Raw genomic sequence first — 230,686 nt, forward strand, 5'->3', positions numbered from 1 at the left:
CACATCTTTATGCTGGGAGGAGAAAGCTATCGACTGAAGCAGAAAACCACAAACTAGACTATGAAAGGTGGGTCAATTTTATTGGCCAAAGGTGGGTCAAAATAAATGGCCATTGACAGTAAGTCGCTCGCGGTACCGTCCCTGTCGTAATAGGACATTGGGTGGCACAGCCCCGGCGTAGGCATTGAGCCCCGCGCTCCAGATGGCGCGGCTCGAGCAATAGAAAGGGTGGTTAAAACTGAGAAAATTTGGCCTGAAGCCACGTTTTCGTCCAGTTTCGTCCACCGAAGTTGGCGGCTAATACCGCGCGTAGCGCGGCCTAGCATTACATCGTTCTAACCTGTCTCTGTGTGAAATGATTTTTTTAAAAAAAACAGCAGAACGAGTGACGATACCCCAGTGGTGGCCTTATAAATCAGCCAGAACTATTCCACGTACGGCCAAGTCGAGTCTAAAAATCAACGTCGAGGTTGGTTTGCAACAGCATTGCGACAAAACGCATGCATGCGGCAAAAAAACTGAACGGAAACTCTCCGGAGGGATCATCAAATCCCTACTGAGAGATTGAAACCGGGAGGTCCGGTACAGCGGTCTGAAGTGACTCAATGGTGTGAGTCTTTGCGGTACTGCCGATTGGCAGGCGGCTTACCATCTAGTTCGATGGCATGGCCGCAGCTGTTCGAGGCCCAGCTAGCTCTATTCCGCTATGCGTCGCGGACAGACGTCTGACATGATTCTGAGATAACTGAAGCAGCTTCGCAAGTCCTGAAAATGGCGGGTTGCCACTGCTTTTTCGAGCTCAACCAAATAAGGCTAGGCTAGGTACGCCAATGAACCTGTGGGTTCACTGGCGGTATCCTGCTCATCAACTGCGCTCATCATGAGTAATGCTGTGAACCTACAGGTTCACTCACGGTACACTGATCAATTCATCCGAATGACCTACTTTTTGCACCAGTGAACCCACAGGTACACCAGCGGTTCACACGAAATAGGTCCTTTACTTAATATCGCTCAAGGCTTCGTCAGACAGGGGCTACAATCGGCACCAGAGGGAGGGTATTTCGGCATCATGCCAATGCTATTTTCCGCTACGCGGTTTGAAGCAGTTTCTGCAATCGCTCAATTTCCTCTTGTAGTTCCTGCTTGGTCAGAGACCGGGTGTCTTGCGCATAATCGCCTGCATCAAGATCAAACCAATCATCATTAGCAATCAGAGCCTTGGCAACTTTCCTCTGCCCAGGTCTTTTTTCCCTGTTTCGCTCCATGATCTTTGCTCTGAACGTCTCTTTGCTACCAGGCTCTCCGTGATTGATGAAAACAGTTGTCCCCCCCCCTGCCTGCCCTTATAGCCACCAAGTTCGAAAATATTGTCCAAATGTTTTTGCTGATCACCATGCCCCGAATAATGAGACAATAAATCGACAACTTCCGCACCTTGCTCAGAGCCTTCCAAGAGAGCCCGCCCAGATAATTGTATTTCTCGGATCATCCCGGAGCATTTGCAAGTACTCAGACGACGGGCCTTGATCACACATTCCGGAACTCGCCAAGATCACATCAGATTTCTCAAAATGTTGCCCGAACGATTCCTCTGCCTTCCCTTTTTTTGGACCGACCGAGGCGATCGTAATCGAGCCATACGATACTGTGCGACCATGGTTAAGTGAGGCCCCTAACGCTGTGTAATCGGCTAGCGCTACCCGCAACCTACAACAGCCTCCCATTTATGTCACAATTCTGGTGACGGAAATCGCACGTACACTTCTCTACGCTCTAGTTAGTTGTCCATACCGTATGGGTTTCCAGCAACATCAATCGCTTGGTCGACCATCGGCAAGCCATTTGCTGGGTTAATCTCCAGGCCGAAATTGTCATTATCCAATGAGCTATTTGAGTTGCTCATCGACGAATCGTCTAATAATGGACTGGAAGGATTGGTCAGCAACCACTCTTCATCTTCATCGAGTTCCATGTCGGAGTTGGTCGGCAACAACTCTACCGCTGTTTGAACACTGCACCAGTCCTTGGACAGTATACCTACAACAGCCCCGACAAAAGCGGCTAAAGGACTGATCATGAGACCGATCCCAGCTCCCAAAATCATATAAATTAACCGATCCATTTTCCCGCCTTTTGTTCATGATTTGCTATCAAAACTACACCCGCCGCTTTAGTCTGCAAGGTGCTCTACCGTTGATCACTTCAAATGCTCAAAGCTATTAGTCTCGCTACGCTTATGCGGCTCACCCGAAGCACGGGATCATGAACCTACCCTCAGCCAAACCGGTACAAAATTGATAGTCGTACCTACCTAATGGTGACGGAAAAACGTGGCCGCTGTGTCAGTCAGATGAGCATCGAGCCCCTATCTTGCCAATGAATCAGATACATCAAAATAACTTGTCTACCGGTGTAATTCCCCCGAAAAACAGCGGCGATCAAAAGTAGAATTTTTCGTAAGCTACCCCCAGGGAGATTCTGCATGAAGAAGTCACGTTTTCCAGACAACCAGATTATGGCAATTTTGAAACAAGCCGAGAGCGGTATACCGGTGCCGGAACTCTGTCGAGAGCACGGAATGAACATTGACAATTTTTATAAGTGGCAAGCCATATTTGAAGGCATGGATACCTCCATGATCAAACGCATGAAAGAGCTAGAAGATCAAAACCGGCGACTGAAGAAGGTGTGCGCCTAAAAACGGCTCAAGCCTGAGTTGCGCAAAAAAGCCCTTGAGGGAATGTGGTAAAGCCATCTCTTAGCTGTGAGATGGCGCAAAAAACCGTTGCTATAGCGTTAACTTGCCGGCGACTCGCCATATTCACCCTCTCACACTGGGCGAATTTAGCCTGACAAAATCTATTATGAATCGCTATTATTTTTCTTTTTCCCGTACATATCGGAATCTTTTTTTACAGACTCTTCAAATTCAGACCGTCGTAATTGCTTCGCTGCTTCGCTGGATGAGCAATCAACACTGAACTTAATCACAACTTTTTTAGGCTGCTGATCGTTCTTCTGACTCACGTGCTCTCTCCCTAAGAATTAGGAGGCTATGCTCCAATGTGATACGCACCGAGAAATGCTCAATAACCCACGCATAAAGCTCTGAATGTTTCTCCACAAGGCATAGAGACCTATTGCCGGCAATTGTAATCACGTACTCAATTTTATTAGTTGCAGGATGGATGACTGGGTAACATAGTTGAGCTCCTTCCTCCCCATTTTGGACATTACCTCTCATAAAGCGACGCTCACCCTTTGTCTTTTTCGCTAACTCTTTACCGATGTTCTCCACAACTACTATTGAGCGAGCTTTAATACAACGTGACACTGTGCTCGTCGGGGCCTTAAGGTCTGCTGCAGGTGTACGAGGAGGCGAGGATGCTGGATCGAAGGAGTACCAATCTACGGGTTTATCATTTTCAATTTTGATAAGCCCTACCCTAAATGCTGTATTTTTCGAGCCCATGAACTCGAATACGCTTCTGATCCCCGCGATAAGCAGCGGTATTTGCTGATCTGGCCGGGTAATCTGCAGAAATGTTTTCCTGCCGCACACATCAGCTGCCTTCATTCTCAATTTCGCTTCAGAATTAAACCTTTTGGTTTTATCACCGACCACAATATCAATAGCCTTCAGTAAAGCGAAAAGATCTCCGGTTTCTAGCTGCCGTGCAGGTTTGGCGTATGACCGGATAGCAGCATAAGCCGCTTTCATGAGTACTACATAGACATAGGTTCCGACAATGATTATTAAGGCTGAGCTGTTAAGAAAGTTGCCGACTGATTCACCAGCAAACTCGACCACGTCTGCGTGTAGCCCCTGTCTAACGGCCAGCGTCGTCACCAGTATGGGCGGAAAGAGAAACAGGATCGGTCGAGCGATATGCTTCACGAACCAAGATTCGCAAACCCTGACGGTACGTCTACATAAGCTTTTACCCCAGGACTCTTTAATGCGAGGTTCGTGCATGCTTTTCCCTTGTAGTTAATTGAAGTCACTGTCCGTGAAAGACGCACTGGCTATAACTTTCACCCAACTCGTCGTCCCAATCAAGTAACCGCCTTGACCAGCTTCTTAACATACTCAACATCTTCCTCACGAAATAGTATATTCCAGCTTTCCATGAGTTCCCGAGTGACTGCATGGCCCGTCGTATCCTTCCACTGACTCACCAACTGAGACGAATGCGTCTCCGAGATTAGGAACGCATGCAGCTCGATTCCGGCATTTTCCGGACGCTGCTTGCGAAGGTCTGCCTCAATGTCCTTGATTGTCTCATGGAAGCGAACTTTGGGATCGTCCGGTTTATGATGGCGCAGGCCTTTCGGGTCGACGAAAACTACTTTCTGGGATTGGCCCTTCACTAGCCAAAGGATGAAGTCCGGGTAGAAGCCACCATCAACGAAAACACCCACGGCTCCCTGACCGGTCTGGTTGCGCAGAAGGTAAACCTCGTAGCCTTCAAAAGCCCCAGTCTTAGTTGCCGCCTGGATGTCGCGAACGAAATCCGCCTCGCCTTTGTTGAGGGATACCGGAGTCACCTGAAAATCCAGCCCCTGGGTGGATGCCAGCAGCGGCTGATAGAAGTGCCGCTCGCACCAGATAAACTCCAGTCCTTCTTTAACCGCGCCATTCCAGGTATCCACATCACCCTTGTCGATACTCTCCCTCAAGTTCGAGAGTTGTTTAATCAGGGACTGATGGCGAACCCGGTCAAGAGTGACCATGTAGCTGCCTTCTGGTGTGGCTTCACTCACACCCGGGAGGTACTTCCGATTTTCGGTGATCGGTCTGTACTCCAGCTTGTCCGCTTCCCACTGTTTCCGGCGGAATCCGTAGAACAGCTCACAGTACTTTCTGAGCAAGGATATCGCCATATCATGCCATAGTGTCATCTTCTCCAACCGGCCCAGCTCCATCGCTTCATCCGGGGCATAGAGCCGGTACCAGTCGTACCGATTATCAGTCAGGAGTTTTTCAACGACATCCGGGGTGATGGTCAGGTTTGACCAACGCTTGTCCCTCTTGAACGCCAGCAACTCAAAATAAAGGCGCTGCATATCCAACAGGGCAATGTGAGTCGGCTTTAGGCGCTGAATCTTGGCCCCGGTGTTCTGAACGCCCTTCTTGTCGGTTGCGAACAGTCCAACCTGGGGATAGAAGTCCAAGTTGACCCTTGGTGGACTGCAAAAGTAGTCAATCTCAGTAAGCTGCAAATCCCGTGGCGCCTTCAGTACCACCTGTTCGGCAAGTTCCTGAAACGCCGTACCGGAGCCGCCGATAGCCTTATTGGCGATGCTTTCCTTAACCCGAACAACATGAAGGTCCTTGCGCAGATCTTTCATCGGCTTGAGCGGTAGCACGAATTCTTCAAGGCCCTCATTAACCGGGATCTCTTCGTCTTCCAGCTCCTTCCGGAACTGAGCAATGTAATCGGCCTTCACCCCAAAGATGTTCAGGGTCTCCAAAACACCAATGTGGTCTGGCCGCTCGATGCCGGCTTCTTTCAATCCAGTGGCAAGTTCCGCCGAACGCTTCAGTGTCGTTTTCCAGCCTTTCAACCGAACGCCACGGCCGAACAGCTGGATGATCTGGGCACCCTCATTTTTACCGACGTTCATCAACGTCATATTGGAAACGCGCCAACTACTCCAACCCTCAGTGAACTTCTTCGAGCCCAACAGCAGGTTGACGGGTGAATTGTCGGTGTTGATGCCTTGGAAAAGGCTTTCGCTAAAGCGAGAATCCTGAGTGAATAGGTCGTGCTTCTCACAGAGTTTGACCAGCTTTGCATCATCCCCCACGTTGATAACCCCGAAGGGGGTGTCTGACGTGCCTGCTCGAAGCGCGATTTCACCAGGAATACCGGTAATATTTTCAATGTGGAGGCGACCACCACTGCTATTGAATACCCTGTCCAGCAGGTCGTGGTAAAGCGCATCCCCACTCTCACCCAGCTCTTTTAGGTAATTGAACCGACCATGCAGCAGATCGGTTCCGCCCTTGGCAACCATGCCACGTTTCAGCAGGTAATCAATTGCAGCAATCGTCTCTTCCTGCTTGTGCAACACCAGGTCGATAAACGCTAGCACCTGAACGGTGTCTGAAGCCTCACCGCTGGACAGCGTTGCCGTTACCTTAGAGCTTACAAACACCCATAGCGGCTTCTCCAGGTTGAAGGGCTTGAAGCTGACCTTTTGCTCTTCAAACAACCGCAGTTGCTGGTAGTAACTCAGTAACGAAGCAACCAGATATCGAAATTCATCCTGGGCATTGGGATTTGCTTGCAGGTTCAGGATCTGAGATTGCTTACCGTAGCCATCCCCGTAGAAATGCCGGTACGAGTAGTCGAACAGAATGGCCTTGGTATAGGTCTGGCGCAGGTTCTCATGTTTGGAGCCTGACTGGGCAAACGTAGCGGAGTACTCGAAGGAGAATCCCAGCGAACACAATTTTTGCCGGTAGTCGTACCAGCTGCCACCACCACTGGCCGTCCCCCGGTGGCCTTCGTCCACCAACAGCAGGTTGCGAGAGCCGAAGGAGTCGACCGCAACCGTTTTCTTCTTCTCGCTATCACGAAGCTTGTTGATGTCGATGACAATCACATCTTGGGCGAACAGGTCGCCACCACGGGCAGAGAACTCACTGGCCCTGATTCCGGACTTGTCCAGGTCACGCAGGTGTTGCTGGGTAAGCCCCTCGTTGGGGGTCAGCAGAATAATCTTGTTGATATCCCCGGCTTTTCCATACTGCTGCAGGTAGAAGCGATACTGCAGGATGTTAGCGTGCATGATCAGGGTTTTACCGGAACCGGTCGCGCTCCAGTAGGCCACCATGTTGAGCTGCGGCCACAGATCATCTTCCGGGTTCAGCAAGTCCAGCGGTTTGTGATTAAACCCCTGCTCCACAACCCAGTGATCGTTCCAACGCTCAATCTGTTGGTTGAGCGACTCCAGCAACTCATCCGGTTTAGTGAACAAATAGTCCAGGTAAATCTCGGTGAAAAGCAGCATCAAGTACTGGAAGTACTTCCATTCAATCGGCTCCTCCACGGAGGCCAGGCGCGCGTTATTGATGGTATCTGTGAACTGCTTAATCCGGCGGTCGTACTCCAGTAGTTGCTCATCGCTCAGCTTCGCGTTTTCGTTGAGGTTTTCCCGCATTCTCTGAATGATCAGATGCTCCCCCTCGGCATTACGGCCGCTGGTTTCGCCAATCAGCTGAAAACGGTCGCGAAACGCCTCGAGTGTCGGCGCCTCCCGATTTCCCAGATCAAACTGGCCACTGAGAGAGTCGAACCCGAACAGGGAAAACAACCACTGATTGAGCACCAAGTGGTGGCGAAATGGCAGAGCCTGTTTGCTGCCCTTAGCGGATTTTCGTGCTGCCATGGTATTCCCCTTAATGAACCGCTTCAGTGTCGGCGAACATCAGCCGATGGAAAGCTTCCTCAATCAGCTGGATACGCGCCTGCTCCATAGGCTCACCTTTGCGGGACCGGGGAATACTGATGTTGTGGTCACCGTTCACGTACAACACATCGATTTCGTCGTCTTGGCTCTCGGTCAGGCGAATAGAGAGCTTCTCGATCAGTACTGCATCCAGCACGGCATTGTCCTTCTGGATACCATCGGCCTCGCCATCAATGACCGAGGGAAGGTTTCTCCATACCACCAGCACCTGCTGCCCTGCCCGGTTCGTGCCGTAGACGGTTCGGAACCACCACTTGCCGGTTTCACTGCGCTTAACCTTGGCCTGCCAGCGGCCGTAGTCGCCTTGGTTCAGCTCAGCCTCGAAGTGAATTGGCGCAGCAATATGCTCTACTTTCAAGCCCAGTAGATAGTTGAAGGTTTCCAACAAATCGACATTTATAGACCGAGTTTGATCACTATTAGAAGCGCAAACTTTAAGCTCGTAATGATTTGGCTCCCGGAATTTCCTAACATTAAGCAGAGAGTTAGATTCCCGTGATTCGACTTCAAGCATGTAATTCAAAAAATACGCTTCTCGGGCAGCTTGCGCCTGAGGCGGTGACAGCTCGCCAAAGATCTTTTGTTGATTTGGCGACTTGGTTTGAGACAAGTTGTTGAGAGAATCTTCGTAGCTTTCAAGTCGAAGATATTTGAAGAACTGTGACATGGATTCGAATGTGCCATCTTCCGAAAGTTGGGGCAATCCAGCTTTCCAGCGGGCAGAATACGAAACCTTTTTCAACCTAGGAATAATAACCGTATCGAAATGCTCTCCCATCTCGATCAAAAGATATTTACGATTTCCGCCATCGATCCTATTTTTATCAATGACTGCATGGCCAGTGGTTCCTGAGCCGGCAAAGAAGTCAAGGACTTTAGCATCCTTTTTGCTTCCACCAGAAATATGAACAGTGTCCTTAACCGCATGAATTGATTTTGGGTAGGAAAAGGCCATCTTTCCGAATAAATCCTTAATCAACGCTGAACCATGCTCAGTTGCCGAATACTTAGCGTCAAACCAAGAAGATACCGATACTACGCCGTCATCATTTGGACGCCTCTTGTAATATACATAGTCTTTTCCTGATCGATCCTTTCGAATACCAATTAGATCTGGTGATGAAGCGACTTTCGAATTCTCCCATCTCCACGTTTTTTCATCCCCCTGGTCGTTAATCGGCCAAACAACTGAATCAGTGGGCTTTGGATCTTCAGTAACAACCCATGACTTATCCTGATCTTCCCAGTACATTTCTGGTACATAAGCCTTTTCATTTCTTATATAGATTGGATAATAAAGTGCTCTCCTTGCGTTTCGATCAGAGTTCGAGCCTTCCCTTCTCAAATTTCTCCATTCGAAGATTCCGGATTCATCCTTCTCGCTGAATCTTGACAGCTGAGCATCGGTCGGGGGAAGCCTACTTATATTAGACTCATCAGTCCTTCCTACAAAAAGGTTGTACTCATGCGAAACAGAGTAGCCGGTCTTGGTCGGTCGGCCTGAGGGGTTAGACCGGATAGAGAACACCCCCAGGAGCTCCGATCTGAAGACTGACTCTAATAGAAACGCGAGCTCCTTTTGTTGTTCATCATCTATAGCTGACGCCAAAACACCATCACGACACATCAAATCCCTTGCCAATTGAAGCCGGTCATTCATCAACGACATCCAGCTTGAGGATTTATAGCCGTTTTTATACATTATGGCACTCGCATCAGTGTTATATGGCGGGTCTATATAAATACACTCAACTTCTGATTCATATCTCTCCTTCAAAAAACAAAGGCCTTGAAAGTTTTCTGCATTAACCACAACGCCATCACACTTCTCATCAATTCCATCAATAGAACAAATTAAACTCTGTTTAAATAAATGGTCAAATTTTGCAGTATCGATCATAAGGTGCCGGTATTTCGGGTTATCAAGAACACCCGAATGGCCTTCTTTTTCTAAACACTCCCGAAGGTCCGTCAAATCTATTTTATAGAGATCTTCCCACTCTTTTAATTGATCACAATTATTAAAGATCTCTGCTAGAAGTTCGTCATGATCAGCAAGTATATCTAGCGTCAAACAGTAATTAGTTTCGGTTACGAACTTCTTTTTCAACCACAGTTTCTTCTGGAAGTTCTCCAACTGCGCAAGGAAAGCGATGATCTTCTCTCCAAGCAAACGAATCACTTCAATTTTGCTGAGCAGTGGGGCGAGTCTTGCCGTGTCATTTTTTAAAGAGGCAATATCCTCCCAATCGAGGAGTTCATTCTTGATGTAAAAATCCAGCTCCCTGGTCAAAAAGCCGGCAAGATCTTTGTGAATAAAATAGTCAAACGTATTCTTCTTAGTGTAGTTATTCAGTTGCCCAGCCAGTATTGAATAATCAGCCAAGTTGCCATCGGCTTTACGGTAGGGCTTTGCCAGCGCACTCTTCCAGGGCTCGGGCAAATCAGAGGCTGCCCCCAGCAGCCTTTGTTCAGCAATTGCTCTAAGCGCATCTTGTGTCGGTGGCTTCTTCTGGGCCGCAGCCGTCACCTTCTTTTTCTCGGCTTCCGTCCAGTCACTTTCCGTCGCCGACCGGAACATGAATCGACATTGCAGGTCGGTGTAATGCTCGCCGTGCTCGGTTTCTTCGCCTTCTATCAACTCAAACGGGTCCTCCACGTCCAGCACGAAGACCCGGCGACTTTCAGCGGATTCCTTGTTGTTGTCTTTGGCACCAGCTTCAGCATCCACTAGCTTAAAATGAACGCGCATGGGATCTTCGCCGGGACCGGCATCCGGGTTAAGGCGGAAGCTGTAATCCCGCAGGGTTTCACTGCTTTTGATGTAGTACTGGTCTTTGTTGGCCCAGTGCAGTACTACCTCTTCACCCTGGTAGGGAATGGCGTAGGTTCCATCTTTGTATACCCGGCGTGACAGGAAGTCACCCTCGTTGTAGTAACGGTTAAAGAAGGTGACCAATGCGTCGTAGACTTCCCCCTCTTCCCGCGCGAGGTCGAATCCACACTGCAGTTTTTGCTTGAGCTCTTGCACTTTGGGAATCGCGTCTGGGTCCATACCCAAGCCTTTCGCGTTCTTGATGTGCTCTTCCAGTTCGGCTTCCAGCTGAGCCTGATCTTGGCTGGCGTATTGGCTGAATGCTTCCTGAGTGATTCTCGGCAGGTCCTGCTCAATAAAGCGGTTAATGTCATCTTTACGGGCGTGCATGATGCGATAGAGCCCAAAATCCAGTTCCGGCTGATTCAGCTGGAACATTTCGCGCAGAAGGTCGGCAAATTTCTGTCGACGTTGTTGGGCTTTTAACTGCTGTGTCGCGTTACTCATAGTGTACCCTGTTTAAAAAATCGAACTTGGCAGGTCTGAAATGCGGAGGATTCTCCCACAAATACCTGAGAGATTGTTAATCGAACTGGCAACGAAAAATCAGGCCAGGCGCCATCGAATTCGAAACAGGTGATGGGTGCTACTGCCCTGATGCATCTGGCGCTCCAGCGCATCAATTAAGGCATCTCGGCGGGCTTCTATCTCATCTTCCACATCGAATATTTCCTGTCGCTGCCGGCGCTGCAACTTGCTTAGACGCCTAATCTCTTCTTGAGCATGCTTTTGATCTTGAACACTCTCTGCCAGCCGTGACTGACGCTTGGCTTCCTTGATCTGCGTTTTCGTGTCCTCAAGCTTTTGCTCTGCACTCAACAACTGATCGTCTGCCCAGGCTTCCAGCTTGGTCCGCTCTCGCTGGAAGTATTCGTTGTTCTCGTCGAGCAATCGGCTGAGCCGGGCATCCAGTTGCCTGGTGACGGTTTCACTTATCTGTCGCCCAGATTGCTGATCGGGGCCGCCAGCGTCATTGCCCAGCACCTCGCCCTGCAGCCGAAAAATGAGCTCGCACTGCTCTTCATCCAGCAGCTGTCCGTCATCCGTGACTGCGGTAAAAACCAGGTGTTCCTCGCGCTGAAAGCTTTGCAGCTCAAGCAAATTCAGTTCAAGCCAGCCGGATTTTTCCGGCAGATTCTGGAGTGCGGAAAGTTTCACCTCGTGACCAGTCAGATTGAAAACCATTTCAGTTACCGGTGTTTCCAACCTACGGCCAGTGTCCAAAACGTACTCACCGAGGGGGTGGCTTAACCGGTACAGGTGGGCGTGCTCTGACGGTTTCTCGCCCTTTCGAATCAGCTCATATGCACCGGTGGGCACCTTGGTTAACGGACTTTCGTTCAACTCAAATGCCAGGCGCTTCTCATCGAAGGTGGCGAAGGGGGCGAGTTGATGCCTGGTGAGCTGCCAGAATAGGCGACTTACCCGGTCGAGCTGCTGCTCTGCTCTCTCGCGCTGGATCTTCAGCAAGTCGTGGATTTGGGCATCGAAATGCTCCAGAAGCTTTTCCTGAGTCTCTTGCATTCGCCGGTTGATGCTTTCTTCCAGCTCCTTTTGAAGATCATTGAAGGCCTGTTCGATTTCGGCCTGAGACCGGCAAGTGTCGTAAATGGCCGCTATGCGCTTCTCGAAGTCGACACCGGACTCGATTCGGCCCAGCACTTCGTCTGACGCGCCAAACAGGCCATCGAACAAGTGAAACTTCTCACTGAGCAGTTCAAGAACCCGCCGATCGGCCTCATTCTTCTGGTTGAGAAAGTTGATGACGACGACATCAAATTTCTGACCATAGCGGTGGCAGCGCCCGATCCTCTGCTCGACCCGCTGGGGATTCCAGGGCAGATCATAATTAACCACCAGGCTGCAGAACTGAAGGTTAACGCCCTCTGCTGCAGCCTCGGTGGCAATGAGTACTTCTGCATCGTCCCTGAAGTGATCGATAATCGCTGTGCGCCGGTCAACTGCAGGGCTACCGGTAATCTGATCAGAACCTTCATTACGCGTGAGCCATCGCTTGTAAATCGCCTGCGTAGTGCTGGAATTATTGGTACCACTAAATGTGGCGACCTTGCCGAGATAGCCGTGGCGTTCCAGGTACTTGAGCAGGTAATCCTGAGTTCGGCGGCTTTCGGTGAAGATAACAGCCTTACGCTCCGCCCCCATCTCCGTCATGTGGCTGAAACCCTGTTCCAGCGCATTTAGTAGCGCCTCAGATTTGGCGTCTTCGGTGATCCTGTGCGCAAGGTCCAGATACTGTTGTAATTCAGCAATTTCTCCACGGAGGCGGTCCAGCTGTATGGGCTCATCCAGTTGTTCAACTTGGTAATCACCCTCCCCGTCAGCTGCTTCGTCAAGGAAGTCATCTTCGACATCCTCGCTACCGATTAGTTTTTCCAGCCAGTTGTCTTCATCCTCTTGAGTTTGCTCCAGCCTTTTCAACCGATCGATCATCGTCTCAAGCGTATTGATAATGGCACTTGTAGAGGATGCCAGCAGTTTTCTAACCACCAGAGTGACCAGGTGCCGCTGTTGATGGGGGACACCGTAACTATTTTCACGCTGCAGGTAGGCTGACACTAAGTTATAAAGCCGCAGTTCATCTTCAGAAGGGGCGAAGGGAATAGTGATGGCGCGTCGCTGCGTGTAGCGGATGTACTCCAGAACCTGTTTACGCAAGGTTCGCTTCGTGAACTCCTGAAGTCGATCTTTCAGGCCTTCTAGGTCTTCTCCACCGCGAAGGTACTGGCGACGGAAGCTTAGTGCGTCACCAAACAATTGACTGTCGATGACTGTTGACAGGCCGTACAGTTCCATAAGGGAATTTTGTAGAGGCGTCGCCGTCAGTAACAGCTTGTTGCAAGAGCCGAAAGCTTCTTTAATAGCCTGGCCAGTACGGTGACTTTCCCGGTGGGCGTTACGAAGTTTGTGGGCTTCGTCGAACACAACCAAGTCCCAAGGTGTAAGCCGTAGCTTCTCCGACATCCTCGCAGCAAAATTGTAAGAAATGACGTTAACACCGGGCTGGTCGAACGGATCTGCCACACCCTGCTTACGCAACTCCTTATAGGTTCGGGAATCCAGAACCTGCGAGGGCAGATGAAATTTCTCTGCCAGCTCGTTTGCCCACTGCTTACGCAAAGCCGCAGGGCAAACAACAATCAATCTTCGTCTACGTTCTGCCCAGTACTGTGCCAGCACCAGAGCAGCCTCAATGGTCTTACCCAGGCCGACCTCGTCCGCCAGGATCACACCTTTTACCAAGGGGTTCTGCAAAGCAAAGAGCGCTGCATCAATCTGGTGGGGGTTCAGGTCTACTGAGGCATCGAACAGCGATTGGGTCAGACGACCAACGTCACCACCACGGCGCTGCCTGGTGAGTTCGTAGGCAAAATACTTGGCGTGGTAGTCCGTTATCGGCATTGGTTACTTCCTTATTTACGACAAGAATACTCAAACTGTAGCCTGCTAACGGCAGGAATCAATAGAACCGATTGCTTACCCAGCATCACTGTTGCTGTATGCTCGCCACCAAACCTTTGTAGTGTCCTTCATCCAGAGCGTGCATAAGCCCCAATAGGTCAGAGAACACCTGAGGAGCTTCGCTGAGCGTTGAGAGGTCGTGCTCCGGATCAGCAACACGATCATGATGGGAATGAACATGTAAAAAACGCAACAGGCGAGTTTTCTTTGCCGGATCAAACTCAACCTTAGACATCAACAAACCAAGAGTGGGCTTTCCACCTGGAAATTTGAAGCTCAAGAAAGTTTCCAATAGCCGCCGACCCACATTCGGAAGCACGTAATACTGGTCGAGAGGCGCAGCCTCTGTATCTTGAGCGACGGACCAGATCTGCTTAAAGAGATAATGGTACTCGGATTCGTAATTGGCGAGTAAAGGGTCAAGCGGAACCAGCGACGAGGACCGGTTTCCTTCGGCCCATTTTGGTTCGAGAAGATACATGTGAGCATTCAGCGCATTTTTCTTCCTTCCGCGGTTCATATGGTCGAACCAATTTCGAACTAACCGGAAGAGCTGAAAGTTATGTGTGAGAATGAACAGTTGCGCAGCTTCTGATGTTTTCGTTTTCATGAAACTGAAAGCGCTATACAGTGAGTTTGCATCCAAACTCGATATTGGATCATCTATCACGATGATCGCTTCTGTAAGATTCAAGCTCTCATCCTCGAGCGTTTTCAGAAAATACATGAAAGCTATAGCAGTTTTCTCGCCCTCGCTCAGATGATAAGCCGGTTCTCCATGGCGAAATAGACGATACCCAGAGTCAGACGCCTCGAATGTCAGTTCTCGCCGCCCAAGGTATGCCGCCACCTCTTCGTTTAATTCCTCTGCAGCTTTTACATGATGACGCATCTCCTCTTCGAGCTGCTTCATTCGGGCTTTTTTCCTATCGCGCTCGCTCCTTTTGTCCTCAAGGCTGACATCCAGCTGACGCAATTCGTCCTTGTATTGTTGGTACTCATCGAGCGCTGAAAGAACCATGTCGTCTGCCAGGCGATTCATCGCGTCTCGGACTTCTTGCTCAAATGATGAACTGTGCCGATTGTGCTCGTCGATTAAATTGTTGATCCGGTCGATGACCTCGAGCCCAAACTGTGCTGCGATATTCTGAGAGGCATCCAAAGCTATACTTGCGGTTTTGAGTAACCAGTTAGAATCTTTTGCCGCTGTCGAGAATGCGAATAGATAATCCCGAAGCTCCATTCGCTTAAAGGGATTTTCACGCTTTGTCTTGAGCGCCGATACCAGTGTGTTAAGGAAATTAACAACACTCAGTTTGCTGGATTTCCACCGTCCCGCGCTTTTTTCGAAGTCAGCTTGAAGGTGTTGATAAAGTAAACCAGCAGCCGGAAGCTCGAAGTCATTAATTGAACTAATCGAAGACTTGATACTCTGAATTTGGTTGTCCAGCTCATCCTGAAATCGATTCAGCTCATCGTTGAAATGAGCTTCCAGATCGTCCAAGCGACTTTCTGGAAGGCTCTGGTTGCAGAATAGGCAGTGGTCTGTTTGAAAATGGTGTTGATGTAGATTTAAGCCGGTTTGAACCCACTGTCCTAGCTTGGGGTTGTCGCGAAGCTCCTCGATAACTGATGCCGTTACAGACCTTTCCAGCAAAAGCTCGACCCTTTGAGCCAATTCCATGAACTTAATCGAAGGCAGTTTCACGTTAGCAACCGTTTTCATGAGTTGCGCATGTGCAACTCCCAGAAGCTGCCCCCTTTCGGTCTCCTTCAAGCGGGTACCGCTAGAGGCCAACAGCTCTTCTACTCGGCTTTCAAAAGCTGGCCGATTGTAATTATTGAATCTACCACCTGGTCGCGTGAGGGCATTTTTTATGTTCGATGCGCCCTCACTGCAGAATTTGTCGAATCCTTTCTGCTTGGCGAATTTTTGAGACTCGAGCGACTTAAGATCTTCAAAGACAGTTTCGACTTTCGACCTTAAATCTGAGATCTCCTTCTGCTTTTCGATGGAGTCCTCACCAAGGTAGAAAACTGGAGCCAACTCCTGTTGCGCCGGATCTTCGAAGATGGAGTGCTCGATAAAATTCCGGTTGAACACCCGAACAGGCGGGATTGACACGGTTTGAGGCAACTTTCCGTCTACCGTTTTATCGCCAAACTCAAAGTGCAGTGACGATGCGCTAGACGGGCGCCGGTGCTCCAGATCCGAGAAAATGTTTGTCAAAGTCGTTTTGCCGCTTCCGTTCAAGCCGTAGATCAGATTGAAACGAGCAAAGTCGTCGAGGTTATCTGGCCAACTGAAGTCTTTAAAAATTCGGAACCCTTTGATGTCCTGGATTTTTGTTAAATGCATCCTGACCTTCCAGAATTAATACCGAAGCCAATAAAAGTTTGCCTTGAATACTGAATGATTCGCACAAGGAAACCAAGGTCGCAGCCGATCGGCGATATCCAACTGCAAACAGTTGATCACAACTAAAACATGAGAAAGTTGCCTAAAATCTCTGAAGAGCCGCAAGGGAATTAGTGCAATGCAGGAAAAACTCAATGATGGCAGGCTCAAGCAAGATCGAGAGGTGCTTTTGCATCTGGTTTGGTCGATGCCCATTGAGCAGGCAGCTGACAAGCTCGGGATTTCAGGGGCCGCGCTGAAGAAACTGTGCACCAAGCTTTCTGTTCCCAAGCCCCCTTCGGGCTATTGGGCGCGATTCAAGGGTAATCAGGAGCGACCTATCCCGCCAATGACTGCATACCTGGACATGCTCAGTGCTCAGCTTAACCAAAAACCTATTCAACCAGGGGTTCATTTATCGGAGCGGAAAAAAGAACTTTTCGAAAGGGCTGCTGAGATCGCTCTTAACCAGAACTCCGAATTGGGGCGATTCGAGTTCAAAGGAACAGTGCTTGTACAAATCGATCCCCCACTGGCGTCCGCCGTTTTAACAACGGCGATTAAGCGCTTCGAAGATTTACTACCAAACACGCCATTTGCTTCTGCAAGACAGGTTGCTGCCGGGCTTCTAGATGCTCTGTTGCCATTGGTCGCCAAGCATGTGTTGGTATTCCCGAAACCTGAAAAATACAGCCATCGGAACGAGAACGAATTCGTTGTGGTCCGTGTTTCCGAGGAGCTCCTGTTGCACCTCACAAACGCCAAGCGATTAGCTGATGAGCTGTACTTAGCATTCTCAGCAATCCCACTTAATAGCTCAGAATATTGCCAGAGCGTTCGGTATATCTTTTCATCGAAATCATATTGCATTGCCAAAGCGGATCTTTGCGTGTCGGGGACACACGCTTGGCTCAGAATTGAACAGCAATCACCCAACGATATCTATGAGACGGATCCGGTTCCAATTGACCACCTGGGGCCGCTATCTTTTTTTCCAGAACGTCAGCGCAATACTCACACCGACCCAGAGGTGCGAATATACCGAGAAGACTGGAGTCTACTACAGACTCTACTGGAGGCTGAGGATATGCATACACTCGCATCCTCTGTCGTGTACGACCTTCTGGATTCCGACTTACACCAGAAGCTGGCGCGTGCTATGAAGATTTGGTGGCCCAGCGAACAATTCCAGGCGCTGCAGCTACTGCAAGACGGGTTGCTCTCTGCCGAAGAAATAATCGAGCAATGGGAATCAGAACTTGAAGTTGCCAAACAGCGAGTTTGTGAAAAGATCCTTGGTGTTCGCCGCGGGGATATTTTGCAGGTTATGCAGCAAGGAAAACCCGGGCGTATCCAAGTCGAAAGACTGGATGTGTTCAAGTACGAACACAACGTGACCTTTATGGCTCATGGCAAGCTGTTCAGAAAAGACGGGATGGTCGGAAAACGAAACGAAACGCTGTATTTGTCGACACCAACGTCTATCGGTCACCAATTGACAGGATTCAAGGAATCACCTCCCACAGTTTCACAACAAGCGTCTATGGCCGCACCATACTGGAAATGGAGTTGGCGACGTTAATGGTGCGTTAGCTCTATGGGTACACTAATGACCCCAGTCACCAACCCCCAATCAGCAACTTCTGTAGCGTACTGCATTAGAAGATTTGGCTGGTAATGTGAGTGGGTCATTCGTCCGTTTTTATCGTTTCTGATATTGCCGATCAGACGCTCATTGAACATCTCTATCGCAAGCGAAGGAATGTAGCGGCTTTGATCCCCATAAAACTTATGGATGATCTGTTTTGCGTTCATCAATTGAGTATCGCCGAGTCCCCAAGCATCAGTCGGGTCTAACTGAGCGAGAGCCAGAGAAAACAACTCGAGAATGCGCTCAAAATCATCAGCTGATAGATAATTATAGCCAGCAAACGGCATTACGTGTTTCGTTGTCATAGAACGATGGCCCGAGTGATCAGAAGATGTCTCAGCGAATAATTACATGACTTATCTTATCTACAAGCCAACAAACACAGCTTTCAGTACTAACCCAGCCTCACATCTAAATTAGTCGCAAGACACTCCACATTCTGCCAACCCTGCAAAACGACGGCATTTTTATGCGGTCGTTGTGCGCTTGCTTCTGCTCAAAAACACTTACAGTTAGCTACATGCCTGATCGAGTTTGACTCCAATAGAGCCCAACTTAAGGGTCAGATGCTTACTTCTTAATGAGTTCTGGAGATAGCTATGCGTCCGGTATCAATTGAAGATTTTATCCAGGTTGTCTTTGAATACGACAGCGCGCCGCCTGCCCCTTCAACTGTTCGTCGACTCTGCTCAGCGAAAGACGAGTTCGGACTGGCAGTTATCCCGGGTGCCTTTAAGCTCGGGAAAGCCTGGAAGATCGACTTGGATGAGTATTTCCGGGAGATGGAGCGTCGGATGTCCGGATCCGGTGCTGAAGATGACAGCTTCATCCACGAATTGGCGAGTAAATTAGCTTCCTGATATGGCACCTAGATATCGTTCGAAAAAGCATTCGAGTCTGCAAAGATACCCTGGCCTCTATCTCAGTGAGGATGGCGTTTATTTCGTCCTCCACCCTATAACAAAAAAACGGGGTAGCCTGAGGACGAAAGACAGAAGCGTTGCGATTCGTCGTTGGTCAGTTCTCAACCAGTCATGGGAGGCCGAAGTCCATGAGTGGCAGGCCAATTCGCTAGCTGAAAAATTAAATAGCCTTTCGACTCCAACAGACAAGGGAGACCATATCCTTCTAAAGGACTACCTCGCGAATTGGCGAACAGAGGTCCTTGGTCATCAAGTACAAGGCGACCGCATAGTTTGGTCTGAGTGCCGAGTCCTTTCCTTAAGAGGACCGAACAAAGGTGCCCCAATCGCTAAGCCAACCAGAGTCGATTACGCGAGCGACGCCCGGCAGCTGGAGAAAAGTGACGATGCGCAGTTCCCGCTTTCCGACCCACAAATCCTCCGGAAAATTCGCAAACTGTTATCCCCATGGTTGCAGATGCCGACACATTACAACGGTCTCAAGAACACATTAAATCGGGTATTCCTCCATGCGGTCCAGGAAGGACTCATTGATCGTAATCCAATGATTGATATCCGTAAGGCTGCAGAAGAAAAACGCCAGGTTCTCATCCCGGATGAAGCCTACCGGAAGATAACTGGACACCTGTGCGTGCATCGCCATAACAAACGAGATATGGACGGCACTTGGCGCGCGAAGATTTGCGATCTCATTTATATGATGAGTCAACAGCCGATTGACGTTTTCAATTTGAAAGAAGCCCAAGGTGAACTCTATAGAAAACCCGTCGATCGCGGGGACTATTTCGCCTACGGAGTGATCCGCTTTGCTCGCCACAAAACCAAAATCGGTATCGAACTCGAGATGAACGAGGATCTCGCAGATCTGTGGATGTGGTTCGTGGAGTTCAAGCGGAAGGAGGCCATCATCAGTGAGTATCTACTGGTGTATCCACGATATTTCGACATGCGCTCCAGAGCACAGCAGGTCAAGCATAGAACGATACAGGCTGCATGGAGAGACGCGTGCAAAAAAGCTGGGTATGGAGGTATGTACCATCTCAGAGACCTTCGCAAGAAAGGCCTGACAGAAGAGTTCCTAACCCAAGGAGAAAACGACAAAGGCGGCCATGACACGGAGGCCATGCGAAATCACTACCGATTAATAAAGCCACCTAAACGAGCCAGAACCACTATTAAATTCGATCGAGAACAGAATACGAAATAACTGCAGATGTTGAATAGAGACCATCAAGACCATTTGGAAACTTATAGGAGACTTACACATAGGAACATAGTACGCATATTGATTATGAAGCTTCTGAAAACCCGGCTGTTCGCATACGTAACTTGGCCTTTAGGCCAAGCCGGGCAGTAAGAAGATTATCCGTCAATGAAATATTTCTAAGGTAAACTTATGAATTTAAACAACGGCTTACAGATCTTTCGTGAACATAAAACATATATCTACGTTGCCCCGAAGGAACAGAGCATCGCAGTATCTATGCACCTTAATGATCATCATTCTGGGAAATTCTCTGAACCTTTTCTCATAAAAGACCAAGATTATTCTTCTGTCATCTATTACAGCAATGGCGAAGAGAAGGTAAATTTGAAAATTGGGAAGTATTTGCAAACACACGAATTAGAAATCATTAAAAAGAAAAGCCGAGATTTACTCGCCGACACAGCTCTCACAGGATCTGAACTGGCGAAAGAAATTGATAATCTTGTATTGAGTGTGGGATTCGAGTTCGATAAACCTAGCCAGCCCCATGAGCTGATTCCGGACAATCCTGTAGATGGAGATCCGGAGTTTTTGCTCTATGCAACGAATGATGATCTCGCTCGCTTCGCTTTTTTAGCGTCCAGTATGTGCATTCCGTATATGCACCCCAGGGATGCATACCTACACCTTCAACTACTGCGAAAAAACGCATTGAAGAATGCTAAAAAAATCAGTACTAGCGATTTAGCTTAGCTCATAATTCTCAATGTCAGAAATCCACCTCGAGGCCTCGAACAACAAAAGCGAGGCCTTTTGCTATCCGCTTTAAATGACTTTTGCCAGGCTATCCATGAAAGCGGATTATATTTTGGGTGTATTTTGGATGTTTTTTGGGTGAGAACCTGAACTAAAATCACAGGCGTTAACTAACTGATTTGAAACGATAAAAATGGAGGCGCGGGTCGGAATCGAACCGGCGTACGCGGAGTTGCAGTCCGCTGCATGACCACTCTGCCACCGCGCCTAAAAAGATCGAAGGAATCAAATCTTTGTGCTCTCAGGTTGGCATTGAGAGACTTGAGGAAATTGGAGCGGGAAACGAGATTCGAACTCGCGACCCCAACCTTGGCAAGGTTGTGCTCTACCAACTGAGCTATTCCCGCTCTTAGCTATTGAAGCAATGCCTCAACAACGGATGCGTATTCTACGGATTACGGCTCACTCGTCAAGACTTTTTTTAAGTTTTTGTTTTATTTGATGTTTGCGAGCATTTTTTAACCAGAAACACCCTGTATTTTCAGTGCTTCAAGGTCCCGTGGTTCTACGCCTAAATCCCGCCACTTTTCGGGGTGACAGGTAAACAACAATATCTGGTGCCGGGTGGCTGCGTCAAACAGGATACGTTTCATGCCATCCAGTCGCCCTGAGTCACTGTGTACCAGAGTGTCATCCAGTATGATCAGCGTGGGCCGCCCTGCTTCCTGCAACAAGTCCGCATAGGCCAGGCGGCTGATGAGGCCCATTTGCTCTCGGGCTCCAAAACTCAGCTCTGCCATCTGGCCCAGCTCGCTGCCCCGGCTGAATTTCCCGGGCATGAGGTTTTCGTCTACTTCCAGGCTGGCTTCCGGGAACAGCACTGTGAGGTAATGATCCAGGTGTTTCTGTAACGGGGCCTGTAACCGGCGTGTTAGCGCCTGGCGCTTTTCAATCAGCAGATTCAACAACAAATCCAGCGCCTTTGCCCGCCTGTCCAGCTCAAGGTAGCGGCGATTAACGTGCTCCAGCTCCACCGCTAACTCGTTATGTTTCTCTTCCAGTCCTTCGGCACCCCAAGCCTCCAACCTTGCGCGGATCTCTCCCAGTTCCAGGGTGCGGTTTTGCTGGGCTTTCTCCTGATGCTCGGCGGTTGCCCGGTAACGCTCTATGTCCTGCTTCAAAAGCTCAGGACGAGCCTCACGAATCAGGGATTCTCGCTCTTTGAGGGAAACTTCGAGCTCTGCCTTCTGCTTATCAGCAGCCGCAATATCGCGAGCCGAATCTTCAATCTGCTTTTTGCGTTCAGGGCTATTCAGCTCATCTGTCATTTGCTGCCATTCCCGTAACGCCGTTTCGCTAACGTAGCGGGCTTTGTGCAGTAAACCCTCGTGGTTTCTTTGCTTCGCCTCAGCCTCTGCAAGCTGGTTTTCTGCCTGTTTTTGCTCTGCTTCAACCTGGCTTAGGGGCTTGGCGTCTGTTTCTGTGGTTGTGGCCTCAGGCAGGGCATCAAGCTCAACGCGTCGGGCTCGCAGTTCGGTTTCCACTTCCACTCGGGCTGCTTCAAGCCGATCGACGCCTTGGGGCGCCAGAGATTTGAGAATGTCTTCATGGCGCTGTATTTGAGCCTCGGCCTCCTGTAATCGTGCCCACTTCAGCTCCGCCGCCTCAACGGATTCAACCGCCAGATCTGTTAGCTGCTGTGCTACAGAGCGCGACAACCGCTCCAGTTGCCTGCGAAGGCTGGCAAGATCCTCACCGCCGGGTTGAATGCCTAGCTCGCCGATACCGGCAACCGCTAGAACTCCCGGCTCGAGCAACAGCTTGTCGCCCTGCCCCTCAATCCTTTGCCCATCCAGTTCGAGATGTGTACCGGGGTTCAGGGTCCAGGTAAGGCGGGTGGCAACGGTCTGGACTCGGATATTCGTGTCATCCAGTTCACGTTGATTCTTCTTTAGTTGCCGTAAGTCCTCTACAGCAATAAGGTTTTGCTTTCTGGAAGCCTCGGCCGTCGCCAGAGAAGCCTGCACACCTCTGGCCTGCTCCTGGCTCTGCTGAAGCTGTGTCAGTTCCGCCCCCAGCCGTGTGCAGTCTTTCTTCAGGCGCTCCCGTTTATCTCTCAAGTGAGCCTGTTGCACCGCCTGAGCAGCAAGCTGGTACTGGCTTCTGGCAGCATCAACCTGCCTCGCCAATTCAGGGCTTGCCAGCTCTTCCTGCTCAAGCTGTCGTTTCGCGTTCAAGTAATTTTGATGGCGAACCTCAAGCTGCTCGGTCTGGTTGCGCCAATGCAGCTGGTTTTGTTTGAGCAAGGCGAGGGTTTGTTGAATCTGTTTAAGTGATTCCACTCCCCGAGATTGTTGCTCCTGCAAAGCCTCAACTTCGCGGTATTTTTTTTCCGCGAGTTGCATTCCCCGCCGGGCCTCTTCCCAGGGCCGTTCCCGGTTTGCCTGTTCATGCTCATCGGTCAGGGTACCCAGCCGATCGACTTGGGCTTGGTATTGCTCAACCCGGGCTTGCAAATCCGATACCTGTTGCTGCAATTCGTCACGGGTGTTTGCCAGCTCCAGATAGTCACCTCTGGGCCTGCCGGTTGATGTCAGCAGTTCCTTGCGCTGCTGCTCCACCGCTTGAATAACCTCGTCGCCGCCGCTGCTGGCCACTTCCCCCACCAGGTTGTTCAATGCGGATTTCAGGTGTCCGCCAGCGTGTAATACGGCGTTTTCAATGTTTTGCCCGGTACCCTGCTCAACCCACAACAATCCCGGAATGCCCCAATGCTCTTCTTTGCTGGCGCCTTTTTTGGGGAACTGGTAGCCCAGTAACTCGGCCAGTTTTTCTTCGGCCTCTTCGCCACTGAAGGTTTCGTCACCCACCTTCAGATCACAGCGATGGCGTTTCAGGAAGCGCTTATCCAGTTGCCAGCGCTGACCTTTATACTCAAATTCCAGCTCAATCGTCGGCGCAGCGGAAGAATCGCCCCAGGGGGCCAGATCTTCAGCGGATTTTGATCGGTAACGTTCAAAGAAGGCGGCTCGAATGGCGCGGACCAGGGTGCTCTTGCCGGATTCGTTGGGGCCGTGGATCAGGTTGATGCCCGGCTGCAAACTATCCAGCTCAAGGCCTTGCCTGAACTGGCGAAACTGCTCAACCCGTAAACGCTGGAGTTTCATTGCGCCACCTCCGCGTCTTTGGGCTTGAGCAGGCGTGCCAGGATGCCGAGGGCCTCCCTCGCAACAGGTGCATCCTCACCGGTTTCAGTTGCCTGCTGTATCTCCCTGAGCTCTTGCACCACTTCCCCCAGGTAACCATCCGCCTGCAGCTCGGCAATATCTTCCTCTGTGGGCTCCAGCTGAAGGCCGCTTCGATCGCAGGTCACGCTGCGATAACGAGCTTCTGCAATCGAGAGTGCTTCTGTGAGTTTTTGGTCGCCTGCCAGTGTAAGGGTGCCGTTAAGCTTCAAATCCAGTACCGAAGCCTCTGGCAATTGGCCTATGCGGGCCAGCAACTCATCCAGATCGGAAGGCACAGACAAGGTTTCCCGCCACTGGTGCCATTGATAACGGGCGGTTTCATGGCGGCTGACCTGCGGTGTTGCTCCCGGTTCTTCTATCTCAACAATCAACACGTAACCGGCATCGTTGTTGCGAAAGCGCTCGGGTTCCGGCGTACCGCTGTACCAGGTGCGTTCGTTTATCTGCTTGGCGCCGTGCCAGTCACCCAAGGCCAGGTAATCCAGATTCGCTGTGGCAGCCCTGTCGGGGGCAATAGGGTTGGTGGAATCAATGTCATCTGCCAGCAAGCCCTGCACGCTGCCGTGGGCCAGGCCGATTCGAAGCATGTCGGGGGCTGTATCCAGGCTGGAAAAAGGTTGAGTCAGGTCGCCATAGGTATGGCGCTGGGTAAGGGGCGCAGACAGCACGGCGATGCCCTGCTCTGGCAAAGGTATCACACCCGGCTCAAGCGCAAGGTGAACGTTCTGTGGAACGGCTCCCAGTCGCTGTGCGCGGGTCCACACACTTTCGGAAAGTGCCGCATCGTGGTTGCCGGGCAACATTACCCAGGGGCCCGCGAAGCCACTGGTGGCGTTAAATACGCGCCTGATGGTGCGATCAGATACCGCTTGGGCATCAAACACATCCCCTGCCACCAGCACGGCATCACACTGGTGCTCCGTAGCCAGCGCCGCCAGGCGCTCGATGGCTTTATACCGCGCTTCAACCAATGCCGCGCCATCTTCAGCGCTGAACCGGCTATAGGTTCTCCCCATTTGCCAGTCTGCTGTGTGTAAAAACTTTGGCACCTGCCTTCTCCTTGCCTCTTACCATTGCCAACCGCCAGCATGGTACACTGTATTCAACTCAACGGGGTGCCGGGCAAATGCCGGGCTGAGACCATACCCGCGGAACCTGATCCGGATTATGCCGGCGAAGGGATTGAGCACTCACCACAGCCGGTGGGGCCCGCGACATGGCAGCCAATTATGGCCACCCCTCACTTGTTGCGGAGGATACACCACCATGCTCACCCGAGCGTTTGCACTGCTCCTGCTTGCCTTGGCTTGTGCGCCTGCCTATGCCCAGAAGGCAGCCACTCTCACTGTGTATACCCACCCCTCGTTTGCCGCAGAATGGGGCCCAGGGCCAGCCATAAAGGAAGCCTTCGAGCAAACCTGCAATTGCCGGATCAACTATGTGGTTCTGGACAGCGGCGGCGATATTCTCCAGCGCCTGCGCCTTGAGGGCGAAAGCACTCAGGCCGATGTGGTTCTGGGGCTGGACACCGCCACCATGGAAACTACCCGGCAAACCGGTTTGCTGGCAAATCATGAAACCGATCTTTCGGCCCTGACTCTGCCCATCAAGTGGCAAGACCCGGTATTTGTACCTTACGACTGGGGCTACTTTGCGTTCGTTTACGATACCGAACAACTGCCTGAGCCGCCAAAAAGCCTGGAAGCACTGATCACTGCCCCTGATGACCTGAAGATCATCATCCAGGACCCCAGAACCAGCACCCCCGGCCTTGGCTTGCTGCTCTGGATGCGCCATGTATACGGGGATCAGGCAGCTGAAAAATGGCAGCAACTCAACGGCAAGATTCTCACCACAACCAAGAGCTGGAGCGACGGCTATTTCTCGCTGTTTATGAACGGTGAGGCGCCAATGATTCTCTCCTACAGCACCTCCCCGGCTTATCACATGGCCGTGGATAAGACTGACCGTTACCAGGCCGTTCAATTTGATGAAGGCCACTACCTGCAGGTTGAGGTAGCCGCTCTGGTGGAGTCATCCAGCCAGAAACAGCTTGGGCGTGACTTTCTCGACTTTATGCTGACTGCAGATTTCCAGCGGCACATTCCCCTTAAAAACGTGATGTACCCGGCCACTGACCTGGGCGATGAATTGCCGTCTGTTTTCGGCAGGCTGATCCAGCCAGAGGAAGCGTTGTATTTTGAGCCTAAAACGGTCAGCGATAGCCGCCGCCAATGGATGAACGAGTGGCTGGATGCCATGACACGCTAATCACGGCCCATGAACAGCCTCCCTGAACACCCACAACATTCGCCAGCTTCACACTTGGCACCTTGGCGGTCTGCCCCTTTCAGCCATTCCGGTTGGCGGCTCTGGCCGGGGCTCGCGATTGTCGGTGCGCTGGTGCTGCTCTCTCTAGCGGGTTTGGGCGCGCTTGTCTGGGAGGCTTCCCTGCCGGAGGTCAGCCAACTCTGGCAAAGCCGTTATTTGCGCACCGTGATCACCTTTACCATCTGGCAGGCGTTTCTTTCTGTTGTACTCAGCCTGGTTGTGGCTATTCCGATTGCCAGAATTCTTGCCAGGCAACCTGCATTTCCCGGGCGTGCTGTTCTGCTGCGGCTGATGGAACTGAGCCTGGTGCTGCCTTCAATTGTTGCGGTATCCGGCCTGGTTAGCGTGTATGGCCGTCAAGGCTGGTTCACTGGCTTTGCCAACGACTGGCTTGGCGCCTCCTGGAATCTCTATGGCATCAACGGCATTGTCCTGGCCCATGTGTTTTTCAATGCGCCGTTGGCAGCGCGGATTCTGCTGCAGGCCATTGAGGGCGCCCCGTCATCGCAACTCAGGGTAGCGGCCCAGCTCGGCCTTGGCCGCTGGTGGTACTGGCGTGCGGTGGAGTGGCCGGCCATAAAGCCGGTTCTGCCCGGTGTTGCAGCCCTGGTATTCACCCTTTGCTTTACCAGCTTTGCCATAGTGATGACTTTGGGCGGGGGGCCTGCGGCAACCACCATAGAGGTTGCCATCTACCAGTCTTTGCGCTTCGAATTCGATTCCGGCCAGGCTGCGCTTCTTGCCATGGTTCAGCTGTTGATCTGCGGCTTCCTCTGGTGGCTGGCAGCGCGCCGTGGGCTTACCGCTTCTCTACTTCCAGACAGGCGGGTAGCTTCCCACCGCACCAAGGCCGGCAGCACTCTCTGGGCCCGCATGTCAGATGGAACTGTTCTGGTAGTGTTTGTGCTGTTTCTGGTGATGCCGCTGTTGGCCATCTTGATCAGAGGGCTTCCCGGCATGGGGAGCGCCTTCTTCCCGCAAGGTAGCTTCTCGGTAAATCCCGCTCTGCTTGATGCCACAATGAGAAGTTTGGCTATCGCCCTGCCCGCCGGTTTGATGTCTGTATGCGCGGCCCTGCTTATTCTGGCTTCCGGAACCACCACAAAGACACCTGCTATCACCCGGCTTACCGATGTAGCAGCCTATTTACCTTTGATGATTCCGCCGCTGGTTCTCGGCACCGGCCTGTTCCTGCTGTTTCGCCCCAGCCTTGGCAGCTCAAATGAAGGGTTGATATTGGTTACCTTGATCAACGCCATGATGGCGCTGCCCTTTGTTTTGCAGATGCTAAAAGGGCCACTGGGTAGCCTGGATTCCGCCAGCCGCCAACAAGCAGATCAGCTTGGCGTACTGGGCTGGTATCGCTGGCGCTGGCTACACTGGCCGAGAATGCGCCGGCCACTGGCCCTGGCCATGGCCTACGGCACAGGCTTATCGCTGGGGGATTTCGGTGTTATCGCCCTGTTTGGCACACCGGGCCAGCCTACCTTGCCAGTGTTGCTTTATCAGCAACTCGGCAGCTACCGAATTGATGCAGCCGCTGCCACAGGGCTTTGGCTGGTGCTGCTTCTGCTGGCGCTGTTTAGTCTTTTTAGCAGATTGGGTTCGCCTTGGTATAAAACCGGCCTGGCGGCCAAACCATCCCGAAGTGTTCCGGAGCCTGAACATGCTTGAAGTAAGAAACCTGGTATTTGCATACCCGGACCAGGAGCGCCCATGGAATTTCGATTTCACTGTGGAGTCGGGGCAATGCATCGCCATTCATGGTGCCAGTGGATCCGGGAAGTCTACCCTGATGAACCTGCTAGCAGGTTTTCTTGAGCCACAATCCGGCGATATTCTTTGGCAAAACGAAAGCCTGCGCCAGCGGCCACCCTGGCAACGACCAATGACCAGCGTGTTCCAGGAGCACAACCTGTTCGAACACCTTGATGTAGAGACAAACATCGGGCTTGGCATCCACCCTGGTTTAAAACTCACACGGGAGGATCAGCAGGCTATCGATAAAGGCTTACACAGTGTTGGCCTTGGCGGACTGGGCAAGCGCATGCCCGGCGACCTCTCCGGCGGTCAGCGGCAGCGCGTTGCGCTTCTGCGGGCGATATTACGCCAGCAACCAGTGATGCTTCTGGATGAGCCACTTACGGGCCTGGATGCCGATACGCGGGATTTGCTCCGGCAGATCCTGCTTGAAGAGAAAGCCCGGGGTACACTCATTGTGCTGGCCAGTCATGATGAAGAAGACCGTCGGATACTGGCAGATAGCGTTCACAGCCTCTAAGCTAGAGAGCTAACAAACCAACCAACGGAATTCTGACACCCGTGCCCATCCGTGCCAGCTCCCCGAAAAATCAAAACACTTCACCGAATAAACGCCAGCCGGGATCTCTGGCGAGCGAAAATGGCAAGCTGATTATTTGTGGTGACTGGACGCTGGCCGACTATACGGCACTCAAACACCATGTTAAGTCGCGCTCTGACCAAAGCTGGACTGTCCCCAATATTAACCTCGAAAATCTTGGGCGTGTTGATACCGCAGGCGCATCACTTTTGGTCAGCCTTCTAGGGACAGAAACACTCATTGCACTGGCAAAAGGCAACGCCAATCTGCCCAAGGAGCTGAGCGCGCTATTGCTCGCCGTGGCAGAGGCAATGAAAGAGAAACCCGCACCTGAGCCGGAAAGCCTGGCACCGACCACTCTATTTTTGTCAGAAACCGGCAAAAGGGTCGAAGCGGTCTGGCACCTCACCTACCTGTTAGCGGGTTTTATTGGCCAGATTGTCGCAACGTTGCTTGCTATTTTGCCAAGGCCTGGTCGCTGGCGCGTAACACCGTTCGTAGCGGCCATCCAGAATACCGGGCTCAACGCTCTTCCTATTGTTGCTCTGCTCACATTCCTGGTAGGCGCCGTAGTGGCGTTCCTGGGGGCCACCGTTCTGAAAGACTTCGGCGCCACCATTTACACCGTCAACCTGGTCGCTTTCTCCTTTTTAAGGGAGTTTGGTGTTCTGCTAGCAGCCATTTTGCTGGCAGGCCGCACGGCGAGCGCCTTCACCGCCCAAATCGGTGCCATGAAAGTGAACGAAGAACTGGATGCCATCCGCACACTGGGGCTGGACCCGGTTGAGTTGCTTGTGGTTCCGCGTGTTCTGGCAATGATGGTCAGCCTGCCTATTCTTACTTTTGTAGGAATGCTTTCGGGCTTGGTGGGCGGCGGGCTGGTTTGCGCCATTGCTCTGGATATTACGCCAACACAGTTCATGGCCATTGCAGAACGGGACATTGCACTCAAGCACTTCCTTGTTGGCATGTCGAAAGCACCCATCTTTGCCTTTTTGATTGCTGCAATCGGGTGTCTTGAGGGCTTAAAGGTAGGCGGCAGTGCACAGTCCGTTGGTGTGCACACCACATCCAGCGTGGTGCAGTCTATTTTTATGGTGATTCTTCTCGACGCCGTAGCAGCGCTCTTCTTCATGGAAATGGGCTGGTAAACCATGACGAAGCCACAACCTCATAAAACCAACCCCCAGTCCTCGCCTGTCATCGCAGTGCGCGGGCTTGATAACCGGTTTGGCAGCCATATTGTTCATAAACATCTTGATCTCGACCTTTTCAGGGGAGAGATTCTGGGCGTTGTTGGTGGTTCCGGAACCGGTAAATCTGTGCTTCTGAGAAGCATCGTGGGCTTGCTCAAGCCTTCAGCAGGCCAGATACGGGTATTTGGGAAAGACCTCGATGAACTCAGCGCAGCGGAGCGTTCCGAAACCGAGCAGCGCTTTGGGGTTCTGTTTCAGCGGGGCGCGCTGTTCACATCGTTGAATCTGCTGCAGAATATTTCTTTGCCTTTGATAGAGCACTGCGGCCTTTCCCGTTCAGATGCCGAAGACATCGCCTGTATGAAGCTTAGCCTCACGGGGCTGCCACCAGACTCTGCGCTCAAGTACCCGTCGGAACTTTCCGGTGGTATGGTCAAGCGTGCGGCGCTGGCACGGGCTCTGGCCATGGATCCGGAAGTTCTGTTTCTGGATGAACCTACCGCAGGCCTGGACCCAATTGGCGCAGCCGCTTTTGACAAATTGATTGTGACTCTTCGGGACGCATTGGGGCTGACTGTGTTTCTGGTCACCCACGATTTGGATACGCTCTACACGTCCTGCGACAGGGTCGCCGTTCTGTCCCAACAAAAGGTTCTTGTGGCAGACAGGATCGAAACAGTCGCAACAACAGACGATGACTGGATCCAGGACTATTTTCAGGGCCCCCGCGGACGGGCCGCCAGCTACGCATTCCGGGCTCAAAAACGAGCCGGCTACGGGAGTAAGTGATTATGGAACCAAAAGCACACCACCTGGTCATCGGCCTGTTTACGTTGATCGCGGTGTTGGCTGCCTTGCTGTTCGCCTTGTGGCTGGCCAAGTCCTCTGCAGACCGCGAATGGTCCTATTACGAAATCATTTTTGACCAGACTGTAGGCGGCCTTTCCAAGGGCAATCCTGTTCTTTATAGTGGCGTGGTTGTGGGCGATGTACTGGATTTGAATCTCGACCCGGACAAGCCTGGTCACGTGCGGGTTCTGGTTCGTGTTGAACAGAGCGTCCCCGTGCGCAAAAACACTCGTGCCGGCCTGGTGTTGGCCAACATTGCAGGCAGTATGAGTGTTCAGTTCAGCGGCGGAAGTAAGGACAGTCCTGTACTGAATGGCACCCGATCTGCCCCCGCATTGATTACCGCCGAACCTTCAGCCTTTAAAAGCCTCCTGACCAATGGCGAAGCCCTTTTGACCAAAGCAGAACAACTGCTCACCAGCGCTAACACGCTTCTCTCCAAGGAAAATACTGAAAACCTGACCGCTATCCTGAGCAATACACGCCAAGCAAGTGAATCCCTGCTAGACAGCCGAGAGCAAGTAGTGGCTTTGCTGACACGCATGGACGATGCCAGTCAACGTGCTGCCGAAGCCGCGTCAAAAGTCTCCAGTGTGTCGGATAATGCAAACGCCCTGCTGCACAATGAGGCGAAATCGGTACTAAACAGCATGAACTTAGCCATGACCAGAGTTCAGGAAACTGTTGTTCGAATAGATGATTTAACCCGGCATAACGAAGGCGCGCTGGATACAGGGCTTCGGGGTATGGGCGAGCTGGCACCCGCATTAAGAGAACTTCGCAGCACCTTGAGAAATCTGAACCAATTTACCCGTCGTCTCGAAGAAGACCCCAGAGGCACTCTCTTGGGCGGCCCCGCAATCAAGGAGGTGTCCCAGTGAACAGATCGACTGCAACAGCCTTAAGGGCAGCGGGCATCGCTCTGAGCATTTCAGGAATACTGACTGCGTGTACGGTATTTCCTGTGCCAGAAGCACCCAGAGTTATGGATCTCCCTGTGCCTCAGGCACTCAAAACAAACACGACAAGCCGGCCGGAAAGCCTTCGGATTGATACACCCAGGGCTTCAAATCCTTACAACAGCTCGCGAATTCTGGCAAAACCTCAACCATGGGAGTTCAGGGTATACGGTGGCGTTCGGTGGCGGGATTCAGTGCCGGTTCTTTTGCAGGATATGCTTGCGGGTGCGTTCAGGGCTAGCGCAAGTTTTCAGCATGTGGCCATAGATTCTGGACCAGGCAATACTGACCTCAACCTCGCCACAGAGATTATAGCTTTTCACGCTGTCACCCATAGCGACAGCACTCGGGTGACTATCGAGGTATTCGGGCAACTGGTCGACAGCCGCTCACAGAAAACCCTCTGCTCTAACAGCTTCACCGTCTCCAAGCCTGCCGGAAACACCAATATTGACGAGGTAGTTCTAGCCTTCGGCACCGCCGGGGACCAACTTGCAGACGAAATTATCGCCTGGGCAAAGAATTGTAACGCGGCGCCCCCGGGTTAATTTTTTTCGGGAAACAGGTCTGGCCAGGCAGCTTTGATGTACAGCCCCATAGACCAAAGCGTTAATATTGCAGCGATATACAGCAGCCCTACCGCGATATCCGACAGAAGCTGTCCGGGGGGGAAGGCCAACAACCCCACAATCGAAGCCATCTGTGCTGTGGTTTTAATCTTGCCGATATAAGACACAGCTACGCTTGCGCGGCTACCGATTTCAGCCATCCATTCCCGCAGTGCGGAAATCACAATTTCACGGCAGATTATCACCGTTGCTGGAATGGTCAGCAAAATTGCAGAATATTCCTGAATCAGCATTGCCAGTGCGACGGCTACCATCAACTTATCTGCAACCGGGTCGAGAAAGGCACCGAAGGGTGTGCTTTGATCAAGCTTGCGGGCAAGGTAGCCATCCAGCCAGTCCGTTGCCGCCGCCAACCCGAAAATCGCTGCACTGGCCATATAGCTCCAATGCATGGGGAGATAAAACACCGCCACAAAGACCGGGATCATGATGATGCGGGAGAGTGTGAGCAGGTTCGGTAAATTCATACGATTATTACTCGTCATGCAATGCTGCGTATATGTTTTCAGCCAGCGCCTTGCTGATGCCCTGAACCTTGGCCATCTCATCAACACTGGCTTTGCGTAGTTCCTGTATACCACCAAAATACCGGATCAGTTCCCGGCGCCTTTTGGGGCCAACTCCTTCAATGCCTTCCAATGTGGACTGGCGGCGTTTCTTGTCGCGCCCGGCACGGTGCCCGGTGATAGCGAAACGGTGGGACTCATCCCTGATGTGCTGAATCAGATGCAGCGCCGGGGAATCAGCTGGAACCCGGTAAACGTCGCCGGTCATGGCGTCGATCAACTGCTCCATACCTGCGCGCCGGGTTACGCCCTTGGCCACACCAATAAGGGGAATATCCGAAATCCCGAGCTCATCAAACACTTCCCGTGCAATACCCAACTGGCCTTTGCCACCATCAATGAATATAAGATCCGGTCGCTTGCCTTCACCCGCAACCATGCGGCGGTATCGGCGGGTCAGCACCTGTCGCATGGCAGCATAATCGTCCCCGGCTTTCACACCGTCAATATTATACAGCCGGTAATCGCTTTTAAGGGGGCCATTCTCATCGAAAACAACACAGGATGCGACGGTATTTTCACCGTGACTGTGGCTGATATCGAAACACTCCATTCTCGAGGGCGTTTCTGCAAGCTCCAACATGTCACGCAGCGCCAGCAAACGGCGATATACGGTTTCCTTACTTGCGATATGGGTAAGCAGGGTTTGCCGCGCATTGGTCATGGCTAATTCCAGCCAACGCCGGCGCTCTCCGCGAACATTACCGCGGATGCGGGTTTCCCGATTGGCGGCATCGGAAAGTGCTTGAGCAAGCAAATCCTGACCGTCAACCTCAACAGGAACCAGAACATCTTTTGGAATCTCGCGCCGTGCGTTGCCACCAAAATAGTACTGCCCGAGAAACGCGCTTAGCAACTCGCCCTCTGATTGCTCAAGTGAATAGCGGGGGAAATAATCCTTGGTACCCAGAACCCGGCCACCGCGCACAATAATGACCACAATGCACACCACCCCGGCGTCTTGCGCTATGGCAACCACATCTGCGTCCCCGCCGCCGCTCTCCATAGACTGCTGCTCCTGAACATGGCGCAGATGGTTGATCTGGTCGCGGTAAGCAGCGGCTTTTTCGAACTCGAGACTTTGGGCGGCCTTTTCCATGGCATCCATGAGATCACGGAGAATCGCAGGTTTTTTCCCTTCCAGAAACATGGTGGCGTGCCGGATATCCTGCAGGTAATCCTCGGGTGAAATATAACCCACGCAAGGCGCGGTACAACGGTTGATCTGGTACTGTAAACAAGGCCGCGACCGATTTCTGAAATAGCTTTCACTACAGGATCTTATACGGAAAACCTTCTGCAAAACGTTAAGACTTTCCTTGACAGCGCCGGAGCTCGGAAACGGCCCATACCAGGTGCCGCCACCCTTTTTCGTGCGCCCACGCCGAAAGGTCAGCGAGGGGTAATCACTGTGGGAAGAAACATAAATATAGGGGTAGGATTTATCATCCCGAAGCAAAATGTTGTACGGCGGGCGCAGAGACTTGATCAGGTTCTGCTCTAAAAGCAGGGCTTCCGTCTCACTGCTGGTAATGGTTACTTCGATGGAGGCAATCTTTGCAACCAGGGCTTCCGTTTTGGGTGCCAGGCCTGTCGTCCGGAAATAGCTGCTGACCCGTTTTTTCAGATTCCCGGCTTTTCCCACATACAGCACCGAGCCTCCGTCGTCATACATTCGGTAGACGCCAGGGCGCTCGGTTAGCTGTTTCAGGAAGTGTTTACTATCAAACCCCTCACTGTTTTCTCTTGTGGGATCAGACCTTGTGGGCATCGAGTAACCCGAGCCGTACTGCCATCAGGGCCAACTCAACATCACTGGAGATCTCCAGCTTTTCAAAAATCCGGTAACGGTAGCTGTTAACGGTTTTCGGGCTAAGGCAGAGTTTGTCTGAAATGTCCTGAACTTTCTGGCAGTCCACTACCATCATGGCTATCTGCATCTCGCGCTCTGACAGGCGATCAAACAGCGATAATTCGCCCTCTTCTTCCTTGTCGCCACCCAATTGCTTGAGGGCCATCTTTTGGGCTATTTCCGGGCTGATATAGCGCTGCCCGGAGTGGGCCATGCGAATGGCGCGCACCATTTCCCGAATATCCGCACCCTTGGTGATGTAGGCGGAAGCACCGCTTTGCATTACGCGCGCGGGGTAAGGATCATCAGCACACGCGGTTACAACAATGACCCGGATTGTATCGTCGATTCGCAAGATGCGCCGGGTTGCTTCCAGACCACCAATGCCGGGCATACGGATATCCATCAGTACAATATCCGGGCGCTCTTTGCGCACAAATTCGATAGCATCCTCGCCAGACGGTGACTGGCCGATCACATCAATATCGGGATTGTCCGCAAGCATCCGGGTTATCCCGGAACGAACCAGCTCATGGTCATCTACAACCAAAACCCTGATCAAAATTCACCTCGCATACTGCTTTCGGAAACCAGCGCGATTGTACCGTTTACAAACGCTCCCGGGTAGGTGCAAACCGAAATACCCCGGGAGGTTAACCGATTACTCAGGCGCACCAAGCCCAGCAGTATTCTCCAGGGGATCAAACCAAACCACCAGGTCACCGGTGTTAATTGCGGCTAACACGCGGCTGCGCTCGGCCATGGGGTATTCCGTATCATTCAGTCCGTGGTAACGCGTGCAATACTCTTCAGCCAAGCCAATCAATTGATCTTCCGTTAGCAAGCTCTTATCAACAATGAACCTTTCCTCGCGAGGATCAGGTTGTGGCAAGTGCCCTCTTTCGTCACTCATAGTCTCTCCTGTGAAGACACGTATCTTAGGGTTTATGCTTATGAAGTAGAACCCCGGGCCGCTTTCAAAATCCCGGTTGTTTCTCTATTATTCTTGGTTTTCAGAAAGTTTGGATGCTAATGAACCCCCTGGTTTTTCGCCTTACGCTGCCAATTCTCTTTGGCTATCTCCCATTGGGGATGGCTTTTGGAGTGCTGTTCTCAACCCAGCTGGACTACGCGTGGTGGGCAGCTCCGCTCATGGGCGTCGTGATTTACGCCGGGGCTGGCCAAATTCTGGCCGTCAGTCTTCTGGCTGCTAGCGCGGGCATGCTGGAAGTGTTTATCGCGATGTTCGTGCTTAACGCACGCCACCTTTTTTACGGTCTCTCGCTGCTTGGGCAATTCCGGGGAGCGGGCTGGCGCAAGCTCTATCTAATTTTCGGCCTGACTGACGAGACCTACTCCCTGCTCACTAGCCGGGCGCGCTCACAAGACAGACTGCATGAGCTGGATGTTGATTTCCGGATAACCGCTTTCAATCAGGTGTACTGGGTGATTGGCTGCACTCTGGGCGCTTTGCTGGGCCGCAACGTGGCATTTGATAGCACCGGAATTGAGTTTGCGCTTGTGGCGCTGTTTATTGTGCTAACCATCGAGCAGCTCAAGGCATTGGGAGACGCTTTCCCGGTATGGACAGGCGCGGCTGCTGCGGGCCTTGCCATGATTGCACTACCTCCGGCCCACCAGCTGATCGGTGCTATTGCCATAGTGACTGCGGTACTTCTACTGCAGTATCGCAGTCTGCGGGCAAACCCCGCTAAAGAGAGTCGCAGTCATGTCTGATACGGCCTATCTCACAGCGTTCATTGCCGTTGCAGCAGTCGCTACCTTTGCAACACGCATCATTCCGTTTTTGTTTTTTGAACGCCATACTGAACACCCGCTCATCAAACACCTGGGCCGTTACTTGCCCGCGGCTGTTATGGCCTTGTTGGCCACAGTCTTTTTACAGCGCTCCGCTGACTGGAGTGCCGCCTTGCCCGGGTTTGATGCGATTCTGGCGGGGTTACTTGTGGTGATAATTCACCTGTGGCGCCGCAACGCCCTGCTTTCTATCGCTGCAGGCACAGCGGCATATATGCTGATACGCCAGACTGGCGTCCTGGAGTCCGGGCTTGTAGGCTGAATATGTTTAGCCTTAAGCTTCCAGATTAGCAACAAGCCTGGAATCGCTTAAAGCGGCCGTGCGATGTTTGACGACTCCTTTGTACTCAGGGCTTTCAATCATTGCCATGAAGGCATCAATTGACGGATAGCGCACAAGCAACACGTGGTCCCAGGACTCATCGGGTGGAGCAATGAGAGAACCAACACTGCGACCAGACCAGATAACTTCAGCGCCCACAGCGCTTACACAGGCAGCTGTCTCTCGCATATAAAGCTGATACGCTTCGCGACCGCTTCGCTCTCCGGACTCTTCCACATAGCTTGCCTTATCGCGGAACTGCAACAGGTTCAGCATTACAACGGGCTGGTCTCTGGGAGTGTCAGCCAGAACCTTCTTCAACTGTTCCGGCGCAGGGTTAACGACGTTCATGCTGGGCCTTTTTGATGTTTTAGGTTTGAACATACTATAGCCCACCCCTTACAGGCTTCGGCAAGTGATTTCATTACCGTTACGTCAGATCTATCATACAACCCCACCCCCCTAACTTGCGGGCCACCTTGGCCTGGAGCTGCGAAGAGTCGGTTGGATTGATGACACCTTCGTGCTCACCGCATCCGCACTGGTTTTCAAAGCCACGCTGCCAACATCATCGCAATCACCACGCTGATGGCAAGCATCACCATAACCTTGGGAGTGTTCTTTCCGAAAGGTATCTGCCTAATATAAGGTTTATTTTCAGTAGCTTACCGGTTTTATTCGACAACTCGCTCAAGCATCGAAAGCCCACGTTTGCACCCTTCCAGATAACCGTGACCGAACAGGTTGTAGTGGTTCAGGTAATGGTAGAGATTGTAGATGTCACGCTTTTGATCGTATACCAGGGAGCGTGGATATACCCGGTCATACGCTTCGTAGAACGGCAGACCAAAACCGCCGAACATTTCGGTCATGGCTATATCCGCCTCCCTATCGCCACAATACACCGCTGGGTCGATTAACCAGGGGGTCTGTGCGTCGAACAATGCATTGCCACTCCAGAGATCCCCATGCAGGAGGCTGGGATGGGTGCAATGCTCATTCAACCAGGCAGCTAGTGCACCTCCATGTTTGCTCAAAGCTTCCCGGAACAGCGCTTTCACGGAAGGCTCTGCGATCCTCGAGACTTGATAACCAAGACGATTTTCAACAAAAAATTCGCCCCAACTATCGGACCAGCGATTCGGTTGAGGTGAAAACCCTATAAAGTTGTCCCGCGCCCAACCGTAGTGCGACCTCGGGCTCATGTGCATCTGAGCAAGCCCCTCTCCCAACATCTCGAGCATGGTGGATGTCGCAGGCCGGGACTCTATCGCTTTAATCACCATTTCCGTTTCGCTGACGCTGTGGACCTCTGGAACCTGAATACGGGATACTCCGGCATCGCGAAGCGCTGCCCTCAGGCTTTCAAGGCCTTCCGCCTCACATATCAACGCATTCGCGTACCCGGTTTCATTATGTTTGGTGAATACGCCCGCCATTATTCTCCTTGGACACTGCCGGTCTCAAACGTTAGATTCATATGAAGCTTGGCATCTCCAGCACTCAGCGACAAATCAGGGCCACCAATGTCTGAAGGAAAACCTTACTCTCAAGCCTGTGAAAATAATAAACAGGTTATTCTCGAAAAGATTGCCACGGTATTCACTGCCCCGGGAACCCTGCTGGAAATTGGCACAGGCACCGGGCAACATGCGGTTCATTTCGCCCGTAATCTGCCACACCTGCAGTGGCAACCTAGCGATCACCCAAGCAACTTCCAGCTTTGCATGCCTTGGTTAAAAGAGGCAGGGCTGCCAAACATCAGCAACCCCTTACCTTTGGATGTCAGTGTATCTGATTGGCAACTCCCGCCAATCAACGGTGTTTTCTCGGCAAACACTGCCCACATCATGTCGTGGCCGGAGGTTAGAGCCATGTTCCGGGGTGTGGGTGCTATTCTTGAGGCGGGCGAAGCCTTCTGCCTGTACGGGCCTTTCAACTACGGGGGGCAATTCACCAGCGCCAGCAATCAGCAGTTTAATGCTCATCTGCAGCAGCGGGACCCGGAAATGGGGATAAGGGACATGGCCGACCTGAAACAGCTGGCTAGCAATAATGGAATGGCACTTGAGAACGATTTTGCGATGCCGGCGAACAACCGTTTAACGGTGTGGAGAAAAGACTGATTGGATCATGTTTTTGGAGCAATAAAAAACCCCGACAATCACTTATCGGGGTTTTCGTATTGGCGGAGAGGGAGGGATTCGAACCCTCGATACGCTATTAACGTATACACGCTTTCCAGGCGAGCGCCTTCAGCCACTCGGCCACCTCTCCAATAAACTGTTTCAAATCAGCTATATCGTCGCTCATTTGAGGGCGCAAACTTTAATGGTTTTAGTCGCGCTTGGCAACTCCCTTGTGATAATTCCCGGCAAATTGTTTTATTTCCGCCAATATATAGTCAGTAAGGTGCTCGCCATTCATGTTGCGGGTACCATGGCGCTCCCTATTTATTCAATGCGTTAACCAACGCCTGGAGACTATCTATGCTCATGAAATCGGAACAATCGACGCTACTGCTGATAGATGTTCAGGAAAAACTGATGCCTGCGATTGCTCACGGCCAGGAAGTGGTCAGTCGTTGCATAACCCTTGCGACAATCGCCGGGCTTATAGATGTACCGGTACTGGCCACAGAGCAGTTACCAGAAAAGCTAGGGCCGAACGTGGAGGCTGTAAAAGAGCTTTGCCACAGCACCCTTGCCAAATATCACTTTGACGCCTGCCCGGATGGGCTGGTAGAAAACCTGCCTGAAGGCCGACAGCACGTTATTGTAGCCGGCTGCGAAACCCATGTGTGCATGATGCAGACAGCCCTGAGCCTGATTGATGCGGGGTACAAGGTATGGGTGGTTGCCGATGCAACGGGCTCCAGGAACGAATTCGACCGGGATGTAGCCCTGGACCGGCTCAGTGATAGCGGTGCCCGCATTGTCACCGTGGAAATGGTGGCTTTTGAATGGATGCGGCACTGCAAGCATCCTGCATTCCGTGACATTCAAATGCTGATCAAGTAAGTGCAGGCGCTCATCCAGCTTGAGCTCTGCACCGTATGAACTGCCGTACTATCTAGTCAAGAGGCACTTAATGTTAAACATGGATTTTGGCCGCAGAGTGGTCGTCCACACCAGAGAAGAAGAGTGGCTACCAAGCCCGGCTAACGGAGTCTTCAGGAAACCGCTTGCCAGAGAAGAAGCTGAGCGGGGACACGCAACCAGCGTTGTTCGTTACGAGCCCGGCGCCTCTTTCAGCCGACATGAGCACCCCCTTGGCGAGGAAATACTCGTTCTGGAAGGAGTATTTTCAGATGAGGATGGGGATTACCCCGCTGGCACCTATCTGCGGAACCCACCGGGCAGCGGCCACGCACCATTCAGCAAGCCGGGCTGCACCTTGTTGGTAAAGCTGCACCAGTTTGATGAGCGCGACCTCAACACCGTACGGGTTGATACCAATAATACCGAATGGTTACCAGGTATTGGCGGCCTTGAGGTAATGCCCTTGCATGAATTCGAGCACGAACATGTAGCCCTGGTTAAGTGGCCAGCGAACGAGACGTTTCAGCCGCACAGGCACTTTGGTGGCGAGGAAATCTTTGTTCTCACAGGCGAGTTTTGCGATGAATACGGCCGTTATCCTGAGGGCACCTGGGTACGAAGCCCCCACATGAGCCAACACCGTCCGTATGTGGAGAAAGAGACCATTATTTGGGTAAAAACAGGCCACCTGCCCTTTTAACGAATAGGCCAGCAGCAGGCTCAAGCATCAATTCGCTTCATTCGACCGGGCATTCCCGCGAGTTAGCCAAAACAACATCAGTAGCCCGTGGACAACAAGAAAAGGCACTGCAACCATGACCAGCGCAGACCAGCCAAGCCAGGATAGAATCACACCGGCTGACAAAGCGGCTGTGGCCTGCGAACCGAACACGAACACATCGTTAAGGCCCTGAACCCGGAAACGTTCGGCCTCGGTGTATCCGCGCGGCAACAAGGTGGTACCGCCCACGAACAGGAAGTTCCACCCAATGCCGAGCAACAACAGTGCCGACAGATAGTGGTGAAAACTGATACCAGTTGCAGCCAAAACAATACACCCAAGATACGCCAGCAATCCGGCGCCCATCATCAAAGGTATGCCAACCACCCGTGTAAGCCAGCCACTGATGAGCGATGGCAGGTACATGGCCATAATATGAAGCTGAATGACCCGTTTCGCATCATCCAGGTCGTGGCCGGCCATTTCCGTCATACTCAGTGGCGTAGCGGTCATAATAAAACTCATTACCGCGTAGCCTATGGCGGCGCCGCTGATGGCCACCCATATCAGCGGGTTGGCGAGTATGTCCTTCATCGGCCGGCCACCACTGGTGTGGGTTGCCCTCACCAGCTCATTCTTGGCCCGATAACCGAGCCCCAGTATTACCAGCGCCGCAAACTGAACACCTGCCAGGGCAACCCAGCTTAAAAGAAACGGGTGTTCCGCCCCCTCCCCGTTGCCAATTGAGGCAACTTCGGGCCCCAGCCAGGCCGCAATCAGCCCGCCAAGCAACACCCTTGCAGCCGCAGAACCCGCCATATTGTCGGGCACCGATTCCATGGCGGCAAAGCGGTACTGGTGCACCACGGCCAGCCCGGTTCCACCAACCACGGCGGCCAGGCACAGTAATGGGAAAAGGGCGAGCCAGGAAGCCAGTGCCCCAAGAATACCCGCCAGCATCCCCATTGCTGTACCAAGCAACATTACCCGTTTGCGCCCTACGCGCTCCATCAGCCAGGTCGCGGGCTTAATGGCAAGCACAGTTCCCACCACCACAAGCCCAACGGGCAGAGTTGCATACTCCGGTGTTTCAGCCAGCAGGCGCCCCTGAATGCTTCCAATAAATACGATGAATGGCGCTGTACACATGGCCAGCGCCTGGGCTGCGACCAGCACCCATACGTTGAAAGGCATTTTATTTTTTCCTGTAAATGATTCCGGGGTGGCACTGAACCATTTCGTAAAGATCCGACAGGCCATTGAGCGATTCTGATGCACCCAAAATCAGATAGCCGCCAGGGTTCAAGGTGGCGTGAATACGGGTAAGGATGTCTTTTTTAAGGTGCGCGGAGAAGTAGATCAACACATTGCGGCACATCACGATATCGAACTTGCCCAATATGTAACGTTCAAGAAGGTTGAGCTCTTTGAACTCAACCATACTTTTGATTTCGGGTTTGATCTGCCAACCGCCATTGGCAGACGGAGTAAAATAGTGTCTCTGGCGTTCCGGTGACAACCCTCTACCGATAGCGATCATCTCATACTCACCGCGGCGGGCCACCTCCAGCACACTTTTGGATATATCCGTTGCGGTTACTTTGACATTAAGCAGTTTTCCGGGTTTCTGGCGGCGAAACTCATCAACGATCATACCAACGGAGTATGGTTCCTGGCCGGTAGAGCATGCGGCAGACCAGACACGCAGAGGGGTTGCGGGCGAACGGGCCGCAAATTCAGGAAGCAGCTTTTCCTGCAGGATACGGAACGGGTGATTATCACGAAACCAAAGGGTTTCGTTGGTGGTCATAGCATCGATCACCACCTCTCTGAGCCTCCCCCTGCCCGACTTATTAAGAAGCCCAAGAAGCTCCCCCAGAGTGCTCAGATCGTTCTCTTCGAGAATCCGCCGTAGCCGGCTCTTCACAAGGTATTGCTTGTTTTCGCCCAGCAAAATACCACACGCGTCCTGCAGGAACGATTTGAAGGCTTCATATTCCTGTGGGGTAATGTCTGCTTTCATTGGTTCTCAGTTCTGTATGAAGTGCCAGTCGAACACAGTGTCAGTTCTGGTCAATAATTTCCATGATCCGTTCAGCCAACTCATCCGGACTGAACTTTGCCATAAAGTCGTCCGCGCCAACCTTTTTTACCATCGCCTTGTTAAACACACCGCTCAGGGATGTGTGGAGCATTACAAAGAGATCACTGAGTGCGGGGTCACTTTTTATTTTGGTAACCAATGTGTACCCATCCATCTCAGGCATTTCCACATCCGAGATAATCATTGAAAAATGATCCGTAGCTTTTGAGCCGTCAGCGGTAATTTCCATAAGAAATTCGTGGGCCTGCTTCCCGTCATTTCGCATGACCACGTCCATCCCAATCGCCGTCAGGCAGCGCTCAAGCTGTCTACGAGCAACCGTAGAATCATCCACTACAAGAACCGGCAACTGCCCCGGCGCCCTTTCAGCACTCTTGCTGCGAATATCTTCAGCCACATCATCCTGAAGCGGAGAAACTTCTGAAAGAATCTTCTCTACATCAATGATTTCCGCCAACTTATCATCAATTTTGGTAACAGCCGTAAGGTAGATATCCTTACCTGCCACTTTCGGGGGTGGAAGAATGTCTTCCCAATTCATATTCAGGATCCGGTCGACACCGGTTACCAGAAAGCCTTGGGTTTTCCGGTTGTACTCTGTAATGATCACAAAGCTGTCGGGCAACTCTTCCTGCGGAATACCCGGCAAACCAATAGCCATGCTCAAGTCAATAACCGGAATGGTCTCCCCCCGGGTGTGTGCCACGCCGCGAACAACAGACCGGCTGTTAGGCATGGAGTACAGTTTGGGGCACTGAAGTACTTCCTTCACCTTGAACACATTAATGCCGTATATCTGCCGCCCTCGCAGGCGGAAAAGAAGAAGTTCAAGACGATTCTGCCCTACCAGCTGGGTGCGCTGGTTTACACTGTCCAATACCCCTGCCATCGCAGTCTCTCCTGGCCGGTCAGATGCGCCGGCATACATTTTGCTGTTCTATTACATTGAGTGGTCAGTGCGACGTAAAAACGTCGCCTACAAGCGGATCGGCCTGCTTAACGGCCAGAGCACCACAATCCTTAGGCATTTTCAGTGAAATTTGCCGGAATACAGACAGCATAGGACAAACCAGCCGATATGCGCACCCAGCTTTTTGTATGGTTCTTGTTGATGGCGAGCTTGATCAGTCCGGTTCAGGCAGAAACGACTGCGGATGAGATACGCGTTGCAGCCACTTCATTCCTCAAAGCCTTCGCAAAAGAGCAAGGCAAAAGGGCCTACGAAGTTGCATACGAAACCGGCCACATTGATAGCAGGCTGGCCCTTGCCCCCTGTACTGCCGCTCTTTCAGTAGAATTTACTGGCGACCCATGGAAAACCGAGCACCCCTCACTTCAGGTAGCCTGCAGCGGTGAACGCCCATGGCGAATGTTTGTAACCACCACTGTCTCCATCCGCGGCCCTGCACTGGTTGCGGCACGCCCTCTTGGCCGCGGTGAGCGGATTACAGGCAGTATGCTCAAAACCCGGCCAGTGATTGTAAACGCAAGTCGTCGGGGAATCATTTCTGATGCACAACTGATAAAAGGCATGATCGTGCGCCGTCCCGTAAATGCAGGCTCCGTGATCACGCCTGATCTGCTGGAGGCACCAAACGCTGTTAGCCGGGGGGATCATGTTATTATCACTGCCCGCCGCGGGTCCTTTTCTGTTCGCTCCCGCGGCAAGGCCTTGGCTAACGCGTCAATAGGAGAGCAGGTTCTGGTAGAAAACCTGGGCTCTTCCCGTACTTTGAGGGCGAACGTCATCGCTCCGGGGCACGTTGAAATACCAATGTAACTACGATGACGGCAGATTCATTCCGGTGGCAATAACATGCCGCCGGATTGCCCAAGCCGCAGGTGACCGCAAGTCGTATTAAAAAATGTGACAATTTGTTAACAAAAAATGCACGCCTGACCCTAAAGTATGGCGGTGCTATGCCGTTAAATAGTTATAAACCCAAGTCAGCCCGCGAAGGTGCGGCTTAACCGTAAAGCAGGTATCGATATGTCAGTTGACTTAAATGGAATTGGCCAAGGCCAGGTCAACACCCAGAGAACCACGGCCGATAAGTCCGCAAACACCCAGAGCGCCAAGCAAGCCACTCCTGAACAGGCTAGCGCGAAAGCTCAGAGTGCCCGCGGTGAAAACGTAAACCTGAGCAGTCAGGCCAGGAACCTCAAGCAGCTCGAACAAAAACTTGGGGACTACCCTGAGATGGACGATGAGCGAATCGAACAGATTCGTTCTGCGCTAGAAAATGGCACCTATAAAGTCGATGCAGAAAAGCTGGCCCAAAAAATGCTTGATATGGATAAAAGCATTTTTGGATGAGTAAATCATGGCTGCAACTGACGATCTGAAACATCTTATTTCTCTGGATATCCGCCAGCTCGAAACCTTGGCGGATATCCTGAAGAAAGAGAATTCCTGCCTGTCTGAATCCAATGCCAAAGAGCTCGAATCACTGACTCGACAAAAGAACGCCATTTTGGGAGAGATTCGGGAGCGCGCAAAGCAGAAGATTCACACGCTAGTGGCAATGGGTTTTCGACCGGACAACGGCGACCCCACACGCTTCATTCGCAGCGCCGGCCTTGATGACCTTTACACCCTCTGGCTTGAAGCCGACACAAAGCTCCGCGAGTGTCACACTCTAAATGAAAACAACGGGCGTATTGTCAGCCATCTGCAAAAACGCCTGAACCGGCTTACCGACATCTTCCGGGGAGCTTCTGGCCAACAAAAACTCTATGGCGCCAAAGGCCAGCAAACAACCGTGTCAAGCAGAACGGTGCTTGCCAGCGCCTGATTAACGGGTATAGATGGTCATTTTGGAATCGGGGCTGAAACGAATGTCCTGGATACTGACATTCCCCATGGATGGACTGCCCCCACCCCTGACCCGGATATTATCCATGCGAATTTCTTCAATGCGCTCAGGAAAGGCCATGGTGACCCTGCCATTCTCAGCCACCGTGTAGCGTGGCTCTCCTTCCCGATAATGGACTCCAGAGATAGAGAAATCTGAATCCAGAACATTAAGCACAGGGACAAACACGTTTGCGGTGAGCTTCATGCCCTCTATGACATCAGGCTCTACTTGGCTGTTACTCCCTTCAGCATCCGCGCTACCTGCCATGCTACCGACACTGGCAACATGATCAAACAAAGAACTATTGCGCTGTCCAGAGACCGCGGACAACTCGTCTTCTGTCAACGGCGCCATTCCAGCCACATTGAAAAGCTGACCCGCTTCTGCAGCCTGAGCTGCACTCGCATTATTACTCGCCGCAAATGTAACCAATGGCTGGAAAGGAAGCGTTGCCATGGTGACCATAGCTGCTGCGTTGCGATAACGGGATTGATGCTTCAGCACCCGCCCAAGTTCTTTCTCGGTTATCCAACCGGCGGCAATGAACACTTCGCCCAGGCGGACCCCACTCTCGCGCTGCAATCTGAGGCCTTCGGCAACCTGGTTCTCTGACAGGTAACCACGATTGATCAGCAGTCGCCCTAGTCGTGACTTTTCCTCAAATCCTTTATGGAATCTCACTAAGCCTCTCCCATTTCCTACAGTGATTACCGTACATCCCGACCCGGTGAGTTAGTTACTGCTCAAAGATCCATAAAATATTAGCTGATAGCTGCGGAAACTGCGCGGACGCGTGTCTCGAATAATCAATCAAATCTGATAAGATCGGAGCACAATTGAGCGTCCCTGATTATTACAGGAAACTCACCTGCTGCTAAACAATCTGAGAGCCTGGCAATGACAAATTTGGTAAAACCCCTGAGCAATGTGATCCATGCCGTACTTATATTTCTTGGCTTGTCGCTTATGACCCTTCAGGCTCATGCCGAAACCAATTCAAACGATGCAAACTCTGAACTACCAAAAGTACGCATACTAACGAGTGAAGGAGCAATTGAGCTGCAACTTCGCCCGGATGTGGCTCCAAAAACAGTAGAGAACTTTCTGCAATATGCCCGCGACGGATTTTTTGACGGCACTATCTACCACCGGGTCATTCCCGGCTTCATGATTCAGGGGGGCGGCTTTTCAGAGGATATGGCGCGTAAGCAAACCCGTCCTGCCATCCGAAACGAAGCCTCACCAACCTTACCCAACCTGCGCGGCACGGTTGCTATGGCAAGAACTAACGCGCCGGATTCTGCAACGTCCCAGTTTTTTATTAACGTTGCCAACAACGACTTCCTGAACGCTGGGGTTCGTGGTGCCGGCTACGCAGTTTTCGGGAAAGTTACGTCAGGCATGGGTGTCGTCGACAAGATTGCTGGCGTAAAAACCACCCGAATCCGTGGAATGGCCGATGTCCCCGTAACACCAGTAATCATCGAAAGCGTTAGCCTGGTGGAGTAGCACGGCAGGGCAACACGATGACAGCAACCACTGTACCGCCAGCCATAGAGCCGGCGGAACTGATTTGGCGCGATGGGGTGCCAGAATCCAGGCGTTTCGGTGATATCTATTTCAGCCGCGAAAATGGGCTGGAGGAATCCCGCTACGTGTTTATTGGGCACAATAATCTGCCCATGCGCTTTGCTGAGATCCCGGAAGCCGGGAATTTCGTGATAGCAGAGAGCGGTTTTGGCACAGGCCTGAACTTTCTATCGACATGGCAGGCCTGGCAAACACACAGTCCTTCGCATGCAGCTACCCTCCATTATATTGCTGCTGAACGATTTCCTTTGACTCGCCAGGATCTCGAAAAATCCCTGTCATTGTGGCCAGAACTCAGGGAGCTATCAAAAGAACTGATCGCCAACTACCCGCCCCTGATTAGCGGCACCCACCGGCTGGTACTGGATGGTGGGCGCGTGCGCCTGACCCTGTTTTTCGGTGACATTAAAGACGCTTTGGATGCATTGAGTTTCCAGGCCGACGCCTGGTATCTGGACGGTTTTGCGCCAGCACGGAACCCGGAAATGTGGCAGGAAACCATTCTTCACAGGCTCACTCAGCACAGCAGCGAAGGCACTACGATTGCGACCTTCACTGCTGCCGGGCAAATCCGCCGGGCACTGATTAGTGCAGGCTTCAATATGCAGAAGTCTCGTGGTTTTGGCCGTAAACGATCTATGCTAAGTGGGGTCTACGAGCCGGAAATTCCACCTTTAAACACACCCGGAACACCTGAAAGCCCGGCCACATCAGTCGCTGTTATTGGCGCAGGTATCGCGGGTTGTTTGCTGGCACATAACCTCGCCCAAAGAGGCTATAGCGTTACGCTCATAGATTCAGCAGACGAGTGCGGATCAGCCGCATCCGGTAACCTTCAGGGCGCCATGTACGTTAAACTTGGTGTCGAGTTTAATCACCAAACCGAACTTGCCCTCTCTGCACTCACTTTCAGCCAGAGGCTCTACAACACTCAAGCAGCCAACCTTTGGCACCCAACCGGCCTGCTGCAGCTAGCTTGGAACCCTGGCGAAGAAGATCGCCAACGACGGTTTATTGAGCGCAACCAATACCCGGCAGATATTTTGCGCCCGGTAAACCGACAAGAAGCCGAAGCCCTTACAGGTGGGAAGCTGGAATCTGGCGGTTTATGGTTTCCCGCCAGCGGTTGGCTTGAGCCCGGAAAACTTTGCAAAGCTCTGGCCATGCACCCGCGTATCAATAAACTACTGGGTTGTTCCATAACGCAGATGACAGCCTCAGCAGATGGCTGGCACCTTTTGGGACCCGATTCACTCACGCCAAACCTGTATGCAGACCGCGTTGTGATCTGCGCTGGCCATTTAAGCCCACAGATCATTCCAGGTACCGGTGGGTTTCGCTTCAAAGCAATTCGTGGACAGGTCACTTACCTGCCTGACGCGATTGCTAACAGCCCGAAGGCCGTTGTCTGCGGTGCTCGGTATCTCAATCCAGCCCACGGCGACCAAGACCAGAAAATGGCGGTCATTGGCGCGACGTTTGACCTTCACAATACAGACCCCTCGACTACAGTGGAGAGTCACAGGGAGAATATTCAGGCGCTTTCAGCCATGGTGCCGCAAATGCTCTCGGCGGACCTGGCAACCGGAACTTTGCCCGAACAACTCGAAGGCCGCGTTGGGTTCCGCTGCACCACGCATGATTACCAGCCTGTCGCCGGACAGTTTTATAATAGTGAGGGGCGAGAAGTGACCGGGCTCTACCTTTTGACAGGTCTTGGCAGCAAAGGCCTTACATATGCCCCCCTGCTCGCAGAGTTTGTTGCAGACCAGATAACAGGGCAACCAGCTGCTTTACCGGCGCTTCTGGCCAAAAGGCTTGCATCCGGGCGCATGCATCAACCGAAATAGGTGTCTTTGTAATCAGTTTTTCCTAATGCTCAGCGTTAAGCCGCCGATACAAGTAGGGACAGGTGGGTTTTTCAGAGGATAAGACAGGTGTCGATTTTTGTCAGCGAGCCAGGCCGCCCGGTTGGGACAAGGCTACCGGAAGTGTTTCGGGGGCGGCGTGTGGGTGATGTCAGCGAACTGACAGAAAGTCAGCCCATCAATACAGAGCGCAGTGAAGCAACGGATGCGGAATTTCAGCTCGCTGCAAGGTCCGGTCGGCATCGCGCTCTGGAAGAATACGGAGCTGCCGGCGCGGGCGAGCGTAAAGATCAGCGGTCTTATCTACCTGTGTCTTCTATCTGTTCCCCTGCCCTGCACTCTTTACCTGCCTCATCTACCGTAGCAGAGGCACTGGAAATGATGGCTGAGCAAAGCGCCAATCATTTGGTCGTTACTGCCGATACCAACGTTGCCGGGCTTGTATCCCAGCAGTGGCTTTTAGCCTGGCTCCATGAGCACCAGGCCGACGCTATAAGCCAGAGCCTGACCCAAATAGAATTACCTGCATTCCTGACGGCCTCTCCCGAAACCGATGCACATCAGCTCGCAAGACTCATGCTGGCACATCAGCTAAATGCGGCACTTGTGATTGATGCACAAGGCGAAGCCACTGGTATTGTTACCAGCACCGATTATCTTCGGCTGTACGCGAGCCTGGGGAGCCAGCAAGGCAGTGTTTAAGCGACAGCAAGGGTTCTTGTCTTGTTGCGGATCTATCAGGGGGGCGTTAGCAACTCACCCTCAGGGCTGAACAGCAACACCTTCCACTCTATGCCTTCACGAACCAGGGCTACAATTTCATCATCCCGGTAATTGGCCAAACCCGTAACTTCTGAATCCGCAGCATTCATCTGAAAACGCCAGTCATTCTGAAACACCGTGGTTTCCGCCTCTGGACCAGCATCTGGCACCAATGACACGCGAGCGACGATACCAGAGCGGGAGCCGCTGTTTCCCGCGTCACCGGTGAAATCCCCATCCGTAGAGCCAGCCACAACCAGGTCACGATCAAATCCGGCTATCGCCGTGAATTGCTCTTTAGAAGCGTCGCCTTCATCATTAAGGTTAAATGACTGAACAATGTCCCCGCCGGTGGTATAGCCCAGCAAAAAACCACTTACGCTGCTGCTCGTCTGACTCGTTAAGCTCAGGTTTTCCTGTTCGTCTTTATTAACGGTGTATTCATTCTTACCATTACCAAGTAACCACAAGATACTCCCTGCAAGAATTCCGTTGGCAACCCTCTCATCCGCATCCGTACCACGCTGATGCACGCTGAGATCGCCGTCTGCCGATGCCGCGGTGTAAAAATAGATATCTTCCCCGCCTATCACCGGCTCACCGTTTACAGCGCCCTCAGCAGACCCGAATAGCAAGGGAGTCAGACCTGCTGCACTAGCGCCAGCCACATGGTCATCCGAAGAGGACCCTGCTTGCCGTGTCCAAGCCAGTGACGGAGAAAAATCGCTACCATCAGGCAAGGAGTCTATGCGTTGCAGAAAGCTATCGACTCCGCCAGCGGACGTTTGTCCCGGCCATACACCTTTGGTTTCGCCTGCAATTACGACAAAACCGTTTCCGGAATTTATCCCTGCCCAGCGAACGGTATCATCAGCACTTGTGCCAGTGCGGGTTGTCCAGGTCTCCACATACTCGCCGCCATTGCTTGTTTCGTCGTACCAGTACAATGAGGTGACAATGTCCATTCCGCCAGATGCGGCCGGATCATTTGCCACTTCGTCGGCACTATACGCAACCACAAACTCATGACGCACCGTTCTGCTGCTGCCTTGTAACACCTTGCGCTCAGCCACTCCGATTACCGGCTCTGGCGCGGACAGCGGATCTCCGGCCGCAGACACAGGCAACGGGGGCTGTACTAGCACCCCTTTCTGATCGTATATATGCACAACCACTCGGTTGTTGTCGGTATTGTCATAACCTGCCACAAACAGTTTGCCTGTATGGCCAACAGCAACATCTGTTGCGACAAATCCGGTATCAGCACCAATGGTCAGCGGCGAAGCGAGCTCATTGATGCTGATCCGCAGCATTTCTTCGCTCTCTGCGCGAGCGTAGTTCTCCCGGCCCTGTTGATAAAGCCTGTCCAAACCCAGCAATATAAAACGATCATCAGGATCGTCGTTGGTATAAGGGCCTTCATCAACAGTCACAGCAAAGTTAACCTTATTTATGCCTGGAGCAAACACCAACTCATCGTTCGTCAGGTTTGTAGTGAACTCGGTTTCGAGGCGAGCAGTGGAACCGTCTGCATGCCCCAGCTTGGCCCGTATCTCTCCGTCACGCTCCCCTGTCAGGCGCGCGATATAAGTTCTGGTATCGCCAACATTCAGGGTGTCCCGAGTACCGCCTTTATCGGTTTCAAGGGTTACTTTCGGCTCGTTGTCTTCAATAGCTAAATTGGCTCTAATCCCTGCATTGGTTGCACCAAGCGCCGCAAGGCCAGCACGCACCTCCGTAAGGCGTAGTTGGGCAATCTCAGTGGATTCCGGGAAGCTGTCATCCACCACTTCGAGGCGAATATAGCACTCGGTTATTCCTGGCTCGAATGTGACAACCCCTCCCGTATAAACACCTTCGGTATCAGGTTCGTAAGTCAGGTAAGGAGGCGTTTCAAGCAGCGAATCACTTCCTGCTCCAAAGGCGACAATATCCTGTCCGATAACTGCATCGCCGATGTTGGTGCGGCTGTGGTCACAGCGTTGGTGTTCAGCTGTATAACCTTGATCACAATTGAGTGGGTTAAAACCCGATTCCAGCTCAAAAGCAACGGCCACTCGTGTTACCGAAGGCTGGTCCAGCAGGACTTTTACGAAAACCTGTCGTGTGGGCAAGGTAAGGTCGTCGGTACCGTTAACACTTCCATCGGCATCATAGGTGTTGATGGTAAAACTGTGCTCACCCTCGGGTTCCAGATCAGGCAATTCACAGTGTTTCCGGTTACTGTCGGGTGTAGCTAGTGGCTCACCTTCCGTAAAAGTAGCCGCCTCCAGCGAAAGAGCGTTGTGTTTGACGGCAATATCAAACGGAACAAACCCGGCCATCCGGCCATCTGTGCTCACCAGATTTATGTTTTTCTGCTTGCCGAGATCGGCCTCACCACGCTCGCCACCACTAAGGCCCGGTACACCGCGCATGATAATGCCTTGTCGGGCTTTGTTACTGGTTTCTTCAAGAGCGAGCCAGGAGGGAGCATTAGTCAGGGAGTAGTCGAGTATACCCTCGCCGCCATAAGCGCCAAAGTTGTAGGAATACTCCACGCCCAGGTAGGCGACCGCCGGTGGAATACCCAGAATGGTTGGCTGATCCGGATCTTTCTCGGTTTTACAGCCTGAAACGATAAAGGCAAGAAGGAGAACAGTGGCAAACTGCTTGATGACGGCAGTTCTGGGGAACAACTCGGCGCGCATGGAAAAATCCGTTTCAGAACGTTGTTGTTATAGCGGTGCGTAATGACTGGTGCGACCCAGCGACTTACACACAGTTACAGAGTAACGCCATGTTAGCCAGTTTCGTAAACGGGGTATCTGCGCGAGTTCTCAGATTCACCGGCCAACCGATACCATTGGGGTTGTTCCCTGAAAACTGTGACGCCGGTGCTTATAACAGATCACTCTCATTCAACATTTCCAGCAGTGCCTGTTCGTTCATTATTTGAACGCCAAGCTGCTCAGCTTTAGTTAATTTGGAGCCAGCCGCCTCACCAGCTACCACACAGGATGTTTTTTTCGAGACACTGCCGGCCACTTTGGCGCCGAGTGATTCCAGTTTTTCACGCGCCTCTGAACGGGTCAGCTCAGACAAGGTACCGGTTAGCACCCAGGTTTGGCCCTGTAAGGGTCTGGCGCCGGCTGTAACTTCCTCATCTTGCCACTTCACACCTGCTTCACGCAGTGCATCAAGTGTTTCCCGGTTGTGGGGCTGTTCAAAAAAACTGCGGATATGGCCGGCGACTATCGGCCCGACATCCGGTACCGCAATGAGGGCCTCTTCGTCAGCGCTTGCTACCGCCTCAAGAGTGCCGAAATGGGATGCCAGGGATTTAGCCGTAGTTTCACCCACCTCCCGAATACCAAGTGCGTATAAAAAGCGCCAAAGCACAGGCTTCCGGGATCGATCAATCGCCTCCACCAGGTTAGTGGCAGACTTTTCCCCCATGCGCTCCAGCCGGGTTAAGTCTTGCACGTTGAGGTGATAGAGGTCTGCTACGGTTTTCACCATGCCCTCGTCAACGAGAATATCGATCCACTTATCACCGAGCCCTTCAATATCCAGGGCCTTTCTCGATGCATAATGCCGAATGGCTTCTTTTCTTTGGGCGGGGCAAAACAGACCGCCTGAACAGCGAGCAATGACCTCGCCTTCAATCTGGATAACATCCGAATCGCAAGCCGGGCATTTTTTAGGCAGCTCTATCCATTGCGCGTTGGCTGGGCGTTGCTCCAAAACCACCTTCACAACTTTTGGAATAACGTCGCCGGCACGCCGAATAAACACTGTGTCGCCAATATGAATATCGAGCCGGCGTATCTCATCCATGTTGTGGAGAGTGGCGTTGCTAACCGTCACGCCACCTACAAAAACAGGCTTAAGGCGCGCAACTGGCGTAACAGCGCCGGTTCGCCCTACCTGAAACTCTACATCTTCAATAACCGTGAGCTCTTCCTGAGCAGGAAATTTTTGAGCGATTGCCCAGCGCGGCGCCCGGGAAACAAACCCCAGTACATTCTGGTAATCCAGTCGGTCTACTTTGAATACAATGCCATCAATCTCGTAAGGAAGTGCCTCGCGCTTCTGCATCAACTCTTCATATGCCGCCAGGCATTCAGCCGCACCAACGGCTTTGCGCATCTCCGGGTTAATCCGGAACCCCCAACGCTGCACTTGCTGCAAACTTTCCCATTGGGTGTCTGGCAACAGGCTTTCATCTGTAACCGCAACGCTGTAGGCACACATTTCCAGGGGACGGCGTGCAGTGACTGTGGACTTTTTCTGGCGCAAGCTTCCGGCGGCAGCATTTCGGGGGTTTACGAAAGTTTTCTCGCCCTGATCTGCCAACCGTTTGTTCAAGGCTTCAAAGCCCGCCCGAGGCATGTAAACCTCGCCTCGAACTTCGACCAGATCAGGAACATCACTGCCTCTCAGCCGAAGCGGTACCGAGCGGATTGTGCGAATGTTTGCGGTGATATCTTCCCCGGCATAACCATCGCCACGGGTTGCTGCCCGCGTTAGTGAGCCTTGCTCGTAATGCAGACTGACAGCCAGCCCGTCGAGCTTGGGCTCGCAAACATACTCAACGTCTTTATCTGTACCGAGCCTTTCTCTCACCCGGCGGTCAAAGTCACGGAGTTCGTCTTCGTTGAAGGCATTATCAAGAGACAGCATGGGTAAGCGGTGTACCACTTCTTCAAAGCTGGTTTCAGCACTGGCGCCTACGCGCCGTGTGGGCGAATCATCCGATTCCAGCTCAGGGTGCTCTGCCTCAAGCTTTTGTAGCTCCCGGAACAAACGATCGTACTCTGCATCCGGGACACCCGGATCATCCAGCACGTAATACTGGTAATTGTGTTCATCAAGGGCAGAACGCAATTCCTTTACTCGCTTGATGGTGTCCGGTGACGGCTTGCTCATAGGTGGGTGCTCTTGGCTGTCAAAAAATGCCCGGACTACGCCAGGCATTGTTGTTTCAGTTCTGACTAAGACATGCTCAGTGAAGTGGAGAGCGCTGCTTCCGCTCAAACTCCCGGATACGCTGCCGGCAGTGCTCAATTGTTTGAGCTGTCATCACGCTGCGACGCTCATCCTTGAGTTCTCCCCCGAGGTTTCGAACAACACACTGGGCGGTTTCGAGCATGAAATCAAAAGCCTGAAGTGCATTGGTTGGCCCCGGCATGCTCATGAAAAAGCTGATTCCCGGTGTAGTCATGGCGGCTACGTTGTTAGGCTTGAACGTACCAGGCTCTACGGCATTGGCGACACTGAATTGAACAGGGCTGGTGGTATCTTCTGCTTCATGGCGATGATAGATATCCATATCACCATGAGCCAGTCCACAGGCTTCGAACAATTTCTGCAGAGCTACTCCACTAAACTCTTCGCCCTGGCGAGCAAGCACGTTGATTACTATAACCTCACGGGCTTCCGGGCGGTTGGCGCCAGCAAGAGGCTGATCCGGGCCAGCATCATTGTGCGTCTCACGCTGGGCCGTATCCTCTTCAACATGAGTTGTTGCACCTGCCGCAAGCTCTGGCCCTGACAGGTCGTCGTCTGCTGCACCCCAGCCTGTATCAGCGGTCAGTTCATCCTGCTCAAAAGATGTTAAGCCAGCCTCTTCGACGTTTGTTTCAATGTTGTCTTGCGCCCATTCATCCCCGCTATTCTCGGCTGCCTGATCCTCGGCCACTGCGTCATCAGGCGTAAACGCGGCTTGCGCCGGCGTTTCGCGAACCGGCCGTGTCGGTTTCTGTGTGTGGGTGCGCGAGGGTTTCTCTCGCCGCACGTAGCCGCGCTCCTCAAGCGTATCTTTGGAAATCGCCCTCGCCCCACCGTTGGGGAGCTCCGGATTATGATACTCATCCAGCGGAGACTCTTTGAGGTCATCGACACCCATACCGGATGAAATCGCAATAGATTCTTTGCGGGCGCGACGCATGCGTCTCAATCCGTCGATAACAATGGCGATGATAACCAAGGTGCCAATGGCAATTAACCATTCCCTAAGTGACATAGTGCTGCTGTCCTGTTTGCAGATCAGATCCGGGAGCGAATAAGGGATTCAGCCTGCTACTCTAAAAAAAGCCCGCAATGAATACAACGCAAAGCCGCATCACATGGCCTTTTTGTCATGCTTGGCAGTTTGCCTACAATTCTGCTTCAGGCCTCCGCAAGCGCGGCGGCTTCTTCAACATCCACGGTAACCAGTCGTGAACATCCGGGCTCGTGCATGGTAACCCCCATAAGCTGGTCGGCCATTTCCATGGCAATCTTGTTATGGGTTATGTAGATAAATTGTACCTGTTTTGACATTTCCTTGACCAGATTGGCATAACGGCCAACGTTGGCGTCGTCCAAGGGTGCGTCAACCTCATCCAGCATGCAAAAAGGCGCCGGGTTGAGCTGAAATATTGAGAACACCAACGCTATCGCGGTCAGCGCTTTTTCACCACCGGAAAGCAAGTGTATGGTGCTGTTCTTCTTGCCAGGCGGGCGGGCCATGATAGCCACCCCGGTTTCAAGAAGATCCTCACCGGTCAGTTCAAGATAGGCATGCCCGCCGCCAAACACTTTAGGGAACAGCGCCTGCAGGCCATTATTAACCTGATCGAACGTCTCCTTGAAGCGCTGACGGGTTTCCCGGTCTATCTTGCGGATGGCCGTATCAAGAATATCCAAAGCCTCGGTCAGATCCTGGTGCTGGCTGTCGAGATAAGTTTTGCGCTCGCTCTGAATCTGAAATTCATCAATCGCCGCAAGGTTAATAGCCCCGAGACGCTGAATGCGATTACCGATTTTTTCCAGCTCTGCTGCCCACTCTTCCTGACAGGCACCCTCAGGCAGTTGCAAAAGTATGTCCTGCAATTTTACATTGAGCTCTTCCAGTTGCTCAACGTGATTGCCTGCACGAATTTCTAGTGCCTGGGATTCCATTTTCAGCTTTTCGAGCCTGGAACGAACATCCTGAACACGGTGATCGATTCCGCTTCTGCCCTGCTCCTTATCCCGCACCTGACGATCAATTTCTTCAAGCGCATCACGAGCCGCGCCGAGCTTTTCTTCCTCGGCAAGCCGTCGATCCAGCAGCCCTTCAAGTTGCATTTGCAGGTCTTCCATAGGCGCTTCAGCGCTTTCTCTGGACTCCCTGAGAATTTCCAGACGCTCTTCCAGTCGCTCTTTCTGCATCTGCATGCGTTCTATAGTCTGATTCAGACCATCCCGCTGGCTGTTCAGTGTTTGCAGCTGTAGTTGCAACTGATGGGCATGATCCCGGTCATGACGAGCTTCCTGGCGCAGGCTATCAAGCTTCTCTCTGAGCAGGTCACGCTGTTCCAGGAGCCGCTCTTTTTCATCATCACCGTCTTCTGCCTGTTCCAGCGCCTGCTGCCACTCTTCGCGGGCGATGCCGAGGTTTTCCTGTTGGCCTTCCAGGTTAACCGCTACGTCTGAGGCTTCCTCATGAATGCGTGTAAGCCGCGCATCAATCTGCTCAGCTCGTGCACGGAGACCACTGATTTTCGACACCACATGGCTGAGCGCCCGATCTGTTTCGCCAAGTTGTGCCTGCGCATCATCTCTTGCTGTTTCCGCTCTTTCGGTTCTTTCCTGCAAGGCTTCATAGCGCGTTGCCACCTCGTCCAGAGACTGTTCTGCTTGTGCAAACTGCTCGGCCAGTTGATCGACTTTCTTCTGCCGCTCGATAACGCCGATCTGGCTGACATCAGAATCCGGCATCAAAACCCACTCCCGCGCCACCCAGACACCTTCCCGGGTAATGATGCTGCACCCTTTGGCTAGTGTCTTTCTCTGGGATAATGCCTCTTCGAGGGTTTCGGCAACGTCGATACCCGCCAGCATGGCAGTTACTGCAGCCACGCCACTCACCTTGGCTGCAAGACCATCAGCAGGCGCCTCGCCTGGAGTGCCGGTTTGGACGACAGCAAGGCCTTTGGGCGCGCCCTGCAAAGCTTTTGAGACTTGATCGATCTCCGGCAGCAGATGCCCTTGGCTGAGACGCCCGATAACCTGCTCTGCCGCAAATTCCCAGCCATCATCTATTTGGAGCTTGGCTGCTACCCGGGGCAGATCACCCAGTCCATGCTCAGACAGCCATACCTGTAGCTTGTCATCCTGTCCGCCCATTTGCTCATCCAACAGTGACTGCTGGGATTCCAAGGCGGCTTGCAGGCTCTGGACCTGCTGCCGGGCATCCGCGAGACTCTGCTCGTTATCTCGTTGGTTGACCCGGGCATGCTGAAGCTCATCCTGAACCGCTTCAATGCGCTCAGCCGCTTCTTCACGTTGTAACTCCAGAGTTTCCTGCTGTTCCTGAAACTGCTGCAATTCCTCGCGATCGACCTGAGCGTCCAACTGCGCCTGCTCTTCGAGGAGTTTGGTCTGCCGAGACTGCAGCTGAACGATGGCCTCATCAAGAGAACGAATCCGGGACTGGGCAAGCTCTGCTTCCCGACGGGCGTCAGCAGAGCGAGCGCTGAATTCTTCCCAGCGCTGCTGCCACTCACTCATGGCATCTTCCGCCAGCTGTAGCTTCTCACCGGACTCTTCGGAGCGTATATCCAGGGCTTCCCGCTCAGGCTCAATCATTTCGAGCTCTTCCTGGATAGCAGAAAGCTTATCTTTGTCCTGGCTTAGTTCCCGTGCGATCTCTCTCTGGTTGGCCACAGCCTGGTCCAGCTCCACAGCGGTCTGCCGGCTGCGTTCCCGCTGATGCTCAAGGCTTTGTTCAATGCGGGCAATATCAGCACCGGCTTCGTAATAGCGGGCCTGGGCGCGGTTGAAATGCTCCGTGCGCTCGTGGTGACTGTCACGCAATGATTCAAGTGAGGTTTCGAGGCTGATGCGCTCGGTGAGCTGCTTTTCAAGCTCAAGTTCTGTATCGCGGATTTTGCCGCGCCAAGCCTGCAGGTCGTTATCCAGAGATTGCCAGCGCAACACCGTAAGCTCAGCTTTTTTCTGGCGCTCGTCGTGCTTGTAGGCTTTGTATTTTTCCGCAGCAGCGGCCTGACGCTCAAGGTGCTGCAACTGACGCCCCAATTCTTCACGAAGATCGGTCAGGCGCTCGAGGTTTTCCTGGGTACGACGCATGCGGTTTTCAGTTTCCCGGCGGCGCTCCTTGTATTTCGAAATGCCCGCAGCTTCCTCGATATAGACTCGCAGCTCTTCCGGTTTGGCCTCGATCAGCCGTGAAATCATGCCCTGTTCGATAATCGCGTAGCTTCGCGGTCCAAGGCCGGTACCAAGAAACAGGTCGGTAATATCGCGGCGCCGACATTTGGAGCCGTTCAGGAAATACTCGGACTGACCTTCTCGTGAAACCCGTCGACGAACGGAAATTTCATTAAACTGGACAAATTCGCCTGGCGCTGAGCCATCGCTGTTATCAAACACCAGCTCAATAGATGCCTGCCCGACCGGCTTACGGGCACTGGAGCCGTTAAAGATAACGTCGGTCATGGACTCGCCCCGCAGGTACTTGGCGGAGCTCTCCCCCATTACCCAGCGCACGGCATCTATAATGTTGGATTTGCCACAGCCATTGGGCCCGACTACCGCAGTAAGGTTGGTAGGAAAAGGGACGGTGGTGGGATCAACGAATGACTTGAACCCGGCAAGCTTGATGGATTTCAGGCGCATATCACGCGCTCTCCTCCTCCATGAGAATCCTTAAAACCTGTTGGCGCTGATGCTCACCAAACGCCTGTATAGCAGACTGTAAGCGATCTGCATCACCACTCAGCGCAGCTTCACCCAAGCGCCGAAAAAACACGGCGGTTTGCCCTATACTGCCCTGAAAGTTCTCAAGGGCGACAAAATAGGTACGACTGATTGCCGGCCGAAAATTTTCCAGTGTTTCTTCCAGAAACGGGTTTTCTACCAGCCTGAAGACATGGCGCATAACCATGTAGCCTGCATCAATTATTTTTTCTGCGGAATCAGGCCCGGGTGAATTGATCGCCTGGGTCACTGCTTCGACTTCCCGGATGCGCATCAAAATTCCATCCAGATCACTAGCTGCCCAGCGCTCAACCAACTTGCGCCCAAGCATGCACAGTAGATCGATATAGATATCATAAAGATTGTTGACGCTGTCCACCGTCAGACTTGAAACCACAGCTCCCCGGCGAGGGAAAATCTCAACCAGATGCCTTCGCTCAAGAATAAGCAGGGCTTCTCGCACAGACCCTCTGCTGACGCTGAGATCACTGGCAACCTTGAGCTCCTGAATGCGGCTTCCAGGCACCAGATCCCTTATAATAATCCGTTGGCCTATATGCTGGGCAATCTGTTCGGAAAGACTTTCTGGAGCCTGAAACGTCATAGGGGATGTTGCTCACTTCTGAATACGGGCCGGTACAAGGCCGTGAGTTTACCACAGGGATTCTTCATCCCCACCCCCCTTAAAAAAAGCCATTTGACCCATTACCCACCAACACCTGAAAAACTTGCCGTTTTTTTGACGCCAAGACCAGCGTCCACAAAAACGAGCGTCTTATATTGCCTCCAATAGAAATATAACACCCTATTTTAAAACGCCTTTTATGGATCAGGCACAAAGTATGCTTGGAATACTACAAGCACTGAAACACCCTGCGAGAGAGCCAACTGCCGTGAAAAACATATCGTCGATGCAAGGAACCACCACTCAGCCAAAGGATCTGGCTGCCTTGCGGCATGCGTTCCAGGCTTGGTCAAACAATCCGGACCCTCTCACAAGACTGACTCAACGGCTGTCCTCTACCCTCTCATTGGAAACCCAGCTAGGCATCCTGGCCGAGGAGCTGGCTAGCACCATCCCGTTCGACGCATTGAGCTATCGCCATCAAATTGCCCATCGTGACTTTGTATTTGCGACCGGCATGGGTGGACCGCACCGCTGTGAATACCGCCTGAACCTCGAGGGTATGTACTACGGCACCCTCACCCTGAACCGTCGAAGAAAGTTTTCAGATGATGAGCTTCAGGGCATTGAAATGATGATCAGTGCTGCGATTTTTCCACTGCGCAATGCATGTCAATATATTGCCATTGAGCAAACAGCCTTAACGGATTCACTAACCTCTATTCCGAACAAACGCGCAATGGACGAGGATCTTAAGAGGGCAAGCGTGCTTGCAGACCGGTACGGCGAAGATTATTCGCTGATCCTCTGCGATTTGGACCATTTCAAGGCGGTAAACGATAAACATGGCCACGTAGTAGGTGATCACCTGCTACAACTGACCGCAAAGGCTATTGAGAATGCAATCAGAAACTCAGACAGCGTTTACAGGTTTGGTGGTGAGGAGTTTGCTGTTTTGCTGCCACACACCGGCGACCCGGAGGCGCGGGAAGTTGCTGAACGTGTTCGGCATGCTGTTGGCAGCCTGAAAGTTGATTGTGGCGGCACCGAGCTCTCTATAACCATCAGCTGCGGCGTGGCAAGACGCCTGCCGGAAGAAAACGCCAATCAGTGGATAGCCCGAGCTGACGAGGCGCTATATCGAGCAAAGGATCAGGGCCGAAACTGCACCCGGGTGTTTGCCAGCATTGGTTAGATAGCCTGGGCCACAGGCAACCAGGCTATGCCTTTCTCAGCTATTATCTGTCGGAATGGGGTTTACGAGGCCTGCCAGACCCCCTTGCTGGCTTTCCAGCACTACCACGAGGCTTATCCGAGCCACCGCTACGCGCAGGCTTGGTATCGCTCACATCCCAACGCCGACTTCCGGTTTTCTTACCTCCGCCGCCGGGGCTTTTTCTTCTCTGCCGCTCGTGAGCGGCCTTTTCGTCCGGGGTTTTCTGAGGTATATCCACAGGCGTGAGCCCTACCGTGCGACTAAGGGTATCAACCGCTTTCTGATCTAATTCCTCCCATTTTCCGAGTGTCAGCCGGCTGGGCAAGAAAACAGGGCCATAGCGCACCCGCTTCAGCCGGCTTACCCGCACGCCTTGAGACTCCCACAAACGTCTTACCTCACGGTTACGCCCTTCCAAAAGGGTTACGTGGTACCAGCGATTTATCCCGCTTCCACCTGCCTGACTGATATCGCTGAACTTCGCCATGCCATCTTCCAGCAACACCCCGGCCTTCAAGCGCTCAATCATGGCGTCATCCACCTCGCCAAAAACCCGGACTGCGTACTCCCGATCAATCTGGCTGGATGGGTGCATGAGGCGGTTAGCCAGCTCACCATCTGTAGTAAAAAGCACCAGACCTGTCGTATTAATATCCAAGCGGCCAATTGATATCCAACGGGTGTCTTTCAATCTGGGCAAACGATCGAACACCGTTGGCCTGCCTTCGGGGTCCTTTCGGGTGGTTACCTCACCCTCAGGCTTGTTATAGATAAGCACCCGGCGAACGGTAACAGCCGCCGCCGCAACCTCCAGGCGCTTTTCGTCGAGCTCAAAACGATCATTTACCGTGGCCTTCTGGCCCGGCGTAACAGCTTCACCATTCACCGTAAGACGCCCGGCTTCCATCCAGCCTTCTATTTCCCGACGCGAACCGATTCCGGCACGAGCCAGGAGCTTCTGAATCCGCTCAGGGCCTTCATTAGTAACCGCATCAACAACCGGCTTTGCAGTCGGTTTTGCTTTTCTTCCGGGGCGTTCTGACGCCATGAAATAATCCTTAATCGCTGACTGATACCCGAATGATATCAGTGAAATGTCTGGTCTGGCGGGCTTTCGCCCGCAGGCTGCGTCGATGTTGCATCAAACTCGATCTCAGCCTGTATATCCTTTTCAATTTCCCGACCAATTTCTTCCAGATCCCGGATTTCCGACAAAGGCGGTAACTCACCCAGGCCTGAAAGATTGAAATAGTCGAGAAACTGCCGGGTTGTTGCATACATGGCCGGCCGGCCGGGGACATCCCGATGCCCAACAATACGAACCCACTCTCGCTCAAGTAAGGTGCGAATGATATTGCTGCTTACCGCAACACCGCGGATATCTTCAATCTCGCCACGAGTGATGGGTTGGCGATAGGCAATCAGGGCAAGAGTTTCCAGCAATGCGCGGGAGTAGCGTTGAGGTTTTTCTTCAAACAACCGGCTGACCCAGGGAGCGAACTCATCACGAACCTGCAGCCGATAACCGCTGGCCACTTTACGCAGTTCAAAGCCACGACCCTCACAGGCATTGCCCAGCAGCATCATAACGTGCTCCATCACCTGCTTGGCCGGCCGCTCATCCTCGCCAAACAACCCCCTTAACTGGTCGAGAGACAAAGGCTTACCCGCAGCCAGCAGCGCCGCCTCGGCTATAGCTTGAATTCTGGAGAGGTCTTTTTCGTTCATGATGGGTATCCGTTTATCGCTGCACCGTGTTCCAGTGCATGACCTTCTTTGCTAGCGTGCCGCCCGCGCACGCACGTGAATAGGGCCCAGTACCTCTGCTTGCACCATTTCTATCAATTGCTCTTTCACCAACTCCAAGGTTGCCAGAAACGTTACCACCACCCCAAGTCGCCCTTCTTCTATAGTAAACAGGCTCTGAAAGCTGACGAACTGGTCATCCCGCAATACGGACAAGATTGCCGACATTCGCTCTCGGGTGGACAGCCTTTCTCTCTCAACATGGTGGCTGGTAAAAAGATCGGCGCGATTCAGCACACCTTGAAGGGCAAGAAGCAGATCCCGCATATCAACATCCGGATGCGCTTGATGTGACGGCAGTTTTGGCAAGGATGCAGACGCAGGAAAGGTATCGCGCTCCATACGCGGCAGTGCATCAATATCTTCCGCCGCTTTTTTAAAGCGCTCATATTGCTGCAGCCTGCGAATCAGTTCAGCTCGCGGATCCACCTCGTCTTCTTCTTCGGTCTCGTGCCTCGGCAGCAGCATGCGAGACTTTATTTCTGCGAGCGTAGCAGCCATCACAAGGTATTCTGCCGCCAACTCAAAACGCATGGCTTCTACGGCACCGATATACTCCATGTACTGCCGGGTTATCTCACTGACGTCTATGTCCAGAATATCCATATTCTGGCGCCGTATGAGATAGAGCAGCAAATCAAGAGGGCCTTCAAAAGCCTCGAGAAATACTGCAAGTGCATCCGGCGGGATATAGAGATCACTGGGAAGGTCGACTACCTCCTTCCCCGATACCCGAGCTACCGGCGCCTGATCCGGGTTAGCGATAGCTCAGTCCCATGGCAGCCCTGACTTCTTCCAAGGTATCTCTGGCTGCATCCCGCGCATGCTCACGACCTTCCTGCAGGATAGAGTGAACAAGGTCAGGGTTGGCTTCGTAGTCAAGTGCCCGCTCCCGCAAAGGCCGCTGCTCTTCCAGAACCGCATCAATCAAGGGTGTCTTGCAATCGAGGCAACCTATGCCCGCACTGCGGCAACCGGTCTGAACCCATTCTTTGGTTGCTTCATCGGAATAAACTTTATGCAGACCCCACACCGGGCATTTTTCAGGCTCGCCTGGGTCTGTACGACGCACTCGCTGGGGATCGGTCTGCATGGTACGAACTTTCTGAGCCACGCTGTCAGGCTCTTCTCGCAGGCCTATGTAGTTGTTATAGGATTTGGACATTTTTTGTCCGTCCAGCCCCGGCATTTTTGATTCTGGCGTCAAAAGTGGCTGCGGCTCGGGCAATATGATCTTGCCACCACCCTCGATAAAGCCATAAAGGCGCTCGCGATCACCAAGGGAGATGTTTTGCTGTTCCATAAGCAGCGCTCGAGCAGTTTCCAACGCCTCCATATCACCCTCTTCCTGGTAACGCTTTTTGAGAGTGCGATACAGTTTGGCGTTTTTCTTGCCCATCTTCACGATGGCAGATTCCGCCTGCTCTTCAAACCCGGGCTCGCGCCCATAAATATGGTTAAACCGGCGCGCAATTTCGCGGGTGATTTCCACATGGGACACCTGGTCTGCACCTACAGGTACCTTACCCGCGCGATACATCAGTATGTCTGCAGTCTGCAGCAGGGGGTACCCAAGAAAGCCATAGGTGGCCAGATCCTTTTCCCGCAGTTTTTCCTGCTGATCCTTGTAGGTGGGAATCCGCTCCAACCAACCCAGCGGTGTGATCATGGACAGAAGCAGGTGCAGTTCCGCATGCTCAGGCACCTGAGACTGGATAAACATGGTGGAGGAGCCAGGGTTGACCCCTGAAGCCAGCCAATCGATAACCATGTCCCAGACGCTTTGTTCGATGCCGGACGGATCATCGTATTGTGTTGTCAGGGCATGCCAATCGGCAATAAAGAAGAAGCACTCAAACTCGTGCTGGAGTTTCACCCAGTTTTTCAGCACACCGTGGTAGTGGCCGAGGTGAAGCTTGCCGGTCGGACGCATGCCGGACAAAACTCTTTGCTGGGAATCGACAGAACTCAAAGCACGAACTCCTTCTTTCTGTTTTAAAGGTGCCTGATTTACCGCATATATGCAGCTTCAGAAATCAGGCTGACCGGGCATTATAGTCGCAACATCCGTCTGCGTTAAGCAAACAGTTATAAAACTGTTCGCCTATAACGCGAAACCCCCGGAATTCTTTCGAACCCGGGGGCTTGTTTTCGGTTGCGAACCGGCTTACCAGCCAGTCACTTCCTTCAAAGCCTTGCCAATATCGGCCAAGCTGCGCACGGTTTTAACACCGGCATCATTCAACGCCGCAAACTTTTCGTCTGCCGTGCCTTTACCACCAGAGATGATAGCTCCGGCGTGGCCCATACGCTTGCCTGGAGGTGCAGTAACACCGGCAATATAGGCAACCACTGGCTTGGTGACGTTTTCCTTGATGAAAGCAGCCGCTTCTTCTTCAGCGGTACCGCCGATTTCACCGATCATCACAATTGCTTCTGTTTGCGGATCGTTCTGCAGCAGCTCAAGGATATCGATGAAGTTGGAACCCGGAATCGGGTCACCACCGATGCCTACGCAAGAAGACTGACCGTAGCCGAAGTCTGTGGTCTGCTTGACCGCTTCGTAAGTCAGGGTACCGGAACGGGACACGATGCCCACCTTGCCTGGCTTGTGGATGTGGCCCGGCATGATGCCAATCTTGCACTCGCCCGGGGTGATAACACCTGGGCAGTTAGGACCAATCATGCGAACGCCTTTACGATCAACGTATTCTTTGGCGTACAGCATGTCGATAGTCGGGATACCTTCGGTGATGCACACAATCAACTCGATGCCGGCATCAGCCGCTTCAATGATTGCGTCTTTACAGAAGGGAGCCGGAACGTAGATCACGGTAGCCTCAGCTCCGGTTTTTTCTACTGCTTCGCGAACAGTATTGAATACTGGCAAGCCCAAATGCTCAGTACCGCCCTTACCCGGGCTGACACCACCAACCATTTTGGTGCCATACTCGATGGCCTGTTCTGAGTGGAAGGTACCCTGCGCGCCGGTAAAGCCCTGGCAGATAACCTTGGTGTCTTTATTAATCAGGATGCTCATTATTTACCCCCTGCGGCTTTAACAACTTGCTCTGCAGCATCCGCCAGACTGGTGGCGGCGATAATGTTCAGGCCACTTTCGGCAAGTACCTTGGTGCCCTTCTCAGCGTTGTTGCCTTCAAGGCGCACAACCACAGGAACCTTGACGCCGACTTCTTTGACCGCGCCAATAATGCCTTCGGCGATCATGTCGCAGCGCACAATACCACCGAAGATGTTAACCAGTACGGCTTGCACTGCGTCGTCAGACAAGATGATCTTGAACGCTTCGGAAACGCGCTCTTTCGTTGCACCGCCGCCCACATCAAGGAAGTTTGCCGGCTCACCGCCAGACAGCTTGATGATGTCCATGGTACCCATGGCCAGGCCAGCACCGTTAACCATGCAGCCAATGTTGCCATCGAGCGCTACGTAGTTGAGTTCCCATTTGGCAGCTTCCGCTTCACGAGAATCTTCCTGGGAAGGATCGTGCATTTCCTGGATTTTCTTCTGGCGGTACAGAGCGTTGCCGTCGACACCAATCTTGGCGTCCAGGCAGTGCAAGTCACCGGCCGGAGTAATGACCAGCGGGTTGATTTCCAGCAGAGCCAAGTCACGATCTTCAAACAGTTTTGCCAAGCCCATGAAAATCTTGGTGAACTGCCCGATCTGCTTGCCTTCAAGGCCGAGTTTGAATGCCAACTCGCGACCCTGGAATGGCTGTGCGCCCACCAGCGGATCAATTTCAGCTCTCAGGATCTTTTCCGGAGTTTCTTCAGCAACCGTCTCGATCTCGACCCCACCTTCAGTGGATGCCATGAATACAATGCGACGGGAAGCACGATCAACAACCGCGCCCAGATACAGTTCCTGATCAATATCGGTCAGGGACTCAACCAGGATCTTGCTGACTGGCTGGCCGTTTTCGTCTGTCTGATAAGTTACCAGGTTCTTACCCAGCCACTTTTCAGCAAACTCACGAATTTCCTCTTTGCTCTTGACCAGCTTTACGCCGCCAGCCTTACCACGGCCACCCGCGTGAACCTGGGCTTTGACCACCCACGCATCGCCGCCAATTTCATCAGCGGCTGCAACCGCATCTTTAGGAGTATCGCAGGCAATGCCTTGAGATACGGGCAGGCCATATTCAGCGAAAAGCTGTTTGCCCTGATATTCATGCAAATTCATAGTTTAGTGTCCCGCTTTTTGATGGAGGATAACCACGTACGGAAGTGAACCCGCTACTCCCCGCAAGAGGAGCCTTAAACGCGAATTCTGTTCGGTGAGCAAGGGGGTCACCTCAGCTCACCACGATCGCAAACGGAAATCTGTCTTTTTATAGTAAAGGGGCGCCATTGCGGACGCCCCTCCTTCCTGTTTTGCGTTACTTCTTTTTGCGACGGTTTGCGATGTGAATCGCGCCACCGTTGACTGCCAGAGCTGCCTCATGCACAGACTCGGAAAGAGTCGGGTGTGCAAAACAAGTCAGCGCCAGATCTTCTGCACTGGACCCGAATTCCATAGCAATAACGCCTTGAGCAACAATTTCTGATGCCTGAGGGCCAACAATGTGGAAGCCTAAAATCCGGTCAGTTTTCTCATCGGCGATAATCTTCACCATACCAGAGGCGGAGTTTGCAGCCATTGCACGGCCATTAGCCGCAAATGGGAAAGTACCAACCTTGTAGGCTTCGCCTTCAGTCTTGAGCTCTTCTTCCGTTTTACCTACCCAAGCCACTTCCGGCGAGGTGTAAATAACATTTGGAATGCAGTCGTAATTTACCTGGGGCTTTTGGCCAGCAATGCGCTCAGCCACCATAACACCCTCTTCCGATGCCTTGTGGGCCAGCATCGGGCCACGCACTACATCACCCACGGCCCAAACACCTGGCGCTTCGGTTTTGCACTGTTCATCAACAAAGATGAAACCGCGCTCGTCCATGCTGACGCCAGAATCTGCTGCCAGAAGATTATCTGTATACGGCCTGCGGCCGACGGCAACAATCAACTTGTCGACCTTCAGCTCCTGCTTGCCCTTGCTGTCTTCGTAGCTAACGTTAACCAGCTTGCGCTTGACCTCGGCACCCGTTACACGGCCACCCATAACAATGTTCAGGCCCTGTTTGCGGAACTGCTTCAATGCATCCTTGGCAACCTGCTGATCAACTGCCGGCAAGAAGGTATCCTGCGCTTCCAGCACGGTTACTTCTGAACCCAGACGAGCCCAGACGCTGCCAAGCTCAAGCCCGATCACGCCCGCGCCGATAATGCCAAGGCGCTTTGGCACCTCATCAAACTCCAGTGCGCCTTCGGAATCCACAATATAACCTTCGGTCATTGGCGCCGGTGGTATCTCAATAGGCTTGGAGCCCGTAGCGATAATAACGTTCTCGGCTTCGTAGATTTTGGTCTTGCCATCGCTATCCGTGACTTCAACCTGACGGTTAGCCAGAAGCTTGCCGTGACCATGAATAGACGTCACGCCGTTGGACTTGAACAGCCCGGCGATACCGCCAGTCAGCTGCTTAACAATGCCGCTTTTGCGCTCCATCATCTTGGTAACGTCAATTTTGACGTCCTTGGCGATAATGCCCTGCATTTCGTAGTCGTGGCTTGCTTCCTCAAATTTGTGAGAAATTTCAAGCAACGCTTTCGAAGGAATGCACCCTACGTTCAGGCAGGTGCCACCAAGTACCTGGCTTTTGCCATCACTGGAACTCCACGATTCAACACAAGCCGTTTTGAGACCAAGCTGAGCCGCTTTGATGGCAGCGACATAGCCACCGGGGCCTGCGCCAATAACAATTACGTCGTACTTATCAGACATAGTAAATCCTGTTTTCCGATTCGTTAGGTGTCAGCTCACACGTCCAGCAGAATACGCGCCGGGTCCTCAAGCATGTCCTTGATGGCCACAAGGAACTGCACCGCTTCCTTGCCATCCACCATGCGGTGGTCATAGGACAGCGCAAGGTACATCATCGGACGGATTTTTACCTTGCCATTGACCGCCATCGGGCGCTCCTGGATCTTATGCATGCCCAGAATAGCTGTTTGCGGTGGGTTCAGGATCGGCGTAGAAAGCAGCGAGCCAAAAATGCCACCGTTAGTGATGGTAAAGGTGCCACCGGTCATATCTTCAATCGCGAGCTTGCCATCTTTTGCTTTGGTGCCGTACTCAACAATTTTCTTCTCGATATCGGCCAGGCCCAATGCATCGACATCACGGACGACAGGCACAACCAAACCACGCTCGGTGGATACCGCAACACCGATATCCTGGTAGCCGTGGTAAACCATATCGTTACCGTCGATAGACGCGTTAACCGCAGGGAAGCGCTTCAATGCTTCGGTGGCAGCTTTAGCGAAGAAAGACATGAAGCCCAACTTGATATCATGACGCTTAACGAAGCTGTCCTGATATTGCTTGCGCAGTTCCATGATAGGGCCCATGTCGACCTCGTTGAAGGTCGTTAACATGGCTGCTGTTTGCTGCGCATTAACCAGGCGTTTTGCGATACTGGCGCGCAGGCGGGTCATGGGCACACGTTTTTGCGGGCGCTCACCGGCGGCGACATTCACTTCAGGCATAGCGGCTGGCGCGGCTGCCTTAGAGGCTTCGCCTGAAGACTTAGCAGCATCCACATGATTTTGAACGTCTTCTTTTGTAACGCGACCGTCTTTCCCAGTGCCTTTTACAGCACTCGGATCAACATTGTTCTCATCAGCGAGCTTACGCGCAGCCGGGCTAAGAATAGCGTCAGCTGACTCCTGGCTCTGCTCAGCTTTCGCCTCGTCTTTGTCGGCATCGGCCGTGCTGGCCTTACTTTCAGAAACGCCAGCGTCAGCCACGGCACCGGCTTTAAATTTACCGATCAGTTCACCGCTCTCTACGGTGTCGCCTTCGCCTTTAACAATTTCCTCGATGACGCCGTCAGCAGGTGCGACTACTTCGAGAACTACTTTGTCGGTTTCGATATCGACAATCAGGTCGTCGCGTGAACAGGCTTCGCCAGGCTGTTTATGCCAAGTCGCGACGGTACCCTCTGCGACCGACTCCGGGAATACGGGGGCTTTAATCTCAGTAGACATTACGGTTCCTTAGTTCGGTAGCTCGTCAGATTTCAAACGCGTCATTTACAAGTTTTTTCTGTTCTTCAATATGCACAGACATATGACCTGCTGCCGGAGCTGCAGAAGCCTTTCGGCCAGCATACTGAAGATGCAGCTTGGGATTCAGGCGTTGCAGCGCGTTACGCATATGGTGCTGACTGCAATACCAGGCACCCTGGTTCATTGGCTCTTCCTGGCACCAGACAACAGTCTTGATCTTGGGGTACTGCGCCAGAGTCTCATCCAGATCCTCTCCGGGGAACGGATAAAGCTGTTCAATACGCACAAGGGCAACGTCGTCTCGCTCTTCGGTTTTCTTCTTCTCCAGCAAGTCATAATAGACCTTGCCGCTACAAAGAATGACCCGGGTGACCTTTTTCGCTTCAGGCAGCTCTTTCTCGGGAAGTACTGTCTGGAAGGTACCTGAGGTCAGGTCTTCAAGATCCGACGTGGCTTCCTTGTGACGCAACAGGCTCTTGGGCGTGATTGCGACCAGAGGCTTACGCAGCGGGCGCTTAACCTGACGACGCAGCATGTGGAACACCTGCGAAGGTGTCGTGGGTACGCACACCTGAATGTTGTGCTCTGCAGAAAGCTGGAGGAAGCGTTCAAGGCGAGCAGAACTGTGCTCAGGCCCCTGCCCTTCATAGCCGTGCGGCAGCAACAGTGTGAGCCCGCACAGACGTCCCCACTTGTGCTCGCCGCTGGTCAGGAACTGGTCGATAACCACCTGGGCGCCGTTTGCAAAATCGCCAAACTGGGCTTCCCAGATAACCAGAGCGTTCGGAGCCGTTGTTGCATAGCCATACTCGAACGCCATCACCGCCATTTCAGACAGCAACGAGTCGTATATTTCAAACTTTGGCTGCTTGTCAGAGAGTTGTGAGAGCGCTATGTGCCTCGAACCATCTTTCTGGTTGTGCAAAACCGCATGGCGATGCGAGAAGGTTCCACGGCCTACGTCTTGCCCGGTCAAACGCACTGGATGCCCTTCGTTGAGCAAAGTGGCATACGCCATGATCTCTGCATAACCCCAGTTCATGGGTAAGGCACCAGCCGTCATTTTGTCACGGTCAGAAACGATTTTGGATACTTGACGCTGAACACTGAACCCTTCGGGCACCTGAGTCAGCTTTTTACCCAGCTTCTGAATAGTCTTCAAAGGCACACTGGATTTGCACTTGGCAGTCCAGGCGTGGCCCAGATACGGAGCCCAGTCAACGTAGAGGTCTTTGTTGGGCTCTTTCACCAGAGATTTGACCACGTGCTCGCCGTTATCCAGCGCATCACGATACTCATTCTCCATCTGTTTGACTTCGTCTTCTGTCACAACACCTGCAGCAACCAGCTTCTCGGCGTAGATGGTGCGTGTCGTTTTCAGTTTACGAATTTTCTCGTACATCATCGGCTGGGTTGCAGCAGGCTCATCCGCTTCGTTGTGTCCACGGCGACGATAGCAAACCAGATCAATAACCACGTCACCTTTGAACTCATTGCGATAATCCATCGCCATCTGAGTCACGAAAACCACAGCGTCAGGATCGTCTGCGTTCACATGTAGTATGGGTGCCTGAACCATCTTGGCGATGTCAGTGCAATACTCTGTGGAACGGGCATCTTCCTGTTTACTGGTGGTAAAGCCAACCTGGTTATTGATTACGATGTGGATAGTACCACCCACGCCGAAACCACGGGTCTGGGACATCTGGAAGGTTTCCATAACCACGCCCTGGCCCGCAAATGCGGCATCACCGTGCATGATGACGGGGACAACCTGATTGCCTACTGTGTCATTGCGGCGGGTCTGGCGTGCACGCACAGATCCCTCGGCAACCGGAGATACAATCTCAAGATGCGACGGGTTAAAGGCCATCGCCAGATGAACTTCGCCGCCTTCCGTCATCACGTTAGACGAGAAACCCTGGTGGTACTTCACATCACCAGAACCGGAATCGGCCAGTCTTTTTCCTTCAAACTCGTCAAACAGTTCCTTGGGGTTTTTGCCCAGGGTATTGACCAGAATATTAAGTCGGCCACGGTGCGCCATACCCAGAACAATTTCCTTGGCGCCATAATGACCGGCACGCTGGATAAGTTCGTCCATACACGGGATAAGGCTTTCACCACCTTCCAGGCCAAAACGCTTAACGCCGGGATAACGGGAGCCAAGGTATTTTTCCAGGCCTTCAGCCGCTGTCAGGCGTTCAAGAATGTGGGTACGGGTTTTGGGTTCAAAGTTAGGCTCAGACCGAACCGGTTCCATACGCTGCTGAAACCAACGCTTGATGCGGGTATCAACCACGTGCATGTATTCGGCACCGATGCTTCCGCAGTAGGTTTCGCGAAGGCCATCGTAAATATCGCCAAGCTTCATGGTGTCAGAACCGAAGCTCAGGGAACCTGTCTGGAACTCAAGATCACGATCTGACTCAAGCAGGTCGTGAAACGACAAATCCAGATCTTCTACCTTCGGACGATTCCAAACGCCGAGCGGATCAAGCTTTGCTTCCTGATGTCCGCGGAAACGGTAAGCGTTGATTAGCTGAAGAACACGAATCTGCTTTTTATCAGCATCGGAGGTAACGCCAGCAGGCACGCTGCTCGTCGATAAAAAACGCTGATTGCGGGAGATGTGTTCAAACTGTTCCCGTATAGAAGAGTGAATAACGTCACGACCATGTTTGCCGTCAACGCTTGGAAGCTTGTCAAAATAGCTGCGCCACTCTTCAGGAACGGCATTAGGGTCTGTCAGGTAGGTTTCAAAAAGCTGTTCAACATACGCCAGATTTCCACCTTGTAAGTGGGACGTCTGCCATAACTGTTCCATCATGCTTTCTTGCATTTTGAATAGCTCACCTTGGGCTGGTGCGGGGGAGCCAAGTATGGTCGGCCAGGGGTAACTATCAGTCAATACGGGTTTTTACGGGATCGACTGTGGCCACCACACCCAACATGGATGTTTTCCGTTCCCCAATGATTTTTGTATTCTGCAAAGCCGCAAGAAAACCTGCTGTTCCCGCCACGGCTTGCGTAGTGTGCACCCGGGTAAGACCTTTGACTATAAGCCTTTGGTTGAAGGCCCCGCAAAAATGCGAGGCCTTCCGGGATTCCAACCTGTTCAGACCAGTATAGCGCCTGTCTGAAATCTTGCCGCTTATGTAGCTCTATGCAGCAACAGATTTCTGATATGGCCTATCGCCCTTGTGGGGTTGAGGCCTTTAGGGCATACGCTGACACAGTTCATAATACCTCGGCAGCGGAATACACTGAAAGGATCATCCAGATTGGCAAGGCGTTCTGCCTGGGCAGTATCACGGCTATCTGCCAGGAAGCGATACGCCTGCAGCAGACCGGCAGGACCAATGAACTTGTCCGGATTCCACCAGAACGATGGGCAAGATGTAGAACAGCAGGCACAGAGAATGCACTCGTACAAACCATCCAGCTTCTCACGGTCTTCCGGAGTCTGGAGACGCTCGATAGCAGGAACAGGCGTATCGTTCACAAGGTACGGCATTACTTTTTCGTACTGCTTGTAAAACAGGCTCATGTCTACAACCAGGTCGCGGATAACCGGCAAGCCTGGCAGTGGGCGCAAAACCAGCTTGTCATTCTTGACCACTTGCGACATTGGCGTAATACAGGCAAGGCCGTTCTTGCCATTCATGTTCATGCCATCGGAACCACACACACCTTCGCGGCAAGAGCGACGATAGGCCATTGAGGGATCCTGCTCCTTGATGAGATTAAGCACATCAAGAACCATCAGATCCTTTCCTGCCGGAAGCTCAATTTCCACGTCCTGCATATAGGGGGCGTTGTCAGTTTCCGGGTTATAACGGTAAAGGCTTACCAACATAATCTACATTCCCCTTAGTATGTCCGGACTTTCGGCTGGAAAGACTCAACAGTTTTAGGCGCAAAGTTAACATCACGCTTACCTATACGCTTTTCCAGCGGGAAGTAGAGCGAGTGTTTCAGCCAGTTTTCGTCGTCACGCTCGGTGAAATCATTACGAGCATGGGCACCACGGCTTTCTTTACGCTCATTTGCTGCAATTGCGGTTGCCTGAGCCACCTCAAAGAGGTTATCCAGCTCAAGCGCCTCGATGCGCGCAGTGTTAAATGCATTACTGGTGTCGCTCAGCTTGGTGTTGCGAACACGCTCACCGATTGCCTCAAGCTTTTTCAAGCCCTCTTCCATGCTCTTACCGTCACGGAACACGCCGAAGTAAAGTTGCATGCAGTTCTGAAGATCCTTACGAACTTCTGCAACGCTCTCACCTTCTGATGCGCTGTTCAGACGATCGAGCCGTGCCATTGCACGCTTGATGTCTGCATCGGTTGCGCCGTCAGTCTCAAAACCATTGCGCAGTTGCTCTTCGATGTGAAGACCTGCCGCACGACCAAATACCACAAGATCAAGCAGCGAGTTGCCACCCAGTCGGTTTGCACCGTGAACAGATACGCAGGCCACCTCACCACAGGCAAAAAGACCCGGAATTGGCTTGTCGTTACCATTCTCGTCCTGGGTCAGAGCCTGTCCACCTACGTTGGTAGGCACACCACCCATCATGTAGTGACAGGTTGGAACAACAGGAACCGGCTCTTTTACCGGATCTACATGAGCGAATGTACGAGACAACTCACAAATACCAGGCAGACGCAGGTTCAGAGTTTCTTCACCCAAGTGATCAAGCTTCAGCAAGACGTGATCCTTGTCTGGGCCACAACCACGACCTTCCAGAATCTCGATGACCATGGAGCGCGCAACAACGTCACGGCCTGCCAGGTCTTTCGCGTTTGGAGCATAACGCTCCATAAAGCGCTCACCTTCGGCGTTGATCAGATAGCCACCCTCACCCCGGCAACCTTCCGTTACCAGCGTACCGGCTCCGTAGATTCCCGTTGGGTGGAACTGCCACATTTCCATATCTTGCATCGGGAAGCCTGCACGCAACGCCATACCAACACCATCACCGGTATTGATCAGTGCGTTGGTGGTAGAAGCATAGATACGACCAGCACCGCCCGTTGCCAGAACCGTCGCCTTGGACTTGATGTATGCCACTTCGCCAGTTTCAATTTCAATGGCAACCACGCCAACAACTTCTTCTTTACTGTTCTTTACCAGATCAACGGCATACCACTCATTCAGGAAGGTAGTGCCGCCTTTAAGGTTTGCCTGATAAAGCGTGTGCAAGAGCGCGTGCCCGGTGCGGTCGGCAGCAGCACACGTACGTGCGGCCTGAGTCGGGTCATCCGGGCCTTTCGACTGACCACCAAACGGGCGCTGGTAAATACGGCCCTGCTCGGTACGGGAGAATGGCAGCCCCATGTGCTCAAGTTCAAATACCGCCTGCGGCCCAACAGAACACATGTACTCAACTGCATCCTGGTCAGCAATGTAGTCAGACCCCTTTACGGTGTCGTACATGTGCCAGCGCCAATCGTCGTTGGGATCAGCACTTGCGATCGCACAGGTAATACCGCCCTGGGCAGATACGGTGTGCGAACGAGTAGGAAACACTTTTGTGATACACGCAGTTTTAACACCCGATTCGGTCAACTGCAGGGCCGCTCGCATACCGGCACCGCCGCCGCCGATTACAATTGCGTCGTACGACATGGTCTTGATATTAGACATCGATTAAAGCCCCCAAATAATCTGGATTCCCCAGACTACATACACAAAACTAATCAGAATGAATGCCGCTTGAAACAGAACACGCTGCATTGCCGACTTTATATAGTCGGTAGACACTGTCCAAAGCCCGACCCACGCGTGCGCCCCGATTGAAAGCAAGGCCAACAATGAAAAGATCTTGAACCACGTCTGATTAAACAGAGCCGACCAGGTTTGGTAGTCCAGATCAGTGTTCACTGCAAAAAAACCAATCAGAAACAGGGTATAAAAAGCCAGTACGTACGCAGACACCCGCTGGATGATCCAATCCTGGATACCGTTACGGCCAATATTGGTCACACTATTCATGCCCATACGAAAACTCCTGCCAGAACGATGAGGATGACGGAAACTGCAATTGTGATTTTCGCAGCCGCTCGCCCGCTTTCCAGCTCTTCACCAATACCCATATCCATAAGCAGGTGCTTGATACCAGCAACCAGATGATAAAGCAGAGCAGACAGAATGCCCCAGGTGATCAGCTTGGCAAGGAAGCTGTTCAGCAGTTCACTGACCCGACTGAAGCCTTCTTCCCCGGAAAGGGAAAGCTGAAGTCCGTAGAGCATGAACGCAACACCAACAAAAATGATGATGCCGCTGATGCGGTGCAATATGGACGTAATGGCTGGCAGCGGAAAATGAAACGTGCCGAGATCGAGATTTACTGGTCGTTTGCTATTCACAGCGCTCTCACACTCTCTTTTGGTGCCGCAGAACCGGCGAGCCGGCGGCGGTTAGTTGGTATGTAAGGATCGAATGTTCAATACGATATCGACAGACGATTGGTTCAGGAGGGTGAACGCCAACAAGGTAGCTTGCTATGCACAAGCAACCGTGAAGATGAACCCCCGATTCCGGGCTAGGGATTATAAGGAGACACCCGTATAATTACAAACGCGCAACTCGCGCATGAACCGAGCTTTGGGTGTAACAGGGCAAGCCATTAAGCCTATTGACAAATGCATTTCTCTGCTGGGAACCCCATTATTCGTGTTAACCCTGATTTACAATCAGGGCGTAACCACAACGTTTCCCCACTCTTTCATTGACAAAAAAAGCCAACACCCTATATTTTGCCGCCAGTTTTGCGATAATACGCGCCTTCTCGCGCAACTATAAAGACAGCCAGCGCTGTCACAGCTGATAAACAGGAGAGCACTATGACGGATAGGAAAGCCACGCTCTCGGTGGGGAACGAGTCCATTGAGCTACCGGTTTATTCCGGCACAGTTGGCCCAGATGTTATCGACGTCCGAAGCCTGGTCCAGAAAGGCGTCTTCACTTACGACCCGGGCTTTGTCTCTACGGCAGCCTGTGAGTCGGCTATCACCTACATTGATGGTGAAAACGGCGTCCTGTTGCACCGGGGTTATCCAATCGAGCAATTGGCAGATCACTCAGACTACCTCGAAGTCTGCTACCTGCTGCTGAATGGAGAACTGCCAACCGCTGAACAAAACAAGAAGTTTCACGAAACCATCAAAAACCACACGATGCTTCATGACCAGATGCGCAATTTCTTCAACGGCTTCCGCCGTGATGCGCACCCGATGGCGATCATGTGTGGCGTAGTTGGCGCCCTGTCTGCGTTCTACCACGACCAGATGGACGTTACCAACCCAAATCAGCGTGAAATCACCGCTCACCGCTTAATTGCGAAGATGCCAACAATTGCAGCCTGGTGTTACAAGTATGCCAAGGGCGAACCGTTCATGTATCCGCGTAACGATCTGTCCTATGCAGAAAACTTCCTGCAGATGATGTTCGGTACGCCGTGCGAAGACTACAAACCGAATCCGGTTCTGGCAAAGGCCATGGACAAGATCTTCATCCTGCACGCCGATCATGAACAGAACGCGTCAACTTCCACTGTCAGGCTGGCCGGCTCTTCCGGCGCCAACCCCTACGCCTGCATCGCATCCGGCATTGCAGCACTTTGGGGACCAGCCCACGGCGGCGCCAACGAGGCGGTACTGGAAATGCTCGCGGAAATCGGCGACGAGTCCAATATCGAAACCTTCATTGCCAAGGCCAAGGACAAGGACGATCCGTTCCGCCTGATGGGCTTTGGTCACCGGGTATACAAGAACTTTGACCCACGAGCCAAAGTCATGGCCGAAACCGCCCACGAAGTGCTGAGCGAACTGGGCCTTGAAGATGATCCTCTGCTGAAAATTGCCCAGCGGTTGGAGCAGATTGCCCTCGAGGATGAGTACTTCGTCAAGCGCAAGCTATACCCGAACGTGGACTTTTACTCCGGCATCATTTTGAAGGCTATCGGGATACCGACGTCCATGTTCACGGTAATTTTTGCCATGTCACGGACCATCGGCTGGTTCTCTCACTGGAACGAAATGGTCAGCGGCGACTACCGGATTGGTCGTCCGCGCCAGCTTTATACCGGCTCTCCGGCACGGGATTACCCCAAGAAGTAACCCCTGCCCGCACTGAAGACCAAAAGGCCGCTGATTCAGCGGCCTTTTTTTATCTGTTCAGTCTCGCCCTTTGAACCAGCAAACTGTTTGCTCTGTGCTAAGTTAACCTCCATAACTCTACAAGGAGAAACCAATGACTATCGCAACTTTTATCGGCCTTGGCGTTATGGGCTATCCCATGGCCGGCCACCTGGCCAACGCGGGCCTCGCTGTGCGCGTGTGGAACCGGTCGCCTGAAAAATCGGCGCAATGGGTCAAGGATTATTCCGGAAGCGCCTGCCAAACAATTAAAGAAGCCGTCAAAGACGCTGACTTTGTGATGACCTGTGTCGGTGCCGACAAGGACCTGATTACGGTTTATGAAGGAGACAATGGCATTCTGGCTAACGCAAAACCCGGTGCAATTCTGGTAGATCACACTACAGCATCTGCAGGGGTTGCCGAGAGGCTCGCTGAGGCGGCACGCAAAGCGGGCATGGGCTTCATTGACGCGCCTGTATCAGGGGGCCAGCAAGGCGCTCAAAACGGGCAGCTTACCGTCATGTGCGGTGGATCCGAGGGTGATTACACCAAAGCCCAATCTTTGCTGCAGCACTACGCCAGAGCTTTGAACCTGATGGGTCCCGCTGGTAGCGGACAGAAAACCAAAATGGTCAACCAGATTGCCATCGCCGGCTTGGTACAGGGGCTCTCGGAAGCCCTGCACTTTGCAGAACAGGCAAACCTTGACGTCAGAAAAGTGGTGGATGTTATCTCCAAAGGCGCAGCCCAATCCTGGCAAATGGAAAACCGCTCAGGAACCATGATTGATGGTGAGTTTGACCATGGATTTGCCGTGGACTGGATGCGTAAGGATCTGGGCATATGCCTGGATGAAGCGCGGAAAGTAAACGCTTCGTTGCCGGTTACAGCTCTGGTAGACCAGTTTTATGGTGACGTTCAGGAAATGGGGGGTAAACGCTGGGATACCTCCTCGTTAATTCAAAGACTGCGAAAGTTCAGATAAACCTGCAAACCTTCCAAACTAAAAGAGGTCAGAGCCGGAACTCTGACCTCTTTTTCACCCTTGAAGCGACTACCCCGCTATTTTTTGGTGCGAGGTACCCACTTCCCATCCACATACCACGCCGACCAACCCGTAGCCTTACCGTCTTTTTCAGACATTACATACTGCTCTTTGGTCTTTCGGCTATACCGGATGACCGTAGGATTCCCCTCCGGGTCACGCTCCGGGGCCTCCATCAGGTATGCATGCTTCGGATCGATTTCATCCCGATGTGGTTTGATTTCCATAACCAGAGGCGGGCGAGTTTCACGGTTTTTCGGGAATTTGCTGGCCGCCAAAAACATTCCTGACGCGCCATCACGCAACACATAGGTGTCGTCCACCTTCTGGCACTTCAACTCAGGCATGGGCACCGGATCCATTTTAGGTGGCGCCGGCTCCCCACTCTTCAAGAGCTTGCGGGTGTTTTTACAGGTGTCACTCATACAACCAAAATACTTGCCAAACCGGCCCGTTTTCAGCTGCATCTCAGAGCCACACTTGTCGCATTCCAGAGTCGGGCCATCGTAGCCTTTTATCCGGAAAGTACCTTCTTCCACTTCGTAACCGGAACAGTCGGGGTTATTACCGCATACGTGTAGTTTACGGGTCTCATCCACCAGATAACTGTCCATGGCTGTGGAGCATTTAGGGCAACGGCGCTTTTTGCGCAACAGCCTGGTTTCGCCCTCGCCTTCAACGTCATCGTCGGCACTGACCACTTCATCGCCTGACACCAGGTTGATCGTGGTTTTACAGCGCTCTTTAGGCGGCAGCGAATAGCCGGAGCAACCCAAGAACACACCTGTACTTGCAACACGAATCTGCATGTTACGACCGCACGTTGGACAAGGAATGTTAGTTTCTGTCGGATCGTTCGGGCGCATCCCGCCCTCACCATCAGCCGCCTCTGCAGATTCCAGTTGTTGACGGAAGTTGGCGTAAAAGTCGTTAAGAACCTTCTTCCATTCCACATCACCTAAAGCGATGCGATCCAGATCGCCTTCCATCTTGGCAGTGAAATCGAAGTCCATCAGGTTGGAAAAGGATTCACACAACCTTTCGGTGACAATCTCACCCATCTTTTCAGCATAGAAGCGCCGATTCTGCAGGCGCACATAACCCCGATCCTGAATAGTGGAGATAATCGATGCGTAGGTAGATGGCCGACCAATGCCCTGTTTTTCAAGCTCTTTTACCAGACTTGCTTCCGTGTAGCGCGGCGCCGGCTTGGTAAAGTGCTGGCTTGGCTCAAGTTTGTCGAGACTCAGAGCCTCCCCTACCTTGATGTCTGGCAAAGCAACATCTTCTTCTTTTTTGGCAGACTGAGGGGCGACCTTGAGAAAGCCCTCGAACTTGATGATGCGACCACGGGTACGTAACTCGTAGTCACCGTTAGCGACAACAATAGACGTGCTCAAGAACTCTGCTTCTGACATCTGGCAAGCAACGAACTGACGCCAAATCAGGTCGTAGAGCCTCTCAGCGTCTTTTTCAAGGCCACTAATCGCGGATGCCTGCCGAGTCACCTCCGTTGGGCGAATTGCCTCGTGAGCTTCCTGAGCGCCCTCTTTACTGCCATATACCTTTGGCTTCTCTGGCAGATAACGATCACCAAACTGATCCTTGATGTAATCGCGACAGCTGTTGATCGCATCCTGGCTCAGGTTAGTGGAATCAGTACGCATGTAGGTAATATAACCCGCCTCATAAAGGCGCTGGGCCAACATCATGGTTTTCTTGACGCTGAACCCCATACGGTTACTTGCAGCCTGCTGCAAGGTCGAAGTAATAAAAGGCGCACCTGGACGGGACTTAGTGGGTTTATCTTCCCGCTTGGCCACCTCAAAGCTGCCTGCTTTAAGGCGCTCTACGTGCTCATTGCTCTGCTGCTCGCTAACCGGACGATAAGGCTTATCGTTGTAGCGAGTCACCTCAAACCGCACTGGTTTAGGGTTGGCTTTGGCACCAAGACCGGCGAATAACTGCCAGTATTCTTCCGGCACAAACACCCGGATATCCCGCTCGCGCTCTGCAATCAGGCGCACAGCGACTGACTGAACACGGCCTGCCGACAAACCACGGGCAAGCTTGGCCCAAAGCAACGGCGACACCATGTAACCCACTACCCGATCAAGAAAGCGGCGGGCTTGTTGTGCGTTCACCTGATTAGTATCGAGACTTCCCGGATGCTCGAATGCTTCCTGGATAGCTCGCTTGGTGATTTCGTTAAACACTACACGGCGATACTTTTCAGGCTCGCCGCCGATAGCCTGTTTGAGATGCCACGCAATGGCCTCCCCTTCGCGGTCAAGATCCGTCGCCAGATAAATGTGGTCGGCATTCTTGGCAAGGCGCTTCAGCTCGCTGACGACCTTTTCCTTGCCAGGAAGAACTTCATACCGGGCACTCCAGTCATCATCGGGATCAACCCCCATCCGGGCAACCAACTGTTCCCGTGCTTTACGCTTTTTGTGCGCAACCTTATCTTCCGGGCTGAGCTTGCGAGTGATCGCCGCCTGCCTGGCGCGTTCTTTCGGATCGGACTGGGATCCGCTGCCACTAACAGGGAGATCACGAATGTGCCCAACACTGGACTTTACGATGAAGTCAGAGCCCAGGTACTTGTTGATGGTCTTCGCTTTCGCTGGTGACTCGACAATTACGAGACTTTTACCCATATCGGAGATCTGTATCCTTTGCGATAAATCGGCCGGTAAACAAGCAGACCGTAAACTCGCTGTAAAATCAATCGGCTGGAAAAACTATAGGAGCCGCCATTATGTATAGGCTCACTGTTTTACAGGGTCAGGAATAGCAAGACAACCCATTCTTTGTTTCAGTCATGCATTTTTCAAGTTTTCGGGAAGCAACGTATGGCCACCCTGAAACCAGAAAGGCCCGGCAGAAGCCGGGCCTTTCATAGAAGCGTTGCTGAATCCGCCTAGCGAATTACAGGCGCTCCCAGACCGTTGCGATGCCCTGACCCAAGCCGATACACATGGTGGATACACCAAGCTTACCGCCTTTGGCCTGCATCACGTTCAGTAGGGTGGTAGAGATACGAGCACCGGAGCAGCCCAGCGGATGCCCAAGAGCAATCGCGCCGCCGTTCAGGTTAACCTTCTCTTCCATAACACCCAGCAGTTTCAGGTCTTTCAGTACTGGCAAAGACTGACCGGCAAAGGCTTCGTTCAGTTCCCAGAAGTCGATATCTTCAACTTTCAGGCCTGCACGCTTAAGTGCCTTTTTGGTTGCCGGTACAGGCCCGTAGCCCATGATTGCGGGATCACAGCCAGCAACTGCCATGCTGCGAATCTTAGCAATCGGCTTCAGACCCAAGGCTTCTGCGCGCTCTGCAGACATCAGCACCATCGCGGAAGCACCGTCAGTCAGCTGAGAAGAAGTACCCGCCGTTACCGTACCGTTCTTTGGATCAAAAGCCGGCTTAAGCTGGCCAAGGGATTCCGCAGTGGTATCGGGGCGAATAGTCTCATCATGCTCAATCAGCACCTTGAAGCCATTCTCGTCGTGACCTTCAACAGGCACGATTTCGTTCTTGAAACGGCCTTCGAGGGTCGCTTCATGGGCCAGACGGTGCGAGCGAGCACCAAACTCATCCTGCTGCTGACGGGTAATGCCGTGCATTTTAGCCAACATTTCTGCAGTCAGACCCATCATGTTTGAGGCTTTAGCAGTGTATTTGGAAGCAGCCGGGTTGTGGTCGAAACCTTCCGTCATGGGTACATGGCCCATGTGCTCTACACCACCAACCACAAACACATCGCCGTTGCCGGTCATGATGGCTTGAGCTGCCGTATGGATTGCGCTCATGGCAGATCCACACAGACGGTTTACAGTCTGGGCTGCAGATTCATGAGGGATACGGGTCAGCAAGGAAATCTGCCGCGCCACGTTAAAGCCCTGCTCTTTGGTCTGGTTTACACAGCCCCAGATCACATCTTCAACTTCTTTCGGGTCGAGCTTCGGATTACGCTCGAAAAGCGCATCGATCAGCGTAGCCGACAGGGTTTCCGCACGCACATGGCGGAAACAACCATTTTTGGCACGACCCATCGGAGTCCGCACGCAATCGACGACGACAACGTCTCTCGGATTAAGGCTCATAGATCTTTCTCCGTTCGGAAATCTCGTTCAGGGTTAACCAAAGAACTTTTCACCAGTTTTGGCCATTTCACGCAGCTTCTCAGTCGGGTGATACAAAGGACCAAGATCTGCATACTTATCTGCCAGCTCAACAAACTTGTCGACACCCATATCGTCGATATAACGCAGGGCGCCTCCACGGAACGGCGGGAAGCCGATGCCGAAGATCAGACCCATATCGGCGTCAGCCGGGTCTTCAACAATGCCGTCTTCCAGGCAGCGAACGGTTTCAAGGCACAAAGGAAGCATCATGCGAGCAATGATGTCTTCGTCGCTGAACTCGTTCTTACCCTGAACAACCGGCTCAAGCAGCTTGTAGGTCTCTTCGTCGACAACCTTCTTCTGCTTACCCTTACGGTCCAGCTCGTACTTGTAGAAACCAAGGTCATTCTTCTGACCGTAACGGTTGTTTTCAAACATTACGTCGATAGCTGTGGTTTCTGCGTGCTTCATACGATCCGGGAAGCCGTCAGCCATTACTTCACCAGCGTGCTTGCCGGTATCCATGCCAACAACGTCCAGCAGGTATGCTGGGCCCATAGGCCAGCCGAATTTTTCCATAACCTTATCGACTTTCTGGAAGTCCGCACCGTCACGTACCAGGCCAACAAAACCGCCAAAGTAAGGGAACAGAACGCGGTTAACCAGGAAGCCCGGGCAATCGTTTACAACGATAGGGGTCTTACCCATTGCCTTGGCGTAAGCCACAGTGGTTGCGACCGCGCGATCACTGGTCTTCTTACCACGGATAACCTCAACCAGCGGCATCATGTGCACCGGGTTGAAGAAGTGCATACCGCAGAAGTTTTCCGGACGCTTCAGATTCTTGGCCAGAAGGTCGATGGAAATGGTCGAGGTGTTAGACGTCAGAATGGCGTCTTCACGAACCGCATCCTCTACTTCACGCAGAACCGCATCTTTAACTTTCGGATTTTCAACAACGGCTTCAACAACCAGATCTACGTTTTTGAAATCGCCGTAGTTAAGAGTTGGAGTAATGCTGTTGAGAACGTCAGCCATCTGACCTGCCTTCATGCGGCCTTTATCAACACGCTTGGTCAGCAGTTTCTTGGCTTCATTCAGACCCAGGGTAATACCATCCTGGTTAATGTCCTTCATGATGATCGGCGTGCCTTTCAGTGCAGACTGATAAGCCACACCACCACCCATGATACCAGCACCCAATACAGCAGCCAGTTTTACGTCAGACGCTTCTTTTTCCCACGCCTTGGCTTTCTTTTTCAGTTCCTGATCGTTCAGGAACAAGCCTACCAGGCAAGCTGCAACGTTAGTCTTCGCCATTTTGGCAAAGCCTTTCGCTTCAACTTCGATCGCCTTATCGCGAGTCATGCCAGCGTGCTTCTGCATCACCTTGATAGCTTCTACTGGTGCTGGGTAGTTCTTACCCGCTTTGCCACCAACAAACGCCTTGGAGATCTCAAATGCCATCATGCTTTCCATGGCATTCAGCTTGATCTTGCCTTTTTTCTCTTCGCGACGGGCTTCGTGGTCAAGCTTGCCTTCGTTGCACTGGTTAATAATGGCAACAGCAGCTTCAACGAGCTTTTCTGGCTCAACGATTGCGTCAACAGCGCCAGTTTTGAGGGCAGCGTCGGCACGGTTTTCTGCACCGCCACAAATCCACTCAACGGCGTTATCCACACCTACAAGGCGGGACAAACGAACAGTACCGCCAAAGCCCGGGAAAATACCCAGCTTGACTTCTGGCAGGCCTACTTTTGCCTTGGGAGCCATAACCCGGAAGTCTGTTGCCAGGCACATTTCAAACCCGCCACCCAGCGCAATGCCGTTGATAGCCGTTACGGTCGGGAACGGTAGGTCTTCTACCGCGCTGAAAATGGCATTTGCCTGCAGGTTGTTGGCAACCAGATCTTCTTCAGAACCGGCAAACAGGTCGGAAAACTCTGTAATGTCGGCACCAACAATGAAACTGTCTTTGGAACTGGTGACTACCAGACCCTTGAGTTTCTTCTGCGCTTTTAGCGCATCAGTCGCGGCGTGGAGCTCTTCAATGGTAAGACGGTTGAACTTGTTTACCGACTCGCCTTGCAAGTCGAAGTCCAACTGAGCGATCCCGCCTTCGATCTCTTTAACCGTGATGGCTTTACCTTCGTAAATCATCAACTGATCTCCAGTCTGTGTTTGGAACTGCCTCCAACTCTGGACAGCCCGCTTGAGGCGTTACCTGAGTTGTTTTGTGCAGCGAGATTTCGGTCACTGCCCGATCAAGCGACCCAATAATTCATACAGTCGTTTGAATCGTGAGGGCACACGATGTGTAAAAACGGCACGTTTGTCAATTTGTTTCTTAGTGGAACTTACATAATATGCGGATTTTTGCTTGGTATCTCAGTACAAGATAGTTTCATTACAATGCGTTACATACCAAAACTGCTTGATCGACCGGAAAACTTACTTTACCTTCGATCTACGACTTTGGTACACAATAATAAACGCTTTACGGAGAATCTGTCCGATGAAAACCACTTACCGGGGCACCCGCGCCTCACTGGTAGCCTCGCTGTTTTTATTTCTGCTTACCTCTATAAGCGTCAAGGCTCAGGAGTCTGACGACTTCCTTGCCCAACTGCACAATTTTCGTGTTAACAACTACGTTGCCCTGGATGCATATTACCGGTTCATCGGATCTGGCAGCACTGATACCTTGAATGAGATCGTGGCGGGTATCAACTCAGCCAACGATTCCATGAATTTTGTCACCGCAAGCACAACTGGTGGCTTGTCCAAAGCGCAAGTTGCAAGCCTCAATGGAGAGTTTGGCAAATTCAAAAGCCTGATGCGCGACAACATTAACGATGTGCGTAACACCGGCTACCCCGACCTTCGACTGGTTTCAGACATGGCTGACCAGGCCGTGGAGATGAATAACATGGCTACTGATTTGTATCAGATGGCTCAAGAGAACTCTCAAGCAGTGACCAGCCGGCGGGTTGAAGCTGCCAGGATGGGTGCCGTAAAAATTGCCCAGATGATGGCCAGGTACTCCGTACGAACCAACTCATCCGTAGCCCAGACATTTCAGGGAGCTGCCACAGGAACACCACTCGACGAGCAGGCCAGAGAGTTCGACACGCTGCTTGGAGAAATGAGCAAGGGTGAAACCGAAGGTGAGCTAGAGGCATTGTTGAGCGATGTCCACGCAAAATGGCAGTTCATCCGTGGCTCATACATCAACTATAATGAAAACAATGTAGGCTTTGTAATCGACAGGTACTCAAAACGCATCCTGGAGAGTCTGACAGCGGCAATCCCGCTTCTCCAACAAAGCGCCTAAATGCTGCGCGAGCCCTTCCCCTGGTCGGGCACGCGTACTATGCTGTAGCAAAGTAGATACATTAAGGAGTTAGGGATGTCTGCCTACAAAAAGATGCTTGTTGCCATCGATCTTACTGAAGAAGCACCGCAGGTTCTGGAGAAAGCAAAAATCATGAGCGAAGCTCATGGCGCAAACCTGGTTCTGGTGCACGTTGTCGAGCCCGTAGGATACGCCTATGGTGGCGATATTCCGATGGATCTGACAGAACTTCAGGAGCAACTTGGCAAAGCCGCGCGGGAACAGCTTGCTGCCTATGGTGAGCGCTTGGGCATCGATAAGGCCCACCAGATTGTTACCGTTGGTCGTCCGGAGTCAGAGATACACCGCTTGGTTAAAGAGCAGGCTGTTGATCTTGTGGTCGTGGGTAGCCACGGTCGAAAAGGCTTCCAGCTGTTACTGGGCTCAACGGCCAACGGCGTATTACACGGCACTGAATGCGATGTGCTGGCGATCAGAATCCGCTGAGGCACCTGGCAGTATCAGATGTCGAAAACACAGCCCGGGGCATGAACTGCCACCGGGCTTTTTATTGTATGCTAAAAGATCAGCCAGTCGCCTGCTCTTCCAACTCCATCCACCTTTCAATTACCTTCTCCAAGCTGGCCTCCTTCCGCTCCAGCTCCTCCAGAGTGGCCGCCACCTCTTCTGAGTCCCCAGCATAAAAGTCAGGAATAGCGATGCGTTCTTGAATGCTCGCAACCTCCTGTTCCAGTACTTCTATCTGACCTGGCAACTGCTCCAGCTCAAGCTTCAGCTTATAGCTTAGTTTGACAGGCTTGGCTTTGCTCCCAGCGCCATCCTGCATAGCACTTTTCCCCAGCCCGGTCTTTGCCGAAGAACTGTCCTGTTTCGTGGTGCTGTTCTGCTTTACAGATTTGAGTGCCTTGTCGTGCTGATCGGGGCGCACGCCCGCTGCCTCAGCCGGGAAGCGCCCGCCCTGGCGACGCCAATCACTGTATCCACCCACATACTCACGCACACGGCCCGAGCCATCCAGGAAGACTGTTTCCGTTACAACATTGTCCAGAAACTCACGGTCGTGACTGATAACAATGACAGTGCCCGCAAACTCGGAGAGCTGCTCTTCAAGCAGCTCAAGAGTTTCTACGTCCAGATCGTTGGTCGGCTCATCAAGCACCAGAATGTTTGCCGGTTTACTGAACAATTTTGCCAACAAAAGCCTTGCCCGCTCTCCCCCGGAAAATACCCGCACAGGCGATCTTGCGCGCTCGGGCGTAAATAGAAACTCCTGCAAATACCCAAGCACATGCTTGCTCTGACCGTTGATATCAATAAACTCCCGTCCTTCTGACAGGTTATCAAGGGCGTTACGGCTAAGATCGAGCTCTCCCCGGAGCTGGTCAAAGTAGGCAACCTGCAGGTTAGTGCCCAGGCGCACACTACCCTCTGTCGGTGCAAGATCGCCCAATAACAGGCGCACCAAGGTGGTTTTACCCGTTCCGTTCTCACCGACAAGGCCAATTTTATCTCCACGGAGCACGGTGAGATTCATATCACGAATAATCGGCCTTCCATCCGGATAGGCGAAGCCGGCATCAACCGCCTCAACAACCAGCTTGCCCGAGCGCGCGGCATCCTCTACCGCAAAGCTTGCTGTTCCGCCCCGCACCCTACGCTGCCGGTGTTCTTCCCGCATCGCCTTGAGCGCCCTGACCCGCCCCATATTACGAGTACGACGAGCTTTAATGCCTTGGCGAATCCAGGCTTCTTCCTGCTTAAGGCGCTTATCAAAAAGTGCGTTATCCCGCTCCTCCTCTTCGAGCGCTTTTTCCTTTAGCTCGAGATAACGATCATAAGAAGCGGCAAAGCTAATCAGCTTGCCGCGGTCCAATTCTACTACCCGGGTGGCCATGCTTCGTATGAACGCCCGATCGTGACTTACAAACAGCATGGCGCCACGGAAAGCCCCAAGTGCCTCCTCAAGCCAGGCAATTGCTGGAACATCAAGATGGTTGGTAGGCTCGTCAAGCAAAAGAATGTCCGGCTCTCCAACAAGGGCTCGGGCTAGCAAAACTCGCCGTTGCCAGCCCCCGGAAAGAGTATTGAGCCGCTGATCCGGGTCTATTCCGTATTGCGCAAGAATGCCACTAACTTTCTGATCAAGCATCCATCCATCAAGAGCTTCGATGCGCTCTTGCACCTTCATCATACGATCAAGGCTTGCTTCATCCACTTGCTGTGTAAGGGTATGGAACTCTGCCAATAACTGACCGGTTTCCGGGAAGGCACCGGCAACAACCTCGTACGCCGTTCTGGTGTCGTCAGAGGGCAGGTTTTGAGGCAGAACCGCCAGCACGGCGCCATCTTCCAGGCGCACTGTGCCGCCATCCGGAATGACCTCACCGCTGACAATTTTGAGCAGTGTGGACTTGCCCTCGCCATTTCTGCCCAACAGGCACACACGCTCTCCGGCATCGATAGCTAATGATGCCTGGTCAAGCAACGGGTGCATACCGTAAGCCAGGGAAATCGAGTCCAGCGTTAACAATGACACGTTGTGTTCTACTCCGATTCAATAACAGTGACGGAATCATCCAGATGGACAACCCCGGGGGATTCGTGAATGGCATTCTGGCCAAAAATCACACCATCTGGCGCTCTTCGGTAACCAGAAAGCTCTCTCAGAGGCTGCATGCCTGGATCTTTTACTCCGGTGTCCGGGTCAACAGTGGTAACAATGCAACGGGAGCTTGGTTTTACAATATCGAAACGGGTCTCCCCGATTTCAAGAGCATGCCAGTGATCTTCCTGCCACGGCGCCGGCCCGTGGATAACTATATTGGGTCGAAACCTGCGCATATCCACCGATGCATCAAGGCGACTGCTCAATTCATTCAGTGATGCCAGGTTGGTTATCAAAAACGGGAAACCATCAGCAAAACCTACTCGACGGTATTCAGTGACACGCCCGGCGTCCACCCGGCGAAACGAGGAGTCCGGCATATAAACGAAGCGCAACTCTTTGCCGCAAAAACGGCTTAGCGCAGCACTGGCAGATGCTTCACCTTCAACAGCCTTTACCCAGTCGCGCCAGACAAGCACTCGCAACTCTTGATCAGTCTGTTGCAATATGAAATCGCCCTCACCCGGAATATGAACACTTACCGCATCTCCGGTGAACGACGTGGTTATCCTGGCCATCCCGGGTATTTCTCTCTGGGTTACGAAACGGCGCTCACCATCCACAATCATCCAGCGCCGATCACCTTTCGGGCCAAAGTCGTCGATCTCAAAATACGGCACCTGAATACCAGCCAGGGATTTAACGGGATACACGTAGAGCGAATGGACTTTCAAGGCGCGCCTCCGGAGCCAGTGTTTAAGATGGGCGAGGCAGCCAGTATACCCAAAAACAAAAAACCCGACCTCTTTCGAGGCCGGGTTTCCGGAATTTGGAGCGGGAAACGAGATTCGAACTCGCGACCCCGACCTTGGCAAGGTCGTGCTCTACCAACTGAGCTATTCCCGCAGTGTTGGCCAGCTTGCGCTGACAACGGAGATGTATTCTACGCATCCCACCCCTTTCGTCAACTTTTTTTCCAATATTTTATTGGCCAAATCGCTGAGCGGTACGTAAATACTCATCTTCCGCCTCTGTCGAGGGTCGCCCGAGCGCCTGGTTTCTGTGGGGGAACCGGCCAAAACGTTCAATAATTTCCTGGTGATCCTGCGCCGAGTGAAGAAAGCTTTTCAAAAATTCCTGAAGCACCCCCTCTGTAGAAGCGACCAACTGACCGTAACACTCAACTGACAGACCCTGATCATCCAAACGCTCAGAATGTTGCAGCGGCATATAAATGAATGCCCTTTGAATTGGCGGGAGTGCAACATCGCACCCCTTGTGCATAGCTTCCTTGCAGAGCTTGTTGGCGAGCTTGTCCTGCTCAAACGCCAACCCAACTCCCCTATATATGTTTCTTGTAAACTGATCGAGCAAAATAATCTCCGCCAACCGACCTCCGGCGTGCTTGCGCCAATGGTCAAGCCCTTGTTCTGATGCGAACAGAACCATGGAAAAAAAACGGCGGCGAATTTCCTGATCAAACTTGCGGTTCGATTGAAACCACCGATTTCGGTGGTGGCTGTCAGGTAACCCATTTTCGTCTAATTCTCCGAACCAGAAATCCAGTATCTCTTTCCAATCGAACATTAGAGAACACCCTGTTATCTTGATTGACGGGACTGGCAGAGAATACCGGCCAGCAACCAAAATTACGACAAGCACTTTTAACTGACGATCGGAGAGCGTTCATGAGCAGTCGCCGCATTATCCTGTTGGCCCACGGCAGCAGCGACAAGCGCTGGTGCGAGACATTCGAAACCCTTGCTGAGCCTACACTGAAGGCTGTAACCAACTCGAGAATTGCATATATGGAGCTGGCAGCGCCATCTCTGGAGGCTGTTGTTCATGAAGGTGTAGCAACGGGAAACCGGGAATTTACGGTTGTACCTCTGTTTTTGGCGGCCGGACGCCACCTGCGCAAAGATGTGCCAGCCATGATCGCTGAGCTTGAGAAATCCACTGGCGCCAGCATCACGCTGAGCCCCCCTATTGGAGAGAATCCTCTTTTGGGGCTGGCGATCAAAGACGTAGTCGCACTGCAGCTTGACCCCAACGCCGGGCAATAAGGAGAAAAACCATGAACAAGCGCGTACTGATTACCGGTGGCACGGGCTTTATCGGCGGCGTGCTTTGCAGCGAACTGCTTTGCCGCGACTACAAGCTCACTGTTTTAAGTCGGCAACCGGCAGACAAAGTGCACTCCTTGTGTGGCCAGGTCGACGCAATCAATAACCTTGAAAACCTGAGATCCGATGCCGGTTACGATGCCGTAATCAACCTCGCAGGTGAAGGCATCGCCGACAAACGCTGGACTGCCGAGCGTAAACAGACATTACGGGATAGTCGTATTGGCTTGACTAATACCCTCACAGAAATCATCAATACCTGGGCTAAACCTCCAAAGGTCATGGTTTCCGGCTCCGCCGTTGGCTTTTATGGCGATCAGGGCAGCGCCCGGGTTACCGAAGATACCGCACCTCACAATGAGTTTACCCATCAACTATGCAGAGACTGGGAAAATGCCGCTCTCAAACTTGAATCTTCAGGTGTGCGGATATGCTTGTCCAGAACAGGTATCGTAGTTGGGCCCGGAGGTGGCTTTCTGCAGCGAATGATTTTGCCATTCAAACTCGGGCTAGGTGGCCGATTGGGAGCTGGCTACCAGTACATGCCCTGGATCCATCGCGACGATGTGGTTGCAGCTCTTATCTGGATGCTGGAAACACCAGATGCCTCAGGCGCCTACAATGTGGTTAGTCCCAGCCCAATCACCAACAGAGAGTTCACCCGCTGCCTTGCAAGCACTCTCAAACGGCCGGCGATACTTCCTGCGCCGGCGCCAGTCCTCAAAATTGTTCTGGGTTCCATGTCACATCTTTTATTAACTGGCCAACAAGCGGTGCCAGCAAGGCTGATTAATTCAGGATTCGAGTTTCGCTACCCCACACTCACAGAGGCACTTGAAGACGCCACAGGATAATCTTCGCTTTTTTTATCACAAAAGCGTTGACAGCTTGTGATGGCTTACTTAATATACGCGCCACCTCGACGAGGCAAGGTTTTGAAGCGTTGCGTCCCCTTCGTCTAGTGGCCTAGGACTCCGCCCTTTCACGGCGGCAACAGGGGTTCGAACCCCCTAGGGGACGCCATTTCTACTTCACAGAACACCTACGAAGCAGAATTCGCTCATCTCACCATTTTCCAATGGCGCCAAACTCAGGCGACCTTACCTCCAGCGCCAACATCCTTCTTGGCCTGAATGTCATCATGTGCTTTCTGATCTCGCATCACGAAAACTCCCACACCAATAAAAAATACAACCATCAAAAGTACAGTCGCAATTCCAGCAAAAACTACAGCGTCCATATACATAACGTTTCACCACTCCTTCCAAACTTGATTATCCTCAGGTTACGTCACTGCCGAATACCCATGTTGATCCAGATCAATAGAAGCATCACTCCTGAACGCGAAAACTACGGCTACAAAACCGAACATTAATCTCTCTGTTTTGCGTGGCTTTTCAGGGTATTTGGTAGGTAGGACTGCTATAGTCGACGCATAATAGGACACCCGTGAACATCAACAGGTCTGGATGGCTGAAGTACAAAAATGCCGAAACTGCCGACACGCTTTCAACGTTTTCGCTCGGGCTCTCCCCTGTCCTACAGGCTGCTTGCTTGGATACTTCTGTTCAGCTCAATATTCTCCCTGATTGCATCTGCCATACAAATATATTCTGATTACCGCAAAGAGCTCTCCCAGATCGACAGCCGTATGCATGTGGTTGAATCCGGGTACGCCTCCAGCCTTGCCAGAAGCCTTTGGGCACTCGACAAGAAACTGCTTCAGACACAGATGGAAGGCATACTCAGCTTGCCAGATATTGCTCATATCAGGCTTAACATTGAGCCGGACTCAGAACTGGTTATGGGGGAAATTACCCGAGGGACTGACACTAAATCCCACAAGTTCGATCTGGTGCATGAGAGTAATGGCGTATTCAAACTCGGCGAACTGACCGTAACGGCCAATCTGGATCGCGTTTATGATGATCTCAAGGTAAAAGTCGGCATTATTCTGACTACCGAGTTCCTGAAAACGTTTTTCGTGGCGATCCTGATTGTCTGGGTATTCCAGCATTTTGTAGCTCGCCATCTAACAGCCATGGCCAACTACGCGAAAGATATATCCCTGAAAAATCTCGGCACCCCCCTTACTCTGGACCGTCCCGACACCGCCTCACATCGCAATGATGAAATCGGGCGTGTAACTGAAGCAATTAATCAGATGCGCGTTCGCCTGAATGCCGACATGGAACGCCAAGAGAAAGATGCTGCCGAGATTCACAAGTTCTCCAAGGCGATCGAACAAAGCCCATCCTCGGTTGTTATATGTGATCGTCAGTGGCGGGTCGAGTTTGCCAACCGTAAGTTCACCCAGCTCACAGGTTACAGCTCCGAATCTATTGTTGGTCGCCACCCTGGCGCGCTCAGCAATAACAATGTTGAAAACCATGACAACCGGCAGCTCTGGCAAGCAATCCGTTTACAGGTTCAGCGTGTGGGCGTCTGGCAGGGTGAAGTCAACAGCACTCGGCGTAATGGTGAGCGGTTCTGGGAGCAGTTGATCGTTACACCCATAAAGGATAGCAGCGGCGATGCCACGGGCTACCTTATTCTCGGCGAGGACATCAGCATCCGAAAGCGCTATGAGCAGCAGTTATTGCGCCAGGCGAACTACGATGTCCTGACCGGTCTCCCCAACCGAATGCTGGCGTTGGATCGGCTCAAGCTCGCCTTGGCTCAGGCACGCCGGGAAAGCTCCATGGTGGGGGTCATGTTTCTCGACCTTGATAACTTCAAGCACATCAACGATACCCTGGGCCACGATGCTGGCGACAACCTGTTGATTGAGGCTGCCAGGCGAATCTCGAGCTGCCTGCGTGGCAGCAGCACTGTTGCAAGGCTTGGAGGAGATGAGTTCCTTGTTATCCTACCGGGGCTTAGCGGATCGGGTTCCGCTTCTCAGGTAGCCGAACGCATTCTTGAAAACTTTACCCCGGCCTATACCCTCAATGGTCAGGAAGTATTTGTTACCACTAGCATTGGCATTGCGGTGTTCCCCAAAGATTCTGATAATTCCGGCACGCTTCTGCAGCATGCAGATGCAGCAATGTACCAAGCCAAACGACAAGGAAAGAGTTCTTACGCGCACTTCACCCCGGAAATGTCCCAGATATCCCATGAGCGCCTACAAATGGAATCCCGCATGCGGAGGGCGCTGGAGCTAAACGAATTTGAGCTTTATTTTCAGCCTATTGTGGATATGATTACGGGTGAAGTTCGTGCTGCGGAGGCACTACTACGCTGGAACAATCCCGTTATGGGTATGATTATGCCAGATCGCTTTATTCCTCTGGCTGAAGAAACCGGGCTTATTATTGGTATCGGTGAATGGGTGCTTGAGCAAGCCTGCCTTGCTGCTGTCCGCTGGAAAACCATAACCGGCCGAGACATTGGCATATCGGTAAACGTGTCTCCACGACAGTTCCGTGACGTTGGCTTCATCAACGCCATTATGAGTGCGCTGTCTCACAATGGTCTGTCACCCGAGTTACTGGAACTGGAAATCACCGAGCGCCTGCTGCTCGATAATTCAATTGAAACGGCAGAAATCCTGAGAGAGCTGGACCGCGCAGGTGTTCGCCTGTCGGTGGACGATTTCGGCACTGGCTACTCCGCTCTCAGTTACCTTAAAACTTATCCGTTTGATTCTCTGAAAATTGACAAAACATTCATTCACGATGTAACCAATACACCAGAGGGTACTTCCCTCGTATGTGCAATAATCAATATGGCTCACAGCTTGGGACTGAAGACTATAGCCGAAGGCGTTGAGGAGGAATCACAAGCCAACTTTCTGACCCAGGAAGGCTGTGATATGTCCCAAGGCTACTTCTATAGTCGTCCACTCCCAACCGGGGAGTTTAGTGAATGGCTCGAAGCCAATCACCAGACACAAACGTGACACTCAGGGAACCAGAGAAACATGAAACAATCCATTCTTGTCGTTAACTGCGGCAGCTCGTCTCTGAAACTTGCGCTATTCGACGAAAATGAAAACAAGCTCGCATCTGCGATAGCGGAGCGACTAAGCGGGCCCGACGCATTTGCGCGAATCGATGGCGACGACCGTACTGTCCCACTGCCGCGCAGTGCTAACCACAAGCAGGCCCTGATAGCTTTGGTGTTGGCGTTTCGTGAGCGGCGGCTGGTGTCTGCAGCCCCTACCTCTATTGGGCACCGTGTAGTGCATGGAGGAGAAACTTTTCGCGAAGCGGTTCTTATTAACGATGGTGTCGTGGAAGCAATCAACGACTGTGCAGGGTTGGCACCCCTCCACAACCCGGTAAACCTTGCCGGCATTGAAGCCACCCGGGAACAGTTTCCTGAAATCCCGCAGGTTGCAGTATTTGATACAGCTTATCACCAGACTCTCCCACCACATGCCTACCTTTATGCGTTACCAGAATCCTACTATAGGGACTGGAGTGTGAGGCGTTACGGGTTTCATGGCACCAGCCATTTCTTCATGGTTAATGAAGCGGCCCGCTTGCTTGATAAAACCCTTGAAACCACTTCCATTATTTCAGCTCACCTGGGCAACGGGTGCAGCATAGCAGCAATAAAGAATGGCTTGAGCGTGGACACCAGCATGGGGCTGACGCCGCTCGAAGGACTGGTAATGGGCACACGCAGCGGTGACATCGATCCCGGACTTTTTGACTACCTGGCTTCGCGAGGCATGCAGTTGGACGAGGTGCACAAGGTACTCAACAAAAACAGTGGGCTACTTGGCATTTCGGGGAAAACCAACGACATGCGTACTCTCTGTGAGCTGGCCGATCAGGGGCACGAGCCCTCTGCACTTGCCATAGACATATTCTGCTTCCGCCTGGCAAAGTACGTGGGCGCCATGATGGCTTCACTGAGTGACCTGGATGCCTTGGTATTTACCGGCGGCATTGGTGAAAACAGTAATCGCGTACGGGAAAAAACACTGAGCCATCTGAAACTGCTCGGGTTCGAGCTGGATGCAGACAAGAATGAGCATCACGGGCGCGAAAGCAATGGCAGAATAGAGAACGCCAATTCACGATTCCCGGTTCTCGTTATTCCGACCAACGAAGAACTCGTCATTGCACGCGAAGCTTCGCGCTTGGCCGCCAGTTATTAAATCAAAGTTGCTGGACTGCCTGCTGATTTCACAACCACCCCCTACTCCCAGAACTCATCAGAAGAGAGACCGGACCCCTTTTTATGGCCAAAAGCTTGTTTATTGCACCTACAACAATGGATTCAGGGCTCACATCCGTTTGCCTTGGTTTATTACGCGCCATGGAGCGTGTAGGTATCAGTGTTGGATTCTACAAACCCTTTCGCCAGTCGGTTAATCAGGGTGAAATGCTGCATACTGATGGCAATGATGCATCAGTTACCTTTGTACGCTCACGCAGCCATCTTCAGCCACCCGACCCCATCCCCCTGAAGAAGGCTCAGCACTTGCTGAACCGTGGTAAGTCCGATCTGCTGATGGAGTCTGTGGTTGGCGAGTACCAAAAAGTTGCTAAAGATGTTGATGTAGTGGTCATTGAAGGCCTTGTTCCAGATCGCCATGAAGCCTATATAGCAAGGCTTAACGTGGAAGTTGCACGCAACCTCGGTTCGGAGGTTGTGCTGGTTAGCACTCCGGGCAAGAGCAGCCCCAGCGAACTGGATGAAGAACTGGATTTCTCGGCGCGCCTGTTTTCGGATATATCCGCGCAGGATGTGATCGCTGTTATTCTTAATAAAGTCGGTGAGCCCGAAAGGTCGGGACTGGAACCTTATAGTGCCACCGCCCTGCCCGAAGATGAAACCATCGACTACCAAAATAAATGTAAGGTTTTCCGGGACGGTCGCTTCCGCTTATTGGGACAAACTCCGTGGCAGGCTGATTTGTTGGCGCCGAGAGTCTCTGATATCGCCAGAGAATTGGATGTGCCGGTACTGTATGAAGGTCAGATGCAAACTCGCAGGGTTCAAAGAGTATCCGTCTGCGCGCGCTCTATCCGGAATATGACAGAAACTCTGGGGCCCGGCACACTGATGGTCACTCCCGGAGATCGTGAAGACATCATTGTGACAACAGCCGTTGCCGCATTGAATGGCGTGCCCCTGGCCGGCCTGATGCTCACTGGCGGGCTTATGCCGGATCAGCGCGTTATTGATCTGTGCTACCGGGCACTGCATACAGGTTTGCCGGTTCTGAGCTCGCCAGCCAATACCTATGAAACCGCCCAGATGCTCGCGAACCTGTCCACCGCGATCCCGACTGACGATCCAGACCGGATTGAGAAGGCGATGGAAGCTGTGGCAACAAGGATTGATACCGACTGGCTGCAAGAACACCTTCGAGTTGAAGTGCAGAGCCGGCTTTCTCCTCCGGCATTCCGCTACCAGCTCTCTGAGCGTGCTCGTGCTGCGAACAAACGGATCGTCCTGCCAGAAGGCAGCGAACCGCGCACGGTTCAGGCTGCAATCATCTGCCACCAACGCAAGATCGCACGCTGTGCTCTGATCGGCGACGAAACGGAAATTCGTGATGTTGCCACCTCGCAAGGCTTTGAGCTGCCCGATGATATTGAGATCATTGACCCGATCAAGGTGCGCAAAAACTATGTCGCTGCCATGGTGGATCTACGCAAGCACAAAGGGCTTGCCCCGGATATCGCCGAAGCGATGTTAGAGGATAACGTGGTACTGGGCACCATGATGGTCGCTCTGGATGAGGCGGACGGTCTCGTTTCCGGTGCCATTCACACCACCGCCAACACAGTACGCCCGGCCCTGCAGCTGATCAAGACCCATGATCACGCTCGCGTGGTGTCGTCAGTTTTCTTCATGTTACTGCCACAACAGGTGGTAGTTTACGGAGACTGTGCAATTAACCCTGATCCAAATGCAGAAGAACTTGCCGATATTGCCATCCAGAGCGCCGAGTCCGCTGAAGCATTTGGTGTGGAGCCAGTGGTCGCCATGATCAGCTACAGCACAGGCGAATCCGGAAGTGGGCACGATGTAGTGAAGGTGCGAGAGGCAACCAGAATTGCTCGTGAACGCCGGCCCGACTTGGCGATTGATGGCCCTCTGCAATACGACGCTGCGGCAATCGAAAGCGTTGCCAGGAGCAAAGCCCCCGATAGCAAGGTTGCCGGAAAAGCAACGGTGTTCATTTTCCCGGATCTCAACACAGGCAACACAACCTACAAGGCGGTTCAGCGAAGCGCGAACGTGGTCAGCATTGGGCCTATGCTTCAGGGTTTAAGAAAGCCGGTTAATGATCTTTCAAGGGGTGCTTTGGTAGAGGATATTGTATTTACCATCGCATTGACGGCAGTTCAGGCGAAACAAGTGGAGAATGCGGGGCTGGCGTGAGCTGCCCCGCTCAACATACAGACCTGTCAGCGTTTGGTGCTTTTCTGGCGGGTCTTTTTCACTTGGCGCCCTGCCTTCAGATCATTATCCTGCTTAACCCTCTGCCGTGGCGTTTTCCGATCAACCTTATTAGCAAAGGGGTTCTCACTGGAACGGAACTCAAACCGGATTGGAGAGCCTGTCACCTTCAGCACTTTACGAAACGTATTTTCCAGATAGCGCTTGTAAGAGCCAGGCAACGCGTCCGTCTGATTACCGTGCACAACAACGACCGGAGGATTAGACCCGCCCTGGTGTGCATAGCGCAACTTGATTCTGCGCCCGCGCACCATAGGTGGTTGATGCTGTGAGATGGCATCTTCCAGAATCGCTGTCAGGCGGTTAGTTTGCCATTTCGCCATGGCGGACTCGTAGCAGGCGTCCACTGATTCGTACAACACGCCTACGCCGGAGCCATGGAGTGCAGAAATATAGTGTTTGTCAGCATAATCCAGAAAATCAAGGCGTCGCTTTACCTGTTCTTTTACTTTGGCGCGGTCCTCGGGATCCATTCCATCCCACTTATTAACCGCGATTACCAGTGAACGCCCTGCATCAAGAACAAAACCAATCAGGTGCAAATCCTGATCCACCAATCCTTCACGGGCATCAATCACCAATATGACCACATGAGCATCTTCAATGGCCTTCAATGTCTTGATGATGGAAAACTTTTCTACAACCTCACTAACATTCTTGCGACGTCGAATGCCGGCGGTATCAATAAGTGTGTATTGCTTGTCATGACGCTCATACGGGATGTAAACACTGTCACGGGTGGTACCAGGCATGTCATAGACAACTACCCGCTCTTCACCCAACAACCTGTTAACCAGTGTCGATTTACCTACGTTAGGGCGCCCGACAATACCAATTCGAATTCCCGGATAACGGTCCGCGCTGTCGGCTGCAATCCGATCTTCCTCAGACGGAAGAAGCAGTTCCAGCATTGAGCGGATACCACGGTTATGAGAAGCAGCAACCATAAAGGTTGATGAAAAGCCGAGGCTATAGAATTCAGCGGCCGCGACATCCGGATCTTGACCATCTGTTTTATTTACGACCAGATGAGCCTGTTTTCCAGACTTGCGCAGGTGATTCGCTATCATCTCGTCACCTGCCGTAAGGCCTGCACGGCCATCCACCAGGAACAGAACAATGTCCGCCTCATCTACCGCCTGCATGGATTGCCGGGCCATCTCCAGATCCAGCCCTTCTTCGGCTCCCGTCAGGCCGCCGGTATCAATCACGATGAAGCGCTGATCCTCGTATGTGCCCTCACCGTACTTCCGGTCCCGGGTCAGACCCGGAAAGTCCGCCACCAGAGCATCGCGTGAACGCGTCATCTGGTTGAATAATGTCGACTTGCCAACATTTGGGCGGCCGACAAGGGCAATTACTGGAGTCATAATGGGTCGCTATGCAATTAATTTAGGCTCTGTCCCGGGGACAGAGCGTTGAGGGCAAACGGATCAGTTCCGCTCCCTCAGTGTGAATACAGACAGCTTACCGCCGTTACCGTAAACCATAAGGTTGCCGTTAGCCATGCGTTGCAACGGTACCCGGACACCATCTCGGTCATATCGTGTCTGACCTACAAGGCGTCCATCTTCCGTGGAAAGCACGTGCAAATAGCCCTCGTAATCGCCAACTACCAGGTAATTTTTGTACACGGCGGGCTGGGTCAACTGACGCCAGGATAAAGCATCCTGTAGCCACAACTCGCGGCGATCGGAGCCTCGATAGGCGACAACATCGCCGTTTGCAGAAGCCAGGTATATATTCGCTCCTCCAACCATCGGGGCCTGCAGGCTCGACGCCTTACGGCTCCATATTTCCTGGCCGGTACGAATATCAACCAGCGCCAGCTTACCCTGGTATCCTGATACCATTACTGCAGTGTCGAGTACCAATGGCTGGCCGGCAATATCTACAAGCCTTTCAAGTTCTGTGCGCCCTTGTGCCTGCCCTACTTCGTACTGCCACAGAGGCTGTCCGGATTCCGCTGACAAAGCCATGAGTTTGCCGTTGGAAAACGACGCAATCACGACATCTCCGCCAACCAATGGCGCAGCCGCTGCACGCAAAGACAGCGCAGGTACCACGCTATCGTATTGCCAGCGCTTTTCACCGCTGGCCACGTCAAATGCGAGCACGCGTCCATCGGTAGTTTGAGTAACCACTAAGGTGCCATTCGACTGTGGGGTAGCCAAGGCTTCCGTGGGTAAGGCAGCACGCCATATTTCCTGCCCATCTTCACGGGAAAGTGCCAGCAGGTCGGCTTCACGGGTAACCAGGTAAAGCTGGTCCAGATCCCCTCCGACACCGGCAAAGATTCGGTCGTCAAGCTTCCGCTTCCATTGCAGTTTACCTGTCTCCGCTTCAACAGACACCAGTTGTCCGTTGGCGGAAACCGCATACACCAAATCACCCGCGTTCAGAGGTGCCAGATACAGAAAGTCATCATCATGCCCCTTACCTACGGACATTCTCCAGACAGTATCGAAAGCTACGGTAGTGTCCACGTCAGGCACCGGCACCGGCTGTTCAAAGGTATCGGTTGTGCTACATCCACTTAAACCCAGTGTTGTCACGAGGGCCGAGAAAACACCGGCCCGGAACAGTCTGTTGCCAGTAAACCGCATCAGGCACCCTCTCCAACACCAAGATCCGACAGTTTGAGCTCCAGAATACCACTGCGACCTTGCTGGTTTTGCTCACGGGCTGCCAGATACGCATCTCGGGCGCCGATCTTATCGCCCTGGACTAGTAGAATATCACCGCGCAACTCAGAGAAAATCGCCGCAAAGGCGTCCGTGCTTTCAATGCTGCCAGCACCGTCAATGGTCGCCAGCGCATCATCGTAACGTTCTGCAGAGAACTGGGCACGGGCCAGACGGTTTCGAACCACTAATGCCAGGGCCTTGTGACCACTGGCCTTATCGAGCGCCCATTCAAGTGAGCTTATGGCGGCACCTGCATCCTTGCCTTCAACAAGCTGCTGGCGAGCCAGAATCAGATTGCCATACACAGCATAGGCGCTGGCACCGTGATCTTCCCGCAGTGTATTTGCCACAAAAGCGACGGTTTCTCCCGCTGTATCATCTGCCTGATTACCAAAGGCATTCAACAAAGTTGCAAACTGGCTCGCTGCCTCGGCCTGCTGCTGTTCCTGGTGATTCTGCCAGGCCTGCCAACCAAACACGATCGCAAGGGCGGCACCGATGCCAATTAGCAGCGAGCTGCCATTTTTTTTCCACCAATCCTTGATCGCCTGTACCTGTTCTTCTTCGGTGCGCAATTCCGCCATGATGACTCCTGTAAAATTTTTGCTTTTGTAATGGTACGAATTCAGTTTGCCAGGGCTTTCGCAAGCACCGCTGCAAGATCACTCTGTGCCACACTGCTTTGCTCTTCATCCGAGCGCAGGGGTTTGAGCCCCACCGTTGCACTTTCCAACTCATTGTCGCCCAGAATCACGGCGTACCGGGCGCCACTTCTGTGTGCCTTTTTCATCTGGCTTTTAAAGCTGCCACCACCACAATGGCTGATAACGACGCTGCCTTGGAGCTCGTCTCGCAATGTGTCAGCAAGGGCCATTGCGGGTGCAACCGCAGCGTCACCCATGGCTGTGACATAAACGTCTGCATTGCTGTTGGCCTCTTCCGGCACCAGCCCCAGCGTGTCGAGCAATAGAATGAGACGCTCGAGGCCCATAGCAAAACCCACAGCCGTCGTCGGCTTGCCGCCAAGCTGCTCAACCAAACCATCGTAACGACCACCTGCACAGATAGTACCTTGCGCACCCAGGCTGTCGGTTACCCATTCAAAAACTGTTTTTCCGTAATAATCGAGCCCACGAACAAGAGCTGGATTAACGGTGTAGGCAATTCCGGCCGCATCCAGCAGCTGTTTTAGCTGGTCAAAATGCGTACGCGATTCTGCATCAAGATAATCTTCAAGGCGTGGTGCATCTGTGAGCAACTTGCGAGTGCCCGGGTCTTTCGTATCCAGAATCCGAAGCGGATTGGTATCAAGTCGCCGTTGGCTGTCTTCATCAAGCTGTGCTTTGTATTGGCCCAGATAACCCACCAAAGCGCCACGAAATTCCTTGCGTGCTGCCGATGAGCCGATTGAGTTGATTTCAAGGCGCGCATGATCGGACAGGCCCAGCTCCTGCCAAAGCCTGGCGGTAAGAATCAGCAGTTCCGCATCAATATCCGGGCCCTGCATGCCAAAGCACTCAACACCGATCTGGTGAAACTGGCGATAACGCCCTTTTTGGGGACGCTCATGCCGGAACATAGGCCCGGTATACCATAGCCGGCGAGTCTGATTGAACAACAACCCGTGCTCTTCAGCAGCACGCACACACCCAGCCGTACCCTCAGGTCTGAGGGTCAGGCTGTCGCCATTGCGATCCTCAAAGGTGTACATCTCCTTTTCAACGATGTCGGTCACTTCGCCAATGGAGCGTTTGAAAAGATCGGTCTGCTCCACAATCGGCATCCGAATTTCCTGATAACCATATTGCCGCAGTACTTTGCGCGCGGTGGATTCAACAAACTGCCAGATGGGTGTCTGTTCTGGCAGGATATCGTTCATCCCGCGTATTGCCTGTATCTTTTTAGCCAAGGTAAGCCCTTAATTCTTTCTGGAAAATAGTGCCTGAGCGATTACTTGTCTGAACGCGCAATAATGGCATCTTCCTGTTCTTTTTTACGGGCGATTTCTTCACGAATCAGCCGCTCAAGGTCATCGGTAAGATTTGCATTATCAAGCTTCTGGTTCGGCTTGCCATCCCTGTAAAACAGGTTTTTGGGGCTGCCACCGGTCAGTCCGATATCAGCCACTTTGGCTTCTCCAGGACCATTAACAATACAGCCGATAATGGCAACATCCAGAGCGTCATTTACATCTTCCAGGCGCACTTCCAAATCGTTCATGGTCTGAATAACATCAAAGTTCTGGCGCGAGCAGCTTGGACAGGCAATAAAGTTGATACCGCGGCTACGCAAGCGAAGGCTCTTGAGAATGTCGAAACCGACTTTGATTTCCTGAACCGGGTCCGCTGCCAAAGACACTCGGATGGTATCGCCGATACCATCCATCAACAGCATGCCAAGACCGATCGACGACTTGACAGTGCCGGATCTGAGCCCACCCGCTTCAGTAATACCCAGATGCAGGGGTTGATCTATTTGCGTTGCAATTTTGCGATAGGCATCCACTGTCATAAATACTTCAGATGCCTTCAAGCTGACTTTGAAATTCTGAAAGTCATGCCGGTCAAGAATATCGATATGACGCATGGCCGATTCAACCAGTGCGTCCGCCGTGGGCTCACCGTATTTACGCTGAAGCTCCTTCTCGAGTGAGCCAGCATTTACGCCGATGCGCATGGGGATATTGCGCTCCCGACAAGCACTGATTACAGCGCTCACCCGATCGTCGCGGCCAATGTTACCCGGGTTGATGCGCAAGCAATCCACACCCAGTTCGGCAACGCGAAGCGCGATTTTATGGTCAAAGTGAATGTCTGCGACCAACGGTAGAGAAACTTGCTCGCGAATCTTTCCGAACGCATCGGCCGCCTCCATTGAGGGTACCGAAACCCTGACAATATCGGCGCCTGCATCCTGCAACGCAGTAATCTGACCAACCGTTGCCTCAACATCACAGGTATTAGTGTTTGTCATACTCTGGACGGCAATGGGCGCATCGCCGCCAACGGGTACATTCCCAACCATAATTTGGCGGGATTTGCGTCTTTTGATCGGGGATTCGTGATTCATGTGCTTACGACCGATATAGATAAGTGCAAAGTAATGTTCAGATTGTCAGCGTGAACTCGGAACGGTTGTTCACTACTGGAAACTCGTTTATATCCACTGTCTCACCCTGAAAATGAATCGTATCGACTGTGCTGACAGCGCCAATAACCACCTTTAAAGGGGCCTTGCCAGACACTTCAAGTGTGTCACCGGCCCGTTGCAGTGAGCTGGCCAGACGATTTCCGCTGGCATCACGTATCTGTACCCAACAGTCGCCGGTGAAAGCGATTTCCAAAACCCCGGTTGCCGGGTCTGGTGTGTCGCTGACCTGGGGCTGGCTTACAGCGGGTTCAATCATTTCAGCGACAGCTGGAGCCTGATCGGATGGCACAGGTGTTTCAACCTGTTCAGAATAAAGTTCTGCGCTCGACGATGGTACAACAGAGGCCTCATCAAATTGGCCGGGATCAGAATTTTCACCCCCACTTTCACTGTCGGGAACAGCGGGTATGCTGATATTTTCCGCGGGCTCTTCGCCATCAGGCTGAGGCTCTGTCTGGGTCGCAGCGGGCTGTTCCGAACCCACCTCTTGTGCAGCAAACTTGGGTATAACAAACACGACAACCAAAGCGCCAACAAGCATCACAGCTATAACCAGCAAAAGCAGCTTGGCAATCCTGCGTTTTCTGCGTCTTCTGCGTTCAATATTAACTAATGGGTTCGCCTCAAGCTCCCGCGCTTTTTCAAGTCGTGCCGGCTCCAGCTCACGATTCAAATCCGAGATAATAGCGTCACTATCCAGGCCAACCTGCTTGGCGTAGGCACGCACATACCCCTTGAGGAAGAGCTCACTATCGATTTGCCCATAATCGCCACCCTCAATTGCCTGAATAATGCCATTTCTCAAATGCTGGGCGTCAGCAATCTGGGTAATACTCAAACCGTGCTTTTCTCTAGCTCGCCTTAGCTGCTGACCAACGGCCTCATTTGCTGCACTTTGCTGGGTGTCATCACTTGTCATTTGAAATCAGCGCCTTGTATTGTTGGTACTCTACAGACTCCGGGTATTTGTTTTTCAGCTGCAAAACCAGGCTTGCCTCCTGGTTTCGATCGCCTGATTGACGGGCAATACGAATGCCCGTCAAAAGGCTCTCAGGAGAATGCTGCAGGTTCGGGTTACGCTGCATGATCGACAACAAGCGCCCATAATAGCGGGAAGCACCGGCCACATCGCCTGTTTCAACCATTACCCGGGAAAGCGAAAGAAGGGAGCGAGCATCGCCGCGAGTCAATTCAGAAGCACGACGATAAGAAACCAAGGCCTCAGCTTTTTGCCCAAGCCGCTCCTGTGTCATGCCCAAGTTGTAAAAAACAGCACCGCGATCTTTGTAATTTGTATCCCTGGAAGCAGCCCTGAACTGGTTGCGCGATTCTTCAAACCGCTCCTGGGCATAGAGAAATGCTCCATAATACACTCGTGCCCGGGTGTATCCTGAATCTCTGGAGATTGCCTTCTTGAAGCTCGCTTCCGCAAGCTCCGGCTCACCATCACTATTATAAATAAGCCCCTGAGCCGCAAGGGCTTGAGGGCTGTTCGGCTCAATCTCAAGAGCACGATCCAGGTGATGTCGTGCCCGCTCAATATTGCCTTGGCCAATATAAGCAGACGCAAGCTGTACATAATTATCAACCGCTTTCTGGCGGTCGGCCTCACGGGAAAAACGGTTATCCGTGGTGGTAACACACCCGGTGAGCAACAGAGCTGTCAGCAAAGCTGCTACGGTAACAAGCCGTCCACTTACCGATTTTATAGCCACTAAGTGTTTTCCTCACGGGTAGATCGTTGCAAATACTTTTTCAGGGATTCACCTGCTGGACATTAATATAACGCTGGCTTCTACGAGTGCGATCTTCAACCTGCCCAACGAGCTGACCACACGCAGCATCAATATCATCACCACGGGTCGTTCTGATCGTCGTGATATACCCAGCTTCATTAAGTATGGTCTGAAAACGCCGGGTAGCATTCATGCTAGGACGGCGAAAGTCACTTTCGGGGAATGGATTAAAGGGTATAAGATTGATTTTGCAGGGAACGTCCCGCAGCAACACCGCCAGTTCGCGAGCGTGTTCCGGCTTATCATTCATACCCTCAATAACCGTATACTCGATGGTCGCTTTACGCTTGTCGGGAAGACGGCTGAAATAGCGTTTCGTGGCCGCCAGAAGCTCCGAAATCGGATACTTCTTGTTAAGCGGAACAAGCTTGTTTCTCAGCTCATCATTGGGCGCATGCAGGGAAATGGCCAGTGAAACATCGGTAACTTCCGCAAGCTTGTCAATGCCCGGAACCACGCCTGAGGTACTTAGAGTAACCCTGCGCTTCGAGATGCCATATGCGAGATCCTCCATCATCAGATTCATCGCATCCACAACGTTGTCAAAGTTCATCAGGGGCTCTCCCATCCCCATCATCACAACGTTGGTAATTGGCCGGTCAGGGCCCGGTTCAAAGGGCATAAAAGCCTTGCGTGCAACCCACACCTGCCCAATGATTTCGGCAGCGGTCAAATTCCGGTTAAAGCCACGCTTTCCCGTTGAGCAAAAAGTGCAGTCAAGGGTGCAGCCGATTTGCGAGGATACGCACAAAGTACCCCTTTCGCCGTCAGGGATCAGCACAGTTTCGACACTGTTGCCGTTATCCATACGCATGACCCACTTGCGGGTGCCGTCTTTCGACGTTTCGTCGTAAATAACTTCCGGGCCACGAATCACGGCTTCGCGCTTGAGCTTTTCCCTGAGGGACTTACTCACATTAGTCATTTGATCGAAGTCATCAACACCCCGCTGGTGCATCCACTGCAGCATCTGAGTGGCGCGAAAACGCTTCTCCCCCAGGGATTCAAAGAAAGCCTCAAGCTTGGCCTTTGGCATTCCCAGCAGGTTGATTTTTTCAGCAACGGCTGTCATTTCATAACCTCGATCAAATAATCAATGCGGGAGCTGCCACCGGCAGCCCCCGACCAACAAAATCAACCGCGCGGGCAGATTTCATTGTCACTGAAGAAATAAGCGATTTCACGTTCTGCAGAAGCTGCAGAATCGGAACCGTGAACCGCATTCGCATCAATAGATGTAGCAAAGTCAGCACGGATTGTGCCGGCATCCGCCTCTTTCGGGTTAGTCGCGCCCATCAGATCGCGGTTTTTCAGAATGGCGCCCTCGCCTTCCAAAACCTGAACAACAACAGGACCGGAAGTCATGAATGCAACCAGATCATTGAAAAAAGGACGCTCTTTGTGTTCAGCGTAAAAACCTTCAGCTTGCTCCTGGGTAAGGTGCATCATGCGCGAGGCTACAATGCTCAGACCGGCTTTTTCAAAGCGGCTGTAGATCTCACCGATTACATTTTTTGCAACGGCATCGGGCTTGATGATAGAAAGCGTGCGCTCGTTAGCCATGGTACTTCTCCTATAGGGTTTGGGTTACTTGGATACGGGTGAATTTCAGGTCTGCGATTATACGCAGTCAGAGGCCCACTGCCTACCGCACTGCGCGAAGGCGAGTAACAACATCAACAATTTGGGCGCTGGCGAAGGCCATTTCTTCAGCCGTTGTAAAACGCCCGATAGAAAACCGTAGCGCACGATGAGCCAGCTCATCGCTCAACCCGATACCTCGAAGCACATAGGAAGGCTCTGTGGTGGCTGACGCACATGCCGAACCTGAAGATACAGCAAGATGCCGCAAGCCCAGCATCAGGGATTCGGCATCGACGCCCTCAAAAGACAGATTGATTATCCCTGGCACCCGGCTGGTTTCCGAGCCGTTAAGTGTCACACCGCTTAACCCTTTCAAACCATCAAGAAACCCGGCGCGGAGGCTCTCCAGCTGCTCAATCTCATCAGCTAACCCAGCCTGGGAAATCGCGAAGGCCTTGCCCATTCCAACTATCTGATGGGTTGGCAGGGTACCGGAACGCATTCCTCGCTCATGACCGCCGCCATGAATTTGCGCCTCTATGCGCACATCTGGCGAACGCCTCACATAAAGCGCGCCCACACCTTTTGGCCCATACACCTTATGACCGGAAAGAGACATAAGATCGACAGGCATTACTGTTACATCAACAGGTAGCTTGCCCGCAGCCTGCGCCGCATCTACGTGAAACAAAACACCGCGGTTGCGCAGCTCTGCACCAATGGTGGCAATGTCCGTAACACAGCCGAGTTCATTATTCACCAGCATCAGGCTTACCAGAACGGTTTCAGGCTTGAGTGCTTCAAACACCTGTTCTGGCAGGACCACACCGTCACTTGCCGGCTCCAACCAAGTAACTTCGATCCCGCGGGACTCAAGCCACTTACAAGTGTCAACAACCGCTTTATGCTCAATCGTGGATGTTATTACATGGGCATTCTCACGACCTGCAACAGCCCCCTTGATCGCAAGGTTATCCGATTCAGTGGCACCGGAAGTCCAGACGATTTCACGAGGGTCGGCATGAATCAGATTAGCTACCTGGCTTCTGGCGGCTTCTACCGCAGCTTCTGCCTGCCACCCGAACCCATGAGATCGGGAGGCCGGATTTCCATAAAAACCATCCGGCGTAAGGTATTTGATCATTTCTTCAGCAACAGCGGGGTCTACGGGTGTTGTTGCCGCGTAATCGAGGTAGACAGGCTTTTTCATAAATACAGAGGCTTGATTCAGGCGGGCGCCTGATCAGTCAGACGCTCGGTATTAATTGTGTCGGAATCACCTTCGGATTGACGGCGATTCTGTCGTTCCGCAACTTGGCGGATTTCATGTCGTTCCATCAGATCACCGAGACTAATCCCGCTGAGGAACTGGTGAATCTGGTCACTCAGATCTGACCAAAGGTGATGCGTCAGACATTTTTCCCCATTCTGGCAGTCGCCTTTGTTTCCACATCTTGTGGTATCCAGGGACTCACTGACCGCATCAACCACTTCGGAAATATAAATATTGGCCGCACCCCGACTAAGGTGATACCCACCACCAGGGCCACGAATGCTCACCACCAGCTCCCGACGGCGAAGGCGTGAAAACAGCTGCTCCAGATAGGAAAGCGATATTTCCTGTCGGGCTGAAATATCCGCTAGAGTTACCGGTCTCTGCCCCCCGTGGAGAGCAAGATCCAGCATCGCCGTAACGGCGTAGCGGCCTTTTGTAGTCAACTTCATGGCATCAGCCCCAGATGGGATTGAATCTCAGTGTGCGAGACCGAGTATGAATTGACCAAGTATTTCAGTCAAGTATTCAGCCGCGCTCCTCGCTTTCATCACGCACACAATCAAAGTCATCTTCGTCCAGCACCGGCAGTTCGCCATTCTGATATTCACTGTTCACTTTACGCAACGCCTTGCACATGATTTCGATACGATCATCCACAGCGTGCATGTGATCAAGCAAAGCACGCATGGAGCGGGCCATCGGGTCTGGCATTTCCTCGGTTACGCCATAAGCATCAAAGCCCATGCGCTCTTCCATAACCTTGCGCCGGGCGTCGTCTTCCGTTTTTTGCTTTACAATGATTCTGCCCGGTATACCAACAACGGTAGCACCGGCAGGTACAGCCTTGGTAACCACTGAGTTAGAGCCAACCTTGGCGCCCTCACCCACTTCGAACGGCCCCAGTATTTTTGCGCCAGCACCAACCACCACACCATCACCGATAGTGGGGTGGCGCTTGCCTTTGTTCCAACTGGTTCCACCGAGAGTGACTCCCTGATACAAGGTAACGTCATCACCGATAATGGTCGTCTCGCCAATGACAACACCCATGCCATGGTCGATAAAGAATCGCCGGCCAATGGTTGCTCCAGGGTGTATCTCTATACCCGTAAACCAGCGCGCCAAAGTAGAAATGGTGCGTGCCAGCCATTTCAACCCGGCATTCCACAGCCAATGGGAAAACCGATGAATCAGTAATGCGTGTAGCCCAGGGTAATTGGTGAGCACCTCAAAGGTGTTCCTCGCAGCAGGATCCCGATGGAAAACACTTTGTATATCTTCGCGTAAATGCTTAAACATGGCCCTTTTCCTGTCCGGTCGGCTCTGTAGCGGCCTTATTTGAATTGAGGTTCCCGGATGTTCCAGCGGCTTTTTGAACCGCACTTAAAATTCCCCGGAGAATATTGATCTCCATCTGGTCGAGTTCTGCCCGCTGAAACAATCTGCGCAAACGGGACATCAGCTGCCTGGGATTGTCGCGGCGATGAAAATCAACATCATGCAGTGTCTGCTCTAGGTGGCCAAAAAAACCTTCAACATCACCCACCTTTGCAGGGGGTACATCCCAGCCTGCATCGCCCGGCACCAGCATCGGCTTTAAATAGGGGTTATCTTTGCCCCCTTCAAGGTTACGCAAAAACAGCATGCGCAACTCATAACACATGATCTGAACCGCCATCGACAGATTCAACGAACTGTAATCCGGGTTCGTAGGGACATGGATATGGTAATGACACAGGTGAAGCTCATCGTTGCTTAACCCATGATTTTCGCGCCCAAAAACCAGCGCCACTGGCCCAGCCAGGCTTTTCTCTGCAGCAATTTCGGCAGCTTCGGGCGGCGGCAATACCGGCCATGGTATTTTTCGACCTCTGGCACTGGTGCCCATCACCATAATGCAGTCTTCAAGCGCCTTATCCAGGGTTGGAACCACCTGTGCTCTGTCGAGTATGTCGGAGGCGCCAGCAGCTCGGGCGTATGAGGCTTCATCAGGGAATGAGTTGGGATTAACCAGCCACAGATTGGCCAGACCCATATTTTTCATGGCTCGTGCGACGGCTCCGATGTTGCCCGAGTGAGAAGTCTCTACCAGGACAATCCGGATTTTATCCTGAAACGCGTCTGGCCCTTCCAGAGGCGGAGATGGCTTATGCATTGGCGACTAGCCCAAGGTTAAAATTTAAGGGCCGCAATGATATCAGAAAGTAAGGGCTTTCTGTGCTCCGGATATTCCCTCACGGACCGGTATCCGTGCTTTTCCTCAGTCAAAAAACGTACAAGGGCGGGGATCTTTTGCTATCATACCCGGCCTTCACACACCCGGATAACGAACACTCAGATGCAACCAGCTATTAAAATGGCCCTGCGCGTCGCGCGTCAAGGGTCGGATTACCTGAAAGCCCACTTCGAGCGCCAGGAGCCTACCGGAAAAGACGACGAGCGTCGCATCCAGTTGGATCGGGTCGAGCAATCCATTTATGACAACTTTGCAGAGCAACTCGAGAAGGCCTACAAAGATCACACCATCGCGCCACTGAATGAATCAGACGCAGGAACCAGCGAGCGTAGCTGGCATATTTTCCCGGTTTTGGGGAGTGAAAACTTTCTTCGGGGAATTCCCGAGTTTGCACTGGCTCTGGCCCAAAAGAAGAATAACCGCATAGAAAACCTTCTTCTGGTCAACCCCGTAACCGGCGAAGAATATTCCGCCAGTCGAGGCCGTGGAGCCGCCCTGAATAGCCGCAGGGTAAGAGTATCGGATATCAGGCACGCAGAAAAAGCTGCGTTTGCAACCAACCTGCTCGACCAGCCCCGAAAAAGCGACAACCCACTACTTTGGGGCGAACTGACCGCGGTGCTGGCCCAGAACTCCTCTATGTTCCGTACGTCGGGCTGCGTTGTTCTTGATATCGCGCGGGTTTCGGCAGGCCTTCTTGATGCCGCCGTTATCTTCCGCCCAAACACTGCAGATCTGGAGCTGGGCGTGGCTCTGGCCATGGAGTCCGGGGCTCTGACCGCCGACTTCGCGGGCAACCCCTCTACAGACAACGCGCGCCAACTGGTAGTTGCCAACCCAAAACTGTTCCGGGAAGTCCTCAAGGTTCTGCACCCTTTCCGTGGCCGCATACCCGGTTAATCTGAAGCCACCGAATTCTTAGTAAAGAACGGCCTCCAGGTACAAAAAAACCGCCACTTTCAGTTTGGCGGTTTTTTTGTACCTGGAGGCTGACTCTTGAAGAGCAACCTCACATACGGTTAAGCCATTCCGGCGGTTCCTCAGTCTCTTCAGAACCCTCAACACCCTCTTTGGCTGGCACCATAAGGTCTTCCCTCGACACACTCATTACCATCAACAGGTTCGCTGACACGTAGATAGATGAGTAGGTACCCACAACAACACCAATGATCAAAGCCAGTGCAAAGTTATTGATCGCCTCGCCACCCAGGAAATACAGGGCCAACAGAACCACCAGGGTTGTACCCGAGGTATTTATGGTACGGGCGATGGTTTGATGGATAGACTCGTTGATGATTTCCCAAGGCTCACCCACCCGCATTTTCCGGAAGTTTTCACGAATACGGTCTGCAACAACGATAGTGTCGTTCAGCGAGTAACCGATGACCGCCAGCAACGCAGCCAGGACCGTAAGGTCGAATGTCCACTGGAATAGCGCAAAGATCCCGAGAATGATAATAACGTCGTGGGCAAGAGGAATTACAGATGCAATACCGAACTTGAACTGAAACCGCATACCCACATAGATGAGCACAACCACAAGAGCGAGAAGCAGCCCAAGACCACTATCCTCTTTAAGCTCATCACCAACCTGCGACCCTACGAACTCTGAGCCTACCAACTCCAGGTCGTTTCCTGTCGCTGCAAGAGTTGCAGTTACTTCCTGGGCCAGTTGGTCATTTCCGGATTCCGAAAGACGGACCAAAACCAAAGTATCGGCGCCAAAGTTCTGCACCACAAACTGATCATAGCCGGCCTCGGTTAAAGTGGTACGAATCTCATCCAGCTCAGGCGCCTGGGTGTATTCCAGCTCTACCGACGTACCGCCAGTAAAGTCCATGCCAAAGTTGAGACCCCGTATCCCGATAATTGCGATTGACGCCACCACCAGAATGATGGAAATTGCGGAAGCAATCTTCCGGAACCCCATAAAATCAAACGCTTGCTTCTGATGATCAGACATTGGCGAGCTTTCCTCCGATCGACAGTTTCTCGACCCTGCGGCCGCCATAAACCATATTAACGATACTCCGGCTTACCATCAGCCCCGAGAACATAGACGTCATAATCCCGATGCACAGTGTCACCGCGAAGCCTTTCACCGGGCCAGATCCCATAGCAAAGAGAATGATGGCTACAAGCAAGGTAGTGATATTGGCATCAAAGATGGATACAAAGGCACGGGAGTAACCGGAATTTATGGCAAGCTGCGGTGACACACCTGATTTGAGCTCTTCTTTTATGCGCTCAAATATCAGCACGTTTGCATCTACCGCCATACCGACGGTCAGCACGATACCGGCAATGCCCGGCAATGTGAGTGTGGCCGAGAGTATGGACATGCACGCTATCAGCAGCATCAGGTTGATGGTGAGAGCCACATTCGCCACAAGCCCGAACCCGCGGTAGTAAACCAGCATATAAAGCAGAACAAGGCCAAAACCAAGCGCAACAGACATTACGCCGGCATCAATGTTTTTCTGCCCGAGGCTAGGCCCGATGGTGCGCTCCTGCACAAAGTACATGGGCGCCGCAAGAGCGCCAGCACGAAGCAGAAGCGCCAGCTCCGACGCTTCCGGAATGGAATCCAGCCCGGTGATCCGGAAGCTACTACCCAAGGCAGACTGCACCGTCGCAAGGCTGATAATACCTTTCTCAACGATTCGCTTATCTGTCTCAACGGGCTCCCCATTCACCATTTTCGTTTCGGTTTCTGTGCGGAATTCGATAAAGAGAACCGCCATGCGCCGGCCAATAGCGTTGCGCGTAGCACGGTTCATCAGATCGCCACCCACAGAATCCATGGTAATGCTAACCTGCGGCTGACCATTCTCATCAAACGCCTGTTGAGCGTTGGCTACGTTATTACCTGTGGCAATAACGTCACGCTCAAGGCGAGCCGTACGCTGACGCTCGTCGCGGAAGCTGAACTGCTCAGTTTCGCCGGTAGCTGCATCCTGTCGCGCTTCCATACGGAATTCCAGGTTTGCTGTGGCGCCAAGAACACGCTTAGCCTGGGCAGTATCCTGAACACCAGGAAGCTCAACAATAATCCGGTCGGCACCCTGCTGCTGAACCAGCGGCTCGGCCACGCCGAGTTCGTTCACCCGGTTGCGGATGGTAGTCAGGTTTTGCTCCAGGGCATACTTGCGAATGGCGGTTACTTCACCTTCGGAAAGAGTAAGAACAATCTGGAACTCATCCCCGCTGGTTTTTTCATTCAGCAGAAACTCATTGTACTGACGCTTGATCAGATTAAAGGCCTCGGCTCGCGAATCCTCATCGCGGAAGCTCAGTACAATGTTGCGAGCACCTTCAACATCCCCTCCACGGTAGCGTATACGTTCCTCGCGAAGCTCACGTTTGATCTGCCCTGAAACCGCTTCCAGCCTCTGGCCGACGGCGGTATCCATATCCACTTCCAGCAAAAAGTGGACACCGCCACGAAGATCGAGGCCAAGTTTCATTGGCCCCGCACCCAGGCTTTTGAGCCAGGATGGCGTAGAAGGCGCCATATTCAATGCAACAAGATAGTCTCTGCCAAGAGCGGCCTGAACGGCAGGGCGGGCACGTAATTGGTCATCGGAGCTGGTTAACCGTATAAGGGCATCCCGATCCTCAAGCGTGCTACTTTTAACCTCAATGCCATCCGACTCCAGTGCTTTGACGGCTCTCTCGAGAACAGCGGAGTTCACTTCAGTACTGCTACGGGCACCCGTGATCTGTACAGCATAATCATCGGGAAACAGGTTGGGTAAAGCGTAGATAAACCCGATCACGATCGCGACCAGGATAATCAGGTTTTTCCAAAGCGGGTACTTATTCAGCATGGGATCCCTTGTAGCCGGCCCCAAAGCCGGCCTTGGTGTTTCAGCCTGGAAGGTTCAGGCCGGCAGGTATCAGAGCCGGCCAGAGAGTCCTTGCTCAGATGTCTTTGAGCGTACCTTTAGGCAGAGCAGCGGCGACAGCCACTTTCTGTACCTTTACTTCAACATTGTCGGCAATCTCAACAACAATGAAATCGTCAGCCACCTTGGTGATTTTTCCGGCTATGCCGCCAGAGGTAATTACTTCATCACCTTTATTCAAGCCAGACATAAGTGACTTGTGCTCTTTCGCACGCTTGGACTGTGGGCGCCAGATCAGAAAATAGAAAATAAGAATAAAGCCGGCAAAAAAGATAACCTGGCCCATAACACCCATGCCACCAGCAGCAGGAGCCGCCTGCGCCATTGCCAGTGCGGGCATCATTGCCATAAGGCCGGCCAAAAACAACTTGACTGATTTCATCAAAACTCTCCGTTGATTAAGCAAAAGGAATTACTCATTACCCATGGCTGGCACTGTCTCGCCGCGCAGAGCATAGAAGTCTTTTATAAAGCTCGACAATGTACCTGCTTCAATGGCCCCGCGCAATCCAGCCATCAGGTTCTGGTAGTAGCGCAGATTGTGGATTGTGTTCAACTGGGAACCCAGCATTTCTCCACACTTATCCAGATGATGCAGATAACTTCTCGAGAAATTCTTGCAGGTATAACAGTCACACCGCTCATCCAAAGGCCCGGTATCATGGCGATGCCTGGCATTTCGGATCTTTACGATTCCGGTGGATGTGAACAAGTAGCCATTACGGGCATTTCTTGTTGGCATCACGCAATCAAACATGTCGACACCGCGGCGTACCGCTTCCACGAGATCTTCGGGCCGACCGACCCCCATAAGATACCGGGGCTTATCAGCCGGCATCTTGGTTGGCAGATGGTCGAGTATGCGGATCATATCTTCTTTGGGCTCACCAACGGAAAGGCCCCCAATGGCATAGCCATCAAATCCGATATCCGTAAGACCTTCCAGTGAACGGTCGCGCAGCGCTTCATACATCCCGCCCTGCACGATTCCAAACAATGCAGAGGGGCTGTCTCCGTGGGCATCTTTGCTGCGTTTTGCCCATCGTAGTGAAAGCTCCATGGATTCCTTTGCCTGCTTCTCGGTAGCAGGGTAAGGCGTACATTCGTCAAAAATCATGACGATATCAGAGCCCAGATCACGCTGAACCTGAATCGCAATTTCCGGTGACAATTCGACCGGTGCCCCATCTACCGGGGAACGGAATGTCACCTTTTCTTCGGTAATTTTTCTCATTTCACCCAGGCTGAACACCTGAAAACCGCCAGAATCCGTGAGGATTGGCCCTTTCCACTGAGTAAAGTCATGGAGATCGCCGTGGGCTTTTATTACTTCGGTTCCTGGGCGGAGCATCAGGTGAAAGGTGTTGCCCAAAATGATTTCTGCGCCGGTTTCGTGAATATCCCGGGGCAACATGCCCTTAACCGTGCCGTAAGTGCCTACCGGCATAAACGCGGGCGTTTCAACGGTTCCACGGGGAAAAGTAAGCCTGCCTCGCCGGGCCAGACCATCTTCTCCCAATTTTTCAAAAGACATAAAGCAGGACTGGCTCACAACTTGTCTCCGGTATTGGATGGTAACGGGCTGCTGGTTTGCACGGAATCGTCGTGCGCGCCAAATAGCATGCCCCTGCTCGGCTCTTGCCCGGTAATGAACATGGCGTCGCCATAACTGAAAAACCGATAGGTTTCGGAAATTGCCTCCTGATATGCCTGCATTACATGGGTATACCCTGCAAAAGCACTGACCAGCATAATCAGCGTGGATTCCGGTAAATGAAAATTGGTAACCAGTGCATCGACGGTCTGAAATCGGTAGCCGGGATAAATAAAAATATCTGTTTCACCCTGAAAAGGCTGCAAGCGACCGCTTCGGCTTGCTGATTCCAAGGACCGTACAGACGTTGTGCCAACCGCAACCACTCGCCCACCCCGTTTGCGAGCACGATTAACCGCATCGACCGCCTCTTGGGACACATGCACAATTTCGCTGTGCATCACATGCTCATCTATATTGTCCACGCGCACCGGCTGAAACGTGCCTGCTCCCACGTGCAAGGTGACAAATGTACTTTCGACACCTCGAGTTTTCAAAACGTCTAAAACGGCCTCATCAAAATGCAGGCCTGCTGTCGGTGCGGCCACGGCACCGACTTCCTTGGCGTAAACCGTCTGGTAACGCTCCCGATCCTCTGCTTCATCAGGGCGATCAACATAAGGCGGCAGAGGCATATGCCCTATGCGCTCGAGCGTATCCAGAACCGGCTCCGGCGACTCGCTTTCAAGAAAAAACAAGGCATCGCTTCTGCCGGTCATGCGCAGCGCACTGCCGTCTTCAAGAATCACTTTCTGCCCTTCTTTCAGTGCCTTGGAGGCACGAACATGGGCAACAAGGCTACGCTCACCGGTTACACGCTCAACCAATACTTCAACTTGGCCACCCGTTTCTTTTTTGCCGAACAAACGGGCTGGAATGACACGAGTGTTGTTGAAAACAAGCAGGTCGCCTGGCTGCAGCAAATCCGGAAGATCAGTAAAAGACCGATGGGTAGTATCGCCGGTAATACCATCAAGACATAGTAAACGGGAAGCGCTGCGCTCCCTGAGAGGGTACCGGGCGATGAGCTCATCCGGGAGATCAAAGTGAAAATCGGAGACGTTCATGGACCAGACTGTTCAAGGCGCCGCATTACTGCGACTTGATTGAGGTAGCTGCAGATGCCAGTTCTGGATCGCCGCTGGTTAATTTCCGTAAGTAACTGATTTACCTAACATCACCCACTTACGGAGGCGGCGTATTATCGCATGCCCACCAGCCTGGTTACAACCGCGCAGCACCAGTAAACAACGCTGCAACGCGCTATAACCACCGAGACCTGAATACCCTTACCTAGTCTTCTTTGCGTAGGGCAAGGTCTTTTCAAGGGCCTTGACAATAACCACCCCGAAGTCCTTGGCCGCAGCATCTATGGTCTTTGGATCAACAGTGCTTGAGTAGAGCTGCCAAACAGGTTTGGCGGAGTCGGTATCAAACAGCGTTGATTTCAACGCGTATGTTGTTGTTTCTTCAAATTCAGCCGGGACAACCGTTGTCTGCATGTAAGTGGATGCGGCAAGCGGCCCAACAGATGTCACAATTGGCTGATAGTTCACCTGCTCTGGCACATATCGTGACTCGCGCTGTTTTCTCACGAGTGAAACCACCAGAACACCATCGTACTCTCCGGCTCTCGCATCTTCTGCAACCAGACTCTGTAGCCTGGTGGGATCATCCCAGGGGATCTCAGAGTTGGACACTGCAAATCGACTGGCTTTGAAATCATGCCTGTTCAATTCCGCAACGAGCTCGGCTTCAATAACTGAGCGGTTATGCTCTTTTTGCGTGACCGCAAACACCATTACGTGCTTATAGTCTTTATCAACCTCTGAGACAGCATCAATTCGCTCAACCTTGATACCCGAGCTGGCGCACCCGGCCATAAGTGCAACAATAAAAAAGCAGACATATTTCGTTATCGCCGCAGATCCTTTCATACGCTCCCTCTTGAGTCTCTGGGCCCATGGGCAGGCCCTTTCTTGTTATTAATCGCGATACTTCGGTTCGATCCAAGAGTATTGTAGAGCAGACACAAAAAAACCAGCTTTGAAGCTGGTTTTGTGTCTTTCTTCGATTCTAAAAGCCTTCGCAAAACTTTTGGTAGCGGCGGGCGGACTCGAACCGCCACTCCCGTGAAGGAAACGGATTTTGAATCCGTCGTGTCTACCAATTTCACCACGCCGCCAACGAAGAGAGGGGGAATTATACTGAGCCTGATCGTGAAATCAATACGCAGGGCCAGGAGTTTTCCCGCTGGCCCGAATATTTATAGACGATCGAACAAAGATAACTGGGATACCCGGGCAAATGACTGCTGCGCAGCCTGTAATACAAAGCTCTGGAAACTCAGATTGCTGATTGCTTCTGCATAATCCACATCCTGCAGCTGTGAGCGGATTTCATTGGTATACAACGAAGAATCCGCCAAAAAGCTTTTGGTGGACTCCACTGCGTTCATGCGCCCACCCAGCTCTGTTTGCTTGAGGATCATGCTCTCTTGGGCATTATCAAGATTTATCAGGGACTGGGCGATCAAATCATCATACTGAGCCTGGCCTTCCGGAGTGCCTTTGTCGATTGAATCCAAACCGGTGATCAGGTTTTCGATGGTTCCAAAGACGGACTGTTTCTCTCCCACCTTCAACGTAAATGTATCAGTCGTACTTGCGCTCACGCCCGATATGCTTGCCTCAATCCCGGCAACAACAAACACACCCCCATCTTCGTAATCCGCTGGTGTTACAGTTAATGGCTGCGGTGGAGTGCTATTATTATCGAAGGCCAACACCTGGGGGGTAGGCAAACTGTTGTCTACCTCAAGTGTTATGTCATTGGGGAAGCCGTTCGGAAAAGCAGCAGCCAGGTCAGCCTCATTAACCAGCTTAACGCCTGAAATGGACTCAGCAGCAGGGGTTGTTCCATCAAACTGTCCTGTCACCGCCGCCGGCACATTCACAAAAATGCCCTTGCCATTATCACTGATCGGCACGGTTACGCCGTCATCAATCTCCAGAACGCGCTGGCCTTCATCGCCATTATATTCGTACTTGCCTTGCTCATTCACCTGGAAGGCCTGCACGGAGCCCTGGAACCCGCTGAAAATGTACTCACCTGAAGCATCCCGGGTATTCCCGATATTGGCAAGCTGACCCAACCGCTCTTTCATTTCCGAGGAGATCGACTGGCGATCATTGGGAGACAATGCGCCGTTACCCGCTTGCACCGTTAACTCGCGGATGCTCTGAATAATGTCCACCGCGCTGGTCAACGCATTTTCTTCCTGTTTAAGCCGGTTATCTGCAAGGCTTACGTTGCGCTCATAGGTTTTAACCCTGGACAGCTCCTGGTCCAGCTTCAGAATACGGGCCGCTGCCACGGGATCATCCGAGGGCTTATTCACCCTCTGCCCAGTAGAGATCTGTTGGCTGGTGTTGTTCAGGCTAGTGTTCAGCTCCTGCAACCGATTAATCCCACTGGAAAACACTTGTTGTGATGAAATTCTGATCATGTCACACCACCTCGTCTGTTACCGGAATGTCTGCAACAGCGTATTGAATAGATCCTGGGCTACCGATATCACCTGTGCCGAGGCATTGTAGGCAGCCTGGTACTGAATAAGCCTGCCGGCTTCCTCATCCAGGTTCACCCCTGAAACCGACTCCCGTTGGGCCGTGGATTGTTCCAGCAGGGTTTTGCCAGCAGAAAGATCAAACTGGCTCTGGCGTGTTTTTACACCAATATCTTCAACCAAACCGGCGTAGCCTTCAGTGAAGCTCTGGCTTTTGCCGTTCAGTGTATTAGCGGTGCCCAATGCAGCCAGTAGCTCAGCGTTGCGGTTGTCTGACACGCCGTTGCTGTTGTAGTTAATCTCGAAGGTATCACCTACCGCTGGCTGCCCTGTCAGCTTGAACTGAAAGCCCTGATAATCCGCTCCTGCAGCAGGGTCGTCACTGAATACCTTATTAATGTTTCCTGGCACGTATGGTTGGTCCGGCGTTCCAACGACTGTATTTCCGGGACCTGTTACTGTGTAAGCCAAGCCATTAGGGTCATTGGGATCCGGGCCAAAAGTAATGGTCAAAGGCCCATTGGCCAGCTCTCCCGCCGTTTGAAAACCCGGCAACAACGAACCCGTAAATGGGCTGCGCACGTCCAGCATGGTGCCCTGGTCAATCTTGCCGGTGCCTACGTTCTGCTCACCGGTAGTGGCCCTTATCGGGCTGGCAAATGCCAGATCTTCCTCCCGGTTTACCTGCAGGCCTATGTTCTGTGCAGCATTTCGACTGGGCTGAATCAGGTACTTGTCGCCCGCATTGAAAGTGCCGCCCTCAATACGAATATTAAATCCGGGCATGGAGATCTCAGACTGCACCGGGTTTGGCAGGCGCCCCTGGTTGACGACCTCCCCAGTGGCTTTGTCGATTAGCTCAAAGCTACTGCCATCGCCACTAAACTGCAGTGTCCAACTTCCTGCCGGAAGTTTGGTGCTATCGGTTATCTCTACCGCCAGCTGACCATCTTTTGGTAACTGGTTGTTGGCATTGGCCACTACCCGACTTCTCTGGACGGCCAGATCATTCACATCGTTGAAAAACAACCCACCAAGGTCACCTTCCAAATCCATTCCGATTTCGTGCTGGTGGTTCACACTGGCCGCAAGTCCTATAGCAATGCGCCCCAGTTCGTCAAAAGCGGGCTTCAAAGCCTCATCATCAAACCGCCTCAAACCACCGAGCTTTCCCCCGTTGATTTGCTCGTCGATACTGACTGTGCGACCACCACTGGTGAGTGTAAATTCCAGGCGGGTAAGGTCTTCCGCGTTGTTTCTGGTACCTAGCTGGGCGGCATTGTTGCCAACCACAAGCGAGAGCCCGTTGGATAGCGAAACGTTTACCTGGCTACCCTCCGTTTCTGATACCCGTATATTCACCAGTTCAGAAAGCTGACGGAGCTTTTCGTCGCGCTGATCCAATAGCTCGTTCGGCATTTTGCCTTGTGCCAGCCCTGGGGACTGTGAAATCGCAAGGTTAAGATCCGCGATACTACTCAGCAGGGTATTCGCATCCTTTGCGCCCTGTTGCATCTGCGTCTTCACCGATTCGCGCTGCTGAATAAACTCCTGGTTCAGCGCCTGAAACCGGTTGACTACCTGTTGCGCCTCGCTCAGCACCAGTTGGCGCTGAGGAAGGGAGGCCGGGTCTTCTGCAGCGTTCTGCAGGCTGGCAAAGAAGTTATTCAGGGCGTTGTTCAACCCTGTGGTCTCACCGCCCAACAGATTATCGAGCCGGCTCAGTTCTGAATTGAGTGCTTGCTGTTCGCCTGCCAGGGTGCTGTCTTCACGTACCTGTTGCACAAGAAACTCATTCGCCAGCCTGCGAATATCCACAACACTGACGCCCTGGCCGACAGTCCCTGCTCCCGTTCGGTTACCCTGTTGGGTCTCAAACACCACTTCCTGCCGGCTATAACCAGGCGTGTTCGCGTTGGTGATGTTGTTGCCCGTAGTATTCAGAGCACTTTGGTGACCAAGGATTCCGGTCAGGCCAATGCCAATCAGTCCCGCCATAAGTTACTCCCCGGCTCCATTGCCCATCGAAAGTGTCATCAGAGAATCACGGTTCATAATCCGGTTGATTTTGTCACCGTACTGCGGGTCAGTGGCATAGCCGGCTTCCTGCAGTTTTCTTGCAAATACATCGGGCTGGTCAGCGCTTGCGAGTACATCACGGTACCTGGGGTTGGATTCCAGGAACGCCACATAGTCACGGAAGCTGGATTCGTAATCCGGATAGGCGCGAAAGTCTGCCCGCTCTTTCATGGGCACACCTTCACGGAATTCCGTGGTGGTTATGGTAACTGCGTCGCCTTGCCAGCGGTTGTCCGCCTTGATCCCGAACAGATTAAAGCTGTGCTGGTTTCCATCACCACGAATCATGTGTTTGCCCCAGCCCGTTTCCAGCGCCGCTTGTGCAACCATCAATTCGGGGCTGATACCAGTATCTGCTGCAATGGTTTGAGCAACTGGGAGCAAAGTGCTTACAAAGTGCTCGGGCGATTCAAACTGCTCTGGCAAGCTGGCAGTATTGGCAGAAGGTTCTGCAATTGTTTGCTGTGCCACCTCAGCTACTTCGTCAACCCTCTCTGGCAAGCGGGGTGAAATAACTGGCAGGCTGCGCTCATAGTCCGCTAGTGTCGCCTTGTGAGAGGCCAAGGGGTTACCCTGCTTGTCTGTTCCAGGAATATTTTTGCCCAATTGGCGCACAAGGGCATCCGCCAGCCCGGTGCCCTGCCCGCCAGCCATGGTTAGACTCAGCTGGCTATCGAACATGTCCCGATACATTTCAGATTGACTGCTATTGAGATAGTTACCCTCAGCAAACACATCCCCTGCTTTGCGCATGGATTTCAGCATTTCAGACAAAAAGATACTTTCGAACTGGCGTGCCACCTCTTCCAGAGCAGCCTGCTTGTCATCACGGGCGCTGTGTTTCAGTGCGTTCAGCCCGCTGAAATCTGTGTATACCCTGGCCTGTTGAAGCTGGTAGTCCTGCATCACATCACCTAGATAACAATAAGCTCGGCGCGCAAGGCGCCCGCCTGTTTGAGAGCTTCCAGTACTGCCATAACATCGCCCGGGGCCGCACCCACCTGGTTTACAGCCTGCACAATGTCATTGAGCGTAACCGCCGGCCCAAACTTGAACATGCGGGCCGGGTCTTCGGTAATGGCAATCTGGGTATCCTGTTCAATCGCGGTGGTACCGCCCGCAAATGGATTGGGCTGCTGGACCTGCGGGTTCTCCTGAATGGTCACCGTCAGGTTGCCGTGGGTAACGGCTGCAGGGCTAACCTTTACATTCTGCCCAACAACAATGGTGCCCGTGCGGCTGTTTATGACGACCTTTGCAGCATCTTCAGCAGGCTCCACTTCGAGGTTTTCCAGAATCGACAGAAAACTCACCCGCTGTGATGGATCGCGTGGTGCTCTTACAGAAATTGCAGTCGCATCGTGGGCATAGGCCATATCGGGGCCAAGAAACTCATTCACCACTTCAACCACGCGGCGTGCTGTAGTGAAATCCGGGCGCATCAGGTTAAAGGTAATCGTGTCGCCACGTGTGAAAGGTGAGGCAATCTCACGTTCAATGGTGGCCCCATTTGGAATACGACCAACACTGGGCACGTTCACGGTGATGCGCGAGCCATCTTGCCCCTGGGCCCCAAAACCACCCACCACCAGACTACCCTGCGCCATGGCATACACATTGCCATCCGCTCCTTTCAGGGGTGCCATCAACAAGGTTCCACCGCGCAAGCTGTCGGCATTACCAATGGAGGAAACAGTTATGTCCATTTCCTGGCCCGCTTTGGCAAAGGGCGGCAAGGTGGCGCTTACCGTAACTGCAGCCACGTTGGCCAGATTCGGGTTTACCCCATCCGGCAGAGTGATGCCGAACTGGTTCATCATGTTGCGGAAGGTCTGGTTGGTGAAAGGTGCTTTATCACCCGTACCATCCAGACCTACCACCAGGCCATAACCCACAAGCTGGTTGTTACGAACACCTTTGATACGAGCCAGATCCTTCAAGCGGTCAGCCATTACAGGGCCTGCCATGACAGCGAGCATCAGTGCTAGAACTACGCCTCGGCGTATCTTCATAACGGCCACCACTCACTGCTGAAGAACCGGGCCAGCCAGCCCATCTGGTTTGCCTGATCAAAATCACCGGTGCCGCCGTAGGCAATACGGGCATCGGCAATACGGCTGGATGCCACCACGTTGCCTGGATCAATATCCTGAGGCCGCACCAACCCGGTCAGGCGTATGTACTCATCGCCATTGGTCAGAGACAGCCATTTCTCACCACGGACCCTGAGAACGCCGTTCGGCAACACTTCAATTACCGTTACCGTAATACTGCCTGCCAGGCTGTTGCTTTGGTCTGCTTCTGCCTTTCCTTCAAAATCCCTTTCGTTCTTGATGGATGTTGCAATACCAAAATTGTTTTTGCCGAGTATATTGGGCTCCGGCAGGGAGATGTCGCTGTCCTTATTGATGCTGGTTTCAGCATTCTTACTGGCCCGCGTGGATTCTTTGAGCGTAACGGTCAGCACATCTCCCACGTTCAAGGCGACAGTGTCACCATAAAAGTTGTAGTTGCGGGAGCTCTGATAGATAGCGCCAGATTCGGGATCACGCTGCATCATGGCCTGAGCGCGCACAGGCGCATACGCAGGATCATTTGGCTCGGCCCGAGGCCGGCTCATGGCCGTACATCCCTGCAACAGGATCAGCAGCCATACCAGCAAGAAGGTTCCTGCCGGCCGGATTATCCAGGTTGATGTAGTCGGTTGCATGAGCACACTCCTCACCTCTTGCTTCGCGCCCTCCAGTGTATGGACCGGGCTTCGAAAATGTATATCTTTCAGGTCATTAGCCAATGTTGTTGGTAATGAACTGGAGCATCTGGTCCGTAGTAGAAACCACTTTCGAGTTCATCTCGTATGCACGCTGGGTGGTGATCATGTTTACCAACTCTTCAACCACTTCCACATTCGATGATTCAATTACGCCCTGCTCCAGTGTCCCCAGTCCGGCCAGCCCTGGCTCACCTTCAGCGGGGTCGCCACTGGCGTTGGTTTCTTTGAAGAGGTTGTTGCCAATTGCCTGCAGCCCCTGGGGATTTACAAAATTCACCAGAGTGATCTGGCCCAGGTTCACTGGTGCGGCCTGATCGTCAGTGATCGCCGAAACCGTGCCATCTTTACCGATGGTTACTTTCGTGGCGTTCTCAGGCACGTTGATATTAGGTTCAAGCGCGTAGCCTTCCGGAGTGACCACATCCCCATCTGCGTTCAACTGGAATTGGCCATCTCGTGTGTAAGCCGTCTGGCCATCCGGCAATGCAATTTGCAAAAAGCCCCGGCCACTAATGGCCAGATCCAGCGGCTGCTCGGTAATCTGTAAATTGCCCTGGCTAAACTGCTTGGCTGTGCCTGCTACTCGCACACCCGTACCCAGTTGCAACCCGGAAGGCAGTTCCGAATTCTGCGTGTTCATGCCGCCCGGCTGCCGGTTGATCTGGTAGAGCAAGTCCTGAAACACCGCCCTGTCCCGCTTGAAGCCAGTGGTGTTCACGTTGGCCAGGTTATTGGAAATGGTGGACATGTTTGTGTCCTGGGCGCTTAGCCCTGTTTTACTAACCCATAGAGCCGGATGCATAGTTTTACTCCTTGCCGGTAACTGGTTTGCGGCTAACATTTGCCGCTTTGAACCAGGCTGGCGTTGTTTTCACGTTGTATTCAACAGTTATCAGAGGTTCTGCAACAGCCGTGCCGCCGCCTCGGAATTCTCGTTTGCCGTGCGCATTACCTTCACTTGCATCTCGTACTGCCGGGACAACTGAAGGTTGGAAATCATCTCTTCCACAGCATTAACGTTAGAGCTTTCAAGAAAGCCTGAGGCCACTCGCATCGCCCCATCAACCGGCTCGCCGCCATCAACTTCCTGCCCTTCTTTGCGCCGGATAAAGCCGTCCAAGCCCTTTTCCAGAGCATCCCGCGGAGGGTTGACCAGTTTTAGCCGGTCCACTTCCACCAGCTGGTCCGGTGGGCCACCCACTGGCACAATGGAAACAGTGCCATCGGCACCAATCTGCACATTATCGAAAGGAGGTAAGGCTACCGGCCCGCCGTTGCCCAACACCATTTCGCCGGAACTCAGGCGCACCAGCCCGTTCACATCAATCTGCAAACTGCCGGAGCGGGTAAAAACTTCCTCACCCAGGTTGTTCTGAATGGCAAGCCAGCCATCCCCCTCCATGGCAACGTCCATCTTGCGACCGGTTTGCATCAGAGCGCCTGCAGAGAGATCGGTACCGGGGCGTTCAGACATGGCGTAGGCACGGGTAGGATAATGCTCCCCGAACACGGGCATGCTCCGGGCCTGGGCAAAATCTTTCTTGAAGCCTGTGGTGCTTACGTTGGCCAGGTTATTGGCATGGGCACGCTGGGAGAGCATATTCTGCTTCGCGCCAGACATACCGAGATAAAGTGCTTTGTCCATGGGAAAACTCCTGCCGGAATTTTGACTGTTTTCGATGTTCTTACAGTCATTCTTGCAGGAGTCATGCCATGTTCACATCAAAGCCGATTTAGCGGAGATTGATGATGGTCTGGGTGACCGCATCGGAGGTTTCAATGGTTTTTGCGTTCGCCTGATAGTTACGCTGGGCAATGATCAGGTTCACCAGTTCGGCGGAAAGATCCACGTTAGATTCTTCTACGGAGCTGGCCTTAATGCCACCAAGAGTTCCGGTATCCGGCTGACCAATAATTGGCTGACCGGATTCAAAGGTTTCAACCCAGCTGGTGTCACCCACCGGCGATAGACCGTTGGTGTTATTGAAAGCCGCAAGGGCTACCTGCCCCAGCGCCTTGGATTGACCGTTTGTGTAACGGGCAAACAACACACCCTGCTTGGACACATCAAGCCCCGAGAGCCGGCCGGTGGTATAGCCATTCTGGCGCTGATCATCAACACCAAAGGCCGCACCATACTGAGTGGTTTCACCCAGGCTAAGCACAAACGCAGACGTGGTTGGTGGCTCCGGGATAGGAGTAACCACAGTGGTGCCCAGCGGCGGTGGGCCATCAGCTCCATTGGGCTGGCCATTTTGATCCTTCGGAACCCAATCCGATACCACAATTTCACCAGAAGGATCGCCGTCAATAGACTGCAAAACACCATCCTGATCGAATCTGGCAGTAAAAGGCGTGCTATCTGTTCCCGCAACCATCTCGCCATCAATTTGCAGATAAACAGACCACTCACTTACACCAATACCATTCCCAGGTGAAGGCTCTTTCACAAAGAACTGCGTGAGTTCGTGGGAATTACCCAAGCTATCAAAGATGGATGTAGACGTAGCGTGGTTATAAGTGCGCTGATCCTGTGGGTTGAACTCATTGGTTATGCGAATCGGTGATTGGGCATAGGCATCAACAAAATTGGTACTACCCCCTGTTGATGTCAGCCCTGCAATGGTTCGTTCGCCTGTCACGTTGATATCACCGGTGGCGGAAACACTGCCGCCGGTAAAGGTGACATCCAAATTTTCGCCTTGGTTGTGGCTGATGGTTAGCACATCGTTACCAGACCCATCGTCAGCAACGGAAGCCGAAATGGCAGTATCACTTGAGCGATTGATCGCTGCACTGAGATCGGCAAGCGAACTGACAGTGCTTGTATCCAGTTGCAGAGGCGCCCCATTCACACTGAGATCAAACGTGAAACCCGCTGCGGCAACATCGGCGTCTGTGAGAGGCAGAGGCGCCGTTGTAGCGGCTGAGGCACTCAACCCCGGAACGCTAGTGAGCCTGTCTGCTGCCATGCGCGCGGTGGTAACGCCCGTCAAATCAACAGAATAGGCTGGCGTTCCATCGGAATAGGTCACATCAAACTGTTCACCGGCAATGTTTCCAAGTGATAAGGGGCCAACATCTCGCACTCGGGACTCCAGCACCGGCTGACGCGAATCCAGGTTCAGGTCCGAACGAAGATTGGTGGTGCGACGCGGCGCCAGGTTGTCGGTTTCAATCTCTAAATTGCCCCGTATCCCGGAAAGATTGCCGTCATCATCGGCCGTATAACCCTGCACCCGCATAGACTGGTTATTTACCACGAAGCCGTCTTTATCAATCGTAAACTGCCCTGCCCGTGAGTAACGGGTTTCGCCGCCACTGCTCAGGATAAAAAAGCCATCACCACTGATGGCCATATCCAGGCCGCTGTCGGTAAAGCTGATATTACCTTGCCCGAAAGACTGCTTCACATCCTGAACGCTTACACCATCACCAATAGGATTGGAGCCGCCGCTCAGGAAGCCGCTGGCATAAAGATCGCCAAACTGAACCTTACTGCCCTTGAATCCTACGGTACTGGCGTTGGCAATATTGTTGCCGGTAACGTCCAGATCTACCGCTGCAGCCCGCAGGCCACTGAGCCCCGTATTAAAAGCCATAATTCACCCCTGGTCTGACACCGGTATTAATTGATTTGCTGAACATCTGACAACGCAATGGAACCCATGCCTGCCAGATTCAAAGTAACGGACCCATTTTGCCCAAGTGACACACTGTCTACATTGGCGCTAACAAGGGTCGGAAGCTGCACACTGCCCTGGGGATAGGATCCTTCAGCCACGATCTGGTACGGGCCTGGCGGCAAGCTATTGCCGTTCCCATCCTTGCCATCCCAGCTAAATTCCTTAACTCCGGCAGAGCTGCTGCCAAGATCAATCTGCCGAACAAGTTCGCCGTTCGGGCTATGGACAGACAAGCGCAAACCCCCCGTTGAAGCCGGCACCTGGATGTTTCCGGAGATTTCCCCCTCCGCACCCAGAATTCCCACTTCGGAAGGTGCAAGCACCGTTTTGCCCACCATCGCCGAGGCTTGTAGCGCCTGTGTAGAGCGGAACTGCCCCACCACGTCTTCCACAGTGCCCGACAACTTCTGCATTTCTTCCAGCGAGCTGAACTGCGCCAGCTGGGAAATAAACTCTCCGTTGTCCTGGGGCTCTAACGGGTTCTGGTTCTTCAGCTGCGCCAGCATCAGCTCCATAAACTCGTTTTTACCGAGTTCGCCTTTGCCCTGAGCGCCGCTTTGTGGCTGGCTTCTGTAATTCGCCAGTACGTCTGAGGCTTCTGTCGCATTAACTGCACTCATGATTCAATCCCCGCCCCGTTACTGCTGACCAAGTGTCAGGATGCGCTGCATCATGGATTTCGCCGTGTTCATAATGTCCACGTTCATCTGAAAACTTCTTGAGGAAGACATCATGTCTGCCATCTCTTCCACCACGTTCACGTTGGGGTAATACACATAGCCATCTTCATTGGCGGCCGGGTGATGTGGCTCGTACCGCATTTGCAGCTCAGCATCACTTTCCACGATGCCCTCCACACGAACGCCTGCTCCAGCCACCTCTCCTGCCTGAACCCCAAAATCCTGTTGGCCCGGATTCATCATGGATTGCTGGATAGCCGAGAACACCGGCTTGCGAGCACGATAGGTTGTGTCAGTACTGGAACTTGCCGTCTCTGCGTTAGCAATGTTTGAAGCGGTGGTATTCAGCCTTAACGACTGCGCCGTCATGCCGGAACCGGCGATATCGAATATGTTGCCCAGTGACATGGTGATTCTCCTTCACAAATCGTGGAACCGCGGATTACTCGCCTTTCAGGGCTTTGGTCAGGCCGGTAAATTTACTGTTCAAAAACTGGAAACTCGCCTGGTAATCCATCGCGTTGCGCATGAACCGTGTCTGCTCTGCCTGGGCATCCACCGTGTTGCCATCTACAGAGGGCTGGTTAGGCACCCGGTACAGCAAATCTGAATCACCGCCAGCTACAGAGGTATCCATATGGCCCGCGTGGGTTTTCTCCATGCTGATACCGCTCATGCTGTCCTGGGCTTTCTGCATCATGGCCTGAAAGTCCATATCACGGGCCTTGAAGCCCGGCGTGTCGGCGTTGGCAAGATTGTTCGCCAGAATCTCAGCACGCTGAACTCTGGCTTCCAGCGCATGCTGGTGAATGCCAAGAGCTTTATCAAAAGTGATCGCCATACAACCTCCGAAATGCTGTCACCAGCGAGTTGGTGCCTTGCCGGTTTCGTTCTATGGCAGAACTAAAGCAATGCTGATGCCAGATTTCGGAAGCCCAATGAATTCGGGCATTTCAGACAGATTAAGGGGGAATACAGGGCAGGTATACTGGGAAAGGAGCGGCAACCTCTGATGAAAGCGGCAAGCTGTTTCCCCCGTCAAAGCAAAGAGGGAAACAGCCTCGGTCGTCAGGCCGGCCAGCGGGTGACAAACTCGGACAATTCAGGCCTGGGAACGGCCGGCTTGTTGGTCGATACAGTACCGGTATAAAGGAAGCCGATGATTGACTCTCCCTCTTCCAAACCAAGCCCTTTGAGAACAACAGGGTTATAGACCAGCTCACCAGTACGCCACATAACACCAAAGCCTGCATCCTGCAGGGCAAGCCCAAGATAGCTCATGCCTGCTCCCGCTGAGAGTATCTGTTCAACTTCCGGAACTTTAGGGTGTGGTTTGGGAGACGCAATTCCAACAATAATCATGGGGGAGCGATGCGCCTTGTTACGTATTATGTCCAGCTTCTTTTCGTCGGTTTTGCCTCTCAAATCAGAGTACCCGGCAGCAAGCACTTCACCCAAGGCATCAAGGCCAGCACCTTCAATCACCAGATAACGCCAGGGGCGTAACAATGCATGATCCGGAGCCCGGGACGCACACGCAAAGGCCCGGTCAAGTGTTGCGGCATCGGGAGCTGGTGCTTCCAACCGTGGCTCAGACGCTCTGTTGAGCAAAAAGTCAGTGACTGAACTCATATCAATAATTTTCCGATAACTGAATCATGGCCAATCGGCCTTCAAACCGGGCCAGTGAATTGTGGGTTATACGTAATACTGCTAACCTTTAGTCGTACTACCAAGCACTATTCCCGAACATGTCTTACAAACTACAAATGAATTTACACGGTTCCTGCACCATGAGTGATCAGCGTACATGATGAGTGCTCCGGCAGATCTTCGCAATGCCAGCAATAGCCTGGTTAAATCCGCCACTTCTGAGGCTCAGAACAGGCCGATAGCTATCCCCCCAATGCCCGACTATAGCGGGCGCGTGCTTGCGTACACAGCAACCGCAATCGTTATTGTTATTGGTGTCTGGCAGGGCGTATTCCAAACATGGCATTTATGGCTGGTTGGTGGAGCTTTGCTTTGGCCTCACCTGGCACACCTCATATCCCGGCACACTTTTTTGAAAGACTCCCCACGCATTCGCCAAAGAATGCTTACAATCGATTGTGTAATTGGGGGCGGTTTTGTCGGCTGCATAGGGCTGGTTGCCATTCCATCGGCTATGGCTGTACTTATGATGATGTTCAGCGCTCTCATCATTGGTGGAATTCGTCAGTGGCTTATTGGCTGCGTGTTTATGACAGCCTCTGCCCTCGCATTTCTGGCTGTTCTCGGCCCTGCTGAATCGTTCCAGTCGCCCTTGATCACCAGCATGTTCGCAATAGTAACCACAGGTTTTTACATCTGCGTAACCGCATTCTATTCCCACCAGCAAGCCCGCGCCCTTATGCTGGCAAAAACCCAAATACAAAACCAGCGCGAACAGTCCATCGCCCTCTCCCACAAGCTATCCAAATACCTCTCTCCCCAGGTGTGGCAATCCATTTTTACCGGAGAAAGAGATGTTCGCCTGGAAACCCAGCGTAAAAAGCTCGCCGTATTTTTCTCCGACATAAAAGGCTTTACCGAACTTTCGGAAGAAATGGAGCCGGAAGCGCTTACTGAGCTGCTGAACCACTACTTCAACGGCATGTCTGAAGTTGCCCTGAAGTATGGCGGCACTATCGATAAATTCGTGGGCGACTCCATCATGATTTTCTTTGGCGACCCTACCAGTCGTGGCCCGCGAGAAGATGCCTTCGCCTGCGTATCTATGGCCCTCGACATGCGCAATCACATGAAAATCCTGCGCCAGAAGTGGCGCAGCCAAGGCATAAAGTCGCCACTCGAAATTCGCATGGGAATAAGCACCGGCTACACAACTGTAGGTAATTTCGGAGCTGAAAACCGCATGGATTACACCATCATCGGCAAGGAAGTGAATCTTGCCAGCCGGCTTGAATCTCTGGCGGAGCCGGGCGAAATTCTTGTCTCCTACGAGACTTTCTCACTGATCAAAGACCGCATAATGTGCCGTGACAAGGGCGAAATCACCGTGAAGGGTTTCGGCCGGCCCGTCCCCATTTATGAAGTGGTGGATTTCCGCAGGGATATGGGCCCAAACCGCAGCTTTATGGAGCATGAGCACAGCGGCTTTGCCATGTACCTTGATTCAGAAAAAATCACTAGCAAAGAACGGCAGAGCATCCTCATTGCACTGGAAACTGCCGCAGATCGCCTGCGGCACGAAGCAGACAGCACTCAGAACTGATTACTGGCGAATCAACCTTGGACCAACCTGCTCTTCCGGTTCAGTGCTGCGCCAGGGGTTGATATCAAGACCACCCCGGCGAGTATAGCGGGCACAGACAGTCAGGCTCTGAGGCTTGCACCGGCTTAGCAGATCTGTGAACAAGGTTTCTACACAGTGCTCATGGAAATCCTGCTTTTGCCTGAAACTCACGATGTAACGCAGCAACCCCGCGCGATCGATAGCCGGCCCGGTGTAGCTCACCAGCACCGACCCCCAATCAGGCTGACCAGTCACTGGGCAATTACTCTTCAGCAGGTGTGAGCACAGCTTCTCGGTAACCACAGGCCCGGATGCAAGGAGCGACTCTGGCGCATAGTCATACACCACATTCTCAACCGGCTCGTTATCAATCAGCTCATACCCCGATGGGCGCCCGGTGGCTGTATCTGATTCATCGACACTTAGAAATTTTACGCTGACTGCCGCGCCGCAGGCACTGGATAAATCCCCCGTCACCGTTTCCACAACCTGATCCACGGAGGAGAACACCGTTTGATTCAAGGAGTTCAAATACAGCTTGAGCGACTTGGACTCAACGAGTGATGGAGACGCAGCAGGAAACCGGATTTCCGCCCAGGCAACCTCAGGAATGCCGCCCGGGCGCAGCCAGGAGATTTCCCAGGCTTGCCAAAGGTCCTCTCCGAACCAGGGCCAACGCCCATCTTCAAGCCCAATGCGGCGGCGATTTTCCTCCCGCGCTACCGGGAAAAGCAAGGATGGGTCGTAGCGATCCGGATACTCACTGGTTTTGCCAAGTGGCGCATTATCAAGAGCCATAGAGCTTCCTAAAATAACGGTTTGCGGAATGCGATTCAGGTATCAGTGCCGTATGCCCTTACCACGCGCCAGTAACTTAAGCGCAATAAAGGAAAGCACAACAATAAAGGCCAGGATCATACCCAGAGATACAAAAGGATTCACATCAGAAACACCCAGTATGCCAAACCGGAAGCCGTTCACCATGTACAGAATCGGGTTTGCCATGGAAACGCCCTGCCAGAAATCCGGCAGCATATCGATACTGTAAAACACTCCGCCAAGGTAAGTCAGGGGCGTTAGAACAAAGGTGGGAACAATGGAAACGTCATCAAACTTGGTCGCCAGCAATGCGTTAATAAAGCCGCCCACCGCAAACAATGCAGATGTCAGAATTACCGTCACAACTACCATAGGCAAGTTGTGGATTTTTAACTGGGTAAAGGCCAACGACAACAGGGTGACAATCACGCCGATTCCCAGCCCACGCGCCATGCCTCCGGTCACATACCCCGCCAATATCACCCAATTAGGCACGGGCGATACCAACAGCTCTTCAACACTGCGCTGAAACTTCATGGAGAAAAACGACGACACTACGTTCGCATAGGAGTTGGTAATAACGGCCATCATGATGAGCCCGGGCACGATGAACGACATATAGTCGAAACCGCCCATCTCGCCAATTCTGGAGCCGATCAAATTGCCAAAAATAATAAAATAGAGTGTCATGGTGACCGCAGGCGGCAACAAAGTCTGGGGCCAGATGCGGGTAAAGCGGCGGATTTCCCGCAATACAATTGTGCTATAGGCGGTAAAAAGAGCCTGAGCATTCATGCCCTGCCCTCCGTCTTTTCTGCCCTGCTTGGCGCATTTTGTTCCACCATGCGGATAAACAACTCTTCCAATCGGTTTGCCTTGGTGCGCATACTGACTACTTGTATGTTTTGCTGTTCCAGCTGCATAAACACATCATTGAGTGCCTGCCCTTTATGCACATCCACCTCCAGTACATTCTCGTCGTCTAACCGGCAGGTGAAGCCTTCCAGCTCTGGCGCTTCTTCCAAGGCCACCCTGGTATCCAGTAAAAAGGTTTCCAGGCTCAGCTGCTGAAGCAATTCCCGCTTACTGGTGTTCCTCACAATGCGACCGTGATCAATAATGGCAATGTTCCGGCACAAAGCTTCTGCTTCTTCAAGGTAGTGCGTGGTCAATATGATGGTCGTGCCCTGGCGGTTCATTTCCTCAAGAAAGGACCACATGGAACGCCTCAATTCAATATCCACACCCGCCGTAGGCTCATCCAGAATCAGCAGCTTGGGCTCATGAACCAAGGCACGGGCAATCATCAGCCGGCGTTTCATACCCCCGGACAGCATGCGCGCCGGTGTATTTCGCTTGTCCCAGAGCCCGAGTTTTTTCAGGTACTTTTCAGCGGAAACCGCCGCTTTCTTTAAAGGTATGCCGTAATACCCAGCTTGAATGGTGACAATATCAAACACCTTTTCAAACTGGTTGAAGTTGAACTCCTGAGGCACTACCCCTAGGTGCAGCTTGGCGTCAGAAAGGTGGGTATCAATATCGTAGCCAAACACACTTACCTTGCCAGCGCTTTTAGTCACCAGTGAACACACAATGCCCAGCGTGGTGGATTTTCCGGCGCCATTTGGTCCCAGCAGCGCAAAGAAATCTCCCTGAGCCACCTGCAGATCGATTCCTTTGAGCGCTTCGAATCCGCTGTCGTAGGTTTTGGTAAGCCCCTCAATTTTCAGAGCATGAGTCATAGAAGGTTCCGATTAAAAATGAGCATTGTTCAGGGGACTAACATTGATTGAGGCATATCTCTTATTTTTCAAGGCCGGCATGGGCTCATTCCAACCATCGCGAAATCTGCAAACTGCGACAGGTATCCCGATATGCCCCGGTTTGCCTCCCTATAATGCGGTTACAACAACTTACAGTCGGCCGTTGATAACCGCTCAACTGGCACGGCCCCATAAATCAGGGAATGTACAACGTACCATGGCTGCTGTTCATCCTACTCGCCCATTTTTTGCCCTGCCCCGTGCATTTTTTGCCGCGCTGCTTATTGGGCCACTGCTATCCGGCTGCTTGAGCAGCGATAGCGACAATAACAACGATGGCCCAACTACCGGTAGAATAAATGCTCTCGGGATCAGCGGGCTGACCTACCAGACCGCAAGCCAGTCTGGCAAAACAGATAGCAAAGGCCAGTTCCAATACTATCCCGGCGAAACCCTGAGCCTGAAAGTTGGGGATCTGCTTCTGGCAGAGAATGTACCGGCCCAGAAATGGGTAACACTGCTGGAGTTCTTTCCAGACATCCGCGCGCAACTTACATCGCCCTCGATCGACGATGAAGGCCTTCGTACCCATAGAGGCACAGAACAGCAGCTAATTGATCGTACCCACCAAAGTAACCTCATCCGGTTCCTTATGGCACTAAACTGGGCAGGTAACCCGAAAGACGGTGAGGGTATTGAGATCCGAGATCGCGTGATACAACAACTGAACGCGGCTCTACCCAGTCTCACCAGCCCCATTGATTTCAGAGCCAGCCAATCTGAGTTTAATGCCAGCGGCAGTGCCCCCTCTCCGGCAAACCAGTTACTTGCCAGCATCTGCTTTTATCCAGAAGGCAGCGAACTGTGCGAAGACCCAAGCGAGGTAGAGGATAAGATAAAGAGTGCGATTGATCGCCCGGAAAACCCCGAGCCGGGAATTGAGTACAAACAAGATCTGCAGGCCAAACTAAGCCGTATTCTTAATGCCGCTCGCACGATGGGAGACGTGGAGCCAGAAGATGCAAAAAGGTACTTATCTCGGGAACTGGACAGCATCACGACAACACTTGGCAAGCGGTTCTACCTGGAACGCCACACAGCCAATGTCCCGGCAAGCGATACGCGCATCCAACAATTCAATATACACCGCATCGGTGGCAGCGCAGAACTCGCCGACATAGACGCTATTACAACTCGACCACAGGATATAGTGCTGCACTCGTACAATGCCGAAACAGCCAGTGTGGAGTACTTCGTTGGCGGCCCAGCCGGCGGCGAATCAGAGATAGTAACGAGCTTCTTGCCAGAGAACACTTACAGGTGGGTACGCAAGACATTGCGGGTAGTTATTGACTGAAAAACTTTATCGACCGATAAGGCGACTGACATTCCAGCGGGATTCTCCGCCGGTTACATCATAACCGGCGGGGTTCAGCCCCTCAGTGCCGTGAGCAAGGCACTCTTTAATCGCAAGTATTTCAGTTGCCGAGCGGCCCTCGTTGTATTTCGCCAGATCAACAACCTTGGCCGTCTTCAAAGGTGCATGATCGCGCCCCGTCATCACCATCACCCTTGGCCATAACCGGCGTTCAGGAGCGTGTGAAACCACAACCCCTCGCTGGCCATCAGTCAATTCCACCAGGCTGCCTGTCGGGTAAATGCCAATAGCACGAATAAACCCCTCCACAAGCTCATCCTGAAACTCGATGTTGCGCATGTCATAGAGTAGCGTTACAGCTCTTGCGGGGGTCATGGGCTCGGATTGATTTTCCCGCGGCTCTATCAGAGATTCAAAGAACTCAGCAAGCCCGGCAATTTTGGCCAGCAGCGGGATTCTGTCGCCGTGGATACCACATGGGTAGCCCGAGCCGTTATGGCGCTCGCGGTGGCCCTGCACAACACTCAGAACTGCGCGTGAAAGCCCGGTGCCCTCCAGTATTGCCATACCTTTTTCAACGTAGGTCTGGTATTGCGCGTATTCTTCAGCGCCAAGCTGGCCTTCCCTGTTTAAAAGGTCTTCAGATAACTGGGTTTTACCCACCTGGGACAACAAACACCCCAAGCCAAGGTGGTTAAGCAAGCCCTCATTCAATCCCAGCTGGCGCCCGCATATCAGCGCCCAAACCGAGGTATTAAGCGCATGCCGATAAACGTGGCTATCGTGCTGTTGCATGCGACTGAGCCACAACAAAGCATCTGGCTGTCGGATGACACTGTGCACCATTTTGTTGATAACTGCGGCAACCGGGCGCAGGTCTTGGGCTTCCCGGGTGTTTGCAGAAGCGTATAAGCGCTCAAGTGCAACACCGGCATCTGAAAGCAGTTTTTTCGAAGTTTTCATTTCGCGCTTTAACGTGGTAACCGCCCGGTACTTTACCGGCTCACGGATGCTGAGTGGCGGAAGCTGAACCTTTTCACGGCCCTCATTCTTGCGGCTAGTCCTGCTGCCAAAAGCCTGCGGGGCAATTTTTGAGAGTTCCACAGAGTCCCGTGTTTCCGCAACATCTACAGAAACCCACTTGCAGTATGAGACCAAAGCACGAATATCGTCTTCAGATCGGATATGAAAACCCTGAATGGGGAACGGCGTCTGATGCCACGGCCGATCCAGGTCGGACACAAACATGCCCACCTCCAGATCCTGAACCGCTATTTTTTTCTGACAGACACCACCCACCACAACACCCCTGAAATACGTATTTTTAGATGTTTAACATTCTCAAATGCGAGTAGCGAATAGTCCACTGCAGTTTCGTAGCGTTGCGTAACCGCACATCACAATCCGTAACAACATCCTTCAGCAGGCAACCAGCAGCTTTTAGCTCGGCTTCATCAGTCCGAGTCGCATACTGAACGCTCAAACCTGGGCGGGCGAGCGTTGAACGAACCTCTGGGGGCTTTGCGGCTGTATACGGTATAAGGGACAGTTGAGGCACGAATGTAATCGACATTCACGGCGTCCTTACCAACCCCTTGCACTGGAGAAACAGGCTCACAAGCGACCAACAACTCCAAGCGGCCAGATATATCTGCAATTTGCGCTCGCGAATCGGCAGGGTTCACCGACATGCACAGGTTGCCGGAATTTGCCGCCTGCCTGCTCTGCACCAGTCGGTCCAGCGTGCCTTGCCCACAGGCACGAATACCCTGGCCGCAGCTTTCTGCATCGGCATGGCTTTCATCGTATAGCCGCCAAACACGCTCACTACATTGGGTTTCAAGGGTTAAAGGTGTGGATCGATCGGAAGCAAACCACCAGCCGGGGTATTCCGCGGTATCCCAGGACAATCGAACTGTACGCGGCTCACCCTGAGAGTTTTCAGCAGGAAATATGGCGTAGTGGGAATAATAGGTTGCGCAGCCAGACTGCACCGCAAATAGCCCGGCTACAGCCAGCAGGCGTGCAACAGCTCTGTTAAAACGTTGAAATCGAAAAGCGGTCATGAGCTGCTCGTTATCCCTTAACAACACTCTCACCAAACCGTAAACCGAAACCATCAATGGTTTTGCGAACAACAACCATATCCAGCACGGGCGCCGGAACCGGAAGGCCTTGCACTTGAACCTTCACCTTGTCTCCCATTTCAGGAGAAAACGGCTCGCTACCCACCACAATGAACACGCCACCGTCCGATATGTCTCGAGTTGAAAAAACAAACTCCCCCAGTAACTCATGGGTTACTTTCACTTTGGCGCTCATCTCAGTGCGGCAGTGTACTCTGCGGTCATCTCCATCCATCGGCAAGGTTCCACTACTGGCCTACGGTAATTTGTAGATTGTTAGTTGTTATATGTTTGTGCGGATCATACCGTGTATCAATCAATACGTGAACAACACCGCCCCCCAAGAAATACGCCAAAAGGAATATTGACATCACCCGTAATACAAATGAGAATGGTTGGCGTTTATAGGCAGCTTCACATCACAAGCGCCGGTGTGAATCCAAAAAGACCCGACTAAGGACATCCTTATGCGCATGAAACTCGCTGCAACTGCGGCAATCGCCCTCACTGCTTTTCCACTTGCCGCCTCCGCAGACGGTGAAGTTAATATCTACTCGTACCGCCAGGCGTATCTTCTTGAGCCTCTCCTGAACGCCTTTGAAAAAGAAACCGGCATCAAAAGCAATGTTGTGTTTGCAAAGCAGGGTCTGGCTGAGCGCCTGGAGCGCGAAGGCCGCAACAGCCCAGCCGATGTGGTGATGACCGTAGACATCTCACGCCTTAACGAGCTGGTAGAGCGCGACCTGGTTCAAGGCCTTGATAACGACATACTGGAAAAGAACGTTCCTGAAAACCTTCGTCATCCCGAAGGCAAATGGTTTGGCCTCACTACCCGGGCCCGTTTGATCTTCACCTCGAAAGAGCGTGTTGAAGAAGGCGAGATCACAACCTACGAACAGCTGGCTGACGACAAGTGGGAAAATCGCATTTGTACCCGCAGCGGAAAACACCCGTACAACATCGCTCTGATTTCCTCCATGATTTCACACCATGGTGAAGCTGAAGCAGAAGCCTGGCTGAAAGACGTTAAAGATAACCTTGCCCGCAAACCCCAGGGTGGAGACCGCGACCAGATCAAAGCGATCGCCGAGGGTGTATGTGACATATCCATCGGGAACAGCTACTACTACGGCAATATGCTGCAGGATGAGAGCCAGCGCCCGATTGCCGAAGCAGTTCGGCTGGTTTTCCCCAATGCCGATGGCCGTGGAACTCACATCAACATCAGTGGTATTTCCCTGACCAAGAGTACCCCAAACCGGGATAACGCGATCAAGCTAATGGAATTCCTGTCATCGCCAGAAGCCCAGGGCATCTACGCCGAGGCGAATACCGAATATCCAGCAAACCCGAACGTAACACCGACTGGCCTGGTGGCAGAGTGGGGCAAAATCCAGCCAGACAGCCTGTCCCTTCAGGAGATTGCAGATAAGCGCAATGCGGCAGTCAAACTGGTTGACCGCGTAGATTACGACGGCAAGTAAATGTTTTGGCGAGGGTGGAAAACCCACCCTCGCTTTGTTTTGAATTTCACCCGACAAATGATCGCAGTCATTGCAGCGACCATTTGAGCTGACTACAATCGCTAACCTTCACCCTCAATATTTACTCCATTCTGTTAACAGGAACCCTATGAGCGAGGTCGCGACCAGCGTTAACCCCGGGCTAACCCAGCCCCTGCTGGCAAAGCGCACCTCACGTCGCTGGCTATTCAGCGCCGCGCTCACTACGGCCATCGTTGCACTGCCGGTTTTATCGGTTATTTTTCTGGCCTTCTTCCCTGAAGAGAACATCTGGCCACATCTGCTGGAAACCACACTACCCCGCTACCTTGTAACAACCATCAAGCTCATGGCCGGGGTTGGCGCTATTACCTTGGTCATCGGCCTTTCAACCGCTTGGGCCGTAACCATGTGTGAATTCCCGGGGCGCAAGTTCTTTGAATGGGCCATGCTACTGCCGTTTGCAGTGCCTGCGTATGTGATTGCTTATGTTTACACCAGCCTTCTTGATTATGCTGGCCCGGTGCAAGGTGCCCTGAGGGATGTGTTTGGCTGGACCAACGCAGCTGACTACTGGTTTCCTGAAATCCGTAGCCTTGAAGGCGCCACCCTGATGATCGGTCTGGTGCTCTACCCATACGTTTACCTTCTTGCCCGCGCCGCCTTCCTGGAACAGTCGCCTTCCTTGTTCGCCGTCAGCCGCAGCCTTGGCCATTCAGCATTGAGCACGTTTTTTAAAGTGGTGCTGCCCATTGCCCGCCCGGCCGTTGCTGTAGGCCTTTCACTGGTATTAATGGAAACGCTGAACGATTTTGGCACCGTCGATTTCTTTGCGGTACAAACGCTCACGGCAGGCCTGTTTGACACCTGGATGAACCTCGGCAACCTGGGCGGTGCCGCCCAGATAGCCACAACCATGCTCATTTTCGTTGTTATTCTGGTCACCCTTGAGCGTTATTCCCGGCGGCGCCAGCAACAGTTCGCAGCGCGGGACAACCGCGACCCTATCCGCCGCTTTACTATGTCATTTCCCCGGCAGTTGATCTGTGTTGCTGTTTGTGCCGTTCCGGTAGTTCTGGGTTTTGTGATCCCTGGCGTCACGCTTGGCGTTTATGCCTGGGAGTACTTTGGCGAGAGCTGGAATCCGGACTTTATACGTAACACCTTTAACAGCTTGTTCCTTTCTGGAACCGCTGCCCTGACCACTCTTTTGATCGGCGTTACCCTTGCCTACAGTCGCAGGCTCCACAATACCCGCGGCATGCAGGTACTCATGCGCCTTTCAAGCCTGGGATATGCCATGCCGGGCGCCGTGCTGGCAGTGGGCGTAATTGTACCTCTGGCGGGTTTTGATAACTGGCTGGACAGCCTGATGCGTGACTACTTTGGTGTAAGCACAGGCCTGCTGCTCAGCGGCTCTGCCTTCGCTATCGTGTTTGCTTACACGGTCCGCTTTCTGGCGGTGTCTGCTGGCAGCGTCGAAAGCGCTCTGCAGAAGATTACCCCGAGCATGGATATGGCATCGCGGTCACTGGGCAACAGTCCGAGCAAAACATTGGTGAAGGTTCACCTCCCCATGTTGCGCGGAACCCTGGTAACTGCGGCTTTGGTGGTTTTCGTGGACTGCATGAAAGAGTTACCGGCCACGCTGATACTCCGGCCGTTTAACTTCGAAACTCTGGCAACCTACGTGTACCAGTTTGCCTCTGATGAGCGCCTTTACCACAGCGCCCTACCGGCACTGATCATCGTACTGGCCGGTATTATTCCAATCATTCTTATGAGCCGGTCCATTTCCAACACCCGCTCTATGGCCTGATTAACCTCAAAGCTGGGATGTCACTCTTGATCGGGCATCCTGAACGACAAACCTGCCCTGAAACACCGCTACCGGATCGCCTTGTGGCGAATTGTTCGGCGCACCACAGAACACTTCAGCGGTCAAATCCAGGCGGCCCTTGCCGTGTCTTGCCAGGCTCTTCCTGAAACGCTCCGGGATTTCATTCCCCGGTAGCCGACAAATGGCGTAAAAATCCGAGGTTACCGGCTCAAGATAATCAATACTGCCGGTCTGTACGACCACACTTCCCTTCAAGCCAAGATCAGCCAGGGCAAGCTCCGTAACCCCCCAGGCTGCTGTTACGGCTACCGAATAAACGCTGCCACCAAAACCGGTGCCCTGATGATTGCTATTGGGCGCAAGCGGTGCACTGATAAGCAGTGAGCTGCCATCCCACGAATGCAACTCTATGCCAAGCGCACGGGAAAGCGGAATTTCCTCGTGAATACGCCTCTGGAATGCGGAAAGCTGAGCCATAAACTCCTCCTGATGTGGGTTAATTCTATGCCCACCACCTGTCTACCCCAATGCGACCAATGTCGGTTCCAAAACGCATCAGGCCCGGCTAAGCCGGGCCTGATCTGAACAAAAGCAGAGTGCGCGTTACTGCCAGATAACCTTCTTCTTCTGCGCATACCATTCGTTCACCTGGTTTTCATAGGTGTCTTCCACCACGTTCCTCTTCAGCTTCAGCGTTGGGGTAAGGAAGCTGTTCTCGATACTCCACTCATCTCTGACAATAATAACGAAAGCCAGTTTCTCGTGGGGATCTACCGTCTTATTCACACTCTCAACAAGCTTTGTGAAGCTTTCTTCAAGGTCCTTGCGAACACTGGCATCTCCGACCGTTGGCCGGATACCCTCCGCCAACTGAACCATTGCGAAAGGCTGGGTCTGGTTGGCTCCAGACACACACACCAGCTCAATCGACTGGTGAGCCATCAACCGGTTTTCGATCGGCGCCGGGGCAATGTACTTACCCTTGCTGGTTTTGAAAATTTCCTTCATCCGGCCGGTAATTTTCAGGCGACCCATCTCATCGATTTCGCCTTTATCACCGGTTTTCAGAAAACCATCTTCGGTGAACGCTTCTTTGGTTTTTTCCTCATCCTTGTAATAACCCACCATGGTGGCCGGGCTCTTGATCAGAATTTCACCCTCAGGGCTGATTTTGGTTTCCACACCCGGCATGGATTCCCCAACATAACCGGTACGGGAACGCCCGGGCTTGTTTATATGGGAATAGGCAAAGTTCTCCGACATGCCATAGCCCTCCAGCAACTCAAGGCCAAGGTTGCGATACCAATCCAGCACATCGCCAGCCAATGGCGCAGACCCACTGCCAGCCAGCTTGACCTTATCGAGGCCCAACCCCTTGAGGACTTTCTTTTTGATCAGCTTGCTCACCACAGGAATCTTAAGCAACGTATCAAGCTTCTTCTGCGGCAACTTCTGCAGGACACCCTGCTGGAACCGGACCCACAGCCGCGGCACTGACAGGAACAGTGTTGGCTGAGCACGCCTCATGTCTTCAACAAATGTATCAAGGGAGTCCGCAAAGAACAGATGAAAGCCTGCGTACAACGACGCCAACTCAACAAACGTGCGCTCGAATACGTGCGCCAGCGGCAAATAAGACAGCATGCGCTCGTCAGGACCAACCTGCAGAACTTCCATGCCACCCTCGGCCGCATAAGCCATATTCCGGAAACTCAGCATCACACCCTTGGGCTTTCCTGTGCTGCCAGAGGTATAAACAATGGTCGCCAACTCATCGGGATCGCGATGAACTTTTTCTTCCAGGGGAGGATACTTGGCAACAATGTCATCCCAGGTTTCGAAATCGTTGGGCGGGCTCAGCGGGAATGAAATGCAGCGCACGGTATCCGGTACACCCGGCTTCATCATATCCCAGTCATCCAGCTTGCCCACAAACAGCACATCGCACTCAGCGTGATTCAGTACGTAGTTAACCGTGTCGGCATTCAGGGTCGGATACAAGGGTACAGAAATGTGGCCCGCCATCCAGATCGCCCAATCGGTCATTATCCAGTGTGCGCAGTTTTTGGAAATCAGGCCAACACGACTCTTCTCTGGCAGATTAAGAGACTTCAAGTACGACGCCATGCGACGCGCTTCATCCACTGCCCTTCCCCACGTGTACTCAACTACTTTGCCATCGCCAATGGGCTGGGTCATATACAGGGAGTTCGTTTTCTCCGACTCCCAGCGATAGACCATATCCAGTGGAAGTTTGTTTTTAGTTTGCATGAACGTTCCTTGCTTTCGTTATTTGATTTATAAGGGCATTATTTAGACTTTAGTAGCATATTTCAACACATTATGGCGGGCCAAAGCGTGACACAAGCCAACTGGACAGAAACTCGCCCCAAGCATATCCAATCAGGCCACGATCACGTTAACACGCTCTAGCAACAAGTTGGTGATGCTGTGATAAACTCTCGGCTTCATTGTCGCAAACACCACAAGAAAACAAGCATCGGAGATGGGCATATGGCCAAGAAAACACTTCGCACCCTGCTGGGCGCGTCACTGATGGCATTAACAAGTCTTTCACTGGCGGCAGAGCCAAAAGTTGTCGCCATTACACAGATTGTAGAGCATCCAGCTCTGGATGCAGCCCATCAAGGCGTTAAAGATGAACTGGCCGCTCGGGGCTATACAGAAGGTGACAACCTCAAGCTCATGCATGAAAGCGCTCAGGGTAACTCCGCCATCGCCTCCCAAATTGCCCGTAAATTCGTCGGCGAAGGTGCCGACGTAATTGTGGCCATTGCCACACCTTCCGCGCAGACAGTTGCCGCGGCTGCCCGCAACATTCCAGTGGTCTTTGCTGCCGTAACAGATCCGGTAGGCGCCAAGCTGGTTCAAAGCGCTGAAGCTCCGGGCGCAAACATTACCGGTGTAAGCGACATGCTGCCCATCGACAAGCACCTGGACATGCTGCAGCGCATGGTTCCGGATGCCAAGCGCATTGGCACGGTATACAACCCCGGCGAAGCCAACGCAGTATCACTGATTGAGCTGCTGGAGGAGCGCCTTGAAGCCCGTGGGCTGACGTTAGTTAAAGGTGCAGCCACCAAAACCTCCGAAGTACTGGGTGCAGCCCGCTCTCTGGTGGGTAAGGCCGATGCTATTTATCTGACCACAGACAACACCGTTATCAGCGCCGCTGAAGCGGTTATCTCTGTAGGCGAACGCGCCAAGATCCCGGTGTTTGCCGCCGACACAGCAACGGTTGCCCGGGGTGCCGTCGCAGCACTGGGCTTCGACTACTACGACCACGGTCGGCAGGCTGGCGTAATGGTTGCGCGTATTCTTGATGGTGAAAAGCCGGCTGACATGCCCGTAGAAACCATGGAAAAGCTTAATCTGTTTGTAAACCCGGAAGCTGGCGAGCGCATGGGCACTACCTTGGCAGATGATGTGATCGCAGAAGCTGCTGAGATCGTAAAAAGCGACAAGTAACACCTGACTTACGCGGGCGGATTCTGTATAAAGAACCCGCCCGTTTTTCTTCCACAGTGAATCTTTCCCATGCTAAGTGAAATTGCATTTTACGGCGCAGTCGAGACTGGCCTTATATACGGCCTGGTTGCGTTCGGTATCTACCTCTCTTTCCGCGTACTCGATTTCCCTGACCTGACCGTTGATGGCAGCTTCCCACTTGGCGCTGCCGTTGCAGCGGTTCTTATTATGGAAGGCTGGAACCCATGGTTGGCAACTGGCTCAGCCGTGCTCGCCGGCATGGCTGCGGGAGCAGTAACCGCCATTCTCAACGTAAAGCTGAACATTCTGAACCTGCTGGCATCCATCCTCACGATGATTGCCCTGTATTCCATTAACCTGAGGGTTATGGGCCGGCCAAACATAGCGCTGCTCGGCGAAGAAACCGTTCTCACGCCCTGGTATTCGCTGAATCTCGACTACCACCAAGTACCAGTACTGTTGTTTGTGATCGTTATTTTTATTGCTCTTATTTTGCTCTGGCGATTCATGAAATCTGAAACCGGCCTGGCCATGCGCGCCACCGGCGCAAACCCGAGAATGGCACGTGCCCAAGGCATAGCCACCGGCGCCATGATTATCCTTGGTGTTGCCGTATCCAATGGCCTGGTTGGCCTGGCCGGCGCACTCTTTGCCCAAAGCCAGGGCGCAGCCGATGTCACCATGGGGGTTGGCGTTATTGTTATTGGCCTCGCCTCATTGATTGGTGGTGAGGCTGTGATTACCCCATCAACGGTTGTTCGTGCGTTGATAGCCTGCGTGGTTGGCGCGATTATTTATCGCCTGGCCATTGCCTTTGCCCTGAACGCAGACTTCCTCGGCTTGCAGGCGCAAGACCTGAACCTGATAACGGCAGTTCTGGTTACTCTGGCAATTGTGTTGCCCGGTGTACGCAGTTCTCTGGTTAGCAAATTCACCCGCAAAAATGCCTGAGGAGGCACTATGATCAGCGCAACCGATCTCCGGCTTACCTTCGGCAAAGGCACTCCGCTGGAAAACCCCGCTTTGAGGGGCATGAGCCTTACCGTGAACCAGGGTGAGTTTGTGACCGTGATTGGCAGCAACGGTGCAGGCAAGTCCACCTTCCTGAACGCCCTGGCGGGTGAAACCCTGGTTGATAGCGGCACCATTATTGTCGACAACCTCAACGTAACCAAACTGCCCACCCACAAACGTGCAGGCCGGGTAGCGCGAGTGTTTCAAGACCCGCTTGCAGGCACCTGCGAAGGTCTTAGCATTGAAGAAAACCTGGCGCTTGCCGTTAAACGCGGCCAGCGTCGCGGCTTGGGCGCAGCCGTTAAAAAGCAGTACATGGAACAGTTCCGGGAAAGCCTGTCCTCCCTGAACCTGGGCCTGGAAAACCGCCTTGGCGATAAAATGGGTCTGCTCTCCGGTGGCCAGCGCCAGGCGGTCAGCTTGCTTATGGCGAGCCTTACCCCATCGGCCATTCTACTGCTGGACGAGCACACCGCAGCGTTGGACCCCAAAACGGCAGCCTTTGTACTGGATCTCACCACCAAGATCATCCACGAGCAGAAACTGACTGCTCTGATGGTGACCCACAGCATGAAACAGGCACTGGAAGTAGGCACACGCACAGTCATGCTGCACCAGGGCCAGGTGGTATTTGATATTGAAGGCAAAGATCGCGAAGGCCTGGAAGTGAAGGATCTTCTGGAATTATTTGAAAAGCAGCGCGGGCTTTCCGTAGACGACGACAGCTTGCTACTCGGTTAATAGAAACATGGGGGCACCAGCGGCTCCCATGCTTACCGCCCTCCCCTGAATGCGCCAGCAATCAACGCTGGGAGGCCCTTAACCAGAAAAGGCCATCTTTCGCGCACTTTTTGATCACAACATGTAGTAATTGTGAGTTTTTGTACCCAAACACCGGATTTACTGAGCATTTATTTCTTGCAAGCTATTTCCCATTGATTTTCTTTGCCAGAACTCGCTTATCAATAGCCCCCCTTTAATTCACAAAACACTATATCCTGTTATACTCACCCCTTATCAAGCCCATATGTAGGGCTAACGACTTCATGGCAAACCTGCGCCAACGCATGCATGCTAGCGGCCAAGACCCCGAACCCGGCCGCTCCCGGGGAGTAATTACCAGTTACCGGAGCACCGCTGCGGGTTCGCGTGAGCACCATATGTAGTGTTTCACAGAAAGCAACGTAACGACCGCGCAAAAAGCAAGAGCACCAGCGCAGGTTTCGCAAATTTTTACAGGGATATGGCACCAACCTACAGGTGCCATCGACAACAGACATACTTGAAGATTGAGGGTGGCAATGAACGCTAAGGCAGAGGCAGTGGTTACAACAATTCCGATGCAGGAAACTTCGCTCGACATTTGGCAGAGCAAGTACCAGCTAAAAACCAAGACTGGTGAGCCAGTCGATAAGGATATCGACGCTACCTACCACCGTGTTGCGGTTGCCCTGTCGCAGGTGGAGAACAAAGATGTGCGCGCAGAGCACATGAAGAACTTCGCCTGGGCCCTCAAAAACGGTGCTATTCCTGCCGGCCGGATTACCTCCAACGCCGGTGCTGAAGCCCACAAGCCGGCGACCTCTACCATTAACTGTACGGTGTCTGGCTCCATCCAGGATTCCATGAACGACATCCTGGAGAAAAACCACGAAGCTGGCCTCACCCTCAAGGCTGGCTGTGGTATCGGTTACGAATTCTCTACCCTGCGCCCGAAAGGCGCCTACGTTGCCGGTGCCGGCGCAACCACATCTGGCCCACTGTCCTTCATGGATATCTTTGACCGCATGTGCTTTACCGTGTCTTCAGCCGGTGGCCGCCGCGGTGCCCAAATGGCCACCTTCGACGTTCACCACCCGGATGTTATTGACTTCATCCAGGCCAAGCGTGAAGACGGCCGCCTGCGCCAGTTCAACCTGTCCCTGCTGATTACCGAAGACTTCATTGAAGCTGTGCGTAACGACGACGACTGGCACCTCTCCTTCCCCGTTACCGAAAAGGAAGTAGAAGAAGAAGGCCTGGACCTCACCGATCCCAGCCAGTTCGTATACCGCGACTTCCCGGTACTGGACGACTACGTGGTTAACGAAGAAGGCAAAGCTGCGTGCCGTATCTACCGCACCCTGAAAGCCCAGTTCATCTGGGACACCATCATGACATCCACCTACGACTACGCAGAGCCAGGCTTCATCCTGATCGACAAGGTCAACCAGATGAACAACAACTGGTTTTGCGAAGACATCCGGGCCACCAACCCCTGCGGCGAACAGCCCCTGCCCCCTTACGGCAGCTGCCTGCTGGGCTCCGTGAACCTGACCAAGTTTGTGGACTACCCGTTCACCGACAAAGCCAGCTTCAACTATGAAAAGTACCGCAAGGTTGTGGGCATCTTCACCCGCATGCTGGATAACGTGGTAGAAATCAACGGCCTGCCCCTACCGGAACAGCGTCACGAAATCATCTACAAGCGCCGCCACGGTATGGGTATCCTGGGCCTGGGCTCAACTCTCGCCATGCTGCGCATGCCATACGGTTCCGATGAATCCGTACAGTTCACCGAAGACGTTGTGCGAGAAATGGCGGTAGAAGGCTGGCGCCAGTCGCTGTCTCTGGCAGAAGAGAAAGGCCCTGCGCCAATCATGGACGACGACTTTGAAATCACCCCGAAAATGATGGGTAAAAACCCACAGCTGGCCAAAGATGGCCACAAAATCGGTGACAAGCTCAAAGGCCGCGTGCTGCACGCAAAATACAGCCGCTACATGCAGGAAATTGCCAAGGTTGAGCCAGAGCTGGTCGAAAAGCTGGCCGAAAAAGGTGGCCGCTTTACCCACCACACCTCTATTGCGCCAACCGGCACCATCAGCCTGTCGCTGGCCAACAATGCCAGTAACGGCATAGAGCCAAGCTTCTCGCACCATTACGCCCGCAACGTAATCCGCGAAGGCCGCAAAACAAAAGAAAAAGTCGACGTGTTCTCCTTTGAGCTGCTGGCGTATCGCCACCTGGTTAACTCAGGTGCCATGCCCTTCTCAGACGACGCAGACAAAAAACTGCCCAGCTACTTCACCACCTCTGAAGATGTGAGCCCGGCGCAGCACGTAGACATTCAGGCTGCTGCACAGAAGTGGGTAGACTCTTCAATCTCCAAAACCGCGAACGTACCCACCGACTTCGCCTACCAGGATTTCAAGAGCATTTACCTCTATGCCTACGACAAGGGCCTGAAGGGTTGCACCACCTTCCGCTTTAACCCGGAAGCCTTCCAGGGCGTACTGGTAAAAGAAACAGACCTTGAAAACACCCTCTACGAGTTCACCCTCGACGATGGCACCAAGGTAGAGCTGAAAGGCAACGAACAGGTAGAGTATGATGGCGAAATACACACCGCTGCCAACCTGTTTGACGCACTCAAAGAAGGCACCTACGGAAAGTATTGATCCGGAACACCGACACAGGACATAGAGACATGACAGTTAAAATCAGCAACAAAATCGTCGGCTACCGGGTAAAGAAAGCCGACACAGATGCACCCAGCGAACAGCCGGCAGCACAGCCGGAAACCTCACTGGTAAAAATGAACGAATACATCGAGCGGCCAGAGTTTCTTGTAGGCACCACCTACAAGATCAAACCGCCGGTGGCCGAGCACGCTATGTACATCACCATTAACGACATAGTGCTAAACGAAGACACAGACCACGAAAGCCGTCAGCCGTACGAAGTGTTCATCAACTCCAAATCCATGGAGCACTTCCAGTGGGTAATCGCCCTCACCCGCGTAATCTCTGCGGTATTCCGCAAAGGTGGCGACCTGACCTTCCTGGTTGAAGAACTGCGTTCGGTATACGACCCCAACGGCGGCTACTTCAAAAAGGGCGGCGTATTCATGCCCTCCCTGGTGGCTGAAATTGGCGCGGTAATCGAGAAGCACCTGAAGGCCGTAGGCCTGATGGAAAGCGAGGAAATGAGCGAAACCACCAAGCGCATCCTCGCGGAAAAACGTGCGGAGTTTGAAGCAAACAACACCACCGCTACCAATGACGACAAGGCTGGCGACTTCCCGCCCAACGCCACCATGTGCGGCAAGTGCAGCACCAAGGCGGTGATTGTGATGGATGGCTGTGCGACTTGCTTGTCTTGTGGCGATAGTAAGTGCGGTTGAGGTGACTCGACTGACCGGTTGAAAGGAAGGCTCGGGGTTAATGCTTCGGGCCTTTTTTGTGCCCTCACCTACCGCAATCTTGTAATCGCCTGACCTCTTCGTTATTGCGCAGTGATATTACGAAGTTTCACTGCAGCGCAGTTGTAATTGGTTGGTTTTAGGCTAGTTTTGTGAGTAGCTTGCTTAGGAAGCACGTTATCGCGATGCGTGAAATGTGGAAGTCACGATATTGAATAACGAAGAATGCGGTCTAATACGCTGTTAAAATCACACACGCTCTTCTAAAACCTTAGAGTCGTCCAATGAAATTCAAGAAAATTAATTTCCAAGACTACCCTGATGCGTTCTCAGTTGATGGCCATAACTGTCTTGTTTTAATGTATGAATCTAAATATGCAAAGGGGTTTAGAGGCTATAGATCTATTCAAATGGATCTTGAGCTTTGCTTGCAGTTGATTGATTTTTTGAATGAAAATCAAATTAAAAACGCTAGTGCGTTAACTTGGGCATCCACTCTTTCCTTAATAGTAACTTACGGTAGATGTTTCGCTAGCACGAAGGGATTTAGATCGAGCCTAGATGTCAGCTCGATACCAAAAGATTACTTAAAATTCCATTATAAAATAATTCAGCTCCGCAATAGCTATGTAGCACATGCCGGAGGAAATGGTGAGGGTAGCGTTAATTTTTTGGCACTTTACCCAAATCCTTTGAAAAAGAGAATAGTTGCAGTCGCTCCACCTCTTTCAGCTAGGCTTTCTGGGCTAAACCAGCAGACTAGGAATGGATTGCGTATGATAATTTTTGAGCTAATAAAATTGTCGAAGAAAAAGCAAGAACTATGCATGAATAAGGTTGGTGAAGAAATAAAAAGGCAAAACATTGATGAGCTTTATTCATATTTTGACGATGACGATTTTGATGTAAGTTATATGCCAGAAATTGGCAGAAGCTTTGAAGGAAGAATTCAGCACACTATGGATCAGCATGGCAGATTTTATGTAAAGCTGGTGAGATGAGTTTTAACAATTGCAGGCACGGCGACGCCCATTACATTGCGCCTTCGGCTTCATTTCATGGGCGCGCATGCTGCAGGCGTTACGCACACTACTGAGTGAAGTCATGGGTAGAGTTAGCCAAAAAAGAAGAACGAGGGCCCTCAAACAGATGTTGGGAGTTTGGCCAAATAGGTTTGGCCGGAAAGTATTTGATAGGGTGCTACGAACAGACAGTTCACCCAAGAAAAACTTGGAGTCTAATTTTGTTTTTTATAACCGTTCTGCCAGGCCAGAAATGGGATCTGTCAGGGATCTCATTGAAGAGTGTGTTGCAAACTATCCAGAATCGGAAGTAGAAGAGCTTATTTCCCGTCTCAGGTCAGGTGATGACGTTCATTTTAGATCTGCTACTTTTGAACTATTTTTGCACGACGCCCTGAGAAGAAGGGGGTTTCTCCTTACTCCGCACCCCGAACTTCCAAATGGAAAACGCTATAAACCTGACTTCTATGTTTTAGATCCGAACGGTGAGAGCTTTTATCTCGAGGCGGTTCTTGCAACCGAGAATAACGGGTTAGACAAAGGCGGAGAAGCAAGAAAAGGGGCTGTATTAGATACATTGACAAAGTCGCCTCATCACAACTTTATGATTTCGCTCGATGATGAAGGTAGTCCTAAAAGTCCCCCAAGCGGAAAAAAGTTAAAAAATGCGGTACACAGGTGGTTAGATTCTCTTGATCCTGATGAGGTAAACCAAAAAATAATGGATTCAGGATTTGATTCGCTAGAACCCATTTTGTGGAGCCACGATGGTTGGAATCTTCAAATTCGCCCTATTCCAATCAAGCCGGAACGCCGAGGGAAAAGTTCAAACCTTATCGGGATCGGAGGGGGTGGCGGTGGTTGGGTCGATGCCTGGAGTCCTATTCGCGACGCAATCAAATTTAAGGGAGGAAAATATGGCGATCTCAATGCTCCCTTGGTGGTGGCTGTAAACCTAGATAGCTTTCACCTTGATCCTATTGATGAGATGCAGGCTCTTTTTGGGCAAGAGCAATTTGTATCTTCTCCTAATGTCGATGCCGAGCCAAAAATGCGGAGGGCGCCAAATGGTGCGTGGCAAGGAAACAATGGGCCACAATACTCGCGCGTCAGCGCAGCATGGTTATTTAATGATTTGCAAGCATCATCACTCGCTACAAGGAACGGCACCGTGTACTTCAACCCATGGGCAACTATGCCAGTGTAATCCCCCCATTTTAAACCGCTCTTTTGAGTAGAGGGTTAAGCTGCCTTTCGCAGCCTGGATGGAGGAATGCCTCCGATAGCTGTATTGGGTCGCTCGTTATTGTATTGCCACAGCCATTGCGTGGCTAATAGCTGGGCATGGGCAACGCTGTTGAACTGATGCAAGTCCAGCCATTCGTGCCGCGCAGTCCGATTGAAACGCTCGATATAGGCATTCTGAGTAGGCTTGCCCGGCTGAATGTAGATCAGCGTAATTCGGTTCGTGTTAGCCCAGTCAACCAGTGACTGCGAGATATACTCCGGCCCATTGTCACAACGAATGGCCGCTGGTTTGCCGCGCCATTCTATGATCTGATCCAGAGCGCGAATTACTCGTTGAGCAGGTAATGACAGGTCTACTTCGATACCAAGGCCTTCGCGGTTGTAGTCGTCAATCACATTGAACGTCCGGAACGTCTTGCCGCTAACCAGTTGGTCGCTCATGAAGTCCATCGACCAGACCTGATTTGGCGCTGTAGGAACGGCCAACTCGCCCGGATAATCCCGCTGGATTCTTCGCCGGGGCTTGATCCGCAAGTTCAGCTCAAGCGCCCGATAAATTCGGTACACCCGCTTATGGTTCCAGGCATAGCCTTTCACGTTGCGTAGATAGAGGAAGCACAGGCCAAAGCCCCAGCGCTTGTGGGTCTGAGTGAGCCGTAATAGCCAATCAGCAACCAGAGCGTTCTGACCGCCCAACTTCGATTGGTAGCGATAGCAGGTCTCGCTGATGCCGTACACCACACAGGCCAAGCGTATGCTAATTCCATGTTTGGCCACGCCCTTTATGGCCATCTCCCGGCGCTGAGATGGCCTTACAACTTTCCCTCTAGGGCTTCCTGACGAAGCTCAGCCTTTAGCCGTTCTTCGGCATACATTTTTTTAAGGCGAGCATTTTCAGCTTCCAGCTCCTTCAGGCGCTTCATCATCGAAGCATCCATGCCGCCAAACTTCGAACGCCACTGATAAATCAGTGCGGTGCTGACGTTGTGCTCCCGGGCCAGTTCAGCTACCGAGACTCCGGCCTCATGCTGCTTCAAAATCGCCATGATCTGGCTGTCGGTGAATCGAGACTTTTTCATCTGTCGCTCCCTTTGCGATCATTGTAGAAGTCTCTACTCAAAACCTCGATTATTTTCTGGGGGGATTACACTTGGGTCTACGGGAAATTCTATGAAGTTTGGTGTTACAGTCCTTGCATCCGCAGTAGTAGTCTCAGCCGTATTCGCACTGGCTATGACGAATGGTTGGCTGGAGGCCATATTTTCTTATAGAAATTTTGGATGGCTGGGAATTGGGATTCTCTATTTAGAGATTAGTGCAGTAATAGTTGTTCTTTTTTTTATATATGGCTTGTTCTTTGGCCCAGCCCCAAGGTTTCTCGCCGCTCTGTATGCAGGCTGTGTAGCTTTGTTGGCAATGATTGTATCGCTGGGATTTCAATCGTTACATGAACAGTCAGAACTGGATAAACGTTTGAATGCCCATGAGGAAGCCTGTGATGAGTATCCGCAACTATGCCCAGAGCGGAGAAAACCATAACAATCACAGGTACGGCGTCGTTTACTACATTGCGGCTGACAGTTCGGGAGTTGTGTAGATGCCTAAGCCATTGCTGATGCTGCTTGGAATTATCTCGATCGGGGTTGGAGTTTGGGGATTGGTCAGTGGAAAAGTGATTGCAGGCTCTCGAGGCCTGCAATCGAACTTTTACACGAAACAAGACAGCCCGCTCTTGTACTACAGCTTCATCTTTATCTACTTCGCTGTTGGCTTTCTCGTCCTGAGTCAAACCTTGTGACAAGTTTGGGATGGCCGTGCTGCCAACATCAAACGCTAGCTCTGTGGTCTGATTAAATACTTCTCCCCAGTAGCCTGCTTACCGTAAACCGCCATCGCATCCAGTTGTAAAGCACCAGCCAGGGATACTTCGTGAGTGTAGTGGCTGGCGAACGTGGTTTTGATCTCGGCGGCTATGCGTTTGCGCATGGCGATTGCGGTTTCCTTGCTCAGTTTTCCCAAGGCATTAAACAACAAAAAGCCGTTCACACCCCAGGCAAATCCAAAGCTGCGGTTTATCGTGATGGGGCCGCGATCAAGCCCGCCATAGATATAAACCTGTTTATAGATGTCAGATCCATACACGCTGTATTCGGTCATGTTGCGAGAGACCGCAGCTTCCATGCAGGCAAGAATATCGCTAGCCAGACGACCGCCTCCGATGGGGTCGAACGCGATGGTTGCACCGGTTTCGATCAGTGCTTGAGTCAGGTCTGCCATAAAGCTCTCGCTACTGGAGTTAACCACGTATTTGGCACCCAATTCGCGCAGCAAGGTTTCCTGTTCTGGCTTGCGGACGATATTGACCAGGTCGATGCCGTCGGCGATGCAGATGCGGTTGAGCATTTGTCCGAGGTTGGAGGCGGCTGCAGCGTGAACTATGGCCTTGTGACCTTCAGCGCGCATGGTTTCGACCATGGTTAATGCTGTCAGCGGGTTAACAAAGCTTGAAGCGCCTTCGGCTGCCGTCGTACCCGGCTCCAGTTCCAGGCAGCTTTGCACTTTGGCGCAGAGATATTTGCGGTAGCTACCACCGCCAATTACCGCAACGGTTTTGCCCATCAAGCTTTGCGCCGCGGCGGATGACCCCGCAGCCACAACTGTACCGGCCCCTTCGTTGCCTACGGGTATAGGCTTGCCAACCCGCTTTTCAACGGCACCCATGAACTTGGCCGGAACATCAGCACTGATAACCGGGCGATCGGCGCTACCGGATTGGCTGGCCGTCGTCATATCGGCCGCGCTGAACATCACTCCCAGGTCAGACGGGTTAATAGGGGCGGCTTCGATGCGGATGACCACTTCGTTTTCGCCGGGCTGGGGGATCTCGATCTCCCGCAAGGCAAGTTCCAGTTTGTTGTCTTCGCTAATGGTGGAAATAAGTTCGATGTTGGTATCTGACATTTTTCTTCTCCTGTAAACGTTAGATCGTCTGTCACTTCGCTGGACGGCTTGATCGTAGCCAAAAACTAATGTCAGATTAGCACTTCACCAAAAGGATTCCGGCCAATACGCGATATTCGAGTCTTGTTCTTCATTTTTTAACCATCAGATTCACCACGGGGTGCCCTAGTCGGGCTTACACACAAGGAAGTAATCGTTCATGGCAAAAAATCGCGCCCAAGCTACTTCGATTGAATCAAGATTGATCAGTCTCATCGCGTCACTGTTCTTCTCTATCCCAACCGCAGCGTTCGTTTGGCTCTGGGTGAATTTAGAGTTGGCCGTCTATTGGGGCGGCTTTTTCAGTAGTAGCTACCTCATCACCTCTATCATCGTATTTGCTATGTTGGCTTTGCTGCTCCCGCAACTCTTTCCATCTATTCTCGGGGGTATCTGGCGCGGTATAGTCAAAGTTTGGGGCTGGTGGGGGTGGTAAACACAACAGAGGATTCTCCGCGATATGTCCATCCAAGCTGTACTCTTCGATCACGACGGAACACTTGTGAACTCCGAGCCGGTTCACCTGGAGCTCTGGAACACAGTTCTTAAAACTTATGGAATTCAGCTGACAGAACAGCAGTACAAAGACTTGTATGCTGGCGTTCCAACCCCCGCAAACGCAGTTGATCTGGTCAACCGGTTTGGCATCCCGACCGACGCAGTCGCTCTTGCCAAAGCCAAAAACCTTCAAACTGCCAAGTTTCTTGAACAGCAATCTTTTCCTCTGATGCCAGGCGTTACCCAAACAGTTTCATCTTTGCACCAACTAGGTTTGAAGCTTGGCGTAGTAACTGGAGCCAGCGCAAATGGTGTGCGGGCTACGCTTGGCACCAACCAGTTGGAATCTCTATTTAGCCTCACTGTCTCAGGAGACGATGTGCTAAAAAGCAAACCCGAACCAGATTGCTACCTGCTGGCTCTTGAGCGCCTTTCTCTGGAGCCAGAAGATTGTGTAGCGATTGAGGATACGGAGCATGGGTTGCGAGCTGCAGCGTTGGCTGGAATTGAGTGTCTGGTCATTCCGACCGAGATGACCAGGAACCACGATTTCTCTTTAGCTTCAGCGGTTCTGCCAAATATGAACGCCGCATTAGAGTATATTCAAGGACTGCACTTCCGCGGATAGAATTGACAACCTCGAGGCTCCCCATGAAAACAATAGGTCTAATTGGCGGAATGAGCTGGGAGTCAACTCAGACATACTACCGCCTGATCAACCAGAGAGTCAGAGACGAGCTGGGTGGCCTCCATTCCGCAAAGCTTGTTCTCTATAGCGTTGATTTTGCGGAGATTGAGGCGTTGCAACACCGAGGGGATTGGCAGGCAACAGGGGAAATACTGGGATCAGTCGCCCAGTCGGTTGAATCGGCAGGCGCAGAATTTTTGGTTCTCTGTACGAATACGATGCATAAAGTCGCTTCCCAAATTGAACGCGCAGTTAACGTTCCCCTTCTCCACATCGCAGATGCCACGGCCAACGTGCTCAAAAAGGACGGGATAACCTGTGTAGGACTGCTGGGGACACAATTCACTATGGAGCAGACATTTTACCTCGGTCGTCTTCAGGATCACGGTATCCAGGTAGTTGTGCCAGATGAGTCTCAAAGAGAGAGTATTCATTCGGTGATTTACAATGAATTATGCCAAGGTGTGGTCAAACCTGATTCAAAAGCCATGTATCTTGATGTTGTCGCATCATTGGCTGAACGCGGTGCGCAGGGCGTAATTTTGGGATGCACGGAGATCGGCCTTTTGATCCAGGGCTCGGATACTGACGTCCAACTGTATGACACCACAGAAATACATGCCGCGCAGGCGGTTCAGCATGCTTTGGGCAGAATTTAGCCAGCGGCTGGCGCGGAACATCTGCAATAGCGCGCACCATATAGATAGAGAAAATGTATGAAATTATTTGACTGGTTACCTTTTGGCCGTGTTGCTGAAATCTCCCCCGAAACGCTTAATGAGCAATTAAAGGATGTTCAGATCGTCGACGTTAGAACACCGGGGGAGTTCCAGCAAAGCCGTATTCAAGGAGCATTAAACCTTCCGATTACCCAGTTCTCGAAAAAGGCAATCAGTGAACTGTCGCTGGATCAGGGCATTCCGGTTGTAACAGTCTGTTTATCCGCCCACCGCAGCATTCCTGCAACCCGCCGACTGAAACAACTCGGATATGACGTGAAACAACTACAAGGCGGTATGAAGGCCTGGTGGAACAGAAGTTATCCAGTGGTTAGCGGGCAAGCCGGCGTTTGACTGAGGGGCCAGCCCTCAAGGGTTGGGTGCAATCGCAGAGTTTTCACATTCAAGGTAAATCCCATGAGTAATCTGGACGGTCAGGTAATTATCGTAACGGGTGGCGCAGCCGGTATCGGCGGTGCGATAAGCGCAGTATTAGTTGAACGAGGCGCTTCCGTTGTTGCGGTGGACATCAATGAGGATGCTGGAAAAGCAATTGAACAGAGCAACCCTGAGCGGATTGCTTTTCTCAGTGGCGACGTCTCCAGAGAATCAGTAGCCAATGCCGCTGTGAGCCTGGCAGTTTCAAAATTCGGCAAGCTGACAGGCCTTGTGAATAACGCCCATGCCTCGCGGCAGAAGCCACTGATGGAGCTTACGTCAGATGATTGGGCACTGTCTTTCAACACTGGCCTGAATGCCACTTTGTACTTCATGAAGGCCGCGTACCCGGAGTTGTCTAATGCGGGCGGTGCGATTGTCAATTTCGGTTCTGGTGCGGGCTTGGAAGGCATGGAGTTGCAGGCCAGCTATGCGGCGGCCAAAGAAGCCATTCGGGGGCTGAGTCGGGTGGCTGCTAATGAATGGGCTAAAGACAAAATACGTGTCAACGTTGTATGCCCTAAGGCGCTAACCGAGGGAGTGGAGCAATGGAGGATCAGCCATCCGGTGCCATACCAGGAAGCGGCCAACAGGGTTCCGCTGGGCTATTTCGGTGATCCTGAAAAAGATATCGCGCCAATAGTGGCCTTTTTGCTCAGTGATGACAGCCGCTATATGACCGGGCAAACCCTGATGGCCGATGGCGGCTCTATAAAACTTCGCTGATACCTTGGCTGTAGTCTTTCAAGCCTGATTTTAAAGCCAGGGAGCTGCCTGAAAGGTGGCATGGGCTGGACCGGTTGGACGTTAAAAAGATCAAAGAAAAGCATAAAAACAAAGAGAAAAAAATGGCTAAAAAAGATCAGCTCTTAGGGTGGGATGTTTCCCCATACACGGCGAAAGTGGGGAGTTATTTTAACTACAAAAATATCCCCTATGACTACAAGCCACCTAACGCTCACACACTGTTCAGAAAGGTACAGCCAGCGGTTGGCAAAATGATCATGCCCACCGTGTTTCGGCCTGATGGAACTGTGCTTCAGGATTCGAGCCTCATTATTGATGTTTATGATATGGAGAACCCCAACAAGCCGGTTTTTCCAGATACGCCGAAACAAGCTTTTGCCAGTATGTTATTGGAGCTGTTTGCTGATGAATGGTTGCCCATGGCTTCCCTTCATTACCGCTGGAACTACAAGGGTAACTTGAAATTTATCATCGGCGAATTCGGCAAGAATGCACTGCCCTACTTCCCCGGTTTCGTGCAGCGCACTGTGGCTAAAAAATTTGCTGGAAAGATGTCAGGCTATTTACCAATTTTAGGCATCACCAAAAAGATGGAGCCCAAGCTGGAGGTTGCGGTTGAAAACATTCTCTCCCTGTTGGACAAACATTTTCAGGCCTGTAAATTTTTACTGGATGGCCAGCCAACCATTGGAGACTTTGCATTATACGGCCAGCTATACGCCCACCTGCACCGCGACCCCGAACCGGTCGATTTAATTAGAAAATACGACCACTTGTACACCTGGCTAATGGCAATGCATGGTTCATTCGACCAGCCTCTTGAAGCCCTTCCCTCAAATGATGAAATACCTGAAACACTGATGCCGATATTGCAGACGATGGCCTCATTGCAGGTCCCGCTGTTAGAACAATCTATTCAGGGCATGAAAGCCTGGGCAGAGCAAAACCCTGAAAAAAACCGGATTCCGCCACGCTTTGGAGACACCACACTAACCATTGAGGGTGAGTCGGAGACCCGCTACAACCTGAGCTATCCTTATTGGATGGTTCAGCGCATCAAGCAAAGAGTTGGCGAACCTTCTACTGAGCTTCAAGAGTTTATGCAGGAATTGGGGCTGGCTTCCGTCTTTTCTGAAGCCCTACCCGTGAAGGTGGGGTTGAAACGGGCTCGGCTTTATAAAAGCTAGAATACAAGGCTCAACACACATTTTAAAAGGATGACAGGTATGCTTTTCTTTAACTCTACACGTTGGCGGGGCACTACCATTGCGGTGGCATTGTGCGGGTCGCTGGCCGGCTGCGCGGCGCTCTCGCCTGCGCCGAATTTGACCTCCGATCAAAAGAAAGCCCTCAGTACCAGCCTGAACGAGAAATACAGGGCGTATCAGGATTGCATGACCAGTGAATCCGATCGCTTCAGCCATATCACATCAGCACCCCCTTCAGACATTGCCAAAGGTGCCCAAGCCGGCTGTGAAGCTGCTTTCAGGAGTTATCATAAGGCCGTGACCAAGCAGTTTACGTCCTTTGTATCGAGTGCCGGCCAAGCAGAAGCCCGCAGCCGGGCTGACCAGCATGCCAGCGATGCAAAAGATCGCACCTGGGGGCATGTTATCCAACGGGTTTTGATTCAAAGGCAATAAGCCGGATGCCAGAGGGATTAACCTTTCCGCCGCGATTGAGCATCAAATCCATATTGCCTAGAATGGCGCTCCTTTTATTCAATGCAGGTTACTACCATGAGCGATACTAAATCACTGCCAGCACTACCCGATCGACTTTCAAGAAATCCCCATAGCCCACACCATGTAGCCGAAGTGTTCGATCACGATATTGGCATTCGGCTGAATGGCAAAGAGCGCACCAATGTCGAGGAATACTGCATCAGCGAAGGTTGGATCAAAGTTGCCTCACCCAAAGCGCTGGACCGTCGCGGGCAGCCACTTATGATGACCATGAAAGGCAAGGTCGAAGCCTACTACGAATAAGCATCAAGGTTATAAACCGCTCCCTCCTGGTATGCTAAGATCGATAAAAACCAAGGAGATAACCAATGCCCCGCATTTTTGAAGACAACTCTCAATCCATTGGCAACACGCCGTTGGTGAGGCTTAACCGTGTGAATGATGGCGCCACTATCTGGGCCAAGATTGAGGGTCGTAACCCGGCCTATTCGGTGAAGTGCCGTATTGGTACGGCCATGGTGTTGGATGCTGAGAAACGGGGCGTACTGAAGCCAGGGATGACCATTATAGAGCCCACAAGCGGTAACACGGGCATCGCATTGGCTTTTGTAGCTGCAGCCAGAGGCTACAAAATCGTTCTTACCATGCCTTCTTCCATGAGTCTGGAGCGCCGCAAGGTGCTGAAGGCTCTGGGTGCTGAGCTTCTGCTAACCGAACCAGCCAAGGGCATGCCCGGCGCGATTGCCAAAGCGGAAGAGTTGGCTACGGCCGAGCCTGAAAAATACTTCCTGCCGCAGCAGTTCAACAACCCTGCTAACCCACAAATTCATGAAGACACCACCGGCCCTGAAATCTGGAACGACACTGATGGTGCCGTGGATATTTTTGTTGCCGGTGTTGGCACAGGTGGCACGCTTACCGGCGTATCCCGCTACATCAAGAACACTCAAGGCAAGGCCATTACTACGGTTGCTGTTGAGCCTGCCGACTCCCCTATCATTACTCAGGTGCGCAATGGCGAAGATCTCAAGCCCGCGCCCCACAAAATCCAGGGTCTTGGCGCAGGCTTTGTGCCCAAAAACCTCGATTTGAGCATGGTGGATCAGGTGGAAACCGTCACTAATGAGGATTCCATGGCCATGGCGCACAGGTTGATGCAGGAAGAAGGCATTCTGTGCGGTATTTCCTGTGGTGCTGCGGTTGTTGCTGCTATTCGGGTGGGTCAGCAGCCTGAACACAAGGGCAAGAACATTGTCGTGATCCTGCCGGATTCTGCTGAGCGTTATCTGTCTAGCGCGCTGTTTGCCGAGCAGTTTGGGGAAACAGAAAACGTACAGTAAAACCCGGTTAGACAAGGCCTCGCACAGCACTAACCTAACTGTGCAATCGAAGTTCATTCAAGAGGGTATACCAGATGGAACCTATGAATATTTTGATTGCACAGGTTATGGATATTGCTCGCGGTGCTGTCGAGATCTTGCCGCAGCTTTTGATATCACTGGTCATTCTCATTTTTACTTATGCCTTGGCAAAACTGGCAAGGCATATTGTAAAGAGCATTTTAAAACGAACCTCTCTGCGTAAAAGCCTGGTGGAGCTGTTGGTCCTTTTTGCCTCTTTAACCACTTGGTTAATCGGGCTAATGATCGCTGCGATTATTGCTTTTCCGGATCTCACCCCAACAAAAATGCTTGCTGGCCTGGGCATAGGCTCTGTCGCCATTGGCTTTGCTTTCAAGGATATCTTCGAGAACTTTCTGGCGGGCATCATCATTCTGGTTCGCCGGGAAATGCGCATTGGCGATTTTGTGGCGTGTGAAGGCTATGAAGGCAAGGTTGAAGCGATTCTGGTACGCGAAACGCACATTCGTGAAACAGATGGTGAACTGGTAATACTCCCGAACAGCATGCTGTTCAAAAACCCACTTATTATAAGGACAGCTCTTGAGGAGCGCAGAACCACGATCATTTGCGGCGTAGGTTATGGTGAGAACGTGGATGAGGCGAGGTCGGTGATTAAGCAAGCGGTTACTGGCTGCAAAACGGTCATCAGCGATTCCAGGCCCGTACAAATATTTGCGCAAGAGTTCGGGGATTCATCGATCAACTTTGAAGTCTCGTGGTGGACAGGCTCCCGGCCGCTGGACATCAGGGAGTCACGAGACGAAGTGATTGCGACAATCAAGTCTGCACTCGATAAAGCGGGTATCGAAATTCCCTTCCCCCACAGAACGCTTACTTTCAACGATCCGGTCAGGATTACCGCCAATCCTCCGTCGCCCGAATAATTAAGAAGATGCGTGGTGGGGAAGCTTCAAATCCTCCAACGCACCTTCTTTCACTAGCCCCCCTGCCTTTGAATTGCCGTTTTCATGCAGTCATGGTCTTGCCTGATGGCGGGTTGCTGCTACTATGAATGTTCAATTGAACATCTAGCAGTAAAAAACCAATGGAGCCGGCCCCCCAGATGTTCAATAAACCGCATGAACTCCATGCTTGGACCGCTCCCGACGGAGAATCAAAATGAATTTCCACAAAAAAAAGCTTCCCGGGGTATTGCCCTCTGCTGCTTTGGCGGCATCTGTTTTAATGATAGGCATGAGTGGTCAGGCCTTTGCTGACTGTGAAAGAGGTGCACTGGATACGCTATATTGCGATGAAAATGGCGACATGGTTGCAGACTTGCCTGAAGACAAGTCCAAGTGGAATGATCCCAACACTCTGATTTTTGCCTATACCCCGGTTGAAGACCCGGCCATTTACTCTGATATCTGGCAGCCGTTCATTGATCACCTGTCAGACGTGACCGGCCGTGATGTACGTTTCTTTGCCGTGCAGTCCAACTCCGCTCAAGTAGAAGCCATGCGCAGTGGTCGTCTGCATATTGCTGGTTTCTCCACTGGTCCAACACCCTTCGCCGTTAACCTGGCGGGTGCGGTTCCTTTTGCGCTGATGGGTTCAGACTCAGGCCAGTTTGGTTACTCCCTACAAGTGTTCACCCATGTTGATTCTGATATCCATGAGATAACAGATCTCAAGGGTAAGCGCGTAGCCCACACCTCCCCAACCTCAAACTCCGGCAACCAGGCCCCCAGAGCCTTGTTCCCTGAAATGGGAATCGTGCCAGGCGATGACTACGAGATTTCCTTCTCGGGCAGCCATGACCAATCCATGCTTGGCGTGGTCGCAAAAGACTACGATGCTGCTCCAGTAGCGTCTGAAGTGGTAGAGCGTATGGCAGCTCGTGGCCTGTACGACACAGACGACGTGCGTCTGGTTTGGGAATCCGACCGTTTCCCGACAACCTCATACAACCACGCGCATAACCTGCACCCGGATCTGGTTGAGAAGATTCGCGAAGCGTTTTACACCTTCAAGTTCGCCGGCACCGAGCTGGGTGATGAGTTTGAAGGCGTCGAGACCTTCGTTCCTATCAACTACAAAGATAACTGGAAGGTCATTCGTACCATTCAGGCCTCTAATGGCGTTCAGTACACCCGCGATAACCTTAAATAAGTAGCCCAGGAGCCTCTGGCAACCCGCCAGAGGCTCTACCCGGAGTTAAACACATGTTAGAGATCACCAACCTCGTAAAACGTTACGGGCAAAACGAACCTGTGCTAAAAGGCCTGAACCTGAAGGTGGAAGGTAGCAGTGTTGTGTCCATCGTCGGCGCATCCGGTGCAGGTAAAAGCACCCTGTTGCGCTGCATCAACCGGTTGGTTGAGCCAACGTCGGGTTCGATCAAGCTGAACGGCCACGAGTTGGTCAATCTTCGCGGAAGCGATTTGCGTCATTCTCGTCGGCGCATTGGTATGGTTTTTCAGGGCTTTAACCTGATTGACCGGCTAACTGTGATGGAAAACGTGCTCTCCGGGCGTTTGGGTTATGTGTCTTTCTTTCAGGCTTTGACGCGCCGCTTCCCACAATCGGATATCGACCGCGCGTTCAGTCTTATGGAGCGTGTGGGTATCGCCCATTATGCCGATAAGCGTGCCGACCAGCTTTCCGGTGGTGAACGCCAGCGTGTTGCGGTAGTGCGTGCGTTGATGCAAGAGCCTGAAATTCTTCTGGCAGATGAACCAACAGCCTCGCTGGACCCAAAAACATCGCAGCAGATCATGAGCCTGCTGCAAAGCCTAGCCAGTGAAATGTCCTTGCCAGTGCTGATCAACATTCACAACGTTACTCAGGCGCGTATGTACACCGACCGTATTGTTGGTATGCGTCACGGGCAGATGATTTTTGACGGTGAACCAAAAGACTTCAATCAGGATGCATTGGATGCCATCTACGGTGGTATTGAATCGCCAGAAGAAGATGCCGGTGAACCCGCATCCCCAACTGAGGAGGCTTCGGCATGACACCCGGCAACACTGCATCCGGCGCACAGCCGGGCAGGGTCTGGAAAAAGCCGCCTTTTATAGCCAATCCCTGGATTCGCTATGGACTGGTGGCGCTTACCCTGGCCTACCTGTACTGGGCATTCTCTACCCTGCCCTTTGACTGGCAGCGTATCGCTGAAGGCTTGCCCCGTGCCGGCAAGATTTTTGGCGGCGCTTTTCCTCCCAGCTTTGAGCGCGCCAGTTTGTTATGGACGGGCTTCAAAGAAAGCTTTCAGATCGCATTTTTGGCGACCATGCTGGGTGTTCTTCTGTCTGTACCCATTGCGGTTATGGCGGCCAGAAACGTAGCGCCTCTGCCTGTTTATCTGGTAGGACGCACGCTTATTATCGTCTCCCGCAGTTTTCACCCGGTTATCGTAGCCATTCTGTTTGTCGCCGCCGTGGGCTTTGGTCCAATGGCCGGCATTCTTACCCTGACCCTTTATTCCATCGGCTTCGTTGCCAAATTGTTGGCTGAAGAGATTGAGGAAATCGACTGGGGCCAGGTTGAAGCCATGCGATCAGTGGGCGCCGGTTATATGAAGATTCTGGTGTATGGGGTTTTCCCGCAGATCATGCCCCGCCAGATCGGCCTGTCTATGTATCAGCTCGACAGTAACCTCCGTGCTTCGGCCGTCGTCGGCATTGTGGGCGCCGGTGGTATCGGTGGCACGCTGATGAACGCCTTTGGCCGTTACGATTACGATTTCGCCTTTGCCATTTTGCTGATGATTATTGCGATCATTCTGGTCAGTGAAGGCTTGAGCGGATGGGTGAGGAAAAAAGTATGGTAGATCACGCTGCAAAACTGACCGATCGGGTCTGGTCGCGCTACGACCGTAAAGAACAAATTACGCGCTATGTGGTCTATCTGCTCACCTTGATGGCGGTTGTATGGGCGGTGCGTGACATCGACATCTTCTGGCCCTGGGTGTGGGATGCCCCTAACCAGATTCAAAGCCTGGGCGCTCGCATGTGGCCGCCGGAGTTCAGCAAGTGGGATGCAATATTTTCCGCCATGCTGGAAACCGTCCACATCGCCACGTTGTCTACCATGCTGACAATCTTCATCGCCTTGCCGGTGTCTTACATTGCCGCGCAAAACACCACACCGAACAAGGTTACGCTGTGGATTGGCCGGTTTATTCTGGTATCCAGCCGCTCCGTGAACACCATCATTTGGGCGTTGTTGTTCGTAGCCATTTTCGGGCCCGGTGTACTGGCTGGCATTCTGGCGGTGATGTTCCGCTCTGTGGGCTTCATCGGCAAGCTGATGGGCGAAGCCATTGAAGAAATCGATCGTCGCCCCGTTGAAGCCATGGAAGCCACAGGCGCCAGCAAGATGAAAGTGGTGCTCTATGCGATTGTACCTCAGGTAATGCCGGCATTTTTCGCCATCATTATTCTGCGCTGGGACATCAACATTCGCGAATCCACTGTATTGGGGTTGGTGGGTGCTGGTGGAATCGGGGTGCTGCTGCAGGGTTCAATCGACATGTTCGCTTGGCAAACCGTTGCAACTATCCTGCTCGCCATTGTTGTTTTGGTCATTCTGGGCGAGGCGCTGACCAGCGTCCTGCGCAAAAAAGTGATCTGACCTTGAGCAGTTTGTCGCCCGAGGATGCTTTCGGGCGACAAAAGCTGCCGCTGTAACTGGAAATGCCTTTCTATGAAAAACAGTATTGATTTTGGCAAGGCCGATATTCTTTTTACCGATGTGGACGATACACTCACCACTGGTGGCCGGCTTCTGCCAGAAACCTATCTCGCACTTTGTCGCCTGGCTGACGCAGGTATCAGTATCATCCCGGTAACCGGCGGCTGTGCTGGCTGGTGCGACCAGATTATTCGTACCTGGCCGGTAAAAGCCGTTATTGGTGAGGGGGGCGCTTTTTATGCTGAGCGCACTGCCCCACAAACCATTAGTTGGCACTTCTGGGAAAACGAAGCCAAACACCGCCGCGACCAGCAAGCAATATTAGACGCTGTGGCCGCGTTGGATCTGGACTTTGAGGCCAAGTTGGCCACGGATCAGCCCTTCCGTTTTGTGGATGTGGCGGTGGACTACAACCAACAGGAATCACTCACACCTGAACAGGTGGCGGCCATCCACGACCCGCTGGTTGCTCAGGGCTTCAGTGTTCGGCAAAGCTCTATCCACATCAACATTTGGGTCGGCGATTTCGACAAGTCCACTATGTCGCTTCGTGTGGGAAAAGAACTGCTGGGTCTTGATACTGAAGCCTTGCAGAAACGCTCTGTTTTTATCGGTGATGCACCGAATGACGAGAGCATGTTCCGCAGTTTTCCAATGAGTGTTGGCGTGGCCAATATTCGCAAGCATTTACCCGATATGGTCCACCAACCAGCAACGATTGTTGGCCAGCCCTCGGGTCTGGGCTTTGCTGAAATGGCAGAGGCCTGGCTGCAACATCGTAACTGATTGAGCACATAATCTGATGAGCGCCAAAGAACGCCAGCGTTGCATCCTGGAGTGGGTGCATGAACAGGAGCATGTCGAAGTTGAAGACATTGCTCAGCGCTTTGGTGTTACCACGCAAACCATACGGCGCGACATCAACAAGCTGTGCGAGCTGGGGTTGTTGCGCCGTCGTTACGGTGGCGTCAGCTTACCCGCAAAACCAGCGCCAGCCTTGACTTTCAGGCAAGATGACGGGGTGCCCAACCAGCTGGCCAAGCAGCGGATGGCCCAACGAGTTGCGGAAGACATTCCCGAAGGCGCCACAGTCAGTCTGGGCTTAGGCAGTACCGTTGAGCTTGTCGCCCAGGCGCTTACCCACCATCAATCACTTCGCATATTGACCAACAACTTCAAGGTTGCCGCGGCCCTTTCGGCTAATCCTGGTATTGAAGTTATTGTGTCGGGTGGCATATACCGACACAATCATCACGATGTAGTTGGCCCTGAGGTCACCAACTTTTTCAGTTCGTTCACCACCGACTTCGGGATTTTCAGCACCGGAAGCATGGATCTGGAATACGGCCTGATGGACCACGAGATTCGCGAAGCTGAAGCTAGCCGCTCAATCATAGCCAATACCCGAATTCGTATTCTGGTGGCCGACCAGAGCAAGTGGACCATGAACTCACATTGCAAGGTTGCGTCATTCAAGTACGTTGACCGCTTTTATACTGACTCACTCCCCCGCCAACAGAGGGCAAACCTGCCCGATTCCGTTGCCATCATCGAATGCGAAGAATCACAGCCTTTGATTAGTTGACCGCTACACAAGCGCCGACTAATGTGAAGCTCGAGCAACTCACCGGAATAAAAATACAGAAGGACTCTGTTATGAAGCGCACGTTTACCCTGTCCCTGCTTTTTGGTTCTCTTGTGGCTGTATCTGGCTGCAGTACGTTTAATCACGATGCGAATGCACCTGAAGCCACGCCTGAGGAGAGTGAGCAAACACTGATTCAACTTGGCCCCCGTCCTTATTTCCTGGTCAACAACATGGATGAGGGGAAACTGAAAAAGGCGCTACAAGCGTGTGAATCCAAGCCGGTAGCCTCATCTGCGTTTTCCATCGGCCACCGGGGCGCGCCTATGCAATTCCCCGAGCATACCCGCGAATCCTATATTGCGGCAGCTCGCATGGGCGCAGGGATTGTTGAGTGCGATGTAGCTTTTACCAAGGACAGGGAGCTGGTGTGTCGCCACGCCCAGAATGACCTGCACACAACTACCAACATCGTGGCGGTACCGGAACTGAACGCCAAGTGCACCAAGCCCTTCACTCCTGCAGACCCAGCCACCGGCAAGAAGGCTGTAGCCGAATGCCGCACCAGCGACATTACGCTGGCTGAGTTCAAATCCCTCAGGGGCAAGATGGATGCCTTTAACCCGGATGCCACCACGCCTGAAGAATATCTTGGCGGCACGGCTGACTGGAGAACGGATTTGTACTCCACAAACGGCACAGTCTTAAGCCATCGTGAAAGCATCGAACTGCTCAAGGATCTGGGCGTGCAATTCACCCCGGAGCTGAAAACACCTGTGGTCGACATGCCCTTTGAAGGCGACTACACACAACAGGATTATGCCCGGCAGATGATCAACGATTACGTTGAAGCAGGGGTTAAGCCGAACGATGTGTGGCCTCAATCGTTCTTGCTGGACGATGTGACTTTCTGGATCAATGAAACACCGGAATTTGGCAAGCAGGCGGTCTTCCTTGATGAAGCCGATCACACCCCCGAAAACCAATCTCTGGAATACATGGAAAGCCTGGTTCAACAAGGGGTTCCTGTACTGGCACCCGCAATCTGGAAAATGCTGACTCTGAGCAGCAACAACGAAATTGTTCCCTCTGAGTACGCAATGAACGCCAAAGCGGCCGGTCTTGACCTGATCGGCTGGTCCCTGGAGCGCAGCGGGCCACTAAACACTGGCGGCGGGTGGTACTATCAGAGCGTTACCGACGCCATCAACAATGATGGTGATATGTTTACAGTGATCGATGTGTTGGCGCAGGAAGTGGGTGTAATCGGCATCTTCTCGGACTGGCCCGCCACCACAACCTATTACGCCAACTGCATGGGCATATAAGCTGATTCCTGGAGTTAATTGATGAACCCGATCGTAGCGAATAACAGGCCGGTAAAAATCGACCTCACAGAGGGTGAAGAATATTACTTTTGCACCTGTGGTCGTTCCAATAACCAGCCGTTTTGTGATGGTTCTCACGTGGGCACCGAGTTTAAACCACAACCCTTTATGGCTGAAAAGTCTGGCGATGCATTTCTGTGCCAGTGCAAGCATTCGGCAAACCTGCCGTTTTGCGATGGTACTCATAAGCAATTTGATGCCGATGCTGTTGGCAAAGAGGGGCCTGGCATTCAAGCCGGTGCGGGTGAGATTCCCGTGGCTAGTGCTACCGTGGAAGAGCCTACGGTCGAGTTCATACATCAGTTGGCCAGGGATGGCTTATCCAAAATGGGGCACCATGGCCCTATGACCTCCATGGGGGTGCCCCGTCACATGCTTCCCCATTGGGATGACCTCCAGGTGATGACGGCACAAATGGCCACTCAGCCCTTGCTTGAAGACGTTGCCGTTCGTACCGAGCTGGTTATTGGCCCAAGAGCTAAAAAGCCCTTGAAGCTTAAAATTCCTCTGCTTGTTTCCGATATGAGTTTCGGAGCGCTGTCTGAAGAAGCCAAGCTGGCTTTGGCGAAAGGCGCGGAACTGGCCGGTACAGGAATCTGCTCTGGCGAAGGCGGAATGCTGCCAGAAGAACAAGCCGCTAACTCCCGTTATTTTTACGAATTGGCAAGCGCACAGTTCGGGTATGACGAAGAGAAACTGAAAGGTGTTCAGGCGTTTCACTTCAAGGGCGGCCAAGGCGCTAAAACCGGAACCGGTGGCCACCTGCCAGGTAATAAAAACGTTGGCAAAATTTCGGAAGTGCGGGGCATTCCAGAAGGCGAGCCTGCAGTATCTCCACCCACGTTTGTACATTTACACTCGGCAGCAGATTTCAGGAAATTTGCTGACCGGGTTCGTGAGATAACGGGTGGCATTCCCATAGGCTTTAAACTAAGTGCCAACCATATCGAGAAAGACATTCAGTTTGCCCTGGATGCCAGCGCCGACTACATCATATTGGATGGACGGGGCGGCGGCACGGGTGCGGCACCGGAGATGTTCCGGGATCACATCAGTGTCCCCACCATACCTGCGCTGGCCCGGGCACGGCGCTACCTGGATGAGCAAGGGGTTGGCGGCGATGTTACCCTGATCATTACCGGTGGGTTGCGTACGCCTATGGATTTTGTAAAGGCCCTGGCTCTGGGTGCTGATGGAGTAGCCATAGCAAACAGTGCTATGCAATCAATAGGCTGCGTGGCGGCTCGCATGTGTAACACAAACAACTGCCCTGCCGGCATAGCCACACAAAAGGCCGATCTTCGACAGCGTTTGAATGTTGAGAAATCAGCAACTCAGCTGAAGAATTTCTTTGAGGCGTCGGTAGAGCTTATGCAGGTTATGGCCAGAGCTTGTGGCCACGATGCGCTTAAATCGTTCAATAATGACGATTTGGCAACTTGGCATCGAGACATGGCTTTGTTATCAGGTGTGAAGTATTCCGGGTTTATCGAACCTTAAGTGTCTTGTCACCCTCACTAACAATTGGAGACCAGTATGAGAATTTATGCCCCAGTAACGCTAGCATCTGCCCTGCTCTTGGCTGCGTGCGGAAGCGCCCCGCAAAATAATACGAATACCCAAGCGGTGCATAATTATCAGTGCGACAGCGGCAATACGGTTGCTGCAACCTACCCTTCAAGCGACTCGGCGAAAATTGAGTACAAGGGCAGTACATATTCAATGCAAATCGCCGTGTCCGCCAGCGGTGCCCGTTACGTTGGGGACGACCTGGAGTGGTGGACAAAGGGTTCCGGTTCCGGATCTGAAGGCACCCTCCTCCACCACTTGGATGACAACACCTCAGGTGAAATCATCGAGAGTTGCACTAAATCCTGAAACATTCGTCCCTACGATAGGTAACCTTGATGAGCCAGAACGTCAGCAATACCAACAAGGTGGATAGACTGCTGGCTGAGCAGCGCGACTATATTGCAAAGCGCGAAAGTGGCTATCGTGAACGGGCTCTGAAAATGTACCCTTGGGTGTGCGGGCGTTGTGCCCGCGAGTTTACTCGCATAAATCTGCGGGAGTTGACTGTGCATCATGTTGATCATGACCACGACAACAACCCCGCAGACGGCAGTAACTGGGAATTGCTTTGCGTGTACTGCCACGATGAAGAACACAGCAAGTTTGAGGACTTCGTGCGCTACGGGGGCAGTTCCGAAAAACGGCGGGAAGTGGCTACGCACAACCCATTTGCAGGCCTGAAGGACGCACTTCAGAAGAAAAATGAGTAGCTTTTTCACTAGGCACTGAGATGCAAACCTCTTATTCTCTGGCAAACTATACCGTCACACTGACCTTGTTTCGGCCTTGTTGTTTAGCTATATAGAGCATTTCATCTGACCTTTTCAGGAGGTCATCAGGCCCAATTTCATCTGAGGGTATGGTGGTTGCTCCACCAACACTCACGGTAATTCTATCGCTTAGAGCGTTGCCAGCATGGCGTATCTCCAACGCTTCAACCGCATGGCGACAGTTTTCACTGATGGTAGCCAAACTCTCAGCCGTTGTATCCGGCAATATCAACGCAAATTCTTCACCGCCAAATCGTGCACAAATGTCAGGTGCACGTCGCACACAGCTACTCAGAGCGTGTGCAATAGCGCGTAAGGCCGAATCACCCGCCGCATGGCCATAGCTATCGTTATAGGCTTTAAAGTTATCCACATCGATCATGGCGAGCGACAGCGGAGACTGATCGCGCTTACAACGCCTCCACTCAGCGTCCAACGCTACATCGAAGCGTCGCCGGTTTGGAATACCAGTAAGTGGATCCTGAACTGCCAGGAGTTCCAGTTGCTTGCGCTGATTGATCAACTGTATATGGTTTTTTACACGGGCTTGCACAATCGGTGCGCGTAACGGTTTGGTTATGTAATCAACCGCTCCCATCGCGAGCCCCGCTTCTTCTTCACTTTCAAGAGTTAGTGCCGTCAGGAAAATAATGGGGATGTGCATGATCAGCGGGTGCTTTTTGATCGTTTTGAAAAGCTCAAATCCATCCACCCGGGGCATCACTATATCCAGTAGTATAAGATCGGGCTGGTGCTTTATCGCACGCTCCATCGCTTTATCGGCATCACTGGCCAGAATGATCCGGTAATCCGATTTGAGAATCTCAGTAATGAACTGGCGACTTATTCGATCATCATCAACAACGAGAATCTTGTTCGGTTCAGGACGCATGAGGTGACCTATTGTCGCGGGCGAGTGGTTTGGCGTGCTTCTGGCTGCATGATTGATTCTTTCAGGCTCTTGGCTTCACTGAGAGCTCGCTCATAATCCGTGTCTGATATCGCACTCTTTATCCGGCGGGCAGTTTTGCTTTCGGGGTGCAGCTCTAACAATAACATCAGCACCTCTGCCGACGACTCTGCCTGGTGGTCATCTTCTTTAAGTTGTCCTATTAGTTTCTTCAGTTGCGTCTGAATCCCGTTGTAATTAACGCTACCGTTAGACATTGCAGGTTCTTCGTTATTGTTTGACCGGGATGGCACCTTGAGAGATACGCGCTGATCCAGCTCCCTCCTGGCCACCAGCCAAGCGAGTTGGAGCTCAGAATCGAATGCGCTGACGAGCTCTTGCCCAGGAATCTGTGAACGTTTCAGAAGCGCTTCAACCTGAATGGCGTGTTGACTCAACCGGGTATTGCCGAGATATGCACCTCCGGACTTTATTCCGTGTGCCAGAAAGGTAGCGCTTTCCAGGTCGTTATTATCTAGCAGATGTTGCAGTGAGCTTTTATCCGGATGGTAAGTGTCGCAAAAACTTGCAAGCATTCCATGGGTCAGTTCTGCTGCGCCAGAGACTCGGACAATTTCACTCCGCACGCTTTGAGAGGGTTCTTGGTTTGTTGAGCTCAGGTAAGCAACCTTCTTGCTTACATTATCATCCTTGGAGGCCGGGCCTTTATGCTGTAGGCAATGATGAATCGACAGGGCTAGTTCGTCTTCATCAAAAGGCTTGGTAATGTGTTGGTTCATACCTGCCTGAAGGCTCTTTGTTTTGTCTGTCGGCAAAGCGTGTGCTGTCATGGCAATAATCGGGAGGTCTGAATCGGGCCAGCGCTTGCGGATTTCCCTGGCTGCCGTTAATCCATCCATGTTCGGCATTTGGATATCCATCAACACCAAATCATATTCGGCCTGCTCGAGTTTTTTCAAACAGGCTCTTCCATCGGTCGCTAAATCAACAATGATTCCCATTGATTCCAGTGTTTCAGTGGCTACTTGCTGATTAAAGGCATTATCTTCTACCAATAGAACGCGGGCGCCTACGATGTGTGCCAGCGCAACCATGGCATCGCCACCCCCTGACACAGTAGCAAAAGGCATATTCTGAGACGGCGTTTTCTCATTTTTCTGGCTATGTGCCCTTTCCATCCGAAGGTTGAAGTGGACCGCCGTGCCCAGATTTGGCGAACTTTCTACCCAGATCCTTCCATCCATCAACTCACACAGTTGTTTGCAGATGGCTAACCCAAGACCTGTGCCGCCAAATTTTCGGGTAATGCTGTTATCTGCCTGGTTGAAAAGGTCGAATATGCTGTCTATTTGGTCACTGGTCATCCCGATACCACTATCCCGCACCAAGCATTCCAGAACCACCGTATTACCAATGGATTCTTGTGCATCAATCGAGACGGTGACGACGCCCCGTTCGGTGAACTTGATAGCATTAGTTACCAGGTTGGTCAGTATCTGATTAAACCGTAAAGAGTCTCCATAAAGTCGTATTGGAACCCTCTTCTCGATTTGAACAGCTAGCTCCAGGTTTTTTTCCTTTGCCTTATGCTCGAAAAGATTGTGGATGTTCTGGCTTACTTCATCGATCGTAAACTCCCTTGGATCCAGCTGGAGTTTGCCCGCCTCAATTTTCGAGAAATCAAGAATATCGTTAATAATCGTAAGCAAGTTTTGAGAGGCTGTGTTGATTTTATTGAGGTAGTCCGCTTGCCTGGGCGTAACGTCTGTTCTCAGGGCGAGACGCGCCATACCAATAACAGCGTTCATAGGTGTTCGAATCTCATGGCTCATCTGGGCCAGAAAATTGGCCTTTGCCTGCGCTGCGGCTTCTGCATCCCGCGCTGCTGCCTGAAGGCGAACAAACATTCCGTTGATACTGGTAGAAATCATGGCCGTCAGAGACAGACCGACGGTTAACGCCGTAACAATGATCGTGAGAGCTTCGTGATCCAACTCATGGGGCATGGCCGGCGCATCTGGATTGCTCAGAAAAATAGCCGCTTGCATACCTATGTAGTGCATCCCACTAATCGCCAGCCCCATAATAGGTGCCGAGATAAAAAGCCGATTCAGCGTTTTTGAGTTACCGATAAGGAGCGACGTATTGCGTGAATACAAGGATACAATCGCGAGAGCTACCGCCGTTATGATCGATAGTGCGAATATCCAGGGATCGTAAACCAGTGTGAAAGCGCCAGTCATGGCGGCCATGCCGACATAGTGCATGGTGCCGATTCCAACACCCAGAAACAGGCCGCTTACCAATGTGCTTTTTCGACTTTGTTGCTTTTTGGACAACTGGAGCAAGGCAATAAAGCTGGCCAATATTGCAGGTACAATGGATAGCAGTGTTAAGCCCATGTGGTGCTGAGCCGGTACCGGAAGCGTGAAAGCAAGCATCCCAATGTAATGCATGGACCATACAGCACAACCCAGGGTCAGAGACCCCGCCAATAGCCAGACTGTTTTGGTGAGGCGTGATATAGACGACTGGATCGATATAACAATCGTTAAACCAGCATAGGCCCCCATCCAGGCGACCAGGAAAGAGCAGAGAACCAGCCAATAACTATAATCCAGGCTGAGGGCATTCAGTGCAGCATCGCCAGAAGTAGCGAAACGTAGTTTTACAAGATCCATTTGAGCACTGCCACTATCGTGTAATGCTACAACTATAGAGTTGATCAAAGTCAATCTCAATCGTACTTTTGTTGCTTGCCGTAAAGAAGCATATTGAGCTGAAAAAGGTGCCAAGTAGCTCAGGCATTACCGCTTGGTTTAGAAGCTGATGGGCTTTGTATTTCACCCCGCCATAATTTAAGCACGTGTCCTTTGAAAGGTTTTTCCAAGTAGTCCGTATGTTCAGGTTTCTCCTCAGAAAAGCTAAACCCATGGGTTTCCATCCGACGCCTGAATTTGCTCTTTCTGCCTCTTCCCGGGTCCACCAGAATCACTTCACAGGTCGGTTTGGAGTGCCGGTTGATAAAGTCGGCCAACAGGTTTACATGCTCATCTTCATACAGCACATCACTACCAATGATAATGTCGAATAAGCCGAGATCACTGGTTTTATCTGCCCAATCAAGGCGCTGATATCCTATCGGTTTGCCGTGATTGAGTTCCGTATTCCGTTCCAGAAAAACACCCACCTCAGGATGATAGTCGGTGGCGGTAATGTCATCGTTGCGCTGATTCAACAGCAGGCTCGACAGCGCCATTCCGCAGCCAACTTCCAACACTCTCTTGCCCTCCGTTGGATGGTTCACAATATGGTGGGCAAGCACCAGGCTTGAGGGCCAGATAACCCCAAACAGGGGCCAGGTCGCAGAGGAAATGCCCAGTTTGAGGGCAACGTCGTTTGGATCGTCAAACTGCTGATTATCACGCAGGGTGCAAACGTGAATATCCACGTTTCCGAACTCAATGGTTTGGTAGCGAAGACGCAGAGGTGATTTCATTATGGGTCACACTGAAGGAGTTAGGCCCGCCAGCCTGTTAGATGAAGCGGAAATTCCTGTTCTTGAGGAGTATAGCCCCTATCTCCTATGAACCACGATTTTATTGCTTCGCCAACTCCTCAAGAAAATCCTGAATCCGCTCGGCGTTAGTGCCGAGGTCGCTCTTCCCCAACCTGGATGCAGAACGCATATCTACTTGTACACCTTGATCTGTTTCTGTCATGCGGATGACTACATCATCTTTAAAGCCGAACCAGCGAGTGGTCGCGGTGGCTTCAATCGTACTGTCGGTAGTTCCTGCGATCTCCCAGCCACGAGCCTGGATGTTTGCTTTCGCTATGGCCATGGCAGAAGCCAAGGGCATGCCCAGAGTAATCGGTTTTAAATGGGGGTAAGCCAATTGCTGCTGGCGGGCGGTTTCCGCTCCCGGGTAATCCACAGCATTGGGCGCTTTCTCCCGGGCTGCAGCCAACCTGTTGAAGGCGGGAGGGTTTTGCATATCGGTGGTGATGTCGTGGATGGGCGGCACGCTTTGGGCCCGTTGCTTCATTTGCATGGGCATAGCAATCATGGCAACGACAGCCAGGCTTACCAGCGCCCCGACCAGTGCTGGTCGCCATCGGCGCAGTACGCCGGCAAGAACCAAAGTAATTATTCCTGACACAGCAGCAGCTATTGCCAGTTGCGCACCTTGTCGGAGCCAGGTGAACGAGGTACCCAGCTCTATCCACTCTGCCTTGTAAGCAGGCCCTGCAACGGCCATCAAGATACCGGCAACAATCAACAGGATTATGGCAAGCCATGCGGTCATGAGTGGCCATTTTCCACCGCGTTGAGGCGTGTTGGCTTTTGACATTATTTGAATTCCTTTTTAGACACTGCTGTTTCTTTACGCTGGATCACCTTAGCTCGATCACCAGAGCTTTGGTATGCTGGGTGCACACAATCGGTGAAGCCTTGCTCAGGAGGCATGTTATGGCTGGTGGCTGGACCCGCGACGGGGCTGTACAGGATCAGATTGATGCAAGTGTTGAAGACGCCGTGGCCGAAGCCCGTAGCCGGCTGACTACGGGAGAGAGCGCGGAATTCTGCGAGGAGTGTGACTGCCCGATTCCCGAGGCACGACGCGATGCCATTCCAGGTGTCCGTCTGTGTGTAGATTGCCAGGCAGCTCTGGAAAAAGACGAAATGAATTTTGGCGGCATTAATCGCCGTGCCAGTAAGGATAGCCAGCTTAGGTAACTTGGCCCCTGATTACAGGTCTACAGCTTCCCCGGCATCACTCTTTGCCGCCAATACACTCACCCGCTCGAAATCTTCGTCACTGAACACGCCATTGACGCCGGAGATGGCCGCCAGGCTCATACCGTGCTTCAGCCCCAACTTGTAAATATCCCGCACCTTTTCCCACTCAATGTTGCGGCCAAGTGTGAAGTTTTCGAACCGCCCCTCCAGGGCCAGCACTATGGTTTCTGCCAGGCAAGCGTAAGCAACCCCATCCGGCAAACCGATGTTTTTCATGTAGACATCGTTGCCCGGCAACTGCACTTCTCCGGATTCAATTACCAGTACATCGGGCCGTTTTGCTACATCTTCCGCCGATATATCCAGAGGGCGGGCCACATCCGTGATTACGCAGCCGGGCTTTACCCTGGTGATATCCAGGATTCTTTTGCCCGCTCCGGAGGTGGCCGTCACAATCATATCCATGTCTTCTATATCCCGGTCGGCGGAACCAGCCACGTGTACGATAGCGCCCGGGGTTTCCTGCTCAATACTTTCTTTCAAAGCCAGCAACTTGGCGGGCTCTGGCGCTGCCAGGTAAATCTCATCCACCGCTTTAGCCAGCAGGCGTGCACACACGGACCCAATCGCGCCAGTCGCGCCTACTACCATGGCCTTGCCGGCCATCTTTCCGCTTTCACCAATTTGGGCGCGGCCAATTAATTTTACCGCATCCTTGGCCGCCCAGAGCGCACCGGATGCGCTATAGCTATTGCCTGTGGTGATAGGCAGCGGTGCACGTTTGGCAACAGTAATGCCGGCGTCTCCGACTACTTTGGTAAAGGCACCCAAGCCCATAATTTGTGCGCCAAGCTTTTTTGCCAGGTTAGCTGCGGTCAGCAATCGACTGTAGGTAAATTCAGGGTCGTGGGCCATGATTTCTTTAGGTGTGCCACCTACGGTAATCAACCAGCCTTCCACTTCGTCTCCGGTGGGCGATTTGATGCCGGTGACTTTGGAATAGATAAATGGAGGCGCATAGGCTACGGCTTTTTCCACCAGGTTCATCACCATGGGGGGTGACACACTGGCAACCCAGTCCAGCGGTCGTGTTTTGGTCAAGTACTGTTGTGACAGCGGGTGAATCACGAACGCAAAGCGGTTTATCCGGCGATAGCCGTTGGGGTAAAGGATACGAGGCTCTATACCCAGACTCTGGATCACACCAAGATAATCGTCTGCACCCAGCTGCTCTGGCGAACGCGACAGTGCCGCACTGATCATGGCCTCCAGAACGTTCACACCCACAGGCCGACCTTCCAGCCAAGGGCTGTAGTCCACCACCATGGCGACCTTGCGGGAACGCATCCAGTCCAAAGCCTCTTCCGATACGCGGGAGGTGATAACGGTTTTGCCATCCAGCTCTTTGTGGGTGAACTCAGCCAGGTCTCCCATGTGGCCAACAATTACATGTGAATCTTTTACTGCCTGATGCAGTGATCCTTTGACCAGCCCTTCCCCAAGACGATAAAGAGGCGTACGGAGCACAGTATCAAGCGCTTTTACAGCGGTTGGATGGAACATTATCGGCGCTGTCAGCGAGCTGTAGGTTTCAAGCTGTTTGAGGGAGGTAAGCAACCGCGGCACGCCGAAGTCCATATAAGGATCGGCAAAAAACAGGTTATCGGTGTGTTCGGAAAGGGCTTTTGCCACTCGGTAGCCAGCCTGCCCATTCAGGAAGAGCACCCTGGCGTTATCAAAGAAGTGCCCGAGTTCTGCCTGAGTCTGGCGCACGGCCCACTCCTGGAGAATACCCCGCAGCCCAGCTCCACTGGTTATTGGCTTGTCTGGAATACAGGCTTCGAGCATGGCAGTATCAGGGTGTTCCAGCTTCACAGAGCCTACCTGATAATGATCGGAAACCATGCTGAGACCGAAGGCATCTGCGCGTTCGTGATAGGTTTTAAGAAGCGCAACAGCGCGGGAAAGATCCCCGTCGGTGCCGGCGCGAATAACTCTGAATGACTTCCCCAGAAACTCGGTTTCCAGATCATAATCGTATTCGGATGAACTCTGACTTACGCTGATAACCGTTTTCATACCCAATCCCTGTATATAGCTTGAATAGATATAGCCTAGGACAATGTATCGACGGCTGCTTTAGCACAGGTCAAATTTCATCCAGCATGGTGGCAACTATACTCCAATGAACAGGCTACACTAATGCGATAGCACTCCAAACCTTTTCGATGAGACACCGTTTTCAACAGGAGCCGGTATGAGTATACGAGCCGAACTGCACTCAACAATTCAGGCCCTCGTTCAGCCAGGTAAAGGCATTCTCGCCGCAGATGAAAGCCACCCCACCATCGCCAAGCGATTCAGCGCCGTTGGCGTTGAATCCACAGAAGAGAAACGCCGGGAATATCGCAGCCTGATTCTCTCTGCCCCCGGGCTTGGTGAATTCATTAGTGGCGTGATTCTTTTTGAGGAAACCCTGGGTCAGAACAGCCTCGACAACACGCCAATCTCGAAGTTGCTGGAAACCCAAGGCATTGTGCCGGGCATCAAGGTAGACAAGGGTAAGAAGCCGCTGGTTAATGCCTCCGGCGATGAAATAACCTACGGTTTGGACGGCCTGGATGACCGGCTGGAAATTTATAGGAATCAGGGCGCCCGCTTTGCCAAGTGGCGCGCTGTGTATAATATTTCTGCTACTTTACCATCGCGCCAGGCAGTGGAAGCCAACGCTGAACTGCTGGCGCGGTATGCAGCGCTCTGCCAAGCCGCAGGCATTGTGCCCATTGTGGAGCCAGAGGTTCTGATTGATGGCGACCATTCCATCGAACGGTCTGCAGAAGTGAATGAAATCGTTATTGCAGAAGTTTTCAGCGCGCTTCGCCGCCATCGGGTTCAACTGGAGTACATAATCCTGAAGCCGAGCATGGTAACGCCCGGTAAAGGATGCGCCAAGGCGCCTCCCGAGAACGTTGCGGAAGCTACGTTGCGGGTATTCCGGAGAGTTGTTCCAGCGGCAGTTCCGGGAATCAATTTTCTATCTGGAGGTCAAACACCCGAAGAAGCCACTCGCAACCTGAGTGCAATGAACAGCCTTGGCCAACAACCCTGGTACTTGAGCTTTTCCTATGGCCGTGCGCTACAGGAACCCGCGCAGAAAGCCTGGGCGGGTGATCTGGGCAACCGTTCCGCAACACAGTCTGCAGTGCTTAAACGTGCGAGGCTAAATGGTGCGGCAACCCAGGGCTTGTACACGACTGACATGGAGGCCTGAAGGTAAATCAGGCTGCCCGAACGGCAGCCTTGGAACAAGCAATAGAGGCCGGAACTGGCAAGTCCAGGCACGCCAGCATAGGCGCAACTTCGCGAATCTTGCGAGCCTGCGGCCATAGTGCCTCGGCCTCGGGAAAACCTTGCCGCAGAAAGTTCAGCCACTGTTTGATACGGCCAGTTACGTACTTGTCTTCAAGCCAGCCTTGAAGCACTGAGGCGTACTCTTTCACCAAGGCCACTGCTTCTGGCCAGGCCATGTCTACACTCTCTTCGTTTTGCTGACTGGCCTTAATCTTGAGGGCTAAATCCGGCCTTGCGATCAGGCCGCGGCCAATCATCACGTCTTCACAGCCAGACACTTCCCGGCAACGCCAGTAGTCCGCTACCGTCCAGATCTCACCGTTGGCGATCACTTTGCATTTAACAGCTTCGCGAGCCTTGGCGATTTCTTCCCAGTAGGCCGGCGGCTTGTAGCCATCCACCTTGCTACGGGCATGGATAACAATCTCTTCTGCCCCGGCGGCTTCCAGTGCCTGAGCACAGGCCACACCCATGGAGCGATCGTCATACCCCAGTCGCATTTTGGCGGTTACCGGCACGCCTGCAGGAACGGCCTTGCGCACGCCGGCAACAATGTTGTGCATCAACTCGGGCTCTCGCATTAGCACACAACCGCCCTTGTGCTTGTTCACCGTTTTGGCGGGGCAACCAAAGTTAATATCCACTTGGGTAGCGCCAAGCTCTGCGGCTCTTTTGCCGTGCCAACCCATTTGCTCGGGGTCTGAACCCAGCAACTGAACAGCAACAGGTGTGCCCACCTGTGTAAGCGAACTATTATGCAGTTCGGGCGCAAACTTGTAGAAAACCCGCGGGGGTAACATGCTGTGGGTCACTCGGATAAACTCAGTTACGCAACGGTCTATTCCGCCAACTTTTGTTAGCGTTTCCCGAATAGGTGCGTCAACCAGCCCTTCCATCGGGGCAAGAATTATCCGCATGGTGTCTCCACAGGTTGAAAAGTATTGCTCAGTTTTTGAGCGGAGGGGGATTGTAGGCAATTCAGAGGTAGGTTGGTAGCCCTTCAGAGTCGCTCAACGGTCTGAAATTTACCTTGGTCATCAAAGAGAATTCGGAAAGAACCGCGAACTCCGTCATTCAGATAAAAACGGGAGAGGATACGGGCCGGGAAGCGGACAGAGCGTCCGTCCCGGGCCGTAGCGTGAACATCGGTAGCAACGCCCTGGTAGAATTTTATCCACTCATCAGGGCTGATGCTGACATCCACAATAATCTGGTGCATGGGCTTAGTTAGCCAGTTCCAGCAACAGACGGTTCAAGCGGGTTACGTAGGCACCCGGATCCTGCAACTGCTCACCGCTGGCCAATGTGGCCTGATCCAGCAGAACAGCAGAAAGCTCGTTGAAGCGCTCATCGCCCTTCTCGCTTTCCAGGCGCTGAACCAGTGGGTGATCTACGTTGATTTCAAAGATTGGCTTGCTGTCGGGAACCTTCTGGCCCGCTGCTTCCATGATCTTCTTCATCTGGGCCCCCATATCAAAGTCACCCGTTACCAGACACGCCGGTGAATCTGTCAGGCGGTTAGTAACCCGCACTTCCTGAACCCGGTCGGTAAGAGCTGTTTTGATACGCTCCAGAAGCTCTTTGTGCTCTTCAGCCGCTTCTTCTTTGTGCTTCTTGTCTTCTTCGGTTTCCACATCGCCGAGGTCAAGATCGCCACGGGCAACGTCCTGGAACTGCTTTTCGCTGTACTCGTTGAGGTAGCCCATCATCCATTCGTCAATACGATCAGAGAGAATCAGAACCTCAATACCCTTCTTGCGGAAGACTTCCAGATGCGGGCTGCTCTTGGCGGCCATGAAATTATCAGCAGTGATGTAGTAGATCTTGTTCTGACCTTCTTTCATGCGCTCAATGTACTGGTCCAGAGATACGTTCTGGGTGCTCTCACCTGTGTGGGTGGAGGCAAAGCGCAGCAGGCCGGCAATTTTCTCGCGGTTGCTGAAGTCTTCAGCAGGGCCTTCTTTCAGAACGGTGCCAAATTCATCCCAGAACTTCTGGTATTCGTCAGCATCTTTCTTGGACAACTTGGAAAGCATATCAATCACGCGCTTGGTGAGCGCAGTACGGATGCTGTCTACGGTTGCGTCGTTCTGCAAAATTTCACGGGACACGTTCAGAGACAGGTCGTTGGAGTCCACAACACCCTTGGCAAAGCGCAGGTACAACGGCAGGAACTGTTCTGCGTCGTCCATGATGAATACGCGCTGAACGTACAGTTTCAGGCCGCGAGGCGCTTCACGGTTGTACATGTCGAACGGCGCACGGGCCGGAATGTACAGCAGGCTGGTGTAGTCCAGTTTGCCCTCTACTTTGTTGTGGGACCAGGTTAGCGGGTCTTCAAAGTCGTGAGCAATGTGCTTGTAGAACTCTTTGTATTCCTCGTCTTTGATTTCTGTACGAGGCAGTGTCCAGAGCGCGGTTGCGTCGTTAATGGTTTCGTCTTTCGGCTCTTCGCCTTCTTCGGTGGGCTCGGATTTCATGATCACCGGGAAGGAGATGTGATCGGAATACTTTTTCACCAGATTGCGCAGGCGGAAGCCGTCAGCAAACTCGGTGGCATCCGGCTTCAGGTGAATCACGATTTCAGTGCCGCGCTTTTCACGGGTAACCTGCTCGATGGTGAATTCGCCATCGCCAGCCGATTGCCAGTGCACGCCCTCTTCTGCTGGCGCGCCAGCACGGCGGGTGAATACGTCTACCTTGTCGGCAACAATGAAGGCGGAATAGAAGCCTACGCCAAACTGGCCGATCAGCTGGCTGTCTTTCTTTTCATCGCCTGAGAGCTGCTTGAGGAATTCTGCGGTGCCAGAGCGGGCTATGGTGCCCAGGTTCTGCACAACGTCTTCACGGCTCATGCCGATGCCGTTGTCAGTCAGGGTAATGGTGTTGGCTTCTTTGTCGAAATCGAGGCGGATTTGCAGGTTTGAGTCGCCTTCGTACAGGCCGTCGTCTTTTAAGGCGGCGAAGCGCATTTTATCTGCGGCATCGGAGGCGTTGGAGATCAGTTCCCGAAGGAAAATTTCCTTGTTTGAATACAGGGAATGGATCATCAGGTGAAGTAGTTGTTTTACTTCGGTCTGGAATCCTAACGTCTCTTTTTTTGATTCAACTGTCATTTATTTGTCTCTCCTGCAATCGACATGTGAGGTGAACACGGGAACAAGGGCCTTGCTCTCGTGTTATCCAGCTTGTGAGTTCGTCTAGCAGGAAAATGGGGTCTCTCGGAGGGTTTTCAAGCCCCTAAAGTGGATCGGATCAACCTTCTACCAAGAAGTGTGCCGGCTGCTGTTGAGATATGATCATCCATTCAGAGCAAACCCGGGGCTCATACGCAGGTTTTGAGTCGACAGTGTTTAAAGCAGGCAGTAGCCGTGTAATTATAGATGCCAGGAATTTAATCACAGGAGTCGATAGTGAAAACCACCGCCTTTCAACGCTGTGCACCATTTATTGCACTTTTGCTGTTTCTTGCAGGCTGTTCTGTAAACCCGGTGACTGGGGAGAAACAGCTTTCGCTGATTGGCGAGAGCGACGAGCTCGCCATGGGGGCGGAACAATATACGCCCACCCAACAGACTCAAGGTGGGCAATTCTACATCGATCCTGAGCTTACGCTTTACGTCAGAGAAGTTGGCCATAAGATCGCACGGGTGAGTGACCGCCCCGACCTGCCCTATGAATTTGTAGTGCTCAACAGCAGTGTGCCCAACGCATGGGCTTTGCCAGGTGGAAAGATTGCCATTAACCGTGGGTTGCTTACGCAGCTGGACGATGAAGCACAGCTTGCGTCTGTGCTTGGCCATGAGATTGTGCATGCCGCGGCGCGCCACAGTGTTCAGCGAATGCAAAAAGGAATGCTGATCAGCGCTGGTGTGGCCGGTTTGGGCTTTGCCCTTTCAGATAATGAATGGGCAGGCTTGCTGATGGGTGGCGCTGCGGTAGGTGCACAGCTTGCTCTGGCACAGTATGGCCAGGGCGACGAGCTGGAGTCGGATTACTACGGCATTGTTTACATGAAAAAAGCCGGATACGACCCTCTAGCAGCCGTAGAACTTCAGGAACTTTTCCTGAAACTGTCCCAAGGTCAGCAAGCAGGGTTTGTGGATGGTCTCTTTGCCACACACCCGCCATCAGCAAAGCGCGTTCGAGAGAATAACAAGTTGGCCAATGAATTAGGGGTCGGGGGGTACCGTGGGGCAGATGTTTACAAAAAGAAGACGGCCATTCTTCGCAAAACGCAACCTGCTTACAATGCCCACGATGAAGCCATGGAACTGGCCGCTGGTGGTGACATGAGCGGTGCTCTGAAAAAGGTCAATGAAGCAATCAACCTGCTACCCCGTGAAGCCATGTTCTATTCCTTGCGTGGCCGCATCTATCAACAGCAGAAACAGCCAGACAAAGCTCAGGCTGATTTTGATAAGGCGGTCTCCCTGTATCCGGAGATGTTCGTTTATCGTCTGCACAATGGCCTGACTGCACTGCAGCTCAATAATCTGAGCAAAGCCCGAGAGAATCTGAACAGAGCAAACCAGGTGGTGCCCACTTCCATAGCTTTTTTGCGGCTAGGTGATATTGCGGTAAAGGACAACAATCGCAGTGAAGCCATCGCTTACTACCGTAAAGCAGCGGAATCCAGTGGCGAGATTGCTGAGGAAGCTCGGCGAAAACTGGCGGCTCTCTCTCAATAGCCCCTCGATTCAACATGAAACAAAAGGTCGAACTCCATGGGATTTCGACCTTTTTTCGTTTAAAGGCCATGATTTACTGAGAAAGCAAAGCGTTGCAGTCATCATGGTCATTGACTTCTAGAGCAATAACTCTAAAAATTAACGATCAATAACCAGATTCAGGTGACGGACATGTTAGCGAAACGTATCCAGCCGTTGGCTTCCCAGGCAAAACGCCTGTATGTCGAGCTTATGTTCCAGGTTATGGGACGGGCGCTTCAGGCGGTCAGCGAGGTTGATAGCGAAGTTCAGAAAGAAGCACAGGCACTGCCCGAAGGTTTTCTGTTCGAAATGATGGTAATGCCTGACGGGTCCAAGCTGATCGTGGAATACATCGGTGACGGCCGGTTTCATTACCATGGCGATTCGGCCCCTCGTCCGGTGGACGTATCCATCAAGTTCAAGCACCTTACCCACGCCTTTCTGGTGTTGTCGTTTCAGGAAAAAACCTCGGTCGCCTTTGCCAATGACCGCATGCTGGTAGATGGCGATGTAAGCTACGCCGTGCGCATGACACGGGTGCTGAACCGGCTGGAGTCGTTCATTTTGCCCAGGATCGTTGCCGAGCGCGCTGTAAAGGAATACCCGGCAGATCTGCATCTGCCCGAAAAGCTGATCAGTGCCGCACAGATTTACCTGAAGATCGCCACCCATTTTGTCCAGACAGTGAGAGCCTAAATGTCCAACACTTACTATGAGTTCTTCTGCCCGGTAAAAGTCATTGCCGGCAAAGCCGCCCTGGAACACATCCCCTATGAACTGAGCGGTCTCGCCGCCAAGCGCCCGATGATCGTAACAGATAAGGGCGTTCGTGCCGCTGGACTGCTTGATCCCGTGATTGCGGCGTGCGAAGAAAGTGGTCTCGAAATTGTTACCATTTACGACGATGTGCCACCGGATTCGTCCACCACCGTGGTTCGCGACATTGCTGGCGTTTATCGCAAGGAAAAGTGCGATTCCATCATTGCCATTGGGGGCGGCTCTGCCATCGACACAGGCAAAGCTGTAAACATTCTGGTCTCCGAGGGTGGAAACGACATCGCCAAATACACGGGCGCCGGCGTACTGAAACGCCCACTCAAACCGTTTCTGGTGGTGCCTACCACGGCGGGAACCGGTTCCGAAGTGACCTCTATTGCTGTCATCACAGATGAAAAGAAAGGCGTCAAGCTGCCTTTCACCTCGTCGTATCTGCTACCCAACGCGGCAGTGATTGACCCACGCATGACTCTGACACTGCCACCTCACATTACGGCAGCCACGGCCATGGATGCTATGACCCATGCGGTCGAGTCCTTTACTTGCATGGCCAAAAACCCGCTGAGCGATGCCTATGCCGCAGCGGCTATCAAGAAAGTGAGCCGGTCATTGTTGCAGGTAATGGATAACTCGAAAGACAGCGACGCCAGGCTGGAGCTGGCACAGGCATCTACTATGGCTGGCATTGCATTTTCCAACTCCATGGTTGGTCTGGTGCACTCGCTGGGCCACGCCACGGGCGCCATCTGCCACTTGCCCCATGGCCTATGCATGAGCCTCTTCCTACCCTATGTGCTTGAGTACAACCTTGAAACCATTCGCGAGCCGCTGGGTGAGCTGCTACTGCACCTGGAAGGCCCGGAGATTTACGCAGCAACGCCAGCCAGCCGCCGAGCAGAGGCGAGCATTTCAGCGCTGCGCAAGCTGAGGGATGCGCTATACAAACGGTGCCAGCTGCCACGAACGCTGAAAGAAACCGGCAAGGTTACCGAAGATCAGCTCGACCAGATTGCAGAGATGGCGCTCGACGACGGCTCCATCATGTTCAATCCGAAAGAAGTGACTCTGAAGGACGCACGGGCCGTTCTGCAGCGCGCCTGGGCCTGATACACCAACGGCACACAGTAACGGGGCCTGTTTCAGGCCCCGTTACTGGTAAACACAAGATTACTCAACGATATTGAAATAACGACGCGGACGAGTAACAATTGTAACTATTCTGGCAGGGACTTGGCCGGGTCAGTTCTTTCAAGGACAGCACCACCCGCAGAGAGTCCCTTTAGATGAAGCACCTGAAACCTGGCTGGCATACAGCTTTCACAAGACGCTTTGTCTGCCTGCCCCTCGTAATAATGTTCGCGCTGGCCATAAATGCTGCATCTGCAAGCGATGCAAAGGTGTTTCGTTTCAACATTTCCCCTAACGGTTATCCGCCCTACATGATCGTTGATCAGGACGCGCCATCGGGGATTATGTGGGATGTGGCCTCGCTCATTACTGAGCGCCTGGGCTATCAAATCGCCGCTAAAAAGATCCCCCGCAAACGCGTCGACCAGATGTTGCTGGATGGCTATATTGACGGCACGTCCCGAGCGGTTGAATGGACACAAAACCCCCAGGACTTTCTGTTCACTGAGCCAATCGTAAAGGTTCAGGAAGTGTTCTTCACGCCCAAAAGTACCGAAGAAACCTATAACTCCCCGGAAGACCTGTTCTCAAAAACGGTCGTTACCCATTTGGGCTATATACCCTGCATTGCAACCACATTTTAAATCAGGTGCCATCAAGCGTTTTGACGTATCCAGGGACAAGGACATGTTCAACTTTTTACTTCACGGCGAGCGCTTTGATGCCGCGGTAGTGGATTTGCTTGTGGGCAAATGGATACTAAAAAACGAAGGCCTGCAGGATCAGTTTTCAGTATCGTCAGGAGACATCAGCTCCTACGGTTTCCGGCTTATGGTTCGCAAGGAATCGCGGCCTTTCGTTGATAAATTCAACGCTGAGCTGGCACGTATCCGCGAGAACGGCGAACTTGCTGCTATCCTCGCGAACTACCAGTAAGAATGTCCCGAAACAAGGTGTAGGCCGGAGTCATCACTTCACTCGAGACGCCTCAGCAGCAACATAGGCGAAACACTCAACACTGGCCGAAGTTGCCAACGCCCGAACATCGAAAGCACCACCGCACTTATTATCGGTATAGGCAGAACAACCTGCCAGTGCCAGCTGAAGGCACCCTCAAACATCCTGAACTGCAAAGCCCATACCGCAGCTTCAGCCGCTGCCACCCCGAGAATTCCGGCAAAGCCGCCAAGCAAAGCAAACTCCAGCATGGTGCTACGCACCAGCAGGCTTTGGCGACCGCCCAGAGTACGCAGGAGTGCGCCTTCCCTTTGGCGATCCTGAAGCGTAGCGCTGACGACCGCCGCCATCACCACCAGCGCCGCTGCCAGTATCAACACCAGAATTGCCTCTATGGCTTGGGTCACTTGCCGCACAATTTCCTGTATGCGCTCGATAATGTTGTCGATTTCCAGCAACGATACCGTCGGAAAACGTCGGGAAAACTCATTCAGCTCGCTTTTACGATCTTTGGGCAGGTGAAAGCTGGTTATCCAGGTAGCGGGCATATTAGTGAGCGCGCCCCCCGGAGGAAACGCCATGTAGAAGTTGGGCTTCATGCTGTCCCACTGAACCGTGCGAATACTGGTGACATTTGCAGTGACCTTATCGGACCCAATGGTGAACGTGAGCTCATCACCCAACACCAGGCCCAGCGCATTCGCCAGGTCGGCCTCTACGGAGACACCGTCAGTTTGTCCTTCCTCAAACCAGCTGCCTGCCACAATCACGTTGTCAGCCGGTAGCGAGGGCATCCAGGTGAGGTTGAGCTCCCGGTTAAGGGCGCCTACCCGCTGGTCTTTACTCACTACTTGTTTTACCGGTTGGCCGTTGAGCTCCGTAAACCGCCCGCGCACCATGGGGTATAGCTGGTCCAGTGGCTGGCCACGCTCTTCCCAATAATCGGCAACCTCATCCACTGCATCGGGCGCTATGTTAATCAAAAAATGATTCGGTGCATCGTCTGGAAGCTGACCTTGCCAGTCGTCCAGCAAAGAGGTACGCACCAGAATCAGGGTTGTTGCCAGCATGAGCGTCATGGCGAATACAGCAATTTGCGACAGACTGGCGCGGCGATGGCGATACAAACCAACCAACGCCAGGCGCCAGGCATGGCCACCACCGCGAACCTTGCGCAGGGTTGCTACTAGCAGCCAACCCAACACGCCCAGAGCGCCCAACAGCAAAGCAAGCCCCCCCAACAGGGAAATCACCAAGGACACCTCGCCGGCATACAACCACACAAGGCCAAACACCGCCACGATGGCAATTAGCATATCAGGCAGGGCTTCGCGCCCGGTTTCCCCAGGCTGACTGCGCAATACGCGCATGGCCGGCACGTTTCTGAGCCGCCTGATGGGCGGATACGCAAAGGCAAACAGGGAAACCACTGCTGTTAAGAGCGCAGGCGTGAGTGCCGCTGAATCCAGCTGAAACGGCACCGGCCTTTCCAACGCTTCGCTGAGCAAGCGGGTGAGTACCCAGAACAGTGGCAAAGCCACCAGAAGGCCGCCAACCATGCCGGTCACGCCCCAGAGAGCAAGCCGTTTGAGGTAAAGCCGGCCGATTCCGGAACTGCCAAGGCCCAGGGTTTTGAGCAGAGCCACAGTGTCGCGTTGGGATAGCGCGTACTGCCGGCTGGCAACCGCCACAGCAACAGCCGCCAGCAAGACCGCAAGGCTGCCACCTAACAGCAGGAAGCTCTCTGCGCGGTCCAGGGAGCGAGAAAAGGTTTCACCATCGCGCACACCTTCCCACTCATGGCTGGGCTCCAGCTGCGGCTGTAGCCATTGATAATAGCGTTCGAGAGATGCTTCTTCGCCAGCGAACAGGTAAACGTATTTTACTCGGCTACCTTCCTGCAGAACGCCAGTAGACGCCACGTCATCCACGTGCATCATCACCCGGGGCGCCAGTGCCGAGAGACTGAACCCGCCGTCTGGCTCGCGCAGTACCAAGCCAGCCACTGTCAGCATGCGACTGCCTACTTCCAGGGTATCGCCAAGCTGAATATCCAGCAGCCTCAGAAGCCTTGGGTTGATCCAGACTTCGCCCGGCGCCGGCCCATTTTCGACCTGAACCCGCGAACCTTCTGAAGACCCCTGAATTTCGAGTTCACCCCGTAACGGATATTCATTGCTGACCGCTTTTACCGACACCAACTGAAAGGCATCGCTACCAAACACCATGGTGGAGAACTCCACCATACGGCCAGTTTCCAGCCCGCGCTCGGTAGCTTCGTTTATCCAGGGCTCTGGTACCGGCCGGCCGTTTTCAGCCTCCAGCTGTCGGTCTGCCGCCAGAAACGAGCTGGCAGACGACACCAGAGTGCGTTGTAACTGGCTGGCAAACAAAGCAATAGTGGCAACGGTAGCCACGGCAATAATTAGCGCCGCCAGTACCACCCGTACATCTCTTTCGCGCCAGTCGCGGCGCACTGACATGAGTTTTTTTGTAGCAGCCATCAGTGAGCTAGCTCCACCTGAGCAACTGGCTCAGTCAACTCGCCCGCTTCAATATGGAATTGCCGGGAGCAGCGTGCTGCCAGTTGTTCATCATGGGTAACCATCACCAACGTGGTGCCCTGCTCCTGATTCAACGCCATCAGCAAATCAGAAATTTCCTGGCCGGTGCGATTATCCAGGTTGCCAGTCGGCTCATCGGCAAACAGGATGGCCGGGTCGGAGGCAAACGCACGGGCAATAGCCACCCGTTGCTGCTCACCCCCGGATAGCTGCCGTGGCGTATGGGTGAGGCGCTCTCCAAGCCCAACCCGCTCGAGTAATTCACGGGCACGCTTTTCCGGCGCGTTCATACCTGCCAACTCCAGTGGCAGCATGACGTTTTCCAGAGCAGTCAGCGCGGGCAATAATTGGAACGATTGAAATACAAACCCCACCCGATGAGCGCGCAATTGGGCCCGCTCGTCTTCACTTAGCCGGCTTATAATGGCGCCATCCAGCTCAACCGTACCTTCGGTGGGTGTATCCAGACCGGCAAGCAGTCCAAGCAAGGTGGTTTTGCCGGAACCGGAACGGCCGACAATGGCTACGGACTCTCCCCGATTGATTTCAAGACTGACCGCCTTCAATATCGTCAGCGTATCTGTTTCGAGGCTTACGCGATGAGTCAGATTTTCAACGCGCAACATCAGGCGCTGGCCATCAGGGTTTGTAGTCTGCATTTTGTTTTCAAGGCTCCCGGAAAAAGCACGTTCATTTATCAAGGTATACGGAAATTTTATGCATAGAGTACTGCTGTATTCGAGATCGATGACATTCATTCTGCTGGCTTTTATTGCCTTGCCTGTGATGCCCAACCAGCAAACGCTTCTGATTGTGGGTGACAGCTTAAGCGCAGCCTACGGCGTGCCAACAGAAACTGCCTGGGTACAACTCTTGCGCGATCGTTTGCAAAGCAATGGTCTTGGTAACTGGCAGGTAGTAAATGCCAGCATCAGCGGAGAAACCACCGATGGCGGTGTTCGCCGACTGCCTGAGTTGATTGAAAAGAACAGCCCCTCCGTGGTGATTATCGAGTTGGGTGGTAACGATGGCCTACGCGGCTTTCCACCCAATGTGATCAAATCCAACCTTGCAACCATGGTTGGGCATGTTCAGGAATCAGGCGCCCGCGCCATTCTGGTGGGAATACAAATACCCCCCAACTACGGCCAGCGCTACACACAAATGTTTGCTGACATCTTTCCAGCGCTGTCAGACAGCTACAACACCGCTCTGGTTCCCTTCTTTCTCGACAGAATCTACGATCAGGAGAACCTGATGCAGGGCGATGGCATTCACCCCACGGCCGAAGCCCAGCCCATACTCCTTGAAAACGTATGGCCAGTGCTCAAGCCCTTACTGCAATAAGGTAAATCACACCACGCCCTGCAAAAACGCCAGGGCCCGGCGCTCAGACCAGTAGTAGCCGCCATGGCCATGCTCCACAAATCCGACATGGCCGCCCCATTTGGGTGCGTCCAGACTCACGTGGGCACCTAGCACAGATGGCGATTCCGGGAAACAAGCGGGTGATAGAAATGGATCGTCCGCTGTATTAACCATCAGCGCCGGTACTCGAATGTCTTTCAGTTTGGCCAGAGCCGAACACTGCTCCCAATAATCTGCCGCACTCTTGAACCCATGCAGTGGCGCGGTATAGCGATCATCAAATTCATGAAAATTTTGAATTGAATCAAAATCCGCCACATCAATAAGATCGGGAAACTTTTGCGCTTTTTCGTCGATTTTAACGCGAAGATCCTTCAAAAACCTCTGCATATAGATCTTCCGACTGGACAACGCCAACTTGTCTGCGCTACCCGCCAGATCGCAGGGCACTGAATAGGCCACCGCTCCGCAGATTCTGCTGTCAACGCGCTCACTTTGCTCACCGAGATACAGCAGCGTAAGGTTGCCACCCATGCTGAAACCGGAAAGAAACACTGTTTGATAGCCTTTTGTCAGTCCATGATCCACAACCCGGCGCAGGTCTTCGGTGGCGCCACTGTGATAAAACCTTGGCTGGTGATTCATCACTCCGCCGCAGGAACGGAAATTCCAGGCCAGAACATCCCAGCCTTCGGCCATAAGTGCCCTCGCCAGCCCCTTCACATAGGGCCGCCGGCTATTTCCTTCGAGCCCATGGGAAATGACCGCCAAACGGCCGCTGCCCTGACGATACCAGTCCAGATGCAGCTCATCTTTGTCATCCGTGGGGAGCACTTCCGCGACCGGATCCTGCAGGTGCACCTTGCGAAACAGTGCGGGCCATACCGATTGAACATGGCCACTGCGAAGCCAGAGCGGAGGGCGATATTGGTGAGCCATACTGCGGTACAAATTTTGACCTTTTATATCAGGGGGTTGACCGGCTAATCCAAAGCGCTTAATATGCCGCCCATCTTGACGATGTTCCCCGATAGCTCAGTTGGTAGAGCAACGGACTGTTAATCCGTTTGTCGCTGGTTCGAGCCCAGCTCGGGGAGCCACTTATTCCGAAATGCCGCTACTTCAGACGAAGCAGCGGCATTTTTCGTTTTAGGTTTTCAAAAACAACTTAGAAAACCTGCTTGCGCTGCATGAACTCGGTCAGTACTTGAAATAGCGTGAAGCCATCTTCAGTACCGATCAGCTCACGAATTGAGTGCATGCCAAACTGCGGCACGCCGATATCCAGCGTGGTTACACCGAGGTTTGCAGCCGTAAGCGGCCCAATAGTGCTGCCACAGCCCATATCACTTCGTACCACAAAGCTCTGGTGCGGCAAATCAAGCTCATCACTGATATGTCGGTAAACCGCTGCGGATCGACTATTGGTTGCGTAGCGCTGGTTATGATTGATCTTGATGACCGGGCCCTGATTCAGAATGGGGCCGTGGTTTTCATCGTGCTTGTCGATGTAGTTAGGGTGAACACCATGGGCATTGTCTGCTGAAATCATCATGGAGTGTGCAATGGCTTTTGCCTTGCCGGCACCACACCAGCGGTCAAGAACAGCAGTCAAAAATGGCCCCTGGGCACCTTCGGAGGATACGCTGCCGACTTCTTCGTGATCATTGCACACCAGCAGCGCAGCCTCATCACCGGAAGTATTCAACAAAGCTTGCAAGCCGATGTAACAGCTCAGCAGGTTATCGAGCCGTGCTGAGGCGATAAACTCGTCGCGCATGCCGACAAACCCGGCTTGCTGTGCATCGTAGAAGCCCAACTCATAACCAAGAACCTTGCGCACTTTCACACCGGATTCACTGGCAATTTGCTGGCTTAAAAGCTCGTTAAAGTTGGTGGTGTCGTCTTTCTCAACCTGCATCAGCACAGGGGGAAGATCTGTCTGTGCGTTTACTGTGCGGTTGGTGTTGGCGTCTCTGTCCAGGTGGATTGCCAGGCTGGGAATAAAAGCAACAGGCTTGCGGAAATCCACGAGGGTATCGCTGACCTTTCCATGGTCATCCAGAAGGGTCACCCTACCTGCCAGCGAAAGGTCCCGGTCGAACCAGGGGTTCATAAGAACCCCTCCATAAACCTCGACACCGAGCTGGAAATAGCCCTTTCGGCGCAACTCGGGGTTGGGCTTTACCTTCAGGCACGGGCTATCGGTATGAGCCCCCACCATACGGATGCCCGATGTAGAGACATCCCCTGCCCCGGTGCGAAAAGCAACGATGGACGAGCCGTTGCGAATAACATAATAGTTGCGACTCTGTTTAAGCGCCCAGTCGTCTTTTTCGTCCAGTTCCTCAAAGCCGGCTGCATCAAGATGCGCCTTCATTGTTGCAACAGCATGCCAAGGTGTGGGTGATGCGTTCAGAAACTTCAGTAAATCTTTGTTGAATTCAGCGTGTTCCATGATGTCCCTGATAGAATGATATTTACGATAATAGTATGGCATGAAGCCTCACTACCTCCTACCTGACCAAAAGATATTTAAGCGGACCCTGACATGCCAAAACCTAGATTTCTCGATATTGAGTACTGCCAAACTGAAGATGCCCTGTTTCCGGTTGCAATGGCCTGGTCGCTGGAAGATGGCCAGATGAAGACCGTGGTTATTGCCCCTGTTGATGAATGGCTACCGGAAGATAGCGATTTAGGTGATGTCGATCTGGATTACCTTGAAGAGCAAGGTGTGCCGTTAATTGAACTCATTCATGAACTGCATCAAGACCTGCCCGACCAAACGGTGTATGTAGATGGCCTGGACCCTGACGAAGTTCTGGTGGACTTGATCTTTACTGCCATGGAACAGGAGGCTCCCTTTGAAATAGCTCCCGTTACAGAACTGATCATTGGCTTGGACAGCGACGCACTGGAAGATCGCCGCCGCCAGTTGCTGTTCGAGGAAAGCCTGGAACCCCAATTGCCAGAAAACGGCGTTTACGCTCTGTTGCTGATGGCTCAGGAGCATGGTCTCTTCGAGGAAGACTAAACTGTGACATGAGTCGACGTAACAATAGGTTACACAAGGCAAACTCAGCCCGTAACCGCTCACGTCAGGAAATCCGATAATAATGAAAAAGGTTGTTCGATCGCACCTTGCCCTCGCACTGGTGCCTGCTTGTCTGCTCTACACCCAAGCCCCGCTGGCTCAGGAAGCACCCCGTGCGGACAAACACTACGCCGGCCTGCTGGTAACGGCATTCAATCATCGTTCCATAGGCACAACGTCCAAAGAAACCGCTACAGGTACCGGTGGTACGCTGATACTTGGCAGCCACCTGAACGAACTGTTCCACGCAGAGTTTAGAGCGGGGGGCGGTTTTCGGGACGCTGAGGTTCCAGGGAGCGACCTGAGTCTTTCAATCGATTACTTTGCCAGCTGGTATATTGGCTTGCACTACCCCATTACCAGCTACGCCAACGTGTACGGCCAGGCTGGATTCTCGTATATTCAAGGCACCGCCGAGCTGGACAACCCGGACGAACAGAGCAACGCCCAACTCCGTGAGCTGGAGGGTGATTTCCCGGACAGCAGTTTTGGCGTTGGCTGGGTGGTTGGCTTGGATGTAGAAGTACTGAGCGACACCTATCTTGTTTTCGAAGGCGGTAAACTGTCGAAAGATACGGGCACAGACGCCAATATCTTTCAGTTTTCTGCCGGTCTCAAATACGAGTTTTAAAACGCACGGGCGTAAAGACTACGCCCTTTGGCGGATGTGCCAGCATCGGTGAATCCGCGCGTTCCTCTGGAAATCTTTATCCAGCGTTCTTGAACTTACCTCTTCAACTTCAAACTCTGTGGCCAGACCTTCATCGAGCTTGAAGCGCCGGAAGTTGTTGGAAAAAATCAGCAATCCATCTGAACTCAGTCTCTTCATGGCCTGCCGAATTAACTTGGCGTGATCCTTCTGAACATCCAGTACGCCCGCCATGCGGGCAGAGTTAGAAAACGTTGGGGGGTCCATAAAGATCAGGTCGTAAACCTGGTCGGGCGCTGGCTTGGCAGCAAGCCAGGCCAGGCAATCAGCCTGTTCAACCTTATGCTTTCCAGGGTCGGCCGCATTCAACCTGAGATTTTCCTGAGCCCACCCCACATAGGTGTTCGACAAGTCCAGGCTCAATGAACGGCTGGCCCCACCTGCAACCGCATGAACCGTCGCTGCGCCGGTGTAACAGAACAAATTCAGAAAACGCTTGCCCTGGGCGTTCTGTTGTATCCAGTGGCGCACAGGGCGGTGATCGAGGAACAACCCGGTATCGAGATAATCCTTTAGGTTCACCCTGAGGGTGACACCGTGCTCCTGTACATGAAAGAACTCGCCGCTGACATTCTGCTTTTCATATTGACTAACGCCAGCCTGGCGTTGCCGCTGCTTGCATACCATCTGATCCCGCTCAATACCGAGAGCTTCGGGAATAACAGCCAGAGCTTCCGCCAAGCGCTCACTGGCAGAGCGCTCATCAACAGACTTGGGTGCAACATATTCCTGCACATGCACCCTGCCCTCATACATATCAATCGCCAACGCATATTCTGGCATATCTGCATCGTACAGACGGTAGCAGCCAATATTTTGTTTGCGGGCCCACTGGCCGATGGTCTTCATGTTTTTCTTGAGTCGGTTTCGCAGCATGGCTGCGCGCTCTTCGTTGGCAATGCGAGGCAAAACCTCGCCCGGCGCGGCTGGCTCGCGAGGCGTGCGAACGCTGGCCTCATCAATAGTGAACAGAAGAAGCTGGGCTGGAAGCTTGCCATTAAACAGCTTGTACTGTTTGAAGCTGCGCAATCCGATGGACCTGCCAAACTCCGGGGCCCCCGTAAACACGCCCAGACGCCACCCTGATGCGACCTTCTTCACTGCATCACCCAGTGACTCATATAGCCCTGCCAGTGCCTGCCTGTCGCTCAGGCGCTCACCGTAGGGGGGGTTTACAAGTACAAGGCCGGTTTCGGCCCGCTCATCACCCAGCGAGAGCTCTTCAATCGGCTGCACCTGAAACTCCAGCAACCCATCAAGGCCAGCCCGTTGAGCGTTATTGCGCGCGGTTGTGATGACTCTGCCGTCCTGATCACAGCCCAAAAATTTCGGTATCCTGCCCTGCTTTCCTTCGTAGGCTCGCTTTTCAGCTTCCTGGCGCAAGGATAACCAGGTTTCAGGTTGGTGGCCTAACCACTTTTCAAACCCAAACCGCTCCTGGCGGCGACCGGGTGCAATATCCAGCGCCATCAAGGCGGCTTCAATGACCAGAGTGCCGGATCCACACATTGGATCAACAAAATCGCCACCTGAGGCTGCTATTTCTGGCCAGCCCGCACGCAATAACAAAGCAGCGGCAAGGTTTTCCTTCAGAGGCGCGAGACCTTGCTCTGTTCGGTAGCCGCGTTGGTGCAGGCTGTGTCCACTGATATCGATACCCACTGCCAATTTGCCTCGATGCAACCGGGCAGACACAGTGACATCCGGTGTTTTTGCCTCAACCGCTGGGCGCTTACCCCCACCCATGGTGAAGCGATCCACTATGCCGTCCTTAACACGCTGGGCACCAAACTGGGTGTTGCGAATCGCCTCATTCTCACCAATAAAATTGACACGAAAGCTGCCATCCACAGGAATGTGCTGTTGCCAGTCCAAGTGAACAACACCGTCGTAAAGCTCATCTGCGCTGGTAGCCGGCACTTCATCAATATGGAGAATGACTCGATTAGCCAAGCGCGACCAGAGGCATGCCCGGTATCCCGCTTCCAGCGAACCCTCTACCCATGCGCCTGCAGGTGCATTTCTCACCAGCCCAAGCCCCAGCGTGCTGAGCTCGTCCGCCAAAAGGTACTCAACACCCTTCGGGCAGCTTACAAAAAAGACAGATTTGGACAAGTTCAGCTCCAGGTTCTTTAGGCAACTCTCGCTAAGTCACGGGAATTGCAGCGTTCATAGGTTTTAGGTAATCGCTTATTCATTTAAGACAAAGAAAAGCGTTCCGTTAGATCAAAATGATAGTGTACTTCTGCTCGAACTTCGGCTTACCTTGTAGGTGACGCGTCGTTCGAAAAGGGATAACTCCCTTTTACTAACAGGATCCTGACTGCTCTGGCCGGAGCTGGCAATAGTGGGTTATCCCGGAATGGGTTCCACATGCCAAGGCCACTGCAGAAGTGTACACGCTTGTTCTGTAAATCCATTAGTGAGGAACGGCATGAAGAGACAGAAAAGAGATATGTACGCTCGTGCATTCAAGCGGGGCTACCTGGCTGGCGTGTCCGGCAAGTCCAAAGACAGTTGCCCACTCGAACAGGCTGAAGTTCGCCAGGAATGGTTGAACGGGTGGCGCGAAGGCCGCACAGATCAATGGGAAGGCATGACCGGCGTCTCCGGTATTCATAAACTCGCGAATGTCACCACAGCGTGATGTTTGCTAAAACCCCGACATCTTAATCTGATCTTTTGTTACACGATTTGATGCAGCATTCAGAGCATCCATTACGGGGCCTCCCGCCCCGTATCATGCGCTGATAGGCGCAACGGGGTCTAAGCCCCGCGAGGGCCCGCCAAGCGGGCCCTTTTTTATATCCGGTTTTCACTCCAACACCTGCGAAACTATTTCAGCTTTCGTATCGCCTCTACGGTCTCACTGATCAATTCCGGCCCTCGGTATATAAAGCCGGTATAGAGTTGAACCAGTTTTGCGCCCGCACGGATTTTTTCTGCAGCACTCTCACCATCGGTAATCCCACCCACACCAATAATCGGCAGATCATCACCCAGCTCTGCATAAAGTCCTTTAATAACCCTCAAGGATGCCTCTCGCACCGGAGCACCACTGAGCCCGCCCGCCTCTTCAGCATGAGCATGACCAACAACAGCTTCCCGGCTTATGGTGGTGTTGGTGGCTATCACGCCATCCAGTCCCGCTTCTTTCAAGGCTGCAGCAACAAAGCGAATACCTTCATCGTCCATATCCGGAGCAATTTTAACGGCAACTGGCACATAACGGCCAAGCTGGCTCTGGCATTTAAGCTGTTCATCCTTGATGGCATGGAGCAGCGCTTTCAGGGAGTCGCCAAACTGAAGATCCCGCAAGCCGGGGGTGTTCGGAGAGGATACGTTTACGGTGATGTAGTCTGCACGGCTATAGACTGCAGCTATACCCTTGCGATAATCCAACTCGGATTCCTCATTTGGCGTATCTTTGTTCTTTCCAACATTAACGCCTAGAATACCTTGGTAGCTGCGCTTATCTATACGCTCCAGCATGTGGGCCAGGCCTTCGTTATTGAACCCCATACGGTTTATGATGGCCCGGTGCTCCGGTAAGCGGAACATGCGGGGTTTAGGATTACCGGACTGCGCCAGAGGTGTTACCGTTCCAACCTCAATAAACCCAAAGCCGAGCGCGCCGAGAGCGTCCAGGTGATCTGCATTTTTATCCAACCCTGCTGCGAGCCCTACCGGGTTAGGAAAATCCAACCCCATAACATTGACCGGTAACAAATCTGTTTTCGATGAAAAAGCACCCAGCACGCGCAGGCGGTGTGCCAGATCCAATCCGTTTAATGCAACGGCATGGGCTTGTTCTGGAGGTAACCGGAAAAGCAGGTTGCGGATAACGCCGTACATCTAGAAACTCCTCAATAAAACGTGAGCGAAAGTATACCGGAAGTTTTCCACAGCAGCCCGACAACGTAAAACAACCGCGCTAAACATCTGTATAATTGAGCTCTTGGGGGCTTTTCCACGGAATCTGTGGATAACCCTGTTGAAAATTGCGGCGCATCCTTGCCAATCCCTTGCAATCTGCGCCTACCTGCAAATTGATCATTTTTTAACCAGTTTATTTTTTCTTTATTTTCAACGTGTTATTTAAATTTTTATTGGATCAGAAGAGAACCTGAACAAACTGTCATTCTAATGCGCTACTGCTATGATGTGCATAAATCAAGCAGGAATGCGGAAATTTCCGGAGTTTTTTCAATGCAACAACCCGATTCTCCCGCCCAGCTCCACCGCGAGAACCTTGCGGTAGAAATGAAAGCAGCCTCCCGGGTTACTATCATAGGAATGATCCTTGATGCCTTTCTGGGGTTCATCAAGGTTATCGGGGGCACACTGTTTCACTCCCAGGCCCTCCTGGTTGACGGGATTCACTCTTTTACTGATGTAGCATCAGACGTCGTTGTACTTGGGGTTATGAAAGTCTCCCGCCAGGAGCCGGACGACTGTCACCCCTATGGCCACCAGCGCATCGAAACCTTTGGCACCCTTGTGCTCGGCAGCATTCTGATTGCTGTGGGTGCCGCTCTTGCCTGGGAAAACACCCTCAGGTTAATACACGGTACCGCTGACACTCTTCCAGAATGGCCGGTTCTGGTGGCTGCTGCCGTGTCTGTTTTGGGTAAGGAGTGGATCTACCGCTACACCCGGCATGTAGGTGAGGCCATACGCTCAGACCTGATTATCGCCAATGCCTGGCACAGCCGCACTGATGCGTTTTCGTCCCTGGTAGTTCTGGTTTCAACCATTGGTGCCATGCTTGGCTTGGTCTGGCTGGATATAGTCGCTGCCGTAGCGATTGCAGTCATCATCATTCACATTGGCTGGAAGTTTACCTGGGACAGTGTTCAGGAGCTTATCGACACAGGGCTTTCCCCGGAAGATACTGAAATGTTGAAGAACATAGCCCGCAATACGGATGGCGTTCTCGACGTGCATGAGCTTCGCAGCCGCCGTATGGGTCAGGATATTCTTCTGGATATTCACCTGGTTGTGCGACCGGAAATCAGTGTGTCTGAAGGACACCAGATTGGTATGCAGGTAGTCGCCGGTATGCGCAACTCCCTGGACAACATCCTCGACATCAACTTCCATATTGATGCCGAAAATGACGAAGATACGTATCTGGAAACCGAGCACCTCCCCACCCGTGCAGAAGTAGGGGAAATTATTTCCAAGCACTTGGAGGATATCCCTCAGCGCAGCCGTTTAAGACTCCATTACCTGAGAAACAAGTTACACTTGGAGATCTTTCTGGATGAACCCGCGACAGATGGTGTGTTGACCCAAGAGAATGCCCGGCGGCAGCTTGAGGCATACCCCTGGTTTGGCAGCGTAAGAATCTGGGTAGCTGACCTCTAAGCCAGCTACCCGTGCAGTAAGCGGCAGTTAACGCCTGCGGTTCTCTTCCATCCGGGAAACGAACTCCTGCATGATCAGCGTGTAAAGTTCGCCACCGAGAAAGCGGTCCTCAACCCCGGCATCAATACTCGGGTTGTCGTTAACTTCGATAACGGCAACCCGGTTGCCGGACTGCTTGATATCCACGCCATAGAGCCCATTGCCAATAAGCCGCGTGGAATTTAATGCCGCTTGTATGACGTTTCTCGGCACTTCATAAGTGGGCATGGTCTCAAACCCGCCACTTTCGCTTGTTGATTCGCCGTGTTGGTAAATCTGCCAGTGGCCTTTAACCATCATGTATTTGCAGGCATAAATTGCCCGGCCGCCCAACACACCAATTCGCCAATCATAATCGGTATAGAGATATTCCTGGGCCAGAACCAGTGCCGACTGCCGGAACAGGTCTTTTAAACCTGCCTTTAACGACTTTTCGTCTTCTGCTTTGTTCACACCCCGGGAAAAAGCGCCATCGGGAATCTTGATCACAACTGGAAAGCCCAGTTCCTGAATTACCTGTTCTGCAGCATCTTTCTGGTCTTTTGAAAGAATCAGTGTTTTGGGCGTAGGAATCTTATTGTTTTTCAGCAAGTCGGCCAGAAAAACCTTGTTGGTGCACTTGAGAATCGACACCGGATCATCAATCACCACCATACCCTCTGCAGCCGCTTTCCGGGCAAATCGGTATGTATGATGATCGATGGCCGTGGTTTCACGAATGAACAGGCCATCGTACTCAGGCAAGCGCATGTAATCCCGGCGCGTAATCTGCTCCACGTTAATACCCAGCTTGCGCCCGGCCTTCTCAAAGCGCTTCAACGCCACCGCATCGCTGGGCGGCATTTCTTCGTCAGGGTTTACCAATACCGCCAGGTCGTACCGATAGCGACGGCGGGTTCTTGGCTTGCGCCATACCATGCTGCTGAAACGATCCAGAGCGGCAGCAAAAACATCCTGATCCGCCTCCTTAAGATCTGCAGGCGCTGCAGGCTTCATGGATTCAATCTGCCAACCTTTCCTGCGCCTGAACACTATCTCCAGTATCGGGCAGGGAAACCGTTCAAACAATGCTCTTGCCACCGGTTTAAGATCCGAGTGCTCAGTTTGTCCAAAATAGGTTCGAATACGCACTTCGTGGGTTGCGTTGCGTTCGTCACTGGCTGGGTCGATGGCCGAACCAGCCGCGTCCAGCCAGTTGACGACACTGGCATCGAGCTCTTCCAGCTCAAGAGAAAACAGCCCCTTTCGGCTCAGATCGTTCAGCGTCATGACAGACGGAACTACATGGTGCCCACGGGCTTCAGCCAGCAGCGAACAGTAGTAACCGCGGCTCAGGTATTTTGCGCTTTGACACAGGTTGATAACCCGCACGCGACTGGTCGCTGGCGCAGAAAACTGAAGGTACTGATCGAACGTCAGTACATCGTCACTGGGGTAGTACGGAGCCCAATCTTTGGTACGGTCTACAACGATAAGCAAACGAGACATGAAAGGCGCTCCTCCCCGGAGATAATTGCCTGGCAAACAGGTCGCAACAATACGCCGCTGTGGGGGCAGGAACAATCCACTGATAATGAGTGCTTTTACTCATAATAAGCGTATTTTCCAATGGGTGACTCTCTATCATAATAGCCCCATAAGGGAAGCCTACCAGCATGCCCTGCGCCTATATTCTCAAGGCTGCTTTATCCATGTCCGAATTGCACCTCCGGCAAGCTACAAGTGATGACCTAAACGCGCTTCTGCAGCTTGAGCATCGCTGTTTTACGGAAGACAGGTTATCCCGCCGAAGCTTTCGGCGTTTTCTGGACATGCCACGGGACAGGCTGATTGTTGCAGAGACTGAAAACGCGGGCATGAGGGAGCTTCTGGGCTACTGCCTGGTGTTGATGAGCGCAGCAACCCGAATGGCCCGCATATATTCTATTGCAGTGCTGCCGGCAGCGCGTGGCCGTGGTATCGGCGAAAAACTGGTGAAGGCAGCCGAGCGGGAAGCGGCCGAGGCCGACCGCATTTTGATGCGCCTGGAAGTGCGGGAAGATAACAGGGGTGCCATTGCCCTCTACAAGCGCCTGGGCTATCGACAATTTGGTACCTACCGGGACTATTACGAAGATCACGGAACGGCCCTGCGCTTTGAGCGCCGCATCCTGTTTTACGAACCAACACGGGCGTTCCTGCCCGTGCCCTACTATCCGCAAACCACCGATTTTTCCTGTGGCCCGGCCGCTTTGATTATGGCGATGGCGGCGCTTGATGAGGCGCAATCGCTTACCACTCTGGAAGAGCTCAGGATCTGGCGCGAAGCGACCACCATTTTTATGCTGGCCGGCCATGGCGGGTGCGGCCCACACGGCCTAGCGCTATCGGCATGGAAGCGTGGGTTTGAAGCCAGTATCTGGATCAGTACAGAAGGCCCGCTATTCAGGGACACGGTTCGCAACGACGATAAGAAGCGGGTTCTGGAACTGGTGCACGAAGGGTTTTTGCATGATATTGGCCAAACCAACATCCAGTTACACCATGATCCGCTCACCCTGGAAGCCATGGAACAGGCCCTACTGAACGGCCAGATACCGGTAATCCTGATCAGCACCTGGCAACTGAACCGGAGCCGTGTACCCCACTGGGTAACGGTATGCGCCATAGACGATCAGTTTGTGTACCTGCACGATCCGGAAATAGACACAGACGACGGCGAAACCGTGGCCGACAAGCAGTATTTGCCAGTGGATAAACGGGTATTCAGCCAAATTTCACGATACGGCAGCGTTCAGCCGCTCAGGGCCACAGTTATTGTTGGCCCCAAGCGCTGATGTGGCCGCTAAACCGGTCTAACCAGTTCGCAGCGCGGCTTCTTTAAGACCTGAGATTTCATCCCGAAGGCGGGCGGCGGCCTCAAAGTCCAGGTCTGCCGCTGCCTTGTACATCTCATCCTCAAGGCGTGTTACTTCTTTGAGCAAATCCTGTGGCGAACGGCTGCCAACCCGTGCGCGATATTGCTCTGCCTCTTCCGCAGCCTTTTCCCCCGGCCGTTCGGCTTTGCGCCGGCCGCGCCCACCACCGCCAGCACCTTCCATGATGTCTGCCACCTTCTTGTTAAGGCCCTGAGGTGTGATGCCATGAGCCTCATTATGCTCTTGCTGTTTGGCACGCCGGCGATCTGTTTCATCAATGGCCCGCTGCATGGAACCGGTAATCCGGTCGCCGTACAGAATGGCCTTGCCGTTGAGGTTTCGGGCGGCCCGACCGATGGTCTGGATCAATGCCCGCTCGGAGCGCAGGAAACCTTCTTTATCAGCATCCAGAATGGTGACCAGTGATACTTCCGGCATATCCAGACCTTCACGCAGCAGGTTGATGCCCACAAGCACATCAAACTCACCCCGGCGCAGATCGCGAATAATCTCAACACGTTCCACTGTATCTATATCCGAGTGCAGGTAGCGCACGCGAACATCATGCTCCATCAGAAAGTCGGTCAAGTCTTCTGCCATACGCTTGGTGAGCGTGGTGACCAGAACCCGCTCTTCCACCTTCACCCGGGCGCGGATTTCCGAGAGCAAATCGTCTACCTGTGTAGAAGCCGGGCGCACCTCTATCACCGGGTCCAGCAGGCCGGTTGGCCTGACCACCTGCTCCACCACCTGCCCCGCATATTCAGCTTCGTAATTGCCGGGCGTGGCAGACACAAAGATCATCTGGGGCGCAATACGCTCCCATTCATCAAACCGCATGGGGCGGTTGTCCAGCGCAGACGGTAAGCGGAAGCCATATTCCACAAGGGTTTCTTTCCGGGAGCGGTCACCTTTGTACATGGCACCGATTTGCGGAATGGTCACGTGGGATTCATCCACAATCAGCAATGCGTCCGGCGGCAGGTAGTCGAACAGCGTTGGTGGGGCCTCCCCGGGTTGCCGGCCGGAAAGATAACGGGAGTAGTTTTCGATGCCGTTGCAATAACCCAGCTCGTTCATCATTTCCATGTCATAGCGGGTACGCTCTTCCAGCCGCTGGGCTTCCACCAGGCGGTTGTTGTCACGCAACTGCTGCAGACGTTCGTCCAACTCAACCTTGATGCGCTCTGCTGCATCCAGAACCGTCTGGCGGGGCGTGACATAGTGGGACTTGGGGTAAATCGTAACCCTCGGAACCCGTCGCAGAACTTCGCCTGTAAGCGGGTCGAAATAGCTCAGATTTTCCACTTCCTCATCAAACAGTTCGATGCGGATGGCTTCTTTCTCGGACTCCGCAGGGAATACATCAATCACATCCCCCCGAACCCGGTAATTGGCCCGATGGAACTCGATGTCGTTTCGGGTGTATTGCAACTCTGCCAACCGGCGCAGAATATCCCGCTGATCAATCTTGTCGCCCCGGTCAAGGTGCAGCATCATTTTCAGGTAGGATTTGGGATCACCCAAACCATAGATTGCCGATACCGTGGCTACGATAATCGCGTCCGGGCGTTCGAGCAGCGCCTTGGTGGCAGACAGCCGCATCTGCTCAATGTGCTCGTTAATGGAGGCGTCTTTCTCGATAAATGTGTCCGATGAGGGAACGTAGGCCTCGGGTTGGTAGTAATCGTAGTAAGACACAAAGTACTCAACGGCGTTGTCCGGGAAGAACTCACGGAACTCCCCGTACAGCTGCGCTGCCAGGGTTTTGTTATGAGCCATGACAATGGTCGGCCGCTGCACCGATTCGATCACTTTGGCCACGGTAAACGTTTTACCCGAGCCGGTAACGCCCAACAAGGTCTGGTGCGCCAGGCCTGAGTGAATACCATCTACCAGACCCTCTATGGCCTTGGGTTGGTCGCCTGCGGGCTCAAATGGCGAGTCAACAATGAAGACGCCTTCTTTACCTGAACTGCCGGAATCACTACTGACCATAGTCGGCACACAACCTCCGCTCACACAACCTATGAATGCTCGCCCAATCTTGCTGTTGCAAGACCTGGCCCAAGAGAGAAATTTATTGTTACGCCAGCTTCATGGTACCATCAACCCGATCGACGGCTGGGCGAAAATCAGCCGCCATAAGGCAAGGATTCAGATACCCCGCCGGTCGCAGACCTATCAGACGCAGCTTTAAGGAGCGCAAGTTTGGACCTTCAACTATCCAGCCGTGTACAGGCAATCAAGCCATCCCCCACCCTCGCAGTCACCAACAAAGCTGCTGAATTGCGCGCAGCAGGCCACGACATTATTGGCCTTGGTGCGGGCGAGCCGGATTTCGACACCCCGGAACACATCAAGCAGGCAGCCATTGAGGCCATAAAAAGCGGCCAGACCAAGTACACCGCTGTTGATGGTACGCCAGCCGTTAAAAAAGCGATTATTGCGAAATTCAAACGGGACAATGGCCTGGAATACGAAGCCGACCAGATACTGGTATCCAGTGGTGGCAAACAAAGTTTTTTCAACCTTGCTTTGGCTACACTGAACCCTGGCGACGAGGCCATTATCCCTGCGCCTTACTGGGTATCCTATCCGGATATGGTTCTGGTTGCTGAAGGCAAGCCGGTTATTATTGAAACCGGTGCAGAAACCCGTTTCAAGATCACACCGGAACAACTGGAAAGCGCCATCACCGAGCGCACGCGACTGTTCGTGATCAACAGCCCTTCCAACCCCAGCGGCATGGCTTACACCCGGGAAGAGCTGAAGGCGATTGCTGAGGTACTGAGAAAGCACCCGAACATCATGATCGCTACAGATGACATGTACGAGCCCATCCTCTGGACTGGCAAGCCGTTCTGCAACATCCTCAACGCTTGCCCGGAACTATACGACCGCACCTTCGTGCTCAATGGCGTATCAAAAGCTTATGCCATGACGGGCTGGCGTATTGGCTACGCTGCGGGCCCTGCGAAAATTATTGGTTCCATGAAGAAAATTCAGTCTCAAAGCACATCTAATCCCTGCTCCATCTCCCAGGCAGCCACCACTGCTGCACTGAATGGTGATCAGCTTTGCGTGGGTGAAATGGTTAAGGCTTTCAAAGAGCGCCACGACTGGCTGGTCGATGCCTTAAACAAGCTTCCAGGGGTTGAATGCCTGAAAGGCGACGGCACCTTCTACGTGTTCCCAAGCTTCCAGGCTGCGATTGCAGCCGACTCCAGCGTGAGCAACGATGTGGAGTTCGCAGAAAAGCTATTGAGTGAAGCAGGCGTTGCACTGGTACCTGGCTCTGCATTCGGTTGCCCTGGCCACATGCGCCTGAGTTTTGCGACGAGCATGGAGAATCTGGAAAAGGCTATTGAGCGTTTACAGAAGGCTCTGAACTAAAAACTTCGGTAAGGGGTTGACGAGGCGCTGGGGTAACCTTAATATACGCGCCTCGTCACATGACGACGTTCCCCGATAGCTCAGTTGGTAGAGCAACGGACTGTTAATCCGTTTGTCGCTGGTTCGAGCCCAGCTCGGGGAGCCACTATTTTAAAAACCCGCTAATTATTTGAGTTAGCGGGTTTTTTCATTTCATACCCTAAAGACCCATCACCTCAGCATGAATAGCCTCAAGCGCAGCCAGTGGATCAATTGCCTGGGTAATCGGGCGACCTATAACAAGATAGTCGGAACCGGCTTTGAGGGCATCGCTGGGCGTCATGATGCGCTGCTGGTCGCCTTTGTCGGCGGTCAGGGGCCGAATACCCGGGGTAATCAGTTTAAAGTCGATGCCCTGCTCTGTTTTCAGCTTCCGGGCTTCCTGTGCGGAGCAGACTACGCCATCCAGGCCGCAGTTACGGGTTAGCGTTGCCAAGCGGGACACCTGAGCTTCGGGCAAGCCTGTAATACCGATTCCTGCAAGATCTTCAGCACTCATGCTGGTCAGCACCGTAACGGCGATCAACAGAGGCTTATCCTTACCAAAGGTATCCAGCTGCTCGCGGCAGGCCAGCATCATCTTCTCGCCACCCGAGGCGTGGACATTCACCATCCATACACCCAGATCCGCAGCAGCAGCCACGGCCGCGGAGGCAGTATTGGGAATGTCGTGAAATTTCAGATCCAGAAAAACATCAAAACCGCGTTTCTGTAAACTCTCGACCAACTGAGGGCCGGAGCGGGTGAAGAGTTCTTTGCCAACTTTCAAACGGCATTTTTTCGGGTCAAGCTTATCTGCCAACTCCAGCGCCGGGTTTGCAGCGGGAAAATCCAGAGCCACGATAATGTTGGGGTCATTAGAGGTTTGCACGTTGATAGGTCCTGCAGGGTGTTGGTAGAGGATGTAACAATATTATTCAGCTTCAACGCCCTGAATCGGGCGTACAGTTTCCCACTGTTTGCAACTGGGGCACAGCCAATGTAATTGCTGGCCTGAAAAGCCACAACTAACGCATCGGTAAACCGGCCTGTTGGCAAGAATCATAAGGCCAATACGGCTAACGAGGCGCCCTTCGTCAGTGGTTACGCCCTTTTCATAGCCCGCCATTTCAACAAGCCGTAAAAGCCCTCTCATACTGGGGCGAATTTCCAGCTCTCTGCGCAGCAAATCAATCGCGACTGGCCGACCGGAAACCCGCTCAACAGACTCTACCAGAGCCAGTAATAAGCTGGTGCTCGGGTAAGTTTCATAAAGCTTGCGAAGCTTTTTTACCAGCCGGCCAATATCACCGTGCTCATGCTCCAGCTTCATCAGGCGGTCAATGGCTTCTGGGCCAAAATCGGGATTCTGATCAAAAACCTTCAGACCCTGATTGCCCGCATCCCGAAAACTGCCTTGCCGAACCAGAATCTTCATCAATATCAGGGTGGCGCGAACGCAGGAGCGATCGTAGCCCAGCGCTTCCTTTGCCAGCTTTTGGGCGGCCCAGCGGTCATCCAGAGCAAGTGTTTTTTCAGCCAGCTCACAGGTAAGATAGGCAAGATCCTTGAACATCCCAGGGTCTGCATCATTTTTAGTGAGGGCGCGCGCGACGTCTGCAGCCTTACCCCACTCACTTTCCTGTTGATAGAGCTCAATGAGTTGCTGAGCCGCTTTACGACCGTATTCTTTATCTCCCATTAACTCCTGCAGTAAGGCCTCAGCCCGATCCAACAAACCGGCGTTGAGAAAATCCATGGCAAGCTCAAGCGTTACCTGGGGAGAAAAGCGTGGAGGGAGCTCCGGCCTTGCAAGGAGGTTCTGGTGCACCAGAATGGCTCGGTCGGTTTCGCCTTTGTTTCGGAAGTGCCGTCCAATAGAAAGATGAAGGCTTACGGTATCTGTATTAACAGCCAGCGATTGAACAAAGTTGTCCACGGCTTGGTCTGAGTAATTTGTGAATAGAAATTGCAATCGATCTTTGACGGAATCTTCATCGGCAATCTTCTTACCGCTTCGCCTGCGACCACCACCCAACCGCCCTACAAACCAGCCGACAGCCACGGCAACCGTCAACAACAGCCAGTGAAACACTATATCCATTAAATAGCCTGGTCGTTTTGGGCTCTGGATTTCTCCAATGCTTGCTCGGCACGATTCAATCGTTTCTGTAAAGTTCGGCGGGAAACCGATGCACGGACTGTAGCGAGAATGGTCATTAAAATACCAACGAGCGCACCCAGAATGAACGCAATAATAATCCAAACGGCGACACCATGGGGCTTGGTTTCAAACACCAGGAAGTTGAGTGCGACCGCCATCTGATTATTCAAGGAGAACACCAACGCCAACAATACCAAGATCAGCACCAGCAGAATCAAAAGGATCTTCTGTAATCCTGCCATAGTCTTAGTTCTCCAAAATGCTCATAAGTACCTGGATTATAGATCTTCTGCCCTGAGGAATTAAAGCTTAAAACCCCTGCTTCAAGCTGTCATTTACTTGTTCGCGAAGTTCCTTTCCGGGCTTGAAGTGAGGAACATACTTAGCGGGTAGTTGAACTGCTTCTCCGGTTTTCGGGTTCCGGCCGGTACGTGCCGCTCGATGGTGAAGGGAAAAACTGCCAAACCCCCGGATTTCAATCCGCTGTCCGTTCGCAAGCGACTGGGACATATGCTCAATAATTGTTTTTACTGCCAACTCGACATCTTTAACCGAGAGTTGTGTTTGTTTCGAGGCAATTAATTCGACCAATTCAGACTTCGTCATGAGGCACTTCCCTCTATTCTTATTTATTCGGCCATTGATTACCGAATTCCCACTCCCTCAGTTTAGCTAAATCAGAAAAAAACACAAAAAAAACGGGCTCTTAGAGCCCGTTTTTTTCGTACCAACCGGATATTAGTCCTTGTTGGCATTCTGCTGCTGCATTTGCTCCTTGATGAGATCACCAATAGTGGTCGCACCAGAGGTGGATTCTGCAGTTTTACTACGCACGCTTTCAATCGCCTGCTTGTCGTCTTCAACGTCCTTGGACTTGACGGACAGGTTGATGATGCGGTTCTTGCGATCGATGCTGATGATCTTGGCTTCTACCTCTTCGCCCTCTTTCAGTGCGTTACGCGCATCTTCAATGCGATCACGGCTGATTTCAGAGGCCTTCAGTACCGCTTCAACTTCATCGTTCAGAGCGATAGTAGCTTGCTTGGCGTCAATGGCGGAAACAATGCCTTTAACGATAGAGCCCTTGTCGTTCAGCTGAACAAACTCGGCGAACGGATCGCTTTCGAGCTGTTTGATACCCAGGGAAATACGCTCACGCTCGGGATCTACAGACAGGATTACGGTGTCAACATCGTCGCCCTTCTTGTATTCACGAACAGCCTCTTCGCCTGTCTCGTTCCAGCTGATGTCTGACAGGTGAACCAGACCATCAATGCCACCGTCCAGACCGATGAAGATACCAAAGTCAGTGATTGACTTGATCTTACCGGAGATGCGATCGCCCTTGTTGAAGTTGCCAGAGAAATCTTCCCATGGGTTGGATACGCACTGCTTGATGCCCAAGGAGATACGACGACGCTCTTCGTCTATATCCAGGATCATCACATCCACTTCGTCGCCAACGTTAACGACTTTAGAGGGGTGGATGTTCTTGTTGGTCCAATCCATTTCAGATACGTGAACCAGACCTTCAACACCTTCTTCCAACTCAGCAAAGCAGCCGTAGTCGGTCAGGTTGGTTACACGTGCTGTAACCTTGGTACCTTCAGGGTAACGACCCTTGATATCTACCCAGGGATCTTCGCCCAGCTGCTTCAGACCCAGAGATACACGGTTACGCTCACGATCGAACTTCAGAACCTTAACGTTGATCTCGTCACCAACGTTAACGATTTCGCTCGGGTGCTTGATGCGCTTCCAGGCCATATCGGTAATGTGCAGCAGGCCGTCAACGCCGCCCAGATCTACGAACGCGCCGTAGTCGGTGAGGTTCTTGACGATACCCTTGATTTCCAGACCTTCGGTCAGGGTCTCAAGCAGAGCTTCACGCTCGGCGCTGTTTTCAGCTTCCAGAACGGCGCGGCGGGAAACAACCACGTTATTACGCTTCTGGTCCAGCTTGATAACTTTGAATTCGAGCTCTTTGTTCTCCAGGTGCGCAGTGTCGCGAACCGGACGAACGTCTACCAGAGAGCCCGGCAGGAACGCACGAATGCCAGCCAGGTCAACAGTGAAACCACCCTTAACCTTGCCGTTAATAATTCCTTTGACCACTTCTTCAGCTTCGAAGGACTTCTCGAGTACCTTCCAGGATTCAGCGCGCTTGGCCTTTTCACGGGACAGACGGGTCTCACCGAAACCATCTTCTACTGCGTCCAATGCTACGTCGACCAAGTCGCCGATAGCTACTTCCAACTCGCCTTTTTCGTTCAGGAACTGGGAGGCGGGGATAACGCCCTCGGACTTCAGTCCGGCGTTAACTGTGACCCAGTCGCTATCAACATCAACTACGGTTCCCTGGACGATGGAACCTGGTTTCATGTCAATTTCTTTTAGGCTTTCTTCAAAAAGATCCGCAAAGCTCTCGCTCATTATGAGTCCTATAGGTTCAATGCAAGTACGCTCCGTGCCGCCAGCAACACGGTCTGTTAATAAATTCCGAAATCAGCCTGCGGCTGGCAATTTTCGCTGTTTCCGGCTTCTCAACGACAAAAAGGTGAAGTCAGGCCTGACCTGCTGCGGCCATACACCTGTCTAACACCTCTTGTATACTCAATCCCGTAGAATCAATGACTTGCGCATCATCTGCGGGCTTGAGAGGGGCTGCAGAACGGTTCATATCCCGATCATCACGAACCCGTATCTCCTCTAAAAGGGCGTCAATACTAACATCGACACCCGCCGCCTTCAACTGGCCGAAACGCCGGCGTGCACGCTCTTCCGCACTGGCCGTGAGGAATATTTTTACAGTTGCGTCGGGGAACACGACAGTTCCCATATCTCGGCCATCGGCCACCAAACCAGGACACTGCTGAAAATCCCGCTGACGCTGCAAAAGCGCATCCCGAACGGGCTGCATCACAGCGATTCGCGAGGCATTATTACCGCAGGTCTCTGTTCGTATTTCCGAGGTAACATCTTCCCCGGCAAGAATGACTTTTGCAGGCTCACCCTCAGGGGTGGGCTCAAAGGCTACGTCGAGTGAAGCCGCCACGCGTACCAGCTCAGCTTCATCATCCAGAGATACATTCTGGCGGATGGCTGCAAGCGCAGTCAGGCGGTAAAGCGCACCACTGTCGAGTAGGTGCCAGCCCAGCTTTTTGGCCAACATCTGAGTAACTGTGCCCTTGCCCGATCCGCCCGGGCCGTCAACTGCGATGACTGGTGCGTTGCCTTTCGCCATTAATGTGCTCCCTGTTCAGCGCCCGACTCAGAAACCTTTGCAGCAATATTAATACCTGTCTCTTTCGCAAGCTCTACAAAGCCCGGGAAGGATGTTGCCACAACCGCGCAGCCGTTAATTTCAATCTCTTCGGTGGCGCGCAACGAGGCCACTGCAAAAGACATAGCAATGCGATGGTCGTCATGACTATAAACAGAGCCACCCTTAATGGTTTGCCCGCCCTCGATAATAATGCCATCTTCCGTAACCGTGGTTTCCACCCCAAGTGTTGCAAGGCCATCAGCCATCACCTGAATGCGGTCACTTTCTTTTACCCGAAGCTCCTCGGCGCCGGTCAGAACCGTACGGCCAGTTGCGCAGACAGCCGCAATAAACAACACTGGGAATTCGTCGATGGCCAGCGGCACCTGGTCTACCGGTATATCAATACCTTTGAGCTCTGCTGAGCGAACGCGCAAATCAGCCACCGGTTCGCCGCCAATTTCACGCTCAGCCATAATTTCTATATTGGCGCCCATTTGCCGCAGGATATTGATCACGCCCACCCGTGTTGGGTTCATACCCACATGGCGCAGTACCAGATCAGAATCCGGAGCAATGGTCGCGGCAACCATAAAGAAAGCTGCTGATGAAATGTCTGCCGGCACGTCAATCACGCCAGCTTTCAACTTGCCACCACCTTTAACGCTAGCAGTAGGGCCATCACGCTCTACGCTGTAACCAAACCCCGTGAGCATGCGTTCTGTGTGATCTCGCGTCGGCGCAGGTTCGGTCACTGAAGTGGTGCCATCCGCATACAAACCAGCCAAAAGCAGGCAAGACTTAACCTGCGCACTGGCAACCGGCATATCGTAACGAATGCCGGTCAGCTTCTTATCCTGAGTACCGTGAATTTTCAGAGGTGGGCGACCGCCCTCAGCGGTATCAATTACTGCACCCATGGCGCGAAGCGGGTCGGCAACACGATTCATGGGTCGCCCGGAAAGGCTAGCATCACCCGTCAGCTCTGACGAAAATGGCTGTGCTGCCAGAAGGCCAGCGAACAATCGCATGCCTGTACCTGAGTTACCGAGATAAATTGGCCCGCGAGGAGCCTGCAGCCCGTGCATTCCGACGCCGTGAATGCGCACAAAGCCGTTATCTGGCCCCTCAATGGCAACACCCATATCACGAAAAGCCTGCAGGGTTGCGAGGCTGTCTTCCCCCTCAAGGAAGCCTTTTACTTCAGTTATCCCCTCTGCGAGGGCTCCAAGCATAATCGAGCGATGGGAAATGGATTTATCGCCGGGCACCCGAATGTCGCCATTAACTGAGCCGCCGGGTTGAAGACGAAACGTCACCTGATTTTCACTGTTATTTGTCACGTAAGCCTGTCCTGAAAGCATTTTTGAAAAGTGGTCGCGCGCTGCCTTGGCACGACTGAATACCCGCAACAGCGTGGCGCCGTCCTGGTCAGCAATCGCCGTGCGCAATTGATCGAGATCCTGGGTAAAATGATCAATTACTCGAAGAACGGCGTCACGGTTGGAAAGAAAAATATCGTGCCACATAACCGGATCACTTGCGGCAATCCGGGTAAAATCACGGAATCCACCGGCAGCATACCGGAAAATATCCATGTTCTCGTCTTCGCCGGCCAGCGTATCCACCAGCGAGAATGCAATCAAATGAGGCAGATGGCTGGTCGCAGCCAGCACCTCATCGTGATACACCACGGACATGGTGAGCACAGTAGCACCACAGGCTTCCCACATAGTCCGGAGTTTTTCCAGATGAGTGGCGCTGACGTTATCAGGGGGGGTCAGTATAACTTTGTGATTGCTGAATAACTCCGGATTGGCAGCACGAATGCCGCTTCTCTCAGACCCGGCAATCGGGTGCCCGGGAATAACGCGGGGCATGAACTCCCCGAACACCGCTTCAACGTCCTTTACAAAACCGGATTTTGTGCTGCCCACATCAGTAAGAAGGGCATCAGCTGCAAGATGCGGGCGTATTTCCTCCAGCACCTTGCGGGTGGCCTGCACCGGCACCGCCAGTACAACAAGGTCTGCGCCCTGCACGGCCTCTGCAGTCGTTTCCGCAACCGTATCAATCACTCCCAGAGACTGGCCCAACAGAAGATCTTCTGTACGCTGATCTGCACCAACGACTTCCAGTGCCAGGCTGTTTTTGCGAATGGCGCTGGCCAGCGAGCCACCTATCAGGCCTAATCCGATTATGGCAACTCGCTGAAAAAGCGATTCGCGTGATGGCACCTCAGGCGCCCTGCCCGGCCGCAGCCAACGCTTTCGCGAGGGCATCGATAAACTGTTCGTTTTCTGCAGGTAAACCTACAGATACCCGAAGATGGTTGGGCATACCGTAACCCGTAACAGGGCGCACAATCACTCCGTGCCCCAGTAAAGCCTGGTATACACCCAGAGCTTGTGGCCCCACTTCAACGGCCACAAAATTTCCCGACGACGGGATATACCGGAGCCCCATCTGATCGAAGGCATCTTGCAACTGTTTCAGGCCAGCGCTGTTGGCCGCGCGGGAGCGCTGCAGGTAATCTTCATCGTCCAGCACCGCCGTGGCGGCTGCAAGAGCAACGGAGCTTACGTTAAAAGGCTGGCGCACCCGGTTCAGGATATCGGCAATCGCCGGCGAACTGATACTGTAGCCAACCCGCAGAGCTGCAAGGCCCCAGGCTTTAGAGAAGGTACGGCATACGATCAGGTTCGGGAAACGGCCTAGCAGCGCAACGCCATCCGGGTCGTTCTCTCCGGTCATATACTCGCAATAAGCCTCATCAAGAACCACCAGGACATCGCCCGGGATTTTGCCCAAAAATGCTTCAATGGCATTTGAATCGTGCACGGTGCCCGTAGGATTGTTCGGGTTGGCTACAAATACCAACCGGGTGCGCTCTGTGACTGCTGCTGCCATGGCATCCAGATCGTGACCCCAGTCTTTGGCAGGTACGGCAACCGCCTTGGCACCAATAGCTTGGGTAACAATCGGATAAACGGCAAACGCATACTGGGAAAAGACGATCTCGGAGTTGGTATCCGCAAAGCAACGGGCAATCACCTCCAGCACGTCGTTTGAACCATTCCCAAGCGTGATCTGTGCAGCACCGATATTCAACCGTGCAGACAGCTTCTGTTTCAGCTCAAACCCGTTGCCATCGGGATACAGGCACAGTTCCACCAAGGCGTTCTCGGCGGCAGCGACGGCTTTTTTACTGGGCCCCAACGGGTTTTCGTTACTGGCAAGCTTGATAATGTCGGCCGGGTCAAGTCCCAGCTCCCGGGCCAGCTCGCTAATCGGCTTACCCGGCTCGTAGGGAGACAAAGCCTGAACCCCTTTTACCGCAAGGCTCTGATAATCGATGGCCATATACCTTCCTTAAAACTATCTACTAAAGAACACCGATAGGATAGGAACCCAGACGTTTGAGCTCAACAGCTTCCTGATCCACTTCGGCGAGTACTTTACGGGCCTGTTCGTCGTCCATGTGCCCTTCAAAATCGATATAGAACACATAAGCCCAGGTACCACTGGGCGATGGCCGGGTTTCAATCCGCGTGAGGCTGATGTCATGACTATGAAACGGCTCAAGCAGTTGATACAGCGCACCCGGCTTGTTTCTCATGGAAACAAGAATGGATGATTTGTCGTGCCCGCTTGCCGGCACATCTTCACGGCCAATGATCAGGAACCGAGTGGTATTGTCCGGCCTGTCTTCGATGCTACCTGCTAACTTTTCCAACCCGTAAAGCTCAGCCGCCATGTCGCCAGCAATGGCTGCAGTACCCGGCTCTTTGGCCGCACGACGTGCCGCCTCGGCATTGCTGGAAACGGTTACCCGCTCAATGCCGTATCGGTGAGTATCCAACCATTGGCGACACTGCGCAAATGACTGCTGATGCGAGTAAATACGGGTTATTTCCTGATCCCGGAACTCTGGCGAAACCATAAGGTGGTGATGGATTCTCAACTGCACTTCACCGCAAATTTTGAGCGGAGATGTCATGAACATATCAAGAGTGTGGTTGATCATGCCTTCTGTGGAGTTCTCAACCGGCACTACACCATAATGAGCAGAGCCGGATTCCACTTCCCGGAATACAGCATCAATAGCCGGCATTGGCACACTGACAACAGAGTGCCCGAAATGCTTTAGTGCAGCTGCCTGGGTAAAGGTTCCAATGGGGCCCAGAAAGGCAATGTGCATGGGCTTTTCCAGCGCCAGACAAGCCGACATGATTTCGCGAAACAGCCGGGCCATTTCCTCATCAGGCAGAGGGCCGGGGTTGGCGTCTTTGATGCGCCGAAGCACTTGGGCTTCACGCTCAGGGCGGTAGAAAAACACATCCTCACCGGGGTTGGCATCCATTTTTACATGGGCCACTTCCTGGGCGCATTTAGCACGGGCACTGATCAGCTCCATAATCTTCTGATCAAGGCTGTCTATTTCTTCCCGCAGTTCTCCGAGGCGGATCTGCTCTTCGCTCATGATCAACCTCGCTCCTTCGCAAACTCGGTCATGTACTGAATCAGCGCATCCACACCCGCTTCGGGCATGGCGTTATAAATACTTGCGCGCATACCTCCCACAGAGCGGTGTCCTGCCAGATTTAACAATCCCCGTGCATCAGCGCCCTCAAGGAAGGCGCTGTTCAGGGCGTCGTCACGCAAGGTGAAAGGTATATTCATCCAGGAGCGGAAACGGGGATCGATGGGGTTGGCGTAAAATTCATTGGCATCAATGAAACCATAAAGCTTTTCCGCTTTTCTTCGGTTGATCTCACCTATGGCTTTAACGCCGCCCTGAGCTTTCAACCATTTGAATACCAGCCCGGCAAGATACCAGGAGTAGGTAGCCGGCGTGTTATACATAGAGCCGTTATCCGCAATCACCTGATAGTTCATCATGGTCGGTGTTTCCTTGCGGGCCTTGCCCAGAAGATCTTTGCGGATGATGACCACAACCAGCCCGGAAGGACCGATATTTTTCTGCGCGCCAGCGTAGATCAGCCCGAACTTTGAGACATCCACCGGGCGCGACAGCATGGTGGACGACATGTCCGCCACCAGCGGCACACTGGCGCTGTCGGGGATAAAATCAAATTCCAGACCACCAATGGTTTCGTTCGGCGTGTAATGCAGGTAGGCCGCATCGCCGTTTGTTTGCCATGACGCCTGATCAGGAATACTGATGAAACCACCCTCTTCTGAACTGGCAACCACATTCACATCAGCATAGCGCTTGGCTTCGCCAATGGCCTTTTTCGACCAGATGCCGGTGTTTACGTAATCCGCAGACGTTTTGTCACCAAGCAGGTTGAGAGGAATCGTGGAGAACTGACTTGAGGCTCCACCCTGCATGAAGAGTACGGCATAATCATCTGATATACCGGCCAATTCACGCAGATCCCGCTCAGCAGTTTCGGCAATGGCCACAAACGCCTCACTGCGATGGCTCATTTCCATTACGGACATGCCAGTGCCACGCCAGTCCAGCATTTCATCCCGTGCTTGTGCGAGCACGCTTTCCGGCAAGGTTGCCGGACCTGCACAAAAATTATACGCCCTGCTCATGTTCCTGTGGTCTCTCACGTCTTGCGGGTTCGGTGTTCGGCAGTGCTGGATTATTCCTCACCAGCACCCTGTTCCGGACTGTTGTTTGCGCTTTCGTCTGTTGAAACGTCTTCGCCTTCAATATCTTTACTTTCGACTTCAGCACCCTCGATATCGACATCGTCGATGTCGTCTTCGTCGGTTTCGGCAATCCGCTCCACCCCTACCAGTCGCTCATCTTCCTGGCTCAGCCTGATCAAGCGCACGCCCTGGGTGTTCCGGCTGAGAATCGACACTTCATCCGTGTGGGTACGAACCAGCGTGCCCTTGTCGGAAATCAGCATCATTTCATCGCCTTCAAACAGTTGCAGCGCAGTGACGAGATTACCGTTACGCTCAGAGCACTGCATGGCTATAACACCCTGGCTGCCACGACCGTAGGTAGGGAACTCCTCAATCGCAGTCCGCTTACCGTAACCATTCTCACTGGCGGTCAGAATAACGCCGCCTTCCTGTGGAATGATCAGGGAGACCACCTGGTGGCCTTCAGGCATTCTGATTCCGCGCACACCACGAGCCGTTCTACTTAGCGGGCGAACGGCCTCTTCATTGAAGCGTACAGCCTTGCCAGCAGAGGAGAACAGCATGATTTCGGCATCTCCTTCCGTTATAGCTGCGCCAATCAGCGTGTCGCCTTCGTCCAGAGACAGTGCAATCAAACCGCTGCTACGTGGGCGGGAGAAGTTAGGTAGAGCCGTCTTCTTGACCACCCCACCGGATGTAGCCATCAATACAAACTGATTTTCCGGGTAGTCACGTACTGGCAAGAAGGTCGTAATACGCTCACCTTCTTCCAGCGGCAGAATATTCACCATCGGACGACCACGGGAGGCACGGCTGGCACGAGGAATCTCGAACACCCGCAACCAGTACACCTTGCCACGGTTAGAGAAGCACAGAATGGTGTCGTGGGAGTTGGCAACCAGAAGCTTTTCTATAAAATCTTCGTCTTTCATGGAGGTTGCGGCGCGACCACGTCCACCGCGGCGCTGGGCCTGGTAGTCTTCTACTGCTTGGGTCTTTGCATAACCACTGTGAGAAATGGTGACAACCAGCTCTTCTTCATCAATCAGGTCGGCAATCGTAAGATCGCGCTGGGAGCTGGTGATTTCCGTACGGCGCTCATCACCAAACTCTTCTACTACCGCCTCCAGTTCTTCACGGATTACCTGCATCAAACGCTCAGGATCGCCGAGGATATCCAGCAGATCGGCAATTTTTTCAAGAATTTCCTTGTACTCGTTCTGGAGTTTCTCAGTCTCCAACCCCGTCAAGCGGTGCAGGCGCATATCCAGGATAGCCTGCGTCTGCTCTGGTGACATGTAGTACAAACCATCGCGCAGGCCATAAATCTCAGGCAGATCGTCCGGACGGCAGGCATCTTCGCCAGCACGCTCAAGCATTGCCATTACATCACCTGGCGCCCAGCCGCGGGCCATCAGCTTTTCCCTGGCTTCCACAGAACTTGGGGAGGCCTTGATCAGCTCGATCATCTCATCGATGTTGGCCAGTGCAACGGTCAGGCCTTCAAGTATATGACCACGCTCACGGGCTTTGCGCAGCTCAAAGATGGTACGACGAGTCACCACTTCACGGCGGTGACGCACGAACGCATCCAGCATTTCCTTGAGATTCAGTATTTTTGGTTCGCCGTTGATCAGCGCCACCATGTTGATACCGAAAACTGTCTGCAACTGGGTATGCTTGAACAGGTTGTTAACCACAACCTCCGGGTTTTCACCACGGCGCAGCTCGATAAAGATCCGGATACCTTCCTTGCTGGATTCGTCCCGCAGTTCGGTAATGCCTTCCAGACGCTTTTCCTTCACCAGCTCAGCGATCTTCTCGATCAGGCGGGCCTTGTTCAGCTGATACGGCAGCTCGGTGATGATGATGGCATCACGGTTGGTCTTCTTGTCGGTTTCAATTTCGTGGCGGGCGCGGATGTAAATGCGGCCACGACCGGTGCGATAGGCTTCAACGATGCCGGCACGGCCATTGATGATACCTTCAGTCGGGAAATCCGGGCCCGGAATGAACTCCATCAGTTCATCGCAGGTGAGATCCGGATTATCGATCAGCGCCAAACAACCGTTAACAACTTCTGTCAGGTTGTGGGGCGGGATATTGGTCGCCATACCTACGGCGATACCGGAGGAGCCATTCACCAGAAGGTTGGGAATGCGGGTGGGCATTACCTCGGGGATGCGCTCTGTTCCGTCATAGTTATCGACAAAGTCTACGGTTTCTTTCTCGAGATCCGCCAGCAACGAGTGCGCGATTTTCTTCATGCGGATTTCGGTATAACGCATGGCTGCCGCGTTATCACCGTCGATAGAACCAAAGTTACCCTGACCATCTACCAGCGGGTATCGCAGAGAGAAAGGCTGGGCCATACGAACGATGGTGTCGTAAACAGCAGAATCACCGTGCGGGTGGTATTTACCAATAACATCACCCACCACACGGGCAGACTTCTTGTAGGCCTTGTTCCAGTCGTTGTTCAGTTCGGACATGGCGAACAGAACACGACGGTGAACCGGCTTGAGACCATCCCGCACATCTGGAAGTGCTCGCCCGACGATGACGCTCATGGCGTAGTCCAGGTAAGACTGCTTCAGTTCGTCTTCAATATTGACCGGCAGGATCTCTTTGGCTAATTCACCCATCGAGAAAGGTTCCTTTGCGTTATCTGGGAGTCGTTTCAGGGCCGTCACCCGGCCCCATAGTTATTCTTCATCAAACCACCAACTCTATCACAGTCGCCCCCTGCTAGGGGCAACTGTGCGGCGGCCTTAACTAAATACTACTGTCTTGTTTTCGAAGGTAATCACGCGATCTTCAATATGAGAGCGCAATCCCCGGGCGAGAACATTTTTCTCTACATCCTTACCTAGGCGTACCATGTCTTCAATGGCATCACTGTGATTGATACGGATTACGTCCTGCTCAATGATAGGCCCTTCATCAAGGTCCTGTGTCACGTAGTGGCAGGTAGCACCAATGAGCTTCACACCGCGGCTGTATGCCTGGTGGTATGGCCTCGCCCCGGCGAAGGATGGCAGGAAACTGTGGTGGATGTTGATCACCTTGCCAGCGTATTTAGCGCAAAGCTCTGCGGGCAAGATCTGCATATAGCGGGCAAGCACGACCACATCGGCTTCGTAACTTTCGAAAAGTTCATCAACCTGAGCGAACGCCTCTTCGCGGTTCGCCTTGCTCACCGGAATGTGGTGGTATGGAATCCCGTGCCACTCGACCATACTGCGCAGGTCGTCATGATTAGAGATTACAGCGACTATTTCAGCGTTAATTTCATTGCTGTGCCAGCGGTACAAGAGGTCAGCCAGACAATGAGACTCCTTGCTGCACATGAGTATGACTTTTTTGGGCTGAGCCGAGTCTGCAATATGCCACTGCATATCAAACTCCCGGGCGATCGGCGCAAATGCAGCACGAAACTGCTCAAGGCCAAACGGAATAGAATCGGCCTTGATTTCGTGACGCATGAAAAACCAACCACTATGAGTGTCGGAGTGGTGGCTAGCTTCGGTTATCCAGCCATTATAAGTAGACAGAAAATTACTCACCTTGGCGACAATTCCAACCCCATCCGGGCAGGAAATCACAAGACGGTAGGTATGCTCCATGAAAGCCTTTCCTTAACTGGCAAACGGGAAAGCAGATGCGACGAAAACGCTAGCCGGAAACGGCAGCCCGAACAGGAACCCGAGCAAAAACCAAGGTTAGACGGTACGCACCCTGTAAAATGACGGGCTATTATAGCCTATCTGAACATCAGAAACGAGGAATGGAGACATGGACAGACACCCGCACCCGCAATCATGGAAAACCCGGTTAAACGGACGCTCAGGGAGCCTGCGAGCGCGAACCCTGACAGCAGCTCTGACACTATGCCTTGCAACTCTTGCTATGCCGGCTTTCAGCCAGGCCATTCTGGAGGGGGAGCGATTCCATCCCGCCAGCGCCAGTAACGGCATGGTGGCAACCAGCCATACCCTCGCAACAGAAGTGGCACTCGAAGTACTGAAAAACGGAGGTAATGCTGTGGATGCTGCAGTAACGGCCGGATTCGCCCTTGCCGTTACCCAGCCAAGATCCGGAAACATCGGCGGTGGCGGCTTTATGCTGATATCCAAAGGTGACGGCACAGAGCCGGAAGCCATAGATTACCGTGAAAAAGCTCCCTCGGGCGCCACCGAAACCATGTATCAGGATGAATCTGGAGAAGTAGTAAAGAACCGCAGCCGATTTACCCACCTCGCTGCAGGCGTCCCCGGTACCGTGGCAGGACTTGCTCTGGCTCTTGAACGCCATGGCACCCTTTCCCTGAAACAGGCTCTGGCTCCAGCCATCAAACTTGCCCGTGATGGTTTTATTGTTCCGAAACGCTTTAGCGAAGGCCTGGAACAAGCGCGAGAACGCCTCCAGCGCTGGCCTGCAACCCAAGCAACCTTTTACAAAGAAGACGGCTCCGCCTGGCAAGCTGGCGAGCGTTTTCGTCAACCGGAACTGGCAGATACACTGCAACGTATTGCGGATGATGGCGTAAAAGGTTTTTACGAAGGCGAAACGGCAACGCTGATCGTTGAAGAAATGGAAAGGCACGGTGGCCTCATCACCCGGCAGGATCTTGAAAATTATCAGCCGGCTGTGCGCACCCCTGTGCATGGAAATTATCGGGGCTACGATATCTATTCCATGTCACCGCCCTCCTCTGGCGGCGCTCACATTGTGCAAATACTGAATGTACTTGAAGGCTACCCGATTTCAGAACTGGGCCACAACTCAGCAGATACGATTCACTATATGGCCGAAGCCATGAAATTGGCCTATGCCGACCGTTCTGAGTATCTGGGCGATACGGATTATATAGACGTGCCCCTGAAAGGCCTGACCAGCAAATCTTACGCGGAAGAATTACGGGAAGGCATCAAACCGGGTAAGGCCCGACCAGCAAGCGAGGTTCGCCACGGCCAGCCAGCAAGCTACGAAAGCCCTGAAACCACCCACTTTTCAGTGGTGGACAAATGGGGCAATGCCGTCTCAAACACTTACACTATCAACTTTAGCTACGGTTCGGGCATTACTGTGCAGGGCGCTGGCTTCCTGCTCAATAACGAAATGGACGATTTCAGCGCCAAACCAGGGGTACCCAACGCCTACGGCCTGATTGGTGGCGCGGCAAACAAGATAGAGCCAGGCAAGCGCATGCTCAGCTCCATGTCCCCCACCATCGTTCGCAAAGGCGACCGCAACTTCCTGGTCACCGGCAGCCCCGGTGGTTCTCGCATTATCACCACCACCTTGCAGGTGATCATGAACGTAATTGACCACGACATGAATATACAAACCGCCGTTAATGCACCCCGCATCCATCACCAATGGCTTCCGGATGAAATCCGGGTTGAGCAAGGGATCAGCAAAGACACAGTGCGCCTGTTGGAAAGCCGTGGCCACAAGGTGGTGACCAACTCGGCTATGGGGGCTATTCAGAGTATCATGATAAGCGAAGATGGCATTTTGTACGGTGGTGCCGACCCGAGGCGCAGTACTTCCTCGGCTATGGGCTACTGATAGAGTCACCATTGGGCAATGCATTTCTGAACACGAAAGCTGGAGGCATTTATGTTCCTGTCTGTACAACTGAGCTGTTATCCACTCAAGGATGAATACAAGCAACCCATCTGGGATCTGATCGCCCGGCTGGAAGAGACTGGTTTGCAAGTTGTTGCCGGTCGCATGAGTACCGAAATTTTCGGTGAGTACGACGAGGTTATGAAAGTACTCTCCGACACTATGAAATGGTCATTCGAGACCTATGGCAAGTCCGTTTTCGTGGCCAAGATCATGGAGGGTGACCGGAGACCAAAATGACCAATCCCAACCGTTCCGGAAACCAGACGCCACCCGCTGAACAAAAGCCGGAGATACCCAGGCAGTATTCATTTCTCTGGTTCAGCGCTGCTATTTTCCTGGTGTTTATGTGGCTACAGGACAGTGGCACACCAAAACTCCGGGAAATGGCCTATTCCGAATTCAAAACCGCAGTCACCAACAACCAGATTTCTGAGGTAACACTCAAGGAAGAGACAATAACCGGCCTGTTCAGCGATCAGGGCAGAACGTCTCTGAGTTCTGGTGACAGCATGCAGGGCTCAAGCCCCGGATTCAACACCATCCGGCCGCCCATGGATGACCCGGAACTGCTCACCCTGTTGGAGGCCCACGAGGTCACCATCCGAGCCCAGTCTTCAGGCCTACTGTGGTGGCAGGAAATGATTCGTGGCTTCCTGCCCTGGATCTTGCTTCTCGCGCTGATGTACTGGTTCTGGGGGTCGGCACAGAAACGCATGATGCAGGGCGGCGGGATGTTTAATCACGGCCAGTCGAAAGCCCGCAGGGCTGAGAAAGAAACCTCCACTACAACGTTGAATGACGTGGCCGGCATTGAATCCGCCAAGCGGGAAATCGCAGAGATTATCGACTTTCTGAAGTCCCCGGGAAAGTACCGGGCTTTGGGTGCATCCATGCCCAAAGGCGTTCTTTTGGTAGGCCCGCCAGGGACAGGTAAAACTCTGCTTGCCCGCGCCATCGCCGGGGAAGCAGAGGTGCCCTTTTTCAGCGTGAGCGCCTCGGAATTTATTGAGATGTTTGTGGGCGTGGGAGCTTCAAGGGTTCGGGACATGTTTGCGAATGCTCGCAAGGAAGCGCCAGCGCTGATTTTCATTGATGAACTGGATGCCATTGGTCGCTCTCGAGGCGCTGGACTGGGAGGCGGGAACGATGAGCGGGAGCAAACGCTGAATCAGATTCTTACAGAAATGGACGGTTTCGAATCTCATGAAAACATTCTGGTATTGGCGGCCACCAACCGCCCGGATGTACTGGACAGCGCCCTGCTAAGGCCTGGCCGTTTCGACCGCAAGATTACCCTGGATCTGCCACATAAGGATGCACGTGACGCCATTCTTGCGGTACACGTACGCAAAGTCCCCCTGGCCGCTGATGTAGACCTGGAACAACTGGCCGCCCGCACCATTGGCTTTTCCGGTGCCGATCTGAAAAACCTGGTAAATGAAGCCGCCTTGACAGCCGCCCGGGAAGATCTGAAAGAAGTCACGGCTCGCTGCTTTGAGGTTGCCCGGGATCGTATTGTTCTGGGAGAGAAACGCGATGCAAGGCTGTCGCCGGAAGAACGCGAAGTCGTGGCCTACCACGAGAGCGGTCACGCCATCATGGCTTATTACATGCCAAAGGCCGACCCCCTCACCCGGGTAACAATCATTCCCCACGGCATGGCTTTGGGCGTTACGGAGCAAACGCCCACAGAAGACCGCTACAACTACTCTGAAAGCTATCTCAGAGACCGCATCAAAGTGATGCTCGGCGGGCGTGCTGCGGAAAAGATAATCTACGGCGAAGTAACCACCGGGGCCCAGAGTGATCTCAAGGAGGCTACCAAGCTGATCCGCCGGATGATTGGCCAATGGGGCATGAACGAAAAGATCGGCCCAGTGGGCCTCAGCATTGGCGAGGAACACGTATTCCTGGGCCGTGAAATGGGCTCAAGCCGGGAGTACAGCGAGAAGATGGCAGAGTTGATAGACGCTGAAATCCAGGCAGAGCTTCTGGCCATGGAGGCAGCCACCATAGAATTCCTGACGGAGCACAGGGATCAACTCGAAGCCCTGGCCAAGGCCGTGCTCAAGAAGGAAAATCTATCGGCAGAAGAGATTGAAAAAGTCCTTAGCGAGGAGGCTACCCGTAAAATCGCCTGACCTCCCTGAAGGACTCACTTTCGATCCTCAGACCTGCGTAACCAGCATGTCACTGAACAACGCCAGGCAAAAGCCGATCACCGCACCAAGCGGTGGCCCCCAGTGCTTGTCCAATCGGGACTGGGGCGCAATATCCTGGAAAATCAGGTACAGAATCCCGCCTGATGCCACCAGCATGATGGTTCCAAGAACCACAGGTTGTCCAGATAGGAAAAAATACCCTGAAAGGCCTGCAATGGGCCCCGCCGCCGCAAGGCCTGTCATCACAGTGAGGGTCTTTTTTGGGGTATAGCCAGGTTTGTCACGGAATTCACGGTAGGCATTAAAGCCTTCAGGCAGGTTTTGCATCGCGATCAGCACGGCCATCAAAGGCGCAAGACTCGGGTTAACGATGATCAGCCCACCCAGGGCGGCGGCTTCTGGTACAAAATCCAGCATCACACCCATTAACTGTGGCGATTCCCGGTGATGAACGCCAAGCATTCGCTCAATCCAGAAAAACAACACGCCGCCAGCAAGGATTGCGGGGATAGCCCAGAACGAATTACCGATGCTTGTCTGCCCTTCCGGTATCAGAACAATGGTCACTGCACCGAGTAAAATGCCACCACCCAAGGCGATCAGAAAGTGCCGAAACTCCTGCTCCAGCCAGTTGGGGCCAATGCGCTCAACCCTTGCCAGTAACCCCCCAAGTGGGATGCAGATACCGGCAAGCGCTGTTAGAGCAACAATGTAAACAATGTCAGAGATCATCAATAAAACCTGGATTGATTAATCAGGAATCCTCGTTGTCCCCACCAAGCTTATCCTGGGTCTTGTGCTCAAAGTCACTCGCATCGTGGCGTTCATGCAGTTGGGTTTCAGGCTCACCCCAAGCGCGGTTCACCATTCGCCCACGCTGAACAGCCGGCCGCTTTTTAAGCTCCAGTGCCCAACGCATCACATTGGTATAGGTATGCGCCTCAAGAAATTCTGCAGCATCGTATACCGCGTTAGTTACCAGTGCGCCATACCAGGGCCAGATAGCCATATCGGCAATGGTGTATTCGTCACCAGCAACAAACCGATTGTTGGCTAGCTGCCTATCCAGAACATCCAACTGTCGCTTCACTTCCATGGTGTAGCGGTTAATCGGATACTCGTACTTCTCAGGGGCATAGGCAAAAAAGTGCCCGAAGCCGCCGCCTACAAATGCCGCACTGCCCATCTGCCAGAACAGCCAGTTAAGGGTTTCGGTGCGCCCTTGGATATCCGATGGCAGAAACCGATCAAATTTTTCCGCCAGATAAAGCAGTATGGAACCTGATTCAAATACGCGAACAGCAGGATCCTGAGACCTGTCCATCAGCGCAGGTATCTTCGAGTTGGGGTTCACATCCACAAAGCCGCTACTGAACTGCTCACCCTCATTAATGCGGACGATCCAGGCATCGTACTCTGCCTCTCTGACACCCAGCTCCAGCAGCTCTTCCAGCATTATCGTAACTTTCACACCGTTTGGTGTAGCCAGCGAATAGAGCTGGAAAGGGTGTTTTCCAACCGGCAGATCTTTCTCGTGTGTAGGGCCTGCCATGGGGCGGTTAATATTCGCAAAAGCACCACCACTGGCTGAATCCCACTTCCAGACCTTGGGCGGGATATAACTGGCATCGCTCATACTATTGGGCTCCTTGGCTACTGTTTATTTTCTAACGAAACTGTCTATGCTGAAACCCGCTCTTTAATGAGGGCCGCCATTAATTTCTGACAACGTCTCGTTTACATCAAAAATCTTGGCATTCACTTTTTCAACACCAAGCCCTTTGAGTCTGGCGGTGTGTTTCTCGAGATAGGCTTGAGCTGTCTCTTCGGTTTTAAAAAGATAGATGCCACCTGCATCTTTCTCTGAGGCATTCTCTGTCCAGATTTTCCAGATAAACCCGGGCTCCTCATTGATGGAAGCGGCGAGGCCTTTCAAAGCTTCGGCCATTTCTTCACCGAATGGACCAGAGAATGGAAAGTCGACCTGTAATAATTTTGCCATCTGATAGAACTCCTGTTTTCGGCAGACACTGCCATAATATTTGGTACGCGGATAAATTGTTCCGTCGATAAGACGACAATGCCTAACCCACTAATAAAGCCACTTCAGTACTACGGAGGTATCTCATGCCAATGATAGGGTGGATTTTTATACTCGTCGCCTTGGGCCTGGTCTTGGGTAGCTTATTCATGCTTCGGGATTCAGCCAGCAAAATGCATATCCCGAAAGACAAGCTGGAGAAAATCCGCAAGCGCAAAGCGGAACTTGAAGCCCAAGAGAAAAAAGACGATCAGTGGTAAGCCGAGTCTGTTCTCGCGGCCATGATAAAATCGTTTTTGTGCAGCCCACCGATTGCGTGGGTCCACCAGCTTACGGTTGCCTTACCGTATTCCAGCAAGATGGCCGGGTGATGATTTTCAGCCTCAGCCAGCTCTCCCACTTTGTTGGTAAAAGCCAAGGCTTGAGAAAAGTTTTTGAACTTAAATATGCGGCTTAGCTGTTCTTCACCATCGACGCTGAGAATTTCCCAGTCCTGAACGCTTTTATGCAGCGACCGCTTCTCGTCATCAGTTACCTTGGGGGCGTTTGCATTACACGCCTCACAAGGCTGTTCAGCCAGTCCACTCATGCAATACCTCCGATCTGATATCCGAGTTTTTTCCGCTACATACTTTATAACATGGGCCCGGTCAGTCATTTTATCAACTGGTGTCTTGAAATCAGCGCGTCTTCGGAATACTGTATATTTAAACAGTATTCCGAGATTGCACCATGAGCGAGCTTCTTAACACGC

The 230,686-nt window shown here is 52.6% G+C and carries 204 protein-coding genes, 8 tRNA genes, 2 pseudogenes and 1 riboswitch (1 of these 215 cut by a window edge); of the genes and pseudogenes, 90 read left to right on the plus strand and 124 right to left on the minus strand.

Features of this window, described 5'->3' with window-relative positions:
• Positions 1-1,091 precede the first annotated feature (1,091 nt).
• The 3 genes from CDH47_RS17530 to CDH47_RS12285 all read right to left on the minus strand — a co-directional run bounded on the left by CDH47_RS17530 (position 1,092) and on the right by CDH47_RS12285 (position 2,125).
• Positions 1,092-1,268: a hypothetical protein gene (locus CDH47_RS17530; RefSeq protein ID WP_161494490.1), complete on the minus strand. Its 177-nt coding sequence runs from the start codon at positions 1,266-1,268 to the stop codon at positions 1,092-1,094.
• 174 nt (positions 1,269-1,442) lie between these two features.
• Positions 1,443-1,727 (minus strand): hypothetical protein, encoded by a 285-nt coding sequence (locus tag CDH47_RS17850; protein WP_100640203.1) that lies wholly within the window; start codon positions 1,725-1,727, stop codon positions 1,443-1,445.
• 53 nt (positions 1,728-1,780) lie between these two features.
• A complete protein-coding gene (locus tag CDH47_RS12285; protein ID WP_100640204.1) occupies positions 1,781-2,125 on the minus strand; it encodes a hypothetical protein in 345 nt (114 codons plus the stop codon).
• Positions 2,126-2,485: 360 nt separating this feature from the next.
• Here CDH47_RS12285 and CDH47_RS12290 point away from each other — a divergent pair.
• Positions 2,486-2,835: pseudogene (locus CDH47_RS12290) on the plus strand (transposase); the annotation flags it as partial.
• Positions 2,836-3,001: 166 nt separating this feature from the next.
• Here the strand turns inward: CDH47_RS12290 and CDH47_RS12295 are convergent.
• From CDH47_RS12295 to CDH47_RS12315, 5 genes are all read right to left on the minus strand, one after another.
• Entirely contained in the window at positions 3,002-3,979 is a 978-nt protein-coding gene (locus CDH47_RS12295; RefSeq protein ID WP_100640206.1) for a hypothetical protein, read from the minus strand.
• A gap of 80 nt (positions 3,980-4,059) precedes the next feature.
• Entirely contained in the window at positions 4,060-7,401 is a 3,342-nt protein-coding gene (locus CDH47_RS12300; protein WP_100640207.1) for a DEAD/DEAH box helicase family protein, read from the minus strand.
• Between the two features lie 10 nt (positions 7,402-7,411).
• Entirely contained in the window at positions 7,412-10,804 is a 3,393-nt protein-coding gene (locus CDH47_RS12305; protein WP_100640208.1) for a site-specific DNA-methyltransferase, read from the minus strand.
• Positions 10,805-10,903: 99 nt separating this feature from the next.
• Positions 10,904-13,777 carry an SNF2-related protein gene (locus tag CDH47_RS12310; protein WP_100640209.1) on the minus strand — a complete coding sequence of 958 codons (2,874 nt, stop codon included), beginning with the start codon at positions 13,775-13,777 and terminating at the stop codon, positions 10,904-10,906.
• A gap of 85 nt (positions 13,778-13,862) precedes the next feature.
• Entirely contained in the window at positions 13,863-16,196 is a 2,334-nt protein-coding gene (locus CDH47_RS12315; RefSeq protein ID WP_100640210.1) for an AAA family ATPase, read from the minus strand.
• Between the two features lie 178 nt (positions 16,197-16,374).
• Here CDH47_RS12315 and CDH47_RS12320 point away from each other — a divergent pair, with 178 nt between their 5' ends.
• Positions 16,375-17,817 (plus strand): RWP-RK domain-containing protein, encoded by a 1,443-nt coding sequence (locus tag CDH47_RS12320; RefSeq protein WP_100640211.1) that lies wholly within the window; start codon positions 16,375-16,377, stop codon positions 17,815-17,817.
• Here CDH47_RS12320 and CDH47_RS12325 read toward each other — a convergent pair.
• On the minus strand, positions 17,814-18,191 hold the full coding sequence (locus CDH47_RS12325) for a hypothetical protein (RefSeq protein WP_100640212.1): 378 nt from the start codon (positions 18,189-18,191) through the stop codon (positions 17,814-17,816). The genes CDH47_RS12320 and CDH47_RS12325 overlap by 4 nt on opposite strands.
• Before the next feature lie 294 nt (positions 18,192-18,485).
• Between CDH47_RS12325 and CDH47_RS12330 the strand changes: the two genes are divergently transcribed.
• The 3 genes from CDH47_RS12330 (at position 18,486) to CDH47_RS12340 (ending at position 20,769) form a co-directional block, all read left to right on the plus strand.
• Positions 18,486-18,746, plus strand: coding sequence for a hypothetical protein (locus CDH47_RS12330; protein WP_100640213.1), 261 nt, complete (start codon positions 18,486-18,488; stop codon positions 18,744-18,746).
• Between the two features lie 607 nt (positions 18,747-19,353).
• Positions 19,354-20,016 carry a site-specific integrase gene (locus CDH47_RS12335; RefSeq protein ID WP_239985761.1) on the plus strand — a complete coding sequence of 221 codons (663 nt, stop codon included), beginning with the start codon at positions 19,354-19,356 and terminating at the stop codon, positions 20,014-20,016.
• A 189-nt stretch (positions 20,017-20,205) separates the two neighbouring features.
• Positions 20,206-20,769, plus strand: coding sequence for a hypothetical protein (locus CDH47_RS12340; protein WP_100640214.1), 564 nt, complete (start codon positions 20,206-20,208; stop codon positions 20,767-20,769).
• 197 nt (positions 20,770-20,966) lie between these two features.
• Here the strand turns inward: CDH47_RS12340 and CDH47_RS12345 are convergent.
• From CDH47_RS12345 to CDH47_RS12360, 4 genes are all read right to left on the minus strand, one after another.
• Positions 20,967-21,040 (minus strand) — tRNA-Cys (locus tag CDH47_RS12345).
• A gap of 63 nt (positions 21,041-21,103) precedes the next feature.
• Positions 21,104-21,179: transfer RNA gene (locus CDH47_RS12350), tRNA-Gly, on the minus strand.
• Between the two features lie 111 nt (positions 21,180-21,290).
• On the minus strand, positions 21,291-23,939 hold the full coding sequence (locus CDH47_RS12355; RefSeq protein ID WP_100640215.1) for an AAA family ATPase: 2,649 nt from the start codon (positions 23,937-23,939) through the stop codon (positions 21,291-21,293).
• Positions 23,936-25,069 (minus strand): metallophosphoesterase family protein, encoded by a 1,134-nt coding sequence (locus CDH47_RS12360; RefSeq protein ID WP_100640216.1) that lies wholly within the window; start codon positions 25,067-25,069, stop codon positions 23,936-23,938. The genes CDH47_RS12355 and CDH47_RS12360 overlap by 4 nt, the downstream gene beginning before the upstream one ends.
• A gap of 52 nt (positions 25,070-25,121) precedes the next feature.
• Positions 25,122-25,219, plus strand: a riboswitch (TPP riboswitch).
• 67 nt (positions 25,220-25,286) lie between these two features.
• On the opposite strand from CDH47_RS12360, the gene thiB reads away from it, so the two are divergent.
• From thiB to CDH47_RS12395, 7 genes are read left to right on the plus strand one after another with little or no spacing between them, the layout of a single operon-like run.
• Complete coding sequence (gene thiB, locus CDH47_RS12365) at positions 25,287-26,291, plus strand: thiamine ABC transporter substrate binding subunit (RefSeq protein WP_100640217.1); 1,005 nt, start codon at positions 25,287-25,289, stop codon at positions 26,289-26,291.
• A 9-nt stretch (positions 26,292-26,300) separates the two neighbouring features.
• On the plus strand, positions 26,301-28,025 hold the full coding sequence (gene thiP, locus CDH47_RS12370) for a thiamine/thiamine pyrophosphate ABC transporter permease (protein WP_100640218.1): 1,725 nt from the start codon (positions 26,301-26,303) through the stop codon (positions 28,023-28,025).
• Positions 28,018-28,632, plus strand: coding sequence for a thiamine ABC transporter ATP-binding protein (locus CDH47_RS12375; protein ID WP_100640219.1), 615 nt, complete (start codon positions 28,018-28,020; stop codon positions 28,630-28,632). Before thiP ends, CDH47_RS12375 begins: the two co-directional genes overlap by 8 nt.
• Positions 28,633-28,679: 47 nt before the next feature.
• Positions 28,680-29,843 carry an MlaE family ABC transporter permease gene (locus CDH47_RS12380; protein WP_205077579.1) on the plus strand — a complete coding sequence of 388 codons (1,164 nt, stop codon included), beginning with the start codon at positions 28,680-28,682 and terminating at the stop codon, positions 29,841-29,843.
• Positions 29,844-29,846: 3 nt separating this feature from the next.
• Positions 29,847-30,677 carry an ABC transporter ATP-binding protein gene (locus CDH47_RS12385; protein WP_100640220.1) on the plus strand — a complete coding sequence of 277 codons (831 nt, stop codon included), beginning with the start codon at positions 29,847-29,849 and terminating at the stop codon, positions 30,675-30,677.
• Positions 30,678-30,679: 2 nt separating this feature from the next.
• Positions 30,680-31,618: an MlaD family protein gene (locus tag CDH47_RS12390; protein ID WP_100640221.1), complete on the plus strand. Its 939-nt coding sequence runs from the start codon at positions 30,680-30,682 to the stop codon at positions 31,616-31,618.
• A complete protein-coding gene (locus CDH47_RS12395; protein ID WP_100640222.1) occupies positions 31,615-32,244 on the plus strand; it encodes an ABC-type transport auxiliary lipoprotein family protein in 630 nt (209 codons plus the stop codon). The genes CDH47_RS12390 and CDH47_RS12395 overlap by 4 nt, the downstream gene beginning before the upstream one ends.
• Here the strand turns inward: CDH47_RS12395 and pgsA are convergent.
• The 4 genes from pgsA to CDH47_RS12415 form a co-directional block, all read right to left on the minus strand.
• Positions 32,241-32,792 (minus strand): CDP-diacylglycerol--glycerol-3-phosphate 3-phosphatidyltransferase, encoded by a 552-nt coding sequence (gene pgsA / locus CDH47_RS12400; protein WP_100640474.1) that lies wholly within the window; start codon positions 32,790-32,792, stop codon positions 32,241-32,243. The genes CDH47_RS12395 and pgsA overlap by 4 nt on opposite strands.
• Positions 32,793-32,799: 7 nt before the next feature.
• Entirely contained in the window at positions 32,800-34,662 is a 1,863-nt protein-coding gene (uvrC, locus tag CDH47_RS12405; protein WP_100640223.1) for an excinuclease ABC subunit UvrC, read from the minus strand.
• On the minus strand, positions 34,646-35,305 hold the full coding sequence (gene uvrY / locus CDH47_RS12410) for a UvrY/SirA/GacA family response regulator transcription factor (RefSeq protein ID WP_100640224.1): 660 nt from the start codon (positions 35,303-35,305) through the stop codon (positions 34,646-34,648). Before uvrY ends, uvrC begins: the two co-directional genes overlap by 17 nt.
• Positions 35,306-35,404: 99 nt before the next feature.
• Positions 35,405-35,656: a hypothetical protein gene (locus CDH47_RS12415; RefSeq protein ID WP_100640225.1), complete on the minus strand. Its 252-nt coding sequence runs from the start codon at positions 35,654-35,656 to the stop codon at positions 35,405-35,407.
• 119 nt (positions 35,657-35,775) lie between these two features.
• On the opposite strand from CDH47_RS12415, the gene CDH47_RS12420 reads away from it, so the two are divergent.
• Together CDH47_RS12420 and CDH47_RS12425 are read left to right on the plus strand one after the other, a co-directional pair.
• The gene (locus tag CDH47_RS12420) at positions 35,776-36,480 is read left to right on the plus strand and encodes an AzlC family ABC transporter permease (protein WP_100640226.1); all 705 of its coding nucleotides are present in this window, start codon (positions 35,776-35,778) and stop codon (positions 36,478-36,480) included.
• Positions 36,473-36,823 (plus strand): branched-chain amino acid transporter permease, encoded by a 351-nt coding sequence (locus tag CDH47_RS12425; RefSeq protein WP_100640227.1) that lies wholly within the window; start codon positions 36,473-36,475, stop codon positions 36,821-36,823. Before CDH47_RS12420 ends, CDH47_RS12425 begins: the two co-directional genes overlap by 8 nt.
• Before the next feature lie 12 nt (positions 36,824-36,835).
• On the opposite strand, the gene CDH47_RS12430 is transcribed toward CDH47_RS12425, so the two are convergent.
• Positions 36,836-37,234: a DUF1330 domain-containing protein gene (locus CDH47_RS12430; protein WP_100640475.1), complete on the minus strand. Its 399-nt coding sequence runs from the start codon at positions 37,232-37,234 to the stop codon at positions 36,836-36,838.
• A 127-nt stretch (positions 37,235-37,361) separates the two neighbouring features.
• Between CDH47_RS12430 and CDH47_RS17710 the strand changes: the two are divergent.
• Positions 37,362-37,451: pseudogene (locus CDH47_RS17710) on the plus strand (AEC family transporter); the annotation flags it as partial.
• A 106-nt stretch (positions 37,452-37,557) separates the two neighbouring features.
• Here CDH47_RS17710 and CDH47_RS12440 read toward each other — a convergent pair.
• Complete coding sequence (locus CDH47_RS12440; RefSeq protein ID WP_100640228.1) at positions 37,558-38,322, minus strand: fructosamine kinase family protein; 765 nt, start codon at positions 38,320-38,322, stop codon at positions 37,558-37,560.
• A gap of 87 nt (positions 38,323-38,409) precedes the next feature.
• Here CDH47_RS12440 and CDH47_RS12445 point away from each other — a divergent pair, with 87 nt between their 5' ends.
• Positions 38,410-39,009, plus strand: coding sequence for a DUF938 domain-containing protein (locus CDH47_RS12445; RefSeq protein ID WP_100640229.1), 600 nt, complete (start codon positions 38,410-38,412; stop codon positions 39,007-39,009).
• 60 nt (positions 39,010-39,069) lie between these two features.
• Here CDH47_RS12445 and CDH47_RS12450 read toward each other — a convergent pair.
• Positions 39,070-39,160, minus strand: a tRNA-Ser gene (locus CDH47_RS12450).
• A 212-nt stretch (positions 39,161-39,372) separates the two neighbouring features.
• Here CDH47_RS12450 and CDH47_RS12455 point away from each other — a divergent pair.
• Together CDH47_RS12455 and CDH47_RS12460 are read left to right on the plus strand one after the other, a co-directional pair.
• Complete coding sequence (locus CDH47_RS12455; protein WP_100640230.1) at positions 39,373-39,903, plus strand: isochorismatase family protein; 531 nt, start codon at positions 39,373-39,375, stop codon at positions 39,901-39,903.
• 70 nt (positions 39,904-39,973) lie between these two features.
• Positions 39,974-40,624, plus strand: coding sequence for a cupin domain-containing protein (locus CDH47_RS12460; protein WP_100640231.1), 651 nt, complete (start codon positions 39,974-39,976; stop codon positions 40,622-40,624).
• Positions 40,625-40,651: 27 nt separating this feature from the next.
• Here the strand turns inward: CDH47_RS12460 and CDH47_RS12465 are convergent, their stop codons facing one another.
• From CDH47_RS12465 to CDH47_RS12475, 3 genes are read right to left on the minus strand one after another with little or no spacing between them, the layout of a single operon-like run.
• Positions 40,652-41,839, minus strand: a complete 1,188-nt coding sequence (locus CDH47_RS12465) for an MFS transporter (RefSeq protein WP_100640232.1) — start codon at positions 41,837-41,839, stop codon at positions 40,652-40,654.
• Between the two features lies 1 nt (position 41,840).
• Positions 41,841-42,668, minus strand: coding sequence for a CheR family methyltransferase (locus CDH47_RS12470; RefSeq protein WP_100640233.1), 828 nt, complete (start codon positions 42,666-42,668; stop codon positions 41,841-41,843).
• A 40-nt stretch (positions 42,669-42,708) separates the two neighbouring features.
• Positions 42,709-43,638 carry a chemotaxis protein CheV gene (locus CDH47_RS12475; RefSeq protein ID WP_100640234.1) on the minus strand — a complete coding sequence of 310 codons (930 nt, stop codon included), beginning with the start codon at positions 43,636-43,638 and terminating at the stop codon, positions 42,709-42,711.
• A 189-nt stretch (positions 43,639-43,827) separates the two neighbouring features.
• Here CDH47_RS12475 and flgA point away from each other — a divergent pair, with 189 nt between their 5' ends.
• The 3 genes from flgA to CDH47_RS12490 all read left to right on the plus strand — a co-directional run bounded on the left by flgA (position 43,828) and on the right by CDH47_RS12490 (position 45,544).
• The gene (gene flgA, locus CDH47_RS12480) at positions 43,828-44,529 is read left to right on the plus strand and encodes a flagellar basal body P-ring formation chaperone FlgA (RefSeq protein ID WP_239985769.1); all 702 of its coding nucleotides are present in this window, start codon (positions 43,828-43,830) and stop codon (positions 44,527-44,529) included.
• Positions 44,530-44,739: 210 nt separating this feature from the next.
• A complete protein-coding gene (gene flgM, locus CDH47_RS12485) occupies positions 44,740-45,066 on the plus strand; it encodes a flagellar biosynthesis anti-sigma factor FlgM (RefSeq protein ID WP_100640235.1) in 327 nt (108 codons plus the stop codon).
• A gap of 7 nt (positions 45,067-45,073) precedes the next feature.
• Positions 45,074-45,544, plus strand: coding sequence for a flagella synthesis protein FlgN (locus CDH47_RS12490; RefSeq protein WP_100640236.1), 471 nt, complete (start codon positions 45,074-45,076; stop codon positions 45,542-45,544).
• Here CDH47_RS12490 and CDH47_RS12495 read toward each other — a convergent pair whose 3' ends face one another.
• Positions 45,545-46,288, minus strand: a complete 744-nt coding sequence (locus CDH47_RS12495; RefSeq protein WP_100640237.1) for a cyclic di-GMP-binding domain-containing protein, MshE-related — start codon at positions 46,286-46,288, stop codon at positions 45,545-45,547. It lies immediately after the preceding gene.
• Positions 46,289-46,573: 285 nt separating this feature from the next.
• Here CDH47_RS12495 and CDH47_RS12500 point away from each other — a divergent pair, with 285 nt between their 5' ends.
• From CDH47_RS12500 to CDH47_RS12510, 3 genes are all read left to right on the plus strand, one after another.
• Positions 46,574-47,116 (plus strand): peptidylprolyl isomerase, encoded by a 543-nt coding sequence (locus CDH47_RS12500; protein WP_239985786.1) that lies wholly within the window; start codon positions 46,574-46,576, stop codon positions 47,114-47,116.
• Positions 47,117-47,133: 17 nt separating this feature from the next.
• Positions 47,134-49,047, plus strand: coding sequence for a bifunctional tRNA (5-methylaminomethyl-2-thiouridine)(34)-methyltransferase MnmC2/FAD-dependent 5-carboxymethylaminomethyl-2-thiouridine(34) oxidoreductase MnmC1 (gene mnmC / locus CDH47_RS12505; protein WP_100640239.1), 1,914 nt, complete (start codon positions 47,134-47,136; stop codon positions 49,045-49,047).
• Between the two features lie 87 nt (positions 49,048-49,134).
• On the plus strand, positions 49,135-49,767 hold the full coding sequence (locus CDH47_RS12510) for a CBS domain-containing protein (RefSeq protein ID WP_100640240.1): 633 nt from the start codon (positions 49,135-49,137) through the stop codon (positions 49,765-49,767).
• Between the two features lie 35 nt (positions 49,768-49,802).
• On the opposite strand, the gene CDH47_RS12515 is transcribed toward CDH47_RS12510, so the two are convergent.
• The 5 genes from CDH47_RS12515 to CDH47_RS12535 all read right to left on the minus strand — a co-directional run bounded on the left by CDH47_RS12515 (position 49,803) and on the right by CDH47_RS12535 (position 60,160).
• Positions 49,803-52,517: a hypothetical protein gene (locus tag CDH47_RS12515; protein ID WP_100640241.1), complete on the minus strand. Its 2,715-nt coding sequence runs from the start codon at positions 52,515-52,517 to the stop codon at positions 49,803-49,805.
• Between the two features lie 190 nt (positions 52,518-52,707).
• A complete protein-coding gene (ligA, locus tag CDH47_RS12520; RefSeq protein ID WP_100640242.1) occupies positions 52,708-54,738 on the minus strand; it encodes an NAD-dependent DNA ligase LigA in 2,031 nt (676 codons plus the stop codon).
• A 76-nt stretch (positions 54,739-54,814) separates the two neighbouring features.
• Complete coding sequence (gene zipA / locus CDH47_RS12525) at positions 54,815-55,834, minus strand: cell division protein ZipA (protein ID WP_100640243.1); 1,020 nt, start codon at positions 55,832-55,834, stop codon at positions 54,815-54,817.
• Between the two features lie 146 nt (positions 55,835-55,980).
• Positions 55,981-59,475 (minus strand): chromosome segregation protein SMC, encoded by a 3,495-nt coding sequence (gene smc, locus CDH47_RS12530; RefSeq protein ID WP_100640244.1) that lies wholly within the window; start codon positions 59,473-59,475, stop codon positions 55,981-55,983.
• 1 nt (position 59,476) lies between these two features.
• A complete protein-coding gene (locus CDH47_RS12535; protein ID WP_100640245.1) occupies positions 59,477-60,160 on the minus strand; it encodes a GntR family transcriptional regulator in 684 nt (227 codons plus the stop codon).
• Between the two features lie 289 nt (positions 60,161-60,449).
• Here CDH47_RS12535 and CDH47_RS12540 point away from each other — a divergent pair, with 289 nt between their 5' ends.
• Entirely contained in the window at positions 60,450-61,376 is a 927-nt protein-coding gene (locus CDH47_RS12540) for a GGDEF domain-containing protein (RefSeq protein ID WP_100640477.1), read from the plus strand.
• A gap of 43 nt (positions 61,377-61,419) precedes the next feature.
• Here the strand turns inward: CDH47_RS12540 and rluB are convergent, their stop codons facing one another.
• The 13 genes from rluB to sdhC form a co-directional block, all read right to left on the minus strand.
• Positions 61,420-62,445: a 23S rRNA pseudouridine(2605) synthase RluB gene (gene rluB / locus CDH47_RS12545; RefSeq protein WP_100640246.1), complete on the minus strand. Its 1,026-nt coding sequence runs from the start codon at positions 62,443-62,445 to the stop codon at positions 61,420-61,422.
• 38 nt (positions 62,446-62,483) lie between these two features.
• On the minus strand, positions 62,484-63,125 hold the full coding sequence (gene scpB, locus CDH47_RS12550; protein ID WP_100640247.1) for an SMC-Scp complex subunit ScpB: 642 nt from the start codon (positions 63,123-63,125) through the stop codon (positions 62,484-62,486).
• Positions 63,126-63,176: 51 nt separating this feature from the next.
• Positions 63,177-63,968 carry a segregation and condensation protein A gene (locus CDH47_RS12555; RefSeq protein ID WP_100640248.1) on the minus strand — a complete coding sequence of 264 codons (792 nt, stop codon included), beginning with the start codon at positions 63,966-63,968 and terminating at the stop codon, positions 63,177-63,179.
• Positions 63,961-65,175 carry a tryptophan--tRNA ligase gene (locus tag CDH47_RS12560; RefSeq protein WP_100640249.1) on the minus strand — a complete coding sequence of 405 codons (1,215 nt, stop codon included), beginning with the start codon at positions 65,173-65,175 and terminating at the stop codon, positions 63,961-63,963. The genes CDH47_RS12555 and CDH47_RS12560 overlap by 8 nt, the downstream gene beginning before the upstream one ends.
• A gap of 195 nt (positions 65,176-65,370) precedes the next feature.
• Positions 65,371-66,243, minus strand: coding sequence for a succinate--CoA ligase subunit alpha (sucD, locus tag CDH47_RS12565; protein ID WP_100640250.1), 873 nt, complete (start codon positions 66,241-66,243; stop codon positions 65,371-65,373).
• Complete coding sequence (gene sucC / locus CDH47_RS12570; RefSeq protein WP_100640251.1) at positions 66,243-67,409, minus strand: ADP-forming succinate--CoA ligase subunit beta; 1,167 nt, start codon at positions 67,407-67,409, stop codon at positions 66,243-66,245. The genes sucD and sucC overlap by 1 nt, the downstream gene beginning before the upstream one ends.
• A gap of 196 nt (positions 67,410-67,605) precedes the next feature.
• Positions 67,606-69,048: a dihydrolipoyl dehydrogenase gene (gene lpdA, locus CDH47_RS12575; protein ID WP_100640252.1), complete on the minus strand. Its 1,443-nt coding sequence runs from the start codon at positions 69,046-69,048 to the stop codon at positions 67,606-67,608.
• Positions 69,049-69,083: 35 nt separating this feature from the next.
• Positions 69,084-70,313, minus strand: a complete 1,230-nt coding sequence (gene odhB / locus CDH47_RS12580) for a 2-oxoglutarate dehydrogenase complex dihydrolipoyllysine-residue succinyltransferase (RefSeq protein WP_100640253.1) — start codon at positions 70,311-70,313, stop codon at positions 69,084-69,086.
• 25 nt (positions 70,314-70,338) lie between these two features.
• A complete protein-coding gene (locus CDH47_RS12585; protein ID WP_100640254.1) occupies positions 70,339-73,176 on the minus strand; it encodes a 2-oxoglutarate dehydrogenase E1 component in 2,838 nt (945 codons plus the stop codon).
• A gap of 312 nt (positions 73,177-73,488) precedes the next feature.
• Positions 73,489-74,193: a succinate dehydrogenase iron-sulfur subunit gene (locus CDH47_RS12590; protein ID WP_100640255.1), complete on the minus strand. Its 705-nt coding sequence runs from the start codon at positions 74,191-74,193 to the stop codon at positions 73,489-73,491.
• A gap of 14 nt (positions 74,194-74,207) precedes the next feature.
• The gene (gene sdhA, locus CDH47_RS12595) at positions 74,208-75,980 is read right to left on the minus strand and encodes a succinate dehydrogenase flavoprotein subunit (protein WP_100640256.1); all 1,773 of its coding nucleotides are present in this window, start codon (positions 75,978-75,980) and stop codon (positions 74,208-74,210) included.
• A gap of 3 nt (positions 75,981-75,983) precedes the next feature.
• Entirely contained in the window at positions 75,984-76,328 is a 345-nt protein-coding gene (gene sdhD, locus CDH47_RS12600; protein ID WP_100640478.1) for a succinate dehydrogenase, hydrophobic membrane anchor protein, read from the minus strand.
• Complete coding sequence (gene sdhC, locus CDH47_RS12605; protein WP_100640257.1) at positions 76,325-76,702, minus strand: succinate dehydrogenase, cytochrome b556 subunit; 378 nt, start codon at positions 76,700-76,702, stop codon at positions 76,325-76,327. Before sdhC ends, sdhD begins: the two co-directional genes overlap by 4 nt.
• Before the next feature lie 477 nt (positions 76,703-77,179).
• Between sdhC and gltA the strand changes: the two genes are divergently transcribed.
• Positions 77,180-78,454 carry a citrate synthase gene (gene gltA / locus CDH47_RS12615; RefSeq protein WP_100640259.1) on the plus strand — a complete coding sequence of 425 codons (1,275 nt, stop codon included), beginning with the start codon at positions 77,180-77,182 and terminating at the stop codon, positions 78,452-78,454.
• 133 nt (positions 78,455-78,587) lie between these two features.
• A complete protein-coding gene (locus tag CDH47_RS12620; RefSeq protein ID WP_100640260.1) occupies positions 78,588-79,460 on the plus strand; it encodes an NAD(P)-dependent oxidoreductase in 873 nt (290 codons plus the stop codon).
• Between the two features lie 77 nt (positions 79,461-79,537).
• Here the strand turns inward: CDH47_RS12620 and topA are convergent, their stop codons facing one another.
• The 3 genes from topA to fadB all read right to left on the minus strand — a co-directional run bounded on the left by topA (position 79,538) and on the right by fadB (position 85,808).
• Positions 79,538-82,180 carry a type I DNA topoisomerase gene (gene topA / locus CDH47_RS12625; protein ID WP_100640261.1) on the minus strand — a complete coding sequence of 881 codons (2,643 nt, stop codon included), beginning with the start codon at positions 82,178-82,180 and terminating at the stop codon, positions 79,538-79,540.
• Positions 82,181-82,451: 271 nt separating this feature from the next.
• Complete coding sequence (fadA, locus tag CDH47_RS12630; RefSeq protein WP_100640262.1) at positions 82,452-83,627, minus strand: acetyl-CoA C-acyltransferase FadA; 1,176 nt, start codon at positions 83,625-83,627, stop codon at positions 82,452-82,454.
• Positions 83,628-83,660: 33 nt separating this feature from the next.
• On the minus strand, positions 83,661-85,808 hold the full coding sequence (gene fadB / locus CDH47_RS12635; RefSeq protein ID WP_100640263.1) for a fatty acid oxidation complex subunit alpha FadB: 2,148 nt from the start codon (positions 85,806-85,808) through the stop codon (positions 83,661-83,663).
• Between the two features lie 355 nt (positions 85,809-86,163).
• On the opposite strand from fadB, the gene CDH47_RS12640 reads away from it, so the two are divergent.
• Positions 86,164-86,982: a hypothetical protein gene (locus tag CDH47_RS12640; RefSeq protein WP_100640264.1), complete on the plus strand. Its 819-nt coding sequence runs from the start codon at positions 86,164-86,166 to the stop codon at positions 86,980-86,982.
• Between the two features lie 75 nt (positions 86,983-87,057).
• Positions 87,058-87,489, plus strand: a complete 432-nt coding sequence (locus CDH47_RS12645; protein WP_100640265.1) for a universal stress protein — start codon at positions 87,058-87,060, stop codon at positions 87,487-87,489.
• A 79-nt stretch (positions 87,490-87,568) separates the two neighbouring features.
• Here the strand turns inward: CDH47_RS12645 and CDH47_RS12650 are convergent, their stop codons facing one another.
• From CDH47_RS12650 to CDH47_RS12665, 4 genes are all read right to left on the minus strand, one after another.
• A complete protein-coding gene (locus CDH47_RS12650; RefSeq protein WP_100640266.1) occupies positions 87,569-89,539 on the minus strand; it encodes an ATP-binding cassette domain-containing protein in 1,971 nt (656 codons plus the stop codon).
• Between the two features lie 8 nt (positions 89,540-89,547).
• Complete coding sequence (locus CDH47_RS12655) at positions 89,548-90,342, minus strand: MOSC domain-containing protein (protein WP_100640267.1); 795 nt, start codon at positions 90,340-90,342, stop codon at positions 89,548-89,550.
• A 96-nt stretch (positions 90,343-90,438) separates the two neighbouring features.
• A tRNA-Gly gene (locus CDH47_RS12660) sits at positions 90,439-90,514 on the minus strand.
• Positions 90,515-90,592: 78 nt separating this feature from the next.
• Entirely contained in the window at positions 90,593-91,195 is a 603-nt protein-coding gene (locus CDH47_RS12665; RefSeq protein ID WP_100640268.1) for a DUF924 family protein, read from the minus strand.
• Positions 91,196-91,296: 101 nt separating this feature from the next.
• Between CDH47_RS12665 and CDH47_RS12670 the strand changes: the two genes are divergently transcribed.
• From CDH47_RS12670 to CDH47_RS12680, 3 genes are all read left to right on the plus strand, one after another.
• Positions 91,297-91,674: a sirohydrochlorin chelatase gene (locus CDH47_RS12670; RefSeq protein ID WP_100640269.1), complete on the plus strand. Its 378-nt coding sequence runs from the start codon at positions 91,297-91,299 to the stop codon at positions 91,672-91,674.
• Positions 91,675-91,685: 11 nt separating this feature from the next.
• On the plus strand, positions 91,686-92,588 hold the full coding sequence (locus CDH47_RS12675) for a TIGR01777 family oxidoreductase (RefSeq protein ID WP_100640270.1): 903 nt from the start codon (positions 91,686-91,688) through the stop codon (positions 92,586-92,588).
• A gap of 93 nt (positions 92,589-92,681) precedes the next feature.
• Positions 92,682-92,757: transfer RNA gene (locus CDH47_RS12680), tRNA-Glu, on the plus strand.
• Between the two features lie 67 nt (positions 92,758-92,824).
• Here the strand turns inward: CDH47_RS12680 and ccoM are convergent.
• Entirely contained in the window at positions 92,825-92,980 is a 156-nt protein-coding gene (gene ccoM, locus CDH47_RS17585; RefSeq protein WP_193601657.1) for a cytochrome c oxidase subunit CcoM, read from the minus strand.
• Positions 92,981-93,220: 240 nt separating this feature from the next.
• Between ccoM and CDH47_RS12685 the strand changes: the two genes are divergently transcribed.
• The 3 genes from CDH47_RS12685 to pta all read left to right on the plus strand — a co-directional run bounded on the left by CDH47_RS12685 (position 93,221) and on the right by pta (position 99,087).
• Entirely contained in the window at positions 93,221-95,638 is a 2,418-nt protein-coding gene (locus CDH47_RS12685) for a bifunctional diguanylate cyclase/phosphodiesterase (RefSeq protein WP_100640271.1), read from the plus strand.
• 21 nt (positions 95,639-95,659) lie between these two features.
• Positions 95,660-96,847, plus strand: coding sequence for an acetate/propionate family kinase (locus CDH47_RS12690; RefSeq protein WP_100640272.1), 1,188 nt, complete (start codon positions 95,660-95,662; stop codon positions 96,845-96,847).
• A gap of 83 nt (positions 96,848-96,930) precedes the next feature.
• Positions 96,931-99,087: a phosphate acetyltransferase gene (gene pta, locus CDH47_RS12695; RefSeq protein WP_100640273.1), complete on the plus strand. Its 2,157-nt coding sequence runs from the start codon at positions 96,931-96,933 to the stop codon at positions 99,085-99,087.
• A 26-nt stretch (positions 99,088-99,113) separates the two neighbouring features.
• Here pta and der read toward each other — a convergent pair whose 3' ends face one another.
• The 13 genes from der to trmJ form a co-directional block, all read right to left on the minus strand.
• Positions 99,114-100,535 carry a ribosome biogenesis GTPase Der gene (gene der / locus CDH47_RS12700; protein ID WP_100640274.1) on the minus strand — a complete coding sequence of 474 codons (1,422 nt, stop codon included), beginning with the start codon at positions 100,533-100,535 and terminating at the stop codon, positions 99,114-99,116.
• Positions 100,536-100,598: 63 nt separating this feature from the next.
• Entirely contained in the window at positions 100,599-101,771 is a 1,173-nt protein-coding gene (bamB, locus tag CDH47_RS12705) for an outer membrane protein assembly factor BamB (RefSeq protein WP_100640275.1), read from the minus strand.
• Positions 101,771-102,436, minus strand: coding sequence for a YfgM family protein (locus tag CDH47_RS12710; protein ID WP_100640276.1), 666 nt, complete (start codon positions 102,434-102,436; stop codon positions 101,771-101,773). The genes bamB and CDH47_RS12710 overlap by 1 nt, the downstream gene beginning before the upstream one ends.
• A gap of 41 nt (positions 102,437-102,477) precedes the next feature.
• The gene (gene hisS / locus CDH47_RS12715) at positions 102,478-103,761 is read right to left on the minus strand and encodes a histidine--tRNA ligase (protein WP_153045481.1); all 1,284 of its coding nucleotides are present in this window, start codon (positions 103,759-103,761) and stop codon (positions 102,478-102,480) included.
• 41 nt (positions 103,762-103,802) lie between these two features.
• The gene (ispG, locus tag CDH47_RS12720; protein WP_100640278.1) at positions 103,803-104,921 is read right to left on the minus strand and encodes a flavodoxin-dependent (E)-4-hydroxy-3-methylbut-2-enyl-diphosphate synthase; all 1,119 of its coding nucleotides are present in this window, start codon (positions 104,919-104,921) and stop codon (positions 103,803-103,805) included.
• Positions 104,922-104,958: 37 nt separating this feature from the next.
• The gene (locus CDH47_RS12725) at positions 104,959-105,921 is read right to left on the minus strand and encodes a RodZ domain-containing protein (protein ID WP_100640279.1); all 963 of its coding nucleotides are present in this window, start codon (positions 105,919-105,921) and stop codon (positions 104,959-104,961) included.
• On the minus strand, positions 105,911-106,711 hold the full coding sequence (gene pilW, locus CDH47_RS12730) for a type IV pilus biogenesis/stability protein PilW (RefSeq protein ID WP_193601661.1): 801 nt from the start codon (positions 106,709-106,711) through the stop codon (positions 105,911-105,913). Before pilW ends, CDH47_RS12725 begins: the two co-directional genes overlap by 11 nt.
• A 46-nt stretch (positions 106,712-106,757) precedes the next feature.
• Positions 106,758-107,870, minus strand: a complete 1,113-nt coding sequence (gene rlmN / locus CDH47_RS12735; RefSeq protein WP_100640280.1) for a dual-specificity RNA methyltransferase RlmN — start codon at positions 107,868-107,870, stop codon at positions 106,758-106,760.
• A 62-nt stretch (positions 107,871-107,932) separates the two neighbouring features.
• A complete protein-coding gene (ndk, locus tag CDH47_RS12740; protein ID WP_100640281.1) occupies positions 107,933-108,361 on the minus strand; it encodes a nucleoside-diphosphate kinase in 429 nt (142 codons plus the stop codon).
• Positions 108,362-108,443: 82 nt separating this feature from the next.
• Positions 108,444-109,592 (minus strand): IscS subfamily cysteine desulfurase, encoded by a 1,149-nt coding sequence (locus CDH47_RS12745; protein ID WP_100640282.1) that lies wholly within the window; start codon positions 109,590-109,592, stop codon positions 108,444-108,446.
• Between the two features lie 17 nt (positions 109,593-109,609).
• Positions 109,610-110,107 (minus strand): Rrf2 family transcriptional regulator, encoded by a 498-nt coding sequence (locus tag CDH47_RS12750; protein ID WP_100640283.1) that lies wholly within the window; start codon positions 110,105-110,107, stop codon positions 109,610-109,612.
• Between the two features lie 76 nt (positions 110,108-110,183).
• Positions 110,184-110,957: a serine O-acetyltransferase gene (gene cysE / locus CDH47_RS12755; protein ID WP_100640284.1), complete on the minus strand. Its 774-nt coding sequence runs from the start codon at positions 110,955-110,957 to the stop codon at positions 110,184-110,186.
• Complete coding sequence (gene trmJ, locus CDH47_RS12760; protein WP_100640285.1) at positions 110,950-111,813, minus strand: tRNA (cytosine(32)/uridine(32)-2'-O)-methyltransferase TrmJ; 864 nt, start codon at positions 111,811-111,813, stop codon at positions 110,950-110,952. Before trmJ ends, cysE begins: the two co-directional genes overlap by 8 nt.
• A gap of 183 nt (positions 111,814-111,996) precedes the next feature.
• Here trmJ and CDH47_RS12765 point away from each other — a divergent pair, with 183 nt between their 5' ends.
• A complete protein-coding gene (locus tag CDH47_RS12765; protein WP_100640286.1) occupies positions 111,997-112,794 on the plus strand; it encodes an inositol monophosphatase family protein in 798 nt (265 codons plus the stop codon).
• Positions 112,795-112,903: 109 nt separating this feature from the next.
• Here CDH47_RS12765 and secF read toward each other — a convergent pair whose 3' ends face one another.
• From secF to CDH47_RS12860, 19 genes are all read right to left on the minus strand, one after another.
• Positions 112,904-113,857 carry a protein translocase subunit SecF gene (gene secF / locus CDH47_RS12770; RefSeq protein ID WP_100640287.1) on the minus strand — a complete coding sequence of 318 codons (954 nt, stop codon included), beginning with the start codon at positions 113,855-113,857 and terminating at the stop codon, positions 112,904-112,906.
• Positions 113,850-115,724: a protein translocase subunit SecD gene (secD, locus tag CDH47_RS12775; protein WP_100640288.1), complete on the minus strand. Its 1,875-nt coding sequence runs from the start codon at positions 115,722-115,724 to the stop codon at positions 113,850-113,852. Before secD ends, secF begins: the two co-directional genes overlap by 8 nt.
• A gap of 94 nt (positions 115,725-115,818) precedes the next feature.
• Positions 115,819-116,184: a preprotein translocase subunit YajC gene (gene yajC, locus CDH47_RS12780; protein WP_100640289.1), complete on the minus strand. Its 366-nt coding sequence runs from the start codon at positions 116,182-116,184 to the stop codon at positions 115,819-115,821.
• A 30-nt stretch (positions 116,185-116,214) separates the two neighbouring features.
• A complete protein-coding gene (tgt, locus tag CDH47_RS12785; RefSeq protein WP_100640480.1) occupies positions 116,215-117,336 on the minus strand; it encodes a tRNA guanosine(34) transglycosylase Tgt in 1,122 nt (373 codons plus the stop codon).
• 14 nt (positions 117,337-117,350) lie between these two features.
• Entirely contained in the window at positions 117,351-118,463 is a 1,113-nt protein-coding gene (gene queA, locus CDH47_RS12790; RefSeq protein WP_100640290.1) for a tRNA preQ1(34) S-adenosylmethionine ribosyltransferase-isomerase QueA, read from the minus strand.
• A gap of 222 nt (positions 118,464-118,685) precedes the next feature.
• Positions 118,686-119,333 (minus strand): hypothetical protein, encoded by a 648-nt coding sequence (locus tag CDH47_RS12795; protein ID WP_100640291.1) that lies wholly within the window; start codon positions 119,331-119,333, stop codon positions 118,686-118,688.
• Between the two features lie 161 nt (positions 119,334-119,494).
• Positions 119,495-119,581 (minus strand) — tRNA-Leu (locus CDH47_RS12800).
• Positions 119,582-119,662: 81 nt separating this feature from the next.
• On the minus strand, positions 119,663-120,904 hold the full coding sequence (flgL, locus tag CDH47_RS12805) for a flagellar hook-associated protein FlgL (protein ID WP_100640292.1): 1,242 nt from the start codon (positions 120,902-120,904) through the stop codon (positions 119,663-119,665).
• Positions 120,905-120,922: 18 nt separating this feature from the next.
• Complete coding sequence (gene flgK / locus CDH47_RS12810) at positions 120,923-122,962, minus strand: flagellar hook-associated protein FlgK (protein ID WP_100640293.1); 2,040 nt, start codon at positions 122,960-122,962, stop codon at positions 120,923-120,925.
• Positions 122,963-122,965: 3 nt separating this feature from the next.
• Positions 122,966-123,949: a flagellar assembly peptidoglycan hydrolase FlgJ gene (gene flgJ, locus CDH47_RS12815; RefSeq protein WP_100640294.1), complete on the minus strand. Its 984-nt coding sequence runs from the start codon at positions 123,947-123,949 to the stop codon at positions 122,966-122,968.
• Positions 123,950-123,957: 8 nt separating this feature from the next.
• Positions 123,958-125,055 (minus strand): flagellar basal body P-ring protein FlgI, encoded by a 1,098-nt coding sequence (locus tag CDH47_RS12820; RefSeq protein WP_100640295.1) that lies wholly within the window; start codon positions 125,053-125,055, stop codon positions 123,958-123,960.
• The gene (flgH, locus tag CDH47_RS12825; RefSeq protein WP_100640296.1) at positions 125,052-125,753 is read right to left on the minus strand and encodes a flagellar basal body L-ring protein FlgH; all 702 of its coding nucleotides are present in this window, start codon (positions 125,751-125,753) and stop codon (positions 125,052-125,054) included. The genes CDH47_RS12820 and flgH overlap by 4 nt, the downstream gene beginning before the upstream one ends.
• A 76-nt stretch (positions 125,754-125,829) precedes the next feature.
• Positions 125,830-126,618 (minus strand): flagellar basal-body rod protein FlgG, encoded by a 789-nt coding sequence (flgG, locus tag CDH47_RS12830; protein ID WP_100640297.1) that lies wholly within the window; start codon positions 126,616-126,618, stop codon positions 125,830-125,832.
• Between the two features lie 90 nt (positions 126,619-126,708).
• The gene (locus tag CDH47_RS12835; RefSeq protein ID WP_100640298.1) at positions 126,709-127,461 is read right to left on the minus strand and encodes a flagellar basal body rod protein FlgF; all 753 of its coding nucleotides are present in this window, start codon (positions 127,459-127,461) and stop codon (positions 126,709-126,711) included.
• A gap of 88 nt (positions 127,462-127,549) precedes the next feature.
• Positions 127,550-129,418, minus strand: coding sequence for a flagellar hook-basal body complex protein (locus CDH47_RS12840; protein ID WP_100640299.1), 1,869 nt, complete (start codon positions 129,416-129,418; stop codon positions 127,550-127,552).
• 26 nt (positions 129,419-129,444) lie between these two features.
• Positions 129,445-130,122, minus strand: coding sequence for a flagellar hook assembly protein FlgD (locus tag CDH47_RS12845; RefSeq protein ID WP_100640300.1), 678 nt, complete (start codon positions 130,120-130,122; stop codon positions 129,445-129,447).
• An 18-nt stretch (positions 130,123-130,140) separates the two neighbouring features.
• Positions 130,141-130,590, minus strand: a complete 450-nt coding sequence (gene flgC / locus CDH47_RS12850; protein WP_100640301.1) for a flagellar basal body rod protein FlgC — start codon at positions 130,588-130,590, stop codon at positions 130,141-130,143.
• A gap of 34 nt (positions 130,591-130,624) precedes the next feature.
• Complete coding sequence (gene flgB, locus CDH47_RS12855) at positions 130,625-131,023, minus strand: flagellar basal body rod protein FlgB (RefSeq protein WP_100640302.1); 399 nt, start codon at positions 131,021-131,023, stop codon at positions 130,625-130,627.
• Positions 131,024-131,250: 227 nt separating this feature from the next.
• The gene (locus tag CDH47_RS12860) at positions 131,251-131,814 is read right to left on the minus strand and encodes a nitroreductase family protein (RefSeq protein WP_100640303.1); all 564 of its coding nucleotides are present in this window, start codon (positions 131,812-131,814) and stop codon (positions 131,251-131,253) included.
• A gap of 178 nt (positions 131,815-131,992) precedes the next feature.
• On the opposite strand from CDH47_RS12860, the gene CDH47_RS12865 reads away from it, so the two are divergent.
• Entirely contained in the window at positions 131,993-133,438 is a 1,446-nt protein-coding gene (locus CDH47_RS12865; RefSeq protein ID WP_100640304.1) for an adenylate/guanylate cyclase domain-containing protein, read from the plus strand.
• On the opposite strand, the gene queF is transcribed toward CDH47_RS12865, so the two are convergent.
• Genes queF through CDH47_RS12880 form a run of 3 tightly spaced genes read right to left on the minus strand, consistent with a single transcriptional unit; the run spans position 133,439 to position 136,020 of the window.
• Positions 133,439-134,257 carry an NADPH-dependent 7-cyano-7-deazaguanine reductase QueF gene (gene queF, locus CDH47_RS12870; protein ID WP_100640305.1) on the minus strand — a complete coding sequence of 273 codons (819 nt, stop codon included), beginning with the start codon at positions 134,255-134,257 and terminating at the stop codon, positions 133,439-133,441.
• A 42-nt stretch (positions 134,258-134,299) separates the two neighbouring features.
• The gene (locus tag CDH47_RS12875) at positions 134,300-135,073 is read right to left on the minus strand and encodes an ABC transporter permease (RefSeq protein ID WP_100640306.1); all 774 of its coding nucleotides are present in this window, start codon (positions 135,071-135,073) and stop codon (positions 134,300-134,302) included.
• Complete coding sequence (locus tag CDH47_RS12880; protein WP_100640307.1) at positions 135,070-136,020, minus strand: ABC transporter ATP-binding protein; 951 nt, start codon at positions 136,018-136,020, stop codon at positions 135,070-135,072. Before CDH47_RS12880 ends, CDH47_RS12875 begins: the two co-directional genes overlap by 4 nt.
• 238 nt (positions 136,021-136,258) lie before the next feature.
• On the opposite strand from CDH47_RS12880, the gene CDH47_RS12885 reads away from it, so the two are divergent.
• The gene (locus CDH47_RS12885) at positions 136,259-137,398 is read left to right on the plus strand and encodes an organic solvent ABC transporter permease (RefSeq protein ID WP_100640308.1); all 1,140 of its coding nucleotides are present in this window, start codon (positions 136,259-136,261) and stop codon (positions 137,396-137,398) included.
• A gap of 6 nt (positions 137,399-137,404) precedes the next feature.
• Here the strand turns inward: CDH47_RS12885 and CDH47_RS12890 are convergent, their stop codons facing one another.
• From CDH47_RS12890 to CDH47_RS12900, 3 genes are all read right to left on the minus strand, one after another.
• Entirely contained in the window at positions 137,405-138,721 is a 1,317-nt protein-coding gene (locus tag CDH47_RS12890) for a cyclic di-GMP phosphodiesterase (RefSeq protein ID WP_275667853.1), read from the minus strand.
• 152 nt (positions 138,722-138,873) lie between these two features.
• The gene (locus CDH47_RS12895) at positions 138,874-139,485 is read right to left on the minus strand and encodes a hypothetical protein (protein WP_100640309.1); all 612 of its coding nucleotides are present in this window, start codon (positions 139,483-139,485) and stop codon (positions 138,874-138,876) included.
• A gap of 10 nt (positions 139,486-139,495) precedes the next feature.
• On the minus strand, positions 139,496-139,780 hold the full coding sequence (locus CDH47_RS12900; protein WP_100640310.1) for a PilZ domain-containing protein: 285 nt from the start codon (positions 139,778-139,780) through the stop codon (positions 139,496-139,498).
• 232 nt (positions 139,781-140,012) lie between these two features.
• Between CDH47_RS12900 and CDH47_RS12905 the strand changes: the two genes are divergently transcribed.
• Both CDH47_RS12905 and CDH47_RS12910 read left to right on the plus strand, forming a co-directional pair.
• On the plus strand, positions 140,013-141,029 hold the full coding sequence (locus CDH47_RS12905) for a Fe(3+) ABC transporter substrate-binding protein (protein WP_100640311.1): 1,017 nt from the start codon (positions 140,013-140,015) through the stop codon (positions 141,027-141,029).
• Positions 141,030-141,177: 148 nt separating this feature from the next.
• The gene (locus CDH47_RS12910; protein WP_100640312.1) at positions 141,178-142,866 is read left to right on the plus strand and encodes an ABC transporter permease; all 1,689 of its coding nucleotides are present in this window, start codon (positions 141,178-141,180) and stop codon (positions 142,864-142,866) included.
• A gap of 6 nt (positions 142,867-142,872) precedes the next feature.
• Here the strand turns inward: CDH47_RS12910 and CDH47_RS12915 are convergent, their stop codons facing one another.
• Both CDH47_RS12915 and CDH47_RS12920 read right to left on the minus strand, forming a co-directional pair.
• Positions 142,873-143,364, minus strand: a complete 492-nt coding sequence (locus tag CDH47_RS12915) for a thioesterase domain-containing protein (RefSeq protein ID WP_100640313.1) — start codon at positions 143,362-143,364, stop codon at positions 142,873-142,875.
• A 126-nt stretch (positions 143,365-143,490) separates the two neighbouring features.
• On the minus strand, positions 143,491-145,158 hold the full coding sequence (locus CDH47_RS12920) for an AMP-binding protein (RefSeq protein ID WP_100640314.1): 1,668 nt from the start codon (positions 145,156-145,158) through the stop codon (positions 143,491-143,493).
• A 243-nt stretch (positions 145,159-145,401) separates the two neighbouring features.
• Between CDH47_RS12920 and CDH47_RS12925 the strand changes: the two genes are divergently transcribed.
• From CDH47_RS12925 to CDH47_RS12955, 7 genes are all read left to right on the plus strand, one after another.
• Complete coding sequence (locus tag CDH47_RS12925) at positions 145,402-146,376, plus strand: ABC transporter substrate-binding protein (RefSeq protein ID WP_100640315.1); 975 nt, start codon at positions 145,402-145,404, stop codon at positions 146,374-146,376.
• A 69-nt stretch (positions 146,377-146,445) separates the two neighbouring features.
• Positions 146,446-147,348 (plus strand): ABC transporter permease, encoded by a 903-nt coding sequence (locus CDH47_RS12930; protein ID WP_100640316.1) that lies wholly within the window; start codon positions 146,446-146,448, stop codon positions 147,346-147,348.
• A gap of 9 nt (positions 147,349-147,357) precedes the next feature.
• Positions 147,358-148,152, plus strand: coding sequence for an ABC transporter ATP-binding protein (locus CDH47_RS12935; protein ID WP_100640317.1), 795 nt, complete (start codon positions 147,358-147,360; stop codon positions 148,150-148,152).
• A gap of 560 nt (positions 148,153-148,712) precedes the next feature.
• On the plus strand, positions 148,713-150,851 hold the full coding sequence (locus tag CDH47_RS12940; protein WP_100640318.1) for an adenosylcobalamin-dependent ribonucleoside-diphosphate reductase: 2,139 nt from the start codon (positions 148,713-148,715) through the stop codon (positions 150,849-150,851).
• Between the two features lie 29 nt (positions 150,852-150,880).
• Entirely contained in the window at positions 150,881-151,576 is a 696-nt protein-coding gene (locus CDH47_RS12945) for a TSCPD domain-containing protein (protein WP_100640319.1), read from the plus strand.
• 302 nt (positions 151,577-151,878) lie between these two features.
• On the plus strand, positions 151,879-152,595 hold the full coding sequence (locus CDH47_RS12950) for a hypothetical protein (RefSeq protein WP_100640320.1): 717 nt from the start codon (positions 151,879-151,881) through the stop codon (positions 152,593-152,595).
• 67 nt (positions 152,596-152,662) lie between these two features.
• Positions 152,663-153,823, plus strand: a complete 1,161-nt coding sequence (locus tag CDH47_RS12955; RefSeq protein WP_153045482.1) for a hypothetical protein — start codon at positions 152,663-152,665, stop codon at positions 153,821-153,823.
• A 35-nt stretch (positions 153,824-153,858) separates the two neighbouring features.
• Here CDH47_RS12955 and CDH47_RS12960 read toward each other — a convergent pair.
• A protein-coding gene (locus tag CDH47_RS12960) for an IS3 family transposase (protein ID WP_100640322.1) occupies positions 153,859-154,943 on the minus strand; the annotation gives its coding sequence in 2 pieces (ribosomal slippage) (positions 153,859-154,682 and positions 154,682-154,943; 1,086 coding nt in all).
• 91 nt (positions 154,944-155,034) lie between these two features.
• Here CDH47_RS12960 and CDH47_RS12965 point away from each other — a divergent pair.
• The gene (locus CDH47_RS12965) at positions 155,035-155,403 is read left to right on the plus strand and encodes a hypothetical protein (RefSeq protein ID WP_100640323.1); all 369 of its coding nucleotides are present in this window, start codon (positions 155,035-155,037) and stop codon (positions 155,401-155,403) included.
• Positions 155,404-155,461: 58 nt separating this feature from the next.
• The gene (locus tag CDH47_RS12970; RefSeq protein ID WP_100640324.1) at positions 155,462-155,662 is read left to right on the plus strand and encodes a hypothetical protein; all 201 of its coding nucleotides are present in this window, start codon (positions 155,462-155,464) and stop codon (positions 155,660-155,662) included.
• A 35-nt stretch (positions 155,663-155,697) separates the two neighbouring features.
• Here the strand turns inward: CDH47_RS12970 and CDH47_RS12975 are convergent, their stop codons facing one another.
• Positions 155,698-156,825, minus strand: a complete 1,128-nt coding sequence (locus CDH47_RS12975) for a zinc-binding dehydrogenase (protein ID WP_100640325.1) — start codon at positions 156,823-156,825, stop codon at positions 155,698-155,700.
• Positions 156,826-157,024: 199 nt separating this feature from the next.
• On the opposite strand from CDH47_RS12975, the gene CDH47_RS12980 reads away from it, so the two are divergent.
• From CDH47_RS12980 to CDH47_RS13075, 20 genes are all read left to right on the plus strand, one after another.
• Positions 157,025-157,300 carry a hypothetical protein gene (locus tag CDH47_RS12980; RefSeq protein ID WP_100640326.1) on the plus strand — a complete coding sequence of 92 codons (276 nt, stop codon included), beginning with the start codon at positions 157,025-157,027 and terminating at the stop codon, positions 157,298-157,300.
• A gap of 24 nt (positions 157,301-157,324) precedes the next feature.
• A complete protein-coding gene (locus tag CDH47_RS12985) occupies positions 157,325-157,990 on the plus strand; it encodes an HAD family hydrolase (RefSeq protein WP_100640327.1) in 666 nt (221 codons plus the stop codon).
• A gap of 23 nt (positions 157,991-158,013) precedes the next feature.
• Positions 158,014-158,709 (plus strand): aspartate/glutamate racemase family protein, encoded by a 696-nt coding sequence (locus tag CDH47_RS12990; RefSeq protein ID WP_100640328.1) that lies wholly within the window; start codon positions 158,014-158,016, stop codon positions 158,707-158,709.
• A 57-nt stretch (positions 158,710-158,766) separates the two neighbouring features.
• Positions 158,767-159,123, plus strand: a complete 357-nt coding sequence (locus tag CDH47_RS12995) for a rhodanese-like domain-containing protein (RefSeq protein ID WP_100640329.1) — start codon at positions 158,767-158,769, stop codon at positions 159,121-159,123.
• A 63-nt stretch (positions 159,124-159,186) separates the two neighbouring features.
• Positions 159,187-159,933, plus strand: coding sequence for an SDR family NAD(P)-dependent oxidoreductase (locus tag CDH47_RS13000; protein ID WP_100640330.1), 747 nt, complete (start codon positions 159,187-159,189; stop codon positions 159,931-159,933).
• Between the two features lie 74 nt (positions 159,934-160,007).
• Positions 160,008-161,141 (plus strand): glutathione S-transferase family protein, encoded by a 1,134-nt coding sequence (locus tag CDH47_RS13005; RefSeq protein WP_100640331.1) that lies wholly within the window; start codon positions 160,008-160,010, stop codon positions 161,139-161,141.
• Positions 161,142-161,180: 39 nt separating this feature from the next.
• Positions 161,181-161,597, plus strand: coding sequence for a hypothetical protein (locus CDH47_RS13010; protein ID WP_100640332.1), 417 nt, complete (start codon positions 161,181-161,183; stop codon positions 161,595-161,597).
• Between the two features lie 96 nt (positions 161,598-161,693).
• Positions 161,694-161,942, plus strand: a complete 249-nt coding sequence (locus tag CDH47_RS13015) for a DUF3297 family protein (RefSeq protein WP_100640333.1) — start codon at positions 161,694-161,696, stop codon at positions 161,940-161,942.
• A 65-nt stretch (positions 161,943-162,007) separates the two neighbouring features.
• Positions 162,008-162,979: a cysteine synthase A gene (cysK, locus tag CDH47_RS13020; RefSeq protein WP_100640334.1), complete on the plus strand. Its 972-nt coding sequence runs from the start codon at positions 162,008-162,010 to the stop codon at positions 162,977-162,979.
• Positions 162,980-163,053: 74 nt separating this feature from the next.
• Positions 163,054-163,926 carry a mechanosensitive ion channel family protein gene (locus CDH47_RS13025; RefSeq protein WP_100640335.1) on the plus strand — a complete coding sequence of 291 codons (873 nt, stop codon included), beginning with the start codon at positions 163,054-163,056 and terminating at the stop codon, positions 163,924-163,926.
• A 235-nt stretch (positions 163,927-164,161) separates the two neighbouring features.
• Entirely contained in the window at positions 164,162-165,154 is a 993-nt protein-coding gene (gene phnD / locus CDH47_RS13030) for a phosphate/phosphite/phosphonate ABC transporter substrate-binding protein (RefSeq protein WP_100640336.1), read from the plus strand.
• Between the two features lie 53 nt (positions 165,155-165,207).
• A complete protein-coding gene (gene phnC / locus CDH47_RS13035) occupies positions 165,208-166,002 on the plus strand; it encodes a phosphonate ABC transporter ATP-binding protein (protein WP_100640337.1) in 795 nt (264 codons plus the stop codon).
• Positions 165,999-166,817, plus strand: coding sequence for a phosphonate ABC transporter, permease protein PhnE (gene phnE, locus CDH47_RS13040; protein ID WP_100640338.1), 819 nt, complete (start codon positions 165,999-166,001; stop codon positions 166,815-166,817). Before phnC ends, phnE (CDH47_RS13040) begins: the two co-directional genes overlap by 4 nt.
• Positions 166,811-167,620 (plus strand): phosphonate ABC transporter, permease protein PhnE, encoded by an 810-nt coding sequence (gene phnE, locus CDH47_RS13045; RefSeq protein ID WP_100640482.1) that lies wholly within the window; start codon positions 166,811-166,813, stop codon positions 167,618-167,620. The genes phnE (CDH47_RS13040) and phnE (CDH47_RS13045) overlap by 7 nt, the downstream gene beginning before the upstream one ends.
• 72 nt (positions 167,621-167,692) lie before the next feature.
• Entirely contained in the window at positions 167,693-168,466 is a 774-nt protein-coding gene (locus tag CDH47_RS13050; RefSeq protein ID WP_100640339.1) for an HAD-IIB family hydrolase, read from the plus strand.
• Between the two features lie 16 nt (positions 168,467-168,482).
• A complete protein-coding gene (locus CDH47_RS13055) occupies positions 168,483-169,265 on the plus strand; it encodes a DeoR/GlpR family DNA-binding transcription regulator (RefSeq protein WP_100640340.1) in 783 nt (260 codons plus the stop codon).
• Positions 169,266-169,336: 71 nt separating this feature from the next.
• Positions 169,337-170,593, plus strand: coding sequence for a glycerophosphodiester phosphodiesterase family protein (locus CDH47_RS13060; RefSeq protein ID WP_100640341.1), 1,257 nt, complete (start codon positions 169,337-169,339; stop codon positions 170,591-170,593).
• Positions 170,594-170,614: 21 nt separating this feature from the next.
• Positions 170,615-172,153, plus strand: a complete 1,539-nt coding sequence (locus tag CDH47_RS13065; protein WP_239985775.1) for a glutamate synthase-related protein — start codon at positions 170,615-170,617, stop codon at positions 172,151-172,153.
• A gap of 36 nt (positions 172,154-172,189) precedes the next feature.
• Positions 172,190-172,531 carry an MliC family protein gene (locus CDH47_RS13070; protein WP_100640343.1) on the plus strand — a complete coding sequence of 114 codons (342 nt, stop codon included), beginning with the start codon at positions 172,190-172,192 and terminating at the stop codon, positions 172,529-172,531.
• 29 nt (positions 172,532-172,560) lie between these two features.
• Complete coding sequence (locus CDH47_RS13075) at positions 172,561-172,935, plus strand: YajD family HNH nuclease (RefSeq protein ID WP_100640344.1); 375 nt, start codon at positions 172,561-172,563, stop codon at positions 172,933-172,935.
• Positions 172,936-172,981: 46 nt separating this feature from the next.
• Here the strand turns inward: CDH47_RS13075 and CDH47_RS13080 are convergent, their stop codons facing one another.
• The 4 genes from CDH47_RS13080 to CDH47_RS13095 all read right to left on the minus strand — a co-directional run bounded on the left by CDH47_RS13080 (position 172,982) and on the right by CDH47_RS13095 (position 178,260).
• A complete protein-coding gene (locus CDH47_RS13080; protein WP_100640345.1) occupies positions 172,982-173,887 on the minus strand; it encodes a GGDEF domain-containing response regulator in 906 nt (301 codons plus the stop codon).
• 8 nt (positions 173,888-173,895) lie between these two features.
• A complete protein-coding gene (locus tag CDH47_RS13085) occupies positions 173,896-176,586 on the minus strand; it encodes an MHYT domain-containing protein (protein WP_100640346.1) in 2,691 nt (896 codons plus the stop codon).
• 119 nt (positions 176,587-176,705) lie between these two features.
• Positions 176,706-177,404, minus strand: a complete 699-nt coding sequence (locus CDH47_RS13090) for a class I SAM-dependent methyltransferase (RefSeq protein WP_100640347.1) — start codon at positions 177,402-177,404, stop codon at positions 176,706-176,708.
• Positions 177,405-177,504: 100 nt separating this feature from the next.
• Positions 177,505-178,260: a DUF1499 domain-containing protein gene (locus tag CDH47_RS13095; protein ID WP_100640348.1), complete on the minus strand. Its 756-nt coding sequence runs from the start codon at positions 178,258-178,260 to the stop codon at positions 177,505-177,507.
• A 119-nt stretch (positions 178,261-178,379) separates the two neighbouring features.
• Here CDH47_RS13095 and CDH47_RS13100 point away from each other — a divergent pair, with 119 nt between their 5' ends.
• Positions 178,380-178,646 carry a DksA/TraR family C4-type zinc finger protein gene (locus CDH47_RS13100; RefSeq protein ID WP_100640349.1) on the plus strand — a complete coding sequence of 89 codons (267 nt, stop codon included), beginning with the start codon at positions 178,380-178,382 and terminating at the stop codon, positions 178,644-178,646.
• Positions 178,647-178,658: 12 nt separating this feature from the next.
• Here the strand turns inward: CDH47_RS13100 and CDH47_RS13105 are convergent, their stop codons facing one another.
• Complete coding sequence (locus CDH47_RS13105) at positions 178,659-180,728, minus strand: dehydrogenase (protein ID WP_100640350.1); 2,070 nt, start codon at positions 180,726-180,728, stop codon at positions 178,659-178,661.
• 178 nt (positions 180,729-180,906) lie between these two features.
• Here CDH47_RS13105 and CDH47_RS13110 point away from each other — a divergent pair, with 178 nt between their 5' ends.
• Complete coding sequence (locus tag CDH47_RS13110; protein WP_100640351.1) at positions 180,907-181,920, plus strand: class I fructose-bisphosphate aldolase; 1,014 nt, start codon at positions 180,907-180,909, stop codon at positions 181,918-181,920.
• A gap of 7 nt (positions 181,921-181,927) precedes the next feature.
• Here the strand turns inward: CDH47_RS13110 and CDH47_RS13115 are convergent, their stop codons facing one another.
• From CDH47_RS13115 to htpG, 3 genes are all read right to left on the minus strand, one after another.
• Positions 181,928-182,917, minus strand: coding sequence for a tRNA dihydrouridine synthase (locus CDH47_RS13115; protein ID WP_100640352.1), 990 nt, complete (start codon positions 182,915-182,917; stop codon positions 181,928-181,930).
• An 83-nt stretch (positions 182,918-183,000) separates the two neighbouring features.
• Positions 183,001-183,219, minus strand: coding sequence for a DUF2835 domain-containing protein (locus CDH47_RS13120; protein WP_100640353.1), 219 nt, complete (start codon positions 183,217-183,219; stop codon positions 183,001-183,003).
• A 4-nt stretch (positions 183,220-183,223) separates the two neighbouring features.
• Positions 183,224-185,116, minus strand: a complete 1,893-nt coding sequence (gene htpG / locus CDH47_RS13125) for a molecular chaperone HtpG (protein ID WP_100640354.1) — start codon at positions 185,114-185,116, stop codon at positions 183,224-183,226.
• 297 nt (positions 185,117-185,413) lie between these two features.
• On the opposite strand from htpG, the gene CDH47_RS13130 reads away from it, so the two are divergent.
• The 5 genes from CDH47_RS13130 to CDH47_RS17785 all read left to right on the plus strand — a co-directional run bounded on the left by CDH47_RS13130 (position 185,414) and on the right by CDH47_RS17785 (position 189,553).
• The gene (locus tag CDH47_RS13130; RefSeq protein ID WP_100640355.1) at positions 185,414-186,691 is read left to right on the plus strand and encodes a M48 family metalloprotease; all 1,278 of its coding nucleotides are present in this window, start codon (positions 185,414-185,416) and stop codon (positions 186,689-186,691) included.
• A 171-nt stretch (positions 186,692-186,862) separates the two neighbouring features.
• Positions 186,863-187,408: a hypothetical protein gene (locus tag CDH47_RS13135; RefSeq protein WP_100640356.1), complete on the plus strand. Its 546-nt coding sequence runs from the start codon at positions 186,863-186,865 to the stop codon at positions 187,406-187,408.
• Positions 187,409-188,596, plus strand: a complete 1,188-nt coding sequence (locus CDH47_RS13140; protein WP_100640357.1) for an iron-containing alcohol dehydrogenase — start codon at positions 187,409-187,411, stop codon at positions 188,594-188,596. It abuts the gene before it with no gap.
• Positions 188,597-188,772: 176 nt separating this feature from the next.
• Positions 188,773-189,261, plus strand: a complete 489-nt coding sequence (locus CDH47_RS17780; protein ID WP_275667854.1) for a substrate-binding periplasmic protein — start codon at positions 188,773-188,775, stop codon at positions 189,259-189,261.
• Between the two features lie 43 nt (positions 189,262-189,304).
• Entirely contained in the window at positions 189,305-189,553 is a 249-nt protein-coding gene (locus tag CDH47_RS17785) for a substrate-binding periplasmic protein (RefSeq protein ID WP_275667855.1), read from the plus strand.
• A gap of 38 nt (positions 189,554-189,591) precedes the next feature.
• On the opposite strand, the gene CDH47_RS13150 is transcribed toward CDH47_RS17785, so the two are convergent.
• Entirely contained in the window at positions 189,592-192,078 is a 2,487-nt protein-coding gene (locus tag CDH47_RS13150) for an ABC transporter permease (protein ID WP_100640358.1), read from the minus strand.
• The gene (locus CDH47_RS13155; protein ID WP_239985776.1) at positions 192,078-192,797 is read right to left on the minus strand and encodes an ABC transporter ATP-binding protein; all 720 of its coding nucleotides are present in this window, start codon (positions 192,795-192,797) and stop codon (positions 192,078-192,080) included. The genes CDH47_RS13150 and CDH47_RS13155 overlap by 1 nt, the downstream gene beginning before the upstream one ends.
• 58 nt (positions 192,798-192,855) lie before the next feature.
• Between CDH47_RS13155 and CDH47_RS13160 the strand changes: the two genes are divergently transcribed.
• Positions 192,856-193,485, plus strand: coding sequence for an arylesterase (locus tag CDH47_RS13160; protein WP_100640359.1), 630 nt, complete (start codon positions 192,856-192,858; stop codon positions 193,483-193,485).
• A gap of 6 nt (positions 193,486-193,491) precedes the next feature.
• Here the strand turns inward: CDH47_RS13160 and CDH47_RS13165 are convergent, their stop codons facing one another.
• Positions 193,492-194,445 (minus strand): YheT family hydrolase, encoded by a 954-nt coding sequence (locus CDH47_RS13165; RefSeq protein WP_100640360.1) that lies wholly within the window; start codon positions 194,443-194,445, stop codon positions 193,492-193,494.
• Positions 194,446-194,530: 85 nt separating this feature from the next.
• Here CDH47_RS13165 and CDH47_RS13170 point away from each other — a divergent pair.
• A tRNA-Asn gene (locus CDH47_RS13170) sits at positions 194,531-194,606 on the plus strand.
• Between the two features lie 68 nt (positions 194,607-194,674).
• Here CDH47_RS13170 and CDH47_RS13175 read toward each other — a convergent pair.
• A complete protein-coding gene (locus CDH47_RS13175; protein ID WP_100640361.1) occupies positions 194,675-195,964 on the minus strand; it encodes a M18 family aminopeptidase in 1,290 nt (429 codons plus the stop codon).
• A 93-nt stretch (positions 195,965-196,057) separates the two neighbouring features.
• Between CDH47_RS13175 and CDH47_RS13180 the strand changes: the two genes are divergently transcribed.
• Together CDH47_RS13180 and CDH47_RS13185 are read left to right on the plus strand one after the other, a co-directional pair.
• A complete protein-coding gene (locus tag CDH47_RS13180; protein WP_100640362.1) occupies positions 196,058-196,543 on the plus strand; it encodes a hypothetical protein in 486 nt (161 codons plus the stop codon).
• 82 nt (positions 196,544-196,625) lie between these two features.
• On the plus strand, positions 196,626-197,234 hold the full coding sequence (locus CDH47_RS13185; protein WP_100640363.1) for an outer membrane beta-barrel protein: 609 nt from the start codon (positions 196,626-196,628) through the stop codon (positions 197,232-197,234).
• Positions 197,235-197,252: 18 nt separating this feature from the next.
• Here CDH47_RS13185 and rlmKL read toward each other — a convergent pair whose 3' ends face one another.
• The gene (rlmKL, locus tag CDH47_RS13190) at positions 197,253-199,427 is read right to left on the minus strand and encodes a bifunctional 23S rRNA (guanine(2069)-N(7))-methyltransferase RlmK/23S rRNA (guanine(2445)-N(2))-methyltransferase RlmL (protein WP_100640364.1); all 2,175 of its coding nucleotides are present in this window, start codon (positions 199,425-199,427) and stop codon (positions 197,253-197,255) included.
• A 319-nt stretch (positions 199,428-199,746) separates the two neighbouring features.
• Between rlmKL and rmf the strand changes: the two genes are divergently transcribed.
• Positions 199,747-199,959 (plus strand): ribosome modulation factor, encoded by a 213-nt coding sequence (gene rmf, locus CDH47_RS13195; RefSeq protein ID WP_099619549.1) that lies wholly within the window; start codon positions 199,747-199,749, stop codon positions 199,957-199,959.
• Positions 199,960-200,147: 188 nt separating this feature from the next.
• Here rmf and CDH47_RS13200 read toward each other — a convergent pair whose 3' ends face one another.
• A complete protein-coding gene (locus tag CDH47_RS13200) occupies positions 200,148-201,167 on the minus strand; it encodes a quinone-dependent dihydroorotate dehydrogenase (protein WP_100640365.1) in 1,020 nt (339 codons plus the stop codon).
• Between the two features lie 354 nt (positions 201,168-201,521).
• On the opposite strand from CDH47_RS13200, the gene CDH47_RS13205 reads away from it, so the two are divergent.
• The gene (locus tag CDH47_RS13205; RefSeq protein ID WP_100640366.1) at positions 201,522-202,682 is read left to right on the plus strand and encodes a cation diffusion facilitator family transporter; all 1,161 of its coding nucleotides are present in this window, start codon (positions 201,522-201,524) and stop codon (positions 202,680-202,682) included.
• A 27-nt stretch (positions 202,683-202,709) separates the two neighbouring features.
• Here CDH47_RS13205 and CDH47_RS13210 read toward each other — a convergent pair whose 3' ends face one another.
• A complete protein-coding gene (locus tag CDH47_RS13210; protein ID WP_100640367.1) occupies positions 202,710-204,209 on the minus strand; it encodes a RimK family protein in 1,500 nt (499 codons plus the stop codon).
• Between the two features lie 203 nt (positions 204,210-204,412).
• Between CDH47_RS13210 and CDH47_RS13215 the strand changes: the two genes are divergently transcribed.
• Entirely contained in the window at positions 204,413-205,537 is a 1,125-nt protein-coding gene (locus CDH47_RS13215; protein ID WP_100640484.1) for a GNAT family N-acetyltransferase/peptidase C39 family protein, read from the plus strand.
• Positions 205,538-205,555: 18 nt separating this feature from the next.
• On the opposite strand, the gene uvrB is transcribed toward CDH47_RS13215, so the two are convergent.
• A complete protein-coding gene (uvrB, locus tag CDH47_RS13220; protein ID WP_100640368.1) occupies positions 205,556-207,616 on the minus strand; it encodes an excinuclease ABC subunit UvrB in 2,061 nt (686 codons plus the stop codon).
• 213 nt (positions 207,617-207,829) lie between these two features.
• On the opposite strand from uvrB, the gene CDH47_RS13225 reads away from it, so the two are divergent.
• Both CDH47_RS13225 and CDH47_RS13230 read left to right on the plus strand, forming a co-directional pair.
• Positions 207,830-209,014, plus strand: a complete 1,185-nt coding sequence (locus tag CDH47_RS13225; RefSeq protein ID WP_100640369.1) for a pyridoxal phosphate-dependent aminotransferase — start codon at positions 207,830-207,832, stop codon at positions 209,012-209,014.
• A 69-nt stretch (positions 209,015-209,083) separates the two neighbouring features.
• Positions 209,084-209,159, plus strand: a tRNA-Asn gene (locus CDH47_RS13230).
• A gap of 54 nt (positions 209,160-209,213) precedes the next feature.
• On the opposite strand, the gene pyrF is transcribed toward CDH47_RS13230, so the two are convergent.
• From pyrF to purU, 12 genes are all read right to left on the minus strand, one after another.
• Positions 209,214-209,924 carry an orotidine-5'-phosphate decarboxylase gene (gene pyrF / locus CDH47_RS13235; RefSeq protein WP_100640370.1) on the minus strand — a complete coding sequence of 237 codons (711 nt, stop codon included), beginning with the start codon at positions 209,922-209,924 and terminating at the stop codon, positions 209,214-209,216.
• Between the two features lie 42 nt (positions 209,925-209,966).
• A complete protein-coding gene (gene lapB / locus CDH47_RS13240; protein ID WP_100640371.1) occupies positions 209,967-211,136 on the minus strand; it encodes a lipopolysaccharide assembly protein LapB in 1,170 nt (389 codons plus the stop codon).
• Positions 211,136-211,438, minus strand: coding sequence for a LapA family protein (locus CDH47_RS13245; protein ID WP_100640372.1), 303 nt, complete (start codon positions 211,436-211,438; stop codon positions 211,136-211,138). The genes lapB and CDH47_RS13245 overlap by 1 nt, the downstream gene beginning before the upstream one ends.
• A 67-nt stretch (positions 211,439-211,505) precedes the next feature.
• Positions 211,506-211,802 carry an integration host factor subunit beta gene (locus CDH47_RS13250; RefSeq protein ID WP_100640373.1) on the minus strand — a complete coding sequence of 99 codons (297 nt, stop codon included), beginning with the start codon at positions 211,800-211,802 and terminating at the stop codon, positions 211,506-211,508.
• Between the two features lie 132 nt (positions 211,803-211,934).
• Positions 211,935-213,629 (minus strand): 30S ribosomal protein S1, encoded by a 1,695-nt coding sequence (gene rpsA, locus CDH47_RS13255; RefSeq protein WP_100640374.1) that lies wholly within the window; start codon positions 213,627-213,629, stop codon positions 211,935-211,937.
• Between the two features lie 130 nt (positions 213,630-213,759).
• Positions 213,760-214,440, minus strand: a complete 681-nt coding sequence (cmk, locus tag CDH47_RS13260) for a (d)CMP kinase (protein WP_100640375.1) — start codon at positions 214,438-214,440, stop codon at positions 213,760-213,762.
• Positions 214,440-216,698, minus strand: a complete 2,259-nt coding sequence (locus CDH47_RS13265; protein WP_100640376.1) for a bifunctional prephenate dehydrogenase/3-phosphoshikimate 1-carboxyvinyltransferase — start codon at positions 216,696-216,698, stop codon at positions 214,440-214,442. Before CDH47_RS13265 ends, cmk begins: the two co-directional genes overlap by 1 nt.
• Before the next feature lies 1 nt (position 216,699).
• Positions 216,700-217,824, minus strand: coding sequence for a histidinol-phosphate transaminase (gene hisC, locus CDH47_RS13270; protein ID WP_100640377.1), 1,125 nt, complete (start codon positions 217,822-217,824; stop codon positions 216,700-216,702).
• A 22-nt stretch (positions 217,825-217,846) separates the two neighbouring features.
• A complete protein-coding gene (gene pheA / locus CDH47_RS13275; RefSeq protein WP_100640378.1) occupies positions 217,847-218,944 on the minus strand; it encodes a prephenate dehydratase in 1,098 nt (365 codons plus the stop codon).
• A 2-nt stretch (positions 218,945-218,946) separates the two neighbouring features.
• The gene (serC, locus tag CDH47_RS13280; protein ID WP_100640379.1) at positions 218,947-220,029 is read right to left on the minus strand and encodes a 3-phosphoserine/phosphohydroxythreonine transaminase; all 1,083 of its coding nucleotides are present in this window, start codon (positions 220,027-220,029) and stop codon (positions 218,947-218,949) included.
• Positions 220,030-220,079: 50 nt separating this feature from the next.
• Positions 220,080-222,737: a DNA gyrase subunit A gene (gene gyrA, locus CDH47_RS13285; protein WP_100640380.1), complete on the minus strand. Its 2,658-nt coding sequence runs from the start codon at positions 222,735-222,737 to the stop codon at positions 220,080-220,082.
• A gap of 126 nt (positions 222,738-222,863) precedes the next feature.
• A complete protein-coding gene (purU, locus tag CDH47_RS13290) occupies positions 222,864-223,718 on the minus strand; it encodes a formyltetrahydrofolate deformylase (RefSeq protein WP_100640381.1) in 855 nt (284 codons plus the stop codon).
• Positions 223,719-223,887: 169 nt separating this feature from the next.
• Here purU and ggt point away from each other — a divergent pair, with 169 nt between their 5' ends.
• The 3 genes from ggt to ftsH are packed head-to-tail and all read left to right on the plus strand — an operon-like array spanning position 223,888 to position 227,870.
• Positions 223,888-225,666 carry a gamma-glutamyltransferase gene (ggt, locus tag CDH47_RS13295; protein ID WP_100640382.1) on the plus strand — a complete coding sequence of 593 codons (1,779 nt, stop codon included), beginning with the start codon at positions 223,888-223,890 and terminating at the stop codon, positions 225,664-225,666.
• Positions 225,667-225,717: 51 nt separating this feature from the next.
• Complete coding sequence (locus CDH47_RS13300; protein WP_100640383.1) at positions 225,718-225,966, plus strand: thiamine-binding protein; 249 nt, start codon at positions 225,718-225,720, stop codon at positions 225,964-225,966.
• Positions 225,963-227,870: an ATP-dependent zinc metalloprotease FtsH gene (gene ftsH, locus CDH47_RS13305; RefSeq protein ID WP_100640384.1), complete on the plus strand. Its 1,908-nt coding sequence runs from the start codon at positions 225,963-225,965 to the stop codon at positions 227,868-227,870. Before CDH47_RS13300 ends, ftsH begins: the two co-directional genes overlap by 4 nt.
• A 27-nt stretch (positions 227,871-227,897) precedes the next feature.
• Here ftsH and CDH47_RS13310 read toward each other — a convergent pair whose 3' ends face one another.
• The 3 genes from CDH47_RS13310 to CDH47_RS13320 form a co-directional block, all read right to left on the minus strand.
• A complete protein-coding gene (locus CDH47_RS13310; protein WP_100640385.1) occupies positions 227,898-228,623 on the minus strand; it encodes a ZIP family metal transporter in 726 nt (241 codons plus the stop codon).
• A gap of 22 nt (positions 228,624-228,645) precedes the next feature.
• A complete protein-coding gene (gene yghU, locus CDH47_RS13315) occupies positions 228,646-229,527 on the minus strand; it encodes a glutathione-dependent disulfide-bond oxidoreductase (protein ID WP_100640386.1) in 882 nt (293 codons plus the stop codon).
• Positions 229,528-229,590: 63 nt separating this feature from the next.
• A complete protein-coding gene (locus tag CDH47_RS13320) occupies positions 229,591-229,893 on the minus strand; it encodes a monooxygenase (protein WP_100640387.1) in 303 nt (100 codons plus the stop codon).
• A gap of 125 nt (positions 229,894-230,018) precedes the next feature.
• Between CDH47_RS13320 and CDH47_RS13325 the strand changes: the two genes are divergently transcribed.
• Positions 230,019-230,192 carry a DUF2897 family protein gene (locus CDH47_RS13325; protein WP_100640388.1) on the plus strand — a complete coding sequence of 58 codons (174 nt, stop codon included), beginning with the start codon at positions 230,019-230,021 and terminating at the stop codon, positions 230,190-230,192.
• Here CDH47_RS13325 and CDH47_RS13330 read toward each other — a convergent pair.
• On the minus strand, positions 230,183-230,521 hold the full coding sequence (locus CDH47_RS13330; protein ID WP_100640389.1) for a 4a-hydroxytetrahydrobiopterin dehydratase: 339 nt from the start codon (positions 230,519-230,521) through the stop codon (positions 230,183-230,185). The genes CDH47_RS13325 and CDH47_RS13330 overlap by 10 nt on opposite strands.
• Positions 230,522-230,664: 143 nt before the next feature.
• Here CDH47_RS13330 and imuA point away from each other — a divergent pair, with 143 nt between their 5' ends.
• Positions 230,665-230,686, plus strand: partial view of a translesion DNA synthesis-associated protein ImuA gene (gene imuA, locus CDH47_RS13335; RefSeq protein WP_100640390.1) — the 5' end (the start) only. It continues 668 nt past the right edge of the window; only the first 22 of its 690 coding nucleotides appear in the window; it begins with the start codon at positions 230,665-230,667; its stop codon lies off the right edge, out of view.

This window comes from Marinobacter salexigens (assembly GCF_002806945.1).
Lineage (GTDB): Bacteria > Pseudomonadota > Gammaproteobacteria > Pseudomonadales > Oleiphilaceae > Marinobacter > Marinobacter salexigens.

Bases quoted from the DNA above. Each gene is read 5' to 3' on its own strand.
- CDH47_RS17530 (WP_161494490.1), bottom strand. From the start codon at position 1,268: ATGGAGCGAAACAGGGAAAAAAGACCTGGGCAGAGGAAAGTTGCCAAG.
- CDH47_RS17850 (WP_100640203.1), bottom strand. From the start codon at position 1,727: ATGGGAGGCTGTTGTAGGTTGCGGGTAGCGCTAGCCGATTACACAGCG.
- CDH47_RS12285 (WP_100640204.1), bottom strand. From the start codon at position 2,125: ATGGATCGGTTAATTTATATGATTTTGGGAGCTGGGATCGGTCTCATG.
- CDH47_RS12295 (WP_100640206.1), bottom strand. From the start codon at position 3,979: ATGCACGAACCTCGCATTAAAGAGTCCTGGGGTAAAAGCTTATGTAGA.
- CDH47_RS12300 (WP_100640207.1), bottom strand. From the start codon at position 7,401: ATGGCAGCACGAAAATCCGCTAAGGGCAGCAAACAGGCTCTGCCATTT.
- CDH47_RS12305 (WP_100640208.1), bottom strand. From the start codon at position 10,804: ATGAGTAACGCGACACAGCAGTTAAAAGCCCAACAACGTCGACAGAAA.
- CDH47_RS12310 (WP_100640209.1), bottom strand. From the start codon at position 13,777: ATGCCGATAACGGACTACCACGCCAAGTATTTTGCCTACGAACTCACC.
- CDH47_RS12315 (WP_100640210.1), bottom strand. From the start codon at position 16,196: ATGCATTTAACAAAAATCCAGGACATCAAAGGGTTCCGAATTTTTAAA.
- CDH47_RS12320 (WP_100640211.1), top strand. From the start codon at position 16,375: ATGCAGGAAAAACTCAATGATGGCAGGCTCAAGCAAGATCGAGAGGTG.
- CDH47_RS12325 (WP_100640212.1), bottom strand. From the start codon at position 18,191: ATGACAACGAAACACGTAATGCCGTTTGCTGGCTATAATTATCTATCA.
- CDH47_RS12330 (WP_100640213.1), top strand. From the start codon at position 18,486: ATGCGTCCGGTATCAATTGAAGATTTTATCCAGGTTGTCTTTGAATAC.
- CDH47_RS12335 (WP_239985761.1), top strand. From the start codon at position 19,354: ATGATTGATATCCGTAAGGCTGCAGAAGAAAAACGCCAGGTTCTCATC.
- CDH47_RS12340 (WP_100640214.1), top strand. From the start codon at position 20,206: ATGAATTTAAACAACGGCTTACAGATCTTTCGTGAACATAAAACATAT.
- CDH47_RS12355 (WP_100640215.1), bottom strand. From the start codon at position 23,939: ATGAAACTCCAGCGTTTACGGGTTGAGCAGTTTCGCCAGTTCAGGCAA.
- thiB (WP_100640217.1), top strand. From the start codon at position 25,287: ATGCTCACCCGAGCGTTTGCACTGCTCCTGCTTGCCTTGGCTTGTGCG.
- thiP (WP_100640218.1), top strand. From the start codon at position 26,301: ATGAACAGCCTCCCTGAACACCCACAACATTCGCCAGCTTCACACTTG.
- CDH47_RS12375 (WP_100640219.1), top strand. From the start codon at position 28,018: ATGCTTGAAGTAAGAAACCTGGTATTTGCATACCCGGACCAGGAGCGC.
- CDH47_RS12385 (WP_100640220.1), top strand. From the start codon at position 29,847: ATGACGAAGCCACAACCTCATAAAACCAACCCCCAGTCCTCGCCTGTC.
- CDH47_RS12390 (WP_100640221.1), top strand. From the start codon at position 30,680: ATGGAACCAAAAGCACACCACCTGGTCATCGGCCTGTTTACGTTGATC.
- pgsA (WP_100640474.1), bottom strand. From the start codon at position 32,792: ATGAATTTACCGAACCTGCTCACACTCTCCCGCATCATCATGATCCCG.
- uvrC (WP_100640223.1), bottom strand. From the start codon at position 34,662: ATGCCCACAAGGTCTGATCCCACAAGAGAAAACAGTGAGGGGTTTGAT.
- CDH47_RS12415 (WP_100640225.1), bottom strand. From the start codon at position 35,656: ATGAGTGACGAAAGAGGGCACTTGCCACAACCTGATCCTCGCGAGGAA.
- CDH47_RS12420 (WP_100640226.1), top strand. From the start codon at position 35,776: ATGAACCCCCTGGTTTTTCGCCTTACGCTGCCAATTCTCTTTGGCTAT.
- CDH47_RS12425 (WP_100640227.1), top strand. From the start codon at position 36,473: ATGTCTGATACGGCCTATCTCACAGCGTTCATTGCCGTTGCAGCAGTC.
- CDH47_RS12430 (WP_100640475.1), bottom strand. From the start codon at position 37,234: ATGAACGTCGTTAACCCTGCGCCGGAACAGTTGAAGAAGGTTCTGGCT.
- CDH47_RS12440 (WP_100640228.1), bottom strand. From the start codon at position 38,322: ATGGCGGGCGTATTCACCAAACATAATGAAACCGGGTACGCGAATGCG.
- CDH47_RS12445 (WP_100640229.1), top strand. From the start codon at position 38,410: ATGTCTGAAGGAAAACCTTACTCTCAAGCCTGTGAAAATAATAAACAG.
- CDH47_RS12455 (WP_100640230.1), top strand. From the start codon at position 39,373: ATGCTCATGAAATCGGAACAATCGACGCTACTGCTGATAGATGTTCAG.
- CDH47_RS12460 (WP_100640231.1), top strand. From the start codon at position 39,974: ATGTTAAACATGGATTTTGGCCGCAGAGTGGTCGTCCACACCAGAGAA.
- CDH47_RS12465 (WP_100640232.1), bottom strand. From the start codon at position 41,839: ATGCCTTTCAACGTATGGGTGCTGGTCGCAGCCCAGGCGCTGGCCATG.
- CDH47_RS12470 (WP_100640233.1), bottom strand. From the start codon at position 42,668: ATGAAAGCAGACATTACCCCACAGGAATATGAAGCCTTCAAATCGTTC.
- CDH47_RS12475 (WP_100640234.1), bottom strand. From the start codon at position 43,638: ATGGCAGGGGTATTGGACAGTGTAAACCAGCGCACCCAGCTGGTAGGG.
- flgA (WP_239985769.1), top strand. From the start codon at position 43,828: ATGCGCACCCAGCTTTTTGTATGGTTCTTGTTGATGGCGAGCTTGATC.
- flgM (WP_100640235.1), top strand. From the start codon at position 44,740: ATGTCAGTTGACTTAAATGGAATTGGCCAAGGCCAGGTCAACACCCAG.
- CDH47_RS12490 (WP_100640236.1), top strand. From the start codon at position 45,074: ATGGCTGCAACTGACGATCTGAAACATCTTATTTCTCTGGATATCCGC.
- CDH47_RS12500 (WP_239985786.1), top strand. From the start codon at position 46,574: ATGACCCTTCAGGCTCATGCCGAAACCAATTCAAACGATGCAAACTCT.
- mnmC (WP_100640239.1), top strand. From the start codon at position 47,134: ATGACAGCAACCACTGTACCGCCAGCCATAGAGCCGGCGGAACTGATT.
- CDH47_RS12515 (WP_100640241.1), bottom strand. From the start codon at position 52,517: ATGCGCGCCGAGTTGTTCCCCAGAACTGCCGTCATCAAGCAGTTTGCC.
- ligA (WP_100640242.1), bottom strand. From the start codon at position 54,738: ATGAGCAAGCCGTCACCGGACACCATCAAGCGAGTAAAGGAATTGCGT.
- zipA (WP_100640243.1), bottom strand. From the start codon at position 55,834: ATGTCACTTAGGGAATGGTTAATTGCCATTGGCACCTTGGTTATCATC.
- smc (WP_100640244.1), bottom strand. From the start codon at position 59,475: ATGCGCCTGAAATCCATCAAGCTTGCCGGGTTCAAGTCATTCGTTGAT.
- CDH47_RS12535 (WP_100640245.1), bottom strand. From the start codon at position 60,160: ATGACGTTTCAGGCTCCAGAAAGTCTTTCCGAACAGATTGCCCAGCAT.
- rluB (WP_100640246.1), bottom strand. From the start codon at position 62,445: ATGGCGTCAGAACGCCCCGGAAGAAAAGCAAAACCGACTGCAAAGCCG.
- scpB (WP_100640247.1), bottom strand. From the start codon at position 63,125: ATGAACGAAAAAGACCTCTCCAGAATTCAAGCTATAGCCGAGGCGGCG.
- sucD (WP_100640250.1), bottom strand. From the start codon at position 66,243: ATGAGCATCCTGATTAATAAAGACACCAAGGTTATCTGCCAGGGCTTT.
- sucC (WP_100640251.1), bottom strand. From the start codon at position 67,409: ATGAATTTGCATGAATATCAGGGCAAACAGCTTTTCGCTGAATATGGC.
- lpdA (WP_100640252.1), bottom strand. From the start codon at position 69,048: ATGTCTGATAAGTACGACGTAATTGTTATTGGCGCAGGCCCCGGTGGC.
- odhB (WP_100640253.1), bottom strand. From the start codon at position 70,313: ATGTCTACTGAGATTAAAGCCCCCGTATTCCCGGAGTCGGTCGCAGAG.
- CDH47_RS12585 (WP_100640254.1), bottom strand. From the start codon at position 73,176: ATGCAAGAAAGCATGATGGAACAGTTATGGCAGACGTCCCACTTACAA.
- CDH47_RS12590 (WP_100640255.1), bottom strand. From the start codon at position 74,193: ATGTTGGTAAGCCTTTACCGTTATAACCCGGAAACTGACAACGCCCCC.
- sdhA (WP_100640256.1), bottom strand. From the start codon at position 75,980: ATGTCTAATATCAAGACCATGTCGTACGACGCAATTGTAATCGGCGGC.
- sdhD (WP_100640478.1), bottom strand. From the start codon at position 76,328: ATGAATAGTGTGACCAATATTGGCCGTAACGGTATCCAGGATTGGATC.
- gltA (WP_100640259.1), top strand. From the start codon at position 77,180: ATGACGGATAGGAAAGCCACGCTCTCGGTGGGGAACGAGTCCATTGAG.
- CDH47_RS12620 (WP_100640260.1), top strand. From the start codon at position 78,588: ATGACTATCGCAACTTTTATCGGCCTTGGCGTTATGGGCTATCCCATG.
- topA (WP_100640261.1), bottom strand. From the start codon at position 82,180: ATGGGTAAAAGTCTCGTAATTGTCGAGTCACCAGCGAAAGCGAAGACC.
- fadA (WP_100640262.1), bottom strand. From the start codon at position 83,627: ATGAGCCTTAATCCGAGAGACGTTGTCGTCGTCGATTGCGTGCGGACT.
- fadB (WP_100640263.1), bottom strand. From the start codon at position 85,808: ATGATTTACGAAGGTAAAGCCATCACGGTTAAAGAGATCGAAGGCGGG.
- CDH47_RS12640 (WP_100640264.1), top strand. From the start codon at position 86,164: ATGAAAACCACTTACCGGGGCACCCGCGCCTCACTGGTAGCCTCGCTG.
- CDH47_RS12645 (WP_100640265.1), top strand. From the start codon at position 87,058: ATGTCTGCCTACAAAAAGATGCTTGTTGCCATCGATCTTACTGAAGAA.
- CDH47_RS12665 (WP_100640268.1), bottom strand. From the start codon at position 91,195: ATGTTCGATTGGAAAGAGATACTGGATTTCTGGTTCGGAGAATTAGAC.
- CDH47_RS12670 (WP_100640269.1), top strand. From the start codon at position 91,297: ATGAGCAGTCGCCGCATTATCCTGTTGGCCCACGGCAGCAGCGACAAG.
- CDH47_RS12675 (WP_100640270.1), top strand. From the start codon at position 91,686: ATGAACAAGCGCGTACTGATTACCGGTGGCACGGGCTTTATCGGCGGC.
- ccoM (WP_193601657.1), bottom strand. From the start codon at position 92,980: ATGTATATGGACGCTGTAGTTTTTGCTGGAATTGCGACTGTACTTTTG.
- CDH47_RS12685 (WP_100640271.1), top strand. From the start codon at position 93,221: ATGCCGAAACTGCCGACACGCTTTCAACGTTTTCGCTCGGGCTCTCCC.
- CDH47_RS12690 (WP_100640272.1), top strand. From the start codon at position 95,660: ATGAAACAATCCATTCTTGTCGTTAACTGCGGCAGCTCGTCTCTGAAA.
- pta (WP_100640273.1), top strand. From the start codon at position 96,931: ATGGCCAAAAGCTTGTTTATTGCACCTACAACAATGGATTCAGGGCTC.
- der (WP_100640274.1), bottom strand. From the start codon at position 100,535: ATGACTCCAGTAATTGCCCTTGTCGGCCGCCCAAATGTTGGCAAGTCG.
- bamB (WP_100640275.1), bottom strand. From the start codon at position 101,771: ATGCGGTTTACTGGCAACAGACTGTTCCGGGCCGGTGTTTTCTCGGCC.
- CDH47_RS12710 (WP_100640276.1), bottom strand. From the start codon at position 102,436: ATGGCGGAATTGCGCACCGAAGAAGAACAGGTACAGGCGATCAAGGAT.
- ispG (WP_100640278.1), bottom strand. From the start codon at position 104,921: ATGAATCACGAATCCCCGATCAAAAGACGCAAATCCCGCCAAATTATG.
- CDH47_RS12725 (WP_100640279.1), bottom strand. From the start codon at position 105,921: ATGACAAGTGATGACACCCAGCAAAGTGCAGCAAATGAGGCCGTTGGT.
- rlmN (WP_100640280.1), bottom strand. From the start codon at position 107,870: ATGACAGCCGTTGCTGAAAAAATCAACCTGCTGGGAATGCCAAAGGCC.
- ndk (WP_100640281.1), bottom strand. From the start codon at position 108,361: ATGGCTAACGAGCGCACGCTTTCTATCATCAAGCCCGATGCCGTTGCA.
- CDH47_RS12745 (WP_100640282.1), bottom strand. From the start codon at position 109,592: ATGAAAAAGCCTGTCTACCTCGATTACGCGGCAACAACACCCGTAGAC.
- CDH47_RS12750 (WP_100640283.1), bottom strand. From the start codon at position 110,107: ATGAAGTTGACTACAAAAGGCCGCTACGCCGTTACGGCGATGCTGGAT.
- cysE (WP_100640284.1), bottom strand. From the start codon at position 110,957: ATGTTTAAGCATTTACGCGAAGATATACAAAGTGTTTTCCATCGGGAT.
- trmJ (WP_100640285.1), bottom strand. From the start codon at position 111,813: ATGCATAAGCCATCTCCGCCTCTGGAAGGGCCAGACGCGTTTCAGGAT.
- CDH47_RS12765 (WP_100640286.1), top strand. From the start codon at position 111,997: ATGCAACCAGCTATTAAAATGGCCCTGCGCGTCGCGCGTCAAGGGTCG.
- secF (WP_100640287.1), bottom strand. From the start codon at position 113,857: ATGTCTGATCATCAGAAGCAAGCGTTTGATTTTATGGGGTTCCGGAAG.
- secD (WP_100640288.1), bottom strand. From the start codon at position 115,724: ATGCTGAATAAGTACCCGCTTTGGAAAAACCTGATTATCCTGGTCGCG.
- yajC (WP_100640289.1), bottom strand. From the start codon at position 116,184: ATGAAATCAGTCAAGTTGTTTTTGGCCGGCCTTATGGCAATGATGCCC.
- tgt (WP_100640480.1), bottom strand. From the start codon at position 117,336: ATGTCTTTTGAAAAATTGGGAGAAGATGGTCTGGCCCGGCGAGGCAGG.
- queA (WP_100640290.1), bottom strand. From the start codon at position 118,463: ATGAACGTCTCCGATTTTCACTTTGATCTCCCGGATGAGCTCATCGCC.
- CDH47_RS12795 (WP_100640291.1), bottom strand. From the start codon at position 119,333: ATGAAAGGATCTGCGGCGATAACGAAATATGTCTGCTTTTTTATTGTT.
- flgL (WP_100640292.1), bottom strand. From the start codon at position 120,904: ATGATCAGAATTTCATCACAACAAGTGTTTTCCAGTGGGATTAATCGG.
- flgK (WP_100640293.1), bottom strand. From the start codon at position 122,962: ATGGCGGGACTGATTGGCATTGGCCTGACCGGAATCCTTGGTCACCAA.
- flgJ (WP_100640294.1), bottom strand. From the start codon at position 123,949: ATGCAGGACTACCAGCTTCAACAGGCCAGGGTATACACAGATTTCAGC.
- CDH47_RS12820 (WP_100640295.1), bottom strand. From the start codon at position 125,055: ATGAAGATACGCCGAGGCGTAGTTCTAGCACTGATGCTCGCTGTCATG.
- flgH (WP_100640296.1), bottom strand. From the start codon at position 125,753: ATGCAACCGACTACATCAACCTGGATAATCCGGCCGGCAGGAACCTTC.
- flgG (WP_100640297.1), bottom strand. From the start codon at position 126,618: ATGCATCCGGCTCTATGGGTTAGTAAAACAGGGCTAAGCGCCCAGGAC.
- CDH47_RS12835 (WP_100640298.1), bottom strand. From the start codon at position 127,461: ATGGACAAAGCACTTTATCTCGGTATGTCTGGCGCGAAGCAGAATATG.
- CDH47_RS12840 (WP_100640299.1), bottom strand. From the start codon at position 129,418: ATGGCTTTTAATACGGGGCTCAGTGGCCTGCGGGCTGCAGCGGTAGAT.
- CDH47_RS12845 (WP_100640300.1), bottom strand. From the start codon at position 130,122: ATGAGTGCAGTTAATGCGACAGAAGCCTCAGACGTACTGGCGAATTAC.
- flgC (WP_100640301.1), bottom strand. From the start codon at position 130,590: ATGTCACTGGGCAACATATTCGATATCGCCGGTTCCGGCATGACGGCG.
- flgB (WP_100640302.1), bottom strand. From the start codon at position 131,023: ATGGCGATCACTTTTGATAAAGCTCTTGGCATTCACCAGCATGCGCTG.
- CDH47_RS12860 (WP_100640303.1), bottom strand. From the start codon at position 131,814: ATGAGTTCAGTCACTGACTTTTTGCTCAACAGAGCGTCTGAGCCACGG.
- CDH47_RS12865 (WP_100640304.1), top strand. From the start codon at position 131,993: ATGATGAGTGCTCCGGCAGATCTTCGCAATGCCAGCAATAGCCTGGTT.
- queF (WP_100640305.1), bottom strand. From the start codon at position 134,257: ATGGCTCTTGATAATGCGCCACTTGGCAAAACCAGTGAGTATCCGGAT.
- CDH47_RS12875 (WP_100640306.1), bottom strand. From the start codon at position 135,073: ATGAATGCTCAGGCTCTTTTTACCGCCTATAGCACAATTGTATTGCGG.
- CDH47_RS12880 (WP_100640307.1), bottom strand. From the start codon at position 136,020: ATGACTCATGCTCTGAAAATTGAGGGGCTTACCAAAACCTACGACAGC.
- CDH47_RS12885 (WP_100640308.1), top strand. From the start codon at position 136,259: ATGGCTGCTGTTCATCCTACTCGCCCATTTTTTGCCCTGCCCCGTGCA.
- CDH47_RS12895 (WP_100640309.1), bottom strand. From the start codon at position 139,485: ATGACCGCTTTTCGATTTCAACGTTTTAACAGAGCTGTTGCACGCCTG.
- CDH47_RS12900 (WP_100640310.1), bottom strand. From the start codon at position 139,780: ATGGATGGAGATGACCGCAGAGTACACTGCCGCACTGAGATGAGCGCC.
- CDH47_RS12905 (WP_100640311.1), top strand. From the start codon at position 140,013: ATGCGCATGAAACTCGCTGCAACTGCGGCAATCGCCCTCACTGCTTTT.
- CDH47_RS12910 (WP_100640312.1), top strand. From the start codon at position 141,178: ATGAGCGAGGTCGCGACCAGCGTTAACCCCGGGCTAACCCAGCCCCTG.
- CDH47_RS12915 (WP_100640313.1), bottom strand. From the start codon at position 143,364: ATGGCTCAGCTTTCCGCATTCCAGAGGCGTATTCACGAGGAAATTCCG.
- CDH47_RS12920 (WP_100640314.1), bottom strand. From the start codon at position 145,158: ATGCAAACTAAAAACAAACTTCCACTGGATATGGTCTATCGCTGGGAG.
- CDH47_RS12925 (WP_100640315.1), top strand. From the start codon at position 145,402: ATGGCCAAGAAAACACTTCGCACCCTGCTGGGCGCGTCACTGATGGCA.
- CDH47_RS12930 (WP_100640316.1), top strand. From the start codon at position 146,446: ATGCTAAGTGAAATTGCATTTTACGGCGCAGTCGAGACTGGCCTTATA.
- CDH47_RS12935 (WP_100640317.1), top strand. From the start codon at position 147,358: ATGATCAGCGCAACCGATCTCCGGCTTACCTTCGGCAAAGGCACTCCG.
- CDH47_RS12940 (WP_100640318.1), top strand. From the start codon at position 148,713: ATGAACGCTAAGGCAGAGGCAGTGGTTACAACAATTCCGATGCAGGAA.
- CDH47_RS12945 (WP_100640319.1), top strand. From the start codon at position 150,881: ATGACAGTTAAAATCAGCAACAAAATCGTCGGCTACCGGGTAAAGAAA.
- CDH47_RS12950 (WP_100640320.1), top strand. From the start codon at position 151,879: ATGAAATTCAAGAAAATTAATTTCCAAGACTACCCTGATGCGTTCTCA.
- CDH47_RS12955 (WP_153045482.1), top strand. From the start codon at position 152,663: ATGCTGCAGGCGTTACGCACACTACTGAGTGAAGTCATGGGTAGAGTT.
- CDH47_RS12965 (WP_100640323.1), top strand. From the start codon at position 155,035: ATGAAGTTTGGTGTTACAGTCCTTGCATCCGCAGTAGTAGTCTCAGCC.
- CDH47_RS12970 (WP_100640324.1), top strand. From the start codon at position 155,462: ATGCCTAAGCCATTGCTGATGCTGCTTGGAATTATCTCGATCGGGGTT.
- CDH47_RS12975 (WP_100640325.1), bottom strand. From the start codon at position 156,825: ATGTCAGATACCAACATCGAACTTATTTCCACCATTAGCGAAGACAAC.
- CDH47_RS12980 (WP_100640326.1), top strand. From the start codon at position 157,025: ATGGCAAAAAATCGCGCCCAAGCTACTTCGATTGAATCAAGATTGATC.
- CDH47_RS12985 (WP_100640327.1), top strand. From the start codon at position 157,325: ATGTCCATCCAAGCTGTACTCTTCGATCACGACGGAACACTTGTGAAC.
- CDH47_RS12990 (WP_100640328.1), top strand. From the start codon at position 158,014: ATGAAAACAATAGGTCTAATTGGCGGAATGAGCTGGGAGTCAACTCAG.
- CDH47_RS12995 (WP_100640329.1), top strand. From the start codon at position 158,767: ATGAAATTATTTGACTGGTTACCTTTTGGCCGTGTTGCTGAAATCTCC.
- CDH47_RS13000 (WP_100640330.1), top strand. From the start codon at position 159,187: ATGAGTAATCTGGACGGTCAGGTAATTATCGTAACGGGTGGCGCAGCC.
- CDH47_RS13010 (WP_100640332.1), top strand. From the start codon at position 161,181: ATGCTTTTCTTTAACTCTACACGTTGGCGGGGCACTACCATTGCGGTG.
- CDH47_RS13015 (WP_100640333.1), top strand. From the start codon at position 161,694: ATGAGCGATACTAAATCACTGCCAGCACTACCCGATCGACTTTCAAGA.
- cysK (WP_100640334.1), top strand. From the start codon at position 162,008: ATGCCCCGCATTTTTGAAGACAACTCTCAATCCATTGGCAACACGCCG.
- CDH47_RS13025 (WP_100640335.1), top strand. From the start codon at position 163,054: ATGGAACCTATGAATATTTTGATTGCACAGGTTATGGATATTGCTCGC.
- phnD (WP_100640336.1), top strand. From the start codon at position 164,162: ATGAATTTCCACAAAAAAAAGCTTCCCGGGGTATTGCCCTCTGCTGCT.
- phnC (WP_100640337.1), top strand. From the start codon at position 165,208: ATGTTAGAGATCACCAACCTCGTAAAACGTTACGGGCAAAACGAACCT.
- phnE (WP_100640338.1), top strand. From the start codon at position 165,999: ATGACACCCGGCAACACTGCATCCGGCGCACAGCCGGGCAGGGTCTGG.
- phnE (WP_100640482.1), top strand. From the start codon at position 166,811: ATGGTAGATCACGCTGCAAAACTGACCGATCGGGTCTGGTCGCGCTAC.
- CDH47_RS13050 (WP_100640339.1), top strand. From the start codon at position 167,693: ATGAAAAACAGTATTGATTTTGGCAAGGCCGATATTCTTTTTACCGAT.
- CDH47_RS13055 (WP_100640340.1), top strand. From the start codon at position 168,483: ATGAGCGCCAAAGAACGCCAGCGTTGCATCCTGGAGTGGGTGCATGAA.
- CDH47_RS13060 (WP_100640341.1), top strand. From the start codon at position 169,337: ATGAAGCGCACGTTTACCCTGTCCCTGCTTTTTGGTTCTCTTGTGGCT.
- CDH47_RS13065 (WP_239985775.1), top strand. From the start codon at position 170,615: ATGAACCCGATCGTAGCGAATAACAGGCCGGTAAAAATCGACCTCACA.
- CDH47_RS13070 (WP_100640343.1), top strand. From the start codon at position 172,190: ATGAGAATTTATGCCCCAGTAACGCTAGCATCTGCCCTGCTCTTGGCT.
- CDH47_RS13075 (WP_100640344.1), top strand. From the start codon at position 172,561: ATGAGCCAGAACGTCAGCAATACCAACAAGGTGGATAGACTGCTGGCT.
- CDH47_RS13080 (WP_100640345.1), bottom strand. From the start codon at position 173,887: ATGCGTCCTGAACCGAACAAGATTCTCGTTGTTGATGATGATCGAATA.
- CDH47_RS13085 (WP_100640346.1), bottom strand. From the start codon at position 176,586: ATGGATCTTGTAAAACTACGTTTCGCTACTTCTGGCGATGCTGCACTG.
- CDH47_RS13090 (WP_100640347.1), bottom strand. From the start codon at position 177,404: ATGAAATCACCTCTGCGTCTTCGCTACCAAACCATTGAGTTCGGAAAC.
- CDH47_RS13095 (WP_100640348.1), bottom strand. From the start codon at position 178,260: ATGTCAAAAGCCAACACGCCTCAACGCGGTGGAAAATGGCCACTCATG.
- CDH47_RS13100 (WP_100640349.1), top strand. From the start codon at position 178,380: ATGGCTGGTGGCTGGACCCGCGACGGGGCTGTACAGGATCAGATTGAT.
- CDH47_RS13105 (WP_100640350.1), bottom strand. From the start codon at position 180,728: ATGAAAACGGTTATCAGCGTAAGTCAGAGTTCATCCGAATACGATTAT.
- CDH47_RS13110 (WP_100640351.1), top strand. From the start codon at position 180,907: ATGAGTATACGAGCCGAACTGCACTCAACAATTCAGGCCCTCGTTCAG.
- CDH47_RS13115 (WP_100640352.1), bottom strand. From the start codon at position 182,917: ATGCGGATAATTCTTGCCCCGATGGAAGGGCTGGTTGACGCACCTATT.
- CDH47_RS13120 (WP_100640353.1), bottom strand. From the start codon at position 183,219: ATGCACCAGATTATTGTGGATGTCAGCATCAGCCCTGATGAGTGGATA.
- htpG (WP_100640354.1), bottom strand. From the start codon at position 185,116: ATGACAGTTGAATCAAAAAAAGAGACGTTAGGATTCCAGACCGAAGTA.
- CDH47_RS13135 (WP_100640356.1), top strand. From the start codon at position 186,863: ATGTTAGCGAAACGTATCCAGCCGTTGGCTTCCCAGGCAAAACGCCTG.
- CDH47_RS13140 (WP_100640357.1), top strand. From the start codon at position 187,409: ATGTCCAACACTTACTATGAGTTCTTCTGCCCGGTAAAAGTCATTGCC.
- CDH47_RS17780 (WP_275667854.1), top strand. From the start codon at position 188,773: ATGAAGCACCTGAAACCTGGCTGGCATACAGCTTTCACAAGACGCTTT.
- CDH47_RS17785 (WP_275667855.1), top strand. From the start codon at position 189,305: ATGTTCAACTTTTTACTTCACGGCGAGCGCTTTGATGCCGCGGTAGTG.
- CDH47_RS13150 (WP_100640358.1), bottom strand. From the start codon at position 192,078: ATGGCTGCTACAAAAAAACTCATGTCAGTGCGCCGCGACTGGCGCGAA.
- CDH47_RS13155 (WP_239985776.1), bottom strand. From the start codon at position 192,797: ATGCAGACTACAAACCCTGATGGCCAGCGCCTGATGTTGCGCGTTGAA.
- CDH47_RS13160 (WP_100640359.1), top strand. From the start codon at position 192,856: ATGCATAGAGTACTGCTGTATTCGAGATCGATGACATTCATTCTGCTG.
- CDH47_RS13165 (WP_100640360.1), bottom strand. From the start codon at position 194,445: ATGGCTCACCAATATCGCCCTCCGCTCTGGCTTCGCAGTGGCCATGTT.
- CDH47_RS13175 (WP_100640361.1), bottom strand. From the start codon at position 195,964: ATGGAACACGCTGAATTCAACAAAGATTTACTGAAGTTTCTGAACGCA.
- CDH47_RS13180 (WP_100640362.1), top strand. From the start codon at position 196,058: ATGCCAAAACCTAGATTTCTCGATATTGAGTACTGCCAAACTGAAGAT.
- CDH47_RS13185 (WP_100640363.1), top strand. From the start codon at position 196,626: ATGAAAAAGGTTGTTCGATCGCACCTTGCCCTCGCACTGGTGCCTGCT.
- rmf (WP_099619549.1), top strand. From the start codon at position 199,747: ATGAAGAGACAGAAAAGAGATATGTACGCTCGTGCATTCAAGCGGGGC.
- CDH47_RS13200 (WP_100640365.1), bottom strand. From the start codon at position 201,167: ATGTACGGCGTTATCCGCAACCTGCTTTTCCGGTTACCTCCAGAACAA.
- CDH47_RS13205 (WP_100640366.1), top strand. From the start codon at position 201,522: ATGCAACAACCCGATTCTCCCGCCCAGCTCCACCGCGAGAACCTTGCG.
- CDH47_RS13210 (WP_100640367.1), bottom strand. From the start codon at position 204,209: ATGTCTCGTTTGCTTATCGTTGTAGACCGTACCAAAGATTGGGCTCCG.
- CDH47_RS13215 (WP_100640484.1), top strand. From the start codon at position 204,413: ATGTCCGAATTGCACCTCCGGCAAGCTACAAGTGATGACCTAAACGCG.
- uvrB (WP_100640368.1), bottom strand. From the start codon at position 207,616: ATGGTCAGTAGTGATTCCGGCAGTTCAGGTAAAGAAGGCGTCTTCATT.
- lapB (WP_100640371.1), bottom strand. From the start codon at position 211,136: ATGGATATAGTGTTTCACTGGCTGTTGTTGACGGTTGCCGTGGCTGTC.
- CDH47_RS13245 (WP_100640372.1), bottom strand. From the start codon at position 211,438: ATGGCAGGATTACAGAAGATCCTTTTGATTCTGCTGGTGCTGATCTTG.
- CDH47_RS13250 (WP_100640373.1), bottom strand. From the start codon at position 211,802: ATGACGAAGTCTGAATTGGTCGAATTAATTGCCTCGAAACAAACACAA.
- rpsA (WP_100640374.1), bottom strand. From the start codon at position 213,629: ATGAGCGAGAGCTTTGCGGATCTTTTTGAAGAAAGCCTAAAAGAAATT.
- cmk (WP_100640375.1), bottom strand. From the start codon at position 214,440: ATGGCGAAAGGCAACGCACCAGTCATCGCAGTTGACGGCCCGGGCGGA.
- hisC (WP_100640377.1), bottom strand. From the start codon at position 217,824: ATGGCCATCGATTATCAGAGCCTTGCGGTAAAAGGGGTTCAGGCTTTG.
- pheA (WP_100640378.1), bottom strand. From the start codon at position 218,944: ATGAGCGAAGAGCAGATCCGCCTCGGAGAACTGCGGGAAGAAATAGAC.
- serC (WP_100640379.1), bottom strand. From the start codon at position 220,029: ATGAGCAGGGCGTATAATTTTTGTGCAGGTCCGGCAACCTTGCCGGAA.
- gyrA (WP_100640380.1), bottom strand. From the start codon at position 222,737: ATGGGTGAATTAGCCAAAGAGATCCTGCCGGTCAATATTGAAGACGAA.
- purU (WP_100640381.1), bottom strand. From the start codon at position 223,718: ATGGAGCATACCTACCGTCTTGTGATTTCCTGCCCGGATGGGGTTGGA.
- ggt (WP_100640382.1), top strand. From the start codon at position 223,888: ATGGACAGACACCCGCACCCGCAATCATGGAAAACCCGGTTAAACGGA.
- CDH47_RS13300 (WP_100640383.1), top strand. From the start codon at position 225,718: ATGTTCCTGTCTGTACAACTGAGCTGTTATCCACTCAAGGATGAATAC.
- ftsH (WP_100640384.1), top strand. From the start codon at position 225,963: ATGACCAATCCCAACCGTTCCGGAAACCAGACGCCACCCGCTGAACAA.
- CDH47_RS13310 (WP_100640385.1), bottom strand. From the start codon at position 228,623: ATGATCTCTGACATTGTTTACATTGTTGCTCTAACAGCGCTTGCCGGT.
- yghU (WP_100640386.1), bottom strand. From the start codon at position 229,527: ATGAGCGATGCCAGTTATATCCCGCCCAAGGTCTGGAAGTGGGATTCA.
- CDH47_RS13320 (WP_100640387.1), bottom strand. From the start codon at position 229,893: ATGGCAAAATTATTACAGGTCGACTTTCCATTCTCTGGTCCATTCGGT.
- CDH47_RS13325 (WP_100640388.1), top strand. From the start codon at position 230,019: ATGCCAATGATAGGGTGGATTTTTATACTCGTCGCCTTGGGCCTGGTC.
- CDH47_RS13330 (WP_100640389.1), bottom strand. From the start codon at position 230,521: ATGAGTGGACTGGCTGAACAGCCTTGTGAGGCGTGTAATGCAAACGCC.